Here is a 227281-nt window from a genome sequence, read left to right on the forward strand (position 1 = left end):
CGAAGACCTGTCGGCCTACCCGGCGATCGTCTACTCGCGCAACGGACGTGCCCAGAGCTGGCTGTTCCCGACGGAGCAGGCCGCCCCGCTGGAGCACGTACCCAGGTCACGGTTGAAGTTCGACGACCTGGAGGCGATGGCCGACGCGGCGGCGGCCGGTCATGGACTCGCGTGGCTGCCGCTCTGGCTGGTCCGCGACCGGATCCGCGCCGGCGGACTGGTGCGCCTGCTCGACGCGCAGCCGACCCTGGGTTTCGACATCCACGTGCTGTGGCCGCAACTGCCGTACACGCCTGCGCGCGTGCGCGCGGCGCTCGATGCCTTGATCGCCGAGGTGCCGGTCTTCGTGTCGGAGTGAGGGACGCCGCATCGCCTCATTGCCGCATCGCCGTATCGCCGTATCGCCGCGGCAGCATGACGATGGTCGATGACGGCGCTCGACCTGATCGTAGACATCGCGGCGTCAATGATCGGAAGAACATTCGCCACCGACGCGCCGGGCCGCTCCCTACGATGAACCCGACATCATTTTCAAAGGGTCCATCGAATGAATGCCTATCGTCTTGTGGCTGGAGCCGGCATTGAAGGCCTGCGCCAGGTCGAGGTTGCGCAACGCGCGCTCGATGCGCTGGAAGTCCGCGTCGCGTTGAGCGCCGCGGCGCTGAACTTCCGCGACCTCGCCATCGCGCGCGGTCATTACGGCGGCATGGGCGATCAGCCCGTCGTGCCTTTGTCGGACGGCGTGGGCCGGGTCGTCGAAGTGGGCGACGCGGTGACGCGCTTCGCCGTGGGCGATCGCGTGATCGCGAGCTTCTGGCCTGCGTGGATCGACGGCGAGAGCTCGCCCGCCAAGACCAGCGCGTCCTTCGGCGCCCAGCTCGACGGCACGCTGGCCCGATCGATGGTGGCCGCGGAAAGCGCCCTGGTGCGGGCACCCGACGGGCTGGCCGATGCCGCCGCGGCGGCCGTCGCCTGCGCCGGCGTGACCGCCTGGAACGCGCTCTTCGTCCAGGGCCGGCTCCAGCCGGGGGCGTCCGTCCTGATCCTGGGGACCGGCAGCGTGGCGCTCTGGGCCTTGCAGATCGGCGAGGCCGCCGGCTTGCGCGCGATCATCACCTCGTCCAGCAACGACAAGCTGGCGCGCGCGGAGCGGCTCGGCGCGCAGGGCCTCGTCAACTACCGCGAGACGCCGGAGTGGCAGGACGAGGTCCTGCGCCTGACCGGCGGCGAGGGCGTCGACCTCGTGCTCGAGGTCGGCGGGCAGGACACGTTGACGCGCTCGCTGGCGGCGGTGCGCTTCGGCGGACGCGTGGTGACGATAGGCGGCCTCAGCGGCTGGGGCGAGGCCAGGCTGCTGCCGGGCGCGCTGGTCGGCGGCAACAAGACCCTGGCCGGCATCATGGTCGGCAGCAGGCGCATGACCGAGGACCTGGTCCGCTTCATCGACACGACCGGACTCGTGCCCGAGGTCGACGGCGAGTTCCCGTTCGACGAGGCGCCGCGCGCCTACGAGCGCCTGGCCTCCGGCGACGCCTTCGGCAAAGTCGTGGTGGCCCTCCGATGAGCCGCGTCGTGACCTCCGCGAGGACGATGGGCGGAGCCGCGCTGCTCTGGCTGGCGGCGGGCGCATCGGCCTTCGCCGCGAACGGCGACGGGGACGTGTCGCGGGAGAAGACCATCTCGCTCGCCAACCTGGTCGAGGTGAGCCCCGGCGTGCACGTGATCGAGGACCGGCAGCAGGTGCTGCTCGTCCCCAACATCACGATCATCACGGGCCGCGACGCGGTCCTGGTGGTGGACACGGGGCTCGGCGTGCGGAGCGCGGCGCTGGTGCTCCAGGCGGCGAAGCGCCTGGCGGGCCGGCGCAGGCTCTACCTGACCGTCACGCACTTCCATCCCGAACACGGCTTCGGGGCGCAGGTCTTCAAGGGGCAGGCCACCATCGTCTACAACCGCGCGCAGCGGGATGAACTCCTGAAGAAGGGCGAGCCCTATCGCGCGTTGTTCGCGGAAAAACTGGGCGTGGCGGCGGCGATGCGCGACGTGAGCTTGACGATGCCGGATGTCGTGTACGAGAACGAGGCCTCGATCGATCTCGGCGGGCGCATCGTCAGGCTCCGCCACGATCGCGCGGCGCACACCCTGGGGGACCAGGTGATCTCCATCCCCACGCAGGGCGTCGTCATCCTGGGCGACCTGCTCGAGACCCGGTCGTTCCCGATCATGCCGTGGTTCCCCGCGCTGGACGACACGGACGTGGATCCGCTGGGGTGGCGCGAGGTGCTGCGATCGGTGAGCCAGGACCACCCGACCGTCGTGATCCCGGGCCACGGCCGCGTGGGGACGGGCCGGGATGTCGAGGCGCTGGCGGCGCACATGGACGTCGTCCGGCGGGAGGTCACGCGACGATGCGAGGCGGGCGCGGACCTCGCCACGATCCAGCGGGAACTGACGCCGGTACTGGTGGCGCAGCATCCCGACTGGGATCTGAAGGAGTGGATCGCGATGGAACTCCAGGTCTACCACGCGCGCCTTTGCGCGGACCGGCCCGCCGCCCCGTAGCGGACTACAGCTCGGAGCGCAGGCTCTCGAACGACTCCCGCAGCAGCCTGGACATCGGCTTGCGCGGACTGGGCAGCTCGTTCCACGTCTGCGTCGTCACCCGCATCGCGCCCATCGCCACCATCGCGACCATGCGCAGCGCCGGCCGGCGTTCCGGCTGGCGCCAGACCTCGCACAGCTGGCTGAAGAGCACCAGCTCCTGCTCCGCATAGAAGGCCTGCTTGCGCGAATACAGCGTCGGGCTGGAGCGCATCAGCGTGTCGATGGCTTGCATTTCCTCGGAGGTGTAGCGCGCCATGTGCTTCACCATGATGTCGCGCACGGCGTCCAGCGGCGGCACGTCGGGAGAGGTCTTGAGCAGGTCGTCGTAGATGGCTCGCCAATGCACGTCCTGCCAGAACAGCAGGATGTCGTCCTTGGACTTGAAATAGGAGAAGAAGGTCCGACGCGAGATCTCCGATTCGGCGGCGATCACGTCCAGCGTCGTGCCCTCGAAACCGTGGGCGAGAAAGAGTCGCAACGCCGTCTCGGCGATGCGGTGGCGCGTCTCGCGACGCTTGCGCTCGCGCGCGCCTTCAGTGGCGTCGTCATCGGTGAGGGGCGGCGGAGGGGGCAACGGTGGCGGCATGCGGGCGCTCTTGTGTTCGTACACCGGGTGCGTTATAAATTGCACTCGGTGCATTAATTTGTGCATCCAGTTTACTGCAGGCAAGGAACCATGGCGCCCTGGACAGCATTCGACATCCCCTCACAGAAAGGCCGCACGGCGGTCGTCACGGGCACCGGCGGCCTGGGCCTGCACGATGCGCTGGAGCTGGCCCGCGCCGGCGCCCAGGTGATCGTCGCCGGACGCAACCCACGCAAGGGCGGCGCGACCGTCGACCGGATCCGCGCCAGCGTGGCGCGGGCCGACGTCCGCTTCGAGCTGCTGGACCTGGCCAGCCTCACCAGCATCGAGGACTTCGCGGCCAGACTGGGTCGCTCGTCGGACAGCCTGGACCTGCTCATCAACAACGCGGCCGTCATGACGCCGCCTCGGCGACAGGTGACGAGCGACGGCTTCGAACTGCAGTTCGGGACCAACCACCTCGGCCATTTCGCGCTCACCCTTCGCCTGCTGCCCTTGCTGCGCCGGGGACGGTCGCCCCGCGTCGTCAGCGTGTCTAGCGTCGCGGCGCGCTCCGGTGCGCTGGACTTCGACGATCTGCAATCCGAGCGGCGCTACAAGCCGATGGCGGCCTATGGCCAGTCCAAGCTGGCCTGCCTGATGTTCGCCTTCGAGCTGCAGCGTCGCAGCGACGTCGGGGGATGGGGCGTCCAGAGCGTCGCCGCGCACCCGGGCATCGCGCGCACCGATCTGCTGCCCAACGGCGCCGGTCCGTCGAGTCCCGAGGCGATGATCCGGCGCTTCCTCTGGTTCCTCTTCCAACCGGCCGCGCAAGGTGCGTTGCCGACGCTGTTCGCGGCCACGGCGCCGCAGGCCGAGGGCGGTCAGTACTACGGACCGGACCGGCTCGGCGAGACGCGCGGACACCCCGCCCTGGCCCGCGTTCCGACGCAGGCCCTGGACCGGACGGATGCGACGCGCCTGTGGGTCGACTCGGCCCGCCTCACCGGGGTCAGCGTTTGAGCGCCGATGTCCGCGAGCCGGCGAGCGGTCGTCGCCGGCAGTTGAACGCCTTGTTGCTGGCCTCCGCGCTGCCGATGCCGGCGCTGCTGCGGGCGGAAGACGCCGGCCCCGAAGGCCCGGTCGGCCCGGTTGGCCCGCCGTTCCGCGTGATCGATATCGACTGGTTCGACGCCGCGCGGTCGCGCGCCGTGCCCGCCCGGCTGTACTGGCCCGCGCAGACGTCGTCGGCGGAGGGCGTGCCGCTGGTGGTGTTCTCGCACGGCATCGGCGGTTCGCGGCAGGGCTACAGCTACCTCGGCCGGCACTGGTCGTCGAGGGGCGTCGCCAGCCTGCATGTGCAGCATGCGGGGAGCGACGCGGCCGTCTGGCGCGGCAATCCGTTCGGCATCGTGGGCCGGCTGCGCGCGGCCGCCCAGGAGAGCGAGGCGATCGCCCGCGCCGCCGACGTGCGCTTCGCGCTGGACCGGATGCTCTCCGACGAGACCGGTCCGCTGGGGCGTGCCATCGATCGACGTCGCGTGGTGGCCGCAGGCCACTCGTACGGCGCGAACACCACGCTGCTCTCGATCGGCGCGCAGGTGGTGCGGGAGGGCCGGGTGGTCACCTGCCAGGACGAGCGCTTCTCCGCGGGCATCGTGATCTCCGCGCCGCCGTTCTATGGCGAGCGCGATCTGGCGGCGGTGCTGGGACACGTGTCGGTGCCGACCGTCCACATCACCGCCACCGAGGACGTGATCGAGATCCCCGGCTATCGCTCGGGCGCGGCGGATCGGCTCCAGGTCTTCGATGCGATCGGAGATCCGCGCAAGCTGCTCGCGGTGTTCCAGGCGGGGTCCCACAGCATCTTCACCGACCGCTCGCTCACGGGCGGCGCGGCGCTGAATCCGAAAGTGAAGCTCGCGACCGCGGAGCTCGGACTGGCGTTCCTGGACCTCACGTTCAAGGACGACGGTGCCGCGCTCGCGCAATGGCGCACCACGTGGCAGCCCCTGCTGGCACGGGCGCCCGAGGCGGGCTTCCCACCGCGACATGCCGCGATGCAGACGGCGACACACACGGCGATGAACACGGCGATGAACACGGCGGCGCACACGGCGCTCGACGCCGCATGACGATGAGCAAGTACCTGGTCTACACCACCTACGGCTGGCTCGCCTTGAGCGGCACCTTGCACTTCCTCATCGACGTCGTGTCGCACGTCCTCCGGGGCAAGCACCCGCCCGGCCCGGAGACGACGCTCTACTACGGCTTGAACACGGCGTTCGCGCTGGGGCAGGTGGCGCTCGGGCTCCTCGGACTGTTCCTCGCCTGGCGTGCCATGGACGTCGTCACCGCACTGCCGGTGCAAGTCCTGACCCTCGCGGCCGGACTGGGATGGCTGGCCATCACCTTCCTGTTCATGGGCTACTGGGAACCCAAGGTCAACGTGGGGATCTTCTGCGCGCTGGCGTTGGCCGCGCTGCTGCTGCGCTGAACCCGGAGCGCCTGGGAACCGGACGCGGCGCCTGAGGCGCCGCGTCGTCCCGGTCAGAGCGACTGCAGGAAGGCCAGCAGCGCCTGGCGATCCGCGGTCGACAGGGCCGAGAAGCGCTGACGCGATTTCTCCGCCTCGCCGCCGTGCCACATCACCGCTTCCGTCAAGGTGCGCGCGCGCCCGTCGTGCAGGTAGCCGACCGCGCCGTCGTCGCCCATGACGCGCGCGGTGTAGCCGATCCCCCAGAGCGGCGACGTGCGCCACATCCGGCCGTTGGCCCGACCTTCGGCGAAGCCGTCCGCGAGCTCAGGGCCCATGTCATGCAGCAGCAGGTCGGTGTAGGGCCGGATGGTCTGGTTGCGCAACTCCTGGAAGAGGTGGCTGGAACCGGTCTTCAGCTCGACGGTGTGGCAGGCTGCGCAACGCAGGTTGCGGAAGACGTTGGCGCCGAGTGCGACCTTGGCGGGATCCACGTCCAGATACGACATCGGCGACACGCCCTTCGGGAATCCGCTCTTCAGGCTGCGCTGTGCCGGCACGGCGACGAGGGACAGGTATTGCGAGACCAGCAGCAGGTCCTTGTCGGTCAGGCCCTTCTCCGTCTTCGACCTGCAGTTGGCCGGCCCGGCCAGGCACTCCCGGCTGGGATAGACGGAGCTCGTCACCGACATGTCTTCCAGCAGCGCCGACGCCGCCTGGTGGCGCAGGCTGAACTTGCCCGCCTTCCAGCCGAATCGTCCCAGCCGCACGGTGCCCGTGTCCGGGTCGAAGACGAAGTTGGGGAGACCCTTGACGCCGTCCTCGTCCGGCGTCGCGCGGGCGAGCGCCAGGATGTCGGCTTCCGGGACGGCTTCGAGCAGTCCGAGGCCGATGAGCGGCTGCGCCGCGCGCAGCGAGGCGATCTGCGGCGCCGGGCCCTCGAAGGCCAGCCTGGCGCTGCGCAGTTCCACCGGCGTGCCGTCGGCCAGGGTCACGGTGCGGGTGTCGAAGCTCGCGACCTTGACGCTGCGGCCCAGGTTCACCACGCCGCCGCCGGATGCGTTGCCGTTCATCTGCACGGTCACGCCATAACGCGGGTCGGGCAGTTGCTGGCCCTTGCCGTCGAGCACCGCGGCGTGGACGGCCATCTTGTCCAGGCGCTGGGACAGCGCCGACGGCGCCGGGCTGCGGCCGTTGTTGACGTGGCAGGCGAAGCACGAGGACTGGTTGAAGCTGGGGCCCTGCAGCCCGACGACGGCCTTGTTGACGTCGTTGCCCTTCTCGCTGTGCTCGCCGGTGGTCATGTTGCTGTGCAACAGCCGGCGGCCTTCGACGAAGCGCTGCATGTTCTGCATGCCGATGTGGTTCATCTGCTGCTGGAAGATGAAGCTGCTGCCGTCGCTGTAGTCGTAGGAGACCGAGCCGATGCCGCCCTGCAGGGTGGCGTCCGGCAGCGGGGCGTTGTTGAGCCGGGGCTCCACGCCATACCAGGGTCGCACGCCGACGCCGACCACGTAGGTCAGTTCGGACGTGTAGTAGTGGTGCGCCCCGTTGTCGCCGACGGCGCGCATCGCTTCCGGCGTGGAGAAGAAGGCCTGCGTGAACTCCATCGCGTCGCCGATCCTCAGCGCGCGCTTGGGGATCTTCGGACCGGACACCGGCGTGCCCGTGACGCCGTTGTTCACCGCGTAGTCGTAGAACTTCGTGGCGCCGGGGACGTCCTTGCTCGGCACCAGCACGCCGTTGGCATTGAGGCTCAGCGCGTCGTGGCTGGGGTAGACGTCGATGGTGGCGCTGCAGCCGTCGTTCAGCACCTTGCCGGGATTGAGCAGCTTGCCGTTGGGCGGGCGCGGGACGACCGGGCAGTTGGCCGAGTCCACGCCGTACAGGTCGCGATCGACCAGCTTGCCGGGCGTCATCCAGCCGAAGCCCGTGACCTTGGGTTCGTCGAAGCGATGGAAGAACGCGCGTCCGCCGGCACGTTGCGCCTCGAGGAAGTAGTTGTTGATCTTCAGGACGGGATTGGTGACCCCGGCCACGCGGCTGTTGTCGATGATCTCGACGCCCCAGGTGCGGTTCTGGAAGTAGTTCTTGACGAAGTCCAGGCTGTGGCCTTCGCCCTTGTCCGCCGGGTTGCCCTTGCTGTCCACCGTCTCGTTCTTGCCGAAGCCGACCTCGTTCCAGGTCTCGCCGCGCTCGCGCGCGTGGCGATGGCGGCCAGTCATGCCGAAGCGCGTCACCAGCGTGCCGTCGGGCAGTGTGAACTGCGTGGATTCGATCGGCTCCTGGGACGCGGGCAGCAGCGGCACCAGGCCGGTCCCGTCGATCGGGAAGGGGATCGGCGACGTCGCCAGCACGGGCAGCGGCGCGGGCGTCACGACGGGCGGTTCCTTGCGCGCTTCAGCGGTGGCGCGCGGCTCGGGCAGATCGGGGGCGGATTCGAGCGACAGCGCCGCGCCGCTTTCGGGCGAGTCCGCGTCGTTGAAGGCCACCGCGGAGGCCGGGCCACCATCGCTGGTGGCGGGCTTGGCGTCGTTGCCGCCGGTGCCGCCGCCGCAGGCCGCGAGCACTGCGGCCGACACGAGGCTGATCGAGAGGACGACCGACCGGTCCCATCTCGTCGGACGGTCATTCAGAGTGAAAGTCAAAACACAAACTCCTGGCTGTGGGCTTGGGAAAGCGCTTGCAATTCGCAAGACAGGGATGTACTCGACGGGCCAGGAAGCGTTGGAAAGATTGTGTAAGGAATTCGAGAAGCTTTCGCGTGACCGGCCCTGGGCTTCGTGTGGGCCACGTAACTGTCCCGGTCGATCGCTCGGGAACTGGCCCGGTGGCTCCTCTCGTTCCTGTCGTTCAGGAGGGACGGCGCTCGATCAGCGGGATCCTCGCATCGGCAACGGCCCGAACGCACCGACCGGTCGCACCGCCGCGGCGAGACGGGCGACGTACTCGTGCGCGGCGTCCGGCGACCCGATGTTGGTGAAGCTCGCGAGCAGTCCCGTGAGCCCGGTCCGGCCTCGGCACCAGGAGGACAGCGCGAGCACGGCCAGGCCCGCCTCGCGCGCCCGCGACGCGCAGTCGCGATCGTCCGCGCCGTCGGGCAGCCCGATCGTGAGGTGCAGGCCGCCCCGTTGAGGCTGATGTCGCAAGCCGAATGCCGCATAGGGCGCCAACGCGGCTTCCAGCCACGATCGCCTGACGCCGTAGAGCGTCCGCATGCGCTTGATGTGCCGGGCGAAATGCCCCCGCTCCATGAAGTCGGCCGCCACCTCCTGCAGCAGCGAGGGGCATCCCGCCGACGGCCACGGCTGGAGCACCTGCTCGAAGCGGTCCACCAGCGACGCGGGCACGACGAGGTAGGCCAGACGAAGGCCCGGGTAGAGCACCTTGCTGAGGGTGCCCGCGTAGAGGACCCGGTCGTCGCGGTCCAGGCTCTTCAGCGCCGGCAGGGGCGGTCCGGCATAGCGGTACTCGCCGTCGTAGTCGTCCTCGACGATCCACGCCTGCCGCTCGTTCGCCCATTGCAGCAGCGCCAGTCGCCGCTCCAGCGAGAGCGACATGCACAGGGGGCTGTGATGCGACGGCGTCACCACCGCCAGCCGCGCGTTGTCCGGTGCCTCCTTCAAGTGATCGGTGACCAGGCCGTCCGCGTCGACGCGCACCGGACAGTCGGTCATGCCCCAGCGGGCGAGCACCATGGCCACCGGTGGGTATCCGGGATCCTCGATGACCGCGGCGTCACCGCCCAGCCCGAGCGCCTGGATCGTCAGGCTCAGACCGGCCTCGTAACCGGCGACGACGAAGACCTGCCGGGCCGTGGCTTCGACGCCGCGTGACCGGTGCAGGTAGGCGACCAGCGCCTCCCGCAGCCGCGGAAGACCGGCCGGATCGGGCTTCATGAGGCTGATGCTGTGACGGGCGTGATGTGCGCTCAGGCGTGCCCAGACCTTGCGGGGAAAGGCGTCCAGCGCCGGCAGTCCGAGTTGCAGGGGCAGGGCACCTGACGCGTGGCCTCCCGCCGGTGACGTCCGCAGGCGATGCGAGACCGCAGCGTGTTCAGCCGGGACGCGTGGCCGATCGAGCGGCGGCAGCGTTGCGATCCTCGGCCTCCTGGTGGGCGAGCCCGCCGCCCCTGTCGCACCCGTTGCACCCGTTGCACCAGGCTCGGCCACGAAGGTCCCCGCCGTGCCCCGCGCCGCCAGATAACCCTCGCCGATCAATCGATCGTAGGCCGCCACCACCGTGCCGCGCGAGACCCCCAGCTCGGTCGCCAGTGCGCGCAGCGAGGGCGCTCGCGACCCGGCCGGCATCCTGCCGTCACGGATCAGGCGTCGCAGTCGATCGCAGATCTGTTCCTGAAGCGGCGTCGTCCTTCGCCGGGGAGATGCGGATTGCTCTTCAGTCATCAGTGTCAGGTCAGATCGCCACGGGGTGTCCGCCGGCATTCTGAACCCCGCAGGCCTGAGACTGTCACAGTCGCGGATTCGAAAACTGGCCCTGTCGCTGGTTGCGCGGGTCCCGCTGCTCCGCTCATCTCGCCGGTCTCGCCGGTCTTGACCGTCTTGCCCGTCTCGCCCGTCCGGCAGACTCGCATCTCCGGACGACGCGATCAGCGCTTCGCCTTCGCCTCCAGCACGAAGTAGGCGACGGCCGCGATCGACAGCGGCGCGAGGTAGTAGAGCGCGCGATAGGCGATCAGCGCCGCGAGGACCTTCGCAGGTCCCAGCGTCGGGCCGAGGAAGGCCACGAACACGCCCTCCAGCACGCCGAGTCCCGCAGGCACATGCGTGATCACGCCGGCCACCGCGGCCACCAGCAGCACCGCCAGGATGTGCCCGTAGTCGGTGCCCTGCTGCAGCAGCACCCACAGCACCGCGCCCATCGTCAGCCAGTTGGCCGACGAGATGAGCAGCTGCATCACGGCGATGCGCAGATCCGGGACGAAGAAGTCGTGGCCGCGCAGCGAGAGCTCGCGTCGCGTGGAGAACGCGCACAGCGCCAGGTAGCCGGCGATCACGAGCCACATCAGCGCGCCCAGCCCGCGCAGCGCCGCGGCGCCGATCTTCCAGTCCGACGGCGGCGCCAGCCAGCCGAAGAGGAAGAGCCCACCCGCGAGAAGCCCGTAGCCGAGCCAGTTCGAGGCCATGCTCAGCGCCAGGATCTGCGCCGGCACCGGGTGCTTGAGGCCCTCGCGCGCGTAGAGCCGCAGCCGCATCGCGATGCCGCCCACCAGCGCGCCGAGGTTGAGGTTGAACGCGTAGCTGACGAAAGTGATCAGCATCACCCGCCGCGCCGGCACCGTGTGATGCGTCCAGCGCTTGCCGATCAGGTCGTAGCCGCTGTAGATCAGGTGGCTGAGCGCGCACAACGCGGCGCCCGCGACCAGTACGCCCAGGGGCAGCTGCCGCAGTCCGTCGCCGACCTCGCTCCAGTCGATCTGGCGCGCCGCCCACGCGAGCAGGGCCACGACAGCGACCGCGAACACGCCGCTCAGCCAACGCCCCCAGTGCCAGCGCGCCGGACGAGGGTCCGAGGTCTGCGGCGAGGGCGTCGGCGTCGCACTCACTCGGCGGTCTCCTTGTGCGGGCATTCAGCGCACGGCGCGTCAGGCGTGCCATGCGCGCCTGCCGGGCCCGGCACGCGGGGTGTGTCTTGTTCGGCTTTTTCGGACTCTTCGGCTTGTCCGGCTGGTGCGTCCTGCCATTGCCAGGCTTGCGCGGCCGGTGTCTGGGAAGCGCTCACGAGGACCGGCGTCTGCGCCACCGGCATCAGCGGCTGCGTCTGCCGCGGCAGGCGCGCCAGCCAGCGCGGGAAGTGCCGCATCACGTGGAAGACCAGCGCGCCCATGCCCAGGCGCCACCACCAGCGATGCGCATTGGTGTTCTCGAGCTTCAGCAGCTTGCATTGGCTCTTCATCAGCGGCAGGAGCTTGTCGCGCAACGCGCGGTTGAAGGCGCGGTCCTCGACGATCAGGTTGGCCTCGAGGTTCAGCGACAGGCTCAGCGGGTCGAGGTTGCTCGAGCCCACCGTCGCCCAGTGGTCGTCGACCAGCGCGACCTTCGCGTGGATCGGTCGTTCGCAGTATTCGTGGATGTGGACGCCGGCCCGCATCAGCTGGTCGTACACGAGTTGCGCCGCCCAGCGCGCCCAGGCGATGTCGGGCTGGCCCTGCAGGATCAGGTGGACGTCCACGCCGCGCCGCGCCGCGCGCTGCATGCTCCGCAGCAGCAGGAAGCCGGGGAAGAAGTAGGCGTTGGCGATGATCACCTCGCGCTGTGAGGCGTGCAGCGCGAGGCGGTACATGCGCTCGATGTCGTCGCGGTGGCGGTGGTTGTCGCGCGTGACGACGACCGCCTTCGCCCGGCCCGCCGCGGAGGCGCCCGCGCCGCCGGTGGTGGGGTCGCTCCTGCGCGGCTCCTTCGCGCGGCTCAACCACCAGCGACGCTGTCCCGCCGCGCCGGCGGAGGGCGTCTGCGGGGTCGCGGTGGCGAGGATCTCCCCCGTCACGCGCCGCAGCTGCGCAACGACTGGCCCCTTCACGCGCACCGCGTAGTCCTGCTTGGCCTCGGGGCCGAAGTCGAGCAGGTGATCCGCCGAATAGTTGATGCCGCCGATGAACCCCGTCCCGCCGTCGACGACGACGATCTTGCGATGCAGGCGCCGGAAGGGCTTCAGGCGCCGCGACAGCTTGGGCGGCGGATCGAAGACGTGCAGCCGCACGCCCGCGTCGGTGAGCCCGTTGACGAAGTCCACCGACAGCTCCGGCGAGCCGAAGCCGTCCACCGTCATGTCCACGCGCACGCCGCGCTTCGCGGCGGCGATGAGCACTTCGCGCAGGGCCAGTCCGACCTTGTCCTCGAAAAGGATGAAGGTCTCGATGAGGACCTCATCCTTCGCCCCCTCGATCGCGGCGAAGACGGCGGGGAAGAACTCCTCGCCGTTCTCGAGCAGCTCGAGGTCGTTGCCGGCACTCCAGTCGGGGCGTTTCACAGGCTGATCTCCGCGGCCAGGGGCGCATGGTCGGACAGGTGCGACCACGGCTTGCGCGGCAGCACGATGGGGTGCTGCACCGCCGCGCCGCGCACGTAGATGCGGTCCAGCGCCAGCAAGGGGAAACGCGACGGGAAGGTCCGCGCCGCGGAGCCGTACGACTTGACGAAGACCTCGGCGAGACCGGCGCAGCCGCTCAGCATCTTGTGCGCCCGCTGGCGCCAGTCGTTGAAGTCGCCGGCGACGATCACCGGGTCGCCCGGCGGCAGGCTGTCGATCACATGGCACAGGCGCTCGACCTGGCGTTGGCGGTGCGACTCGCGCAAGCCCAGGTGCACGCAGATCGCGTGCAGCTCGCGGCCGTCGGCGAGCTTCAGCACGCTGTGCAGCAGGCCGCGTCGCTCGGGGCCCTCGATGGACACGTCGTGGTTGGTGTGCCGCGTGATCGCGAACTTGGAGAGCAGCGCGTTGCCGTGGTGACCCTGCGGATAGACCGCGTTGCGGCCGTACGCGAAGTCGCTCCACAGGCTGTCCGCGAGGAACTCGTAGTGCGGGCCCCGGGGCCAGTCGGCGATCCGGGCGGCGTGCAGTTCATGCTCGCCGAGGACTTCCTGCAGGAAGACGACATCGGCGGAGACGGCTCTCACCGCCTCCCGCAGCTCGTGCAGGATGAAGCGGCGGTTGAAGAAGCCGAAACCCTTGTGGAGATTGACGGTGAGGACGGTGAATTTCATGACTTGCCTGAACGGCAAGCCCTGTGCCCGTCATGGCATCACAGGTCGTCGGACTTCAGCATCATGGGGCCGACGCACAGGACCCCGAAGGTGAGCGCGAACGCGCCCACGAGAATCGCGCCTATCAGTTCAAGCATGGGGTGCTCCTGGTGGCGGTGCCGGTTTGGCAGTGCCGCATGGCGGCGGGTTCCCGGCCCCTGGGGCGCATGGCCCCGGACGCCGGGTGGGAGCGATCAATACTAGACCTGTCGGACGCCACGCCGCAATCGCGTCGGACGGAGTCCCACCGCTCGTTCGGGGGATTCAGCCCCCCGGTTGCGCAATCTTTCCGGGCGTGCTCGGAACGGGCCCGATGCGGCGTGGCGTGCCGTACGCGTCCGGCAGGCGGGGAAGGGGCGCCAAAGGGTCGCCAAGGGGGTCGCAATCGGGTTGCTAGCCGGTGGCAAGCCGGTTGCAAGCCGGTTGCAAAGGGGGCTCGACCTGACCCCCTCTTGCGCCAACGTAACGTCGGTGCAATGAAGTCCTGCAAAGCGCAACGCCGCGCTCCGGGCGAGGGCATCGCCACTAGATTGCGGGCACTCGTTGCCCAGGAGCATCTACGTGGCCAAGCCTCTCCCCAAGCTTCTTTCCCAGGCTCAATGCAAGCCTCAATCCAAACAGGCGCCCAAGCCGCTCCTGTTGCCCCGGCTCATCGGGCTGGCGCTGGGCGCGGCGGCGTTCGCGTCCGCCCATGCGCAGGAGGCGAACCAGCAGCTCGACACCGTCGAGGTCCGCGGCGTGCGGGCGACGCTGAAGAAGAACCTGGCCGAGAAGCGCGAGTCGCAGAACATCGTCGACAGCATCAGCGCCGAGGACGTGGGGAAGTTCCCCGACAAGAACGTGGCCGACTCGCTGCAGCGGGTGCCCGGCATCTCGGTGGACCGGATCTGGGGCGAGGGCAAGGCCATCTTCGTGCGCGGCACCGACAAGAACCTCAACATGACGCAGCTCAACGGCCAGGCCGTGGCCTCGTCCGAGTGGTGGCTGAACGAGCCGCAGACGCGCAGCTTCAACTACGACGTGCTGCCCTCCGAGATCGTCGGCAGCCTGGATGTCTTCAAGAGCCCGTCGGCCGATCTGGATGAAGGCTCCATCGGCGGCCTCGTCATCGTCAAGACGCGCCGGCCGCTGGCCTTCAAGGACCCGCTGACGGTGCAGGTCGCCGCCGAGGCCATGTACAGCAAGCTGCCCGGCAAGACCGACCCGCAGCTCTCGGGCCTGCTGAACTGGAAGAACGACGACAAGACCTTCGGCGTGCTGCTGGCCATCAGCAGCCAGAAGCGCCACATGCGCCGCGACGGCCTGGAGCAGTTCTCCGATGGCAAGTACGACGTGAGGGACCAGAACGGCGTCGTCACCAACGCCTATGCGTCCTGGGGCGGCGGCTCCGCCATCTTCCGCCAGGAGCGCGAGCGCACGACGACCAACCTCGCGCTGCAGTTCCAGCCCAATCCGGCCACCGATCTCGTGCTGAACCTGATGGATTCGGACATGAAGATGAACAACAACAACCAGAACTACCTCTGGCAGGCCGGCGGCCTGGCGGTGGGCGGCGTCATCAGCGCCGTCGACCCGAAGTTCATCACCGTGGCCGACGGCAGCAAGGCGCTGGTCGGCGGCACCTTCGGGCCCAAGACCGGCGTGTCCTTCGAGCCCATCTATCGCGAGAGCTACATCAAGTCGCGCGTGGCGGACCTCGACGGCACCTATCAAGGCGGCAACTGGCAGCTGCACGGCCAGGCCGGCACCACCAACAGCTCGGGCGGCAGCAAGCATGACCGCCATTTCTGGATGGAAGGCGACACGCGCACGACGATCTCGCTGGGGCCGGATCACTACGGCGTGAAGTACCTCGACATCAACCCGCTGGATCCGAAGGCGCTGACGCTCAAGTCCGGCGACGACCGCATCCGCCGCATGGACGCCAAGGAGAACTACGCGCAGGGCGACGTCACCTTCGACCTCGACGGCAGCCTCATCAAGGCGGTGAAGGTGGGCGTCAAGCTGCGCGACAACACGCTGAAGAACACCCGCATCCAGGGCACGGCGGGGCCGGGCTCGCCGGGCTGGCAGTCGTTCTCGCTGGCCGACCTGTCCACCGGTCCTTCGCCGTCGCTGAGCCAGGCCGCGGGCACGTCCGACGCGCTGCGGCAGTACGCCTGGTTCGACGACGGGCTCGTCGCGAGCAAGGGCATCCCGATGTTCGACCAGGCGATGGTCTACAAGGACGTGCTCAACGAGAACTACAAGATCCACGAGCGCATCAGCGCCGTGTATGCCAAGGCCGATTTCTCGGTGGCGAAGTTCCGCGGCGACTTCGGCCTGCGCGTCGTGCGCACGCAGCAGACCTCGGACGGGTATCTGGGCAATGCCAGCGGCGGTTTCTCGCCCACCAGCGTCGACCACAACTACACCGACGCGCTGCCCAGCCTGAACGTCGTCTACGACCTGAGCAAGCAGGTCGTGCTGCGCGGCGCGGTCTCGCGGGCCATGGCCCGCCAGACCTTCGACCTGCTCAGCCCCGGCCTGCGCCGCGACGGCACCGTGCTGTCCAAGGGCTATGCCGGCAACCCGCTGCTCAAGCCGGTGCACGCCAACCAGGCCGAGATCGGCGCCGAGTGGTACTACGCCGATGCCGCGCTGCTCTCGGGCACCTTCTTCATCAAGAAGCTGGACACCTTCACCTACAAGGCGTCCAAGTCCGAGCAGGTGGGCAGCGAGACGCTGACGGTGGAACGCCCCTACAACGCCGACAACGGCGCCGACATCAAGGGCTTCGAGCTGCAGTGGCAGCAGCCCTTCGGCAACACCGGCTTCGGCACCGTCGTGAACTACACCTTCACCGACGCCAAGGCCGGCGCCGTGTCGGGCCAGCCGCGCCTGAAGGTGCTGGGCAACTCGCGCGACCAGTTCAACTTCAGCGGCTACTACGAGCAGGGGCCCGTCTCGCTGCGCATCTCCTACAACTACCGCTCCAAGAGCTACGGCAACGTGGAGATGGGCGGCCAGGTCGTCAACGCCGCCTACGGCCAGTGGGACGCGTCGGCCAGCTGGGACGTGACGCGCAACATCGCGCTCTACGCCAGCGCGGTGAACATCAACAACGAGGTCATCAAGTCCAACACCGTCGACGGCATCCCCGTCGGCGTGTACGAGAACGGCGCGCGCTACAGCGTCGGCGTCCGGGCCAAGTTCTAAGGATCGCGTCCTCCATGCACACCACCACTCTCCCTTCCCCGGCACGCCAGGGCGTGCTGCTGCCCATGCTCTTCATCGGGCTGATGTTCTTCATCCTCGGCTTCGTCACCTGGCTGAACGGCTCGCTGATCCCCTTCCTGAAGATCGTCTGCGAGCTCAACAACTTCCAGGCCTTGTGGGTGGCCTTCGCCTTCTACATCGCGTACACGGTGATGGCGCTGCCGTCGGCGGCCCTGCTGGCGCGCATCGGCTACAAGAAGGGCATGACGGCCGCGCTGGGCGTCATGGCCGTCGGCGCGCTGGTCTTCATCCCGGCGGCGCGCTCGGGGCAGTACGCGATCTTCCTCGTCGCGCTGTTCACGCTGGCCAGCGGCATGACGCTGATGCAGACGGCCATCAACCCCTACATCGTCTGCATCGGCGCGCGCGAGAGCGCGGCCATGCGCATCTCGATCATGGGCCTGTTCAACAAGGGCGCCGGCATCGTCGTGCCGCTGGTGTTCTCGGCGCTGATCCTGTCGGGCATGGAGCGCTTCTCCGAGCCGGCCCTCGCGGCGCTGGACGCCGCCGGCCGCGAGGCGCTGCGCAACGAGCTGTCGCAACGTCTGGTCCTGCCCTACACGGTGATGGCCGCGGGCCTGCTGGTCTTCATGGCGCTGATCCACTTCTCGTCGCTGCGCGAGCCCGATCTGGACGAGGACGATGCGCCGTCGGATGCGTCGTCAACCGGAGTGAAGCCCTGGGGCGTCTTCCAGCATCCGCAGGTCGTGCTCGGCGCCATCGCGCTGTTCGGCTATGTCGGCGTCGAGGTGATCGCGGGCGACACCATCGGCCTCTACGGTCGTGAACTCGGCGTGGCGCACTACGGCGTGCTGACCTCCTACACCATGGGCTTCATGGTGCTGGGTTACCTGCTGGGCGTGGCACTGATCCCGAAGTGGATGTCGCAGCGCACCGCGCTCATCCTGTCGGGAGCGGGCGGCATCGCCTTCGTGCTCGGGGTCGCGCTGTCGTCGCCGACGGCGTCCGGCGTCTCGCAGGTGCTGCTGGGCTGGGCGGGCGTGCCCGCCGTACCCGACACGGTGTTCTTCCTCGCGCTGCTGGGCCTGTCCAACGCGCTGGTGTGGCCGGCCATCTGGCCGCTGGCGCTGGAGGGCCTGGGCAAGTACACGGCGGCCGGCTCGGCCCTGCTCATCATGGGCATCGCCGGCGGTGCGCTGATCCCCATGCTCTACGGCCATCTGGCCGACGTGACCAGTCCCCAGCTCGGCTACTGGGTCATGCTGCCCTGGTACGGACTCATCCTGCTCTACGCCCTGTTCGGCAGCCGTCTCAGGAAGTGGTGACGGCGGTGCCCTTCTTGCTCCCTCTCCCGCTTGCGGGAGAGGGCAGGGGTGAGGGCCAGCGGCGGTGGCAGTAACGCAGTGAGGGCGGTGGTGAGGGCTCAGCCCGCAGGTAGGGCGACACGGACTTCAAATCCGCCCGCCGGGTGATTGCGGAAGCGCACCGTGCCGCCGTGGTCGGCCACGATCTCGCGCACGATGGACAAGCCCAGTCCCAGGCCTTCCTTGCGAAGGCTGGCGCCGTGCTCCAGCCGCGTGTACGGCTGGCCCAGCCGGGCGAGGGCGCTTTCGGGGACGCCGGGCCCGCGGTCGCGCACGGTGACGAGCACGAGGCCCGCCTCGTCGCTGCCCACGCTGACCTCCACCGCCTGTCCGGCGTCGCCGTAGAACATCGCGTTGTCCAGCAGGTTGCCGAGAGCGCGCTTGAGCGCCAGCGGCTTGCCGAACACGGTCAGCGGCTCGTTCTGCAGCTCGATCGTGTGCCCGCCCATGCGTGCGTCCCGCACCATCTTCTGCAGCACCAGGTCGATGCGCAGCGGCGCGCGGTTCTCGTGGATGTCGGTGTCCTTCACAATCTGCAGGGCGGTCTTCACCATCATGTCCAGCTCGTCGAGGTCCTCGTGGAACTCGTCCTGCACGGCGGTGTCGTCCAGCAGCTCGCTGCGCAGCCTCAAGCGCGTGATCGGCGTGCGCAGGTCATGCGAGATGGAAGCGAACAGCCGCTCGCGATCGCCGATGTAGCGGCGGATGCGCTCCTGCATGTCGTTGAAGGCCTCGATGGCCTGGCGCACTTCCTGCGTGCCGCTGACGCGCAGCGGCTTGGGCGCCACGCGCCGGCCCACGAGCGCGGCGGCCTGGCTCAACCCCGCGAGCGGCCGCGTGATCGCGCGCACGGCGATCAGCGTCAGCAGCACGGCCAGGCCCAGCGCGAGCAGCTGCGGGGTCAGGCGTTGCCAGGTGAAGAACTCCAGCTGCTCCAGGTAATACGGGTCGGGCAGGGTGGTGCTGAGGTAGAGCCACACGCCGGGTTCGGTCTCGGCCTGGATGACGAGGAAGGGCGCCGGACGCTCGGCGGCGATCAGCGACGGTTCCACCCAGCTCTCCGGCAGATCGCTGAGCAGCGCGCCGCTGGGCGCCACCGCCAGACCGATGGGCGAGGCCAGCACGACGCGCACCGGCGTGCCCGGAGGGAGCTGGGCCGTCAGCTCCTGCGTGACCCGCTGCTCCAGCATGCGCGCCATCGGCTGTCCGGGCAGCGGCGCGACCGTCACCGCGGCGTTGTTGAAGAAGACCTGGAAGCGCGTGCCGCCCATGGTGCGCAGTTGCTCGATGAGCAGCGGCCGGTAGGCGGCGGGCAGTTCGCGCAGGGCCCGCACCGCGCCCATGGCGCCGCTGGTCACGTGATGGGCGGCCAGCTCGGTCTGGCGCCGCACGCGCTGCTCGATCTGGCTGTACCAGACGAGGTTGACCGTCAGTTGGACCAGCGCCAGGCCGCCCAGCATGGCCAGGACGAAGCGGCCCTGCAGGCTGTCGAACAGGAAGCTGCGGGCGCGCTGCCAGGAGGGCTCACGGCGCATGCCGCGGCGTCACGGTCGTCGAGAACACATAGCCCGAGCCGCGCACGGTCTTGATCAGCGCGGGCTGCTTGCCGTCGTCCTGCAGGCGTTGGCGCAGCCGGCTGACCTGCACGTCCAGCGAGCGGTCCAGCGGCCCCAGGTCGCGTCCGCGCGTGACCTCGGCCAGGCGGCTGCGATCCAGCACCTCGCCGGGGTGTTCGACGAGCAGCTTGAGCAGCTGGAAGTCCATGCCCGACAGCGCCGTGGCCGTGCCGTCGGGGTCGACGAGGCTGCGCTCCAGCAGGTCCAGCGTGAAGCCGTTGAAGGCGTAGTAGCGCGGCTCCCGGGTCTTCTCCTGGCCGGTGCGGCGCGTGATGGCCTTGATGCGGGCCAGCAGCTCGCGCGGGTTGAAGGGCTTGCCGAGGTAGTCGTCGGCGCCCAGTTCCAGGCCGACGATGCGGTCGGTCTCGTCCGCGCTCGCGGTCAGCATGATGACCGCCACCTCGGAGCGGCGGCGCACCGACTGGCACAGCGTGAAGCCTTCGGTGTCGGGCAGCATCACGTCGAGGATGCACAGGCTGATCTCGTCGCGGTGGCGCTCGAACTCGGCCATGAAACTGGCGCCGTCGTGGGCCAGCAGCACCTCGTACTGGTTCTTCTCGAGATAGGTCTTGAGCAGGCTGCGGATCTTCTGGTCGTCGTCGACGATCAGGATTTTTCTCGGGCTCATGGGGCGGCTTTCCTTGGGCTCAGCGCGCGCAGCAGGCCCTGCAGCTTGCGCTGGGCGGCGGCGGGGGTCTGGCTGGGGTCCAGCGCGAAGCGGTGGACGGTTTCGATGATGGCGTTCTTGCCGATCTCGCCGAAGGCCATGCGGTGCACGAGGCTGGGCACGCGCGGCGTGGCGGGGTTGGCGAAGAGATGGAAGGAGGCTTGCGCGCAGGGATCCAGCTCGTCCACCGGCACGTCGCGGCGCACGGGGATGGAGCCCTTGATGCGGTTGTAGCCCAGCTGCAGCGTGGCGCTGCCGAGCAGTTCGGCCATCTTCTCCTGGTCGGCCTGGCTGCTGCCGTTGCCGGCCAGCATGGCCAGCGTGTCGATGCTGTAGAGGTGGGCCTGGGCGGTGCCCGGCACGGCCTTGCAGGTGAAGTCGCGCTCGCCTTCCAGGCCCATGGTGCCCAGTTCGCCGCGGGCCCAGTCGCCCATGATCATCATGGCGCTGCGCTCGTTGGCGAAGTCGGCGACGACCTCGGTCCAGGGCCGCTCGCCGGGCGCCGCGCCGCTGGCGGGCAGCGCGAGGTTGCGCCAGTTGCGCAGGCGCTTGAGCGCGCGCTCCAGGGCCGGATCCTCGAAGGCGCTGAGATCGCGCTGCTCCAGCATGCGGCGGTACAGGGCCGGGCCGGCTTCGCTGAGCAGCATGGCTTCGAAGACGGTGGCCACCTGCCAGGGCTCGTCGCTGAAGGCCACCGGCGTGACGCCGGCCGCGCGCAGCTTGATGGCGGCGCGCTCCAGGCCGTCCCAGTCGGTGGGCGGTTCGATGCCATGGCGCTTGAGCAGCGCCTTGTTCAGGTAGAGGTTGTTGATGCGCTGGATGCCCAGCGGCGCCGCGACGATGTGGCCGCGCACGGTGACCTGGGCCATGACCTGCGGGAACATGACCGAGGCCCAATTGCGCCGGGCCGCCACGCCGTCGAGTTCCAGCAGCAGGCCCATGTCGGCCCACTCGTTCATGGACGCGCCGTTGAGCTGGGCCACCTTGGGCGCCATGCGGCGCAGGATGCGTTCGTTCAGCACCTTGATGGCGGGGCCGCCGCCGCCGCCGGCGACCGCGCCGTCGACCCATTTCAGGCCGTTCTCGGCCATGCGCGCGGCGACGTGATTGGCCGCGGCGCGCTCGCTGGCGGAGGTCCACCAGTGCAGGACGTTCAGCTCACCCGCGCCCTCCACGGGAGGAGCGGCCACGGTCGGCCCGGCCGCCGTGACCGCGCAACTGCAGGGCAAGACCGCCAACGCCACCATGCGCCGCATCTTGCGGGTTGCCAGCGCGGGCCAACCTTGCGTTTTGTACGAGCGCTGTAATGTTGTGTGACTCAAGGACGCCGCCAGCTGCAGAGAGGCGTGGATTGTCTTGAGCGGGGCAACGGATGGCGATTGGGGCTTTACCGCGACTTGTCAGCGTCGGACGCGCGAAAGGAAGTTCGGCTGTCCGGCCCATCGCGCACCGGTGGCTCTCTAGGAACTGGTGGAACCTGAAGCTGCCGCGCCAAAGAGAAAGGGGTCGCGCCTTTCGGTGCGACCCCTTCCGGATCTGTTGGTGGAGAGGAGGAGGATCGAACTCCCGACCTTCGCATTGCGAACGCGACGCTCTCCCAGCTGAGCTACCCCCCCAACGAAGACATTGACTATAGCAGAGATTTCACGGTGGCCGCCTTGACGGCGGGTGCTGGAACGGAGTTCGCACAAAGCGGGGCGAGTGCGGCGAGGCTCCAGGAACTCACCAGCGGCAGCCCTTGTCCCGCGCCGCATCGCGCACCAGCGGCACCACCGCCAGCAGGCCCTTGTCCGCATAGGCCTTGCGGCACTCCTGCTGGCCGGCCTCGCGCATCTTCTCGGCCAGCGCGTCCTTGTCTTCAGGCGGCTTCGGCACGGCGGAGATCACGCCCGAGGGCGTCCCGCGCGGGCGCATCGGACCACGCGCGGCGTTCAGGTCGAGGTTCAGCTTGGGTGCGTTCGGTGGCGTGGAGGCGGGGGTCGCCACGTCGTGGCCGGTACGCGCGCCCGCATCGGGCGCGCCGACGCTGGGTTGTGTCGTGGTCGGGGTCGTCGAGCCGTCGAGCGATGTGCGGTTCGCCGGAGTCGGCGTCGGGGACGGTGTGGTCGACACGCGCGGTTGTTGCGTCGGAGCGGGGGTGGGCGCGGGTGAGGCTGTCGCAGGCGGCGTCGGTGCAGCGGTAGGCGCAGGCGTTGGCGCGGGTGGCGCGATCTGCGGCGCAGGGGTCGGTGGCGTCGGCGTTGGCGTTGGCGTCGGTGCAGGTTGAGGCGCGGCTGCAGGCGCCGGAGTCAGCGGCGGCAGTTCGGCCGGCGCCTTCAGCTCCGACGGCACGGGCGGTGTCGGCGTCCGCTCGATCGGCGTGCGGTCGATCCGTCGAACGGTCGTCGGCGTCTCGCTGAGGATAGGCGCGGGGCGCTCCGGCAGTTGCAGCGTCGGCGAAGGCGCCTGCAGTGCATCGGTCGGCGCGGTGGCGCGTGCGGCGGGCGTCGTCTCGCGCGCGGGAGCGATGCGCGTGGGCGCCGTCACCGTGGCTTCGCCAGGCGTCGTCAGTGTGGTGATCGCAGGAGCCGGTGCGGGCTCGACGGCGGGCGTGGGCGAGGGCGCCGGAAGAGGCGTCGGCGTGGGCGGAGCCGGCGTTGGCGCAGGCGCAGGCGTTGGCGCGGGGGCTGGTGTCGGCGCTGGGGGAGCGGGCGTCGGTGTGGGCACAGGCGTGGGTGCCGTCGCCGCAGGCGGTGCGCTGCGATCCGCAGGAGCATCGCCCGTCAGCTCGTCACCGGGCTGCTGTTTCCATTGCCCTTGGCGCGCGGCGCCGGGCGTCTTCTGTTCTTCCGGTGTCGGGGGGCGTTCCCGTACCGCGCCGCCGGAGCGCGGCTGTTTCGCGTCGCCGACCGGTCCGCGCTCGGGCAGCACGACGGCGGGTTCGCCCGAGCCGGGTTCGTAGCGATCGCCCTGCAGTCTCACGTTCAGCGGACCCCACAGGCCTTCACCGGGTTTCGCCGCTCCCCCGGGCGCGTTGCCGATGGCCACGAGCAGCAGCACATGCAGCAGGACGGCCAGCAGCAGGGCCTGCCCCATCTGGTCGGGGGCTCGGTGCAGCGGGGTCAGGGCGGGATCGAGGACGGCGGACAAGGTGGATCGCGGAGGATCGCGGCGGACGGCGCTGGGGCGCAGCATAGCCGGGATCCACGGGCTGCCGTGTCAGGACTTGTCTTGAAGGAGGCCGCATCGGCGCGGCGGGTGCGGACCCCGTTGCGGGTGCCGCTGGCGGGCTCGGAGCCCGCTCAGGTGCCGGGATTTGCCTGGTTCAGATCGGCGCGACGCGCGCCGGTGAAACGCTTGGCCCAATACGCTTCGCGCATGTCTTCCACGCGCACCGCGCCGCCGACGCGCGGCGAGTGGATGAACTTGCCTTCGCCGACGTAGATGCCGACGTGCGAGAAGGTCGCGCGCATCGTGTTGAAGAAGACCAGGTCGCCCGGCTTGAGGTCTTCCTTCTTGATCGGCACCAGGCTGGAGAGCTTGGCCTGCTCGTCGGCGCGGCGCGGCAGGACCAGGCCCACGCTCATCTCGAAGATGTGGCGCGTGAAGCCGCTGCAGTCGAAGCCGTTGCTGACCGAGTTGCCGCCGCGCTTGTACGGCACGCCCAGGAAATTCATCGCCGACAGCACGAGGTCGGAGGCGTTGTCGCGCACCCGGTTCAGCAGGCCAGGCGCGGGGGCGTCGGCGCCCGGCGAGGCGGGCGTCGACTGCGCCTGCGCGACGATGCCGCGCTGCTGCAGGAAGCGGGCGACGGACTCGCTGGCGTTCGCGTTGCCGGCCGCGGCGCCCATCAGGGCGGTCGGCGGCAACGCGGTGTTCGTGACCGTGGCGGGCGAGGCCGGCCCGATCAGCGCGGCGGCGGTGCCCGCGGCGGCGACAGTCGTCGCGACCGCCGCGGCGCCGGCGGGCGAGCGCATCAGGCTCTGTCCGTAGGCGCCCATCATCGTGCCGGCGGGCGGCGCGGACTCGGTCTTGGCTTCCGCGACCTTCGCGTCGGCCTTCGCCGGGGTGGGCTTGTCCGCGGCCTTCGTCTCCGGCTTGGCCGAAGCGACCTTGTCGGATGCTGCCTTGTCGGCAGAAGACTTGTCGGAGACGGTCTTGTCCGCGGTGGATTTGTCCGAGGCGACCTCGGTCGCCGGGGACTTGTCCTCGTCGCCCTTGGCCTTCTTGTCCTTGCCGGCGTCCTTGGCCGTGGCCTGCTTCGAGGATTTGCCGTCCTTAGAGGTCTTGGCGGCCAGCTTCGCTTCGGCGGTCTTTTTCGCTGCCGGCTTGGCGGCGGCCTTAGCCGGCGCTGCCTTGGCCTGCGCCTTGGGCTTGTCGTGCGACTCGTTGGTGGACGAGGTCGACTGTTGCGCCCAGCAACTACCGCTGGCGACGACGCAGATCAGCCCCAGTGCGGCCATGGCGCGCTGGAGCTTCAGGTGTCGGGGAGCGGAGCGGGAAGGACGAACAGTACTCATCGGTGTTGGGCGCGGAGACTAGGCACCATCTCCGTACCGGTCAAGCGCGAATGCCCGCAGGTGCGCGCCTGGCTAGGGAAAGTCCGGGCGTGGCCACGAGACCGTTCCCAGGAAAAACCGGATTGGACCACAGGGCCCCTGCGCAAGACTGTGAACGAAAGTTTCAGAAAAGCTCCCGATGCGAGGATCCGTGCGGAATTCGCGCATTCAATACCAACATCCAAGGAGACCCTGATGACCGACACCTACGCGGCGATGTACCGGCGTTCGATCGACGATCCGGATGGCTTCTGGAGCGAACAGGCGGCGCTGATCGACTGGGAGCGCCCGTTCGATCAGGTCTGCGACACGAGCCGGCCGCCGTTCGCGCGGTGGTTCGTCGGCGGGCGGACGAACCTGTGCCACAACGCGGTCGATCGGCATGCCGCCGCGCGGCCGGACGAAGCGGCGTTGATCTGGGTGTCGAGCGAGGTCGGCCAGGAGCGCGTGTTCAGCTTCGCCGCGTTGAAGGACGAGGTCGAGGCCATGGCCGCGATGCTGCGCGAGCAGGGCGTGGGCGTCGGCGATCGCGTGCTGATCTACCTGCCGATGATTCCCGAGGCGACCTTCGCGATGCTGGCCTGCGCGCGGATAGGCGCCATCCACTCGGTGGTGTTCGGCGGCTTCGCGAGCCACGCGCTGGCCAACCGCATCGACGATGCCGAACCCGTGCTGATCGTCAGCGCGGATGCGGGCAGCCGCAGCGGCAGGATCGTGCCTTACAAGCCCCTGCTCGACGAGGCGATCCGCCTGTCCGCGCACCAGCCGGCGAAGGTGCTGATGGTCGATCGCGGGCTCAGCGCGTTCGAGCGCGTCGAGGGTCGCGACCTCGATTACGCGGCGCAGCGCGCGCGGCTGCTCGGCACCCGCGTGCCCTGCGAGTGGCTGCCGTCCGACGCCGTCAGCTACACGCTCTACACCAGCGGCACGACCGGCCGGCCCAAGGGCGTGCAGCGCGACGTCGGCGGCTACGCCGTCGCGCTGGCCGCGAGCATGAAGCACATCTACGACGGGCATCCCGGCGAGACCTTCTTCTCCACCAGCGACATCGGCTGGGTCGTCGGCCACAGCTACATCGTCTACGGCCCGCTGATCGCGGGCATGGCCACGCTGATGTACGAAGGCACACCGGTGAGTCCCGATGCGGCGATCTGGTGGCAACTGGTCGAACGTCACCGGGTGACGCTGATGTTCAGCGCGCCGACCGCCGTGCGGGTGTTGAAGAAGCAGGACCCCGCCTGCCTGATGCGGCACAACCTGTCGTCGCTGCGCACGCTGTTCCTCGCGGGCGAACCGCTCGACGAGCCGACGGCGCGCTGGATCGCCGACGCCATCGGCAAGCCGATCGTCGACAACTACTGGCAGACCGAGACCGGCTGGCCGATCCTGACGCTGGCGCGCGGTGTCGAGCCCGCGGAGCCGAAGTTCGGCTCTCCCGGCGTGGCGATGTTCGGCTATCGCGTCCAACTGCTGGACGAGCGGACCGGCGATGTCCTTGATGCGCCGAACCAGAAGGGGCTGCTCACGATCGCCTATCCGCTGCCGCCGGGCTGCATGCAGACCGTCTGGCGCGATGACGAGCGTTTCGTCCGCACCTACTGGGAGAGCGTGCCGGGCCGGCAGGCGTACTCGACCTTCGACTGGGCCTTGCGCGACGAGGACGGCTACTACTTCATCCTCGGCCGCAGCGACGACGTCATCAACGTCGCCGGTCACCGCCTCGGCACGCGCGAGATCGAGGAGTGCATCGCCGGTCATCCGGCGGTGGCGGAGGTCGCCGTGGTCGGCGTCGCCGATCAGCTCAAGGGTCAGGTCGCGATGGCCTTCGCGGTGCTGAAGGATCCGGCGGGCGCCGCGACGCCGCAGGAGGCGCTGGCACTCGAGGGTGAAATCCTCCAGCGCGTCGATCAGCGCCTCGGCGCGGTGGCGCGGCCCTCGCGGGTGCGCTTCGTCGCGCTGCTGCCGAAGACGCGCTCGGGCAAGCTGCTGCGGCGCGCGATCCAGGCCGTCTGCGAGCATCGCGACCCGGGCGACCTGATCACCCTCGACGACCCGGCCGCGCTGCAGCAGATCCGGGACCTGATGAGCTCATGAGCCGGACGGGGGCGGGTTTTCTCTGCCCCGGGATGCGGGCACGACTTTCGGGATGGGTGAGGGCGAGGACGAGAATCCCGCCATTCCAATTTCTGGAGACCTTTCGATGGCCTCGACGCATGCGTTGATCCTGGCGGCCTGCGCGGTCCTGTCCGCGCCGGCGCTCGCCCAGTCCGGGACGCGGGCGCCCGCGCTGCCCACGCCGGCGTTCCCCAGCTTCACCGACGGCAAGGCCGTCGACCAGGCGTGTGATGCCGGCCTGAAGGCCTTGAACCGCGAGGTCGCCCAGTTGGCCAGGCGCAAGGTCGACAAGGGCTGGCTCGCCGCCTACGACCTGGTCATCGCCCATCACGAGGACGCGCGATTCCCGATCGAGTTCGTCCAGAACGTGCATGCCGACAAGTCGGTGCGCGATGCCGCCCAGGACTGCGCGCTGCGCTGGACCGACTTCCAGAACGCGCTGACGCAGAACGAGAAGATCTATCGCGGCCTGAAGACCGCGCCCGCCGCGGACGCGATCGACCGCGAGCTCAAGCGCAATGCGCTGGGGATGTTCGAGGACAGCGGCGTCGGTCTGTCGAAGGACAGGCGTGCGCGCGCCAAGCAGATCCTGGACCGGCTCTCCGCGCTCGACCAGCAGTTCTCGAAGGCGATCCGCGACGCCAACATCCGCGTCGCGTTCACCGACGAGGAACTGCGCGGCGTGCCCGACGGCGTCTGGAAGGACAAGCCGCGCGACGACCAGGGGCGCCGTCTGCTCGGCGTCGACAACCCGACCTACACCGCGCTGATGCAGACCGCCGAGAGCGGCGCCGCGCGCGAACGCATCTGGCGCGCCAAGACCAACGAAGGCGGCGAGGGCAACCTCCGGCTGCTCACCGAGATCATCACGCTGCGCAAGGAATACGCCGGCCTGTTCGGCTACGACAACTACGTCGACTTCAACCTGCGCCGCCAGATGGCCAAGGACGCGGCGACGGCGGCGCGTTTCCTCGGCGAGGTCAAGGGCACCGTCCAGCAGGGCGAACGCACGGATCTGGAAGAGCTCCGCCGCGCGAAGGCGGCGCACCTGGGGACCGCGGTCGAGGCCACCACCGTGACGCAATGGGACGGCGTCTACTACGCGGAGCGCATCCGCAAGCAGCGCTTCACCGTCGACCAGGAAGCCTTCCGGCCGTACTTCCCGCCGGCGGAAAGCCTCGCCTTCACGCTGCGCGTCGTCGACCGGCTGCTCGGCGTGACGCACACGCCGGTGACGCTGCCCGGCCTCTGGCACCCCGACGTGAAGGCCTACGTGGTCAGCGACACGGCCACGGGCAAGGCGCTCGGTACGCTCTATGTCGATCCCTTCCCGCGCGACGGCAAGTACAACCACGCGGCGGTCTGGCCGCTGCGCTCCAGCAGCACGCGTCTGGGCCGCCATCCCGCCGCCGCGCTGGTCGTGAACCTCGATCGCGGCGGACTGTCGCTCGACGAGCTGGAGACACTGCTGCACGAACTCGGTCACGCGGTGCACAACAACCTTTCCAACACGCGCGACGTGTCGCTGGGGCAGTGGGCGGTGATGCACGACTTCGTCGAGGCGCCGTCGCAGATGCTCGAGGACTGGGTCTACGACCCGAAGGTGCTCAAGCTGATGGCCGAGGTCTGCCCGTCCTGCAAGCCGGTGCCGGACGAGCTCGTCGGCAAGGCCCGCGAGGCGCGCGACTTCGCCAAGGGCACGAAGTTCGGCCGCCAGCACCTGTATGCGAGTTATGACCTCGCGCTGCACGGCGCGGCGATCCAGGACCCGCTGGCGCTGTGGGCGAAGATGGAAGGCGACACGCCGCTGGGCCATGTGGCGGGCACGATGTTCCCGTCGCGCTTCGCGCACATCGCGGGCAGCTACGGCGCTGGCTACTACGGCTACCTGTGGAGCCTGGTCGTCGCGATGGACCTGCGCACGCCGTTCGCGGCCGACAAGCTCGACGCCGCCGTCGGCCGCCGTTATCGCGACGCGGTGCTGTCGCGCGGCGCTGAGAAGCCGGCGCCGGCGCTGGTGCGAGATTTCCTCGGTCGCGACTCCGACGCCAACGCGTTCTACGACGACTTGCGCAAGTAGCTCGCCCGCCAGTCGTCGCGGATGAACTGCACCACGGCGTCCTCATGGTGGAAGCCGATGATGCGGTGCGCGGCCTGCTTCACGTCGTCGCTGGCGTTGGCCATCGCGATGGCGTGATGCGCGGACTTCAGCATCGTCAGGTCGTTGACCTGATCGCCGAAGACGACGAGCTCGCGCTCATGCAACGCGTAGCGCTGCGCGAGCGTGGCGATCGCCTGGTCCTTGCTCGCGCGGCGGTCGTGCACGTTGAGCCAGGGCCAGCCCGGCATGTAGAGGTCCTCGGCCAGATGCGTGGTGACGAGGTCGCCGCAGGTGGCGAGGATCTCCGCCTGGAGCGCCTCCAGCGGCTCCGCGCGTCCGACCACCAGCAGCGTGACCAGCGGATCGTCCAGCTGGTCCTGCAGGCGATCGACCTGGCGCAGCCGCGGATCCGCGTTGCGCTGGCGTTCGGTGACGAAGCGCTGCTGTCCTTCGTTCTGCACTTCCTGCCAGAAGAGCTGGTCGCCCTTGGCGCCGTGCGTCGCGATGAAGGGCATCAGCCCGTGCCGCCGCACCAGCGCGAAGATCGCCTGGCCGAGCGCCGGGTCCATCGCGTTGACGAGCTCGTGGCGGCCGGTGCGCAGGTCGCTGATGTAGGCGCCGTTGGACGACACCACCGGCAATGAGATGGGCAGCCCTTCGAGGATGCGCGCGATGGACACCACGTGCCGCGCGCTGGCGACGGTGAAGGCCAGGCCTTCGGCCAGCAGTTCGGTGAGGCCGGCGCGCGTGGCGTCGGAGAGCCGGGCCTGCGGATCGAGCAGGGTGCCGTCGAGATCGGAGACGTAGAAGCGCATGGGTCCTGGGCAGCGAGGTCCGGGGCGCGTGCGCGCGCCGCGACAGGCGCACATCCTACGCCGCCGGCGTCCGATACTTGCCGGATGCCGCCCATGCCTTCCTCCTCGACGACGCCGCTCGACGTGCTCGGCCGCCCGGTCCTCGACGACGCCACGCGCCGCTGGCTGCCCTGGGTCGTCGCGCTGGCGTTCTTCATGCAGACGCTGGACACGACCATCCTCAACACCGCGCTGCCGGGCATGGCGCGCGACCTCGGCGAAGACCCGCTGCGGATGCAGTCCGCCGTCGTCGCCTACCTGCTGACGGTGGCCTTGCTGATCCCCGCGTCGGGCTGGCTGGCGGACCGCTTCGGGACCCGGACCGTCTTCCTGTGGGCGATCGGGTTGTTCAGCCTGGGCTCGCTGGCCTGCGCGGTCTCGCCCAGCCTGCACGTGCTGGTGGCGTCGCGGGTCGTCCAGGGCGTCGGCGGCGCGCTGCTGGTACCGGTCGGGCGGCTGGTCGTGCTGCGCGCCTTCCCGAAGGCCGAGTTCCTCGCGGTGATGACCTTCATCAGCCTGCCCGGTCTGGTCGGGCCCTTGCTCGGACCGACGCTGGGCGGCGTGCTGGTGGAGTTCGTCAGCTGGCACTGGATCTTCCTGATCAACCTGCCGGTCGGCCTGGCCGGGGCCTTCGCCTGCCGGCGCTTCATGCCGGAGATCAAGGGCCCCATCGGCAAGCGCTTCGACTGGGGCGGCTACGGGCTGTTCAGCGTCGGGCTGATGCTGATGTCGCTGGCGCTGCAGGGCTTCGGCGAGCACATGGTCAGCGTCGCCGTCTGCTTTGTGATGCTCGTCGGCGGCGTGGCCTGCATGATGGCCTACTGGCTGCATGCGACGCGCACGGACGAGCCGCTGTTCACGCCCGCGCTCTTCGCCGTGCCGACCTTCCGCATCGGGCTGCTGGGCAACGTCTTCGCGCGGCTGGGCAGCGGTGCGACGCCGTTCCTGACGCCGCTCTTCCTGCAGGTGGGGCTGGGTTTCTCGCCGAGCGAGGCCGGCCTGTCCATGATCCCGTCGGTGCTGGGCGCGATGTTCACCAAGACGCTGGCGATCCGCCTGATCAAGCGCGCCGGCTACCGCCGCGTGCTCATCGTCAACACGCTGCTGCTGGGCGTGCTGATCGCGAGCTTCGCGCTGATCCCGCGCGGCGTCGGACACGTCTGGCTGGCGATCCACCTCGGCCTGTTCGGCATGGTCAACAGCATGCAGTTCACCGCGATGAACACGCTGACGCTGGGCGACCTCGACGAACGCACCGCGAGTCCCGGCAACAGCCTGCTGGCCGTGGTGATGCAGCTGTCGATGAGCCTGGGCGTGGCGACCTCCAGCGCCTTCCTGCTGCTGTTCTCGCACGGCCTGCCGCGCACCGAGGGCGCCGCGATCGTGCCGGCCTTCCACGGCACGTATCTGGCGCTGGGCGCCATGGCCGCGCTGGCGGCGTTCATCTTCTACCAGCTGCGCCGCGACGAGGGCGCGGCCGAGGAATCCGTGCAGTCGAAGCTGACGCCCGAAGAGTAGGGCGCGTGCATCCGCAAGCGGGATCGGAGCGGGAATGAAAAAGCCACCCCGAGAGGTGGCTTTTCGAAGCTGGCGAGGGCCGCGAGGCCCGTCCGCTCAGAGCACTTCGGAGGCGAAGTCCGCGAGCCGCGAGCGCTCGCCGCGCGCCAGCGTGACGTGTCCGCTGTGGGCCCAGCCCTTGAACTTGTCGACCGCGAAGGTCAGGCCGGAGCTGCCCTCGGTCAGGTAGGGCGTGTCGATCTGCGCCAGGTTGCCCAGGCAGACGATCTTCGTGCCCGGACCCGCGCGCGTGATCAGCGTCTTCATCTGCTTGGGGGTCAGGTTTTGCGCCTCGTCGATGATCACGTACTTGTTCAGGAAGGTGCGTCCGCGCATGAAGTTCAAGCTCTTGATCTTGATCTTGCTGCGCACCAGGTCGTTGGTGGCCGCGCGGCCCCATTCCCCGGCGCCGCTCTCGCCGCGTCCCAGCACTTCCAGGTTGTCGTCGAGCGCGCCCATCCACGGGCCCATCTTTTCCTCTTCCGTGCCGGGCAGGAAGCCGATGTCCTCACCCACCGGGACCGTCACGCGGGTCACGATGATCTCGGTGTAGCGGCGCTCGTCGAGCACCTGCGACAGGCCCGCGGCCAGCGTCATCAGCGTCTTGCCGGTGCCGGCCGAGCCGGTCAGGGTGACGAAGTCGCAGTCCGGATCCATCAGCAGGTTGAGCGCGAAGTTCTGTTCGCGGTTGCGCGCGGTGACGCCCCAGACCGAGTGCTTCTGATGGCCGAAGTCCTTCAGCGTGCGCAGCACGGCGGTCTTGCCGGTGATCTCCTGCACCTTGGCGTAGAGCGGCGCGGCGCCCGGCGCTTCCAGATAGATGAGCTGGTTCACCAGCAGCGTCGGCACCAGCGGGCCGCTGATCCGGTAGAACGTGGTGCCGCCCTGCTGCCAGCTCTCCATCGTCTTGCCGTGGCGCTCCCAGAAGTCCGCCGGCAGCGCCTGCACGCCGGTATACAGCAGGTCGGAGTCTTCCAGCGTCTTGTCGTTGCGGTAGTCCTCCGCCGGCAGGCCCAGCGCGCGGGCCTTGATGCGCATGTTGATGTCCTTGGACACCAGCACCACCTCGCGGCCGGGCTGCTGCTGCTTCAGCGCCTGGACGACGCCCAGGATCTGGTTGTCGGCCTTGCCCTGCGGCAGGCCCTGAGGCAGCGGGGTCTCGAACAGCGTCGTCTGGAAGAACAGCTTGCCGCCGGCCTCGCGGTGACCGGTCTGGTCCAGCGGCAGGCCCTTGGCCATCTCCTCGATGGTGCTCGACTTGAGGCTGATCGCCAGCGCGTCCAGGTCGCGGCTGACCTGGCGCACGTTGCGGGCGACCTCGGTCATGCCCTTCTTGTGGCCGTCCAGCTCCTCGAGCGTGATCATCGGCAGGTAGATGTCGTGCTCCTCGAAGCGGAACAGCGACATCGGGTCATGCATCAGCACGTTGGTGTCGAGCACGAACAGCTTGGGATCGCCCACCGGCTTGCGCGCCTTGGCGCGGGTCGGGGCGGTCTTCTTCGCGGGCGTCTTGTCCGGGGCGGGGGACACCAGCGCCAGCGACGGCGAATTGCCGCCGCGGGCTTCCACCGGCGGCTCCGTGCGCGCGCGGGCGTTGGCCGCCGGCGGCAACGCGGACGCTGCGACGGGAAGGCTGGCCTCGGGCTCGTTCCTGCTGGCGGTCCGGTTCGCGGCGGTCGGAGCGACGGTCCGGGTGGCAAGGGGGGCGGACGCTCTGGCCTCGTTCTGCGGGAGGCGTTTGCTCGGCGACAGATCGGTCGCGAAGGCGTCGGAATCTAGGCGGCTGGCGCGCTTGGTCGGAGGCTTGGGCAGTGGCATGTGCGGGGGTGACGGGCTTGCGTGATGAGCCTGGGGCTATGCGGACCAGGGGTCATGCCCCGGGCCTGACGGGCGCTGGCGATGCCGGAGGTATCGGCGGCATCGGTGGCCTCGAACTCGCATGCGGACCCCAGAAGGCAAAAAGCCGCACCGGGGCCGGTGCGGCTCGTCTTCGGGAATTCATTCGCTGCGATCAGGCACAGGGGCATGCGACTGATTATGCACAACTCCCGGCCTCCGCCCGTGACGGACGGAAGAAGTTCAGGAACAGGTCAGGCCGCTTCCTTCTTGAGGGCCTTGACGGCCTTCAGGACTTCCTCGACGTGGCCGGCGACCTTCAGGCCGCGCCACTCTTCGCGCAGGATGCCCTGGGCGTCGATCAGGAAGGTCGAGCGCTCGATGCCCTTGACCTTCTTGCCGTACATGATCTTGTTCTTCACCACGCCGAACATGTGGCAGAGTTTCTCTTCCGTGTCGGCGATCAGTTCGAAGGGCAGTTCCAGGTTCTGCTTGAACTTGTCGTGCGAGGCCATGTTGTCGCGGGATACTCCCAGCACGACGGCACCGGCCTTGACGAATTCCTTGTGGTGGTCACGGAACTGCATCGCTTCGGTCGTGCAGCCCGGGGTGTTGTCCTTCGGGTAGAAGTACAGCACCACGACCCGTCCCAGGAATTCCTTGGGAGTGAACTTCACGCCTCCCGTGGCAAGAGCTTCAATGTCCGGGAGGGGTTTGTTGAGCGCTGGCGTCATGTGGCGTTCTTCAGAGAGATGTGCCCGGGTGGGCATAGCCATCGATTATACGTTGAATGGGTCGTTGCCCGCCCCCTCTGACATGGACGAGTCACCAGCCTCCCAGGGTGAGGGAGGAAAGCCGAAGCGGCGGCCGGGTTCGCGAGCGCCTGAAGGCGGGCCTTGCTGACTCGATCAGGTCGGTGTCAGGCCTCGATCAGCAGGGCGGCCAGCACCGCGCGACCTTCGCTGGCCAGCACGTTGTAGGTGCGGCAGGCGGCGCCGATGTCCATCGTTTCCATGCCGATGCGGGCCTGGATCAGCGCGCGGTGCAGCGCGGGTTTCGCGAACCGGAGTTTCGGGCCGCTGCCGAAGATCACGAGTTCCGGCTTGAGTTTCAGGATGCGTTCGAAGTGCGCCTCGGTGAGGTCCTCGAAGCGGCTGACGTCCCAGTTCTCCGGCTGGCCCTGCCACGGTACCAGCACGCTGTGGGCCTGCTCGACGCCATTGACCCAGACGTGGTTCAGGTCGTGGGCCGAAATCATGTTGCCGCCTAGCGGCTGGTCGGGTTGAAATTTCATTGAGGGTGATTCTGGCAGCGACGGAGGGTGGGTCCCCGCGGGCGTGGGATTACCCGCGATAACCCTGTGTTTAAATCGATGGCCCGATTTTCCCCTGTGTGTTCCCCCGGTGGAACCATGAAACCTCGCCCGGAGCCATCTTGAGAACCGTCGCCAAGTCCAGCAAGCTTTCCAGTGTCAGTTACGACATCCGCGGGCCCGTGCTGGACAAGGCGCGGCAGATGGAGGAAGAGGGCCAGAAGATCATCAAGCTCAACATCGGCAACACGGCGGTGTTCGGGCTGACGCCGCCGGACGAGATCGTCCAGGACATGATCCGCAACCTGGCCGACGCCGGCGGCTACACCGACAGCAAGGGCCTGTTCGCGCCGCGCAAGGCGGTGGTGCACTACACGCAGGAGAAGGGCGTGCGCGGCGTGACGGTGGACGACGTCTACCTCGGCAACGGCGCGTCCGAGCTGATCCAGATGGCGATCAACGCGCTGGTCAACGACGGCGACGAGATCCTGATCCCGTCGCCCGACTTCCCGCTGTACACGGCGGTCGTCGGCCTGTCGGGCGGCCGCCCGGTGCACTACCTGTGCGACGAAGGCACCGGCTGGCTGCCGGACCTGCAGGACATCGAAGCCAAGATCACGCCGCGCACCCGCGGCATCATGGTCTGCAACCCCAACAACCCGACCGGCGCGCTGTACCCGGACGACGTGCTGCTGGGCATCATCGAGATCGCGCGGCGCCACGAGCTGATCGTCTTCGCCGACGAGATCTACGACAAGACGCTCTACGACGGCAACACCCACACCAGCATGGCCAGCCTGGCCGACGACGTGCTGTTCGTGACCTTCAACGGCCTGTCGAAGAACTACCGCAGCTGCGGCTACCGCGCCGGCTGGATGGTGGTGTCGGGCGAGAAGCGCCATGCCCGCGACTACATCGAGGGCCTGAACATGCTGGCCTCGCTGCGCCTGTGCGCCAACACGCCGGGCCAGCTCGCGATCCAGACGGCGCTGGGCGGCTACCAGAGCATCAAGGACCTGGTCGCGCCGACCGGCCGCCTGTGCCACCAGCGCGACCTCGCGTACGAGCTGCTGACGCAGATCCCCGGCGTGAGCGTCGTGAAGCCGAAGGCCGCGCTGTACATGTTCCCCCGCCTCGACCCCAAGATCTACCCGATCGAGGACGACCAGCAGTTCGCCTACGAACTGCTGGCCGAAGAGAAGGTGCTGATCGTCCAGGGGACGGGCTTCAACTGGCAGGCCCCCGATCATTTCCGGCTCGTGTTCCTGCCCAACACGGACGATCTCCGTGAAGCCATCGGCCGCATCGAGCGATTCCTGGCGCAATACCGCAAACGCCACGGACGCTGACCTCCCGACCTTCTGAAAGACAAGACGATGAACCCGATCAAAGTTGGCCTGCTGGGCATTGGCACCGTGGGCAGCGGCACGTTCCAGGTGTTGCGCCGCAACCAGGCGGAGATCCGCGGCCGCGCGGGCCGCGGCATCGAGATCGCGATGGTGGCCGACCTGGACGTGGAGCGCGCCCGCAGCATCGTGGGCGACGCCTGCACGGTGGTGTCCGACGCGCGCGAGGTGATCGCCAATCCGGAGATCGACATCGTCGTCGAGCTGATCGGCGGCTACGGCATCGCGCGCACGCTGGTGCTGGACGCGATCAAGGCCGGCAAGCACGTGGTGACGGCCAACAAGGCGCTGCTGGCGGTGCATGGCAGCGAGATCTTCGCCGCGGCGCGCGAGCAGGGCGTGATGGTCGCCTTCGAGGCGGCGGTGGCCGGCGGCATCCCCATCATCAAGGCGCTGCGCGAAGGCCTGACGGCCAACCGCATCGAGTGGATCGCCGGGATCATCAACGGCACGACCAACTTCATCCTGTCGGAGATGCGCTCCAAGGGACTGGACTTCGCGACGGTGCTGAAGGAGGCGCAACGGCTGGGCTATGCCGAGGCCGATCCGACCTTCGACATCGAAGGCGTGGACGCCGCGCACAAGGCGACGATCATGGGCGCGATCGCGTTCGGGATCCCGGTGCAGTTCGAGCAGGCGCACGTCGAGGGCATCACGGCGCTGCAGGCGACCGACATCAAGTACGCGGAGCAACTGGGCTACCGCATCAAGCTGCTGGGCATCGCGCGCAGAAGAGACAACGGGATCGAGCTGCGCGTGCATCCGACGCTGATCCCGGCGGGCCGGTTGATCGCGAACGTCGAAGGCGCGATGAACGCGGTGCTGGTGCAGGCCGACGCGGTCGGCACGACGCTGTACTACGGCAAGGGCGCGGGCGCGGAGCCGACGGCCTCGGCGGTGATCGCCGACTTGGTCGACATCACGCGCCTGGCGACGGCCGATCCGGACCACCGCGTGCCGCACCTGGCCTTCCAGCCGGACGCGATGAACGACACGCCGATCCTGCCGATGGCGCAGGTGCAGACGGCGTTCTACCTGCGCCTGCGGGTGGCGGACCAGGCGGGCGTGCTGTCGAGCATCACGACCATCCTGGCCGAGCATGAAATCAGTATCGATGCCGTGCTGCAGCGCGAGTCGGCGGAAGGCGAAAGCCAGACCGACCTGATCATCCTGACGCACGACACGCAGGAAGGCCGCATGAGCGAGGCGCTGGCGAAGATGCAGGCGCTGACGACGGTGCTGGCGCCTATCGTGAAGCTGCGCAAGGAAGAGCTGGCGTGAAATACCTCAGCACCCGCGGCGACAAGACCGAGCGCCACTTCTGCGACATCCTGCTGGAGGGCCTGGCGCCCGATGGCGGGCTGTACCTGCCGGTCTCGTACCCGCAGATCGATACGGCCACGCTGGCGCGTTGGCGCGGCCTCTCGTACGCCGACCTGGCGTTCGAGATCCTGTCGCTCTACATCGACGACATCCCCGCCGCGGACCTGAAGGCGATCGCGCACCGGACCTACACCGAGGCCGTCTTCGGCACGCCGCAGATCACGCCGCTGAAGCCGCTGGAGCCAGGTCTTGCGCTGGTGGCCCTGTCCAACGGTCCGACGCTGGCGTTCAAGGACATGGCAATGCAGCTGCTCGGCCAGCTGTTCGAGTACGAACTGCAGCGCCGCGGCGAGACGCTGAACATCCTGGGCGCGACCTCCGGCGACACCGGCAGCGCCGCCGAGTACGCCATGCGCGGCAAGGCCGGCATCCAGGTCTTCATGCTGAGCCCGCACGGCCGCATGAGCCCGTTCCAGCAGGCGCAGATGTTCAGCCTGCAGGACCCCAACATTCACAACATCGCCGTGCAGGGCGTGTTCGACGACTGCCAGGACATCGTCAAGGCGGTGTCCAACGACCTCGAGTTCAAGCGCGGCCACCGCATCGGCACCGTCAACTCGATCAACTGGGCGCGGCTGCTGGCGCAGGTCGTCTACTACTTCGCCGCCTACTTCCAGGCGACGAAGACGGACGGCGAGCGCGTGAGCTTCACCGTGCCGTCGGGCAACTTCGGCAACGTGTGCGCGGGCCATGTGGCGCGCCGGATGGGCCTGCCCATCGAGCGTCTGGTCGTGGCGACCAACGAGAACGACGTGCTCGACGAGTTCTTCCGCACCGGCGTCTATCGCCCGCGCGGCGCGGAGCACACGCTGGAGACCTCCAGCCCGTCGATGGACATTTCCAAGGCCAGCAACTTCGAGCGCTTCGTGTTCGACCTGCTGGACCGCGACGGCGACCGCGTGAAGCGGCTGTTCGGCGAGGAGCTGGCCTTGAAGGGCTTCTTCGAGATCACCGCAGAGGAGCGCGCGCGCATCGGCGAGCGCTACGGCTTCGTGTCGGGCCGCAGCACGCATGAAGACCGCGTGGCGACGATCCGCCTGTGCCATCAGCAGTACGGCGTCGTCATCGACACGCACACGGCGGATGGCCTGAAGGTCGCGCTCGCCAAGCGCGAGCCGGGCGTGCCCATGCTGGTGCTGGAAACGGCGCTGCCAGCCAAGTTCGCCGTCACCATCGAGGAAGCGCTGGGCATCGTGCCGCCGCGCCCGGCCGCGCTGGCGGATCTCGAATCGCGTCCGAAACGCGTCAGCGTGATGCCGGTCTCGGTGGAACAGGTCAAGCAGTTCATCGTCGACCATGTCTGACGCGACGAACGCCCCGGGGACTTCGGCGGCCGGTGGTGCTGCAGGCGCCGGTGGCGCCGCTGTGCGCGCGCCGATGATGCCGATGGAGGAGGCGCTGGAGCGCCTGCTCTCGCAGGTCACCTCGCTGGGGCGGACCGAGTCCGTGACGACGCCGCTGGCGCGTGGCCGAGTGCTGGCGCAAGACCTGGTGTCGCCGCTGGACGTGCCGCCGTACGACAACAGCGCGATGGACGGCTACGCGATGCGCGCGGCCGACGTCGCGGCGCTGGGCGGAGAAGGCGCGGTGCTGCCGGTGTCGCAGCGCGTGGCGGCGGGCTCCGTGCCTCAGCCGCTGCAGCCCGGCACGGCGGCGCGGATCTTCACCGGCGCGACGGTGCCCGAAGGCGCCGACTCGGTGTTGATGCAGGAGCAATGCGAGGCGATCGCCGATGCGGCGGACTCAACCGGCGCGACGCGCAGCTTGGGTCAGGTGCGCATCCATGGACCGTTGACGGTGGGCCTGCACATCCGCCGTCGTGGCGAGGATCTGCGCGTCGGCCAACCGGTGCTGAGCGCCGGCATGCGCCTGAACGCGGCCTCGCTGGGCCTGGCCGCGACGGCCGGCGCGGCGGCGCTGACGGTGGCGGCACGGCCGCGCGTCGCGCTGTTCTCGACCGGCGACGAGCTGGTGCTGCCGGGCCAGCCGCTGGGCCCCGGCCAGATCTACAACTCCAATCGCACGACGCTGCACGCGCTGCTGCTGGCGATGGGCTGCGAGGTGCGCGATCTGGGCATCGTGCCCGACTCGCTCGAAGCGACCCGCGCGGCACTGCGCGAGGCGTCCAAGGACGCGGATCTGATCCTCAGCTCGGGCGGCGTGTCCGTCGGCGAGGAAGACCACCTGAAGCCCGCGCTCGAACACGAAGGCCGCCTGGACCTGTGGCAGATCGCGATCAAGCCGGGCAAGCCGCTGGCGTTCGGCGAGGTGACCAGCACCGGCGGGCGCACCTGGTTCATCGGGCTGCCGGGCAATCCGGTGTCGAGCTTCGTGACCTTCCTGCTGTTCGTCCGCCCCGTGCTGCTGCGGATGCAGGGTGCGACGCAGCTGACGCCGCGCGCCTTGCCGCTGCCGGCCGAGTTCACCTGGACGAAGGCCGACAAGCGCCGCGAGTTCCTGCGCGCGAAGCTGAGCGATGCGGGCGGGCTGCAGCTGTTCGGCAACCAGAGTTCGGGCGTGATGAGTTCGGCGGCCTGGGCCGACGGCCTGATCGACCTGCCGCCGGGCGCGACGGTGGCGCCGGGTCAGGTCTTGCGCTTCATCCCGTTCAACGAGCTGTTCTGACGAGTCGACCCGAGATGACCATCACCGTGCGCTACTTCGCCTCGCTGCGCGAGGCCCTGGGGACCGACGAGCGTTTCCCGCACCAGGCCGGCGCGACGCTGGGGACCATCCGCGATGCGCTGATCGCCAGCGACGCGGCGCACGCGGAGGCGCTGGCGCGCGGCCGCGCGATCCGTTGCGCGCTGAACCAGCAGATCCTGCCCGAGGACACGCCCGTCGAGGACGGCGCGGAAGTCGCGTTCTTCCCGCCGGTCACGGGCGGTTGACTCCGGGGTCCTTCCTCACTCCTTGAAATAGACCATCTGGTGCGTGCTGGCCAGCATGTGGCCGTCGTCGCTCCAGACTTCGGCGGTCTGGTCGAAGTAGCCGTTGCGGAAGTTGAGCGCCCTGGCCATCGCGAGCACGTGGCGGTCGCCCTGCTGCGCGAGCATGACCGAGTCCGCATGGAAGTAGGTCGTCAGCGTGACGGTGCCGATCGCGCCGGGCTTGCGGCGGCGGACGAAGATGCGCGGGAAGAAGCTGTCGCAGATCGCGGCCAGGGACGGGAAGTCCATCGGTCGCGCGGGCTCGTCGCGGACCCAGTAGCGGCTGATCGAATGCGCTTGCTCCTGGCCGTCGAACGGCCCCGGACCGAAGCCGGGCAGGAAGCGCATGTCGTAGCGCGAGACCCAGGCGGGCAGGAAGCCGACCTTCGGCAGCGGCTGGAGTTCCGACGCGGGCGGGATGTCCGCCGGCAGCTCGGCCTCCTTCGCGGACCAGGTCTCGCGACGCTGCGCGAAGACGGCGCTGCCGGTGGCGGCGACCTCGCCGTTCTGCGTGAGCTCAAGCACCCAATGCTGCGTCGACCGGTTCGTGCGGGCGGGGCGGGCTTCGACCTCGAAAGCCCCGTCGGCGAGCGGGCTGCAGAAGTTGATCGTCAGCGCGATCGGCTCGCCGATGCGCTCGGAATGCAGCAACGCCGCATTGAGCATCGCCGCCCCGGTCGTGCCGCCGAACGGTCCGACCATGTTGGCGTAGGCCGGATTCGTCGCGCCGGCGAAGCGGTGGCCGCCGGCGGGGGCGAGGAGGATGGCCTGGTCGAGGTCGTGCGGCATCGGAGCGTTCCTGGGACTGCGGAGATGGACGGCATTCTGTCCAAAGAATGCTCCCACGGCTGTCACCTCAACGACCGAAAGATGGGGGGCTTGTCCGTCGCTCGCTTCCCCAACGGTTGGCCTCCTTCAGGACGAGACTTCATCGGGCAAGACTTGGCACTGACTTGCATCGCAGCTTCGCGGGAGGTCGACGTGATGGGGCCGGTGTACGTGACGGAGAACTTTCGCCGATGGATGAGCAAGCAGGTCTTGGACGAGCGCGACCTGTGCCGCGCTGTGGCTGAAATGGCACGGGGACTGATCAGACGCAGATTTGGGTAGTGGACTGGTGAAGAAGCGGATCGCACGATCTGGGGCTGATAAGCGGGGCGGGTACCGGACGCTCGTCGCAAACCGACCTGGCGGCCCCTGGTTCTTCATCACTGGATTTGCGAAAAGCGAAATGGGGAACATCGACCCAGTGACGTGGAAGATGTGCCGCGTGGCCGCCCGGGAATTGCTTGCCATGTCAGGGGATGCCTTGGCCGACGCGGCCCGCGAGCGAAAATTGAAAGAGGTGATTTGTGATTCGGAAACGCAAGAACGAGACGATCAAGCAGCTCCTGCACATGAGTCGTGAACTCCACGCCTGCGGGGCCTTCGATGACGATGCGATCCGGCGCATTGAACATGCCGGAATGATGCCGCCCGAACCGCTCACCCCCGATGAGATTCGGGCCATCCGGGAGCAGTCGAGCTGCTGTGTCTACACGCTGGCGGGCATGCTCAACACGAGCGCCAAGCGCTTGCGTCGGTGGGAGCAAGGACTGGGCAAGCCTCAGGGCGCGGAACTCAGGCTGCTTCGCATGATGCGGGATCGGGGTGTCGACGCGGTGTTCCCTTGAATGCAGGCGGTCGCGCGATCTGTTGCGCTCATGCGCTCCCGGCGCCCTTGCGCCTGAGACGCGCCGCGACTACTTCCCCCTGCGTGAACGCCTCCTCGAACACCGAGTACCCCGCCAGGTCCGCATGCGCGAAGTGGAGCCGGCCTTGTGCGCGCTCGCGCAGCGCGGCCAGCGCCTGCGACCCGCGCAGTCCCGGATGCGGGATGCTCATCGCATGCCCGTATCGCATCAGCTCGATGCGCTGCAGCCGCTCCGGCAGATCCGGATGCAGGGGCGCCATGTCCGCGAGCACGCGCGCCGCCCAGGCGCGCCAGTCGTCCTGCAGCAGGTCCTTGCGTTGCGACTCGTGCAGCGAGCGGTAAGCCGTCAGCACCATCGGACCGCGGCTCGGGTCGAGGTCCTGATGGTTTGCGTTCACGTAACCCAGCGCTTCGCCGCCGTACGCAACGTTGTCCCAGGACATCGGCGCGCCCAGCCGCTCCAGCGGCGGTGCGTCGAGCAGCAGGTTCGCCACCAGCCACGGCGCATAACGCATGCCGCTCGCGGCTTGCGTGAGCGCCGAGGGCGGTTGTTCTGGCAGCCGCGCCGCGATGAACAGCGGCATCGCCATCACGACCTGATCGGCTTCCCAACGCTCCGCCAGCTGGTCCTTGTCGTTCCAGACCAGCACCTGCACGCCATGGCGTTCCTCGCGCACGCGCAGCGCCGTGCGGCCGCCGTGGAAGGCCTCCGCCAGCGGCGCGGCCAGACGCTCCGACAACCAGCCGTTGCCTTGCGGCCAGGTCAGCACGGCCTCGCGTTCCTCGCCGCTCATGAAGCCGTGTCGGCTGCCGAAGTAGTGCAGTCCCGCCCAGGCGGACACCTGCGTCGCATCGGCGCCGTAGTCGTCGCGGCAGCAGTAGTCGAGGTACCAGCGCAGCGGCGCGGCGGTCAGCTCGTGTTCGTCGAGCCACGCGGCGAAGGTTTTCGCGTCCAGCGCCTGATGCGCCGGCGTCCATGCGTGGCGCGTGCTCGGCATCGCGAAGCCGACCTCATGCCGCGCCCGGTCGACCAGTTCGCCGAAGCGGCGGTACTGCGTCTGCACTTCGGGGGATTCGGCCGGCGGGAGCAGTCCGTCGACCCATTGGTCCTTCCACCACAGCCGCTCCTGCGGGCTGTGGCAGAGCCAGCGTTCTTCGTAGACGGTCTTGCCGTGCTCCTGGCGCGCGAGGCCGAGATCCTCCAGCACGGCGTGCACTTCGACGGCCTCCGGTCCCGGCGTGGGCAGGTAGTGCGCGCCTAGCGGGCAGCGCAGGCCTTCGCCGAGCGCCGGCCCCGCGCCGATGCGATGTCCGCGGCTGTTGCCGCCGGGGCGGTCCTCCAGGTCCAGCAGTGCGACGTCCACGCCTTGCAGACGCAGCCGGCGCGCACAGGCGAGTCCCGCGATGCCCGCGCCGAGCACCAGCACCTGCGCGCGTCGGGGCGCGCCGGTGGCCGCCGACCAGACGGGCAGGGCACCGCGCAGACGATGGCCGCGCTCCCAGTTCGCGCCGGTCCAGCCGCCGGGGAGTTCCGCGATGCGTTCCGCCAGTCGATCGGCGAGCGGCCGCGCCTCGCGCCCGCAGGCCGAGAGCATCGGCAGGAGAGAGGCCGCCAGCGTGCGCGTCAGCAGGTCGCGGCGCTTCAATGCAGCTTGCCCCATTCGCGCTCGAACTCGTGCACCAGCACCTGGTTGGACAGCCGGTTCACCTCGAGGTGCTCCGGCCGCGCCATGTCCGGCGGGAAACTCATCAACGCCGGAATGCCGTCTATGCTCAGGAAGCGCAGACCGTCCGGCAGCTTTCGCGGCATGGCCCACGGCCGCCGGCTCGCCAGCACGAAGCCCCATTCGCCGAAGCTCGGCACGTGCGCGTGGTACGGGGTCGCGGTGAGGCCGACCGATTCCACCGTGTTCACGACGGTCCAGAACGCGCGCGGCGCCACCAGCGGCGAGGTCGACTGGATCACCGCGTATCCGGATGCGCTCAGGTGCTGGTCGACCATCTTGTAGAGGCTGGCCGTGTACAGCTTGCCGAGCGCGAAATTGCTCGGATCGGGGAAGTCGATGACGATGACGTCGAAGATCTCGTCGGTCGTTTCCAGCCAGCTGAAGGCGTCCGCGTTGACGATGTGCAGCTTGGGGCTCAGCAGCGCGTCCTTGTTCAGCCCCTTGAGCAGCGGCATCGTCGAGAACAGCGTCGTCATGTGCGGGTCCAGCTCGACCAGCGTGATGTGCTCGACGGACGGATAGCGCAGGATCTCGCGCACGGCCATGCCGTCGCCGCCGCCCAGCACCAGCACCTTGCGCGGCGCGCCCTGCGCGGCCATCGCGGGATGCACGAGGGCCTCGTGATAACGGTACTCGTCGCGCGAGTGGAACTGCAGGTTGCCGTTGAGGAACAGCCGCGTGCCCGCCGCGCCCTGCGTGACGACGATGCGCTGGTAGCTGCTGCTTTCCTTGAAGACGATCTGCTCGCCGTAGAAGCGGTCCTCGGCCCAGGTGCTGAGCCGGTCGGCGCCGGCCATCGCCGCGGCGAGCAGGCCGATGGACACCACGCAGGTCAGCGCGTGCGACCGCCAGCTGCGCAGCTCCGCGCGGAACAGCCACAGCGCCCACACGGCGACGGCCACGTTCAGCAATCCGAAGAACAGCCCCGTGCGCACCAGCCCGAGGTTGGGCACCAGCAGCAGCGGGAAGGCGACGGCGACCAGCAGCGCCCCGAGGTAGTCGAAGGTCAGCACCTGCGACACCAGTTCCTTGAGCGCATACCGCTGGCGGAAGTGGCGCTTGAGGATGCGCATCACCAGCGGGATCTCCAGGCCCACCAGCGTGCCGACGAGCAGCACCAGCCCGTACAGCAGCACCCGGAAGCCGGCGACCTGCGACGGCAGCAGCAGGCTGTGCGCGGTGAAGAGCGCCGCGGGCATCAGGCCGCCGATGACGCCGACCAGCAGCTCCAGCCGCAGGAAGTGCGCGACCAGTTGCCGGTCGATGTAGCGCGAGAGCCAGGAGCCCACGCCCATCGCGAACAGGTAGGCGCCGATGATGGTCGAGAACTGCAGGACGGAATCGCCGAGCAGGTAGCTCGCGAGCGCGCCCGCGGCCAGCTCGTAGACCAGCCCGCAGGCGGCGATGACGAAGACGCTGGCGAGCAGCAGCACCTCGGGCAGCGAGGCGCGCGCGGGGGCGTCGTCGACGGTGGGCTCTTGAGACATGGGGCGCGAGGCTATCACGGGGAAACCCGGTCCGATCCCGATACCGATCAGCAACAAACGGCCCCTACAGTTCGGAACCCATGCCAGAGAACAAGCCGCCTTTCCCTTCCGTCCTCCAGGCCGGCCTGCTCCTGCTGGCCACGCTGGTGCTGCAGCAGCTCGTCGGCGCGGCGCTGTACGACTTCCGCGAGACCCTGGGCCTGAGCTTCGAGCAGATGACCGTGCTCATCACGGTGCTGGCGGACGGCCTCGTCATTGCCGTGGCGCTGCACCTGCAGGGCGCCGGCTACCGGGACGTCCTCCATCCCGACCGCTCGTCGCTGCTGCCGACGCTGGTGCTGGTCGTGCCAGCGGTGCTGCTGCTGACGCCGTTGCTCCTGCTGCTGAACTCGGTGCTCTTCACCGGCCTGCAGGCGGTGCTGCCGCTCTCGGACTACGAGGCGCGGGCGTTCACGGAACTCCATGAGCCCACCCTGGCGATGGCCCTCATGGTCTGCGTGGTGGCGCCGGTCGTGGAGGAGCTGCTCTTCCGCGGCGTGCTGCTGCGCGGGTTCCTGAAGCGGTATCCGCGGGGGCTGGCGATCGGCTATTCCGCGCTGTACTTCGGCGTCGCGCATCTGAACATCTACCAGTTCTGCCTGGCGTTCCTGCTCGGGCTGCTGCTCGGCCTGCTGTACGAGCGCGGCCGCTCGCTGATGCCCTGCATCGCCCTGCATGCGGCCTTCAACACCATCGGTTTCCTGTTGGGGAATTCCGGCGAAGCGGCCTCGGACGCGGCGGGTTCGGCCGCCGGGGGGGCCGCCGTGGCACCGGGCGCCACCTTGCTGTGGCTGACGGCCTTGATCGCCGCCGCGATCGGTGCACTGGCGCTGCAGAAGCTGCTCGGGCTGTGGCGTCGGTGAGCGGATCAGGATCTGGCGGACGGCGCTGACCCCCGACCCATCGGGTCGAATGGCGTTGCTTCCCGTCGCAGCGTGCGGGCCGTTCAGCCCCACAGCGCCGGCTTGTTCACCATCAGGTAGAAGACGACGAGCACCGCGATGAAGGCCGGGTAGCCCAGGCCCTCCCACCAGCGGGCGTAGCGCCAGTAGAGGGCCGGCAGCGGCTGGCCGCTGGCGAGCGCCGCGTCGGCCATCTGCGACAGCCGGATCTGCAACCACACCACCGGCAGCCAGCAGGCGCCGGCGATCACGTACAGAGCGATCGACAGCGCGAGCCACGGCGTGTCCAGCGCCCAGCCGGCCGTCATCGCCAGCCACACGCCGGTGAGCGGCTGCACGATCACCGCCGGCGTCGTGAACCAGAGGTCCGCGCGCTTGACGAGGCGCGCCACCACGGCCTGCGCCGCCAGCGAACCGCTCCGGTTCGCGAAGAACAGGTAGAAGGCCGAGCCGAAGCCGGTGCCCGCCAGCAGCACGCTCGACACGATGTGCAGCCACTTGATCACGAGGTAGGTGTTCATGTTTTTCTCCTCACGCCGGCGCGTCCTCGTCGAGGATCAGCAGCAGGATCGCTACCGGCAGGTTCTTGGTCAGGCAGCCCAGCGGGTCCAGCCACAGCGAGGGCAGGATGATCGTCGCCACCGCCGTCATCAGCAGCATCATCCCGCCCGCGAGGCGGTACACCCAGCGGCGATGCCAGCGCCACATGGCCGCGCCGATCAGCAGATCGACGAGCGCGCCCGCCACGATGACCGGCGCGATCCAGGCCTCGGGCGTCTGTGCGGCGACCATGAGGTCGCGGCTGCGGCCGTCGAGCTCGATCAGGCTGGCCGCGCCGGTGGCCAGCCACAGCGCGATCAATCCGGCCCGCGCGACGACGCGCGTGCGGCGGTGCCGGAAGTTCACAAGTCCGATGCCCATGCGGCCTCCACGAATTGTTCGACGGGCACCGCGGGTCGTCCGAGCACGTGCGCGAACGCGGCGGCGTCGCCGATGTTGTCCTGCTCCAGCAGGGCCAGGCTTTCGCTGCTCCACGGCTGGCTGCTGACGTAGTCCCCCAGGCGGGCGCTCCAGCGGCTGGGCGCGTCGGGCAAGGGGATCACGCGGGCAGTTGTCTGTCCGCGCTGGCGCCGGAGTTCGCCGATGAAGGCCGACAGGCTCAGCGCCCGCGGGCCGACGGCCGTCACGAGTTCCGGTCCGCCGTCCTGCAGCAGCCGGAGCACCGCCTGCGCGACATCGGGCACGGCGACGGGCTGGACCTGGGCGTGGACGGCCGCGCGCGGCAGCACCAGCACCGGCAGCCGGGCAAGGTTCATGAACAGCGCCGCGCTCGCACCGCCACGGCCGAAGACGATGCTCGGGCGCAGCACGATGCCGTCGACGCGGCCTTCGGCGCGCAGCCGCAGCAGGACCTCATCCGCGGCGCGCTTCGTTGTCGCATATCGCGTCGGGCTTTGCGTCACGCCGTTCGCCGAGATCTGGATCACCCGCGCCACGCCGGCGCGGGCGCAGGCCTCGAACAGCGCGGCGGGCGCCCGGTGGTGGATGGGCTCGAGCTGGCGGCGCGGCGTGTCGCGCAGCAGCCCGACCGCGTTGACGACGGCATCGAAGCCGGTGACGCGCGGCACCCAGACCTCGGGGGACAGGTCTTGCTGGAAGTCCTGCGTGCGGGAGTCGCCTGCCGTCACCGCCAGGCCGGCCTCGCGCAGCGAGCGCACGATGCGCCGCCCGACGAAACCGCTGGCGCCGCAGACCAGCACCGATCGGATGGACGTCGTGCTCATGACGCGTCTCCGTTGCCGTCGCGCCGCACATGATGCGGATGTTCGTGGGGCTGAGCGTGGACGTGAAATTCGCAGGCGTCGTCACGGCACGCGGAGCGGCCGGCGCGACGTTCCGCCGCGCGACGCAGGCCGGTCTCGAAGACCAGCCGCACGACGGGCCGCGGAATCCGGTAGCGGTTGCGGGCGACGACCGGATAAGCGCGGTCGCACAGGGTCCGCAGCAGGGGCAGATCCATGATCCGCGCGATCCAGCCGAGTTGTGCGCCCCGGTAGGCGAGCCGGATCGCCTCCGCGCCGATCGCGAGCCGGCCGTCGGCGCGCTGCCCGTGCATCAGGTCCATCAGCGCCGGCATGTCCGTGCCCGGCGGGAACGCGGCGAAGCCCGGCTCGGAAATGTCCACGAAGCGCAGCAGGCCGGCGGTGTTGCGCAGCATCAGGTTGTGCATCTCGCCGCTGCAGATCGGGCAGGCGCCGTCGAAGTAGAGCGTCAGCGGATAGACCGACGGGTCGGGACTGGGCACGGTTCGCATGGCTTCCTCCGGGGTGTGGTGTGTCTGGTATTTCAGTAGAGACAGAAATTCGTGGTCAAAAAAAGGGACCGGATCAGGTCCCGTCCCCGCGCACGAAGCGCTGGACGCTCGCGCCGAGCTTGAGCACCTTTTCCAGCGTCGAGGGCGAGAGCCGCATCATTTCCTCGGACCAGGCGCCCAGCGTCTGCATCAGGCGCAGGCATTCGCGCACGCGGTCCTGGGCATCGGGGGATTCGTTCTGGAATCCCTCGTCCGCGACGAGTTCGGCCAGCATGCGCACGGTCGGGTCGAACTCGCGGTGCTTGCGCTCGCGGACGATGGTGCGGAGCAGCTCCCAGACGTCCGCGGTCGTCTCGAAGTAGTCGCGCCGGTCCCCGAGCACGTGGGTCACGCGGATCAGGTTCCAGCTCTGCAGTTCCTTGAGGCTGGTGCTGACGTTGGAGCGGGCGACAGAGAGCGTCTCGGCCAGCTCTTCCGCGTTGAGCGGCCGGCCATGGAAGTAGAGCAGGGCATGGATCTGCGCCACGGTGCGGTTCACGCCCCAGGCGCTGCCCATCTCGCCCCAGTGCAGGACGAAGCGGCGGGCGGTATCGGTGAGTTCCATGCGCTGGACTTTAGCTTGACAGAAATTTCTGTCAATACAGAAATTCATCGTTGGAGAACAGCCTTGACAGGGAGCGGGTACCGACCCCCACAGAGGAGTCGATGCGCCGCTGTCGACGGCAATCGTCAGCGAGTGCCAACGCGCCGACCCGTTTCGATACTGCCCGGTTTGATGCATGGAGAGTCGGCAGGATGACGGCAACGGCAATGAAACAGCGGCGCAGGCATCGCGGGCGAGCGCAGGAGCGGGAACACGAGCCGGCGAACGAGCAGGCGCTGGAGCAAGCGCAGGCACAGGAGCCCGAGCAGGAGGCGCCGCCACAGGATCAGGCGGGGGATGAGGACAGGCAGGGCGAGCCGGTCGCTCTCGATGAGGGGGCACAGGACTCAGCCCTCGTGGCGGCGGCAGGCGCGGTGACGGCCCTCGCTGCGCTGGGCGCGATGGCGGGGACAGGTGGCACGAGGACGGCCATGTCCCAGTCGTTGCCGTTGCGAGCGCCAATGACCCTGGCCACTCCGAAACCGAAGGTCGCGGATGAATCGACGCCGTCGAGCGCCCGGCTTGTGCCCGTTCACGAGCGGGCGTCCGACGCCGACCCCGGGTCCGTTCGCAAGCCCGAGCAGGCTCACCTGCCCTTACCAGTGGCCGAGCACGAGGACCCGACCGGGCACGGGATCGAGACGACCCTGCCGGTCGTCGAGACCGAGGCGCCGGACCCGTGGTGGCCTGAGTCCGAGCAGGTCGATATGGATGAGGCGGACAGTGACGACGGGGACGAGCGCCACGGCAGCGACGAATTCGATGAGCGCGATGAGCGCGATGACCGCGATGAGCGCCTGCTACCGACCGGGGGCGCGGACCTTCTCCGACTGAGCCTGAAGAACGACACGGGCCGGACCGAGGCGCAGAAGAACGATCTCGTCACGCGGGATGCCACCGTGCTGATCGAGGGCATGGATCAGTTCCGCGGGCCGGTCGAGTTCAGGATCGATGCCGGACCATGGACGCCTCTCGTGGAGGGGGAGGTCATCAGCGACGCACACTTCCCGGAGGAGGGCGCGCATCACGTCGAGGTGCGATCGGGGGATCAGGGCAATCATCCGCTGCCGGCGGTGAGCTTGAAGTTCGAGGTGGACCGAAGCCCGCCAGGGCCCCGGGTGCCAGTCGTCGTGCGCGAGCTGGCAACGGTGAACGAGTCGGGTGCACCGGATCGGCTCGGAGGTTATCTGCTGACGGACCGTCCGCTGGTGAAGGTGCTCGGGATTGAAGCGGGGGATCGATGGACCGCCGCGGAGTACGACCCGACCACCTCGACCTTGATCGGCAAGGGGTTCGAAGGCGACGGCGACCAGCTTCCGGCGGCACTTTTCAAGGAAGGGCCTCAGATCGTCGGGGTGACGGGCTGGGACAGGGCCGGGAACGGCAACGGAACCGTCCTGCAACAGGAGGTCTGGCTGGACATGACGCCGCCACCGGCGCCGCGGTGGTCGTCGGTCGGCGAGATCCAGGGCGTCGAACAGTTCAGGCTCGACAATCTCGAGCGGCATGCGCATCTGGAGCATCGTCCGGACGAGCAATCGGGCTGGCAGCGGGTGCAGGGGCACATGCTGGCAGGACCTCAGGAAATCCGGCAAGTCGATCTGGCGGGGAACGTCAGCCTGGACTCCACCCGGTTGATGGACGGCCAGGTCCTGAAGCTCGGCGCTGCGGAGCCCGGCCACACCGGCGGCCTCCGACTGAATCTGAAGAATGACACCGGCAGGACCGATGAGCAGCGAAGCGATCTCATCACCCGCGATGCCACCGTGCAGATCGAAGGCATCGCTCCGCAGCACGGCACGATGCATTTCAGGATCAACGGCGGCCGCTGGCAGCCTCTCGGGGACGGGCGCGTCATCGACGACGCGCAATTCCAGGGCGATGGCAGCAAGCGCGTCGACGTGCAGGCCGTGGATCGGGACGGCATTCCCTTGTCGTCGGGGAGCCTGACGTTCGAGGTGGACAGGACGCCTGTCACGCTGTCGCTGAAGGTCGGGAACGTGGTGTCCACAGTGAACGAGGCGGGTGCTCCGGACAGGAATGGAAAGTACGCGTTGACCCGCCAGGCGCAGGTGACCTTGCTCGGGCTGGAGGAAGGGGCCGGCTGGATCGCGCATCAATATGACGATGCCAGGAAATCCTTGCCGGGCAGGGAATTCCAAGGCGTCACCGACCGGCTTCCCGATGCGCTCTTCAAGCAAGGGGCCCAGATCGTCGGGGTGTCGTCCTGGGATCGGGCCGGCAATGCCGAACACGTCATCCGACTCGCCGAAATCTGGTTGGACGCGACGCCGCCACCCGCCCCCGAGTTGTCCGCCGTGGGCGAGGCCCTGGGCATCGAGCAGTTCCAGCTCAGGAAGGCCGAGCCGCATGCGCACTTCAATTTTCGCCCCGGCAAAGACTCGGACTGGAAGCGTCTGGAGCTTGGGATGCCCCTGGCAGGACCTCAGGAAATCCAGCAGGTCGATCTGGCGGGCAATGCCAGCCTGCAGAGCGTGTGGTTGACCGCCAACCAGGTGCTAGTCCCGACGCCCGTCCTTTGAGGAGGCGAGGACGCCCACGCCTCGCATCCACGAGTCGGCGGGCGTCCCCAGCCATCCACGCGCCGTGTCGGAGCGCTTCAGCTGCCAGTCCAGGAAGGCCACGCTGACCTGCTGCGCGGCCGTCATGCCGAGCTGCTGCTCGTGCAACTGGCGGTAGTCGGGCACGGCCGGGACCGGCGCCATGCGCGTCGGGCCTTCCTGGCCGCGCCCGCCGCGGCCGCCGCCACCGCGGCGGCCCTGGGGCTGCGACTGCTCCTGTTCCTCGGCGGCGCGGATGCGCTTCTGCTCGCGCTCGGCGTCCTCCGGTCGCGGTTCGTTGCCGCCTAGCGCGGCGTGGCGCACCTCGTTCACGCTCAGCAGCCAGCCCCGGCCCGCCGGCATCGCGGCGAACGGCGCCTGGCGCCATTGCACGTCCCGCACCAGCCCGAGCACGTCGCTGTCGTCCGGCCCGGTCAAGCCGAGCACGGGGACGGCGAGTTCGCGATACCGCGCCGCGTCCGGTTGCGCGAACACCTGCGGGCTGATCACGATCGCGGCCACCGGCTGCACGGACTTCAGCGCCAGCACCGAACCGTCGGGCTGGCGCTCGCCCGCGACCGCCATCGCGGTCTGCGCGCCGAGTTCATAGCCCGCAACCACCGTCTTCGACCAGTCCAGCGAGCGCCACGGTGCGTCGCCCTGGCCCGGGAGCTGGTTTTGGCCTTGACCCGGGCCCTGGCGCCCCAATCGTTGCGCCTCGGCGAGCAGTTCATCGAGCCGCGTCAACCGCTTGCGCATCTGCGCGTCGGCGTAATGGCGCCGGCCCAGTTCGGTGAACTCCGCCGAACGCGCCAGCTCCGACGACCAGGCGTTCGCATCGTCGTCCAGCGGCTGCAGCGACAGCACCGCATAACCCGCCGCCGCCCAGGCGCGGCGCCAGCGGATGCCCGCGGTGTCGGACTCGCCCAGACCCGGCAGGTAGACCACGACCGGGCGCGGCGTCGTGCCCGCCGTCGTCCCGGCATTGGTCGGCATCGTCAGGGTCAGTCGCACATCGTCGCCGCGCATGCGCCACAGGATCGGCTGCGTCGTGACCGGCTCGCCCTGCGGCGCATAGCCGCGGGAGGCGAACTCGCGCAGCTGCTGCTGTTCCTCGACGCGCGCCTTCGGCGGTCCGCCGCCGCAGCCGGCGAGCAGCACCGCCGCGCCAAGCACGGCGGCACATCCGAAGGCCAGGGAGCGAGCGCGGGAGTGCGGGCGAGGACGGGTCGATTCGATCATGGGCGGCGACGCTAAGCGGACGATGTAAAGCGGCGATTGCTGGGTGCCCGGCAAACCGACGGGCCAGCAGCTCGGGCAGGGCGGAGGCGAAAGAAGGACGGGCAAGAAAAAGGCGACCCCGCAGGGTCGCCCATCATCGCCGCGCCGGAGCCGGTCGCGGCGGCTTCGTCCTCGCGCTCAATGCGCCGGTGCCGCCACCGGCGACAAGCCCTCCGGGATATCCGCGTTGAAGCGCTGCAGCACGTGGCGGCTCATGCCCTTGGCGAGTTCCTCCTCGCCGTAGAACACGGTGCCGAGCTGCTCCCGACGCAGCAGTTCGGATTCCTCCTCGCCGTGGGTGCGCAGCACGATCTCGATGCCCGGGTTCAGCTGACGCGCCGTGTCGGCCATCTGCCGCGCCTTCATCGAGTCGGGCACCGCCACCACCAGCATCGCCGCGTTGGCGATGTGGGCCTGGATCAGCACCATGGGCTCGCTCGCGTCGCCGCTGACCGCCGCGAGGCCGCGCTTGCGCAGCGCCTCCACGGTCTCGCGGCCCTCGTCCGCGACGACGAAGGGGATGCCGCGCTCGGTCAGCGCGTCGGCGATGCGCCGCCCCACGCGGCCGTAGCCGACCAGCACGACCTGACCCTCCAGGAACTGGCGGTCGGTGGATTGCGGCAGTTCGGCGTAGGGATCGTCCCGCTCTTCGAGCTTGCGCGCGAAGGCCGAGCGCGCCAGCACCCAGCGCTGCAGCGGCGCGATCATCGCGAACATCACCGGGTTCAGCGCGATCGAGATCAGCGCCGCCGCCAGCACCAGGTTCATCCCGGCCTTGGGCAGCAAGCCCAGTTGAACGCCCAGCCCCGCGAGGATGAAGCTGAACTCCCCGATCTGCGCCAGGCTGGCCGACACCGTCATCGCCGTGTTCAGCGGATAGCGGAACACGATGACCAGCGCCGCCGCCGCGACCGCCTTGCCCAGCATCACGATCGCGACCACGCCCAGCAGGTGCAGCGGCTGGTCGATCAGCGTCATCGGGTCGAACAGCATGCCCACCGACACGAAGAACAGCACCGAGAACGAGTCCCGCAGCGGCAGCGATTCCTGCGCGGCGCGGTGGCTGTACTCGGATTCGCGCATCACCGTGCCGGCGAAGAACGCGCCCAGCGCGAAGGAGACGTGGAACAGCTCCGACGCGCCGTAGGCGATGCCGATCGCCACGGCGATGACCATCAGCGTGAACAGCTCGCGCGAGCCCGTCCGCGCCACCTGCCACAGCATCCACGGCAGCACGCGCCGGCCCACGACCAGCATCAGCACGACGAAGGCGGCCATCTGGGCCAGCGTCTCGGCGATGGTGCGCCACAGCGGCGCGTCGGCGTCCGCGCCCGGTGCGGCGTTGCCGCCCAGCACCGTCGCCAGCGGCGGCAGCAGCACCAGGATCAGCACCGTCGCCAGGTCCTCGACCACCAGCCAGCCGACCGCAATGCGGCCGTTCATCGACTCCAGCGAACCGCGCGATTCGAGCGCCTTCAGCAGCACCACGGTGCTGGCGCAGGACAGCGTCAGTCCGAAGACCAGCGCCTGGCCCGCCGGCCAGCCCCACCACATCGCCAGGCCCATGCCCAGCGCCGTGGCGGCCGCCATCTGCACGACCGCGCCGGGCAGCGCGATGCGCTTGACCGCCATCAGGTCCTTCAGCGAGAAGTGCAGCCCGACGCCGAACATCAGCAGCATCACGCCGATTTCCGACAGCTGCGCGGCGATGCCGACGTCGGCGACGAAGCCCGGCGTGGCCGGGCCGATCGCGATGCCCGCGAGCAGGTAACCCACCAGCGCGGGCAGCTTCAGCCGCTCGGCGATGAAACCCAGGATCAGCGCCAGGCCGAAGCCCGCCGCCAGGGTGGAGATCAGGGAGACGTTGTGTTCCATCAGTGCACCGCTCCCGGACCGGCGACGGCGGCGAAGGCCTCGCGGTGGCGGGGGCCCTGCGCGAACGCGCCCAGGGCGGCGGCGATCCGGCGCTCCGCATCCGCCGCGTCGGGCAGCTCGGGGCCGTAGATCTCCATCCAGGTCTGGAAGACCGGATCGTTGTCATGGCGCTGGAGCAGCCGCACCGGCTGCGCCTGGCGCGCTTGTTCGAAGGCGGCCAGCGCGGCCGTCAGCTGGTCCGCGTGCACGCGGTAGTAGACGTAGAGCTCGACCGGTGCGGTCGAGCGGTCGACGGGACGGATGGGAGGCGGCGCGGCGGCGCGCGTCGGCGGCGATGCATTCATTCAGGTTCTCCGATGACGTAAGGCAGGGGACGGGGGGTGAGGACGGCGCCGGTCGCGCTGCCCAGGTGCAGGGTGCCGGACTCGAGCGCGGCCAGCTTCACCTCGGCCAGCAGCAGCGGGCGGCCTTCCTGGCGACCGAAGCCGGCGACCATGCCCGCGGGCTGCTCCGGATCGGCGCTGTGGAAGATTTCCTGGCCGGGCGTGGCGTCGGCATCGCTGCCGTCCAGCGCGAACAGGTGGGTGCGGCGCTTGATCGTGCCGCGATACTGGCTGCGCGCGACGATCTCCTGGCCCGGATAGCAGCCCTTCTGGAAGTTCACGCCGCCCAGCAGCTCCAGGTTGAGCATCTGCGGCACGAACTGCTCGACCGTGCCCTGACGGATCCAGGCCAGGCCGGCGGTCACGTCCAGGCCCTGCCATTCCTCGGGATCGATCACGGGCAGCGCCGGCGCCGGCGCGTCGGCGGGCTGCAGCAGCAGGAAGCGGGGCGTGAGGCCGTCGTCGGGCAGGCGGGTGGCCAGCGCTTCGCGCCCGTCGGGCAGCGCGAGGCGACCGACCGACCACACGTCGCCCGGAACCGCACCGGCGCCGACGTCGGCCAGCCAGTCGCGCGCCTGCGCACCGGACAGGCCCCAGACCGCCCAGGCCGCGCTGTCGTCGCTCAGCTTGCATTTGGCGCGCAGCACGAACATCGACAGCCGCTTGACCGTCGCCGGCAGCACTTCGGCGGGCAGGGCCAGCAGCACGGACTGGTCGTCCGGCTTGACCGCCAGCATCGTCGCGAGCAGGCGGCCCTTGGCCGAGCAGAAGCCCGCCAGCCGGGCCTGCGCGCCGGTCTGCAGGGCCAGGTCTTGCGTCAGCTGGGTGTGCAGGAACTTGGCGGCTTCCTCGCCCTGGGCGCGGATCACGCCCCAGTCGGCAAGGCGGACGGCACCCAGCGCCGAGGACGGCACGGGCGGCGGAGCATGGTGGAGGTCGTCGATCATGGTCCGATTATCATCAGCCCCCGCATTTCACGAAGGACATCGGGTCTTGTCACGCGCGAAAAACAGATCTCGCGGCACCGCGAGAAAAACGAAGAAGCAGTCGGGCCGGATCGGGCGCTGGCTGCTGTCCGCGCTGGTGGCGGCGGTGGTGCTGGTCGGCGGGGGCGCGGGTGCGCTCTGGTGGTGGCTGCAGGCGCCGCTGGTGCTGGACAAGCCGGGCATCGAACTGTCGATCGAACCGGGCACGCCGCCCCAGCAGGTCGCCCAGGCCTGGGTGGCCGCCGGCGTGCAAACGGATCCACGATTCCTGTACGCCTGGTTCCGGTATTCGGGGCAGGCGAGGAAGATCCGCGCCGGCAGCTATGAGATCCATGCCGGCGTCACGCCACGCGAACTGCTCGACAAGATGGTGCGCGGCGACCAGGTGCTGGAGCAGCTGAGGTTGATCGAGGGCTGGAACTTCCGCCAGTTGCGCGCGGCGATCGCCGCCGCGCCGGCGCTGAAGAAGACCACCGCGGCCATGACCGACGAGCAGATCATGGCGGCGCTCGGCGCGCCCGGGCAGGCGCCCGAGGGGCGTTTCTTCCCCGACACCTACGCCTACAGCCTGGGCGTCAGCGACCTGACGGTGCTCAAGCGCGCCCATGTGCTGATGCAGAAGCGGCTGGAGAGCGCCTGGGCGGGTCGCGGCGACGGCCTGCCGCTCAAGAGCGCGGACGAGGCGCTGACCCTGGCCTCCATCGTCGAGAAGGAAACCGGCGCCGCGGCGGACCGCGGCCTGGTCGCGGCGGTGTTCGTCAACCGGCTCAAGGCCGGCATGCCGCTGCAGACCGATCCGACGGTGATCTACGGACTGGGCACCGATTTCGACGGCAACCTGCGCAAGATCCACCTGCAGACCGACACGCCGTTCAACACCTACACCCGCGGCGGTCTGCCGCCGACGCCCATCGCGATGCCCGGCCTGGCGGCGCTTCAGGCGACGCTGCATCCGACGCCCTCCAAGGCGCTGTACTTCGTGTCGCGCGGGGACGGCACCAGCCAGTTCAGCGAGGATCTGGCCGCGCATAATCGGGCGGTCAACAAGTACCAGCGCGGCCGCTGAAGCGCCCGCGCTTTGCTTTTTCCGCAGTTCCTTCGCTGTTTTCCATCCGGGTTCCCAGAGAGCCGAGAGAGCACCACGCGTGAGCGGTCGATTCATCACCTTCGAAGGCATCGACGGGGCGGGCAAGTCCACCCACATCGAGTCCGTCGCCCAACACCTGCGCCAGCGCGGCGCCGAACTGGTCCAGACCCGCGAGCCCGGCGGCACGCCGCTGGCCGAGTCGCTGCGCGGTCTGTTCCTGCATCAGGACATGGACGGGCTGACCGAGGCGCTGCTGGTTTTCGCCGCGCGCCGCGATCATGTGCAGCGCGTCATCGCCCCGTCGCTGGCGCTGGGCCAGACGGTGCTGTGCGACCGCTTCACCGACGCGAGTTTCGCCTACCAGGGCGGCGGGCGCGGCATGGACGTGCAGGTGCTGGCCACGCTGGAGCAGTGGGTGCAGCAGGGCCGTCAGCCGGACCTGACCTTCTGGTTCGACGTGGACCCCGCCGTGGCCGCGCAGCGCCGGGCGCAGGCCCGCGACGCGGATCGGCTGGAGCAGCTCGACCTCGATTTCTTCGCCCGCGTGCGGGCCGGGTATCAGCGCCGGGCCGAGGCGTCCCGGGGCCGCATCGTCCGCATCGATGCTGGCGACACGATTGAAGGCGTCGCTCGACAGATCCGCGCCGAACTGGAGCGTCGCGGATGGTGACCGATTCGTCCTTGAGCGCCCAGGGGGCCGACGGCGCCGCCGCGCTGGCCGAAGGCGGCCGGTTGCCGCTGCCCTGGCTGGCGGAGCCGCTGCATCAGGCGCTCACGCAAGGCCGCAGCCATGCGCTGCTGCTGCAGGGGCCGGCGGGTGTCGGCCAGTTCGATCTGGCGCTGCTGCTGGCGCAGGCCTGGCTCTGCGAGGCGCGCACGGCCACCGACCAGCCCGGCTGCGGCCGCTGCGCGAGCTGCCACCTGCTGCGCTCGCGCTCGCATCCGGACTTCCAGGTGCTGCTGCCCGAAGCGCTGCGCGAGCCGCTGGGTTTCGGCGCGATGGACGCGGACGGGGAGGGGACCTCCACGGCCAAGGCCAGCAAGACCAAGCCCAGCCGCGAGATCAAGATCGAATCGGTCCGCCAGATGCTGTCCTTCGCGCAGATCAGCGCGGCCCGCGGCAAGGCCAAGGTGGTGGTGGTGTATCCCGCCGAGGCGCTGAACACCATCGCCGCCAATGCGCTGCTGAAGACGCTGGAGGAACCGGCCGGGCTGCTGCGTTTCGTCCTGGCGAGCGCCGCGCCGCAGCAGCTGCTGCCGACGATCCGCAGCCGCTGCCAGCCGCTGCAGATGGCGTTGCCCGGGCGCGAGGCCGCGCTGGCCTGGCTGACCGGGCAGGGCGTGGACCAGCCCGGCGTGCTGCTGGACGCCACCGGCGGCCGGCCGCAGGAGGCGCTGCAGTGGAGCGAGGAGGGCATCGCCGCCCGGACCTGGCTGGAACTGCCGCGCCGCATCGCCAAGGGCGAAGCCGTGGCGCTGACCGACTGGCCGGTGCCGCGCGCGATCGCCGCGATGCAGCGCCTGGTGCACGACCTGATGCGCATCGCCCACGGCGCCGGGCCGGCCTACTTCCCGCGCGACGCGCTGCCCAAGCTGCCGGCGGTGCGCGCCGCGCTGGACCAGTGGGCCAGGACGCTGCAGCAGGCGGCGCGGCACGCGGACCACCCGCTCAACGCCGGGCTGCTGATGGAGTCGCTGGTGGCCCAGGGGCAACAGGCGATGCGTCCGGCGCGCTGATCGACGCGGTAACCAAGTCTGACGCCGCGGCGCCGCGAGTAGACTTGGTCCCATGAGCGAACTCAGCCTGAAACCCATGAGCACCACGCCGCCCGCGTCCGCCCCCGTCCCGGCTCCCGCCGGCGGTGCCCGACCCAGCGTGATCCAGCTGGTGTTCAAGGAGAAGGGCGCGCTCTATGCGGCCTACATCCCGATCTTCTCGGAAGGCGGCGTCTTCGTGCCGACCACGCGCGACTACAAGCTGGGCGAGGACATCTACCTGCTGATGACGCTGCCCGAGGATCCCAACCGCTATCCGGTCGCCGGCAAGGTCGCCTGGCTGACGCCGGCCAACGCGTCGGGCGGTCGCACCCAGGGCGTCGGCGTGCGTTTCCCAGGCGACGAGAAGACCCGGGTGATCCGCGCCAAGATCGAGGAACTGCTGGGGACGGCGATCTCCTCGGCCAAGCCCACGCAGACGATCTAGACGGTGTACATCGATTCCCACTGCCATCTGAGCTTTCCCGAGCTCAAGTCCCAGCTTCCGGACCTGCTCGCCGCGATGGACGCGGCCCTGGTGACGCAGGCCGTCTGCATCTGCACGACGATGGAAGAGTTCCCCGAGGTCCGCGCCATCGCCGACGCGCATCGGCAGCTGTTCGCGACCGTCGGCGTCCATCCGGACAGCGACGAGGTGCATGAACCCAGCGTCGACGAACTGGTCGAGGGCGCCGCGCATCCGAAGGTCGTCGCCATCGGCGAGACGGGGCTGGACTACTACCGCCTCAACGGCCGGACCATCGAGGAGATGGAATGGCAGCGCGAGCGCTTCCGCAACCACATCCGGGCCGCGAAGCGGACGGCCAAGCCGCTGGTGATCCACACCCGCTCGGCGGCCGAGGACACGCTGCGGCTGATGCGCGAAGAGGACGCGGGCCAGCCCGGCGGCGTCGTGCACTGCTTCACCGAGACCATGGAGGTCGCGAAGGCCTCGCTGGACCTGGGCTTCCACATCTCGTTCTCCGGGATCGTGACCTTCAAGAACGCGGCGGACCTGCGGGAGGTCGCGAAGATGGTGCCCGCCGACCGTATCCTGATCGAGACCGACAGCCCCTATCTGGCGCCCGTCCCGTACCGCGGCAAGATGAACCAGCCGGCCTACGTGCCGCATGTGGCCAAGCTGATCGCCGAGGTCCGCGGCGTGCCCGTGGAAACGCTGGCGGCGCAGTGCACGCAGAACACGCGACGCCTGTTCCAACTGCCGGAGGCTGCCTGATGGTGACCCGACTGCGGGGGAAGGCGCGGAGCGCCCGGATGGCCTTCGCCGCGGGCACTGCGCTCATCGGCCTGATGCTGGTGGCGACGGCCGGGGCGCCGGTCCTGGCGCAAGGGCGTTCCGGATCGCCGGGGCCGACGGCGCCGACAGCGCCGACCCCGTCCTCGGACACCTCGGCGCCGCCTGAGTTGCACGTCGCCGCGCGCAACGACCACGCCGCCACGGTGATGAAGCTGCTGCTGGAGGGCGTCGATCCCAACGTCCGCGACAAGCAGGGCAACACCGCGCTGCACGTGGCGATCCGCGAGGAGTCCGGCAAGGCCTTCGAGACCCTGCTGAAGAGCCCCGGCACCGACGTCAGCGCGATCAACCAGGCCGGCGAGACGCCGCTGATGCTGGCGGCGCTCAAGGGCCAGCTGGACTGGGCCAGGGAACTGGTGAAGCGCGGTGCGCTGGTGAACGAGCCGGGCTGGTCGGCGCTGCATTACGCGGCCGCCGGACCGAACGAGCACCTGGTGCGCTGGCTGGTGGAGCAGGGCGCCGAGATCGACGCCCGCTCCGACAACGGGACGACCCCGCTGATGATGGCGGCCGGCTACGGCGGCCTCAGCGGCGCCGAGGTGCTGATCGCCGCCGGCGCGGACGCCGCGCTGCGCAACGACCATCAGATGACGGCGGCCGACTTCGCCCGCCGCGCCGGCCAGGACGAGATGGCCGAGAAGCTCGACAAGCTGGCCAAGTCGAGGCCTTTGTCACGCCCGCGTACGTCGCCGTGAGGTCGTCGTGAGGCGCCTGCTGGCAACCCCCTAGGAATCCGTCTGACAAGCGGTTTGGTCCGCCGCCCACTGTCGGCGGACCGGGTCGGTCCCTACAGTTCATTCCATGCCGACACGGTGTCGGTCCCGCCCTCAGGCCCTCGCCGACGGGCTACGGAATCGACTGAATCCCCCTGGAGACCGCCATGCAGACCACGACCCAAGAGTTCTTCGCCGCCAACCCGTTCGCGATGCTGCTGGACCCCGAGCGTGTCGTCCACGAAGTGGCCACCTCCGAGCGCCTGGCCCGCCTGCGCAGCCGCATCTACCGCCCGCTCGACAAGCCGCTGATCGCGCACGTCGGCGCCGCCGACCAGGCCGCCTTCGATGACGAAGTCGATGCCACCGAACTGACCGAAGCCGACCTGCTGCCGCTGGACGACGAGCCGTCCGACGGCATCCCGCTGAGCGCCTGATCCCTGCCGGGGCAAGGGTTCCGCTGTCCCGCGCAAGGCCGATCCGGGTTGGCCCACGGTTTGTCAGTCCAGTCTGACTTCCGCTTCCGACAGCCGACTACACCTGCCGCCCCGCAATCTCCCTAGCATGACGCTCAGCAAGGTCGTTTTATCGTGTGACCAAGCCCCACAGCCGTCCTGGAGACTGTCATGCGCCGCCCCCGAGTCCTCACCGTTCACGCCGCCGACGCCTCGCGTTTCTTGAGCGTCTCCAGCGTCTCCGTCGGGAGCCGCTCGCGGCTGATGATCGCCGTCAGCCTGCCGATCCTGGCGATCGGCGTCCTGCTGACGCTGGGCGGCTGCGCGTCGATGGACGGCCAATCGGGCACTTCGGCGCCCGGCACCACGACCGGCGCCGCGCCGGGTACGGCGCCTTCCGTCCTCGGCGGCAATCTCTGGTCGCCCCGCATGGAGGAGCGCCGCCAGGCCCTGACCCAGACGGGGGCCGGTGCAGGCATCAGTGTTGCCCGCACACCGGACAACCAGCTCAAGCTGAGCGTTCCCGCCGATGCGTCCTTCGACATCGGCCGTTCCGAACTCAAGCCGGCGATGCGCCCGGTGCTCGATGAGGTCAGCCGCAACCTGGACGACGCCGTCCGCGTGACCATCGTCGGCCATACGGACAGTTCCGCGGGCGATGCGGTCAACGGCCCGTTGTCGCTGGATCGCGCCGAGGCGGTGCGTGAATACCTGGTCCATCACGGCGTCCGGCGGGGCCGGCTTCTGGTGGAGGGCCGAGGCGGTCGACAGCCCGTGGCCAGCAATGCCACTGAGGCCGGGCGGGCCGCCAATCGTCGGATCGAGATTTTCCTGTCGCAACCCGCGTCCTAAGTCGTATCCAAGCACGGGAGTTGAGTCATGAACGCCTTCTGCCCCCGCAACCTCCTCCGCGCCGCGCTGATGCCGGCGACGCTGTCCCTGGCCTCGTTCGTCCAGGCGGCGCCTGCCGTCGACGCGACGCCGAGTTCGCTCGATGATCGCGTCGAGCTCTCCGGCCACAACCTGTCCGAACGGGCGCGTCAGCAGCCCTTGCGCGAAGGCGCGTCCGGCTCCCGCTACACGGTGACGCAGAGCGCCGCCGAACCTCTGGCCACCGCCAACCAGTCCGCGGGCGCCGCCGGCTGGTACGGGCGGGCACCGCAGGCCACGCAGACGATGCTGTGGGCCAGGCCGGCGTCCGGCAGCGGGCTACGGGTGGGGGTGGGCGTCGAGCAGCGGGGCGCTGCGTTCGGTGGCGGGCTGTACGCGACGCCTTACCAGAACCTTCGCCCCGGCGCGGCCGGCGATGCTGGTGTCCTGGTGGGGCTGGCGGTGCCGACCGGACCGCGATCCCATGCCTTCGTCCAGACGCCGCTGCTCGACGCCCAGCGCGCGCAGATCGATGACCTCAACGTCCCGGGCCTCAACAACCGCGAGCGCCAGGTGCGCGTCGGTCTGGCCTTCAACAGCCGCAAGGCCTACGCGGACCTGCGCAAGGGGTTCAAGATGGAACTCAGCGGGCAGTCCTCGCTGACCTTCCGCCCGCGGGGCGGGCGCGTCGGTGTGACCTTCCAGAAGATCTGGTGAGACGACGGCTTGACGGCCTTCGAGCGCCTTCTCCATCCTTCCTCCACCCCTCCACGAAAGCCGGCGTCAGCCGGCTTTTCCGTTGGTGACTCACCGCTGTTTCGTCGAGGGCCCGTGTCGGTGCCAGTCCTTGATATCCCGCTGGCCAGTGGCCTTCCCGACCGGTGCGCGTGGCGTCGAGCGCCGGCAGGTCCCTGGTAGGTCCTCTCCTACAGCGCATCGGTTGCGGCTCCGACGCGCGCTCGCGGTGCGGGACTGCCCCTGGCGGACGGTCCAGTCCCTAAAGTTCACTTCATCGCGGCACGGTGCCGCGCAGGAGAACCGAGATGCTGCACTACGCCGTCGTCTTTTTCGTCATTGCCTTGATCGCCGCGCTGTTCGGCTTCGGCGGTATCGCCGCCGGCGCCGCGAGCATCGCGAAGATCCTTTTCTTCGTCTTCGTGATCATGGCCGTCGTCACCTTCGTGATGAGCCTGCTGCGAAAGTGACGTCGCCGGACCTGTCCGTCGGCCGAGTCACTGCCTCCCCCTACAAGAACCAAAGGATGACCATGAACAAGCACGCCACCACCGCCCTGATCGCCGCTGCCCTGAGCCTGTGCGCCGGCATGGCGAACGCCGCCAACTTCTCGAAGTCGGTCTACGACGGCGCGAAGGACGACATCAAGAAGACCTACAAGGTCGACAAGGATGCCTGCGACCAGCTGTCCGGCAACGCCAAGGACATCTGCGTCAAGGAAGCCAAGGGCCGCGAGGACGTGGCGATGGCGCAGCTGGAATACAACTACAGCGGCAACGCCAAGGACGAGGCCAAGCTGATCGAGACCCGCTATGAAGCGCGCTACGACGTGGCCAAGGAACGCTGCGACGACCGCTCGGGTGAAGCGAAGGACGTGTGCCAGCGCGAGGCCAAGACGTCCTACGAGAAGGCCAAGGCTGAACTGAAGATGAACAAGAAGGTGGCCGCCGCCGTCGATGACGCGGAGGAAACCCGCGTGAAGGCCGACTACAAGCTGGCCGCCGAGAAGTGCAACACGCTGTCCGGCGATGCCAAGGACGTGTGCGTGAACTCGGCCAAGGCGCGCTACGCCCAACGCTGATCGAACGGAAACGGTTCAACCCCGGCGGGGGGCGCTGTCGACCCAGGTCGTCAGCGTCTGACGTTGCACCGGCGGATCCAGGCCAACAACTCGAACAATGCCTGGATCCCCCTGTCGACACCCACAACAAACGGCGCCCCGCGGGGCGCCGTTCCATGCTCAGCCCGGAATGGCGCGGGCGACTTGCCGCCTACTGTCGTCTGGCCGTCGACGACGGCGCGGTAGCAGACGTACTGGTGGACGACGGAGTGGATGTCACGTCGCTCCACGCCGCCGCATCCTCCGATGAGTGGTGTGTGGCGGAGAAGACGGGCGCCCCCAGGATCAGCGCGCCGGTGAGCGCGGCGACGATCACACCCAGCGCGAGACTCGCGTAATGACCGATGCCGCGCCTGTACGTCGGGATTTCATTGGCCATGGAGCGCCTCGCCGATGTGGTGGTAGTTCTGGACGGCTCGCGCGTAGGACGCTTCGCCGCTGCCACCGCAGCCGGTGAGTACCAGGGCACCGAACAGCACCGGCGCCGCGGTCAGGGACAGGGTCGGACGGGTCGGCCATCGAAACAGGAATCGGGACCAGACGAACAGCGATTTCACGAGAGGAACTCCGGGTTGGGGCTTCGATCGAAGCGAAGCGCTCATGGTCGGAATTCGAGACTCGATCGCCTATGGCTCGTGTTTGTCAGGCGAGGGGCGTGAGTCGCAAATCGAGGTGGGGTGACCCACCTCGATGCAAGGTCAGGCGAGTCCCGCCTTGTCCAATCCGAAGGCCTTGTCCTGCGAGCCCGGGATGCTCTGGAACGCCACATTGAGGCGGTTCCAGGCGTTGATCGAAGAGACCAGCCAGGTGAGGTCGGACAAGGCCTTGTCGTCGAACTGCTCGCGGACCTGCGCATAGACCGCGTCGGAGACGCCGGCTTCGGGGATTCGCGTGAGCGTCTCGGTCCAGAGCAGCGCAGCGCGTTCGCGGGCGGAGAACAGTGGCGACTCGCGCCAGATCGAGACGTGGTGCAGACGCAGCGGGCGCTCGCCGCCGATGACGGCCTGCTTGATGTGCATGTCCAGGCAGAAGGCGCAGCCGTTGAGCTGCGAGGCGCGGATCTCGACCAGGAACTGCAGGCCGTGGTCGAGGCCGCTCTCCTTCAGGGTCATGGACAGGTCCACCAGCTTCTTGAAGGCGGCGGGCGATTGCTGCATGTAGTTCAGGCGTTGGCTCATGGAAGGCTCCTTGATGAGGGGAAAGCAAGTGACGGGTTGGTATCCATAAGACGGGACAGCGCCCGCACTTGTGACATCGCCCAGCGCCCAAGCGTTCGGGCGGCCTCGCTAAACTGGTCGGCGCCCGCCCAAGAAGGCCTTGAACACTTCCCGCCGTGACCGCTCCTGCCACTCCGTCTTCTCCCTCCTCCGGCGCCGCGCCGGCCCCCAGGACCAGCGTCTTCCGCCATCCCGGCTTCACGGCATTCCTGATCTGCCGCCTGGCGGCGGTGTTCGCCGGGCAGATCCAGGCGGTCGTCGTCGCCTGGCAGGTCTACGACCTGACCCGGGAGCCCTTGGCCCTGGCTTACGTCGGTCTGGCGCAATTCATCCCGATGCTGCTGCTCCTGCTGCCGGCCGGCGACCTGATCGACCGTTTCAGCCGCAAGCCGATCCTGGCCACCAGCTGGGCCGTGAGCGCGCTCTGCAGCCTGGGGCTGTGGTGGCTGTCCGGCCACGGCCATGCCGGCGTGACCGGCATCTACGCCGTGCTGGTGCTGTTCGGCTGTGCGCGGGCCTTCTCCGGTCCGGCCTTGCAGAGCCTGTTGCCGCAGATCGTGCCGCGCGAGCAGCTGGCGCAGGCGATCGCCGCCAACAGCATGCTGATGCGCGTGGCCAGCATCGGTGGCCCCTTCCTCGGCGGGATCCTGTACGCCTTCGGGGGAGCGAGCCTGACCTATCTGGTCTGCCTGGTCTGCTTCGCGCTGGGCACTGCGTTGCTGGTCGGTGCCGTGCCGGTGCGCTTCGCCGCGCCGCCGTCGCCCGCCGGGGGAAACATCTGGCAGCGTTTCGGCGCCGGCATCCATTTCATCCGCTCGCGGCCCATCATCCTCGGCACCATCTCGCTGGACCTGTTCGCGGTGCTGCTGGGCGGCGTGGTCGCGCTGTTGCCGATCTATGCCCATGAGGTCCTGCATGCGGGTCCGGAAGGACTGGGGGCGCTGCGCAGCGCGATGGCGGTGGGGGAAGTCACCGCCGGCTTCTATCTCAGCCTGCGGCCCTTCAACCGCCACGTCGGGAAGACGATGTTCGCGGCCGTGGCCGTGTTCGGCCTGGCCAACCTGGTGTTCTCGTTGTCGACCACCTTCTGGTTGTCGTTCGGGGCGTTGGCGATCGCCGGCGCGGCGGACATGGTCAGCGTCTACATCCGCGGCGCGCTGGTGCAGTTCTCCACCCCTGACGAGATGCGGGGCCGCGTCAACGCGGTGAACATGCTCTTCATCGGCTCGTCCAACGAGCTCGGCGAATTCCGTGCCGGCAGCGCCGCAGCCGCGCTGGGTGCGGTGCCCGCGGCGGTCACGGGCGCGGTCTGCACGCTCGGCGTCGTCGCGGCCTGGGCGGCGCTGTTCAAGCCCTTGCGCGCGGTCGACCGCTTCGAGGAAGCCAGCCCCGCCGTCACGCGCTGACCCGGGTCACCTCCGCAACGCATCTCCCCAAAGAAAAGCCGCGCCGACCCGGAGGGTGCGACGCGGCAACAGGGAGGATGCAGGGAAGAGCGTGGCAAGCGGTGAACCTGCCGGTTCACCCGCCTCGGCGACGGGGGAGACCGGGTGTCGTCAGCGGCAGTCGTCAGCGGCAGTCGTCAGTGGCTGTTGCGTCCGCGGACCGCCGGCGGCAGGTAATCCTTGCCGACCATGGCGCGGGCGAACAGGTAGTTGTTCCGGGCGCGGGCGGGCAGGCTGTCCAGGTCGACGTGGCCTTGAGGGTCGCAAGGGAAGGACATCCCGCGGCCTGCGTCGAAGATGGATTCGAACCGGATCTCGAACTGTGACGCAGCGGCGTCGGCGGCGATCTGGAGGCTCATTTGGGTTCTCCTGGTGAGTTCCTTTGCTTTCACTATCGGCGCTGGGACTCTCGCTTCCCATCAGCGCAGCGCGGTGCGCACTGTCGGCGCGGGGAGGTGGGTCTTGTCCGACGTCGTCCTACAGCTTGTGGGCACAACGGAAGTGCGCCGGGCGACGTTGACGATGCGATCAAGGATCGCCCCGTACTTCACACAGTTTTGCAGCGGCGGTGGGGGGCAGGCGACGGCTGTGGGACAGCACCTACAGCGCGTCGCGGTGGCCGCCGCTTCGCCGGCGACTCGACGACGGCGACGATGCCTTCATCGCAACCTGATCCCGCTGCGGTTCGAGGTCACCATGGACGACAACATGCTCATGCTGATGACGTTGGCCACCTGCACGGCGACCGCCTTGGCGGTGCGCATGTGGCAGTGGCTCGATGAACTGCCGCGGGACGCTTCCCAGGAGGACCTTCCATGAGCGCCCGACCCCCATTGCCGCCCGAGCATCCCGCCGACGCTTCCACGGTCGATCCTTCCGTCGAACGCCACGCTGATGAGGATCAGCCCTTGAGCCAGTCCGCCTTCGTGTGCGGAGAGGTGACCTACCGGACCGGTGACGGGCCGATGATGGTCATCCGTCCCGGCGCGGTGCAGGTCGAGATCAACGAGCACGACGTGACGTTGGGTTGGGAGGAGGGCGACTCCCGCCTGAGTGCCCTGATGCCCCGCAGCGAGTACGCCCGCTTCATCGGCACCGGCGCGCTCAAGCCTGTGGTGACGCACCGTCCCGATGATGTGGCTGCTGCCGGCGGCGCGAGCGAAGCATCGGGCTCGCAGCCGGAACTTGACAAGGCGCAAGGCAAGTCTGGGCACTGAGCCGTTCGAGCGGCACGCGCCGCACAATGAAAAACGCCTCGGAGATCCGAGGCGTTCCTGTTTGTGCAGTGCAGGTGGGATCAGTCGCGGTCGCCGCCGAAGATGCCCAGCAGTTGCAGCAGCGCGGTGAACACGTTGTACAGGTCCAGGTAGATGTTGAGCGTCGCGCTGATGTAGTTGGTCTCGCCGCCATCGATGACGCGCTTGACGTCGACCAGCATGAAGGCCGAGAAGATGCCCAGCACGGCGACCAGCAGCGCCAGGTGCACGCCGGTGGACTGCAGGAAGACGTTGGCGATGCCGGCGATCATCGCGATCACCGCGCCGACGAACAGGAACTTCTGCAGGCCGGAGAGGTCGCGCTTGATCACGGTCGCCAGCGAGGCCATCGCGAAGAAGATGCCGGCGGTGCCGCCGAAGGCAGTCATGATCAGGGTGCCGCCGTTCTTGAAGCCGAGCATCGCCGCCAGCAGGCGCGACAGCATCAGGCCCATGAAGAACGTGAAGGCCAGCAGCGAGGCGACGCCGGCGGCGGAGTTCTTGGTCTTCTCGACCAGGAACATCAGGCCGAACGCGCCGACGAAGAACAGGATCATGCTCGCGCCTGTGCCCATGGCGGCGAGGAATCCGGTGCTCACGCCGATCCAGGCGCCGAGCACGGTGGGGATCAGCGAGAGTGCCAGCAGCGCGTAGGTGTTGCGCAGGACGCGCTGGCGGTCGGCGGACAGCGACGAGCCGTAGCTGCCGGTGTTGAGGTCGATGATGCGGTCGTTCATGTGCGTGCGCCCCATGAAGTGAGAGTTGCTGTCGATTGTAGGCACGGGTCTTAAGGCTTCGTTAAAGTGATCGTCTTTCCTTCAATGATCCCGACGAGGTCGCAGATGAAACAGAAGCCCTTCCTGACCCTGGACGACGTCAAGCGAATCGCTGCCGCCGCGGAAGCTGAAGCCCTCAAGAACAACTGGGCGGTGACCGTCGCCATCGTCGATGACGGCGGCCATCTGCTGTGGCTGCAACGCCTGGACAACGCCGCAGCCACGTCGGCCGTGATCGCGCCGGCGAAGGCCAAGACCGCGGCGCTCGGACGCCGCGAATCCAAGGTCTACGAGGACATCGTCAACAACGGCCGCAACGCGTTCCTCAGCGTGCCGCTGGAAGGGATGCTCGAAGGCGGCGTGCCGGTGATCGTCGACGGCTTCTGCGTCGGCGCGGTTGGCGTCAGCGGCGTGAAGTCGAATGAGGATGCGCAGGTCGCCAAGGCCGGCATTGCCGCTCTGGGTTAAACAACGGAAGTCCTCGGTGCCAGACCGTGGAAGTCTGCGGTCGATCGGGGACGGCAAGGCGCGAGGTTTCGGCCCTTGCGGCCGGGGCCTTGCGCCTTGGCGGCAAGCGCGCTAGAGGTGGCAGTGAAGGCCCTACCGTCCGTGTCCCCCTGATGACCCGTTTGCGCAAATCTTCTCCGTGAATACCCCGACGGGTTATACTCGTCAGGTTTACCCGCAACCTACCGCGTCCCGCACACTTCACCCCCGATCGCATCGGATCCCACTCGGATCGACTCCCTCACAGGAGACCCGGTCGCACCCGCGCGCCAGCCGTCCATGGCGCGTGCCGGCGGCGATTCCAGGGCCCTGAAGCAGAGCCGGGCGCGCGCACAACAACGGAGTTTCCCGTGCTGCCCGATCTGCTTTCCGCTCCCCCCGCGATTCTTGCCCTGGCAGACGGCACGGTCTTCAAGGGTTCCGCGCTCGGCGCTGCCGGCCGGACCGTTGGTGAGGTGGTGTTCAACACCGCGCTCACCGGCTACCAAGAAATCCTCACCGACCCCAGCTACTGCCGCCAGATCGTCACGTTGACGTATCCGCACATCGGCAACTATGGCGTCAATGACGAGGACGTCGAGGCGTCGAAGATCTTTGCCGCTGGCCTGATCATCAAGGAGGCGCCGGTCCTCGACTCGAACTTCCGCAAGGGCCGCACGCTGCGCCAGTACCTGAAGGACGAGGGTACCGTCGCCATCGCCGACCTGGACACGCGCCGCCTGACGCGCGTGCTGCGCGAGAAGGGCGCCCAGAACGGTTGCATCCTGGCGCTGAACGCCGGCGAGCAGATCACGCAGGCACACATCGACGAAGCCGTCGCGCTGGCCAAGGGGGCGCCCAGCATGGCGGGCCTGGACCTGGCGAAGGTCGTGAGCCGCACCGAGCGCGAGGTCTGGACCGAGACAGAGTGGACGCTCGGCACGGGCTACGGTCAGCAGACCGCGCCGAAATTCCACGTCGTCGCGTACGACTTCGGCGTCAAGAGCAACATCCTGCGCATGCTGGCTTCTCGCGGCTGCCGCATCACCGTCGTGCCGGCGCAGACGCCGGCCTCGGAGGTCTTCGACCTGGAGCCGGACGGCGTCTTCCTGTCCAACGGCCCCGGCGATCCGGAGCCTTGCGACTACGCGATCAAGGCCACCGCGCAGCTGATCGAGGCCGGCATCCCGACCTTCGGCATCTGCCTGGGCCACCAGATCATGGCGCTGGCCTCCGGCGCGAAGACCTTCAAGATGAAGTTCGGCCATCACGGCGCGAACCACCCGGTGAAGGACCTCGACAACGGCCGCGTCAGCATCACCAGCCAGAACCACGGTTTCGCGGTCGATCCCGACACGCTGCCGTCCAACCTGCGCGCGACGCACGTCAGCCTGTTCGACGGCACGCTGCAGGGCCTGGCCCGCACCGACAAGCCCGCGTTCTGCTTCCAGGGTCACCCGGAAGCGAGCCCCGGCCCGCACGACATCTCGTATCTGTTCGACCGCTTCATCGGTCTCATGTCCAAGGCCTGATGAAGAGGGAGACGACTCATGCCCAAGCGTTCTGACATCAAAAGCATCCTCATCATCGGCGCCGGTCCGATCATCATCGGCCAGGCCTGCGAGTTCGACTACTCGGGCGCCCAGGCCTGCAAGGCGTTGCGCGAGGAGGGCTACAAGGTCATCCTGGTGAACAGCAACCCGGCGACGATCATGACGGACCCCGACACCGCGGACGTCACCTACATCGAGCCGATCACCTGGCAGGTGGTCGAGAAGATCATCGCCAAGGAACGTCCCGACGCGATCCTGCCGACGATGGGCGGCCAGACCGCGCTGAACTGCGCGCTGGACCTGCACAAGCACGGCGTGCTGGACAAGTACCAGGTCGAGATGATCGGTGCCAACGAGCACGCGATCGAGAAGGCCGAGGACCGTCTGAAGTTCAAGGACGCGATGACCAAGATCGGGCTGGGTTCGGCCCGCTCGGGCATCGCGCATTCGCTGGAGGAGGCGTGGGCTGTGCAGAAGCGCATCCACGCCGAGATCGGCGGCGCCGGCTTCCCGATGGTGATCCGTCCCAGCTTCACGCTGGGCGGCACCGGCGGCGGCATCGCCTACAACCCGGAAGAGTTCGAGGAGATCTGCAAGCGCGGTCTCGACCTCTCGCCGACCAATGAGCTGCTCATCGAAGAGTCGCTGATCGGCTGGAAGGAATACGAGATGGAAGTGGTCCGCGACAAGGCGGACAACTGCATCATCGTGTGCTCGATCGAGAACCTGGACCCGATGGGCATCCACACCGGTGACTCGATCACGGTGGCGCCCGCGCAGACGCTGACCGACAAGGAATACCAGCTGCTGCGCAACGCCTCGATCGCGATCCTGCGCGAGATCGGCGTCGACACCGGCGGCTCCAACGTGCAGTTCTCGATCAACCCCGATGACGGCCGCATGGTCGTCATCGAGATGAACCCGCGCGTGTCGCGTTCCTCGGCGCTGGCGTCGAAGGCCACCGGTTTCCCGATCGCCAAGATCGCCGCGAAGCTGGCCGTCGGCTACACGCTCGACGAGCTGAAGAACGACATCACCGGCGGCATCACGCCGGCTTCGTTCGAGCCCAGCATCGATTACGTCGTCACCAAGATCCCGCGCTTCGCGTTCGAGAAGTTCCCGATGGCCGACTCGCGTCTGACGACGCAGATGAAGTCGGTCGGTGAAGTGATGGCCATGGGCCGCAACTTCCAGGAATCGTTCCAGAAGGCGCTGCGCGGCCTGGAGACCGGCATCGACGGCCTGTCCGAGATCAGCACCGACCGCGAGGAGATCGTGCAGGAGATCGGTGAACCCGGTCCGTCGCGCATCCTCTTCCTGGGTGACGCCTTCCGCATCGGCATGACGCTGGACGAGGTCTTCGAGGAAACGAAGATCGATCCGTGGTTCCTCGCCCAGATCGAGCAGTTGATCAAGATCGAGCTGTCGCTGGGCGGTCGCACGCTGGCCTCGCTGAGCGTCGACGAACTGCGCCTGCTGAAGAAGAAGGGCTTCTCGGACAAGCGTCTGGCCAAGCTGCTGGGCACCAACCAGCACGAGGTGCGCAAGACCCGTCACGCGCTGAACGTGCGCCCGGTCTACAAGCGTGTCGACACCTGCGCCGCCGAATTCGCGACGCAGACGGCCTACATGTATTCCACGTACGACGAGGAGTGCGAGGCCAACCCGACCGACAAGAAGAAGATCATGGTGCTGGGCGGCGGTCCGAACCGCATCGGCCAGGGCATCGAGTTCGACTACTGCTGCGTCCATGCGGCCCTCGCGATGCGCGAGGACGGCTACGAGACCATCATGGTCAACTGCAATCCCGAGACGGTCTCGACCGACTACGACACCTCGGACCGCCTGTACTTCGAGCCGGTGACGCTCGAAGACGTGCTGGAGATCGTGGCCAAGGAAAAGCCGGTCGGCGTGATCGTGCAGTACGGCGGCCAGACGCCGCTGAAGCTGGCGCTGGACCTCGAGGCCAACGGCGTGCCGATCATCGGCACCTCGCCGGACTCCATCGACATGGCCGAGGACCGCGAGCGCTTCCAGAAGCTGCTGCATGAGCTGGGTCTGAAGCAGCCGCCCAACCGGACGGCTCGCAATGAAGACCAGGCCGTCGCGCTGGCCAACGAGATCGGTTATCCGCTGGTCGTGCGCCCGAGTTACGTGCTCGGTGGCCGCGCCATGGAGATCGTCCACGGCGACAAGGACCTGGAGCGCTACATGCGCGAGGCCGTGCGCGTCAGCGAGAAGTCGCCGGTGCTGCTGGACCGCTTCCTCGAGGACGCGGTCGAGGTCGACGTCGACTGCATCTGCGACGGCGAAGACACGATGATGGGCGGCATCATGGAGCACATCGAGGCCGCCGGCATCCACTCCGGCGACTCGGCCTGCTCGCTGCCGCCGTACACGCTGTCCAAGGAGCTGCAGGACGAGCTGCGCCGCCAGACGGCGGAGATGGCCAAGGCGCTGAAGGTCGTCGGCCTGATGAACGTGCAGTTCGCGATCCAGGGCGACGTCACCAAGGGCTTGTCCGAGAACACGGTCTACGTGCTCGAAGTGAACCCGCGTGCCTCCCGCACGGTGCCGTTCGTGTCCAAGGCGACCAGCCAGCCGCTGGCCAAGATCGCGGCGCGCTGCATGGCCGGCGTCAAGCTCAAGGACCAGAAGGCCGCCGGCGGCAAGCCGCCGGTGGAGATCCAGCCGCCGTATTTCAGCGTCAAGGAAGCCGTCTTCCCGTTCAACAAATTCCCTGGCGTGGACCCGATCCTCAGCCCGGAAATGCGGTCGACCGGCGAAGTCATGGGTGCAGGCCGGACCTTCGGCGAAGCGATGCTGAAGAGCCAGCTGGGCGCGGGTTCGCGTCTGCCGCGCCAAGGCAACGTCCTGATCACGGTCAAGAACAACGACAAGGATCGGGCCGTCGCGCTGGCACGTGATCTGGCGGCGCTGGGCTTCGGCGTCGTTGCCACCAAGGGCACGGCCGCCGCGATCGAGGCGGCGGGCGTTCCGGTGCGCGTCGTCAACAAGGTCAAGGACGGCCGCCCGCATATCGTCGACATGATCAAGGGCGGGGACATCCAGCTGGTGTTCACGACCGTCGACGAAACGCGCACGGCGATCGCCGACAGCCGCCACATCCGTCAGACGGCGCTGGCCAACCGGGTGACCTACTACACGACGATGGCCGGCTGCGAAGCCGCGGTCGAAGGCATGAAGCACAAGGACGGCCTGCTGGTGCAATCGCTGCAGGAACTGCACGCCGAACTGCATTAAACTGCCCTCATCCCATTCCGCCGCCGCTGCTCAGCGATCCTGAGCGGCAGCGGCGGTTTGTTTTGTTACTCAAGGTTCTAGAGACATGGCCACGACGATCCCACTGACCAAGCGCGGCGCTGAGAAGCTCAAGGAAGAACTGCATCGGCTGAAGACGGTCGAGCGGCATGCCGTGATCAACGCCATCTCGGAAGCCCGCGCGCAGGGCGACCTGTCGGAGAACGCCGAGTACGAGGCGGCCAAGGACAAGCAGGGCTTCATCGAAGGCCGCATCATCGAGATCGAGGGCAAGCTGTCGTCGGCGCAGGTGATCGACCCGTCGTCGGTGAATGCCGGCGGCCGGGTGGTGTTCGGCACCACGGTCGACCTGGAGGAGGAAGAGTCCGGCAATGAGGTCACCTACCAGATCGTCGGCGACGACGAGGCCGATCTGAAGCAGGGCCTGATCTCGATCAGCTCCCCGATCGCCCGCGCGCTGATCGGCAAGGAAGCCGGGGATGTCGCCGAAGTCGTGGCGCCCGGCGGCATCAAGCGCTACGAGATCGTCGACGTCCGCTATATCTGAGGCGTCGCGCGATGCTGCTGCGGATCCGCGCGCTGCTGGCTTCGCTGTGGGCCGGCGAACTGCTGGCGGTCGCTTTGCTGGCAGCGCCGAATGCGTTCGCGACCCTTGAGCGGGCTGCGGCCGGCAAGTACGTGGCGCGACTGTTCGAGATGGATGCCCGCTTCGCGCTGGCGGCCGGCGTTCTGCTGATCCTGATGGAGCGCCGCCTGCACCGCGACGGCGTGACGCGCGGCTCGGCGATGAGCGCGGACTTCTGGCTGCCGCTGGTGGCCATCGGATGCACCGCCGCCGGTTTCTACGCGCTGCAGCCGTTGATGGAAGCCGCGCGGCAAGGGCAGGGGAGCTGGACTTTCCTGCAACTGCACGCGGTGTCGCTGGCGCTCTTCGGCGTGAGAACCATCGCCGTACTGGTCCTGGCCTGGCGGGTGAACGGCGCGGCGTTCCGCTGACCGAGGGCTCCCGTACGTCGGGGGCATCGACGAGGGCAAAAAAAAGAAAGACGGCCCGTGGGCCGTCTTGTCGTTGGTGCTGGAGCGGCGGTGTCGCCGTCTCCATGGTCGGGGGGTTCAGCCTTGGCTGGACTTCTTCACGCTGGTCTGGCGCGGCTTCTTGGCGCGCTTGACCTCACCGCCGTAGGTGACGCGCTGATTGCCCAGCACGGTGACTTTCTTGATCTGCGGACGGTTGTTGCCGCTCTTCGAGAACTTCACGATCTTGACGATCTTGGGCGCCGAGCGGGCGTCGTCCTTGGGGGCGGCCTTTTCCTTCTCCGGCATCGGGCGCCACAGGACGAGGAGCTTGCCGATGTGCTGGATGGGCGCGGCGTCGAGCTCCTCAGCCAAGGTGGCGAGAATGGCTTCGCGGCCATCGCGGTCGTCGGACATGACGCGCACCTTGATCAGTCCGTGGGACTTCAGTGCGAGGTCGACCTCCTTGGTGACGGCGGCCGTCAGGCCATCGCCGCCTATCATCACCACAGGATCCAGGTGATGAGCGTCGGCGCGTTTTTCCTTGCGCTGGGCAGGGGTCAATTGAATAGCAGGCATCTGCTTATTATCAGTGCAATGAAAGTCGATACCAAAAGCAAGAAGCTGAACAAGGCGTGGTTGAACAACCACGTCAACGACACCTACGTCAAATTGGCCCAGAAAGAGGGCTATCGCTCCCGCGCGGCCTACAAGCTCAAGGAGATCGACGAGGAATTCCAGTTGATCCGACCGGGGCAGTGGGTCGTCGACCTCGGCGCGTGCCCCGGGGCGTGGAGCCAGTACCTGCGCCGGCGTTTCGCGCCCAAGGAGGCGGGTGCGGGGGGCGCTGCGGTCGGCGAGCTGAACGGACGCATCATTGCGCTGGACCTGCTGGATTTCGAGCCGATCGAGGGCGTCGAGTTCGTGCAGGGCGATTTCCGCGAGGACGACGTGCTGGCCCGGCTCGAATCGATGCTCGACGGCCGCAAGGTGGACGTTGTCGTTTCGGACATGGCCCCCAATCTGTCGGGCATCGAAAGCACCGATGCGGCCCGCATGGAGCATCTCATCGAGCTGGCGCTGGAGTTCTCCCAACAACACCTGAAACCGGAAGGCGCGCTGGTTGCCAAGGTGTTCCACGGCAGCGGGTATGACCAGCTGGTGCACGCCTTCCGCGCCAAGTTCAGGCGGGTGAAAACGGCCAAGCCGAAGGCGTCCCGGGAGAGATCGTCGGAGAACTTCCTCGTCGGCATCGGGTTGAAAACGCGATGAAGGTCTGATGAGGCGTCAAAGTCCGTGGCGCTTCGGCCGGTCGGCCGGCGTGGCCCGTGGCAATATCTATCGTGCTGTATGGGAATGCCAATCAGGTCTGGGGACTTGACTGGCCTAGAATCCGCCCCATATGCCGTGAAAGTCCGCTGCCCGAGGCTGTATTCATGGGCGTGCGGTGATGGAATGACAAAGGAGTCGCGGTGAACAATCAGTGGTTCTCGAAAGTAGCTGTTTGGATGGTGATCGCCCTGGTGCTGTTCACTGTCTTCAAGCAGTTCGATCGCAGCGCAACCCAGGGGACCCAGACGGGCTATTCGGAGTTCCTCGAAGAGGTCCGTGCCAAACGCGTCAAGCAGGTCATCCTGCAGGAGTTCCCCGGCGGCAGTACCGAGATCCAGGCGACGACCAGCGACGGCAGCAAGCTGCGCACGAGCGCCCCGTACCTGGATCGCGGCCTGATCGGCGACCTGATCAACAACGGCGTCAAGTTCGACGTCAAGCCCCGTGAAGAACCCTCGGTGCTGATGAACATCCTGCTCAGCTGGGGCCCGATGCTCCTGCTGATCGCCGTGTGGGTGTACTTCATGCGCCAGATGCAGGGCGGCGGCAAGGGCGGTGCGTTCAGCTTCGGCAAGTCGAAGGCGCGCATGCTCGACGAGGCCAACAACACCACGACCTTCGCCGACGTCGCCGGATGCGACGAAGCCAAGGAAGAGGTCAAGGAGCTCGTCGACTTCCTGAAGGACCCGCAGAAGTTCCAGAAGCTCGGCGGCCGGATCCCGCGCGGCGTGCTGCTGGTCGGTCCTCCGGGGACCGGCAAGACGCTGCTGGCCAAGGCCATCGCCGGTGAGGCGAAGGTCCCGTTCTTCACGATCTCCGGCTCCGACTTCGTCGAGATGTTCGTCGGCGTCGGCGCGGCCCGTGTGCGCGACATGTTCGAGCAGGCCAAGAAGAGCGCCCCCTGCATCATCTTCGTCGACGAAATCGACGCGGTCGGCCGCCATCGTGGCGCCGGTCTGGGTGGCGGCAATGACGAGCGCGAGCAGACCCTCAACCAGATGCTGGTCGAGATGGACGGCTTCGACACCAACCTCGGCGTCATCGTGATGGCCGCGACCAACCGTCCTGACATCCTGGATCCGGCACTGCTGCGTCCGGGGCGTTTCGACCGTCAGGTCTATGTGACGCTGCCCGATGTGCGCGGCCGCGAACAGATCCTGAACGTGCACATGCGCAAGGTCCCCGTCGGTCAGGACGTGCGCGCCGACATCCTGGCGCGCGGCACCCCGGGCTTCTCGGGTGCCGACCTGGCCAACCTGGTCAACGAAGCCGCGCTGTTCGCTGCCCGTCGCAATGGCCGGGTGGTCGACATGCAGGACTTCGAGAAGGCCAAGGACAAGATCATGATGGGCCCCGAGCGGAAGTCCATGGTCATGCCCGAGGAAGAGCGCAAGAACACCGCCTATCACGAGGCCGGTCACGCGCTGGTGGCACGCCTGCTGCCGAAGACGGATCCGGTGCACAAGGTGACGGTGATCCCGCGCGGTCGCGCGCTGGGCGTGACGATGCAGCTGCCAGAAGGCGACCGCTACAGCATGGACAAAGACCGCATGCTGTCCACGATCTCCGTGCTGTTCGGTGGTCGGATCGCTGAAGAAGTCTTCATGAACCAGATGACGACCGGCGCCAGCAACGACTTTGAACGCGCCACGGCCATCGCCCGCGACATGGTCACCCGCTACGGCATGACCGATGAGCTGGGCCCCATGGTCTACGCCGACAACGAGGGGGAAGTCTTCCTGGGCCGTTCGGTCACGAAGACGACCAACATGTCGGAAGAGACCATGCGAAAGGTCGATCAGGAGATCCGCCGGATCATCGACGAGCAGTACACGACGGCCCGTGACCTGATCGAAGGCAACAAGGACAAGATGCACGCGATGGCGACGGCGCTGCTCGAATGGGAGACCATCGACGCCGACCAGATCAACGACATCATGGAAGGCCGTCCGCCGCGTCCGCCGAAGGACTGGACACCGCCGGCCAACAAGCCGGACAGCGGTGGCACCCCGGCGGTCACCACCGGCAGCGCCCCCGCAGCCGCCTGATCGACAGAGGCATCGGATGACCCGCCAGGGCGTCTGAATCCTCATGGCATCCCGAAGGGCCGGTCTTGCGACCGGCCCTTCTGTTTTTGCGATCTACCCCGACCGGAATTGCAGGCTCTTCCGGGCTTGCGTCATACTTGTCGTTTGGCGAGGCAGTCCTCTGGTGCAGAGCGCGCGGCCGCGCTGTCGACACTCAGCCGTCCATGACTTCTCCCTCGATCTGGCAGACCACGCGCTTCGACCTCGATCTGGCCGAGCGGCCGTTGGTGATGGGCATCGTCAACGTGACGCCCGACTCCTTCTCCGACGGCGGCCAACATGCCGACGCGCTGAGCGCGATCAACTTCTGTGAGAGATTGCTTGGCGAGGGTGTCGACATCCTCGATCTCGGCGGTGAATCGACGCGACCGGGCGCCCCTCGGCTCGATGCCGATGAAGAGTGGAAGCGACTGGAGCCCGTGCTGCGGGCTGCGCTGAACTTTGGCGTTCCCGTGTCGGTCGATACCTGCAAGACCGAGGTGATGCGCCGTGCGCTGGATCTGGGCGTCGACATCATCAACGATGTGCAGGCGCTGCGCGATGAAGGCGCCGACAGGCTGCTGGCCGAGCATGGCAGCGCTGGCATCTGCCTGATGCACATGCGCGGTCAGCCCGCAGGCATGCAACAGCTGGCCGACTACGACGACGTCGTCGTCGAGGTCGCCGACTTCCTGCGTGAGCGGATGCGACATCTGATCGACATCGGTGTGGTGGCTGAACGGATCACGCTGGATCCGGGCTACGGTTTCGCCAAGACCGTCGAACAGAACCTGACGCTGCAACGGCGCCAGCGCGAATTGCTCGCGCTGGGACGGCCGTTGCTGATCGGCTGGTCGCGCAAGTCGACGCTCGGGGCTGTGACCGGCAAGGCGGTCGATGAGCGCATGCCGGCCAGCGTCGGTGCGGCACTGGCGTCGGTGGCGCTGGGCGCCCGCGTGGTGCGCGTGCACGACGTCGGTGCGACCGTGGACGCGCTCAAGGTCTGGTCGGCTTTCGGCGCACCCCAGGGCTGACACGCCTCGGGCCGATCGTGGCCGCCAAGCGAGTCAACGTCCCCCCGATCGGGCGCCCCATGGCGGGCGAGGAGCGACCACCTCGGCATCGGCGACAATCCGCGGATTCAAGATCCAGAAGTCGCAGGAGATCGCCTCAATGAGCCGGAAGTATTTCGGAACCGACGGTATTCGCGGAACCGTGGGCCGCACCCCCATCACCCCAGACTTCATGTTGAGGCTGGGCCATGCGGTGGGCCGCGTGCTCAAGCGCAGCTATGCCAAACCCAGCGTGCTGATCGGCAAGGACACCCGCATCTCGGGCTACATGCTCGAGTCCGCGCTGGAAGCCGGCTTCGCGTCCGCCGGGGTCAACGTGCTGCTGACCGGCCCGCTGCCGACCCCCGGCGTGGCCTACCTCACCCGGGCGCTGCGCCAGCACCTGGGGGTGGTGATCTCGGCCTCGCACAACCCGTTCGCGGACAACGGCATCAAGTTCTTCTCGTCCAAGGGCGAGAAGCTGCCCGACGCCTGGGAGCTGGACGTCGAGGCCGTGCTGGACGAGCCGCCGGTCTGGGTGGATTCCGCCAGCCTGGGTCGCGCCCGTCGCCTGGACGACGCGCAGGGACGCTACATCGAGTTCTGCAAGGCCAGCTTCAGCAGCGACCTCAGCCTGCGCGGCATGAAGCTCGTGATCGACGCGGCGAACGGCGCGGCCTACCAGGTGGCGCCGTCGGTGTTCCATGAGCTGGGCGCCGAGATCATCACGATCGGCAACAAGCCCGATGGCTACAACATCAACGACAAGGTCGGCGCCACGGCGCCCCAGGCGCTGGTCGCCGCCGTCAAGGAGCACCAGGCCGATTACGGCATCGCGCTCGACGGCGACGCCGACCGCCTGCAGATGGTCGACGGCGATGGCCGGCTCTACAACGGCGACGAACTGCTCTACGTGATGGTCGCGGACCGGCTGGCGCGCGGCGAGCGCGTTCCGGGTGCCGTCGGTACGCTGATGACGAACATGGCGGTCGAACTGGCGCTGCGCCAGCGGGACGTCGAATTCGTCCGCGCGAAGGTCGGCGACCGCTACGTGCTCGAGGAACTGGCCGCCCGCGGCTGGCAACTCGGCGGCGAGGGCTCCGGTCACCTGCTGTCGCTGGATCGTCACACGACGGGCGACGGCATCGTCAGCAGCTTGCTGGTGCTGGAGGCGGTCTGCCGCAGCGGCCGTCGACTGGCGGACCTGCTGGACGGCGTCACGCTGTTCCCGCAGACGCTGATCAACGTCCGTTTGCAGGCGGACCATCTGGACTGGAAGAGCAATCCTGCGCTGGCCCGCGTCGAAGCCGAGGTCATGGCCGAACTGGGCGACCGGGGGCGGGTCCTGATCCGCAAGTCGGGCACCGAACCGCTGCTGCGGGTCATGGTCGAGGCGAGCGATGCCGACCTGGCGCAGCGCTGCGCCGAACGCTTGGCGGACGCCATCCGCGGCGGCTGACCGGTTTCCAGTTCCCCGGAAAAAGAAGGGCCGCCGGCGCGGGAGCGTCGGCGGCCCAATTTGCATTGGTCGGGTCGCGTCGGGCGCGACTCTTCGGGAGCTGGACGGGAGGATCCGTTCGCCTCATCACCTCCGCCTCGGCGGTGTCATGGGGTCGAAAGGGTTTTCCCGCACATCCTCAAGGCTAGAGATCGAAGATGACAACGGGGTGAATCGAATATGACAATGGTTCATCGATGCCCTCCGACGCCCCGTTTCTCCTCTGGGCGCTAGACGTAACGACATTTTTCCGGTTCCTGGGTTGCGTCATGGATGTGTCACATTGAGGTCATAGCATCCGCTCCGTTCGCCAACCAACCCAAGCGATAGGACTGAATGATCATGAATCAACTGCGTGCTGGCCTGCTGTTCGCCGCGTGCGCCGCGATGTTCTCCGCGGCCCATGCTCAAGAGGTGACCGGTGCGGGTGCTTCGTTCCCGGCTCCCGTGTACGCCAAGTGGGCCGACGCCTACAACAAGTCCACCGGTGTCCGCATCAACTATCAATCGGTCGGTTCCGGCGCCGGCATCAAGCAGATCCAGGCCAAGACCGTCGACTTCGGCGCGTCCGACGCCCCCCTGAAGGACGACCAGCTGGCCAAGGACGGCCTGGTCCAGTTCCCGACGGTGATCGGCGGCGTCGTGCCGGTGATCAACGTCAAGGGCATCAACCCGGGCCAGCTGAAGCTGGACGGCAAGGTCCTGGGCGACATCTACCTGGGCAAGGTCACGAAGTGGAATGACCCCGCCATCGCCGCCCTGAACTCGGGCGTCGCGCTGCCGGACGCCGCCATCGCCGTGGTCCGCCGCGCCGACGGTTCGGGCACCAGCTTCCTGTTCACGAACTACCTGTCCAAGGTCAACACCGAATGGAAGGACAAGGTCGGTGAAGGCACGGCCGTGAACTGGCCGACGGGCGCCGGCGGCAAGGGCAACGAAGGCGTCTCCGCCTTCGTGACGCGTCTGCCGAACTCGATCGGCTACGTCGAATACGCCTACGCCAAGCAGAACAAGATGACCTACGTGCTGCTGAAGAACGCCAGCGGCGCCTTCGTCAGCCCGAGCGACGACGCCTTCAAGGCCGCCGCCGCCGGTGCCAAGTGGGAACAGTCGTTCTACCAGGTGCTGACCGAGCAGGCCGGCAAGGACAGCTGGCCCATCACCGGCGCCACCTTCATCCTGATGCACGCCGCCCAGGACAAGCCGGCCCAGGCCGCCGCGTCGCTGAAGTTCTTCGACTGGGCCTACACCCAGGGCGACAAGATCGCCGACGAGCTGGACTATGTCCCGCTGCCGGCCGCCGTGAAGGAACTGGTCCGCAAGCAGTGGGCCGGTCAGGTGAAGGACACCGCGGGCAAGGCGGTCAGCTTCAAGTGATCGTCGTCTGACGGATCAGCCCGGTGCTCCTCTCGCAGGTCACCGGGCTTTCGTTCAAGACGGAATGAGGCGCGCGGGTGTGAGGCGCCAGAAGAAGATCTCGACAGAGACGTCGTGACGGACGCGTCGGACCGGCCGGAGGAGGCGGGCGGCGCGCCAGAGATTCCAAACATTTCAGCGGAGGCCCCGTGGCCGCAATACTTCCAGCCAATTCCCTCGATCGAGGCCAGGAGCGCGCGAAGCCGGACGGCCGTCCGCCGCAGCGCCGCCGCGTCGCGCCCTGGGCCGACACGGTGTTCTCGCTGCTGACGCACGCCGCGGCCTGGGTCACGCTGGCGCTGCTGGTCGGCATCATCGGCTCGCTGCTGGTGGGCGCCGCGCCCGCGATCAAGCAGTTCGGCCTGGGCTTCCTCGTGTCGACGGACTGGGATCCGGTGCAGGAGAAGTTCGGCGGACTCGTGATGATCTACGGCACGCTGATGACCTCGTTCATCGCGCTGCTGATCGCCGTGCCGGTGAGCTTCGGCATCGCGCTGTTCCTGACGGAACTGGCCCCGGGCTGGCTGCGCCGCCCGCTGGGCATCGCGATCGAGCTGCTGGCCGCCGTGCCGTCCATCGTCTACGGCATGTGGGGCCTGTTCGTGTTCGGCCCGCTGCTGGCGACCTACGTGCAGACGCCGCTGCAGAACCTGCTCGGCGGCGTGCCGGTCCTGGGCGGCCTGGTCTCCGGCCCGCCGGTGGGTCTGGGCATCCTGTCGGCCGGCATCATCCTGGCCATCATGATCATCCCGTTCATCGCCTCGGTGATGCGTGACGTCTTCGAGGTCACGCCCGCGATGCTCAAGGAGTCCGCCTACGGCCTGGGCTCGACCACCTGGGAGGTGGTCTGGAAGGTCGTGCTCCCGTACACCAAGACCGGTGTCATCGGCGGCATCATGCTGGGCCTGGGGCGCGCGCTGGGCGAGACCATGGCGGTGACCTTCGTGATCGGCAACATGAACCAGCTGAGCTCGCTGTCGCTGTTCGAGGCCGCCAACACCATCACCTCGGTGCTGGCCAACGAGTTCGGCGAATCCGGTCCCGGCAGCCTGCATCAGGCCTCGCTGCTGTACCTGGCCCTGGTCCTGTTCTTCATCACCTTCGTGGTGCTGGCGTTCTCCAAGGTCCTGCTCAACAAGCTCAAGAAGAACGAAGGAACCCGCACATGAGCGCCACCACCGCCGACCGCATGGCGATGTACCACAAGCGGCGCCGGATCAACATCATCGCGCTGTCGCTGTCGCTCGCGGCGATGTCGATGGGCCTGATCTGGCTGATCTGGATCCTGTTCGAAACCATCACGCAGGGGATAGGCGGCCTGAACTGGGCCACCTTCACCCAGATGACGCCGCCGCCCAACACCGACGACGGCGGTCTGGCCAACGCGATCTTCGGTTCCGCGCTGATGGTGGCCCTGGCCACCCTCGTGGGCACGCCCATCGGGGTGCTGGCGGGGGTCTACCTGGCCGAGTACGGCCAGAAGACCTGGCTGGGCAACAGCGTCCGCTTCATCAACGACATCCTGCTGTCGGCCCCGTCGATCGTGATCGGCCTGTTCGTGTACAGCCTGATCGTGCTGCGCTTCAAGGGCTTCTCCGGCTGGGCCGGCGTGATGGCGCTGGCGCTGATCGTGATCCCGGTGGTGATCCGCACGACGGAGAACATGCTGAACCTGGTGCCCGGCGCGCTGCGCGAGGCTGCCTACGCGCTCGGCACGCCGAAGTGGAAGGTCATCATGACCGTGACGCTGAAGGCCGCCCGCGCCGGTGTCCTGACCGGCGTGCTGCTGGCCCTGGCCCGCGTCTCCGGCGAGACCGCGCCGCTGCTGCTGACCGCCTTCAACAACCGCTTCTGGTCGACCAACCTGTCCGGTCCGATGGCCAACCTGCCGAAGGTGATCTTCGACTTCGCCATGAGCCCGTACCAGAACTGGCAGAAGCTCGCTTGGGCGGCGGTGTTCATCATCACGATCGGCGTGCTGCTCCTGAACATCCTCGCGCGCTTCGCCTTCAAGCAGAAGCATTGAGCCGAACCCCGGTCCACGAATCCAACGAATCGAGAAACAACATGGACGTCAAAGTCGACATGCCGGTGACCGAGAAGGCGAAGCTCTCGGTGAAGAACCTGAACTTCTACTACGGCAGTTTCCACGCGCTGAAGAACATCAACCTGGACATCCCCGAGAACAAGGTGACCGCGTTCATCGGTCCGTCGGGTTGCGGCAAGTCCACGCTGCTGCGCACGCTGAACCGCATGTTCCAGCTCTATCCGGAGCAGCGCGCCGAAGGCCAGATCCTGCTGGACGGCGAGGACATCCTCACCAGCAAGGAAGACGTCTCGCTGATCCGCGCCAAGGTCGGCATGGTGTTCCAGAAGCCGACGCCGTTCCCGATGTCGATCTACGACAACATCGCCTTCGGCGTGCGCCTGTTCGAGACGCTGTCGCGCGTCGAGATGGACGAGCGCGTCGAATGGGCGCTGAAGAAGGCCGCGCTGTGGAACGAGGTCAAGGACAAGCTGAACCAGAGCGGTTCGGGCCTGTCGGGCGGCCAGCAGCAGCGCCTGTGCATCGCGCGCGGCATCGCCATCAAGCCGGAAGTCCTGCTGCTGGACGAACCTTGCTCGGCGCTGGACCCGATCTCGACCGGCAAGATCGAAGAGCTCATCCACGAGCTCAAGCACGACTACACGGTCGCGATCGTGACCCACAACATGCAGCAGGCCGCGCGCTGCTCGGACTACACGGCCTACATGTACCTGGGCGACCTGATCGAATTCGGACCGACCGCGGAGCTCTTCATGAAGCCCAAGCGCAAGGACACCGAGGACTACATCACCGGACGCTTCGGCTGATCAACAGGGAGCACACACCATGACCGACAAGCATCTCTCTACCCAATTCGACGCCGAGCTGAGCGGCATCTCCACGCGCGTCCTCGAGATGGGCGGCCTGGTGGAGTCGCAGGTGGCGCAGGCCGTCGAGGCGCTGGGCAGCTTCAGCGGCGACATCGCCAGCCACGTGCTCAAGCAGGAAGAGATCGTCAACACGATGGAGATCGAGATCGATCGCGACCTGTCGACGATCATCGCCCGCCGCCAGCCGACCGCGCGCGACCTGCGCCTGCTGATCGCCGTGTCCAAGACGATCGCCAACCTCGAGCGCGTCGGCGACGAAGCCGCCCGCATCGCCCGCACCGTGCAGCGCCTGATCAACACCGGCGTGTCGAGCCGGCTGCGCCTGCCGATGTCGGACCTGTCGTACGAAGCCGAGCTGGCCACGGCGCAGCTGCGCAAGGCGCTGGACGCGTTCGCGCGCCTGGACGTGGACCGCGCGCTGGAAGTGCTGAAGGCCGACGACCAGATCGACAAGGAGTTCGACGGCCTGATGCGCAAGCTCATCACCTACATGATGGAAGACCCGCGCACCATTTCGTCGTCGATCGATCTCGTGTTCGTCGCCAAGGCGATCGAGCGCGTCGGCGACCATGCCAAGAACCTGGCCGAAGTCATCATCTACGTGGTCAAGGGCACCGACGTCCGCCACAACTCGCCGGACGCCGTCGAGAACATGGTGCGCTGAGCACCGACTAGCGATCCACCCGTCCGGCCCGCCCGCCACGGGCGTCCCGGCGGGACCCAATAAGAGGAGTTACCCCGCATGAGTCGCATCCTGGTCGTCGAGGACGAATCCGCCATCGCCGAGCTGATCTCCATCAACCTGCGCCACGCCGGTTACGAGGTCACGCTGGCCGGCAATGCCGAGCAGGCGCAGCTGGAAGTGGACCGCGTGCTGCCCGATCTGGTCGTGCTCGACTGGATGTTGCCGGGCCAGACCGGCCTGGCGCTGGCGCGCCAGTGGCGCGGTGCCACCCGCACCCGCGAACTGCCCATCATTCTGCTGACGGCGCGCGCGGAAGAGGTCGACAAGGTGTCCGGGCTGGACGCCGGCGCGGACGACTACCTGACCAAGCCGTTCTCGACGAACGAGTTGCTGGCGCGCATCCGCGCAGTGCTGCGCCGCAAGGCGCCCGAGGCGCTGGACACGGCGGTCGAAGTCGGCGGTCTGGTGCTGGATCCCGGCACGCGCCGCGTCAGCCGCGAGGGCGTCGAGGTGAAGCTCGGCCCGACCGAGTTCCGCCTGCTGCACTTCTTCATGACGCATCCGGAGCGCGTGCACAGCCGCTCGCAGCTGCTGGACCGCGTCTGGGGCGACCACGTGTTCATCGAGGAACGCACCGTCGACGTCCACGTCAAGCGCCTGCGCGAGGCGCTCGAGAAGGTCAGTTGCGCGCGCATGATCGAAACCGTTCGTGGCGCCGGCTACCGGCTGACCCAGCAGAGCAGCAGCGCCCTGTCGGCCTGAGGACGCGTCCATGGCATGGATGTTGTCTCGCGTCCTGATGCTGGTGCTGGGCACCGGCGTCGCGGGCGGCTTGGGGTACTGGCTGGGCGAGTGGACGGGGATGCCGCATCTGGCCGCTGCGCTGGCCGCAGCGACAGCCGTCATCCTGATGGCGGTCTGGGACGCGGCCCGGGCGCACCGGCTCGTGCACTGGCTGCGCGGCGACCAGAACGACGACGCACCGCGCGTCGGCGGCCTGTGGGGCGAGATGGCCTACCGCGTCGAGCGCGGCCTGCGCGACCGCGAGCGCCGTTATGAGCGCGAACGGCAGCAGCTCGAGCAGTTCCTGCTCGCGATCGAAGCCTCGCCCAATGGCGTGATCCTGCTCGACGGCCAGGACCATATCCAATGGTGCAACGTGGTGGCCGGCGATCATTTCTCGCTGGACCCGCAACGCGACAAGCTGCAGCGCATCACCAACCTGGTCCGTTATCCGGCCTTCGTCTCCTATCTGCAGAACGGCAACTTCCAGCAGCCGCTGACGCTGACCAACACCCGCGCGAAGTCGACGCTGCAGGTGCTGGTGCGCGATTACGGCGTCGGCGGGGAGTCGCGCAAGCTGGTGCTGTCGCTGGACGTCACTGACCGCGAGCGCAACGAGGCGATGCGGCGCGATTTCGTCGCCAACGTCTCGCACGAGATCCGCACGCCGCTGACGGTGCTGGCAGGCTTCATCGAGACGATGGCCAGCCTGCAGTTGACGGAGGCCGAGCGCAAGCGGGTGCTGCATCTGATGCAGCAGCAGACGACACGCATGCAGACGCTGGTCGGCGACCTGCTGACGCTGGCGCAGCTCGAAGGCAGTCCGCGGCCGGGCGCGGATCACTGGATCTCGCTGGACCCGCTGTTGCAACGCATCGGCGCGGACGCACAGGCGTTGTCGAACGGGCGGCACGAACTCGTCTGCGAACGTCACACCGGCGTCGAGCTCGCGGGCGTCGAGACGGAGATCCTCAGCTCGATCGCCAACCTGGTGAGCAATGCGGTCCGCTACACCCCCGAGGGCGGTCGCATCGAACTGCACTGGCGCTGGCTGCCGGACAACGGTGGCGAGATCTCGGTGATCGACAACGGGCCAGGCATCGCGCGCGAGCACCTGCCTCGACTCACCGAACGCTTCTATCGCGTCGACGGCAGCCGCTCGCGCGACACCGGCGGCACAGGCCTGGGGCTGTCGATCGTCAAACACGTCGTCCAGCGTCATGGCGGTGAGCTGCGCATCGAGAGCGAGCCCGGGAAAGGCTCCAAGTTCAGACTGCTTTTCCCCGCGGCGCGTGTGCGACTGGTCGATGCGTCGGCCATGGGCGATGAAGCGGCACCGGCTGCGCTGGCAGGTGGCGACGATCTTTGAAGGCGCTTTGAGCGCTTGAGAAAGAATGGCTCCGTTCGCGGAGCCTTTCTGCTTTCGGGGGATCGGCGCGCTTGGCCGAGGGTGCATGGGGCCGCAGGCGTCAAGCGCCTGAACCCCAAGCACCCCCGTCCCTGAACCACCCAGGACTGCCACGGTCTGGGACCGAGGACTGAATCGGTTCGGAATCGGTTCGGAATCGGTTCCGAATCGGCTGTAGATCGGGGACGGCGGTGGGTCGCGTTCAGCGATCCTTCTGCATGACCAGGTAGGTGCCGAAACGGTCCGTCGGGCGGCGGACCACGCCGAGCACGCGCCAGCCGCTCGGGGGCATCGGCGTGTTCTCGGCCTGCACCGTGATCGCGATCGAGCAGCCTGTGCGATCAAGACCTTGTGTCGCGTCGACCTTCCAGTGGCCCTGGAACTCCAAGGCCGCCAAGGCATGGGTCGGCACGTTGGGGGCGGCGATGCACTCGACGTCCGCCGGCACATGCGCAGCGATGCGCTCGATCAGCGGCTTGTTGCTGCGCGCGTAGTTCAGGGTGTGCAGTCCCAGCGTCATCGCGAGCAGCCAAGCCAACGCCACGCCGCCGGCCGGCAGGGCCAGGCTCTTCCAGAGGGCGTGGCGATGGCGCGCGGTGCGCCAGCGCACCAGCCACAGCCAGGCCAGCGTGCCCAGCACGGCCGCCACGAAGGTCAGCAGGCTGAACTCCGGCTCGTAGCCCTGCGCGAGCTTGCGGACGTTGGCCAGCAGCTTCGCCGGCCAGCCGATCTGCAGCGCCATGTAGTAGAGCCACAGGAAGATGGCGCCGACGGTGAAGAAGAAGACCGAGAACCAGTCGAGGAGGGCGCTCGCGCTGCGCTGGAAGGTCGGCAGCGCGAAGCTGGCCAGCACCGCCAGCGGCGGCAGCGCGAGCAGCATGGCGCGGTCGTCGGCCCCCATCAGCAGGCTGGTGAGCAGGGGCACGAGCGAGGCCAGCAACGGGACCGACAGGTGGCGCCGCATGAGGTGCGAGCGCCAGCGCCACAGCGACCAGGCGGCCAGCGGCCACGCCGGCCAGCAGAACCAGCCCAGCAGGCGCAACCAGTCCAGGACGCTGCGTTCGCTGGCCTTCACGCGCCAGGCCCAGCCGTGCATCGGCCAGGCGACCAGCGCGGCGAGCACCATCGCGGCGAGGATCCAGGGCAGGAACTTGCGGGCGTCCTCGTAGGTGGAGCGGAAGCAGAGCCACAAGGCGCCGACGGCCAGCGCCAGCGCGACGGCGGGGGCGCCGCTGGTGGCAAGCACCGGCAGCGCCACCAGCATCGCCGTGCGGGCCTTCCCGGCACGGAAGGGCAGCGCCGCGAGGCTGTACACGAACAGCGTGATGCCGAGCAGCTGGAGGATCTCCGGCGTGATCTCGTGGCCCAGGCGCAGCAGGCCCAGGCTGGCGATCAGCGCCAGCAGGCAGCCGTCGGCCATGGCGCGGGCGTAGTCGACCGCATGGGCCTCGCCGCCGAAGGCGAAGGCCACCGGCTGTGCGGCCTCGGTGCGCGCCAGGTGCAGGCAGCTGTACCAGGCCAGCGCCAGCACGGCCGCGAGCATCAGGCCGAACGGGATCCGAGCCGCGACGGCGGGATCGAGGAAGGGGAGCAACTTGACGCCGAGCGCGCCCACCCAGTACGGCAGCAGTCCGCCGTCCGCGGGCAGGCCGGCGATGGCGGGCTGCAGCCACGGCGCGTGACCCTGCGCGATGCTGGCGATGAAGCCGAAGGCGGTGAGGTCGGCATTGCGCCAGGGATCGCGGCCGAACAGGCCGGGCAGCACGTAGGCGGCGCACAGCAGCAGCAGGGCCCAGCGCGGGATCGGGTGCGTGCTGCGCTCGGCCACGACGGCCGGGGTGGGCAGATTCATGCGCGTCTGTCTCGTTGTCGTTGTGGATGCCGGTGCGCATCATGCCGCAGCTTCACCGGCCTCAGAACGAGTCTCCTGACAGCGTCCGGTAAAGGCGGGCGAAGCCTTGTCCGTCGACCCGATCCGGCCTTGCGGACCGACCATGAAAAAAGGCAGCCGGAGTGGCTGCCTTCTTGCGGTGACCGGATCAGATCCGGTCGGGGCGGGCTGCTCAGGCCTTGGCGCCAGGGCGCAGGTTCGCAAACTTGTTGCGGAACTTCTCGACACGGCCGCCCAGGCTGTCGATGCTCTTTTGCGTGCCCGTGTAGAACGGGTGGGATTCGCTGGAGGTTTCCAGCTTGACCAGCGGCAGTTCGCGGCCGTCTTCCAGCTTGATCGATTCCTTCGTCTGCACCGTCGAGCGGATCACGAACTGGGAACCATTGGACTGGTCAACGAAGACCACGTCGCGATAGTTGGGGTGAATGCCTTCTTTGGCCATTTGAAAATCCTCGCTGCGGTGCCGCCAGCCACACTGCCCCTTGCAGCGCACTTGTCGACAGCGGAAAAACGCGGAGTATAGCGGAAATGAGAGAAGCCGCCCAGGGGCGGCTTCCGTGAAGTCCAGAGAGGGGGCCGGGATCAGCCGCCGCGTCTCATCATGTCGAAGAAATCGTGGTTGTTCTTCGAGGACTTCATCTTGTCGAGGATGAACTCCATCGCCTCGATCTCGTCCATCGGATAGAGCAGCTTGCGCAGGATCCAGGCCTTCTGGAGGATCTCCGGCTTGAGCAGCAGTTCCTCGCGGCGGGTGCCCGACTTGTTCAGCAGGATCGACGGGTAGACCCGCTTCTCGGCCATGCGACGGTCCAGATGGATTTCGCAGTTGCCGGTGCCCTTGAACTCTTCGTAGATCACCTCGTCCATCTTGGACCCGGTGTCCACCAGCGCGGTGCCGATGATGGTCAGCGAGCCGCCTTCCTCGATGTTGCGCGCGGCGCCGAAGAAGCGCTTGGGGCGCTGCAGGGCGTTCGCGTCCACACCGCCGGTCAGCACCTTGCCGGAGCTGGGCAGCACGTTGTTGTAGGCGCGGGCCAGGCGGGTGATCGAGTCCAGCAGAATGATCACGTCCTTGCGCAGTTCCACCAGACGCTTGGCGCGCTCGATGACCATTTCCGCGACCTGCACGTGGCGCGCGGCCGGTTCGTCGAAGGTGGAGCTGATGACCTCGCCGCGCACGGTGCGCTGCATCTCGGTCACTTCCTCGGGGCGTTCGTCCACCAGCAGCACCATCAGGTGGGCGTCGGGATAGTTGGCCGCGATCGAGTGCGCCAGATGCTGCATCATCATCGTCTTGCCCGACTTGGGCGGGGCGACGAGCAATGCGCGCTGGCCTTTGCCCAGGGGGGCGATCAGGTCGATGATCCGGCTGGTGATGTTGTCGTCGCCGCGGATGTCGCGTTCAAGCTTGAACTGCTCTTTCGGGAAGAGCGGCGTCAAGTTCTCGAACATGATCTTGTGCTTGGACTCCTCCGGCGTCAGGCCGTTGACGCGGTCCACCTTGACCAGCGCGAAGTAGCGCTCGCCGTCCTTGGGCACGCGCACTTCGCCTTCGACCATGTCGCCGGTGTGCAGGTTGAAGCGTCGGATCTGGCTCGGGGACAGGTAGATGTCGTCCGTCGAGGCCATGTAGCTGGCCTCGGGCGAGCGCAGGAAGCCGAAGCCGTCTGGAAGTACTTCCAGCACGCCGTCGCCGAACACCTGCTCGCCGGCCTTGGCGCGCTTTTTCATGATCGCGAACATCAGCTCCTGCTTGCGCAGACGGGCGACGTTGTCGATCTCCAGCTCTTCGCCCATCTGGATCAGGGCGGAGACGTGAAGCGCCTTCAGTTCAGAAAGATGCATGGGGGGTTTGACCCGGTCTGTCGTCCAGAGCCTGCCAAGGCCAGAGACACAAACAACGGCGAGCCCAAGGGACGCGCATCCGCGTTGCGGCGGACTTGAGGAAAGCGTGGAGACTTGGGCGCCGAGTCCACGCGCTCACCCGGAAGGTCGACGGCGTCCGGGGACGCCGTTTTGCCCGGGAGGGCGTGGTGGCAAGTTGTTCGCCGGAGCCGCTTGGGCCCCGACGAATGGAATCATTATAGGTTGGCGTCGAGGAAGGACGTCAACTGGGCCTTGGACAACGCGCCGACCTTGGTCGCGGCGAGCTGGCCGTCCTTGAACAGCATCAGCGTCGGGATGCCGCGGATGCCGAACTTGGCAGGCACTTCGCGGTTGTCGTCGACGTTCAGCTTGGCGATCTGCAGGCGGTCGCCGTAGTCCTTGGCGACCTCGTCCAGGATGGGGGCGATCATCTTGCAGGGGCCGCACCATTCGGCCCAGTAATCGACCAGCACGGGCTTGTCGGACTGGATGACGTCGCTGTCGAACGAGGCGTCGGAGATGTGTTTGATCTGTTCGCTGCTCATGGAGATGGTCCTTGCGTGATGTCCCTGCCGGGCGGATGCCTCGGTCGGGGCGGCCGGCCGGGCGACAATGCGTCGCCCCGAGGGCCCAGGGCTTGCAGGGTGAGACGATTCTCACACAAGCCCGGAAACCTCGGCCCGAGTAGGCGCTCCCTCGACATGACGGTGCGCAGGGCGCATCTCAAGGGGCAGGAGGCCTGGATTTCGCTATCGTGGCGATGCATTCGCTCTTCGGAGTGAATGCCGGGGGCCGCCACTGCTCGCAATGGCCCCGCCGCCGCCACGTTCCACCACCGTCACCGCCAGCATCACCGCCTTGTCGACCACGCCGCCGCCCTCGATGACGTCTCCGCCGCTGGGCGACCTGCCGCTGTCGCCGGTCGACTTTCCGTTGCAGCCGGCCCACACCAGCGCCGCCATCTGGGATGGCGTCGCGCGTCGGGCGTCCGATTGGCTGGAGGCTCACGGGCTGTCCGCCCGCGACGCGGTGCTGCTGCTGCCCTTCGCGCAGCATCTGAAGCCGGCCCGCGTGGCCTGGATGAAGCTGTCCCGCTGGCAGCCGCGCATCGAGACGACCCGGAGCCTGGCCTCGGCGCTCGGCCCGAGTCCGCTGCCCCACGCCCAGCAGATCACCGAGGACGCCGCCATCGATGCCCTGGCGGCTCGCACGCTGCTCAGCGGCCAGACCTGGGCCGAAGCCCTGCGCAAGGAAGATCCGCGCGCCTATGACGCGGCGGTGCAGCGCCTCGTCGAAGCCGCGCATGCGCTGGCCCGCGCCGCCGCGCTGCGTGATCCGGCGCTGCGAAGCGGGTTCTGGGAGCAGGGCCGCCAAGGGCTGGCGCAGCAGAGCGGCGTTGGACACCTGGAGCGTGCGCTGCTGGCAGTCGCGCTCGAATGGGCCGCGGCCGATCCGCGTGCGCCGGCGACTGATGCGCTCTTCGCGCTCCGCCCCAGCGCGTGGCTGCATCTGCAATGCGGGGGGCCGGATCCGCTTGCCGAGGCGCTGCTCGCGAGCGCGGACGCCGCCGGCATTCCCTGCCTGCGACTGAACGCCGATCTGCCGCTGGACGCCGCCTTCGACGGCGGCGCACCGGTCGGACGCATCGAACAGGCCGTGTGCGATGACTTCGAGGATCTGGCGCAATGCAGCGCCGCGTCCGTGCTCGATCACCTGCAGGCCGGTCGCGCGCCGGTCGCGTTGATCGCACAGGACCGGGTGCTGCTGCGCCGCGTGCGCGCGCTGCTGGAGCGCCAGGGCCTGGGCATCCAGGACGAGACGGGCTGGACCCTCGCGACGACCGCGCCGGCTGCGCAGCTGATGGCCATGCTGCGCGCCGCGCGCCGCGAGGCGACGGTCGACGACTGGCTGGCCTGGTTGAAGACACCGCTGGCCGCGTCGCTGCGGGAGAAGGGCGGCAGTGCCTCGTTGAGCGCACTGGAAGCGCACTGCCGCCGACGCGGCTGGTCCGTGCCGCAGGCGGTGCGCGCCGATCGTCTGCCCCAGGGCAGCGAGCGGCTCTGGGAGGCTGCGCGCGAGGCCCTGGTGCCGCTGCAGCTGCGCGGCGCGCAGCCGCTCGAAACGTGGATCGCCGCGCTGGGGCAGACGCTCCAGCAGCTGGGCGCCGACGAGCAGCTCAAGCGTCAGCCCGCCGGTGGCCCGCAAGTGCTGGAGGCCCTGTGGCTGAGCAAGACGCCGTGGCCGGGCTCCGGCCACGAAGCGGTCCTGCGAGGCGCGCAACTGGGCGCCTCCGAATTCGTCGACTGGGTGTCGCAGACGCTGGAGGCCGGCGAATACAAGCCGCCGCTCGAAGGCGGCCTGCAGATCATGATCACGCCGCTGGCGCGGACGATGCTGCGTCCGTTCGGCGCGATCGTGCTGCCGGGCGCGGACGCCGCGACGCTGGGGCCGGTCCCGCCGGGGCCGGTGCTGATCGGCGATACGTTCGCGCGCGAGATCGGCCTGCCGACCGTCGAAGGCAAGCGCCAGGCGCTGGCCTGGCAGTTCGCGCAGCTGCTGCGCGCGCCGGCGGTGACGCTGCTGCGTCGCGGGCATCTGGGCAGCGAGCCGCTGGCAGCGAGTCCGTTGGTGGATCGGCTCGATCTCGCGCTGCAGGCGGCGGGCCACGTGCTGCCGCATTGGCACGATCCGCGCATCGAGGCGAGCGTGCCTGCGGCGCATGTCGACCGTGCCGCCGCGCAGGCGCAAGGCCGCTTGCCGTCGACGTTGAGCGCCAGCGCGGTGGAGTCGCTGCGCCAGTGTCCGTACCAGTTCTTCGCCCGCGTGCTGCTGGGCCTGCGCGAAGCCGGCGAGCTCGATGTCCAGGCCGACAAGCGCGACTACGGTACGTGGCTGCATGCGGTGCTGCACCAGTTCCACACCGAACGCGTGGACGGCCGCGATCCGCAGCTCGACGACGAAGGCCGTCTGCAGCGGGCCGCACAGGACCAGATGCGCGAGCTCGGGCTGGCGCCGGCGGAGTTCCTGCCGTATTCGGCGAGCTTCGCGCGCTTCGTGCCGGCCTATCTCGGATGGCTCTCTGAGCGCGAAGCCGACGGCCAGCGCTTTGAGCGCGGCGAGGTCGACCGCCGCGTGCGCCCCTGGGCGGAGATCGAGCCCGCGCTGTCGGAGCTCGCGCTGCTCGGCCGCATCGACCGGATCGACGACGCGCCCCATGGGCAACTGCTCATCGACTACAAGACCGGCAGCCTCAAGGGCCTGAAGGACAAGGTCGCGAATCCGCTCGAAGACACACAGCTCGCCGTCTACGCCGTGCTCATGGACGCGGCGGATTCCGACGCTCCCGCGGCGCTCCACGCGCAATACCTGGCCCTCGACGACTCGAAAGGCATCGCCGAGATCGAGCATGAACACGTGAAAGAGACCGCGGCTGTGATGCTGGACGGCCTGCGCCAGGACCTGATGGCGATCCACGGCGGTGAGGCCTTGCCCGCGCTGGGCGAAGGCGTCGCCTGCGCCTACTGCGAGATGCGCGGCCTGTGCCGCCGCGACGATTGGGATGGAGCCGCGCCGTGACCGCGCCGACGAACGACACTCCGGCGAACGCCGCCGCCTACACGCTCGACGGCGCGCCGGTCGCGCGCGAGCGCTTCTACGAGCTCGCCTGCGATCCGGCGCGCAGTGTCGTCGTCGAGGCCTGCGCCGGCGCGGGCAAGACCTGGATGCTGGTCTCGCGCATCCTGCGCGCGCTGCTGGACGGGGCACGACCGCAGGACATCGTCGCGATCACCTTCACCCGCAAGGCCGCCGGCGAGATGCGCGCGCGCCTGAACGAATGGCTGCACGAATTCGCCCACTGCGACGACGCGGGTCGCGTGCTCGCCCTGCGCCAGCGCGGTCTGCCGCAGGCGCAGGCCGTCGAGCTCGCGCCGCGCCTGGCCACGCTGCAGCAGCGGCTGCTGCAGGACGCGCGTCCGGTGGAGATCCGCACCTTCCACGCCTGGTTCTCGCAGCTGCTGCGCGCCGCGCCGCTGGAGCTGCTGCGCGCGCAGGGCCTGTCGCCGGAGCTCCAGCTGCTCGAGGATGAAAGCGACCTGATGCCCGAGCTCTGGCAGCGATTCCACGCCGCCGTGCTCGAGGACGAAACGCTGCTGGCGATCTACCGCGACCTGAGCCTGATCCACGGCCGCAACAAGCTGCTGGACTGGCTGACCTCGGCCTTCGACAAGCGCGTGGAGCTGCGCCTCGCCCACCAGCACGGCCGGCTGATGGACAGCATGCCCACGGCGGCCGAGGTCGTGCCCGAGCTCGCCGCATTCGCCGATCCGATCGAGGCCTTCGCGCTGATGCGCGGCGAGCTGCAGGCGCTCGCGATCGAGTTCGGCCAGTCGACCAAGGTCACGCCGAAGAAATGCGCTACCGCGATCGAACAGGCGCTGCAGCGGGGCGACGCCGACGCGCTCGCCGGCGTGCGCCAGGCGCTGTTCACGGCGGAAGGATCGCTGCGCAAGAACCTGGGCGAATCGCCTGCGCTGTCCGCGGCGTCGGACCGGCTGCAGCGGCTGTTGCTCGCCATCGACCAGGACCGCGCCCGGCTGTGGCACCAGCAGATGTGCGCGCTGGCGCTGACGCTGCTGGACGCGTTCGACCGGCTCAAGCGCGAGCGCGGCATCGTCGACATGAACGACCTGGAACGCGGCGCGCTGGCCCTGCTCGGCGACGTGGACCTGTCGGGCTGGGTGCAGGAGCGGCTCGACAGCCAGGTCCGGCACCTGCTGATCGACGAGTTCCAGGACACCAGCCCGCTGCAGTGGCACGCGCTGCACGCGTGGCTGTCGGGCTACGTCGGCGCGGGCGGCGGCGCCAGCGGACAGCGGCCGCCGTCGGTGTTCATCGTCGGCGACCCGAAGCAGAGCATCTACCGTTTCCGCCGGGCCGAGCCGCGCGTCTTCGCCGCGGCGCGAGATTTCGTGCGCGAAGGGCTGGACGGCGTTCTGCTCGCGTGCGACCACACGCGGCGCAACTCGGTGCCTGTGCTGGCGGCGGTGAACGCCGTCTTCGAATCGGCGAGCCTGGCGCAGCAGTACAGCGGCTTCCGCCCGCACACGACGGAGTCCGGCGGCGGTGATCCGCTCGACGGTGTCTTCTTCATCGACGGCGACCAGGCCTCCGATGACGACGCCTCCGGGACGGATCGGGAAGAAGGCGTCTGGCGTCCGAGCCTGACCGAGCCGCGACGCGAGCCCGAGCTGCACCGCCGCGAGGCCGAGGCCGAGCGGATCGCCGCGTGCATCGGTGATCTGCTCGCGAAGGGCGAGGCGCAGCCCGGCGAGATCTTCGTGCTGGCGCGCAAGCGCGAGGGGCTGCGCGTGCTGGCGCAGATCCTCAAGGGGAAGGGCATCGCGCATGCGGCGCCCGAGGACATGGCGCTGCTCGATGCGCCCGATGTGCGGGATCTGCTGGCGCTGCTCGACGCCTTGGCGTCGAGCGGGCATCAGCTGTCGCTGGCGCATGCCTTGCGCAGTCCGCTGTTCGGTGCGAGCGAGGCCGACCTGCTGTGGCTGGCCGCCGAATCGCGCTCGGTGAAATGGCTCGGTCAGGAGCAGCCTCCCGCAGTCAAAGAACCAACGCAGTCAGCGAGTGCTGCAGGACCGGAATGGGGCTTGGGGGTCCAGGAGGGATCCCCCATGCCCCGTGCAGGGCCCGCTGAGCCGGGACAGGTGGGCGACCTCCCGCCGGCCGACCCACCTGCGGACCCGCCGCAGCCTGAAGCGCCGACGACCCGCTCCTGGTGGGAGGTCTTGCTCCAGGCCGACCAGGAGGCCTTGAGCGAGCCGCTGCGCCGCGCGCAGGGCCTGCTGTCGCGCTGGGCGTCGACGGCCGTGCTGCGCAGCCCGCACGACCTGCTCGACGCGATCGTGCACGAGGGCGACCTGATGGTGCGCCTGGCCGCCGCGGTGCCGGCCAGCGAGCGGCGCGCGCGCCTGCATGCGGTGGAGGCGCTGCTCGCGCTGGCGCTGGAGCTGGACGGAGGGCGTTATGCGGGCCTCTACGGATTCGTCCGCGCATTGAAGAGCCGCGCGCTGAAGCTGGCGGCGCCAGCCGAGCCTGATGCCGTGCAACTGCTGACGGTGCACGGCGCGAAGGGATTGGAGGCGAAGGTCGTGATCCTGATGGACGCGGAGGCCGGCCCGGCGCGCTCGGAGAGCATGGCGCTGGCGATCTCCTGGCCCGTGCAGGAGGCCGTGCCGCGGACGGTGGCCTTCCTCGTGTCGGAGGCCAAGCCGCCGCCGTCGCTGCAGGCCCTGCTCGACGACGAGAAGGACCAGCGCCAGCGCGAGGAGCTCAACGCGCTGTACGTCGCGATGACGCGTGCGCGGCACCGGCTGCTGCTGAGCCGCACCCCCGCGAAACGCCAGAGTTCATCGGGCACCTGGTGGACGCGCGTGCAGCCGCACGCCGACGCGATGGCGGTGCCCGAGCTTCTCGATGACGCCTGTGCGCCGGACGAGGACGTCGCGCGGCTCAAGCTGCTGCCGCGCGTCGAGCCGATCCCGGCGGAGGTGGCGGACGCCAGCGCCGATGTCGGCCAGAGCCCCGACGAGGTCGACGACAGCGCCGCGCTCGGCGAGGCGCTGCACCGCGTGCTCGAATGGCACAGCGGGCCGCAGGGCGGCGCGCATGCGCTGGAGCGGCTGATGGCGGCCGCGGCGCAGATGTACGGTCTCGACGCGCGCCGCACCGAGCGCCTGGAGCGCAGCGTGCGCGCGATCCTCGGCAGCGGGGACTGCGGGCCGTTCTTCGACGCCGCCGCGCTCGACTGGCACGGCAACGAGGTGCCGCTCAGCTGGAACGGCCACGACATGCGGCTGGACCGGCTGGTCAGCCGCCGCGACGGCGCGGGCGTGCGCACGTGGTGGGTGCTCGACTACAAGCTGCACCCGGCGCCGCAGCGCAATCCCGAGTACATCCAGCAGCTGTGGCGCTACCGCGAGGCCGTGATGGCGCTGCAGCCCGGCGAGCCGGTGCGCTGCGCCTTCATCACCGGGCAGGGCCGGCTGATCGATTGCACGGAAGCGGTGGCCGGCTCGGCCGATCTCTTCGCCTAGTGCTCTCCCTCTCCCGCTTGCGGGAGAGGGCAGGGGTGAGGGCCAGCGGCGGTGGCAGTGCGCCAGCTCAGGCTGGCGAGCCGTAATCCCCTTCGGACGGCCGGCTGTGCCAGGCCACCGACGTGGTTGTCGGCCATGGCCCCCCATCGCCCAGCCGCTGGTGCACCGCCTGCGCGCTGGCCGCCGCGGCTTCCAGCACGCGTGCCAGCGCCTGGAACTCCGGCAGCGACGGCTCCGGCATCGAGGTGCGCAGGTACACGTTGCCCCGCAGGCTCAGCAGCACGAAGGGTCTGCCTTCCACCAGCACGTCCTGCGTCGCCTGGCCCAGCCGCTCGGACAGGTCCTTGTCCAGCCAGGCCATCACCAGCTCCCGGTTGATGCCCACCGCGCCGAAGCGCTGCCGCACGAGCTTGGACTCCATCTGCGAGTGCTTGGGGAACATCACCAGCCAGCGCATCTCCTCGGGCGTGTCCGTGTCCACGCGCGTGCGCAGCGTGTCGGTGTAGGCCTCGAAGACGCTGCTCTCCAGACGCTCCATCAGCTTGCGCTCGATGAGCATCATCTGCATGTCGGGGTTGATCTTGAGCTCGCAGCGCATGCGCAGCTCGTAGCCGTCGATGTAGCTGCGCTGCGAAGGCCCCCACTCGATGCGGGTGAGGCCGGGCAGCGTGCGGGGCAGGTCGATGACGAAGCCGCGGCCGTCGCGGGCCTGGCGCAGCTGGCCGCCGCGTTCCGAGGCCCATTCGCTCAAGGGACGCCACCGGGCCGCATTGGCACGGGCGGCGAACCACTGTTTGATTTGTTTGATTACCATGAGGCGGGACGATGCGCGCAGGGCCCGAGGTCCGTGCAATGAGGTGTCGACCGGAGTGTCGACTGGAGTGTCGACGAACAGGGCCTCGCGCCCGAACGGAGAACGCTTGATGATCGAAGTGTATTCATGGCCCACGCCCAATGGCCACAAGGTGCACATCATGCTGGAAGAGTGCCGCCTGCCTTACCGGGTGATTCCCGTGGACATCGGCGCCGGCGACCAGTTCGATGCGAAATTCCTGGCCATCAGTCCCAACAACAAGATCCCCGCGATCGTCGATCCCGACGGGCCGGACGGGCAGCCGATCTCGCTGTTCGAGTCCGGCGCGATCCTGCTCTACCTGGCCGGCAAGACCGGGCAGTTCCTGCCGCCGGACACGCGCGGGCGCTACGAGGCGCTGGAGTGGCTGATGTTCCAGATGGGCGGCGTCGGGCCCATGCTGGGCCAGACGCATCACTTCCGGATGTACGCCCCCGAGAAGATCGAGTACGCCATCGACCGCTACACCAACGAGGCCAAGCGCCTCTACGGCGTGATCGACCGCCGGCTGGCGCATGCCAAGTACATCGCGGGGTCCGCGTACGGCATCGCCGACATGGCGATCTTCCCGTGGCTGCGCGGGGCCAAGAACCAGGGCGTGGAGATGTCGGACCACCCGCACCTGAAGGGCTGGTTCGACGAGATCGCCAAGCGGCCCGCGGTGCTCCGCGCCGTCGAGGTGCTGGCCGAGAAGCGACGCCCGCTGGTCGACGACAAGGCGCGCGAAGTGCTGTTCGGAAAAACGCAGTACGAGCGGCGCTGACGTCCCCCGCGACGGGGTCAGATCTTGCCCAGCCGCGCGCGGTCGCCCAGCTCGGTGAGCCAGCGGCGGCCGTCCTCGCGGATGGCCGTCGCCAGGCCCTTGTCCTGCAGGCGCTGCTGCATCTCCTCGCTGACCGGCATGCCGCCGGGCGATTGCGGAAGGAAGTAGAGCGCGGCGCGCTCGTCCTCGGTGATCACCAGATCGGCGGGTGGGACGGGGAAGCTGAAGGTCGGCGGCGTGGACATGCGACGCAGTATCCCTCAGGGGCCGCGTCCGTCCGGCGTCGGCGCCCTGAAGTCGGTGCCCTGACCTCGGCGCTCAGGCCGCGGCCTGGACCGCGCGCGTGCGACGGCGGCCCGCCACGCCTGCCGCCAGTGCGGCGATGCCCAGCAGCGCCAGCGATCCCGGCTCCGGCAGCTCGCCCGCGGCGAAGGCCAGGGAATTGGCCATCAGCAGCGCGCCGTCGCTGGCCGGATTCCAGCCGCCGGGCGACGCGTCGCTGGACGTGGGGAAGATGTTCAGCCCGACGACCACGCCGTTGTGGTCCATGCGGTAACCCGCCAGCGCCTGCCCGTTGCTCCACTGGGCGACGACCTCGGCGCCGGCCTTGGCCGTGAGGCGGTAGCACAGCGCGGACATGCCGCCGTTGAAGCTGGCGATGTCGTGCATCAGCGGGCTGTCCGAGCGGATCACCTGGCCCAGGCCGCCGCAGGAGTTCTGGTTGTTGCTGGTGTTGAAGACGTCGTAGTTGCCCGTGATGAAGCGGCCCTGCATGCCCTTGAAGGCGGCGGTCGCGTGCGACAGGCCGGCTTCGACGACGCCGCCGCCCTGGTCCACGTAGTCCGCCAGCACGTTGCCCAACTGCAGGGCGCTGGCGAAGGGCACGGTGGCGCTTTCGTTGTAGACCAGCACGGCGTCGTAGGCCGTCAGCATCGCCAGCGTGGGCGTGCCGGTGGCCACGTTGAAGACGTCGACCACGCCGCTGACCACGCCGGTGGCCGCGATCTTCGACTGCACGTCGGCCAGGCCGCCGGCCTGCGCGGGCGCGCCGAGGATCAGCACCGAAGCCTGGGCGGCGAAGGCGGTCGCGCAGAGCGCGGTCGCGGCCAGGGCAGAACGGAAAACGGGAAGGAGGGCGGGAAGGAGGGTCGAGCGCTTCATCGGGGGTTCTCTCTCTCTGACTGTCGTTCTTGTGTTCGTCGGCGGGAGGCCGGGAAACGGCAGGGGGAAGCAACATCCAAGCCACGGGCCGCCAATCCCCGGTGCCTCAAGGACTTGCGCGGGTTGTCCCTGGAGAATGGGTCAGCGGATGTAATGAAATCCGACACTGCCGGCGTGGAAGTTGCTTCGCGGATCGCCCACGCGGGCGGGCGGCGGGCTCCCTTGTAATGCGGGGGTAAAACACCGTCGGCGCGCGTGGCGTCCGGCGACGGTTGGAGGGAAACTTGCCCAGGCGTGAAGGTGAGGCCTGCTTGTCAGCGGGCCGCAACTCTGCTTTACAACGCAAAAGGAGTCCGCATGTCAGCCAAGCCAGACCACACCGACGCCGTCGGGGGCGTCGAGAGTCACAACGGACGCTGGTTCGTCCGCGAAGTCGTCGGCGAGGCGCCGCCGTTCCGGGCCCGCTACCTGGTGATCGCCGCGCATCCCGCGCCCGGCGGCAAGCCGGAGCTGAACGGCTACTGGCACGACCTGGAACGCAGCTTCGACACCTGGAGCTATGCGGCCGATGCGGCGCTGGAAGCGGCGCAGCGGACGATCGATTTCAGGCCCTGAGGATTCCCTGAGGAATCACATCCCCGCGGTGATCTTCTTCTGCAGCGCCTTGTACTGGTCCACGCGGGGACCGCCGAGCGCCACCGCGCGCTCGATCGCGAGCGAGGCCTTGTAGCGCTGGCCCTGCTCCAGCAGCACCTGCGCCAGGTTGTTCCAGCCTTCGGGCAGATCGGGACGGACGTCCGTGAGCCGCGCGTAGTGCTGGGCCGCGGCGCGGCGATCCTTCGCGGCGTAGGCGGTGTTGCCGGCACCGAGCAGCAGCACGGCCTCGCCGGGCCAGCGCGTCAGCGCGGCCGTGTAGCCCTTGCGCGCCGCGGGGGCGTCGAGGCGCTCGAGCGCCGCCAGCGCGGCGCCGGTCCGCGCGCCGTCCAGCGAAGCCGGCAGCAGATCGGGCGGCAGCGTCGTCATCGCCCAGTAGTCGCCGCGCGCCCAGGTGCGCTCGAAGACGGGCAGCTCGACTTCCTGCCGCGCGGTCTTGCCGCTGTGCAGCAGGATCGTCCGGCGTTGCTTGTCGTAGCCGACGGCGAGCGCGTAGTGCCACACCGGCGCGATATCCAGCGACAGGTTCTGGAACACGATCACCGGATGCCCGGCGGCGACCTCGGCCAGCAACGCGTCCAGCCGCGGCGGCAGCACGTAGGCCGGCAGCCCCTGGCGGCGCGTCGCGACCAGCATCTCCGTCTGCAGCGAGCCCTTGCGGCCCGGCAGGAAGACCTGCGGCTTCAACTGCTCGATCGTCGCGGACTTGCCCGCCGTGCGCAGCAGCATCGCGAGCGCGGCCGGACCGCACTCGTAGTCGTCCTGCGCGATGAAGGGCGTCTTCGCGGACAGGTCCACGCGCGCCGGCAGGTCGGCGGGCCATTGACGTTCCAGCGCCTGCAACTGCGGCGGCGTGCTCGCGCAGCCGCCGAGCAGCAGCGCGAGCGCCAGCGCCGGTGCGGCGAGTGGGCTCAGCCTCGGCATCGGGACCTCAGCGGATCGATCGCGTGAACGGGAAGACCTTGGTGAAGCCCAGGATGTCGGTGATCAGCAGGATCACGAACACGGTGAAGATGATGCCCAGCACGTCGCCACCGGCGGGCGCTTCGGCGATGCGGCCGTCGAGCGCGCGGATCTCGTCGTCGGACATCGCGTCCACGCGCGACTGCGCGGCGGCGGCGTCGACGCCTTCCTTGACCATCGCCCGACGCACGTCCTCGCGGGCGAAGAAGGCGTTGACGCGCACGCGGCTGTCGGCGGCCGTCCCGACGGTCGCCGCCGGCTGCACCAGCGCCTCGGTCGGCACGACCTGAGCGCTCGCGTGCATCGGCAGCGCCATCAGCGTGCAGGAGGCGATCAGCGTGGACGCGATCGCGCGCTTGGCCAGCGAGGGGCGCGTCGCGTGGACGGCAGCCGTGACGCCAGCGCGGGTGTCGATGGCAACGGCTTGGAAAGCTTGTTCTTGTCGGTTCATGGTCGGACCTGGAGGGGAAGGTGCCGAAATCCTAGGTCCGCCTGCGAAGCTGTTACAAGTTCGATTACCGAGCGTCACATCGGATGCACATCCGGGCTGATGCGATACCCGGTTGCGTCGGAAGAACGTGTTAGGAAAGGCCCGCGCGACGGGGGGTTCAACCTGGTAGCGCATCTGCTTTGGGAGCAGAGGGTCGCGAGTCAGCGCTGCAATGCGCCTCAGCGATCGCAGTGCTGGCCGCTGGCGCTGCGCAGGATCCAGCGCTCGGCCTTGCGCGACAGCAGCGCGGTGGAACTCAGCGTGCCCAGATCGCAGGTGGTCGCGTCGACCTCGGCGAACTGCGCGAGCTCGACGGTGTCCGCATCGCGCCAGCGCATGAAGCGGAAGCTGATCGCCGTCTGATCAGTGGTGGGCTGGAAGCGGTAGCGCTCGACCAGGCGACCGTCCTCGAGGCTCCACAGGACGACGCCGTTGAACTCGACGCCTGGCGACGCGTGCGTCACGACGAGGTAGCGGCCGTCCGGCGACGGGTTGACGTTGCCGTGCATCTCGTAGCGGGTGCCGTCGGCGCGGGAGATCCACAGCAGCTCGCTGCCGGCGGTCAGCGTCGCGCGCACGACGTAGAACTGGCCATCGGGCGACAGGCCGTCGAGGCGGAAGTCGATGGAGGACGCCGCAGGATCGGCAGGGTCGGATCGCTGGCTGTCGAGGACCACCGGGCGGCCCTTGGCGACGGGCAGCCACAGGCGCAGATCGTCGCGGCGAGCCGCCACGCCGAGCCGGCGCAGCACCTCGGCTTCGGCCTGGGCGCGGAACTGCTCGTCGGAGTCTTCTTCCACGACGGGGTTGCCCGCGGTCGCGGACGAGGGCGCGAACAGCATGCCGCGCGGCGCGAGTCCGACCGAAGCGACAGGGCGGGGCGGCGCGGGCCAGGCGTTGGAAGAGGCCTCGGCGGCGAGTGCCGACAGCACCAGCGCAGCCGTGATGGCGACGCGCAATGCAAGGCCGAAGCGGAGGGAAGGATTGGCTGCCTGAACGGCGGGCGAGGCGGACAACATCGGACGGAACGGCGGGCGCGCGTGGAACGGAGGGCTAGGCGCCGCAGTCTAAAAGCGCTCCGTTCGCTGTCCCACACAACTTACGCCTGGTGACAAGGCCTGCCCCCGGCGGGGTCAGGCCTTGAGTGTGAGGGCGTGGATGTCGTCGCGTCGCGTGGCGACGTGTCGGGTCGCGTCGCCCTGGCGCGTCAGCGCTTGCAGCGCGGCGTCGTGACGTCCTTGAGCGTCCAGTTGTCGCCCTCGCGCGTGAGCACGACCAGCGCCTCCTCCATCGCATCGCGGCAGGTCAGGGGATCGCCCAGCGTGGTGCGCTCGAGTTCGATGGTCCGGTTGTCCTTCCAGCGCATGAAGCGGTAGAGCGCGAAGCGATCGCCGGGCTCATGCCGGAACTTCTCGACCAGCCGGCTCGACGCGCGCTCCCAGATCAGGATGCCGTTGAAGTCCGCCGCCTCGGAGGCGCTGACGACCGCGAGCAGGCTGCCGTCCGGCGAGGCCTTGGGCGTGGCGCGCAGCCGGTAGCGCTCGCCGTCCTGGCGCGAGACCCAGATGACGTCGCTGCTCTCGTAGTAGGTCGCGCGGACGATGAAGAACTCGCGGTCCGGCGACAGGCCGTCGAAGCGGTAGTCCTCGTAGGCGGCTTCGCTGTGGCCGCTGGCGTTGGGCCAGACGCTGTCGAAGATCTCCGGCCGGCCGGACACCGTCGGCAGCACCAGCCGCGAGCCGGTGCGCTTGATCAGGTCGTGCCGGCCCGCCGTGTTGGCCTTGCGGATGGCGTCCGCCTCGGCCTTGGCACGGAAGGCTTCGTCGGAGGCTTCATTGCCGGCTGCCTGGCCCGGGTCCGCTTCCGGTCGCGCGCGCTGCAGGTCCTTCGTGAAGTCGCCCTTGGGCGCGATGCCGGAGGGCTTGGGCAGCGGCGGCGGCTTGTAGGGCTGCTGCTGCGCGGACGCGGAACCGGCCGCCGTCAGGACGGCCAGCACGGCCAGCCCGAGAGGGGCAACGGAACGGGCGACAGAGCGGGCGACCGAGCGAGCAGCAGAGCGGGCAGCAGAAGGGGCAAGGCGGCGCATGAAGGTCTGTTCAGTTCAACCGTGGATCGCCGCGGCGACGATCTGGCCGATGGAGATGCACATCGCCGCGACCACGACGGCCAGGGCCATGTTCTTGTGCTCGACGATCTCTTCCCACAGCTTGTACGGGGTCAGCTTGTCGATGACGATGAAGCTGATCCAGAACACCAGCACGCCGATGAGGGCGTACAGGATGGAGCCCAGCACGATCGCGGGCTTGAGCCATTCGAAACCTTCCATGTCGTTCTCCTGACGGGTCGTGTTGTCTGAATCGAGGGGTCCGACGCGTGTCGGACGGGGGACAGAACGGGATGTCGGTGGGGAACGGCGGGCGGAGATCCGAGCTGCCGGAGTGTCTCCGCGAAAACCGTCCTCGTCGGGTGCCTGTGCGTGACTCCGGGTGAGACTGGTGACTACTTGTGGCCGCCGCCACCGCTGCTGTAACCGCCGTAGGAGCCGCCGCTGGATCCCACGTAGCCCACGCCGGAGCCGCGGCTGCTGCGCTTGCACTGCTGGTACTCGGCGCTGCTCTCGCCGTAGGTGTCCTTGTAGCGGTCGCAGTCGTCCTTGCTGCAGGCACGCAGCAACGCGAACAGCACCGCGATCACGAAGATCCCGATGATGATGTTGCGCAGCAGTTTGCCCTGGTCCATGCCCGAGCTCACGTCGCGGCGCAGCGCCGGCATCCTGTCCTCGGGCAGCGCGGAGAAGCGGCGCACCTCGGCGGCGTCGACGGCTCTGCCGTGGCTCCAGGTCACCTCGTTGCCGGCCTGCTCGCTGCTGAGCAGTTCCAGGCGGGTGCCGTTGCGCCATTCGTAGTCGCGGACGAGCGCGCGTTCCTCGCGCTTGACGCGCCAGTAGAACTCGCCGAGCACGTAGGTGACCTTCGCGGTGTAGGTCCACTTGTGCTTGAAGTCCTTGTCCTTGTAGCGGACCGACTTGGCCCCGGCGTTCGACGGCGCGCCGGTGATCGGGCGCACCACGCTCCAGCCGTCCTCGGTGTCGACGAGGAAGGCGAACCCTTCCATGCGGCTGAACAGCAGGTACTCGCGCCAGAAGGTCTGTTCGTCCTCGCTGGACTCGGGGATGTCGCAGCGCTCCAGATAACCGACGACCTGCCAGGGCTTGGGCGTGCCGCCCTCGATCGCGAGCATGCCCGTCGTGCCGAGCGGGATCTGCGGCTCGCCGCCGGTGTTCTGACGGTAGGCGGCCAGTCCGGCCGCGAGGTCGGCGCCGGCGCCTTTCGAGACGTCGACGACGGACTTGCACTGGCCGCAGACGATGGACAGCGTCGTGCCGAGCTTGGGTTCCAGCGCCGCGCCGCAGTTGGGGCAGGGCAGCGCCTTGGATTGCAGCGTGGCGCCGCTGGCTTCGCGCAGGCCGGTCAGCGCCAGGTCGGCGAGCTGGACCGCGCGGCCGATCGACCAGGTGGGTTGCGCCGGATCGCTGTATTCGAGCGTCGCGACCTCGTCGGCGGTGTTGCGCAGGTCGACGACGGGGTAGCTCTTCGCCAGCTCGGGCGGATGCGGCAGCTCGCCTTCGGCGGCGGCCAGCGTCGCGTCGGCGATGGACGCGACCTGCCACGCGGAGCCGGCCAGCATCTGCAGCTCGCCGGGACGCAGCGTCGCGGGATCGGGCGCGCGCTCCTGGAGCGGCGCCTCGAAGCTGATGACGAAGCTGCCGTTGTCCTCGGCCAGCCAGCCGCTGCGGGGCGGCTGATCGGCGCTGGCGTCGAAGAGGAGGTGCCACTCGTTCCAGCTGCCGTCGGCATAGGCCATCTGCAGCCGGCCGGCGACGACGAAGCCCGCGCCCGCGTAGCGCCCGGCGGCGCCGAGCTGCAGCGGCGAGTAGTCCTCGAACAGTTCCGCGCTGGTGCCGATCTTGCGCAGCGCGTCGCCCTCACGCAGCAGCGTGGAGCGGCAATAGCTGCAGACGGCGCTGGCGGACGCGGCCGAGGCGAACTCGACCGGCGCCCCGCAATTGGGGCAGTGCGCCTGCCAGCGGCGCTGGGGGGAAGCGGTGGCCAATCAGGACCCGGAGCGAGACATGCCGTGCGGTGCCTGACGGCCTCAGCTGAGCTTCTTCAGCAGCTCGGCCTTCTTGGCCGCGAACTCCTCGTCGGTGAGGATGCCCTTGGCCTTCAGGTCGCCGAGCTTTTCCAGCAGCAGCAGGACCTCGTCGGCGCTGGCGCTGACGGGTTGCGGCTGCACCGGCGCGGTGGCCTGTGCGGCACCCGCGGCACCTGCGGCGGCTTGCGCGGCGGCCTGGTTGGCGCCGGACAGGCCCTGCTGCAGCTGCTGCGCCATGGTCTGGCCGAGTGCGAGTCCCGCGCCCAGGCCCATCGCGTCGCCCGCGATGCCACCGCCGCCGCCCGCGCCGACCCCTTCGGCGAGCTTGGGGATGGCCTGCGCGGTCTGGTACTGCAGGAACTGACCCATGTTCTGGCCGATCATGCCCATGCCGATCTTCTGGTCGAGGATCTTCTGCAGTTCCTCGGGCAGGGAGACGTTCTGCAGCGTGACCCCTTCGAGCTTGAGGCCGAGCGCCTCGAAGGACGGCGAGGTGGCCTCCTGCAGCGCCTTGGCGAACTCGACCTGGTTGGCGGCGAGGTCCAGGAAGGGGATGCCGGACTGGGCGACCGCATCCGAGATGTGCTGCAGCATCAGGCCGCGGAGCTGGCCGTCGAGCTCGGTGACGGTGTAGCGCTCGCGGGTGCCGGAGATCTCGGTGTGGAACTTCTTCGGATCGACGACGCGGTACGAGTAGTTGCCGAACGCGCGCAGGCGCACGGCGCCGAAGTCCTTGTCGCGGATCGTGACGGGCTGGGTGGTGCCCCAGCGCTGGTCGATCTGCTGGCGGGTGGAGAAGAAGTAGACGTCGCTCTTGAACGGGGACTCGAAGAGCTTGTCCCAGTTCTTGAGGTAGGTGAGGACCGGCAGCGTCTGCGTGGTCAGCTTGTACATGCCGGGGCCGAACACGTCGGCGACCTTGCCTTCGTTGACGAAGACAGCCATCTGCGATTCGCGGACGGTGAGGGAGCCGCCGTACTGGATTTCAAAGTCCTGCATCGGATAGCGGAACGCGAGGACGCCGTTGTCGTCCTCCGTCCACTGGATGATGTCTATGAACTGTTTCTTGATGAAGTCCATCAGGCCCATGGCGCTGCTCCACGAAAGGCACGATCCAAACCGACCGTCGCGGAGGAGTATCCCTCAGCGCCAGGGCGACCTTGGTCACCCTGAGGGGGGAGGCTGTCCGCAAGGAAACGACGCGGCGCGACGGCCGGCGACTGGCATGATGAAGGACGGCGAGCCCTCACCGGCCCTCCCGCTGCGTCCGCCGGGCGTCGGCAACCGCAGGGCCGAGGTGACGCATGAAGATGATCCGGATCGGGGTGGCGGTGCTGGTCGCGTCGTCGGCCGGCTCCGCGCACGCGTTGTGTGCGCTGCTGTGCACCTGCACGGTCGCGACCACGTCGCTGCAGTTCGGGGTCTACAACCCGCTGACCTACGGCGACGTGAGCAGCACGGCGAAGGTGCAGGTGAAGTGCGGGGGCGTCCTCGGGCTGCTGATCCCGCTGACCGTCTACCTGGGGGCGGGCAACGGCACGGTATCGAACAGGCGCTTGTCGTCCGGCACCGCGAGCCTCAGCTACGGGCTGTATGCCGATCCGAACTTCACGGTGCCGCTGGGCGACGGGACCGGCGGCACGGTCGTCATCAGCGGGTCGGTGGACATCGATCTGCTCGGGCTCTCGCCCGGGCTGGAGTACACGATGTTCGGCCGCATTCCCGCGCGACAGGTCACCACGCCGCCCGGCGTCTATGTGGACGTCGTCCCGGTGGTCCTCGAGTTCTTCTGAGGCGGCACCGCGCGGCGCGGTCTCATGTCGACGCGCCGCAACCGGCCGAGGTCGGCGTCCACAAGGTCGGGGTCGACGCCGGGTTCCAGCCGGCGCCGGCCCACGCGGTGTGCGTGACCAGGGCCTTGTAGGTCTTGCCCTGGTAGCTGACGACCGTGCCGATGTTGAAGGTCTTGCCTTCGCTCCATGCCGCGCAATTCGGCGCGGGCGCGGGCGCGGGCGCTGGCGAGGGCGACGGTGCCGGGGCGGGTGAGGGCGCTGGAGATGGTGTCGGAGCAGGCGAAGGCGAAGGCGCGGGCGGTGGCGGTGGCGGTGTTGCGCCGCTCGTGTCGGTGCCGTGGGTGGCGGTGGTCCAGCCGAGGAACTCATAGCCGCCCTGGTCCGGTCCGTGCGAGCGCACATACGACTGGAAGTTGGGGATGGCGACGCCGCGGCTGACGTAGCCGTTGAGCGCCAGCTCGGTATAGCCGGATTCGGTGTGATAGCTGCGGCAGTCGCGCACGCCCGAGCCGTTGTTCAGCGACTTGGCCATGTACTCCAGGCCCATGGCCAGACGCGGCAGCGCGTCCTTGGCGTTGGGCTTGTGCATCCAGACCGAGTTGTCGCCCTGGATCGAGGCCATCTCGGCCGCCTGTGCGATGCCGATCAGGTTGTACTGCGGGTGCCAGCAGTCGCGGGCCTTCAGCTCGTTGATCTCGCCGTTGCCGTAGATCGACACGGGGATCATCTCGATGAGCCGCGTCAGCCCCGCGGCGTAGCGCGTCGGGTTGTCCTGGAAGACGCCGGTGGCCATCATGCCGAGCGCGGCCGACACGGCCCAGTTGTTGACGCGCGATTGCGCCTTGGCGGTCTCGGTGTAGAGGCGGTCGACGAAGCCGTTGAAGCGCGCGACCTCGGCGGCCGGCCAGTTGCCCAGGCCACCGCCGTGGTGGCGCAGGATCTCGGCGGCGCTGATCCAGACGGGCAGCATCCACGCCGCTTCGAGCTGGACCTGCGCGGCGTTCGTGCCGGAGGCGACGGTGAAGCCGCGGAACTGGACGGCCCAGTCGTTGAGGATGGCGACGGCCTTGTCGCGATGGCGCACGTCGTTGGTCTTCACCCAGCGCAGGGTGTTGAGGTAGGCGGCCATCGCATCGTTCTTGAAGCGCGACTCCTGCGGACCGCGGGCGCTGCCGACGACCTCCACGGTGGTCAGCGCCTGATGCGCATACGTGTAGTTGCTGCGCGAATCGGCGAGGACGACGGCGTAGCCGGTCTTGATGCCGCTGTTGGACGGGGAGTTGGCCGAGGCCTTGAACGTGTCGAGCCGCGTCTGGCTCATGAAGATGCCGGGATGGCTGAACTTCGCGGGCGCCTTGGCCTGGGCGCTGGCGTCGCGCGGACCGGCGTCGCCTTCCTCCTCGACCTGCGCCGAGCCTTGCCCGGTCGCCTTGCTGTCGACGACCTCACCGCCGCCGCAGGCCGACAACGCGGCCAGCACGACCGGCGTGAGTGCCCATCGGAAACGGCGGCCGAAGCTCGCTTGTGGTGAGCGTGCGTGGCGCGTGGAGGTGTCCAGTCCGATCATGTTCGTGAGCTCCGCTGATGAGTGCGGGGCGACTTTACGAACGTGAAAAGAAGAGGGATGTGACTGTGGGTAATGAGTTGCGAGCAGGGAAACGACTGCGCGTCGGAGCTACCCAGAATGGGGTAGATGACGAGGGTCTTCCATGAGGGGCTGAGGCGGGTGCGGCAGAGGTGCTGGACTCGGCCCGACGGCGAGCTCGATCAGGATGCCCGACTCTGAGCCGCTTCCACCCGCGCGAGTACCGCGGCCACCTCGAAGAACACTAGCCGCCGGCGCGTCTCGATGCGTGTGAACTCTTCGGCCGACGGTACGAGTTCCAGATCGCCGAAGTGAGCGTGGCGCAGCCATCCGCTCAGGCAGGCCTGCGCGATGAGCAGCGAGCGGTCCGTCGACATGCCGTCGTCGCTTCCGCCCGCGATGCCGAAGATCGCGCGCAGCGGGATACCGGCAGCGTCCGCGTCGAAGAACTCCCGAGGGACGAGAGCAGGCGCTCGTCGTGACGGGTCGCCGAGGTGGCGGTCGTTGGCTGGCACTGGCGGCGCTCGGTGGGACGGGATCGCCAGTCTGTCGGTCCGCGTCAGGTATTGCGTCCGTGGAAACCCGCCGCAAGCGTTTGGCTTTGAGCGATGCCCGCACGGAAGTAGATCGGAGCGCGCTTGAAGCGGTTTACTGCCGAGTTCGCTGGCCCTCACCCCCACCCTCTCCCGCAAGCGGGAGAGGGAGCAAGAGGAGCAGGCGCTGCGAGGAGACCCGATCGGACTCCCTCTCCCGCTTGCGGGAGAGGGCGGGGGTGAGGGCCAGCGGCCGCCGCAGTGCTCGCTGCGTCTAGTACCCGCGCGTCTCCTCGGGCCTCAGTCCCTGGCGCACCTGCTCCTGCGCGCGCGCCTCTTCCTTCATGAGCCTGCCGTTGGCCACATGACGCACGATCCACGGCAGCGTGCGCAGCTTCGCGCCGCCGGCCGTCGCCGGCACCCAGGCCTTCGCGCATTTCTCGAAGAGCTCCGCGTTGAGCGCGAGACGCGACGGCGTCATCCCGAGCACGAGAAGCTGTCCTGCATGCAGCGCGACGTTGCCGCCGTCGGCCAGCGCGTCGGGCAGACGCGCCAGGTCGTTGGTCGGGTGGGCCATGTGACCCAGCTGCCGGATCTGTTCGTCGAAGACCGCCGGCATCCATCCGCCGAAGGCCGCCATCTGGCGGCAGAACGGGCCTCCACCGACGAGCACTGCGCACACATCGATGCGAGCCGAATAGACCGTCCGGTGGAGCGCCACCGCGCCCGTGCCGCATCCCTCGGCAGGCGCAAGCGGCAGCGACCGCATTGATGCGTCCGTGGCCGTTCCCCACGCCATCTGCCCGCTCGCGGGATCGCGCAGCGAGAGGCTGTCCGAGTCGCCCGGCATGAGCCCGCGCGCCAGCAGCCGCTGCCGGAGGCTGAGCCACGTGTCGCGGAGCGTGTCGTCGCTCATGCCAACGCCATCACATCGTCGAAGCGGTTGAGCGCATCGTCGATGACGTCATCCGTATCGGCCAGGCTCGTGTAGAGCCGGCTGCCCGCGACCGAGATCAACCCGTGCGCGGTGAACGCAGCTCCCATCTCCTCCATCATGTGCTTGCGCCGCTTGGCCTCGTCCTTGACCTTGATGAGCTTCCACAGGCTGCTGGTGTCGAGCAGCAGCACGCCCGAGGTCTGCAGATGCACGATGGAGCCGAGGTTGTAGGCCACGTAAGGCAGTCCGCGTCGTCGGATGATTTCCTCCAGGCCGATGCGCAGGCGCTCGCCGGCCCGGCCTGCCACCGCCGGCGCGTTGGTGCGTTCCACCTCGAGCAGCGAGTGGTACCCCGCCACGCAACTGAGCGGATTCGCCGACAAGGTCCCGCCCACGAAGGCGCGCCGCGAGGTCGTCCCGATGCCGCCGACGAGCGACATCATGATCTCGCGCCTGCCCCCGATCGCGCCTGCCATCGGGTATCCGCCGGTCAGGCACTTGCCCAGCACCGTGAGGTCGGGCGTCACGCCGAAGTAGGCCTGCGCGCCGCCCATGCCGGCGCGGAAGCCGGTCACCACCTCGTCGAAGATCAGCAGCGCGCCGAACTCGTCGCAGAGCGCGCGGACCTGCGCGTTGAACTCGCGGTGCACCGGCCGCGTGCCGCTCTCCGGGCCGAAGGGCTCCAGCAGCACCGCCGCCGTGCCGCCGCGCAGGCGGTTCCAGCGCAGCAGCCGGCGCAGCGCTTCCGGGTCGTTGGGCAGGCACTCCTGCGTGTGCGCCGTCGCGCCGCGCGGAATGCCGATCGCTTCCATGCGGCCCGTCTTCGGCAGCCGCATGCCGTAGACGAGCTGGTCGCTCCAGCCGTGATACGCGCCGCCGATCTTGATGACGCGCTGGCGCCGGGTGAAGGTGCGGGCCAGGCGCACGGCGCCCATCACCGCCTCGGTGCCGGAGCCCAGCATGCGCAGCATCTCCACGCCGGGCATGTGGCGGCAGACGAGCTCGGCGAGCTTGACCTCGTACTCGTGCAGCAGGCCGGTGACCGGGCCGCAGTCGTCGAGCAGCGCGTGCACAGCCGCGCGCACGGCCGGCGGGTTGCTGCCCAGCAGCGTGGGACCGCCGGCCTGCAGGAAGTCGATGTAGCGGTTGCCGTCGATGTCGGTGAGGTGCGCGCCGTCGGCGCGCGTGATCGCCAGCGGGAACGGGTGGTTGAACGCGAGGTTGTGCTGCACGCCGCCGGGAATCACGGTGGCGGCCTGCTCCGCGAGCCGCTTCGAGCCGGCGCAGTGGTCGTCGAACCAGCGCAGCACCTTGGGCATCGCGTCCGGACGGATCGGCCGCATCGGCTGGTTCACGAGCGCGGCGAAGCGCTCGTAGAGCGCGTGCGTGTCGGGCCAGGAGGGCAGGGCGGTGGGAATCGTCGACATCACGGTCTCTTGAGATGAAGCAGCAGATCGCGCACGGGGGTGAGCACGGCCCGCAGACCGGGCTCACGACGGGTGCGTTCGTCGATGCGCGCCGCGAGCAGGTCGCGGGCGAGGGTCTCGAGGCGCTCGACGGCTTCGAGCGCGGTGGCGCTGTCCGCGGCGCAGCACAGGATGCCATGGTTGCGCAGCAGGTAGGCCTGGCGGTCCGGACGGACGGCCTTGGCGAGCTTGCCTGCGAGCCACGCGGTCCCCGACGGCGCATACCCGACGACCGGCACTTCGGCGCCCAGCCAGCGCTGCATCGCCTCGGGCACCGTCAGCGCCTGACCGATCAGCGCGCAGGCGCTCGCCAGCGGCTGGTGCGTGTGGATGCTGCAGCCGACGTCGGGCCGCGCGCGCAGCACGCGGGCGTGCAGGCCGGTCTCGACGGAGGGATGGCGCTCACCGCCGCTCGCGTCGTCGACCACCGCCAGATCGGACAGCCGCAGCACGCAGACATCCTCCGGCCGCATGACGAGGTAGTCCGTGGCCGAGGGCGTGACGGCCACCAGGTCGTCGGCGATGCGCAGCATCAGGTTGCCGCCCGTGCCGGCGAAGTAGCCGCGCTCGGACAGACGCAGGCAGAGCTGCACCACGTGACGGCGCTCGATCTCGTGCTTCATGTCGCGGCTCCTGCCGCCGTGCCGGTGGCAACACCTGGCACCGCCGCGGTCGCCGGAGCGCGGTTGATGCGCTGGTACAGCGGCGCCAGACGCTGCTGGACCTCCTTGAACGCCTCGAACCTGTCGCTGTAGAGACGGCTCAGATCGGCCGCCGGCTCGTAGATGCGGCGCGTGCGGCGCAGCGCCGCGAGATCGCCGAAGCGCAGCGCGCCGGTGCCGATGCCGGCGAGGAAGGTCGCGCCGATCGCGTTGGCCTGGATGGGGTGATCGAGCTGCCGGATCGGCTGGCCGGTGACGTCCGCGAAGATCTGGCACCAGACGTCGCTCTGCGCGCCGCCGCCGACCGCCGCGATCGTGCCGGGCGAGCGCCCCAGCAGCCGCGCGAAGGGCTCCATCATCCAGCGCGTGTTCAGCGCGACGCCCTCCAGGAAGGCGCGGAAGATGTCCTCCCGCGAATGCTCCAGCGAGAGATTGATCAGTCCCGCCCGCAGCAGCGGATCGTCGACGGGCGTGCGCTCGCCGAAGAGCCACGGCGTGTAGATCAGCCCGCGCGAACCCGGCGGCACGCGCGCGGCGATCTTGTCGAGCAGCTCGTAGACGGCGGGGTGTTCCTCGTCGGACGCCAGTTCGTCGGGGTGGTACAGGATGCGGTCGCGAAGGAAGGACAGGTTGGCCCCCGCCGTCGATTGCAGCGCGAGCGCGAGATAGCGCCCATCGACCGCGCAAGGCACCGCCGCGATCTTGTGGCGGACGTCGGTCCGCATGTCCGGCACGTGCGCGCCCAGCCAGGAGGAGGTGCCCAGGTACAGGTGCGTCTCGAAGTCCGGCACGGCGGCGCCGACCGCGACGGCGGAAGTGTCGACGGCCCCGGCGACGACGGGCGTGGACGCGGGCAGTCCCAGCGCGGCGGCGACGTCGGGCAGCAGCGGCCCCAGCACGTCGGTGGAACGCACGATGGGCGGCAGCTTGTCGGCGTCCAGCCCCAGCGAGCGGATCAGCCGCGCGTCGTAGCGGATGCGCGAGGGGTCGCGGTTGTCGGTGACCCAGCTGGTGAGGATGGAATCCTGCGTCGCGCACATGTGTCCGCAGAGGCGGTAGTTCAGGTAGTCGAGCGCGTTGAGGAAGCAGCGCGTCGCGTCGTACACGGCGGGCATCTCATCGCGGATGTAGGCCATGTGGCCGGCCGCGTCGCGCCCGCTGAGCGACGGCGCGCCGCCGGTCAGCCGCAGCCAGCGCCAGAGCTTGAGCGGCGCGTAGCCCTCGATGTTGAGCCAGCGCCCGCGCAGGCGGCGCCTGATCGCGGCGGCGCCGCGCGCGTCCAGCCAGCTGAAGGCGGGACCGATCGCGCGTCCGTCGCGGCCAAGGCAGACGGTGACCTCGGTCTGCGTGGAGCAGCACACCGCCGACACGCGCCGACGCCGCGCCGCATCCGGCGCGAGCACCTCGCCTGCGGCATCGAGCAAGGCCTGCCACCAGGCCTGCGGGTCCTGCTCCGCCCGCGCGCCTTCGACGAACAGCGGCACGGGGCGGAAGGCCCAGGCCAGCACCTCGCCGTCCAGGCTCACCAGCGCGCACTTGCAGCCGCTGGTGCCGAGATCGACCGCCAGCACCAGCGGCGAGCTTGATGCGGCCGCGGAGGTCGACGACGTCGGCGAGGACGCTCGGGGCGGAGGAACCGGAGACGTCATCAGAACTTGCGCGACACGGACACGACCACCGTGTTGTTGTCCTGGCGCTTCCAGCCGTCGCCGTCGGGGATCATGAAGAGTTCGGGTCGATGGGTGCTGGTGGCGACCCATTCGGCGGTGAAGTTGAGGCCCCAGCGCACGTGGGTGACGCCGATCGAGTAGTCGCTGAAGTCCGCTTCCTTGAAGTGGCGGATCTTCTGCGTGCCCGCGTGCAGGTTGAGCGTCGTGGTGGGCGTGAGCGGATGGCGGTAGGTGAGGTCGTAGAGCAGGCTGCCGCGCGAGTTCTGGTCGCCGCGCGCGTAGCACTCCAGCGCCGGCGTGGGATCGACGCCGGCGACGAGGATCTGGCCGCAGACGCCGCCGGTGTCCGCGCCGCGATAGGTGCGCGAGAGCACGTTGAGGATGCGCCCTTCGAGCTTGCCCCAGCCGATCTCGATCACGGCGTACGCGGTGTCGTAGCGGGTGCGGCGGAAGTCCACCGGCACGCCGGCTTCCATGTCGATGCCGTGCGGCGCATCGAACTTCGCGCCCGGGAAGAACTCCTTGGCCAGGCCCACGCCGAAGTGCCAGCCGTCGGGATCGCCGAAGCGGTAGCCGGTGCCCAGCAGCAGGTTGACGCCGTCGCCGTCGGTGAAGGCCTTCTTGCTGACGGTGGACAGCTGCGCGAGGCCGATGATCCCGGACTCGTGCGCGAGCTGCACGCCCAGCTGCAGCGACGGCTTGCGGCCGGAGTCCGACACGCCGCGGTTGCGCAGGTCGGAGAGCAGTTTCACTTCGGTCTCGACGCCCATCGTGGCGGTGCCGGTCTCGTCGGCGCGGGCGGCGAGGGGGAAGAGGGCGATGAGCGTCGTCACGGTGGCCAGCGCGGCCAGGGTGGACAGGGCCAATGGCGCGGCGGTCTTGCGGTTCATCTCGTGTCTCCTCGTTCTGGTGTTCAGGGCTGGCCGGTGCTCACGATTTGCAGACCGGGGTGGCGGGCAGCTCCGCCACGCGCTTCATCTGCTCGGTCTGGCCGAGGATCTCGGTCCCGATGTAGGCGCGGATGTAGAGGTCGCCGCTCTTCACGCGCAGGGCGCCCTTGTATTTCTTCTTGTCGCGCGGGTCGTAGACCCAGCCGTCGCGCCAGGCCTCGTTCTCGTAGCGGTCCAACTGCGCGATCTGGATGCCGCAGGTGTCGTTGGCCTTGCCGGCATCCTTGTCCCAGACGATGCGGCCGCACAGCGCGGTGGGCTTGTCGTCGCAGGGCTTGAACTCGATGACGGCGCCGCCGTCGGCGCTCAGCCAACGGCCCTTGGCGTCATCCGGGCCGACGGCCAGTGCCATGCACGGGAACAGCGCGGTGCAGAGTGCCGCGACCGCGGTTCGTCGAGAAAGGGCTTGTCGAGCGGCCATCGCGTCCTCTCCGGAGGGACTTGCCCTCGCGTCAATTGGATAGTGATGGCTATGGTATAGCGATGACTATCTAATTTGATTTGCGGAGAAACCCTGGCGGACCGCGCTCGCCGGACTTAGGTCGCCGTCAAAGTACTGAAGCCTTCTTGCTCCCTCTCCCGCTTGCGGGAGAGGGCAGGGGTGAGGGCCAGCGGCGGTGGCAGCGCTCAGTCCGCTGCGGGCCGCGCGGGCGCGCGCGTCAGGGGTAACGCGAGGCTCGCGAGCACGGCGAAGCCGGCAGCCACGAACGGCACGGGCGCGACCTCGTCGCCGGTGACGACCAGCGAGGCCATCAGCGGTCCGAACGCGCTGCCGAACAGCTGGGCGGCGGGCACCAGCGACGCCACGCGTCCGCTGCCGTCGACGCGGAAGGCGAGCGCCATCTGGAAGGGCAGCATGAACAACCAGGTGAAGGTGAACAGCCCGCAGAGCGCGGCGAAGGCGCTGGTGTCACCGGGCCCGGTCCGCGCGATGCCGAGGGCGCTGAGCCCGAGCACGACAGCGCATCCCACCAGCGTGGGCCGCACCGGCAGACGCCGCACGAGCCAGGTGCCGACGCTGCCGCCGACGACCTGCATGCCGAGTCCCGCGGCGATGAGGGTCTGGACGGCGAGCATGGAGAAGCCGCTGCGGGTGCCGAGCGGCTCCGCATAGGCCCACAGCGCGCCAAGCGTGGCGAGCTGGAGGAAGACGACCAGCAGCGTGCCGATGCGCGGACGGGTCCAGGTCATGCCGATGCCGACCTGGCTCACGGTGGGCGTGAGCGGCCCGAGCGGCCGCGCGAAGAGGAGGGCGAGCAGGGCGGCCAGACCGCAGAGTCCGGCCAGCACGGCGAAGCCGCCGGGCCATCCGGACACGGGAATGACGAGGTGCGCCAGCGCGAGGCCGAGCACGGACTGCGCCAGCGTCTGCACGACGAAGAAGAGTCCGGCCAGGCGCTCGGGCACGGCGGCCCGGACGATGACGGCGGTGGTGCTCCAGACCATCAGGCCTTCGGCGACGCCGGCGCCCGCGCGGACGAGGCCCACCGCCAGATCGCCGGTGACCCGCATGGTCACGAGGTTCAACGCCGCCGCGCCCAGCGCCGCGAGGACGGTGATGGATCGCAGCGACCGCACCGGCAGCGCGAGATCGCCGATCAGCACGCCCAGGCCCAGGGCCACGATCTCGCCCATGGCCACGAGGCCGACGCCTTCCAAGGTCACATGACCGGCTTCGAGCAGCGCGCCCAGCAGCAGCGGCTGCAGGCCGAGCATCAACAGGGCCACCGAGCCCACGGCGATCGCCAGGCGCTGCGCGCCGCGGGTGCTGATCGAGGACGAAGCCGTGGCGGGATCCGCGAAGGGAAGTGTGCTCATCTCGGCGCAAACCATGCGTTGGAAGATGAGCGGAGATCTTATAGTCATGGCTATCTTTCCGGGGTGCTCGCCAACCCTGGAAGAATCCCGTAGCGCTCACGCCCGCCCACGCCTATGACCATGCCGCGCCGCAAGACATCCGAACCTGCTCCGGCCTCCGCGCTGGAAGCCGTGTCATCGGTCCGAGCCGGACGCGGTGCCGGGGTTGATCCCGCTCTCGCACCGGACGTCGCGCCGGATGCCACACCGGATTCCGTGACGGACGCGGTGACCGCGCCAGCGCTCGCCGGCAAGAAGCTGCCCGCACAGCAGCGCGCCACCGAGACCTACGAGCGCATCCTCGAAGCGGCGGCGCAGACCTTGATCGAGGTCGGCGTGGAGCGCCTCTCCACCAACCTGGTCTGCATGCGTGCGGGGCTGTCGCCGCCGGCGCTGTACCGCTACTTCCCGAACAAGTACGCGCTGCTCTTCGAGCTCGGGCAGCGCCTGATGCAGCGCCAGAACGAATGCGTGGCGAAGTGGATGTCGGTGGACGTGGTGCGGGCCGGCGTGCCGGCGCTGGAGGAGGCGCTGGCGGGGCTGCTGCTGGACACCTATGCGGCGACGCGCGACACGCCCGCGGGCGTGTGGATCATGCGGGCGATGCGGGCCGTGCCCGCGCTGCAGGAGGTGCGGCTGACCTCGCACGCGGCGGTGACCCAGGCGCAGACGCGGCTGCTCGTGAAGGCCTTGCCGGGGGCCAGGCGCGCGGAGCTCAAGCTCGCGAGCCGGATCGTCGTGGAGCTGATCTACGCGACGGTGGAGATGCTCTTCGACGAGAGCCTCAAGCCCAAGGAGGTCGCGCGCATCACGGCCGGGATGATGGCGAGCCACCTGGCGAAGGTGATGCGCTGAGGCGCCGGTCAGTACCCGTGGATCAGCTTGTAGGCCAGCTCGGGATCGAAGGTCCCCGCCTTCGCCGCGCTGGAGCCACACTGGCCGTCCGATAGCCCGGGGTTCTTGAGCCACAGGCGCATCTCGGGAGACTCCCCGGCGGCCGAGACCGAGGGCGAAACGCCGATCTTGCGCGCCGACGGATTGCACCAGTTGCCTTCGTAGACAGGCGGCGGACCATTCCCGTTCCGGCTGGTGTCGACGACGAAGGTCTTCGTCCCGAATCCGTCTTTCGCGAGCTCGGCCACGATGGCCTTGCCATAGGTGGTCTCGGTCAGGGTTGTCTTGAAGTTGGAAACGTTCAGCGAGAAGCCGCGAGCGTCCTTGACACCGGCCTGGCCGAGGAGATCCGCGGCCTGCGTCGCCGACAGCCAGCTGCTGTGGCCGATGTCGAGATAGACCTTGCTGAGCGGCGCCTTCTTCTTGAACTGTCCGGTGGCATAGGCGAGCAGCGACAGCCGCGTGGTCCGGAGGCTGTCGCACTTCGCGCTGCCCAGGTCCGCGAGCGCGTCGGGCTCGAGCACGATGATCGCGACGCGTGTCGCGCCCACGGCGGACGCGAAGGTCGAGATCCAGTCGCGATAGGCCGCGGCCGACGCCGCGCCGCCGCTGCTCTCTTCCCCACCGCAATCTCGCTGGGGAATGTTGTAGGCCACGAGGACGGGCGTGCGTCCCGCGGCGGCCGCCTTGCCGACGTAGCTCGCGACGTCCGCGCCGATGTCCGCGGTCCAGTCGCCGAACCAGCGCGCGGCTGGTTGACTGGCGATGCGGTCGCGGATGTCGTTCACGCGTCCGTCGGACGGATGGGCCTTCACCCACTTCTGGGCTTCGGAGTTCGGGTCGCCGTAGAAGTCGGCGGCGTGGGTGATGCCGGCGTGGCTGCCGGCGATGGCGAACAGCAGGGCAGGGAGGAGTCGCGCGACGCGTCCCCCGATCATCGGCAGACCTCTTCGATCCACTCGCGGGAACCGGGCTTCAGCGGGACCAGCCGTTGACCTTGCGCGCCGTCGGCGGCCAGGCAGAACTTGGCGCCGTAGCCATGCGTCGGATCGGACGGATCCGAAGGGCGGCCGTTCAGATAGACCAGATAGACGCGGTCGGGCTGCAACGGGGCCGGCGGCGTGCTGGTCTCCGCGCCGGGCGGCATCTGGCCATAGGCGATGCAGCTGGCGTTCGACATCGGTGCGCCCTGCGCGGGATCCACGCTCATGGACCACACCTTGGTCACCGGCTTGGACGACGCATCGGAGACGATCACCGCCTGCAGCCTCACGCCGGGATCGCGCTTCGCTTCCTTGGCCGTGAGCGTGAAGCAGGGCTTGGCGCCTTCCATCCGGACCTCGGCCTCGCCGCGGCGGGAGGTGGCGCAGGCGGAGCAGATCCAGGCGGACAGCGCGAGCAGCAGCAGCGGCTGCATCGGCCTGAACGGTTTCATCGGCTTGAGCGGTGTCATCGACTTCATGGACGTCATGGGCTCAGGGCAGGTTGGCCTTGTCGGCGGGATTGGCGATGAAGGCTTTGAGCACCTCTTCGAAAAGGGGCAGGTTCTTCGCGTATTGCCGCTGGCTCATGGCGTCGGGCGAATTCAGGTGCTTGAGCGCGAAGTAGTCGGCGAGCAGGTCGCCCTGGGCTTCCATGTTGTAGTCGCCCAGGGTCTGGCCGGACTTCAACTCGTACTGGTAGGACAGGCCGATGCGGATCGCGCCGCGCAGGCGCACCCAGTAGCCGAGCTGGTGTTGCCACACATGGACCATCTCGTGCATGAACCAGTGCTTGTCGCCGTCGTCGCCCTGGGAGAAGTCTTCCTTGAAGTAGCTCTTGTTGAAGTACATCTCGCCGTTGGGCGTCATGGCGGTGTTGTCGGGCTGCAGTCCGAAGGGCAGGTACTCGTCCTTGTGGACCTTGATGGCCGTGTAGTCGAGCGAGTCCTTGAACACGAGCCGCGCCATCGCGATCTCGCCGGTCGTGAGCCCGCGGGCTTCGCCGTCGGGCGTGGCGATGGGCTTCTGAGGCGCGGGCACGTAGGGGGCGCTCGCCGGCGGCGTGAAGTCGGCGGCCACGAGCAGCCAGTTGTCGCCGGCGGACGCGTCCAGGCCGACAGGCCCCGGGCGGGGCGAGTCGCCAATCCACTTCGTGCCCGGATCGGACATCAACCGGGCGACGTCCAACCCGAGAGGACCAGGAACGACGGCACGTGCCATGTGAAGCTCCCTGCAAGGCGCCGCGGGACAGTCCGGCGGCCAACGGCCCATGTTGCCCGGTCGGCGGAGTGGGTGCAAATGACTCTTGGCTAGTGACGGTAGCGGCCAGCTCGTCGGGCGTGTGAGCTGTGGGAGGGAACCCGGCCATGAGCCAGAATGTCCGAGAGAGCGGATGCGTCAGACGCGTCCAGGTGTTGTTGAACCACTGGAGTCGCCATGGCGTGGGACGTGTCACTGTTCAAGTTCAGTCAGAGGTACCGAACGTTAGAGGAGATCCCGCATGACGAGCGGCTATCCGACTTGGGGTCGCTGAAAGAAGTTCAAGGCGCCGTCACCGCGGTCTTCCCTGAAACCGATTGGACCGATCCGCACTGGGGCATTTTTGACAGTGTGTTGGGCTCGATCGAGTTCAACGTGGGCACGGACGATCCAGTTCAAAGCCTCGGCCTGCATGTACGTGCGGGCGACGCCGTCGTGGATGGCATTCTGCTGCTCTGTGAGCAGATGGACTGCCAAGCCATTGATGTGGGCGACGGAAGCTTCCTGGAACAGTCCGATGACCCCGCACGCGGCCTGCAGAAGTGGCGCGCGTACAGGGACCAGATCCTCACGCAAGGGAAGACGTCGTAGATCTCGGTGACGGTGAACCTGACGTCGAGCGACGTTGGGCTCAAGAACGCACGAACAAGCCCTGACCCTCAAGGGTGGGGGCATATCCCCCGCAGGCCCTGCAAGGGCTGAACCGCCAGAGGCTTTGATACAGATCGGAGGCCGGCAACGGCGGGTTTTGCCGACCTCTTGAGACGGGGAGCGGAGGGGATACTCCCCGCCGTGGCCGCGTTGCGGCGCTCGTCAGGGTGGGGTGCCATGAGTAGCCAAGTCGAGGCGGCCGGCGAGATGCTGGTGGGAGCCGCCGTTGCTCAGGAGATCGCCGGAGGCAGCGGCGCCGAGGCCGATGCCTCCAGGCCTGTGCACGGGTCCTGCGCCAACTGCGCCGCGCCGCTGCAAGGCGCGTTCTGCCACCGCTGCGGCCAGGCCGGCCACGTCCACCGCTCGCTGGCGCATCTGGCGGAGGAGCTGCTGCACGGCCTGCTGCATTTCGAGACCAAGGCCTGGCGCACCTTGCCGATGCTGCTTCTGAAGCCGGGCAAGCTGACGCGGGAGTACATCGACGGCCGACGCGTCCGTTACGTCTCGCCGCTGGCGCTGCTGCTGTTCCTGCTCTTCCTGATGTTCCTCGTGTTCTCGCTGACCAGCCCGACCGTGACGGTCGGCGGGGACCTGAATCAGGCTCAGCTCGCCAAGCTGAATCAGACGCTGGAGGCCAGCCGCGCCAAGCTGGGCGCGCTGGAGGCGCAACTGGCCGCAATGCCTGCAGGGGATGCGTCGCGTCGCCGCGTCGAGTCGGCCATTGCCGAGCAACGTGCGGAGGTGGTCGGGATCGAGCAGGCGCAGCTGTTCCTGGACCCCCAGCAAGCCGCGAAGGACCCCGAGGCCGCGCGTGCCGCCGCGCAGCAGGTCCGTGCTTCGCTGACGCGTTATCTGCCTTGGCTGGCCGCGCCCGGTGTCGACGGCAGGATCGACCGCGCGCTGAGCGAGGCGCAAGGGCCGATGCTGCAGATCGAAGGGACGTCCGGAATACCGGCCTTCGATCGCAAGATGAAGCATGCGCTGGAGAACAAGGAACTCGCGCTCTACAAGATCAAGGGCGCGGCGGCCAAGTTCGCGTTCCTGCTGATGCCGATCTCGCTGCCGTTCCTGTGGTTGCTGATGCTGTCCCGGCGCCGCTTCGGCATGTTCGACCATGCCGTGTTCTCGCTCTATTCGTTGTCGGCGATGGCGCTGCTGATGAGCGCTGTAGCGATCTGCGGGTATTTCGGCTTCGTCGGCGTGGCGGTCCTGCTCGCGACGGTGGTGCCACCGCTGCACATGTTCGCGCAGCTGCGCGGCACTTATGCGCTCGGCGTCGGCGCCGCGGCGTGGCGCACGGTGGCCTTGCTCTTCATCGCCGGGGGCGCGATCGTCCTCTACAGCTTGATGATCGTGCTGGCGAGCATGTGAGCTGATCACCTCGCGCTGATCAGCCGTCTCTCAGAGGCGAGAGCGTCGACTCGCCCACCTGTATCCAACGATGCCGCCCGTGATCATGCAGACCAACATGAAGGCGAGCGCGCCCATGAACGCGTCCCCGATGTCGGAGTCGGACCTGATGTAGCGCGGCCCGTACCAGAGCGCGAAGAGCTCCACGAGCCCGTAGGACAGGAGGGCAAACAGGACCGCGCCGAGAACGGCGAACAGTGCGCGCTTCATGTCATCTGCCAGAACCAGATGGCCTTGGCCTTTCTGTAGTCCGCTTGAAGGAAAGGTTAGGCGCCGGATGCGGCTCGGCAGGCTTACCGTTTGTGTTCATTGACGGAGTAAGCCCTCCAGTTTGGCGCCATGTTCCCGAAGGAAGCCATTACAGATGTCAATCTGCCGGGGCATGAACGCTTCCTCTCGCATCCTCTTGCCTGATTCCTCAGATAGCGCAGTGGCGCTTTTGAACTCGCCATCAAACTCTTGGAGCCAGCCCTCCATTGATGTATGTGTTCCGCCAAGCTTTGCGGCGACGCGCATAAGGGAACGCTGAAGATTTTCAAGATCGGCCTTTGCGTCCGCGCTCCGCTCGGCTGCGGCTCCCATGCCAAACACGACTGAACATCGGGTTGCCTGCTTAGCAAGTGAGATCGAAGAGGCAGGTGTGTGTGTCTGAGCCAGTGCGAGCGGATGGGCAAGGAAAACGCACGCGACCGCTACGATGGATCGGATGGACATCGAAGGTTTCATATTGGTGCCAAGTGGTGGCATGTTGCGCCTAACGTGTTGTAGGGCGACAGTCCTGCGCCCCAACATTGCCGCCCTCCGCATAACACGGCTAGGCCGGCTCGTCGGAAGCCGTTAAAGATTCACAGCATTTTCTTTTCGCTAACCGGACCATGGCACCAAAAATCCGGCAGAAGCGGCACGGGTTCCATCTGGTACGGCGCTCATGCGCTCAAACGAGGATAAGCCATTGGGGACCGGTGGGCCGATCCCAAGCGGTCGCACGCGGGCTTCAATCCCGGGATGACGCGGTCCGGGAGGGTCGCTGGCGTGGTCCGCTTCTGCTGCAAAACGGTCAAACGGCGCCGATCACTCGGCAGGCCTATCAACCTCGGACTCGTTGAGAACCTCAACGCCAGACGAACGAATTCGGCCCCGATGAGCCCGACCGTGCGCGCAGCACCCTCTCGCGAGTTGCGATCAGTAGAGTCGAGCCCTAGCCTCAGTGATCAGGCTCTGCAACGGCATCTCTGCCGCGCACCGCCTGAAACAGCGCATCCATCGCCTGCAAAGGTCCGGTGCCGGTCTCCGGCACCGGCTGAATCTTTGACCCCAAGAGCATCACCTGCGGCGGACGACCGGGCGCGCTGGGGTCGTAGCGCGGCCAACGTGGCAGACCTGCCCCATTGGGATTCCCGGTCTTGGCGAAGTTGGTCCAGTAGTCAGCCATCGCAGTGGCGAGGCGCTGGTCGGCGCGATGCGACGCCCAGCCCTGGACGGTGAGGGCATCGAACACGTAAGGCAGTTCGGCGCCGTGCGTTGCGCCAAGGCCGAACCACGGCGAGCCCGGGCGCGCGGGCGGCTGCTGATTGAAGCGGTACGCAAAGACGCTGCCCTGGCCCGTGCGCGCCTGCAAGCGCATCCATGTCCAGGTGTCATAGCCCATGCGCAGGTCGCCTTCGAACGCAGCCCGCGCGGCGCGAGCCTCGACGTCGGTCCTGGCGTGGTACCAGGGGCGCAGCGACGCAGGAAACTCACCGATCATTTCGGCGATTCCTTTCTCCAGCGTCGCTGCCGTCACCTGCTTGTCGGCGATGAACAGCTGGCCCTCGTCGGCATTCCAGCCGATCAACATGTCGGCTGGCGCCTGCCGGCCTGCGGCATACACGGCCCACGGCTCCTGCGGCAGCATCTCGTTGTCGAGGATGAAGTGGAAGGAAAAGCCCCGCTGTGCCTGGACGATGGCAGCGGCGGGCACCTTGCGAAGCGCCTCGAGGGTGGATGCGCCCAGCGCCTGCGCGAAGCGCGCCCCTTCGGCCTGAGCGCCTTTGAGACGGAACGCGTCGCCGCCCGCCATCGCGGGCGGAATGAAGACCGCGCCACTCTGGCCGATCACACGTCGGAACAGCCCACGCGCCGGTGGCGATACGGTCAGGAGATTGACCGACATCGCGCCCGCGGACTGGCCGAACAGGGTGACGTTCGCCGCGTCGCCGCCGAACGCGCCGATGTTGTCGCGCACCCAGCGGAGCGCCGCCACCTGATCGCGCAGACCGAAGTTGCCCGAGCTCGCCTGGGCGTTCTCCTGCGACAGCGCTTCGTGGGCGAGGAAGCCGAACGCGCCGAGGCGGTAGTTGAGCGTCACGACGATGACGCCGCGCTTTGCCAGTCGGCTTCCGTCGTACAAGGGCGCCGAGCCGGAACCGTCCGTCCAGCCGCCGCCGGGGATCCAGACCATCACGGGCAGGCGGGCGTTGGCCGCGACGCCCGACGGCCGCCACACGTTGAGATAGAGGCAGTCCTCGCTCTGTGGCTCCACGGGCGTCCCGATCGGCCACGGTTGACCGCCCTGCATGCAGGCTGGCCCGAACCGAGTCGCATCCCGCACGCCGTCCCAAGCGAGCGCCGGTTGCGGTGCGCGCCAGCGCAGGTCGCCGATCGGTGGCGCCGCGAAAGGTACGCCCTTGAACGAGTCGACGTTGCCGGCTGTCGCGCCGCCGAGTTCGCCTTCGGCAACTTGGACGTTCGCAGCCATGACCAGCGAACTGAGGGTCAGGGCGGCGAGGCCCAAACAGGTGCGCAGAGCCATGCGTGCTTTCGTGGTGAAAGTGTCGACTCTCTTCCGCCCATTCCATGGCGGCAACGGTCGAGCGACGAAGCGTAAGAAGCGTCGGACGATCTGCAAGCGTGGATCACCCCAGAGCTGGTCTATCGGCGAAGACAGCAAGCCCTGACCCTCAAAGGTGGGAGTCCATCCCCCGCATTCCCACCAAGGAACGAATCGCCCGAAGTCTTTGATATAGATCAGAGATCGAAGTCCCGATCGGACGGAGCATGGACTCCGGTGCTTCAACCCACCACAACGAAGCTGGCGCCGGTTCTGAGACTGACGTCGGGCCTTTGATCATTCGGTCATGGGCGAGATGGGCCTATCCGTGAGGATGGCCGCACGTCCCTTCGTCGTGAGTTGAACATCTCGCCCACCTCTCTGGTCGATCCGTTGGCATGTCGCCTTCGACGCTGGAGCCGGTGGACTCCAACCTTGATCGAGGTAGTACGACATGGCAAGTTTCCAACAAGCACGCATCGACGAGTCCGACAAGCCGTTGCGCTCGCGCCATCCGCTCGCGGGCTGCGATCAGCAGACGCTGATCCACCTGCAGCACGGCTGGGGCATGACGGAGCCGCAGATCTTCGGGCCGCGCATCGGCTCCGATGCGATCTGCCTGCGCGCGGATCTGACGACGGGCTCGGCGCTCGCGAACCTGCGCGCACTGCTGGTGAGCGGCGCATCGATGCTGGCCATGCTCGCCGACAACAGCGCGGAGGGCGATCCGGCCAAGCATGTGGCGAATGCAGTGAAGGAGTCGCTGCGCGAAGGGCTCGGCATGCTGGGCGTCGTGGAGCGCGCGGTGGATGACGATCGGAGGAAGGTCACGTCTTGAGAGCGGGCGTCGGAGGTCGCGAGGTAAGGGCAGTTGCCGATCACCTCGCGGCGGTCAAAGCTCAGCCTCGCGAATCCGGAACGAAAAGCCCCGATGCCTCATCACGCTTGAACGCCGAACCTGCTGGCTCGTCCAGAAGGTGAAGGACCGAATCGTCCCTCGACAGCACGGCACCCAGGGACACGTAGGCGAGGTTGTCCGTGTCCTCCATGTACTCGTCCGTCTCGTCGCCGGCCGTGAACCGCCAGCCGCTGTCCTGGTCTTCGTCCGGTGCCTCTCGATAGAGGAAGCAGATCGCCTGGCCGTCATGAAGGATCCGGTTCGTCACGAAGGCGCGCTTGATGAACCGGGCGGTGAAGTCGTGGGGATCGTGGTGCTCGGTACTGATGATGTGCCGCGCCTCGAAGCTCACCGGCTCGCCAGCCTGGAGGCCCCGGATGTGCCGCGGGTCGTTGTCCAACCGGCCCTCGAAACGCGCGTCGGGGTGGACAGCGTCCACGAGCACCCACATCCGCTCGACGTGGACGTCGTCAGCCTCGTCGCCATGACCTCGGAAGATCAGCTTCACGACCTCGCCGACCGCGACCTTGGCGAGGACTTCCGGCGACGGCTTGTAGAAGGTGTATGGGTTCGCCGCCGCGGTCTCGGTGGGATCGTCGAGCTGCCAGTTGAGCATGGGGAGAGATCGGTAGAGCGGACAACGCAGCCATTGTGATCGCGCCGGAACCTTCGAGCGGACTCAGAACTTGAAGGCGCCGTCAGACCGCGCCTGGGAGCCGCTCGCGCAGCTCGTGAACTCGCGGTTGCCGCTGCTGGTGGCCTGGTTGCTTTCCCAGACCGCCGACGAGCCGTTCCACTTCACGTACTTGTATTGGATGGCGGTGCCGGCGGGCAGGGTGACGGTCCCTGTCCACGGCACATTGGCGCCCGAACCCTGGATGGTCAGTGCGAAGCCGGAGCCCGGCGCCCAGGCGCCCAATCCGGCCACGCTGCCCACGACGCGCAGGTTCTGGCCGACCACCGTGTTGGCGTTGGCGATCGTGAACGTCACGGCGCAGCTGGCGGTGGCGCCGCCGCTGACCTTCTGACCCGTGTAGATCGCCACCGCAGGCGTGCTGCCGCTGGTGTTGGCGGGCACCGTGAAGCTGGCGTTGCCGCCGGCGTCCACGGTCACGGTGTCGGCCGTACAGCCGGTGCCGGCGGCATTCTTCGTGCCGTTGATGACGTTGCAGTACGTGCCGGCAGCCAGTCCGGTGGCGAAGCTGCGGGTCCAGGCGCTGCCGCTGTTGTTCAGCGCGACGAAGCCGACGTTGCCGCGGCTGAAGGCGACCTGGTTGGCGTTGTCGCCGACGATCCAGTTCTGCTGCGCCTGCCCGATGCTGGCGTTGCGGAAGGCCACCATGTTGGCCAGCGGCGTCCAGCGGTGGGCGAAGTCCCAGGTCACGTTGATCTGCGGCACCCCGCCGCTGTAGGGGCTGGTGGTGGGGCGGTCGGCGTCGGTGTTGCTGAACTTGAAGCCGGAGTACAGCTGCGCCTCGGCATAGCCCTGGGCCAACATGAAGACGTTGGCCAGCGTGTAGCGCTGGTTGGCGGCGTCGTTGCCGGCCGCGTTGTTGATGTTGAGCGAGCTCCCGTTGCGCTCGGTGTCCCAGTTGGTGACGAAGACCGTGGCGTTCTGCGGCTGGAGGAAGCCCCAGCTGCCGCCCCAGTTGCCCCACGTGCCCATGATGCCGGGCAGGCTGGACAGGGTGTTGCCGTTGTAGCCCCGGAACACGTCGCGCATCGCGTACGGGAACTGGAACTCGTTGATCGTGCCGACGGGAAGGTAGCTCGGCCGGTCCACCTCGCCGTCGTTGATGATCTCCTGCGTGACCCAGATGTCCTCGCCCTGCAGCGTCTTGGGATAGGTCGCCTTCACGGCGCCCATGATGGCGGTCCACGCGCCGGCCGGCATGTGTTTGGCCGCGTCGATGCGGAAGCCGTCGATGCCCAGCGCCAGCAGGGCCTTCAGGTAGTTGGCGATCTGGCCCTGCACGTAGCTGCTCTCGGTCGCCAGGTCGGGCAGGCCGCCGAGGCGGCAGTTCTGGACATTGCCGCGGCCCGCCGGCGAGTTGTAGTCGGCGTCGTTGATGTTGCAGTTGGCGTGGAAGTCGCTGGCGCTGAAGAAGGGGTAGCTCAGCGTCGCGGCGTTCCAGGTCGAGCCGTCGGTGGCCGTGCCGCTGCCGTCCGCCATCTGGTTGACGACGATGTCGGCATAGACGCGCACGCCCGCCGCGTGGCAGGCGTTGACCATGTTCTGCAGCTGCGCGGGCGTGCCCATGCGGCTGGTCAGGTTGGTGTAGTTGACGGGCTGGTACACGCCCCACCAGCCATTGGCGTTCTTGGACGCGCCGGGCGGCGAGATCTGCACGCCGCCGAACCCTTTGGGTCCCAGCCATTGCGTGCATTCGGTGGCGATGTCGGGCCAGGCCCACTCGAACATCTGCACCGACGTGCTGTTCGGATTGAGGGCCTGCGCGGGACTGCCGATGGCGGCTAGGGCGAGGCCGGCGGCGGCCGTCAGGGCGTGGGCGAGCCGGCGGCTCGAGAAGGGCAGCTGGGGCATGTTGTCTCCGGTGTTGATCGACCGCCGCCCTCGTCGCGGGGCGGCTGGTGTCGGCCAATCGACTGCATGCCATGGCCGCTTCTCCTCATCGGAGAAGTGCCACAACTCTAGACTTGCACGCGCCGGAGGTGCGTAGGAAAACTACCAAGTCACGCCGTTTGCCTATAGATATTGATCGGCTGATTTGTTTTTGATTGTAGTTTCGCTACTGAAGTGCCTTGAGCGTCAATGGGCCGCACCGGTACGCGAGGCCGCCAGCCACGGCTCCAGCACCTGGTGGCGTGCCAGGCGTTGAGTGGTGGCGGTGGCGGGGCCTCGATCAGCTGAGCGAGAGGGTCAGCGGTCGCCCAAGATGCAGGTGCCGCTCATCTCGCCGCCGAGCGGGTTGTTCATGCGGTTGTGCCGGATCACATAGGGCAGGATCTGGCACTCCACGAGTGCCGCAGCGGTTCGCCCGCGCACGTCGTTGAGGGTGAACTGGATGTTCTGCGCATAGAAGCCCTGGAGCCGGACCGCCGAACCCTGATCGGCCCTGTTGCCTTCGAAGACGTTGCCGATGACGTAGGCGCGATCCATCGGGTCGATGACGTCCGCATTGATGCCGCCCCCGCCGATTCCGGGCTCGGTCAGCGAATTCATGGCGATGACGTTTCTTGAGATGTCGACAATGCCGCGAGAGACATTGATGGCACCGCCGGAGTACCCGGCCTGGTTGTTGCGGATCACGTTTCCTGTGATCCGGACCTTGGAGCCGTGGATCTCGATGCCCCCGCCGTTGGCGGCCACCCGATGCCCCGTGATGAGGTTGTCCGAGATCACCGACCAGCGCGGTCGTCCTTCGAGGCCGCTGTTCAGGAAGATGCCTCCGCCGTCGCCCGCGCCGCGGCATTCGGCCGGCTGGGGGTTGCCCTCGATCCGGTTGTGATGGATGAACGACAAGGAGTTGCTGGCGAGCCCGGCCCCATAGCAGGCGGCGTTGCCGGTGATGATGTTGTGGCTCACCGTCACGACTGCGGCGTCCAGCACCAGTCCCCCACCGAAGCCGCAGCGCAGCCCGTCGCCCTCAAATGGGCCCCATGCATTCGTGATCTTGAATCCGGTGATCGTGACTTGCTCGGTGCCCGTGCCGTTCACCCAGATGACATTGCAGGCCCGGGCGCCGTCCAGCGTCGTCTTCTCGGCGCCTTGGAGGGACCGGAGCGTCAGGGACTTCTCGATCCTCAGGGGGCCGCGATACACCCCGGGAGACACCAGCACGGTATCGCCCGGTTGCGCGGCGTCGATCGCGGCCTGCACGGTGGCGTGCTGCTCCGGTACCTGCAAGGTCGCTGCGTGGGTTGCGGCCGCGGTGACGGCGAAGGCGATGCCGACCAAAGATCTGATCACAAAAACGTTCATTGAATTCCCGTTCGAGACACGTTGAAGGGTGCCCCTGACTGCGAGGCGAGCGCAGTCTATTGACGGGGAAACGGCGCGGATATCACCCTGAAGGGCGGGGGACGCTGTGTCATTGCGGATGGTTCAAGGTCTGCTCCGTGGCGTGGAGGATCGCCTCAAGCGCTATCGCACGAGCACCTTCGCAATCTGCCCCAAGGTCCTCAGCGCGCCCTCGACCTGCGCGTTGTCGGGATGTCCGAAATTGAGCCTCAGGTGGTGCGTGAAGCGAGGCTCGGCCGAGAACAGATGCCCCGGCGCGATGCTGATGTCATGGGACAGGGCGACGCGGTGCAACTCCAGCGCATCGATCTGGGAAGGCAGCTCGACCCAGACGCAATAGCCGCCCTCCGGTTGGGTGACGCGGGTGCCTTCAGGGAAGCATTTGGCGATGATCCTCAGCACGGCTTGGCGATTCGTGACGAGCGCCTGCCGGAGCTGCCGCAGGTGCCGGTCGTAGCCGCCCCGCCGGAGGTACTCGCTCAAGCCCTCCTGCATCGGCACCGGGGTGGCCAGTGAACTCATGAGCTTGCGACGACTGACGTCCCGCGCGAACCGGCCCGCGGCCGCCCAGCCGACGCGGAACCCGGGCGCCAGCGACTTCGAGAACGAACTGCAGTGCAGCACCAGGCCGGCCTTGTCCCAGCCCTTGGCGGGCCGTGGGCGCGAACCGAAATACAGCTCGCCGTAGACGTCGTCCTCGATGAGCGGGATCTCGCGCTCGGCGAGCAGCGCCACCAGCGCCGCCTTGGCGGCATCGGGCATCAGGCTGCCCAAGGGGTTCTGGAAGTTCGGCATCAGCCAGCACGCCTTGACCGGATGACGGTCGAGGACGGCCGCCAGCGCCGCCACGTCGACGCCGGTGCGCGCATGGGTCGCCACCTCGACCGCCTTGAGTCCGCGGCGCTCCAGCGCCTGCAAGGCGCCATAGAAGGTCGGCGACTCGATGGCGACGAGGTCGCCCGGCTTCGTGACCGCCTCCAGGCATAGGTTCAGGGCCTCCATCGCGCCGTTGGTCACGACGATCTCGTCCGCGTCCACCTTGCACCCGGCGCCCAGGTAGCGCAGGCCGATCTGGCGGCGCAGTTCGGCACTGCCCGGCGACAGGTCCTCGACCGTGCGCCAAGGGTCCAGCCCGCGCGCGGCCTTGCCCAGCGCCAGGGCCAGCTTGTCCAGCGGGAACAGGGTCGGGCTCGGAAACGCCGAGCCCAGCGGCACGACCGCCCGGTTGCGCGACAGCCCGAGCACCTGGAACACCAGCTCCGACACCTCGACGCTGCGCTCTTCGGCGAGCGGGTCCGACGCGTGGGGCTCAGGATGCTGCGGGATCGCCGCCTGGCTGACGAAGTAGCCGGACCGGGGCCGCGCCTCGATCAGGCCGCGGGCCTCCAGCAGGTAGTAGGCCTCGAAGACCGTGGAGGGGCTGACGCCGCGGTCCTTGCTCGCTTCGCGGACCGAGGGCAGGCGGTCGCCGGGGCGCAACTGCCCCGCGGCGATGGACGCCGCCAGGTCATCGGCAAGGACTTCGTAGCGCTTCATGAGGGGATGCTGATATGGCCCGTTGCGTGGAGCGATGGCACTGTATCGGCTACCTTCCGTTCACTGGGAATTCCCTCTCAATCGCCCATCTGATCCGGTGTTTTTACAGAAATCTGAATCTGTATTTTTCAGACCGGCAGGAGCACAGTCTCACCATCATGGAATGGGTCCCCACACTCTTCATCGTCTTCAAGGCCACCGTGCTGTGCATCGGCATGTTCTACGCCGTCAAGTGGCACTACGACCAGGGCAGGAAGAACGGCGCGGAGAAGCAGCGCGCGGTGCTCCTCGCGTGCGCCAAGCTGGTCGGTGTCTTCGTGGTGCTGGCGGTGGTCCTGTTGTTCCTGACCTTTGTCGTCGGCAAGTGGCTCGGGCTGGACTTGAACTTCTGACGGGAAGCCGGCGCAAGGCCTGGCCCCAGCAGAGGTTCCTCAGCGCTTCGCCGGCAGTTGGATGGCGTGCCGCGTGACGCCGCTGATCTCGACGTCGAGATCCACTGCGTGCGCCAGCGACGCTCCCAGCAGGAAGGCCGCGCCGATGAGCGCGACAGCAGGAGAGAAGCGGGCAGGGCGGATCGGCATCGGAGACTCCAGAAGGCGACCCGGGGACCAGGTCGATGCTGCGCACTCTAGGAAGTCGTCCGGGGTCAGGCCTTGCGCTTCAGATGAAGCGGCAGGCATTGGCGCGAATCGACGGGGGAAGGGCGCGAGTGGGAGGGGGCTATCCGCCCGCGCGACCGAACTTCACGATCCCGCTCCGTCCCGGAATCTCGGCGTAGCGGCGCACCCCTTCCGGGTGCCAGCTTTCCTTGATGCGTGCGCCCTGGTCCTCATAGAACTGCCGCAGTTGATCGACGTTGTCGATGATGGACCACGTGCCTCGATTGCAGGCCGCCAGGGGGAAATCGCCCGGCCGGGCCACTGCGGAGAGGAAGCCTCCGTCGGTGTGGACCTTCGCCTTTTCCCGCGACAGCATGTGGCTGCGGAAGTTGACCTGAGGACCATGCTGCACGACCCGGTGTTCGCGGTCGCCGACGGGCCGGTTCGGGTCGATGCGGGCCACCGCCGCATTGAGCCGGCCGATCGCCCGCTTCTCTTCATGCGATCCGGCGAGCGCCGTGCGAGGCCGGCCTGCGCCCTGGAACACGATCAGGTCGTGCATGTCGTAGTCGCCGCTCAGCAAGGACCGTTGCCAGTCCGGGGACTGCTTGAGCCGACGCAACGAACCCTCGAGGTCCTCCATGTCGATCGGCAGGATCACCCGCTGTCCCTGCGGCGATTTCTGCGTCGTGTAGAGGCCGGCGAGTGCCCCGGTCTCCGGATGCCAATGACCGACGAATCCCTCGATGCCGGCGGACCGGACCCGATCGAGCATCTCCGGACCGGCGTCGAGATAGGCCTTCAGGACGGAGCCGGGCTTGATGGTCTTCTCTAGCACGTCGTGACCCTTGGCACCCGCGCCCAGCGACAAGGCGTGCAGGGTGGGCGCGCCGGCCGCCCGGAAGGTCACCGTGAAGTTGCCCTCCCGCGTCGCGGCCTCGATGGCGTCGATGTGGTGATTCAGGATGAATTCGCGCGCGACCCGATGGCGGATGCGGTCCTGCGCGCTGTCGCGGCGAGACGCCACGCGGGCGTCAATGGCAACGCCGGAGAAGTCGGGAGAGCCCGCTGACGATCGAGTGACTTTCATGGCGCCGGAGCGTAAATGCCATGGTCATGCAACGAACATTGCAGATCGCTGTCAGAGCGCGCCGGTCCGACAGTCAGATCTTGCAGTTCTCTGGTGAGACTTGTCAGGTCGGATCAAGAACCATCCTGTCGATGGTTGTCGATCCGCCATCGCGTACACCCGCGCGGAAGCCGGCGGCAGGTGCCAGAGAAGGTGATACCGACCGTCAGCGCCGGACCTTCCCGTCCTCCGTGAGGATGGTCATGTCCACATACCGCGACCCGGCGTGCTTCTGTCCCGAGAAGCTGAGGAAGAAGCCGCCCAGGTCGAGCTGGCTCTGCGCCTCCAGGCCGCTGATGATGTTGGACGGCGACGGGTCGTTGCCCGCGCGGCGCAGGCCTTCCACCAGCGTCTTGGCGGCGATGAAGCCTTCCATCCCCGTGTAGCTCGGGTCCGACTTCGCGGCCTTCACGCGTTGCAGGTATTCGCCCGCGATCGGCGTCAGGCCCGAGAACGGGAAGGGCACGACCTGCGACACCACCACGCCGCGCGCGTCCTTGCCCAGCTCCGAGGCCAGCGCCTGCGCGCCGACGAACGAGAAGTTGTAGAAGTTCCCCAGGAAGCCGACCTTGCGCGCGCCCCGGATGAAGGCCGCGCAGGACTTGTACGCCGCCACCTGCACGATGCACTCGGGCTTGCCCGCCATCACCGCGTTCAGCGACGTGGCCACGTCGACGGAGTTGCGCTCCACCGTGCCTTGCGACACCGGGGCCAGGTTGTGCTGCTTGAGCGCCGCGGTCACCGCCGCCAGGCCGGCCTGGCCGTAGGCGTCGTTCTGGAAGAACACCGCCACGCGCGTGATGCCCACCGAGGTGATCTGCTTGACGATCTCCGCCGCCTCGTCGTTGTAGGACGCGCGGACATGGAACAGGAAGCGGTTGAACGGCGTGCGCAGCGCTTCCGCGCCGGTGAAGGGCGCCACCAGCGGGATCTTGGCCGCCGTCAGCAGCGGCAGCGCCGCCAGCGTCGTGGGCGTGCCCACGTAGCCGAACAGCGCGTTGACGCCGTCCTCGATCAGGCGCCGCGTGTTGGCCGCGCAGCGCTCCGGCTCGTAGCCGTCGTCCATGCTGCGCAGCTCGATGCGCTTGCCGTTCACGCCGCCGCGCTGGTTGACCTGGTCGAAGACCAGCATCGCGCCTTCCTTGAACTGCTCTCCCAGTTCCTTCGCCGGGCCGCTGAAGGGCGCGGACTGGCCCAGCAGGATGCGCGAGTTGTCGGCGAAGGCAGGCAGGCTGCCGGCGCCCGCGAGGGCAGCGAAGTTCTGGAGCAGGTGGCGGCGGTTCATGGAGCTGACTTCCTGGCGCTTTTGGAAAGGCGAGGATCTTCGGCGACGACGTTGACGGAAACGCTATGCAATAACCGCAAGACCGGATTTTCCCCAGGCCGTGTGGACTATGTCACAGCCGCTTCATCTTGAAACATCTCCCCCCTGCAAGGGTGTTGACGCGTCGACGGCCGCCGGAAGGCCGTCGGCGAGCCATCTTTATGGAATCTTGATACCGCCGGCGCCAGCTTCTACAGCCCCTTGAGGCCCCCGTTCCTAGAGTCCATCCATCCCATCCCGCCCTCAATCGAGAGGGCATGGGACCGCAAAAAAATGGATGCACTCTTTCTCGGATTGAGCGTCGTGCTGTTCCTCGTGGCGGTGGGCCTGGCCGTGGCCAGCCATCGTCTGGAGGCCAAGCAATGACCGCGCTCTACTGGTTGACCGGAACGATCTCCGCCGGTCTGTTCGTCTATCTCCTGGTCGCCTTGTGGCGGGCGGAGGAGTTCTGACATGACGAACCTCGCCTGGGCCAACCTGGCCCTCTACCTCGTCGTCACGCTGCTGCTCGCGTGGCCGCTCGCCCGCTGGATCACCGCCCTCGCCAAGGGGCAGATGCCCGGCTGGATCGCGGCCGTCGAGCGTCCGATCTTCCGACTCGCCGGCATCAAGCCCGATGAAGGCATGGGCTGGAAGCAGTACGCGATCGCGCTGCTGATCTTCAACTTCATCGGCGTCATCGCCGTCTACGCGCTGCAGCGCCTGCAGGGCGTGCTGCCGCTCAACCCGCAGGGGATGGGCGCGATCAGCCCGGACTCGTCGTTCAACACGGCCATCAGCTTCGTCGCCAACACCAACTGGCAGGGCTACGGCGGCGAGTCGACGATGAGCTACCTCACGCAGATGCTCGCGCTGACGGTGCAGAACTTCCTGTCCGCCGCCACCGGCATCGCGGTCGTATTCGCGTTGATCCGCGGTTTCGCCTCGCGCCTGTCGGGCCACGTCGGCAACTTCTGGGCCGACATGACGCGTTGCACGCTGTGGCTGCTGCTCCCGTTGTCCCTCGTGTTCGCGGTCGTCTTCGTCCAGCAGGGCGTGATCCAGAACTTCGACGGCTACCGCACCGTGCAGACCGTCGAGGCGCAGGACTACCAGACGCCCAAGCTCGGCGCCGACGGCCAGCCGTTGAAGGACGCGAAGGGCGAGCCCGTGATGGAGCAGCAGCACACGCAGGAGCAGTCGCTCGCGATGGGCCCGGTCGCGTCGCAGGAAGCCATCAAGATGCTGGGCACCAACGGCGGCGGCTTCTTCAACGCCAACTCCGCGCATCCGTACGAGAACCCGACCCCGTTCACCAACCTGCTGCAGATCGTCGCGATCTTCGTGATCCCGGCCGCGCTGTGCCTGAGCTTCGGGCAACTGGTCGGCGACCGTCGGCAGGGCGCCGCGATCCTGGCCGCGATGAGCGCGCTGTTCATCGTCGGCGTGCTGGTCGCCACGCCCGCCGAGCAGGCCGGCAATCCGCTGGTGGCCGCGCAGGGCGTCGACATCCAGGCCAACGAGCTCCAGGCCGGCGGCAACATGGAAGGCAAGGAGACGCGCTTCGGTATCAGCGCCAGCTCGCTGTTCGCCGTCGTGACCACCGCCGCCTCCTGCGGCGCGGTCAACGCGATGCACGACAGCTTCACCCCCGTCGGCGGCGCCGTGCCGCTGGTGATGATGCAGCTCGGCGAGGTCGTCTTCGGCGGCGTCGGCACCGGCCTGTACGGCATGCTGGTCTTCGCCATCCTGGCCGTCTTCATCGCCGGCCTGATGATCGGCCGCACGCCCGAGTACCTGGGCAAGAAGATCGAGCCCTTCGAGATGAAGATGAGCGCCGTCGCCATCCTCGTCACGCCCATCGTCGTGCTCGCGGGCACCGCCATCGCGGTCCTCTCCGGCGACGGCAAGGCGGGCATCGCCAACCCCGGCGTGCACGGCTTCAGCGAGATCCTCTACGCCTTCACCTCGGCGGCCAACAACAACGGCAGCGCCTTCGCCGGGCTGTCCGCCAACACGCCGTTCTACAACACGCTGCTCGGCATCGCGATGTGGCTCGGCCGCTTCCTGGTCATCGTCCCCGTGCTGGCCATCGCCGGCAGCCTGGCCGCCAAGAAGCGCATCCCCGTCGGCGAGGGCACGCTGCCTACCCACGGCCCGCTGTTCGTCGTCCTGCTCATCGGCACCGTCCTCCTGGTCGGCCTGCTGAACTACGTGCCCGCGCTCGCGCTGGGTCCCGTCGTCGAGCACCTGATGCTCTGGAAGTGACCCTTCGGAGCCCATCATGACCAATCAACTCAAGACCCTCCATACGTCGGTGCCGGCCGATTCCAAGGCCAACGCCAAGGCGAATGCCCGCGCCGAGGTCCTAGTCGGCGCCAAGGTTTCCGGATCCGGCTCGCAAGGTCCGCAAGGTTCTCAAGGTCCGTCCGGTCCATCCGGTCCGCAGGGACAGGACCCGCAGCCCCCGCGCGTCAACGCCAAGACCGGCCTGTGGGACCCCGCGCTGGTGAAGCCGGCGATCCGCGACTCGTTCATCAAGCTCGCGCCGGCGACACAGCTGCGCAACCCGGTGATGTTCGTCGTCTACGCGGGCAGCATCCTCACCACCGGCCTGTGGCTGGCGAGCTTCGCCAAGCCCGAGCTGGCCGGCGCCGAAGGCCCCGGCTTCATGCTCGCCATCGCGCTGTGGCTGTGGTTCACCGTGCTGTTCGCCAACTTCGCCGAGGCGCTGGCCGAAGGCCGCTCCAAGGCGCAGGCCGCGTCGCTGCGCGGCCTCAAGGCCAAGACCTGGGCGAAGAAGCTCGAGACGCCGCGCCATGGTTCGTCCTGGCACCCGGTGCCGTCCGAGGAACTGCGCAAGGGTCACGTCGTGCTCGTCGAAGCCGGCGACCTGGTGCCGCTGGACGGCGAGGTGATCGAAGGCGTCGCCTCGGTCGACGAGAGCGCCATCACCGGCGAATCCGCGCCGGTGATCCGCGAGTCCGGCGGCGACTTCTCGGCCGTCACCGGCGGCACGCGCGTGCTGTCGGACTGGGTGGTCGTGCGAATCGCCGTCAACCCGGGCGAGGCTTTCCTCGACCGCATGATCGCGATGGTCGAGAGCGCCAAGCGTCAGAAGACGCCCAACGAGATCGCGCTGACCATCCTGCTGGTCGCGCTGACGCTGGTGTTCCTGGTCGTCACCGTGACGCTGCTGCCGTACTCGCTGTTCGCGGTCGAGGCGGCCGGCGCCGGCACTGTCGTGTCGATCACCGCGCTGGTGTCGCTGCTCGTGTGCCTGATCCCGACGACCATCGGCGGGCTGCTGTCCGCGATCGGCGTCGCCGGCATGAGCCGGCTGATGCAGGCCAACGTGATCGCCACCTCCGGCCGCGCGGTCGAGGCCGCCGGCGACGTCGACGTGCTGATGCTCGACAAGACCGGCACCATCACGCTGGGCAACCGCCAGGCCAGCGCCTTCCTGCCGGCACCGACGCTGCAGGAGCAGCTGCTGGCCGATGCGGCGCAGCTCGCCTCGCTGGCGGACGAGACGCCGGAAGGCCGCTCCATCGTCGTGCTGGCCAAGCAGCGCTTCAACCTGCGCGAGCGCGAGCTGGCGACGCTGCAGGCGCACTTCGTCCCGTTCACCGCGCAGACCCGCATGAGTGGCGTCGACTTCGGGGATGCCGACCATCCCAGGCGCCAGCTGCGCAAGGGCGCGGTGGAGGCGATCCGCCGCTTCGTCGAGCAGCACGGCGGGCAGATGCCGGCGCAGGTCACCGCGGTGGCCGAGGAAGTCGCGCGCCGCGGCAGCACGCCGCTGGTCGTGGCCGACTTGAACGACGGCCAGGCCCGCGTGCTGGGCGTCGTCGAGCTCAAGGACATCGTCAAGGGCGGCATCAAGGAGCGCTTCGCGCAGCTGCGCAGGATGGGCATCCGCACGGTGATGATCACCGGCGACAACCGCCTCACCGCCGCGGCGATCGCGGCCGAGGCGGGCGTCGACGACTTCCTCGCCGAGGCGACGCCCGAGGCCAAGCTCAAGCTGATCCGCGACTACCAGGCCGAAGGCCGGCTGGTCGCGATGACCGGCGACGGCACCAACGACGCCCCCGCGCTGGCGCAGGCCGACGTGGCGGTGGCGATGGCCAGCGGCACGCAGGCCGCGAAGGAGGCCGGCAACATGGTCGACCTCGATTCGAACCCGACCAAGCTGCTGGAGATCGTCGAGACCGGCAAGCAGCTGCTGATGACGCGCGGCTCGCTGACGACCTTCTCCATCGCCAACGACGTCGCCAAGTACTTCGCCATCATCCCGGCGATGTTCCTGGGCGTGTACCCGCAGCTGGCCGCGCTCAACGTGATGGGCCTGCACAGTCCGTCGTCCGCGATCCTGTCGGCCGTCATCTTCAACGCGCTGATCATCGTCGCGCTCATCCCGCTGGCGCTCAAGGGCGTCGCTTACCGGCCCATCGGCGCGGCCGCGCTGCTGCGCCGCAACCTGTGGATCTACGGCCTCGGCGGCCTGATCGTGCCCTTCGTCGGCATCAAGGCGATCGACCTGCTGCTGGTCGCGCTCCACCTCGTGTGACGCGGAGACATCTCTCATGACAACCAAGCCATCCACTTCACCGTCGACCTCGGCGGTGGCTTCGCCGTCGACCTCCCCGTCGACCTCATCGTCCACGTCCCATTCGCCGCTGCGCATGCTGCGCCCGGCGCTCGTCGGCTTCGTGCTGCTGAGCGCCGTCACCGGGCTGCTGTATCCGGCGCTGGTGACCGGCGTCGCCAAGACCATGTTCCCGTTCCAGGCCGAGGGCAGCCTCATCCTGCACGACGGCAAGGTCGTCGGCTCCGAACTGATCGGCCAGAGCTTCTCGTCGCCGCGCTACTTCTGGGGCCGGCCGTCGGCCACCGGTCCGATGGCCAACAACGCCACCGGGTCCAGCGGCTCCAACCAGGGCCCGACCAACCCCGCGCTGGTCGACGCCGTGAAGGGCCGCCTCGACGCGCTCAAGGCGGCCGATCCGGGCAACACCGCGCCGGTGCCGGTCGACCTGGTCAGCGCCTCGGCCAGCGGGCTCGACCCGCACATCAGCATGGCCGCGGCGCGCTACCAGGCCGCCCGCGTGGCCCGCGAACGCGGCCTGCCGGCCGAGGCCGTCCAGCGCCTGATCCAGGCCAACACCGAGGCCCGCGATCTCGCCGTGCTCGGCGAACCCCGCGTCAACGTGCTCAAGCTCAACCTCGCGCTCGACAAGGCGACCGACAACTCAAAATCTGCCCATTGAACTTCATGAAAACCCGTCTTCTCTCGCTCCTCCTGATCTCCTCCTGCTTCCTGCACGCCGCCGCGCGTGCCGAGGGCGAAGCCGCCGCTGCCGCACCGGCGCCGACGCCCGAGCACACCTTCACCGGCAACGTGGCCTTCGTCAGCGACTACCGTTTCCGCGGCATCAGCCAGACCTGGAAGCGCCCGGCCGTGCAGGCCGGCTTCGACTACAGCCACAGCAGCGGCCTGTACCTGGGCACCTGGGCGTCCAACGTCTCGGGCAACAGCTACAACAACGGCGCCGGCATGGAATGGGACCTGTACGGCGGCTACAAGCTGCCGGTGACCGACGCCGTCACCCTGGACGTCGGCGCGCTGGCCTACGTCTATCCCGGCGCGCGCCTGAACGCGGCGCCGGGCCAGCCGACCTCCGACAAGTACGACAACGTCGACCTCTACGCCGCCGTCACGGCGGGCGCGTTCTCGGCCAAGCTGTCGGTCGCCGCGACCGACTACTTCGGCCTGGACAGCCAGACCGCCGGCTACGCCTACTTCAACGCGCTGCCGGCCAAGGGCTCGTCCAAGGGCACGTCCTACCTGGACCTGAACTACGGCTTCGAGCTGGGGCAGGGCTTCAACGCCGGCGTGCACCTGGGCCACCTGTGGGTGCGCAAGTACGGCGACCTGTCCTACACCGACTGGAAGCTGTCCGTGACCCGGGAGATGAAGCAGCTCGGCGGCCTGACGCTGGGCCTGGCCGTTGTCGGCACGGATGCGGACAAGGCGCTGTACCAGGCCGGCGATTCGGCCGCGCGGCGCGCGAAGCGGCTCGGCGACACGGGGGTCGTGCTGAGCGTCTCCAGGACGTTCTGAAGCGGCCGCCGACCGCGTACGGATGCTGCGGCCCGATCACTGATGCGGCTTCGATCGCCTTGATCGCCCAGCAAGAGATTCCGCATGCATCCGACTCCGAACCGCTCCTCGTCGCCCTGGTGTGTCGACCCCGGCGCGCTGATCCCTTCGACGTCTTCGGGCCCGACGCCCGCGAAAGTGGCCCGGCTCGACCCGCGAGCGCCCCGGCAGTTGACGCTCGAACTGGAGCGGCCCGCGCTCATCCGGCCTGCCGGTCCGACCGCGGGCAGGGCGCCGAACATGGCGCCGAACATGCCGCAGAACATGGCGCAGGAAATGGCGCAGGAGATGGCGGACGACACCGAGGTCGCATGGCCGCTGTTCGTGGACCGTCGCGACCCCCTTGGCCCGGAGCACGAGGGGGTCTCCCAGGCCGCACGGGCCTGGCAGCTGGGCCACCGCGGACACGACGCACTGGCAGGACGTCTGCCCTCGGCCACGGCGACCTGGATACGGCGTCTGGAGTTCGCCGAGTTCCCGGACGCCGGGGACTGGCGTTGGCTGCCGGCCTATCGGCAGCGGTGCCCGAACCTGATGGAGATCGTGCTGCCCAGAAACAGCGACGTCCTGGTGCCGGCGTTGAAGGCGCATGCCCGCCGTGAACCGGATCGGCGGTGGGTGCTGGACATCGCCGGTCGCGAGGACGGCGTCGGTGCGTTCCAGCGTCTCTGCGACGCCCTGGGCCGCCCCCTTCACGAGGTCGTGCAACGGCCGGACGTGCTGGGAGCGCATGGGCGTCCGCGGGTGTTCGCGCAACTGACCCGGGATCTCGCCCCGCTCCGTCGGGATGCATGGATCGGGTCGGCGCTCGCCGCCCGCGTGCAGCGGCTGCTGATCGATATCGTCGACGACGATCAGATCGCCGTGCGCTGCGCGCTCGCCATCAACACCCCGAGGATGGCCACGGATCGCTTCAAGGCCCTGGAGGCGATCGCCGCCGAACTGCGACGGGCCCCCTTCCATTTCCCGCGAAGCATGCGGTCCTTGTCCGCGCGGGATGAAGCCGCCCGGATGATGGACAGCCTGCCCCGATGCCGGGACGCGTCGACACGGAGCATGTACGCCGCCGAGACGCTCTACCTCCCGGATCGATCCCGCTGGCTGGACCGCGCCGAGGCCGACGCGATGTCGCAATGCGTGGACGCCTTGCCGGACGCCACGCTGACCCCGGCGCTTCGCGCCGTCCGCGATGCCGCCCTGCAGGTGTTGAGGCCGGCCCCCGCGTTCGGGGACATGGCGTTCCTGTCCCGCGAGGAGGAGGACCGGGTCATGGACGCGCTCCATCTGGCCCGTGTCTTCCGCGTGAGCGTGTCGTGGTCCCCGGCGGCGGGCGAGACCGTGCAGGCGATGCCGGACAGTGCGAAACACGCGCTGGCGAGCCTGCGGCAATGGGTGGGCGAGGCGTCGCCACGGGACGCCCTGCGCCGAGAACGCTGGTACGTCCATCTGGCGGAGCAGGCGCATCGCGGCCCCTCTCAGCAACCCCCGACCGCGGGCCTGCTGCGCGGCGATGCGTGGGTCACCGATCTCGATGCACCGCCTGCGGCCTTGATCGCGGCGATCGCCCGTTCGCGCGGCGAGGCTCTGGGACTGGAACTGGACTATCGGGGCGAGGCCGTGTTCGATCCTGAAGAGGTCAATCGCGTCCTGGCGGAACGTTTTGCCTTCGGCCTGCGCCTGCGCAGCACGCGCCTGGAAGGCGAGCGACTCCCCGCGGCGCTTCGATGGCCGGACGCCGAATGGCTGGACATCGACCTGAAGGACGAGGACCGGTCCGGGGATCCCGCCTGGGTGCGGCGCGTGGGCACCGGGTTGATCCATGACTGGCGCAACCTGACACGGCTGTCCTGCAGCTATGGCGACTCCGGCGGCGGCACCGGGCCGTTCATGACCGGCCCCTTGGCGGATACGCTGGCGGAGCATCACCGGGCGCTGGAGGACGTGTTCGGACTGCTGCGGGGCCTGGTCTGGAACGGCCGGCAGCGCAACCAGTTGAAGGCGCTCCCGGATGTCATGTCCTGGCTCCGGAAATTCATCAGGCTCTACCAGGAAGCGACACAAGGCCAGGCCGCGGGCGCGCTGCCGCCGCTGCTGGGGCCGGTGCTCCGGCAGATGTTGGGCGACCGGTCCTTCGCGGCGCGGTGCGAGGCGCTCATCCGCGCGCAGGACGGCGAATGCGCGGACGCGTATCTGCGGGTCCTGCACCAGATGGCCCTGCTCAAGGACATCGGCGAGGACAGTGACGCCGCCACGGCGGTCAGGGTCGCGCTGCAGTTCGCCTGCGAGTTGCGCGCGGACCAGTGGGTGACCGAGATGCACGCCGGCTTCGACGAGAACCTCGAGGAGGCGATGCTGCTGCGGCAGGCGGTGCGGACCCGTTTGGTCGAGCGTTTGGGCGAGCGGCTGGGCGAGCGGCTGGGCCATGCGCCGGCCGAGGCGTTCGAGACCCCCGCGTTCGACACCCCGGTCTACGCCGCGTTCGGCATCGCCGGAGACCGGTGGCGTGACGTCGAGGTGACACGACGACGCGAGCGGCGGGCCGATGCCCTGATCGCCGCGGAACTCGAAAGCGGCTGCGACACGTCGCACCAATGCCTGATGCCGACCGGGCTGGTGGGCGACTTTCTGTCCAAGGTGCTGGACCGCGAGGCGGGACTGGACGGACTGGCGGAGCGCCTGGTGTCGGACACCCAGGCCCGATGGAGCGCCGCCGTCGATGCGGCCGGCGACGACGCCCAGGCCGTCCAGGCCGCCAACGACACCGCATCGCAGGCGCTGGCCGGCGTGACCGCCACCGTGGCGGCGCGTCGGCGGGAACAGGTCCTCCCGCATCTGGCGACGCTCGTCGCGCGCCTGTCGGATCACCGCACCGATGAGGCGCCGTCCGCGGCGCCCTGACACGACAATCCCCTCCCATGCGCAGCCCCACCGACGACCGACCTGACCCCGACGCGCTGCTGGCCCACCTCCAGCGGCAGGAACGATCCGAGGGGCGCGGCCGGCTGCGCATCTACTTCGGCGCGTCGGCGGGCGTGGGCAAGACCTTCGCGATGCTGCAGGCCGCGCGGCACCTGGCGGACCAGGGTCGCGCACCGCTGATCGGCGTCGTCGAGACGCATGGACGCGCCGACACCGCCGCGCTGCTCGACGGCGTGCCGCCGCTGCCTCGTCTGCCGATGCGTCAGGTCGACCACCGCGGCCGCGCGCTGCCGGAGTTCGACCTCGACGGTGCGCTGGCGCGTCTGAAGGACCAGCCGGACGCGCTGATCCTGGTCGACGAGCTGGCGCATTCCAACGTCGCCGGATCGCGGCACCCGAAACGCTGGCAGGACGTCGAGGAGCTGCTCGCCAACGGCATCAGCGTCTACACGACGGTCAACGTCCAGCACCTGGAGAGCCTGAACGACGTCGTCGGCGGCATCACCGGCGTGCGGGTGCAGGAGACGCTGCCCGACACCTTCTTCGACCGCGCGGACGAGGTCGTGCTGGTGGACACGCCGGCCGACGAACTGCTCGCGCGCCTGAAGGCCGGCAAGGTCTACCAGGGCGCCCAGGCCGAGCGCGCCGGCCAGCACTTCTTCCGCAAGGGCAACCTGATGGCGCTGCGCGAGCTCGCGCTGCGCCGCACGGCCGACCGGGTCGAGGACGACGTGCAGGCCTGGCGCAGCAACGAACGCATCGCGCCGGTGTGGAAGACCGAGGCCGCCATCCTCTGCGCGATCGGCCCCGGCGACGAGGCCGAATCGATCGTGCGCAGCGCCGCGCAGCTGGCGCAGCAGCTGGCGGTGAGCTGGCACGCGGTCTACGTCGAGACGCCGGCCTTGCACCGCCTGCCCGACGCGCGCCGCGAGCGCAGCCTGCGCGTGGTGCGGCTGGCGCAGGACCTCGGCGCGACCACGGCGGTGCTGTCCGCGCAAGACCCGGCACAGGCGCTGGCCGACTACGCGCGCGAGCACAACCTGTCCAAGCTGCTGATGGGGCGCGGCGCGCGGCCGGCGTCCTCGTCGTTGCGCCGCTGGGGCAGCCGCGACCTGGCGGCGCACCTGGGACGCGCGGCGCCGGAACTGGACCTGATCCAGGTCGGCGCCTCGGCGACGCAGCGCAGCAACGAGGACGACGCCGGTCCCACCTTCGGCGCCGCGCCGCGGCGCTACCTGTGGGCGACGCTGGCCTGCGTCGGCGTGGCCGTGGTCTGCTGGCCGCTGTCGCACCGCATCGCCAACGACAACATCGTCATGCTGTTCCTGCTCGGCGTGGTGGGCGTCGCCATGCGCTGGGGTCGCGGACCGGCCGTGCTGGCGAGTTTCCTCAGCGTCGCGCTGTTCGACTTCCTCTTCGTCGCGCCGAGGCTGAGCCTGGCGGTCAGCGACGTGCAATACGTGATCACCTTCGTCGTGATGCTGGCCGTCGGCCTGATCACCGGGCAGTTGACGGCGGGCCTGCGCTACGAGGCGCGTGTCTCGTCGGAGCGGGAGGCGAGGGCGCGCGGCCTGTTCGAGCTGACCCGCGAACTGGCCGGCGCGCTGCAGACCGAGCAGGTCATCGCGACGGCGGAGCAGCAGCTCGCGCTGCAGTTCGGCGGACGGGCGCTGCTGCATGTGCTCGACGACGACGACCGCCTGCAGCCGTCGCCGACGGAGGAGACCCTGGCCGTCGGGGACCGCTCCGATGCCGGCACCGCGCGCTGGGCCCTGGATCACGAGCAGGCGGCGGGTCTGGGCACCGACACGCTGCCGGGCAGTCAATGGTTCTACCTGCCGCTGCGCGCGCCGATGCGCACGCGCGGCGTGCTCGCGCTGCGGCCCGGCGACGCGCAGACGCTGATGCTGCCGGAGCGCCGCGCGCAGCTGGAGACGGCCGCGCGCATCGCGGGCCAGGCCTTGGAGCGCGTGCATTACGTCGAGGTCGCGCAGCAGGCGCTGCTGCAGATCGAGTCGGAGCGGCTGCGCAACTCGCTGCTGTCGGCGCTGTCGCACGACCTGCGCACGCCGCTGGCCGCGCTGCAGGGACTGGCCGAGACGCTGGCCCGGCGCGAGCTGGACCCCGGCGCCGCCGAGACCGCGCGGGCGATCGAGCAGCAGTCGCTGCGCATCAACGCGATGGTGCACAACCTGCTGGACATGGCGCGGCTGCAGAGCGGCGCGCTCAAGCTCAACCGCCAGTGGCAGCCGGTGGACGAGGTCATCGGCAGCAGCCTGCAGCTGATGGGCCCGGCGCTGACGCGGCACCGCCTGGTGCTGGACGTACCGGCGACGCTGCCGCTGGTGGAGCTGGATGCGGTGCTCATCGAGCGCGTGCTGGCCAACCTGCTGGAGAACGCCGCGAAGTACACGCCGCCGGGCAGCGAGATCCGCGTGATCGCCCGGACGCATGGCGCGGGCGGCGCGGGTGCCATGGCCGGACTGGGCGGCTTGGGAAGCGCGGATGACGACTTCGTCGGCCCCGGCGAGATGCGCCTGTCCGTCGAGGACAACGGCCTCGGCCTGCCGCCGGGTCGCGAGGAGGCGCTGTTCGAGAAATTCACCCGCGGCCACAGCGAGTCGCACCTGCCCGGCGTGGGCCTGGGTCTGGCGATCTGCCGTGCCATCATGCAGGCCCACGGTGGCCGCATCTGGGCCGAGCGCGCGACGCCGCAGGGTGGGGCGCGCTTCAGCCTGGCGCTGCCGCTGGGCGAGCCGCCGGCCATGCCGGCCTTCGATGAAGACAGGGAACTTCAACCGTGAGCCAAGGGTGAGCCTACCGTGAGTGAACCGCAGACTGGCGCCGTCCCCGTGGCGCTGATCGTCGAGGACGAACCCAACATCCGCCGCTTCGTGCGCCTGGCCCTGGAGGGCGAGGGCTGGACCGTGCATGAGACCGGCACGCTGCGCCAGGGCCTGATCGACGCGGGGACGCGGCGCCCCGACCTGATCGTCCTCGACCTGGGCTTGCCTGATGGCGACGGGCAGGACTTCCTGCGCGACCTGCGCGCGTGGTCGGCGGTGCCGGTGATCGTGCTGTCGGCGCGCGGCGCCGAAGACGACAAGATCGCGGCCCTGGACCACGGCGCCGACGACTACCTGAGCAAGCCCTTCGGCGTCGGCGAGCTCATGGCGCGCGTGCGCGTCGCGCTGCGGCGCAGCCAGTCCAGGTCCAGCGGGCAGCAGGACCCGGCCTTCCGCTTCGGCGACGTCGAGATCGACCTGGCCGCGCGGCGCGTGCGCCGCGGCGACGAGGACGTGCACCTCACGCCGATCGAGTACCGCCTGCTCAGCCACCTGATCGGCAACGCCGGCAAGGTGCTGACGCACCGCCAGCTGCTGAAGGCGGTGTGGGGGCCCTCGCACGTGGAGCAGAACCACTACCTGCGCGTCTACATGGGCAACCTGCGCCAGAAGCTCGAGGCGGAGCCGGCCAGTCCCAGGCACCTGCTGACGGAGACGGGGGTGGGGTATCGGCTGATGCCCTGAGCGGGGTCGCCGCTTGCCTGCGTACGAGTCCCAGCACGATGGGCGCGTCGCCTGTAGCATTGGCCGCACGCCCGCATCGGGGCGCTGGCCCGACCCTTCCGGTAGCGGCCGCTCAACAAGGAGACGACTCATGATCCAGCAGGCCCAGGTTGAACTCGCCAAGACCTTCTTCGAGCAGTCGAAGAAGGCGTTCGAACAGAACTACGCCGCGTGGAGCACGGTGCTCTCATCGCAGAAGGCGATCCTGGAATCGATGCGCGCCGGCGGCGCCCCCTTCGACGTCGCCGCCGACCAGTTCCAGAAGCTGATCGATTTCCACGAGCAGCAGTTCCGCGTCACCACCGATTTCATGACCAAGCTGCAGGCGGACTACGTCAAGGTGGTGCAGCAGAAGACCAAGTGATCCAGGTCTTCCAGCCCGGCCGGCTCACGGTCGGGTTGATGACGCCCGTCGACGTCAGCCCCGACCGGATGGCCGATGTCGGCGAGGCGCTCGAACTGGCCGCGCTCGCGGACCGGCTCGGCTTCGCGGCGCTGTGGACGCGCGACGTCCCGCTGATGGTGCCGCAGGGCAGCGACAACGCGGCGAGCGCGCTCGACGATCCTTTCCTGTGGCTGGCCGCGCTGGCCGGCGCGACGCGCGACATCGCCGTCGGCACCGCCGCCGTCGTGCTGCCGCTGCGGCATCCGCTGCACGTGGCGAAGGCCGCGCTGTCGCTGGACCGCATCAGTCACGGGCGTTTCATCCTCGGCATGGGGTCCGGCGACCGGCCCGCGGAGTTCGCCGCGTTCGGCGAGGACCTGGAGCAACGCGCGGAGACCTTCCGCAGCCGCTGGGCCATCGTGCGCGCGGCGCTGTCGCCCGATGCCGACGACCGCGCCGCGGTGGTCGCGGCGACCGGCGGATTCCCGGTGCTGCCCGCCCCGAAGCGACGCATCCCGATGATCGTCGTGGGCTCCGCGCGGCAGTCGCTGCAATGGACCGCGACGCATGCGGACGCGTGGGCGACCTACCACCGCGAGGAAGCGCGGCAGGAAGGGCGCATCGAGCTGTGGCAGCGCGCGCTCGAACAGAAGGGCGTGGGTGCGAAGCCCTTCGTTCAATCGGTGCAGCTGGAGTTGCTCGCCGATCCGGACGCGGCCTCGGAGCCGCTCGAACTCGGCTTGCGGACGGGGCGCAACGCGCTCATCGCCTATCTGCGCCGCCTGCAGGCGATGGGCGTGGCCCATGTGCTGTTCAACCTCGGACGCGGACGGCCGGCGCGCGAGGTCATCGAGGAACTGGGCAACGAGGTGCTGCCCCGGTGTCGGATCGATGCATCAACGCAAGTCGGCGCGGGTTGACGCGAGCAGGCTCGCGTTGAAGAATCGCGCCCACGCCGGACGGCTCCGTCCGCGTGCGTTCAACCTCTTCTCTATCGGGAGGTGCCCCATGAAGATCCGTACGTCCATCCACTGCTGATTGCCGACGACTGCTTCCCTGCAGCATCGTGTCGGCGCCGTCTGCGCCCGCGAAGGCTGCGGCACCGGTTCCTGACGCCCCCGAGTCCTGCCATGAGGCCGGCGGCGCGCGATCCCTCCCGCGACTTCCCCCAGCGACTCTGCCTGGTCCATCGGACCGGCAGCGACACGACCGCGCCCGCGACACGTCCGTCGGTTCCCTGACTCCACCAGGACCCGCCCGCGCCAACAACGCGGCGGGTGACGGACCCCATGTATTTGCAATCCCTGCCGCTGCTGCGCTATCCGCGCACGGCGCACCTCGCGGGCAGCCGCCTGCAGGAGGGCGACTCCGCCCATGACCAGATGCCGCTCGCGGCACTCGCCGGCTGCCACGTCGTCATCGAGGAGAAGATCGACGGCGCCAATGCCGGACTCTCGTTCAGCGACGGCGGCGACCTGCTGCTGCAGTCGCGCGGCCACTACCTGATCGGCGGATTCGGCGAACGCCAGTTCAACCCGATGAAGATCTGGGCGCTCGCGCATGAGCACCGGCTGATCGACCGTCTCGAGGACCGCTACGTGCTGTACGGCGAGTGGGCCTATGCCAAGCACAGCATCTGGTACGACCGGCTGCCGCATTACTTCAACGAGTTCGACGTCTACGACCGCGCCACCTCGCGCTTCCTGTCGACGCCGCGTCGGCAGGCGCTGCTTGAGGGCGCGCCGGTGCTGTCGGTGCCCGTGCTGTATGCGGGCACGATGCCGACCGATCCGAAGCTGCTGTGGACGCTGGTGGTGCGCTCGCTGGCGAAGTCGCCCGACTGGCGCGATGCCTTCGAGACCGCGACGCGGCGCGAGTCGCTGCCGCTCGAGCTGTGCTGGAAGCAGACCGACAAGTCCGACCGGTCCGAAGGCCTCTACCTGAAGGTGGAGGACGACGAGCAGGTGCTGGGCCGGTTCAAGCTGGTGAGGCCGTCTTTCACGCAGACGATCCTCGACAGCGAGACCCACCACGCCCGGCGGCCGATCCTGCCGAACGCGCTGGCGCCGGGGGCGGATCTCTTCGCCGAGCAGCTCACGGTGACGTGGCGCGATCTCGGGCTGGAGACGATCAACTCGCTGTCGGCGCTGAAGGCGATGGCCGCTGCATCGCGCGATGCATCGCGCGACGGACACGGAGACCGATGTCCCTGAACGGGACGGAGGGGAGAACCATGAACATGCAATGGAAAGACATCCAGGCCCTGGTGCCTGAAGCGGGCCGCTCGCCGGACTTCGCGGCCTGCCTGGCCGCGTTCCCGGTGCTGGAACTCGCGAAGACCACGCCGCAGGATCCGCGCTATCACGCCGAGGGCGACGTGTGGACGCACACGAGGATGGTGATCGAGGAACTGCTCGCCTTGCCCGACTATCAGGCCGCGAGCCGCGTCGACCAGGAGGTGCTGTTCCTGGCCGCGCTGCTGCACGACGTGTCCAAGCACGCGACGACCGTGATCGATCCGGTGACGGGCGCCATCGGTCAGCCGGGCCATTCGCGCATGGGCGCGATCGACGCGCGTGTGCTGCTGTGGGATGCGGGCATGCCGTTCGAGCAGCGCGAGGCGGTCTGCCGCCTGATCGCGGTGCACCAGGTGCCGTTCTTCGCGCTGGCCGATTCCAGGCGCGGCCTGTCGCCCGAGTTCATCGTGCGCGAGTTGTCGTGCCGGCTCAGTCTGCCGCTGCTGTCGGCGCTGGCCGAGGCCGACATGCGCGGGCGGATCTGCGAGGACCGCGATCGGGTGCTCGACCACATCGAGCTGTTCCGCGAGCTGGCGCGGGAGGAGGGCTGCTACGGCCAGCCGCGCGCGTTCGCGGACGCGCACACGCGGGTCAGCTACTTCCGCGGTGCGGACGTTCATCCCGACTACGCGCTGTTCCAGGAGCCCGGCGCCCGCGTGACGGTGATGTGTGGCCTGCCCGCATCGGGCAAGGACACCTGGGTGGCGGCGCACCGGCGCGGCCTGCCGGTGGTGTCCTTCGACGACGCCCGCTCGGAACTCGGTCTGCGGCACGGGCAGAACGAAGGCAAGGTCGCGCACGCGGCCGTGGACAAGGCGAAGTCGCTGCTGCGCGCGCGGACGCCGTTCGTGTGGAACGCGACCCACCTGAGCCAGCAGATGCGCGACAAGACGCTGGATCTGCTCTTCGCGTATGGGGCGGAGGTGGAGATCGTCTACCTCGAGCGCCCGCGCGCGGAGCTGCTGCGGCGCAATGATCGGCGGGACACGTCGCTCTCCAACAGCGCGCTGCAAGGCATGCTGCGGAAGTGGGAGCTGCCGGTGCCGACGGAGGCGCACGCGGTGCGTTACTGCCCGGCGGATTGAGGCCAGCCCGCCATCCAGCGATCGACCACCTCGCCGAGCGCCGTCCGCAATCCCTCGCCGTGAGTGGCTGCATCGCGCCGCAACTCATCGAGCGGTACGCGGGCCTGCGCGAGCTCGCCCGCGTGCCCGATCAGCCATTGCTCCAGACGTGCAGGATCGCTTTCCAGATGGAACTGCAGCGCCAGCGCGAAGCCCTCGATCGCGAAGGCCTGGTTCGGGCACAGCGGCGTCGTTGCGAGGCTCGTCGCGCCATCGGGGATCTCGAACTGGTCGCCATGCCAATGCAGCACGGGCTGTCCGCTCGCGAGCGGCGCGAGCGCGGAGCCACGGCCGATGCCGGTGAGCGTCAGCGGCGCGAAGCCGATCTCCTTGCGGCCGTGCGCCATCGGGCGCACCTCGGCGCCCAGCGCCCGCGCCATCAATTGCGCGCCGAGGCAGATGCCGAGCAGCGGACGCCGTGACGCGATGCGGCGGCGGATGAGCGCGATCTCGTCGTTCAGGTACGGATAGAGCGCATCGTCGTACGCGCCGATCGGGCCGCCGAGCACGACCAGCAGATCGACCGCATCGAGGTCCACTTCGCGCAGGTCGTCGACGCCGGCGTCCAGCGTGAGGAAACGCTCGAAGCTGCGCTCCGCGAGCACCGGCCGCAGCAGGCCGAGGTCTTCGAAGGCCAGGTGGCGGACGGCGAGGACGGTCTTGGGTGAGGGCATCGACAGGGCGCGCGACACGCGCGGGCGAGTGGGGGACGCGTCCAGTATCCGTCCCCGCAACCCCTGTCACCGTTCAGGACGCGCCAGATCGTCCAGCCGACGCATCCATTCGTCCAGGGGAATCGACGGTCCGCGCCGACGTCGAGTCACGACCTGACCCCGGCCGGGTCAGGCGTCGGTCACGCCGGATGCGGCTGCCGTCCTGCCGCCGGTCCCTTGCGGATACGCCAGGCCTGCACCCCCATCAGGATCACGAAGAGCAGGAGTACGACGCCGATCGCCTTCTGCAGCGCCGGGTCGTCGGGTCCGGTGAACAGCGGGGCGCCGACCGGCACGCGGGTGAAGGTCTCGTTGAGGCCGGGGATCATGTGGCAGAACAGCGTGAAGCTGTAGCCCAGCGTGGTCGCATACGGCGACAGGCCGCCGAGGAAACGCGTGCGATGCGCGGCGACGGCGATGGCCAGCGTGACGAGCGTGACGATCGCCAGCACGTGCGCGATGTTGAAGCCGCCGTGGCGGAAGATGCCGAACGCCGTCAGGCAGGTGATCCCGGTGCACCAGACGTAGGTGCGGCCGAGGGTGGACTGGCCGTCGATGCGGCCGTTGCGCAAGAGCAAGGCGTAGCCGGCGACGAGGGCCACCAGCGCGAACGCCGTGTGCACGGCGCCTAGGAGGGTGAGACCGAACATGAATGCTCCCTGCTGAGCCGCGTCCCCGCGGCGGGCCGGAACGCGGCGCGCTCCTGCGGACACCTTAGGGGGTGGGGTCGGGCGCGCGCATCGGTCGGATGGGGGAGGAATCGGGGTGGGATTTCCCGGATCCCTCGATGGCGGCCCGGAGCAGGCTCGTCAGGATCTCCTGCGACCGCCGCTGGCCGTAGCCGCGGCCGTAAGCCTGGGAGGTGATGGCCACCACCATCCGCAGGTGCGGGACGACGTAGATCTTGTTGCCGCCGTTGCCCGACGCGAACCAGACGGGCACGCGGCTGTCGCCGACGGGCAGCGCCTTGAAATACCAGAACCGGCCGTACTGGTCGGCGTAGGGATCCTTGTCCCCGATGGCGACGCGCGGGCGCAGCATGGCCTCGATGCCGCCGGCGCTGACGAGGCGGCGGCCACGGTACTCGCCGCCGCAGCGGACCAGCTCGCCGATCGCGGCCAGCGATCGCGTGCTGAGCCAGAGGTTGCCCTGGCCCTTCGTGTGGCCGGCCACGTCCTTGTCCCAACGCCAGGCGGTGATGCCCAGCGGTTCGAACAAGGCCGGACCGGCGAAGGCGCCGAGGTCCGCGCCGGCCGCCCGGCCGACGACGATCCCGGCGGCATAGGCCGTCAGCGAGTTGTAGCGGTAGGTCGTGCCCGGCGCCTCCTGGCGCGGCGTCGAGAGCGCGAAGGCCACCGGGTCGGACGACTCGTCCATGTGGTCCTCGATGCCGGGCGAGGTGGGGTCCTCGTCGTCCGCCGCGAGGCCGGAGCGCATGGTCAGCAGGTCGTCGACCGTCGCGTCGCCGAGCGCGGAGCCGGCGGCCTCGGGCCAGTACCTGCGCACCGGATCCGACGCGCTGGCGATCGCGCCGCGATCCAGGGCGATCGTCGCGAGCAGCCCGGTGACGCTCTTGCCGGCGGAGCGGATGTCGTTGAGCGAGGCCGCCGTCGCGCCGTTGTAGTAGCGCTCGGCGACGACGCGCCCGTCGCGCAGCACGACGACGCCTTGCAGTGTCTTGTCCTGGTCCTTGCCCGCGTCCGGCTCCCAGGCCGCCAGCGGTGAAGCGAAGTCGGCGCCGCCTCGTGCCGTCGGCGCAGGCGCCTGGCAGGCGGTGATCGCGCTGAGGAGCACAGCGGCCGGCAGCATGCGGGCGAGGCGGGTCAGAACCATGAGGGACAACTCCGGGTGGCGGCGACTGCTCAGCGTCGCATGCTCCCCGCTGCGGCGCGGAAAGTCACGCTGCCCGCGCGCGGCCGAAGACCGGCGGCCGGTCCAGTTGTCCGATCCAGTGTCGATACACGCTCGTCGCCGCACCGCGCAGGCGCGCCAGACGCTCGGGCAGGGCGGCCAGGATCTCGGTCTCGCTCTGCACCGTCACGCCGCGTCCGCGGTCCAGTTCGTCGCGTCCCTGCGCGCACCAGTCGCGCAGGCTCTGCTCGGTCACCTCCAGGTGGCTCTGGAGCCCGATGTGCGGACCCAGCGAGAACCCCTTGTTCAGGCAGTTCGAGCCGAACAGCGTCCGTGTCGCGCCGGCCGGGATCTGGAAGCTGTCGTAGTGCCAGTTGAAGCTCAGCAGCCGGTCTTCGCCACCGAACAGTCCTCGCGCCGCCGGCGTGATCCACAGCTCGCGCCAGCCGATGTCGGGCCGCGGGTTGCGGGCCACGCCCGCGCCCATCGCGCGCGCCAGCTGCTGCGCGCCGAAGCAGTGGCCGAGGATAGGCCGGCTGTGTCGCAGCGCGTCGATCAGCAGGGCCTGCTCCGCGCGGATCCAGGGTCTGCCGTCATTGACGCTGTGGTCGCTGCCCAGCAGCACCAGGCCGCTGAACGCGCCGGCCGTGCGCGGCAGCGTGTCGCCCAGGTCGGGCCGCAGCAGATGCACCGGGACGTCGTGCGCGCGCAGGCACTGGAGCAGGTAACCCGGACCTTGCGCGGGTTCGTGCTGGAGGATCAACACCGGTCTCATTCGAAGGGGCGCGGATCGCGCGCCGTTGTTTCGGTGGGATCAGCGTAGGGCGCGCCACATCAAGGTGAAGGCAAGACCCGGCCCTCGCGTCTCAAGAAGACATCAAGGACCTCGGCCAGCATCATTTCTCGGCCCAGACCGACATGAGTTCCTCGAACTCTCGGGCCAGTCGGTTGTTCTCGGCGACCAGGGCCTCGTTCTCACCTTTCAGGCGGAGCAACTGCTCGTGCGAGCCTGCTTTGATCTGCATCACATCGCGGGGGCCGCGAATCCGTTGGCTGCCCGGGTAAAGGTTGTGCGCCGGATCGAACCAGACCAGGTTGAATGCCGTGTTCCATAGGAACCCGTGCAGCCGCCCCTGGTTTTTCCCCATGCTGACTTCGAAGGCCTGTTGAACGACGTGCAGCGCCTCCTGCTCAGGGTCTGGGGAGGCCCGGTTCCCGCTCAGCATCGTGGCGACGCGGGAAACGATGCGTCGTGGAAATGTGTCGCGACTGCCAGTGTCCGTCTTGAAGATCGCTTTGCACGCAAGGCCGGGAATATGCCGCTTCGACATTTGCTCGACGGTGCACGTCTGGATGGTCTGAAGACACGAGAACAGGCGGACATAGAACTCGGCGTCGAATCCATGCAGGAAGAACAGATCGGTCTCCCAATCGATGAACTCGAATGACACGCGCAGGAGCTGCGGGTTCTGGTTCTGCTTGTAGGCGGCGGTTTGATCGAATCGATGGAAGCTAGCGTTCATCTTCGGGTAGCTGCGTGAGGAAATACTTCCGCATGGCTCCCTTGCTGATGAGCTCGCGGCAGCCCATGTTTTCAGGCAGACCTTTGCGCGCATCAAGCCAGGGAGCCTCGTTGTGGGTCATGTTCGACAGGGCTGCCCCGTCGAACCGGCCAAAGGCGGCAATGACTTCTCTCACGGTCTGATATTCCGGAATCTCTTCCAGCGACCCGTCCCACTGCGTGTCGATGGCGTGCCATTGAAGGCTTCCGTACTTTGCATGCAGCTCCGGAATGGTGGGACCGTTCTGTCGCGCCTCGAAGTCCTCCGGAAAGAGTTCGTGGCCTTCTGCCAGGCAATACCCCTGGGCGTAATAGCAGAGCTTCTGCAGCTTGTTGGGGGAGGGGCTCTCGTCGAAGTACTTGCGATGGCACTCGATGATGAGGCGATGGACAGCGTCGAGTTGCGGCGAGATCGGCATGGGGTGCTTCAACGAGTTGGAGATGCCAATCTTGCGAGTTGTCGCATCGATTCGAAATGGCACGTGCAAGTGCAATTCAATCGTCCACCCACTGAAGTCCGTGGTGACGCCCACCTGAATCGGTGGGGCGGCGGGTGTGCGGACAGTGGCGCGCCGAAGGCGAGGAGTCACGGGTCGCCGATGCCACAATCGTGCGATGAATTCTCCCGCCTCGCGCTCGCCGCGCGTCTCCGTCCAGACCGATGACTTCGACCTCAGCGCCGAGACCTTGTCGCTGCGCGCCGAAGACGGCGGCGTCGGCGCGGTGGTGAGCTTCGTGGGCACGGTGCGCGACGGCGCGGACGGCACCCCCGTGTCGCTGATGGAGCTCGAGCACTACCCCGGCATGACCGAGGCCGCCATCGAGGCCATGGTCGACGAGGCGTTCCAGCGCTTCGATATCCGCGGCGTGCGGGTCATCCATCGCGTCGGCGCGCTGCGGCCGCGCGATCAGATCGTGCTGGTGCTCGTGAGCTCGCGCCATCGCGGCCAGGCCTTCCAGGCCTGCGAGTTCCTGATGGACTACTTGAAGACGCAGGCGCCGTTCTGGAAGAAGGAACACGGGCCGGACGGCGCCCGCTGGGTGGACGCGCGGGTCGCCGACGACGAGGCGCTCGCGCGATGGGGGATCAACGTGGAGGGGAATGGTCGATGAGCTGGATGCAGGTGGCGGCGGTGTCCGTCGGAGCTTCAGGGGGCGCACTCGCGCGCTGGGGCGCGGGGCTGATGTTGAACGCGAAGTGGCAGGGTTTCCCGCTCGGCACGCTGGCCGTCAACATCGTCGGCGGCTTCCTGATCGGCATGGCGCTGGAATGGTTCGGGCGCTATCCCAACGACATGCTCAAGCTGCTGCTGGTCACCGGTTTCCTCGGCGGCCTCACGACCTTCTCGTCCTTCTCCGGCGAATCGCTGTCGCTGCTGCAGCGCGGCGAATTCCTGATGGCGCTGTCGCACTCGGCCGCGCACGTGGTCGGCTCGCTGGCCGCCGCCGCGGCCGGGCTCAAGGTCATGCAGATGCTGACCTCGGCCTGAGAGATGCTGATGTCGGCCTGAAACTCCCCCGGCCTGGGCACAGCCGTTGCCGCTCCAGTGATGGAAAGGGAGTGTTGGCGCCTCTTGAAAATTGGGGTCACATTCCCACTTGGGGTCGCAACGGAGGTTTTTACCCATGCGAGTCGACAAGCTGACTACCCGGTTCCAAGAAGCGCTGGCCGAGGCCCAAAGCCTGGCCGTGACGCGCGACAACCCCTACATCGAACCCGTCCACGTGCTGGCCGCGATGCTGGCGCAGGACGACGGCCCCAAGGCGCTGCTGGAGCGCGCCGGCGTCAAGGTCCCCGCGCTCAAGAGCGCGCTGGACGGCATCCTCACCGGCCTGCCGCAGGTGCAGGGCGAGGGCCAGCAGGTCCAGCCCGGCCGTGACCTGATCGGGCTGCTCCAGAACGCGGAGAAGGAAGCCTCCAAGCGCGGCGACCACTTCATCGCCAGCGAGATGTTCCTGCTGTCGCTGGCGGACGCCAAGAGCGATCTGGCCGGCGTGGTGCGCGGCCACGGCCTGACCCGCAAGGCGCTGGAGACGGCGGTCGAAGCCGTGCGCGGCGGCCAGAAGGTCGACAGCCAGGAATCCGAAGGCCAGCGCGAGGCGCTGAAGAAGTACACCCTGGACCTGACCGAGCGCGCCCGCGCCGGCAAGCTCGATCCGGTCATCGGCCGCGACGACGAGATCCGACGCGCCATCCAGGTGCTGCAGCGCCGCACGAAGAACAACCCCGTGCTCATCGGCGAACCCGGCGTCGGCAAGACCGCCATCGTCGAAGGCCTGGCGCAGCGCATCGTCAACGAGGAAGTGCCCGAGAGCCTCAAGGGCAAGCGCGTCCTGTCGCTGGACATGGCCGGCCTGCTCGCGGGCGCCAAGTTCCGCGGGGAGTTCGAGGAACGCCTGAAGTCCGTGCTCAAGGAAGTCGCCGCCGACGAAGGCCGCATCATCCTGTTCATCGACGAGATCCACACCATGGTCGGCGCCGGCAAGGCCGAAGGCGCCATCGACGCCGGCAACATGCTCAAGCCCGCGCTCGCGCGCGGCGAGCTGCACTGCATCGGCGCGACCACGCTGGACGAGTACCGCAAGTACGTCGAGAAGGACGCCGCGCTGGAGCGCCGCTTCCAGAAGGTGCTCGTCGACGAACCGACCGTCGAAGCGACCATCGCCATCCTGCGCGGCCTGCAGGAGAAGTACGAGGTCCACCACGGCGTGGAGATCACCGACCCGGCCATCGTCGCCGCGGCCGAGCTCTCGCACCGCTACATCACCGACCGCTTCCTGCCCGACAAGGCCATCGACCTGATCGACGAGGCCGCGGCCAAGATCAAGATCGAGATCGACTCCAAGCCCGAGGCGATGGACCGGCTCGACCGCCGCGTGATCCAGCTCAAGATCGAGCGCGAGGCCGTGCGCAAGGAGACCGACGAGGGCTCGCAGCGCCGCTTCGCCCTGATCGAGGAGGAGCTGCTGAAGCTCCAGCGCGAGTACGACGACCTGGAGGAGATCTGGACCGCCGAGAAGGCGCAGGCCCAGGGCTCCGCGCACGTCAAGGAAGAGATCGACCGCATCAAGTTCCAGATCGAGGAACTCAAGCGCAAGGGCGATTTCAACAAGGTCGCCGAGCTGCAGTACGGCAAGCTGCCCGACCTGGAGAAGCGCCTGAACGAGGCGCAGGCCAAGGAGATGGGCAAGGCGAAGGACAAGACCCAGCCGCAACTGCTGCGCACCATGGTCGGCGCGGAAGAGATCGCCGAGGTGGTCGCCCGCGCGACCGGCATCCCCGTGGCCAAGCTGATGCAGGGCGAGCGCGACAAGCTGCTGCAGATGGAAGGCAAGCTGCATGAGCGGGTCGTCGGCCAGGACGAGGCCATCGTCGCGGTCGCGGATGCGATCCGGCGCTCGCGCGCCGGGCTGTCCGATCCGGACAAGCCGCTGGGCAGCTTCCTGTTCCTGGGCCCCACCGGCGTCGGCAAGACCGAGCTGTGCAAGGCGCTGGCGGGCTTCCTGTTCGACAGCGAGGACCACATGATCCGCATCGACATGAGCGAGTTCATGGAGAAGCACTCGGTCAGCCGCCTGATCGGCGCGCCTCCCGGCTACGTTGGCTACGACGAGGGCGGCTACCTGACCGAGGCCGTGCGGCGCAAGCCCTACAGCGTGCTGCTGCTCGACGAGGTCGAGAAGGCGCACCCGGACGTGTTCAACGTGCTGCTGCAGGTGCTGGACGACGGTCGCCTGACCGACGGCCAGGGCCGCACGGTCGACTTCAAGAACTGCGTGATCGTGATGACGTCCAACCTGGGCTCGCAGCACATCATGGCCTTGCAGGGCGAGCCCGACGAAGTCATCCGCGACGCAGTGTGGGGCGAGGTCAAGGCGCACTTCCGGCCGGAGTTCCTCAACCGCATCGACGAGACGGTGATCTTCCATGCGCTGGGCGCGGACCACATCAAGTCGATCGCGAGGATCCAGCTGCGCCAGCTCGAACAGCGGCTCGACAAGCTGGAGATGAAGCTCGACGTGAGCGAGGAGGCCCTGGCCGAACTGGCCAAGGTCGGTTTCGATCCGGTCTTCGGGGCGCGGCCGCTCAAGCGCGCGATCCAGCAGCGCATCGAGAACCCGCTGTCCAAGCTGATCCTGCAGGGCCGCTTCGGTCCGAAGGACGTGATCCCGGTGAGCGTCGAAAGCTCAGCCGGCGGTGAGCCGGGCGAGTTCTCGTTTGGCCGGGTCGTGCATTGACGTGACCTGAGGTCACGTGACGGGGCGCCGGTGCCAGGTCTTGCCTGGCGCGGCGCCTCCATCGCCTCAAATCGCCTTAACGCAATTTCTCGAGCACTTCGGATCTGAACTCGCGCTGATACAGCACGTAGAGCACGCCGGCCGTGGACAGTGCGAGGGCCCAGGGCGAGAAGAACCAGGCCACGACGGGGAAGGCGAGGTAGTAGCCGCGCAAGCCGTCGTTGAAGGCCTCGGCCGCCATGCCGACGACGGCACCGGCGCGGTCGGCGAATTCCCGGCGCGCCTCGTCCGCGCCGGCCCCGAGTTGCGCGAACTGGCCCGCCTCCGGCGCGGAGGCCACCAGCAGCGCGCCGAAGGTGTACTGCCGCATGCTCCAGGTGAAGCGGAAGAAGGCGTACACGAAGATGCCGGTCAGCAGCGCGAGCTTGATGTCGAACACCAGCGTGCTCGTCTTCACCGCGAACGGCAGTCCCAGCACCAGCGCGCTGGTCTGCTCGCTCGCGCCCAGCGCCGCCAGCAGGCCGCCGATGATCAGGATGGTCGTGGACGCGAAGAAGGACGGGCTCGACAGCAGCGCCTGGCTCACCGCGCCGTCCAGCACCCGCATCTCGCGGTAGGTCAGCTGCAGCATCCACTGGCGCCGCACGCGGTTGGTGATGGCCAGCAGCGAACCTTGTCCGTCCGCGTGACGCTTGGAGAATTGGGCGTAGCCGATCCAGGCCAGGAAGAACAGGCCCAGCGAGGCCCAATCGAGCAGCGGCAGCGCGGCCAGCAGTTGTCGAAGCGATTGCATCGCACGAGTGTAGGCGGGCGTCAGGCGCGCCCCGTGGCTCAGGCGTGGCGAGGACGCCGCAGGCGCGCGCCCGTCGGACGCGATCCGCTGGGATCCGCAGGGATCCGCTGCGATCGGGCGCCCTCAGACGGCGGGCTTGCGGTGCACGGCGCCGGACGTGACCGCGGATCCCTCGTCGTCGAGCGCCGTGCCGCCCGCGTCGATCGCCGCCAGAGTCGGCCAGGACTGCAGCAGGACGGTGGCGCCCTGCAGCAGCGCCGTCGCCGCCGCGGCGGTCAGCCCGCGCATCACCGCGGTGATGAAGCCGCTCCGCGGGTCGTCCGGTATCGATGGGGGCAGGTCGAAGCCGGTCGCCTGGCAGTTGGTGCACTCGAAGCGACCGGTGGCGGGATCGAACAGGATCTCGACCACGTGCCGGGACAGGGCGACCCGGGCGTACACCAGCGGTGCGCGTTGCCCGCGGCCCCGGACACGGATCCCGTGGTCCTCGGGCCACTCGGTCAGACCCATCAACAGGCGGATCAGCGACGGCAGGGCGGTCGGCAAGGCCGGGCCGCCGGCATCGGCGGCGTTCGGTGGGATCTGGAAGGTCAACGTGCCGGGTTTCATCCGCAGTCTCCGTCCGGCGGCGGCCCGTCGCGGCATGCGACGGGTCCGTCCCGGAGTGAACCGCGAAGTGCCGGGCCTGGCCGGGCGGGTTCATGCCCGCCCGGGTCGGTCAGGTCGTCAGACCGGCAACCAGACCGGCCATCAGACCGGCAGATCGAACACCAGCACCTCGGCGTCCTGGCCGGCCTCGACCGTCACGCCCGCTTCCCTGGCGAGCTGGAGCGCGTCGCCTGCGCCCAGCGCTTCGCCGTTCACGGTCGCCTGGCCGCGCACGACGTGCACGTAGGCGATGCGGTCCGCGGCCAGCGGCAGCTCGGCGCGTTCATCGCCGTTGAACAGTCCGGCGTACAGCCGCGCATCCTGGTGGATGGAGACCGAGTCCTGCGCGCCGTCCGGCGAGGCCACCAGGCGAAGCTTGCCGCGCTTGTCGGCGTCGGCGAAATGCTTCTGCTCGTAGCCCGGTTCCACGCCCTGGCGGTCCGGCATGATCCAGATCTGCAGGAAGTGGGTCTGGCCGTCCTTCGAGTGGTTGAACTCGCTGTGACGCACCCCCGTGCCGGCGCTCATGCGCTGCACGTCGCCCGGGCGGATCACGCCCGCGTTGGCGCCGCCCGGCGTGCCGTTGCCCATGCTGTCCTGGTGCGCCAGCTCGCCGCTCAGGACGTAGCTGATGATCTCCATGTCGCGGTGGCCGTGCGTGCCGAAGCCGGTGCCGCCGGCGATGCGGTCCTCGTTGATCACGCGCAGCGGGCCGAAGCCCATCCGGCGCGGGTTGTGATAGTCCGCGAACGAGAAGCTGTGGAAGCTCTTCAGCCAGCCGTGGTCGGCGTAGCCGCGATCCGAGGACTTGATGACTTCACGCATGTTGATGCTCCTTCTGTGGCGGGCCCCCGATGTGGTGGAGAGGGCCTGCTGGTTGGCGATGGACTCACTGTAGGGACGCGGGCCTCTCCCGAGGGGGAGGGGGCTTGAAGCCAGCGTTCAAATAAGATGAAGGGATGGCTCAACAAGACAAACGACGGGTGCTGACGCCGGAAGCGCTGGCGATGATGGACAGCATCGCGCGCAGCGGCAGCTTCGCCGCGGCGGCCCGGGAGATGGGGAAGGTGCCGTCGGCGCTGACCTACTCGGTGCGTCAGCTCGAGGACGCGCTGGACGTGCTGCTGTTCGACCGCAGTTCGCGTCAGGCGGTGCTGACGGCGGCGGGGCACGAGTTGCTCACCGAAGGGCGTCGGCTGCTGCAGGAAATGGATGCGGTCGCCAACCGCGTCAAGCGCGTCGCGACGGGATGGGAGAGCGAACTCACCATCGCGTTCGACGACGCCATCGCACGGCGGGCGATCTTCGATCTGATGGAGGCCTTCTACCTGCAGGCCGAGGACGGCAAGCCGCCGCCGACGCGTCTGAAGCTGCGCACCGAGGTGCTCGCCGGCACCTGGGAGGCGCTGATCTCGGGCCAGGCGGACCTGGCGATCGGCACCAGCGCGCAACCGCCCGGGAGTTCGGTCGTCTGCGAGGTGCTGGGGCCCATGGAGATGGTGTTCTGCGTCGCGCCGCATCACCCGCTGGCGGGATTCGAGGGGGTGTTGACCTCGGCCGACATCGCCCGGCACCGCATCGTCGCGGTGGCGGACACGGCGCGCAGCCTTGCGCCGATGACGGTCGGCGTGGTGCCGGGGCAGGAGGTGCTGACGGTGCCGTCCATGGCCATCAAGCTCGAGGCGATGCTGCGCGGCCTCGGCGTGGGCTCGCTACCGACACCCATGGTGCGGCGGCATGTGGACGCGGGGCGGCTCGTCCTGAAGGAGACCTTCCAGGGCAAGCGGATCGCGCCGATGCACTACGCGTGGCGCAACACCGGACATCGACCGGCCAAGGCGCTGGCGTGGTGGCTGGACCGGCTCAAGAGCGAGACCACGCGGCGCTCGTTGATCGAGCAGCATGAGGGCCTGCTGCTGTGACCCTGTCGGCGCGCGCTTATGTGGGTCGGTTCGCGCCATCGCCGACGGGGCCGCTGCATGAGGGGTCGCTGGTCGCGGCGCTGGCGAGCTGGCTCGATGCCCGGGCGCATGGCGGGCGCTGGTTGATCCGCATCGAGGACGTTGATCGCCCGCGCTGCCCGGCCGGCGCCGACGCCGTGGTGCTGTCGCAGCTCGCCCAGGTGCGGCTGCTGCCGGACGAGCCGCCGGTCTGGCAATCGAAGCGCGATGCGGCCTATCAGACCGCGCTGGATGGCTTGAAGGCATCGGGGTGGGCCTATCCCTGCGGATGCTCGCGCAAGGACATCGCGGAGGCGATCGCGGCCCAGGGCGGCCAACGCGAGCGGCATGGGGAACTCGTCTATCCGGGCACCTGCCGGCATGGGCTGCACGGCAAGCCGGCGCGGGCGTGGCGGCTCAGGAGCACGTCTACCGTCGAGGGCGAAGCATCCCTGCGCATCGACTGGCGGGATCGTCGGCTCGGCAGGCAGTCCCAGGACCTGACGGAAGAGGTCGGCGACTTCGTCCTCCTGCGCGCGGACGGGCTGTGGGCGTACCAGCTCGCCGTCGTCGTCGATGACGGCTGGCAGGGCATCACCGACGTGGTCCGCGGCGAGGACCTCGCCGACAACACGCCCCGGCAGATCCGGCTGCAGGAATTGCTCGGCCTGCCTGTTCCGCGTTATCTGCACACGCCGCTGGTGCTCGGCGAGAACGGCGAAAAGCTCTCCAAGCAGAACGGCGCCCAGGCCCTGGACCTGGGCAACCCGCTTGCCGCATTGCAGCGCGCCGGCACCCGGCTCGGACTGCCAGCGCTGGAGGCGCCGACGATGTCCGAGTGGCTCGCCAGCGCCGTGGCAGCGTGGGATGTACGGCAGCGCGGGGCGTAAGGACCTTCAGCCGCTGGCATGATCACGCTTTCGCTTTTGCTTTTCGGGACGCGGACCGGCGTCCCCCTTTCAAGGAAAACTCGATGAAGACGACCGACAGCGGCCTGCAATACGACGACACCACCACCGGCACCGGCGCGACCGCGCGCGCCGGCCAGGACGTGCAGGTGCATTACACCGGCTGGCTGTTCAAGGATGGCGAGAAGGGCACGAAGTTCGACTCCAGCAAGGACCGCGGCGACCCGTTCGAGTTCGAACTCGACGGCGGCATGGTCATCAAGGGCTGGGATGAAGGCGTCCAGGGCATGCAGGTCGGCGGCACGCGCGTGCTCGTCATCCCGCCGCAGCTCGGCTACGGCGCACGCGGCGCGGGCGGCGTCATTCCGCCCAATGCGACGCTCCTCTTCGAAGTGGAACTGCTGGGCGTGTCCGGCGGCGCCGAAGCCATCGAACTGAACAAGCTGGCGACCACCGCCAGCGGCCTCCAGTTCGAGGACGTCAAGGAAGGCGAAGGCGCCGTCGCCGAAGCCGGCAAGCGCGTCACCGTCCACTACACCGGCTGGCTCTACAAGGACGGCCAGCGCGGCCGCAAGTTCGACTCGTCCAAGGATCGCCGCGATCCGTTCCGCTTCCACCTCGGCGCCGGCGAAGTCATCAAGGGATGGGATGAAGGCGTCCAAGGGATGAAGGTCGGCGGCACCCGCTTCCTCGTCATCCCGTCGGAACTGGGCTACGGCGCCTACGGCGCCGGCGGCGTCATTCCGCCGCATGCGACGCTGCTGTTCGAAGTGGAACTGCTGGCCGTCTGACCGCCCTTCTTGCTCCCTCTCCCGCTTGCTGTATGGACCGAGGACATGGGTGACAGGTGTGCCAGGACATGGGTAACAGGTCAGGTCCAGGTTAGTCAGCCTGGCACAGGTCAATCATGCGTACTTTTTGATGGCAGAAGAAGACATCGAAGCTGCCATCAAGATCCAGGTGAGGTCGTAGGGCTACAGGCTGGCCGATGAGGCCTCTGCCGACGCGGTAGGTGTTGCCTTTGAAGGCGATCCGTCCACCGTATCCGACCCGGCGCACGATGGCGCCATCGCCATATTCGACGGGCCGCAAAGAGCTTGGCATCGAGCGCGGGCTGGCCGCGTAGCGGCTGGCTGGCGTGTCCATGCCCAGCGCTTGATGCGGGCGCTTGGCGTTGTACAGATGCCGCCACTGGATGAAGTGGTGCTGGGCATCGTCCAGGTCCTTGAAGTGCCGACTGGCCAGCAACTCGGCTTTCAGGGTGCGATGGAATCGCTCGTCCTTGCCGTTGGTCTGAGGATGCATCGGTCGGCTGTGGCTCAACCGCACTCCCAAGCGAATCAGCCAGACGCCCAGCTCGGTGAGTGCTCCGCGCGTCGGCGAGCCCCAGGGCGGACCGTTGTCGGCGTTGATGCGCTCAGGCAGCCCATAGCGCTCAAAGGCGCGCTGCAGCACCGGCTGCACGGACTCTAGCCGCTCGTTACTCAGCGCTTGCAGCACGATGTTGAAGCGCGAGTGATCGTCCAGCACGGTCAGCGGATGGCAGCGCTCAGTGTCGGTGGCGAAGTGGCCCTTGAAGTCCATCTGCCACAGTGCATTGGGCGTCTCGTGCTCGAAGCGCTGCCATGCCGTCGCGGCCTGGCTTGCTGCCGGGTCGATCAGGCCGTTTCGGCGCAGCACCCAGTTGGCTGTGCTGGCTGCTACGTGCACACCATGATCGCGCGCCAGCACCTTCGCGATCTTGCGACCGCCCCAAGCAGAACATTCGGCCCGCACTGCAAGCACCTGCGCCTGCAGCTGTTCGGGCGTACGAGTCGGCGAGGTGTGTGGTCGCCGAGATCGATCCTCGAGATCGTCTCGGCTGAGCCACTTGTAGCCTGTCTTGCGGCTGATCCCGCTGCGTCGACATAGCTCGCTGATATTGGCGCCAGGCTGTCGGGCCAGTCGAACAAATTCCTCTCGTTGATCCTTCACGGTGTCTTGGCTCCAGGGCAACTTCGTCCTCCCGCTGACTAGGCGGGAAAAGTGTCACCCATGTCCTGGCACGCCTGTTACCTATGTCCTCGGTCCATACAGCTTGCGGGAGAGGGCAGGGGTGAGGGCCAGCGGCAGTGGCAGTGCTGAAGCCCGGCGTGTTCCGCTTCAGCGCTTCACCGCCGGATCAACGCGAGGATCTCCTCCGCCGCGCGGCGGGTCTCCTCGGCGCCGCCATCGATCAGGCTGATGCGCGACGCGTTGACCAACCCTGGGAAGTGGTTGGTCAGCGAGCGTTCATACCCCGGGTCGTAGTGATCCCGCATGAGTTCCCCGAAGACTTCGGCCCACTGCCCGTCCAGGGCCAGGGCTTGCCAGCGCCCCACGCGCTCGCGTCCCCGCAGCGCGACCAATCCGCCGATGAGTGAATTGAACGTCTGGGGATGGTCCTTGAAGTGGGCGTAGTCCTCGAGCAGGAGCTGGACGCGTCCGGCCTCGGCCATGTCGATCCAGACGCATCGCCCGTGCTGCCTCAATCGCAGATGAAGGGCTTCGGGCAACTGCACGCCGCCGATCTTGCGGCTCTCGCTTTCGACGAACACGGGCCTGGACGGATCGAGCTTGACGAGGGCCTGCCACAACGCCGTATCGAAGGCTTTCTGGCTGGGCTGCGGCTGATCGGGCAGGGCGCCGAGCACGGAGCCCCGGTGACGCGCGAGTGCCTCCAGGTCCAGGACCTGCGCGCCCGCGGCGGCGAGCGCCTGCAGCAGCCGCGTCTTGCCCGAGCCCGTGCGCCCGCACAGCACGACAAAATTGAAGCGCGCCGGCTGCTCCGCCAAGGTCTTGATCACCTCGCCGCGAAAGGCCTTGTAGCCGCCCACCAGCTGCAGCGACTTGAACCCGATCTGGTTGAGGAACCAGTTCATCGCCCCGGACCGCTGGCCTCCGCGCCAGCAGTAGACGAGGGGCCGCCAATGCTTCTGCATCAACGGCCGGTTGGCATCGAGGTGGTTGGCGATGTTGCGCGCCACGATCGCCGCGCCGAGCTTGCGCGCCTCCAGCGGATCCTGCCGGTAGAGCGTGCCGACGATGCGCCGCTCGTCGTTGTCGAGCACGGGCCAGTTCAGCGCGCCCGGCAGGTGGTCCTCCTCGAACTCCCCGGGCGAACGCACGTCGATCACGGTGCTGAACCCGTCGAGTCGGGCGAAGGCCTCGGCCGACGGGATCACGTGGTATTGGCTCATCGCCTCACTGCACCGCGAGCGCGTCCAGCAATTCGGTTTCGATCTGGAGCTGCATGCGGCTCTGCTGCAGCGCTGCGCCGTCGAGGAGGAACGTGTCTTCGACGCGTTCGCCGAGGGTCGAGACCTTCGCGAGCTGGAGGTTGATGCCATGCCGCGCCAGCACGCGCGCGATGGCGTACAGCAGGCCCGCGCGGTCGGTGGCGCTGACGGACAGCAGCCAGCGTTGCGCGCGTTCATCGGGCCTGAGCGCGATGCGCGGGGTGAAGGGGAAGCTCTTCACGCGCCGCGAGAGCCGGCCTTTGCGGGGCTCGGGCAGCGGCCCCTGGGCCACGAGCGCCTGGCCGAGCTTGGATTCGACCAGCGCCGTCAGATCGCGGTGGTGCAGGTCGAGTTCCGGCGCGATGACCTGGAAGGTATCCAGCGCATAGCCGGTGCGCGTCGTGTGCACCTTGGCGTCCAGGATGTTGAAGCCCGCGCCGTCGAAGTAGCCGCAGATCCGTGCGAACAGGTCCTGCAGGTCCTTCGCGTACACCAGCACCTGCAGGCCTTCGCCGACCGGCGACGGCCGCGCGTGCACCACGGGCACGGTGCTGTCGACGTGCCGCCACAGCGCCCGCGCATGCCAGGCCAGGTCGGGCGCGTCATGGCGCGCGAAGTAGCTCAGGTCCAGCGTCTTCCACAGCGCGTCCTCGGTGCCGGGCAACTGCGCCTTCAGCGCGAGTTCCTGCCGAGCTTCCTGCTTGCGCGTCTCGATCTCCGCGGCCATGTTCAGCTTCGCGCCGCCCAGCGCGCGCAGCGTCAGCCGGTAGAGGTCCTCGAGCAGCTTGCCCTTCCAGGCGTTCCAGACCTTGGGCCCGGTCCCGCGGATGTCGGCCACCGTCAGCAGGTAGAGCGCCGTCAGCGTGCGCTCGTCCTTGACGAGTCGCGCGAAGTGCTGGATGACCTCCGGATCCGACAGGTCCTCCTTCTGCGCGACGCGCGACATCGTCAGGTGATGCTCGACGAGGAACACGACCAGCGCCGCGTCCGCCTTCGGCAGCCCGTGTGCGCGGCAGAAGCGCCTGGCCTCCGCCGCGCCGAGGTCGGAGTGATCCCCGCCGCGTCCCTTGGCGATGTCGTGGAACAGCGCCGCGACGTACAGCGCCGACGGCCGGTCGAACTGCGCCGCCAGCTGCGAGCAGAACGGGTACTCGTGCGTGTGCTCGGGGATGAAGAAGCGCCGGATGTTGCGCAGCACCATCAGGATGTGCTGGTCCACCGTGTAGACGTGGAACAGGTCGTGCTGCATCTGCCCGACGATGCGCCGGAACACCCACAGGTAGCGCCCCAGCACCGAGGTCTGGTTCATCAACCGGAACGCGTGCGTCTGGCCCTGCGGCTCTTCCAGGATGCGCATGAACATCGCGCGGTTGGCCGGATCGCGCCGGAAGGCGCTGTTCATCAGCCCGCGCGCGTTGTAGAGCGCGCGCAGTGTCTTCGCCGACAGCCCCTTGATGCCGGGCGTCTGCTGGTAGATCAGGAAGGTCTCGAGGATCGCGTGCGGCTCGCGTTCGTAGAGATCGTCGGTCGCGATCTCCAGCATGCCGCTGCGCTCCAGGAAGCGCTCGTCCACCGGTCGCAGCTCGTTGCCGAGGGTGCCGTTGATCTGTTCTTCCAGGTTCAGCAGCGTGATCTGGTTGAGCTGGGTGACCGCCTTGGCCGCCCAGTAGTAGCGGCGCATCAGCTTCTCGGACGCCCGCAGCGAGCGCGTCGACTCGTAGCCGAAACGTTCCGCCACCGAGGTCTGCAGGTCGAAGACCAGCCGGTCTTCGCGCCGCCTCGCCGCCAGGTGCAGCTGGCAGCGGATGCTCTTGAGGACGCCTTCGTTGCGCTGGAGCTGGCGCGCCTCGAAGGGCGTGATCAATCCTTTCGCGGCCAGCTGGGGCCAGGTCTTGCCCAGGCCCGCGCCACGCGCGATCCAGATCAGCACCTGAAGGTCGCGCAGGCCGCCGGGGCTTTCCTTGATGTTGGGTTCGAGCGCGTAGGGCGTCTCTTCGTACTTCGTGTGGCGCTGGCGCATCTCCAGCGTCTTGGCGCGCATGAACGCGCGCGCATCGACGGCCGCGCAGAAGGCCTGGTCGAAGCGCTTCACCAGCGGCTTGGCGCCCGCCAGCCAGCGCGACTCCAGGAGCGCGGTCTGGATGGTGACGTCGCCCGCGGCCTCGTCCAGGCATTCCTTGACCGAGCGCACCGAGGATCCGATCTCCAGCCCGATGTCCCAGCAGGCGGTGATGAAGGCCTCGATCGCGTGCTTGAGCGGGCCGGGCTGATCGGGCGTGACGCCGTCCGGCAAGGCGTCGGGCAGCAGCAGCAGGACGTCGACGTCCGAATGCGGGAACAGCTCGCCGCGTCCGTAGCCGCCGACCGCGACCAGGGCGGCTTCGGGCGCCGCCGCGGCGATGCCCGATTGCGTCCACAGGGCCTGCAGCGTGCCGTCGACGTGCCTGGCCAGCTTCCGCATCAGGCGCGCCGCCGCGGACACGCTGGCCTTGGCGGACGCGAAGTCGTCCAGCAGCGCCTGCTTGCCGGCCTTGAAGTGCTGGCGCAGCTCGGCGACCGTGGGGATCGGGGGCAGTGTGTCCGGCGAGCCTTCCGACGGCCCGCCGACCTCGCCGGGCGTCCTGGCGTTCATGGGCGGCCCGCGCGGATCAGGCCGGGACGGCCTGGGGCAGCACGAAGGCCGGCGGCGGCGGCGTGCCGGCCGACTGCGTCAGGATCTCGTAGCCGGTGTCGGTGACCAGGATGGTGTGTTCCCACTGCGCCGACAGCGAGCGGTCCTTGGTCACGATGGTCCAGCCGTCGCTCATTTCCTTGATCTCGCGGCGGCCGGCGTTGATCATCGGCTCGATCGTGAAGATCATGCCCGGCACCAGTTCCTCCAGTGTGCCCGGGCGGCCGTAATGGACCACCTGCGGCGCCTCGTGGAAGACCTGTCCGATGCCGTGGCCGCAGTACTCGCGCACGACGCTGAAGCCCTCGTTCTCGGCGAAGGTCTGGATGGCATGGCCGACGTCGCCCAGGCGCGCGCCCGGCTTGACCTTCTGGATGCCCTTCCACATCGCCTCGTACGTGAAGGCGCACAGCCGCTTGGCCGCGATCGAGCCCTCGCCGACGACGAACATCCGGCTCGTGTCCCCGTGCCAGCCATCCTTGATGACGGTGACGTCGATGTTCACGATGTCGCCGTTCTTCAGCGGCCGGTCGTTGGGGATGCCGTGGCAGACCTGGTGGTTGATCGATGTGCAGATCGACTTGGGGTAGGGCGTGTAGCCCGGCGGCTGGTAGTTCAGCGGGGCGGGGATGCCCTGCTGGACGTTCACGATGTAGTCGTGGGCCAGCTTGTCGAGGTGCTCGGTCGTGACGCCCGGCTTGACGTGCGGGGTCAGCATGTCCAGCACCTCGGACGCCAGGCGGCCGGCGATGCGCATGGCGTCGATGTCGGCGCCGGTCTTGATCGTGATGGTCATATGCACCGCATTTTAGGCGCTTGGCCATCCCCGCGCAGGGGGATGCGTTCCCCCTCCCGAGGGAACGCTTCGGATGGCCCCCAGAGGGAGGTCAGTCCGCCCAGACGATGACGCCCGTGTAGGCGGTGATCAGCACCACGATGCCGAAGGCGATGCGGTACCAGGCGAAGGGCACGAAGCTGTGGCTGGCGATGTACTTCAGCAGCCAGCGCACGCAGATCCAGGCGCTGACGAAGGAGAAGAACAGCCCCACCGCGAACAGCGGGATGTCGCCCGTCGACAGCACCGAGCGCTCCTTGTACAGGCTGTACAGGCCGGCGCCGATCAGCGTCGGGATCGCCAGGAAGAAGCTGAAATCGGTGGCCGCCTTGCGCGACAGGCCCAGCAGCATGCCGCCGATGATCGTCGCACCGGAGCGGCTGGTGCCCGGCACCATCGCCAGGCACTGCACGAAGCCGACCTTCAGCGCGTCCATGGGCGACATCTGGTCGACGTCCTGGATGCGCACCGCGGTCTGCTGGCGGCGTTCCGCCCACAGGATGATGAAGCCGCCGATGATGAAGGTGCTCGCCACCACGACGGGGGTGAACAGGTGTTCCTTGATCACCTTGCCGAACAGCAGGCCCAGGATGACCGCCGGCAGGAAACCGATCGCCACGTTCAGCACGAAGCGCCGGGCGCGCACGTCGCTGCCCAGGCCGGCCGCCGTCTCGCGCAGGCGCTGCCAGTACACGATGATCACCGCCAGGATCGCCCCGGTCTGGATCGCGATGTCGAACACCTTGCCCCGGGCGTCCTCGAAGCCGCCGAGCAGCGCGCCCGTCAGGATCAGGTGGCCGGTCGACGAGATCGGCAGGAATTCGGTCAGGCCTTCGACGATCCCCATGATCGCGGCCTTGATCAGCAGCACAGTGTCCAAAACTACCACTCCAGAATGCCGCCTCGCTCGGGGTGGAGGCGGATCGGCGGGGATCATAGCCGCGGGCCGGACCCCGTTTGCGGCGGTGCAGCACCCGGATGGGCGGGGTCGGCGTGAGGGGGGCGTGAAGCCCGTAAGTCCCTCTTAAAGGGCGCCGTGCCAGAGGCGCTGCGAGGGTGGGGCGCTTGACCGGCTCGAAAGGCCGCCGCTACATTACTGACCGGTTAGTCAGTTATTGACTGCCGCGACCCCACGACCCCCGCGCGCTGGGCGCGCCCCTCACCCCCACCCTCTCCCGCAAGCGGGAGAGGGAGCACGCAGTTCCGTTCGCTCACCATGCCTCGCGCTTCCGCCAAGACCGTTGCTCCGGCGCCGTCGTCCCCTCGACAGCGGCGGAAAGAGGCGCGGCCGCAGGAACTGCTCGAGGCCGCGCTGGCGCTGTTCGTCGAGAAGGGCTTCGCCGCCACCCGTTCGGAGGAGGTCGCCGTCAAGGCGGGGGTGTCCAAGGGGACGCTCTACCTGTACTACCCCTCGAAGGAGGAGCTCTTCAAGGCGGTGGTGCGCGAGTCCATCGGCACCAAGATCGCCGAAGGCGTCTCGGAGCTGGGCAAGCACCAGGGGTCGATGGCGGAGCTGCTGACCTGGATGCTGTGGAGCTGGTGGGAGCGCATGGGACTGACCCCCGCCGGCGGCATCCACAAGATCATGATGAGCGAGGCCGGCAACTTCCCGCAGCTGGCCGCGTTCTACAACGACGAGGTCATCGAGCCCAGCTGCGCGCTGCTGGCCGAGGTCGTGCGCCGGGGCATCGCCTCGGGCGAGTTCCGCGACGTGGATCCCGATGCCTGCGTGATGGTGCTGATCGGGCCGGTGCTGCATCTGGTGCTGCATCAGCACTCCATCGGCAAGGCGGGTGCGGTGCATGACCACAAGCCCGAACCCGAGGTGGTGCTGAAGCTGCAGCTCGAACTGATGTTCGAGGGACTTCTCAACCGCCCGCGTCCCCCATCCGATCCGGCCACGCCCCGGCCGGCCGCCTAGAATACCGCCCGCATTGACGACCGAATTCCCGATCGCATTCACGACCGCATTCCCGACCGCCGTGGCGCGCCGTGCGGCGCCAGAGGACAGAACATGAATTTCGAACAAGCCCGCTTCAACATGATCGAACAGCAGATCCGCCCCTGGGATGTGCTGGACACCTCGGTGCTGGCCCTGCTGGCGGTGGTCAAGCGCGAGGACTTCGTGCCGGCCGCCTACCGCAACGTGGCCTTCACCGACGTCGAGCTGCCGCTGGCCCACGGCCGCAAGATGCTGCCGCCGCGGGTTGAGGCCCGCTGGATGCAGGAGCTGCAGATCGAGCGCCACGAGAAGGTGCTGGAGATCGGCACCGGCGCGGGCTATATGGCCGCGCTGCTGGGCCACAAGGCGCAGCAGGTCTTCAGCGTCGAGCAGGATGCGGAGCTGGTGACCGCCGCCCGCGACGCGCTGCGCCGCAGCGGCGTGCTGAACGTGACCGTGGTCCAGGGCGACGGCGCCAAGGGCCTGCCCGCGGAAGCGCCGTTCGACGTGATCCTGTTGTCGGGCTCGGTGGCGCAGGTGCCGCAGGCGCTGCTGGACCAGCTCAAGGTCGGCGGCCGCATGGGCGTGATCGTGGGCGAGGAGCCCGCGATGGTCGCGCGCATCATCACCCGCACCGGCGAGCGCGAGTTCGCCACGAAAAACCTGTTCGAGACCGTCGTGCAACGCCTGGACGGTTTCGACGCCGGCTCGCACTTCACGTTCTGAAGACGCTGCCGGCGGGCGTTGCAGCCCGTCGCGCGTATTTGCCATCAAGGGGTGCGAAGACTGCAGGTCGTCGCATTTCTTTCGAGGGAAGTGGGGGAGGTGATCTATAACCTCGCCCGCGGCACCGGGGTCGGATCGGAGGCGATCGATCCGGCGGTGCCGAGGTACTGAATGCCGGTCGCGGACTGCCCGCGGCCGGTCCGCAGTTGGATCGATCCGAAGAACATCACATCGACACGAGGATGCCTCATGGCCGCTGAACGCCGTCCGTCACCGATCTCCCGCCTGCCGCGGGTCACGCTCCTTGCCGCTGCGCTTGCGCTGGTGGCCGGCGCGGCCCAGGCGCAGAGCCTGCAAGAGTTGTACGACGCGGCGCGTGCCTACGACGCGACCTTCCTGGCCGCGCGCGCGGTGGCGGATTCGGCGCAGTACCGTTACGGCCAGGCGCAGGCGCTGGCGCGTCCCAGCGTAGGCCTGGGCGTCGGCGCGACGCGCAACGAGGTCGATCTGCCGGCGATCCCCACCGCCCAGGGCGGCTCGGTCAATACCGGCTGGCAGGGCAACACGGTCGCCACCGCCGGGCTGAACGCGAAGTACGCGATCTTCAACCGCCCGAACGCCGGCAGCATCGAACAGGCCCGCCTGGGTGTCGACGTCGCCCAGTCCGATCTGCAATCGGCGGAGCAGGACCTGATCGTCCGCGTGGCGCAGGCCTACTTCGACGTGCTGGCCGCCAAGGACACGCTGTCGACCTCCAGCGCCAACAAGGCCGCGATCTCGGAGCAGCTGGCCTCGGCCAAGCGCAACTTCGAGGTCGGCACCGCCACCATCACCGACACCCGCGAAGCCCAGGCCCGTTATGACCTGGCGACCGCGCAGGAACTGGCCGCCGACAACGACCTGCGGGTCAAGCGCGTGACGCTGGACCAGCTGGTCGGCCGCGTCGGCGTCGAGCCGCGTCCGCTGGCCGTGCCAGTGGCGTTGCCGCCGGTGGCGCCCTCGACGGTGGAACCCTGGGTCACCCAGGCCGAGGACGGCCATCCCGCCATCCGCAAGGCCCAGCTGGGCCTGGACATCGCCAAGATCGAGATCGAGCGCGCCCAGGGCGCCCGCTATCCGACCGTCGACCTGAACGCCTCGCTGGGCGTGCAGCGTCAGACCGGTGAAGGCGTCAGCTACACCGGCAACACCAAGCAGGGCTCGCTGGGCGTGTCGGTGAACCTGCCCGTGTACACCGGCGGTCAGATCACCAACCGCATCAAGGAAACGATGTCGCTGGAGGAGAAGTCCCGCAACGACCTCAACTTCGCCCGTCGCAGCGTCGAGGAGGGCACCAAGCGCGCCTTCTTCGGCGTGCAGTCGCTGCAGGCGCAGGTGAAGGCGTACGAGGCGGCCGAGTCCTCCACCAAGCTGGCGCTGGAAGCGACGCAGCTGGGCTACAAGGTCGGCGTGCGCGTCAACCTGGACGTGCTCAACGCGCAGACGCAGCTCTACACGACGCAGCGCGACCTGGCCAAGGCGCGCTACGACGTGCTGGTGAACAGCCTCAAGCTGCGCCAGGCCTCCGGGCAACTGCGCCCCGAGGACATCTCGGCGATCAACACGCTGCTCGCGCAGTAAACACAGACCGAGCAGCGGCAGCGAATCACCCGGGGCCGGCGGAGCGGCCTCGTGGGGCGCCAACTCGCTCCGCTCACCTGCGGTTCGCTTTGCTCGAACAGACGGCGCCCCAGTCAGTCTGGAACTCGGCCGCTCCGCCGGCCCCGGGTGATCCGCCGCCCACGGGCGGCTTTCGTCCATCTGGCGGGCTGGTGACAGGTCTTGCGCGTCGGACGCGCGACAATCCGTCCATGCTTTTCGTGATCTCCCCCGCGAAGTCCCTGGACTACGACACCCCGACCCCGGACGCCGTCGCCGCGCTGGCGAGCCGTCCCCAGTTCGTGCCGCAGTCGGCCGAACTGATCGAGATCCTCAAGACCCGGTCCCCGTCGGACATCGGCGGCCTGATGGACATCTCCGAGGCGCTGGCCACCTTGAACGTCGCCCGCTATCACGCGTGGTCCACGCGATTCACCGACAGGAACAGCAAGCCCGCCGTGCTCGCCTTCAACGGCGACGTGTACGACGGCCTGCAGGCCTCGACGCTGTCGATGGACGACCTGCAGTGGGCGCAGCGCCATCTGGCGATCCTGTCCGGCTTGTACGGCGTGCTGCGTCCGCTGGACCGGCTCCAGCCCTACCGGCTGGAGATGGGCACGGCGCTGAAGAACGACCGCGGCGGCAACCTGTACGCGTACTGGGGCGACACCATCGCCGAACACCTGAACGCGCAGAGCGCGCAGCTCCAGTCGCCGGTGATCGTGAACCTGGCGTCGCAGGAGTACTTCAAGGCGGCCGCGCGCAAGGTGCTGAAGCCGCGGGTCCTCGAGTGCCAGTTCGAGGACTGGAAGAATGGCCGCTACAAGATCATCAGCTTCTTCGCGAAGCGCGCGCGCGGCCTGATGGCGCGGTACGCGATCCAGCATCGCATCGGCACGCCGGCGGGCTTGCAGGACTTCGCCGTCGACGGCTACGCCTACGCGCCGGAGGCGAGCGAGTCGGACCGGCTAGTGTTCCGTCGCCGCATCGCCGAATGAATGCTTATTGAGCGCCCGATGAGTGCTCATCGAGCGCTCGATGAACGCTCAATGAGCGCCCAAGCGTAAGCAGGCCCCGCTTTCGGGCACACCGGGATACAGGCAGAAACCGATCAGTTTGATACCGTCGCGACTATGAGCAACTCGCAATACCTCACGCCGGAGCTGCGCGAATGGGTGGCCACGCAACTGCGCAATGGCATCACGCGCGAAGCGCTGTACCAGGCCATGCTGACCAGCGGCTGGCAGCCCGACATGGCGCAGCAGGCGCTGGCGGAGCACCGCCCCTTCGAGGCCCCCTTGACCTTGCCCCAGGTCCCCGAGCCCGCGGTCGAGCCCGGTTCCCTGCCGGAGCCCGACCTCGGCGAGCAGCGCAGCGTGCTGCTGCCCGACGGCCACCGGGTCGAGATCCTGATGGCGCTGCAGCGTCCGCGGGTGATCGTCTTCGGCAACCTGCTGTCCGAGCAGGAGTGCGACGCCATCGTCACGAACGCCGGGCAGCGCCTGGCGAGATCGGAGACCGTGGCGGCGCAACGCGAGGGCAGCGAGGTCAACTCCGCCCGCACCAGCGAAGGCATGTTCTTCGAACGGGGCGAGAACGAGGTCGTCGCCCGCATCGAGCGCCGCATCGCGACGCTGTTGAACTGGCCGATGCGCAACGGCGAGGGGCTGCAGGTGCTGCGCTACCGCGCCGGCGCCGAGTACCAGCCGCACTACGACTACTTCGACCCGCGCCACGCCAGCAGCAAGGCGATCCTGGAACGCGGCGGCCAGCGGGTCGCGACGATCGTGATGTACCTGAACACGCCGCCGCGCGGCGGCGCGACGGTGTTCCCGGACATCAAGCTCGACGTGATGGCGCAGAAGGGCAACGCGGTCTTCTTCAGCTACGACCGGCCCGATCCCGCGACGCTGACGCTGCATGGCGGCGCGCCGGTGGTCGAAGGCGAGAAGTGGGTCGCCACAAAATGGTTACGTCAGGGCGAGTTCGTTTGATGCGGTTTGACGCGGCCTTCACCAGCCGCCCGCTAGACTCGTCCCCATCGCCACGAGCGTCGGCCCCGGCCGGCGCGTCCCGAAGAAGAAGGAAATCCACATGAAGTCGTTGATCGCCGCCCTGGGTACCGTGCTGCTGACCACGCTCGCGCAGGCGCAGGTCCAGCCGCAGGCACAACCGGCCCCTCCCGCCACGGCGCCTATCGCCGCCGCGCATGCCGACATGGCCGCACCGGCATCGCCGGCTGCCAAGCCGGCCAATGCAGGCAAGGCCGCCGGCAAGCACAAGGCAGCCGGCAAGACCGCCAAGCAGGGCGGCAAGCACGCCGCGGCCAAGAAGTCCGGCGCGAAGAAGAAGCCCGCGCAGCACGCGTCGTCAGGCAAGTCGGGCTCGAAGAAGGTCGCCAACGCCAAGCCGAAGAAGAGCAAGCAGCGTCAAGCGGCCGCCTGATTCCAGCCGTGGATCCGGCCTCCTAGCGAGGCGGATCCAGGAAAGCAAAAAAGCAGCCCTCGGGCTGCTTTTTCGTTGGGGTGATCGGGCGACCGAGCCGCCGGGGCTCGGGGCACCCTCACGGCGTCTCAGACGCGCTTGCGGTACTCGTGCGTACGCGTGTCGATTTCGATGTTGTCGCCTTGCGCCACGAAGATGGGCACGGGGATCTCGAAACCGGTGGCGATCTTGGCGGGCTTCAGGACCTTGCCCGAGGTGTCGCCCTTGACGGCCGGCTCGGTCCAGGTCACTTCACGCACGACGCTGGTCGGCAGTTCCACGGAGATGGCCTTGCCGTCGTAAAACACCACTTCAACGCCCATGCTGTCCTGCAGGTAGTTGATGGCGTCGCCCATGTTCTCGGCTTCCACCTCGAACTGGTTGTACTCGGTGTCCATGAACACATACATCGGATCGGCGAAGTACGTGTAGGTGCACTCCTTCTTCTCCAGGATGATCTGGTCCATCTTGTCGTCGGCCTTGAAGACGACTTCGGTGCCCGAGTTGTTCAGCAGGCTCTTCAGCTTCATGCGCACGGTGGCGGCATTGCGGCCACCGCGGCTGTACTCGGTCTTCAGCACGACCATGGGGTCCTTGCCGTGCATGATCACGTTGCCGGCGCGAATTTCTTGAGCGATCTTCATGATGATTCCGGGAGATTGGGTCCGGGCACAGTCATCTGGATGCTTGGAGATCCGAACTGTTCCGGCGGTGTGAGGCGTTCCGTCTCGGCATCCCGCAGCCCGGTGCCGAGGCCGGGGGCCGTGGCTTGGAACTGCTGGAGCGCCGCGCAATGAGAACGCGGAAAAGCCGCGCATTCTAGCTCGAAAGGCCCCTCACGCGCCACTCGACAGCCCGGTGAAGGCCTGGAGGCGGGTGGTGAGATCCGGCGGCGCGGCCAGTTCCGCACGCCACGCGCGGGCGTGCGCCGAGGCGCCGTCCCAGTCGCGCAGCGCCTGCGCGGCCTCCGGCGTCCACGGCGCCAGACCGTTCCAGGCGCGCGACACGGCGAGCCAGCGCGCCTGCAGCGACGCCGGCGCACCGGCCATCGACCGGCCGAGGAAGGCCTCCAGTTTCGGCCCGTGGGCGCCGTCGTCCTGGAAGTAGATCTGCCAGAGCATCGGCCGGCCGGCCCATTGCGCGCGGACGAAGGAGTCCTCTCCCCGCACGAGGTTGAGATCGCACGACCAGAGCAGGCGGTCGTAGTCGGCCTGGCTCAAGGCGGGCAGGGCGATCGCGCGCTGGCCGGGCCTCAGCAGCGGAGGAAGTTCCGCCTGCGGCGCGCCGGGGCACAGCAGCAGCAGCCATCCCGGGCCGAGCGCCTCGAGGAAGGCCGCCAACGGCGCGTGCGGGTAGGCGAACAGGCTGAGCACGCGCTCGCCGGGCGCTGGCGCCCAGCCGCGTCCGTCCAGCCATGCGGTGCCATCGTGTGCGTCGACGGCCTCGATCAGGCCGGGCTCGCGCAGCAGTCCGCCGGTGCGCCCGCTGAATCCGGGATAGAAGAAGCGCTTCTCCAGACCCGCGCCGGGACCGGAGAACTGCGGCGATCGCAGGCCGTGGCTGCGCTCGACGTAGCTTTCCGCGCTGAGGTATTCGAGGTTGATCCATGCCGGCTTCACCGGCCGTGCGGCCATCGCCGCGATGAAGTCCTGCGGCAGTTCGCAGCCGAAGGTCTCGATGACGACGTCGCCCGGATCCACCCCCACGCTGTCGTCCCAGGGGCGGCAGGCGAGGCCCTCGACCGGCTCCGGCTGCATCCACGCCAGCGGCGACAGATCGTCGCTCCACAAGCGCGCCTGCGCGCCCCGCTGCGCGAGGTCGCGGGCCAGTCGCAGGCACACGCCGAGGTCCCCGTAGTTGTCGATGACGCGGCAGAAGATGTCCCACGTCCGCCTGTCAGGAGTCTGCACGTCGGACGAGGATTCGGCGGGGGTGTCGGGCATGGCCGGATTATCCGGCGGCACAATCGCGCCCCATGAGCACGACCCCCGCCGGCGCCAGCGAAGTGCCGGACCCGATTCCCGATCCGTCCACCCCTGCGGCTGCCGTCCCCGCTGCTGCACCCGCTGCTGCACCTGCTGCTGCACCTGCCGCCGCCCCCGCGGCCTCCCACGCCGACGAGTGGAACGCCCAGTCCGCGGCCATCGAGGCCGCCGAGTCGCGTCGCGTCGCCGACATGGAACGCGCCGCGCGCGAGGGCCGGGACCGCCTGCTGGCCGAAGTGCTGGCGCTGCCGGCGCTGCCGGGCGTCTACCGCTACTTCGACGCGCAGGACCACGTCCTCTATGTCGGCAAGGCGAAGAACCTCAAGCGCCGCGTCTCGAGCTATTTCCAGAAGGACCACGGCGGCACGCGCATCGGCATGATGATCGCGCGCATCGCGCGGCTGGAGACCACGGTGGTGCGCACCGAGGCCGAGGCGCTGCTGCTCGAGAACAACCTGATCAAGGCGCTCAACCCGCGGTTCAACATCCTGTTCCGCGACGACAAGAGCTACCCCTACATGCGCCTGTCCGGCCACGCGTGGCCGCGCATCAGCTACTACCGCGGCGCGGTGGACCGGCGCCACCGCTACTTCGGTCCGTTCCCGAGCGCCTGGGCGGTGAAGGAATCGATCCAGCTGATCCAGAAGGTCTTCCAGCTGCGGACCTGCGAGGACACCGTCTTCAACAACCGCAGCCGGCCCTGCCTGCTGCACCAGATCCATCGCTGCACCGCGCCCTGCGTGCCCGAGGGGCAGAACGACGACTACCGCCGCAACGTCAGCAACGCGGAGCGTTTCCTGCTCGGCGAGACGCAGGAGGTGATGGACGCGCTGCAGGCGCAGATGATGACGCACGCCGAACGCTTCGAGTACGAGCAGGCCGCGGGCATCCGCAACCAGATCACCGCGCTGTCCAAGGTGCTGCAGCAGCAGGCCGTGGACGAGAACAGCGCGACCGGCCGCGACCGCGACGTCGACATCCTCGCGGTGAAGCTGCAGGGCGGGCGCGCCTGCGTGAACCTGGCGATGGTGCGCGGCGGGCGGCACCTGGGCGACCGCGCGTATTTCCCCAAGCACGTCGACGACGCGACCGCCGTCCAGCTGCTGGACGACGAGGACCTGACCCCGGTGGAAGGCGAGGACGGCGCCGTCCGCGTCGAGCCGCCCAGCCCCGAGCGCCTGGTGCTGGAAGCCTTCATCGCGCAGCACTACCTGGAGATGGCCGTGCCCTCGCTGCTGGTGCTGTCGGAAGCGGTCGACCCCGCGCTGGCGGAGGCCCTGAGCGTGCAGGCCGGGTACCGCGTCACGACGCAGGCCCAGCCCCGCGGCCAGCGCCGCATCTGGCAGGAGATGTGCGTCAAGGGCGCGGAGATCGCGCTGGCGAGACTGCTGTCGGAGGAGGGCTCCCAGCAGGCGCGCACGCGGGCGCTGATCGACGCGCTGGACCTCAGCGTCACCGATCTCGACAAGTTCCGCATCGAGTGTTTCGACATCAGCCACACGGCCGGCGAAGCGACGCAGGCCTCCTGCGTCGTCTTCGAAGGCCACCAGATGCAGAGCGCCCAGTACCGGCGCTTCAACATCGACGGCATCACCGGCGGCGACGACTACGCGGCGATGCGCCAGGTCCTGACACGCCGTTACAGCAAGATGGCCGAGGCCGCCCAGAATGGCACCGGCCGCATGCCGGACCTGGTGCTGGTGGACGGCGGCAAGGGTCAGGTCTCGATGGCGCGCGGCGTGTTCGAGGAACTCGGTGTCGACCTGGGCCTGATCGTCGGCGTTGAAAAGGGCGAAGGGCGCAAGGTCGGGCTCGAGGAACTGGTCTTCGCCGACGGGCGCGAGAAGGTCTACCTCGGACGCGATTCGGCGGCGCTGATGCTGGTGGCCCAGATCCGCGACGAGGCCCACCGCTTCGCCATCACCGGCATGCGGGCCAAGCGCGCGTCGATCCGCACGGGCGGCTCGCGGCTGGAGGACGTGCCCGGCGTCGGGCCGAAGAAGCGCGCGCAACTGCTGCAGCGCTTCGGCGGCGTGCGCGGCGTGTCCGGCGCGAGCGTCGAGGAGCTCTGCACCGTCAAGGGCATCTCGCGCGAGCTCGCCGAAGAAATCTATCGCGCGCTGCATTGAACGGCGCGCGGCTTGTTGGGAACAGACATGACAACGATCGATCGAACGACCCGGGTGGGCCTGCTGCCGCGCCTGGTGCCCATGGCGCGCTGGAGCGGCAAGCTGGCGCTCGCGCTGTCGCTGGCGGCCTGCGGCTCGCCGACGCAGCGGCAGCCGGAACGTCCTCCCGTGCAGGAAGCGCCGCGCGCGCCCGTCGCCACGCCGGTCGCGCCGGGCGGCCCGGTGCCGACCTCGCCGGCGGTGCGCCGCGGCCTGCCGCTGCCCGCGCCGCACGCGGTCGGCACGCATGAGGACCTGCGCCGCCAGGCGGCGCAACGCATGGTCGCCGCCAATCCGGACGGCACCTACATGGGCGAGGTGCCGCCGGAGCTGCTGGCGATCCCGGTGCTGGAGATCGAACTCAACCAGGACGGTTCCATCAAGCACATCCGCGTGCTGCGCAAGCCGACCCAGGCCGAGGACACCATCGAGGTCGCCATCGCGGCCGTGCGCCGCGCCGCGCCGTTCGGCGACGTGAGTCGGCTGCCCAAGCCCTGGAAGTTCGTCGAGGTCTTCCTGTTCGACGACGACCGGCGCTTCAAGCCGCGGACGCTGGACGATTGAGGCTCGACGATTAAGAGAAGACCGACGGTTCCGCGCCGTGAAACGTGGGCACAATGCCGCCCATGTTCTGGACGCTGCCAACCCTGCTGACCTGGGCCCGCATCGTGGCCATCCCGCTGATCGTCGGGGTGTTCCACCTGCAGATGTCGCCCGCCCATCAAAACCTGCTGGCCACCGTCCTCTTCATCACGGTGGCGCTGACCGACTGGGCGGACGGCTACCTGGCGCGCAAGCTCAACCAGACCTCGTCCTTCGGTGCGTTCCTAGACCCGGTGGCCGACAAGTTCCTGGTCTGCGCGGCGCTGCTGGTGCTGCTGGAGCAGCAGCGCGTGGACGCGCTCGTTGCGCTGGTCATCGTCGGGCGGGAGATCGCCATCTCCGCGCTGCGCGAGTGGATGGCGCAGATCGGCGCCTCGCGCTCGGTGGCGGTGCACGTCCTGGGCAAGCTCAAGACGACGGTGCAGATGGTGGCCATCCCCTTCCTGCTGTTCGACGGCAGGCTGTTCGAGGTCATCAACACGCGGATCTGGGGCACCTGGCTGATCTACCTGGCCGCGGTGCTGACCATCTGGTCGATGGTCTATTACCTGCAGAAGGCACTGCCCGAGATCCGGGCCAAGGCGCGCTGATTCCGCCGGCGAAATCCCCCGTTCGCGGGAAACGATGAAACAGCGTGTGAAGAGTGCGTTCGAATGCGGGATTCAAGCGGGACGCTGTCCCCTGGGTGACCGTCGCGCGACCCCCTTGTATCGGGACTTCCCCCTTGTCTGGACCGCAGGGCAATGCGTCTAGAATCCGCTTCCCGCGCCGTTCGGGCGGCCTGGCAAACCAATGAGGGGGTACCTTCGTGAACAAGTCCGAATTGATCGAGCACATCGCCAAGCAGGCGGACATTTCCAAGGCGGCCGCGGGGCGCGCACTGGAAGCCGTGATCGGTGGTGTGAAGACCACGCTCAAGAAGAACGGGACCGTGTCGCTGGTAGGCTTCGGCACCTTCAGCGTCACGAAGAGAGCGGCGCGCACCGGCCGCAACCCGCGCACGAACGAGGCGATCAAGATCAAGTCGGCGAAGGTGCCGAAGTTCCGTCCGGGCAAGGCCCTGAAGGACGCGGTGAACTGAAGGCCGTGAACTGAAAGATTCCGGGCGCTTAGCTCAGTTGGTAGAGCACCTCCCTTACACGGAGATTGTCGGCGGTTCGAGCCCGTCAGCGCCCACCAGAAAACCGAGGCAGGTCCACGTCGTCCGTGGACTAGAATGCCGCGGCCCAAAGGCGAACCCCGGTTCGCCTTTGTCGTATCTGACGGGCCATTGAAACCTGTCTTAAAACGTGTCTTAAAAAAGACCTGAGGTTGTTGATGTTCGATTTCGTACGCAAGCACACGCGGCTGTTCCAGTTCCTGCTGCTGATCCTGATCGTGCCGTCGTTCGTGCTGGTCGGCGTGGAGGGCTACAGCCGCTTCATGGAAGGCGGCAACACGGCGGTCGCGGCCGTCGACGGCCACAAGATCACGCAGGCCGAATGGGACGACGCGCAGAAGAAGCAGGTCGAGCGCATGCGCATGGAAGCGCCGACGATGGACCCCAAGGTCTTCGACTCGCCGGAAGTGCGCAAGGACGTGCTGGAGAACCTGATGCGCGAGCGCGTGCTCGCCGCCGTGGTGGCCGATGAACATCGCACCATCAGCAACGACCAGTTGCTGGAGCTGATCAAGACGGATCCGCAACTCGCGCCGCTGCGCGACGTGGAAACCGCCAAGCGCATCGCCGCGCAGCAGGGCCTGACGGTCGACGGCCTGCTGCAGAGCGTGCGCCAGAGCCTGCAGGTCAACGGCGTGCTGGGCCCGATCGCGCAGAGCGCGCTGCCCACGCAGGCCAGCGCCAACCTGGCCTTCGACGCGCTGCTGCAGCAGCGCGAGCTGCAGTTTCAGGCCTTCGCCGCGAAGGACTTCGCCGCCTCGCTGACGCCGAAGGATGCGGACCTCGAGGCCTACTACAAGGACCCGAAGGTGTCTGCGAAGTTCCAGCTGCCGGAAAGCGCGGACATCGAGTACGTCGTGCTGGATGTCGGCTCGCTGCAAGCCGGCGTGACCGTCAATCCGGACGACGTGCAGAAGTTCTACGAATCGAACAAGCCGCGCTTCACGGCCGATGAGGAGCGTCGCGCGAGCCACATCCTGATCAAGGCCAGCGCCGACATGCCCGCGGCCGACAAGGCCAAGGCGAAGGCCAAGGCCGACGAACTGCTGGCCGAGGCGCGCAAGAACCCGGCCGGCTTCGCCGAGCTGGCCAAGAAGAATTCCGAAGACCCGGGTTCGGGCCCCAACGGCGGCGACCTGGACTTCTTCGGCAAGGGCGCGATGGTCAAGCCCTTCGAGGACGCGGTCTACGCGCTGAAGAAGGGCGAGATCAGCAACGTGGTCCAGTCCGACTTCGGTTATCACATCATCATGCTGACGGACGTGCGCGGCGGCCAGCTGCGCCCGTTCGAGACGGTCAAGGCCGGCATCGAAGCCGACCTGCGCCGTGAACTGGCGCAGAAGCGCTTCACCGAGCAGGCGGACGCCTTCACCGACGCGGTGTACAGCGACGCGGACTCGCTGAAGCCGGCGGCCGACAAGTTCAAGCTGACGATCCAGAAGGCGAACGTGCAACGCAAGGCCGCGCCGGACGCGACCGGCGTGCTGGCGTCGCCCAAGCTGCTGGAAGCGGTGTTCGCGGCGGACTCGCTGAAGGACAAGCACAACACGGCCGCGGTCGAAGCCGGTGGCAACCAGCTGGTGTCGGCGCGCGTCGTCGCCTACAAGCCGGCGCGCGTGCCGCCGCTGGCTGAGGTCAAGCCGCTGCTGACGATGGCCTGGGTGCAGGACAACGCCGCGCAGGCCGCCAGGAAGGCCGGCGAGGCCCGCCTGGCCGAGCTGAAGAAGGGTGGCGATGCCAAGGGTCTGGGCGACGCGCTGACCGTGTCTCGCGCCAAGCCGGGCGTGCTGCCGCAGAAGGCGCTGGACCAGGTCCTGCGCGCGGATGCGGGCAAGCTGCCGGCGTACGTCGGCGTGGACGCGGGCAACGGCGACTACCTCGTGGTGAAGATCGACAAGATCCTGCCGCGCGACCCGGCGCTGATCGATGCCAAGCGTGCGGCGGAGCAGTACGCGCGCGCCTGGAGCGCGGTCGAGATGGCCAGCTACTACAACGTGCTCAAGGCCGAGTACAAGGCGGCGATCAAGCCGGCGGTGCTGAAGGCGACGGCTGCTTCGGCGCCGGCGAACTGAGCGCGGTTCGACGAAGGAGAAAGGGCGGCACTCGCGCGATTCGAGCTATTTGAAAAAGAATCGCAGAAAGTGCTTCCCACAGAGGAGAAAAGTGGCCATAATCTAAGGCTTCTCCAGTGGTGGCTATAGCTCAGTTGGTAGAGTCCCAGATTGTGATTCTGGTTGTCGTGGGTTCGAGTCCCATTAGCCACCCCACCGAACAAGAAACGCCCGCAAGACGCAAGTCCTGCGGGCGTTTTGCTTTGGGTCGTCCATGATCTACTTCGGACTGTGGCAAGACGCCGTCCCTCTGAGGAAGATCCGCATGCGATTTCGCCGACACGCAGTTGGGATGGGTCTTCTGATCGGACTGGTCGGATTGGCGGCAGGGCTGCTGCTCGACTTCAAGAGCGCTGATTGGGCGGCTTGGGTCCAGGCTGTCGGGTCCATCGCGGCGATCCTGGTGGCGATCGAGGTGACGTCCCTTCAGCACGAGAAGGCCTTGCAGGCGAAACGCGATGATGAAGCCACGGGCATCGAATCTCGATCCCAGTTGTTGTTCAGCATCGCTGCGGAGGCGACCTCGGCGGTCGGCCAGCAACAGGTCGATGGCATCACGACGCAAGACTGGCTGGAAAGTGATGCAGAGCGCAGCGACCGCATCTCCGTGAGCGATCGTCGCGTGAAGGCTCTTCGTGCCGCGGTTCACGAGCTCCAACTCGGCCAGTTGAGGGCCAAAGAGATTGTTGTGCTCATCGAGGCGCGCGACATCATCGATCGCATTGCCGAGCACATCTTGAGTCTTCAGGGGCCGAACCCATTCACGAGACCTCTGCTGGTTCGGCGTGCGGAGGAACTCCACGGACTCGCATTGCGGCTTCAGGTGCTCGCCTCGTGTGTTCGAGACGGGCTGGCCTGAGGACGCGAACCTTCAAGGTCGCGTGCAACAGAGGGAGATGGTCATGGCTCGAATCGTCCTTGCCCATGGAATCCTGGGCTTCGGCTCCGTAGTTCCTGATCAACCGCTGCACTACTTCAACGGCATCAAGGCCATGTACGAAGAGGCAGGGCACGACGTGGCATGCCCCACGGTCAAGACACTGGGATCGCTCGACGCGAGATCGAACAGCCTTGCCAGACAGGTGCAGTAGTTATGGCCCGACGATGGAGAACCTATCCACATCATTGCGCACAGCATGGGCGGTCTGGATTGCCGACGCATGCTCGCGCGCGACAAAGACATCGCCAGACGGGTGAAATGCCTCATCACGGTCGCGACGCCGCACTTCGGTAGTCCCGTGGCAAACGCAGTCTTGAAACGTGGTCCGCTTGGGCTGCCCAATCCGACCCGCCTGTTGACCCATTACTTTGCAGAGGACCTCGGTGCGCTCAAGGATCTGCGAGTGCGTAAGGACGACTACCCGCAAGATGAGAACGTCGACGGGGTGAAGTACTTTTGCGTGGGATGCGACGGCGGACCCATACATCGCTCCCCAGTCTTTGCGCTCACTGCCAGCATCGGAGGTTTCGGGGACGTGCGGAACGATGGTGTCGTGAGCCTGGAGTCGGCCAGTCTTACCAACCATCGCGAAGGGCTTCGCACGACATGGCCCGTTGACCACGGTGGGGCGATCGGCTGGCCGTCAGGAGTCGGTGAGACGACGAGCGCGGCTCAACACCCACCGCCGGACCATCAGCAGCGCTACGAGGAGCTGCTCGGCTGGCTGTTGGAACCCTGATTTACGCGTCTTCTCACGGTCTCCCTGTCGCTCAAACCAACGCGATCGGCGTCGACTTGAGCAATTGCTTGTATTCGTTCTTGACCACCTCCCCGCACAGACCTTTGCTTGGCGACCTCATGGGCCGCCAGGCTCGTCAGCGGACATAGATGGGCACCACGATCGTGGTCGTGCAGGACAACTTCGCAGGCATCAGGTCATACGCGGCCGGCACCGGTGCCGAAGGCAGGTTGGGGTAGTTCTTGGCCAGATACGCCGTCGCCGCCTCGAGGTTGTCGGTATAGCGGATGGCCAGCCCACGCCCGTTCTGGGCGGTCATATAGCTCACATCCCCCAGATAGACCACGGGCTGATCCGGTACTGTGAAGACCATGGTCTTGTAGCCGGCGCAGGGCACGAAGTCCTGGCCCAGGACATCCGCGGTGTCCTTGAGGCGCCGGACCATCGTGATGGCTAGCACGTCGCCCTTGTGGGCCTTGCCCACCACATACCCGTCGTCAGGGCCGCTGTAGACCGCAGCCAGACCGAGCGTGTCCTCGCGGAAAGCGCCGTCCTTCACGATGCCCGGGAAGACCTTGACCCGGAAGTTGTCCGGCGACACGCCCAGCACAAAGAGCGTCTCCCCTGGGTCCACGGTCGTGCTCTTCTCTTCTTGGCACGGGCAGGGCAGCGATTCTGACAGCACCAGGAGGCCGCCGCAGTGGCCGGGAGACCACGAACCTTCCCGTTCAGCGAGGAGGGGATTGAGGGGGGAGATAGACCGGGCGCCCGATGCCACGGATGTCAGCCCACGAGGGCATCAGCTCGGGGCAGAGGCCTTCCAGAGGGGCAGCCTGAGGCAGAACTCGCTCCCCTGACCCCAGCCCTCGCTGTGCGCCGTAATCGAGCCGTCATGCAGCTCGGCGATCGCCCTGGCCAGCGCGAGTCCCAACCCGAGGCCGTGGTAATCCGTGTCGAGCGGACGGTGCCCCTGGACATACGGTTCGAAGATGCGCCCCATCTGTTCGACGCTGATCCCCTGGCCGTTGTCCTTCACGTGCACCGCGCAATGCCCGGCGGAGGTCACCGTCCACAGTTCAATGCATCCCTCCGCCGGCGTGTACCGGGCGGCGTTCGCGAGCAGATTGCCGACGACCTGCACCAGCCTCGTGCCATCCCCGCGCACCTGGAGCTGCGCGTCCGGAAGGAGCGTCATCAGCCGGTGCCGCTTCAATTCGCGTCCTGGCCTCGTGGCCTCCAGGGCATTCGACAAGAACTCGCGCAAGGGAACCGGCACCCGTTGGACCGTCAAGGCATGGCGCGAGACCAGCGCATGATCCAGCAGGTCCTCCACCAGGCGCTGGCAGGTGCCCAACTGACGTTCGATGACGGCCCGTTCCGCCGTGTCGTTCGGACTAGCCCTCACGTTGAGGACCCGCAGCGCGGCGCCGATCGCCGCCAGCGGATCGCGCAGCTCGTGCGCGACGAGGGCCAGGATGTCGCTGCGCCGCTGCTCGGACACCTGCAGCGCCGCGGCGCCGAATCTCAGGCCCGGATCGACTGGGGCGCCGGGCGCTAGCCCGTCGCCCGTGCCACGCATGGCAGGCATCGTGTTTTCCTGGGACAGCAACATCGCGGATCCTGAAGGCGAGGAGGGACTTCACGCTGATCCTCCTGTGCCGGACCCGTCTGTGCGGCGACGAACCCACCGCCGCCGTGGTTCAGGTTCAAGGGACAAGGGGCGTCGTCAGCAGCCGGGTGTACTCGTTCTTGACGACCGCGTAGCACTCGCAGGTGCGCAGTTCCAGTCCCGGCCTGTCCAGCACCGTGATGTGCCCGCGTCGATAGCGGATGAGACCGGCGTCCTGCAGATTGCCCGCCGCCTCGGTGACGCCTTCGCGGCGCACGCCCAGCATGTTGGCGATCAGCTCCTGGGTCATGACGAGGTCGTCGCCATGCAGCCGGTCCAGGCTCAGCAGCAGCCAGCGGCAGAGCTGCTGATCCAGCGAATGATGGCGGTTGCAGACCGCCGTCTGCGACATCTGCGTCAGCAGCGCCTGCGTGTAGCGCAGCAGCAGCTGCATCACCTTGCCGGCGCGGTTGAACTCCGTGAGCATCAGGTCCGATCGCAGCCGCAGCAGCTGGCCGGCGCTCTGCACGACGCCGCGGCTCGGCGTGGTCTGGCCGCCCATGAACAGCGATACGCCCAGCACGCCCTCGTAGCCGACGACGGAGATCTCGGCGGAACCGCCGTCCTCCAGCACGTAGAGCAGGGACACGATGCAGGTCGTGGGGAAGTAGACGTGGGACAACTGCCCCCCGGATTCGTAGAGCACCTGCCCGAGCGGCGCATCGACCACTTCCAGGTCGGGCAACCACCGGGACAGTTCCTCGTCCGACAACGCGGCGAGGAGCCGGTTCTCGCGCGCCAACGCCATGCTCACCATCCGCGCTCCTTGCGGCGTTGAACCGCCAATCGAGTATAGGTCGGGGGTCGGACCGACCGCCGGGGAGGGCGCTCCCCGCCCTGTCGGCTGAGTGCGGTGGCGCACCGACCCGGCGGGCGGATGGGCGCAGCCTCCAGGCTCAATCCCTCATCAGTCCTGGAGTACGCATGTCCAAACGTCAACACGGCAACAAGGAAGCGAAGAAACCCAAGCAGGCGAAGCCGCCCATGCCGTCGCCAGAGATGCCCGGTCCCGTGATTCCCCCGGTGGCGCCGTCGCGCGTCGGCCGGCGATAGATGACCGGCTCCGGCCATGGCCGGCTGAACAGCCTGAGCCTGCTGCACCGCTGCAAGGTCACCGGCAACGACGGCGACATCGGACAGGTGCGCCTCGCGCTGTTCGACACGGCGGACTGGCGCATCCGGTTCCTGGTGCTGGAGTCCAGCCCCTGGCTGTTCGGTCGCTGGGTGCTGATCCCGCCGTCCCTGCTGCTGCAGCCCATCGAGCGCGGCAGCATGCACATGGATGTCTGCCGACGGATGGTCCGGACCAGCCCGACGCTGCACCCCTTGCAGGGCATCTCGGCCGAGCAGGCACGGTCTGCGCTGCTGCACTACGGGCAAGCGGCGCCAGCCGCCGCGATCCCGCTGCTGACCGAAGCCTCCCTGCTGGCCTGCGATCTGTCGTCGGACGGCGTCGACATCGGCCGGGTGGTCGATCTGGTCTATGACGATGCGGATTGGATGCTCCGTTATCTGCTGGTCGACACCGCCCGCTGGTGGCAGGGCGGGCATCGCGTGCTAATCAGTGTCTGCTGGGTCGACGCGATCAACGCGATCGACGTCGAGGCGAGGCAACTCCGGGTGTCCGTCGATCGCGCGTCGGTGCGCAACAGTCCGCCCTTCCAGGACATCGCCTCGATCGATCGCGACTATGAGTCCGAGTTGCATCGCAGTCATGGCCGGGATCGCTACTGGATCGAACCGCCGGTCGCCGCATGAACGCTCGCGGACCGGCAGGCCCGATCACTCCTCGGCGGCCTCGCGATTGACGGCCGCTTCGGCGAGTTCGGACATCAGTTCATCCGCGTCGTACAGGTCGTCGACGGCGTCCTTGAGTTGCCGTCCGTCGTCCTCCATCTGGAGTGCGTTCGCGAATGCGGCCACCGTGCCGAATCCCGTGATGCCGTAATGCGTCATGCGCTGGTACTGCGCAATGATGAGCGCGTCCAGCACGGGACCATTCTGCGGCGGCTGTTCGAGCACATGCTTGAGGGCTTCGCTGACCAGTCCCTCCATGCCCTTGCAGTGTTCCTTGGACACTTCCTCGCCCTGATTGGCGATCAGCGCCTTCAGCAGCTGGGTGTGGTCCGCGATGCCGGTCTGCGCTTCCTCGAGCAGCTGCGACAGCTTCGCGTTGGTCGCCTGCGGCGTGATCTTCTTGAGCGCGCGCGCCATCTGGTCGTTGGCGGACCAGAGGTCCTTCAGTTCGCTGATGTAGAGGTCGGAGAGAGTGGAAATGGTGGCCATGGTGGCGCTCCAGGAAAGTGGGTGAAGAGGGGCGCTTATGCGTCGCCCGCGCGCGGATGCGCGGAGAAGAAACAGATCATCTGGCCGGCCGCGTCCGGCCCTTGCCAGTCGGCATGGGAGCCGCGCCGGTCGCCGCCGGACCAGGCGTGGCCCGCGCCGTCGATGAGCCAGAGCTCGGCGAGCGTGCGGCCGTCCGTGGCCACGCAGGTCTTGCGGGTGTAGGCCCGTCCGCCTTCGCGGCCGTGCTCGACGCGTTCGGTGCCCTCGAGGCCCGTGATCGCATCGGCGAAGACATGCTCGCCATTGAGCGGATGCACGGTCATGTCACGCGTGCCATGGAAGACGATCGTCGGAATCGCCACCGGCGGCGAGGTGGTCATGCGCGAGACGCTGCGCGTGTCCTGCCCGGTCCGCATCATCGCGAGGGCTTCAGGCGCACTGGCGACCGCGCCGCTGGGAAGTCCGGAATGCACCCCGACGGAAGCGAAGATCTCGGGATAGGTCTGCCCCAGCACCGCCGCCATCGCGCCACCGGCGGACAGACCCGCCACGTGCACGCGCCGCGCGTCGACACGGTGGGTGGCCATGACGTGATGTGTCAGCGCCGCGAGCAGTGCCGGCTCGCCGCGACCGCGCGCCTGGTGGCTGGTCTTGAACCAGTTCCAGCAGCCTTGCGGGTTGAACTTCGTGGATTGCTCCGGATAGAGCACCAGCCAGCCGTTGCGCTTGGCGACCTCGTTCATGCGGGTCCCGACGGCGAAGTCGTCCGGGTCCTGCGTGCAGCCATGCAGCATCAACAGCAAGGGGCGAGGCGTCGACGGGTCGCCGGGCGGCACGTAGAGCTTGTAGTCGATGGACACGTGGCCCCGCGCGTAGGTGGCGGCAAGGAAGCGCTCCTCGTCCATGACCGGCTCGCGGACTTCGCGCGGCGGCTCGCGATGTCCACGGGCCTCGGGATGGGACCGGAGTTCCTCCGCGAAGCCGATGCCCGCGTGGCGATCTTCGATCACGCGCGCTTCGACATCGATGACATCCCCGTCCTGCGTGTCGACGCCGGCCGTGTCAGCATCGGCGTCGAACGGGGTCGCTCCGGCCAGCGCGTCCTGGATGGAACGCGTGGCGCCCATCAGGTCACCGCCGCGCGTCTGCAGGGCAGCGCGCGACATCATTCGTTGGAAGTCGGGATTCATCAGGGTTCTTTCTTGACGCAGGGACGGCGGGCGAACCCGGCGAGGGCCGCGGAGGTCGCCGAGGCGGCGGAGACGTCTGCGACGGCGAGGCGGGCGCGGCGCATCACCGGGCCACGTTCTGGCCGTTGGCGGCCGTCCAGCTGCGCTCGAAGTGCGCCGCGTCCTCGTCGTTCTTGGCGCGCAGGCCCATCAGGATGCCGCCGTTGCGCACACCTTCCTCGTATTGCTTGACGCGCTCCTCCGGCATGCTCCAGCCGATCAGCGCGCCGATCAGGCCGCCTCCGGCCGCGCCCGCGCCCGCACCCGCGGCAGCCGCCGCGAGCGGGCCCGCGATCACGAGGCCCAGACCCGGCAACACCAGACTGGTCCCGACGGCGGCGACCGCCGCGGCGATCGCGCCCACGGTGCCGCCGATGGCTCCGCCGATGCCTGCGCCCTCAGCGGCCTTGGTGCCGAGTTCAGTCTCCACGGCCTTGTCGCTGAAGTGGCGTTGCCGGGTGTCGTCGGACATGACCAGGTCGATGTCCTTCGGGTCGTAGCCGCGCTCGCTGACCGAGCCGTAGGCGGACTCGGCGCTGGCGCGATCGGGGAAGAGGCCGGTGACCAGACGTTCCTGGGTGGTGGTGTTGGTGGTGGTGTTCATCGTGAGTCCTGGAGGTTGAGAGAGCCGGATGCGGCCCGCGTGCCCGGTCAAGGCATGCGGGAGCCCCGCTCGTTCCCGGCGGTGTTCCCGCGTCGTCTCCCTATGGGCGCCTCACGATCGGCCCTCACACGACCCGGGATGTTCTCTCTACGGTTCCTCGGTATCGGTGTGGATTACCGATTGACCGCAGCTCACGCGGAGTCGATGCACAGGCAAGGCGGCGCGATGCGACGCCGACGCCAAGCGCGGCCGTCTTTACACGATGGCCACTGGGAACGGCCTCGATCTTGCGTACCGGAGACCACCGGACTTCCCGGACGCATCGAGGCGCACGTCTCATCGCCTTCCCCTCCCATCCACTCACGCCAGGCAAGCCCGCAGGGGTTTCCCAGCCAAGGACTTTCCATGCCCGCCATCACCAAGACTTCCGCCAGGACGGCTCAGACAGACAGCTCGCACAAGAGCTTGGACCAGAGCTCGGACAAGACTCCGGAAAAGAGTTCGGGCAAGGCCAAGCCCAAGACTGCCGACAAGTCCAAGGCCGCGTCCCGCGCCTCCGACGGCGCGGTCGATGCGATCAAGCTGCTGACCGATGACCACAAGGAAGTGCAGGCGCTGTTCAAGGCCTACCAGAAGCTGGTCGACGACGAGGGCGAGGACGATCTTCGCGAACAGCTCGCCCAGGACATCTGCGCCAAGCTCACCGTCCACGCGACCATCGAGGAAGAGATCTTCTACCCCGCCGCGCGCGGTGCGATGGAGGACGAGGACGGCGACGACCTGCTCGACGAGGCCGAGGTCGAACATGCCGGCGCCAAGGACCTGATCGCGCAGATCGCCGAGGGCGCCCCCTCCGACGCGCTCTACGACGCCAAGGTCAAGGTGCTGGGCGAATACATCGCCCACCACGTCAAGGAGGAGGAGCAGGCGCTGTTCCCCAAGGTCCGCAAGTCCGGTGTGGATCTCGACGCGCTCGGCGACGAACTGAGCGCCCGCAAGGCCGAACTCCTCGTCGAACTCGAGGAAGAAGCCGCGTCGTGAGGCTGTCGCCCGCAGGCATGACAACGACCGGCGCTGCCGGTCTCGACGCTGGCGGCAGGAACGGTTTCTGCCGCATGCCGTCGAGCTTTCCGCAGAACCACGAGGACGACCATGCCTAAATCACCCACTCCGCCCGCTTCCCCCTCCCGCAAGGGACCGGCCGCCAGCAATGCCCAGGGCGATGCCGGCCCCAAGGCCGCCGCCCGCAACACCGACAGCGCGTCCAGCCGGGCGCCGTCCGCCGATGCCGGCGATCTCGCGCTGAAGCAGGCCGCCGAAACGAACGCGATGGCCACGGCCATGCCGTTCAACGCCAACAAGCCCGCGGAGCACGGCTTCGAGGAAGGCATCCATCCGCAACCGGGCGTCACGGTCGATGCACCGTCGCGTCTGCCGTCGGCCAGTACGCTGTCCGAAGCCCAGACCAATGCCAAGGTGGGCACGCAGGCGCCCGAAGGCCGCAACGCCACGATCGCGCCGCTGGACCGCGTGCGTGTCGATTCGTCGGGCCAGGCGCTCACGACCAACCAGGGCGTGCGCATCGCCGACAACCAGAACTCGCTGAAGGCCGGGCCGCGCGGCCCGGTGCTGCTCGAGGACTTCATCCTCCGCGAGAAGATCACCCACTTCGATCACGAGCGCATCCCCGAGCGCATCGTGCATGCGCGCGGTTCCGCCGCCCACGGCTTCTTCGAAAGCTACGACGCGCTGACCGACCTCACCAAGGCCGCGCCGTTCAAGGCGGCGGGCAAGCAGACGCCGGTGTTCGTCCGCTTCTCCACGGTGCAGGGCGGCGGTGGCAGCAAGGACACGGCGCGCGACGTGCGCGGCTTTGCCGTCAAGTTCTACACCGACGAAGGCAACTGGGACCTGGTGGGCAACAACATCCCCGTGTTCTTCATCCAGGACGCGATGAAGTTCCCGGACCTGGTCCATGCGGTGAAGCCCGAGCCGCATCACCACATGCCCGAGGCCGCCAGCGCGCACGACACCTTCTGGGACTTCGTCTCGCTGATGCCCGAGTCCACGCACATGCTGATGTGGGTGATGAGCGACCGCGGGATCCCGCGCTCCTACGCGACGATGCAAGGCTTCGGCGTCCACACCTACCGCTTCGTCAACGAGGCGGACGAGAGCGTCTTCGTGAAGTTCCACTGGACCCCGAAAGCGGGCACGCATTCGCTCGTATGGGACGAAGCGGTGAAGATCTCCGGCGCCGATCCGGACTACCACCGCCGAGACCTCTGGGAGCGCATCGAATCGGGCGCCTTCCCGGAGTACGAGCTCGGCGTGCAGGTCTTCACCGAGGAGCAGGCGGACCAGTTCAGCTTCGACATCCTCGACGCGACCAAGCTCATTCCCGAGGAACTGGTGCCGGTGCGCCCGATCGGTCGCATGGTGCTGAATCGCAACCCGGACAACTTCTTCGCCGAGACGGAGCAGGTCGCCTTCTGCACGGCCCACGTCGTGCCGGGCATCGACTTCAGCAACGACCCGCTGCTGGCGGGGCGCATCCACTCCTACGTGGACACGCAGATCACGCGGCTGGGCGGACCCAACTTCCACGAGATCCCGATCAACGCGCCGATCGCGCCGGTCCACAACAACCAGCGCGACGGGGCGCACCGCCAGGCGATCCCGCGCGGGCGCGTGTCCTACGAGCCCAACTCGCTGGGCGGCGGCTGTCCGTTCCAGGCGGGCGCGGCGCAAGGCTTCACGTCCGTTGCCGCGCGTCAACGCGGATCGGACGAGCAGGCCAAGGTGCGCGCCAAGCCCGAGCTCTTCGCGGAGCACTACAACCAGGCACGCCTGTTCTTCGAGAGCCAGTCGCCCGCGGAGCAGGCCCACATCGCCGCGGCTTTCCGTTTCGAGCTCAGCAAGGTGACGGTGCCCGCGATCCGCGAGCGCATGCTGTCCTCGCTGCGGAACGCGTCGGAAGCGTTGGCGGCAAAGGTCGCCGACGGGCTGAACATGCCTCTGCCGCCTCCGATGCCCCTCGCCATCGAGAACGCGCCGGAACCCGAGGTGCGCAAGTCGCCGTCGCTGTCGCTGCTGGCGCGCCCGGGCGACGGCTCGATCACCGGCCGCAAGGTGGTGATCCTGGTGGCCGACGGCGTCGTCGGGCAGGGGGCGAAGGACGTCCACGCCGCCTTGCTCGCGAAGGGCGCCGTGCCGCGCTTCGCGGCGCCGCGCATCGGACCGGTGAAGGCAGCCGACGGCGTGCCGATCGAGGCGGACGTGTCGCTGGAGAACGAGCCCGGCTTCCTGTTCGACGCGCTCGTCGTGCCGGACGGCGAGGAAGCGATCCGCGCGCTCGGGCGCGATGCTCACGTCTACGAGTTCATCCGCGACCAGTTCCGGCACTGCAAGCCCATCCTCGCGCTCGGAGCCGGCGTCTCGCTGCTGCGCGCGGCGGGACTGGGACCCGCACTGGAGCCCGATGTGATGACGCCGGGGCTCTTCACCGGCGACTCGGCGGACAAGGGCGTCCGCGCGCTGATCGAAGGGCTGGCGGCCCACCGCCACTTCGAGCGCGAAACCGATCCGCCGAGAGTCTGAACCCGCTTCGACGCATCACCGACGGCCGGCGCATCACGCCGGCCGTTGGCGCTTGGCGGTCACGTCGTCGATTGTCAGCAGGATGAGGGTGCGATGCGGCCAGGCGACGCAGGCCGCGTTGAGCTTGACCGTGCGCGCGCCGATGCGGGGGAACACCGCGCTGACTTCGTAGTCGCGCACCCGCGTGTGCCGCGGGACAAGGGTCTCCAGCAGCTCGCGCAGCGCGGGGATATTCCATTGGCCGTTGCCCAGCGCGTAGAGCCGTTGCTGGAGGGTGTCTCGCGGGGTGGTCTCGTAGACGCTGTAGAACGCCTGGTTGGCGCGCGTGACACGCCAGTCGGGCGTCAGCACCAGCAGCGGCAGGGACATCGTCTCGATGATCGCGTCGGCGAAGTCGCGTCCCTGCGTGACCTCGTCATGCAGGGCCTTGAGTTCGCGATTGCGCACGCGCAGTTCGTCGTTGGTCGTGGACAGCGCCTCGTTGAGGGACCTGAGGTGCTCCATCGCGGTCTCGAGTTCCTCGTCGCTGCCCTGGAGCGCTTCGTTGCTCGATTGCCTCTCTTCTTCCGACGCCTTGAGCGAGGCCATCGCGCGTGCGTGTTCCGCGCGCATCACGCGCGTCTGCGCGTGGTTGTGCTCGCGGGCCACGAGCAGCTCATCGGTCAGGCGTCGGATCTCCAGGCGCTCCGCGACGCCGCCGGACCAGCGCGCCCGCACGGACGCCCTGGCGGCACGCAGCCGACCGGACACGCGGTCGATGAAGACCTCCACAGGGTGGGGCACGGCGCGGACTCCCGCGGGCAGATCGATCCAGATCAATGGCAACCGCAGCTTGACGTGTCGACGCGGCGGGGTCTGTGGGCTGGCGCACGCAGCCTGCCACCGGATCGTCCCCGAGAAGAAATACGCGGGCCGCGCGGACATCCGTGCTGGAATCAGCGCCACTGACCGCACGCGCACCTGGGCCTCCCAGACCTCGCGTCAGCCAGGCGCTGCGAAGGAACGGACCATGAGCACGTCACTGATCGTCGACTTCAGGCACACGTTCCTGGGCACCGGGCGGTCCGTCAAGGTCTGCGCGGACGTGGTCACGCGAGGCAGCTTCCTGACATGGATCGCCACCTTCCACATGGCCCCCAAGGTCTTCGAGATGACGGGCTGCGTGTGCAAGGCCGACGACGAGAGCGAACGCAACGCCGTGATCTGGTCGATCGGCCAGGCGCTGGACGTCCGACGCTTCGATTGAGTCAGGGCCTTCCCGCCGTCGTCCTGCCCGGCTGCGCCGGCCCGGTGCCGACCACGGAGCGGTTGAGCGCGCGCACCACGTACTCCATGAACGCCGGCGTGAAGATCGTCCCGTGGTCTGGAAGGATGCGGGCGTCCACCTCGACCACCCGGGATGCGCCGTCGGGGCAGGCCTCGGGCGGCGGGCCGACGCGGGTCAGCGCCATGCGGTACCACACGTCACCCCGCGCGGGGCGACCGCTCTCCGGCTGGCGGAAGACGGTGACCGGATTGTCCGAATACAGCTCGTCGGCATCGCCCTCGGGCACGCGCGGGAATCCGCGCAACACCGTCTGCTCGCCGAGCGGGCTGGGCGGCGGGTCGCGCAGCACCTCCATGCGCAGCCGGTGCGTCACGAACTCCCCGAAGTTGGCGGCGGTGTACACGTGCTCGGGGAAGGACGCGTGGCGCGCCGCCGTGCTGTCGAAGGTGACGGCCTGCCCGGCGGGATAGACCTGACGCGTCACGCCGTCCGCTTCGGAGGAGAAGGACAGCAAGGGCACGCCGATCGGATGGCACTGGCGCTCCTGATCGTGGATGGCGCGGTAGAGCTCGGCGGAGAACGCCGGGTTGACGAGGAGGATCAGGTCGGGCTTGGGCGCCATCACCTTCGGGCTCAATCCGTCGCGCACGGCGTTGAACACGGCGCGTCCGCCCATGCTGTGACCGGTGACGACGAACACGCTGCGCCGGTCGGCGCGCGGGTCGCTGGTCCGCGCGGCGACGCGTTGCGAGAGTCCGCTCATCACCTCGCGCAGCAGTGCGCCGTCGGCGCCCAGCCGGTCCGCCGCCTGCAGCCGGTTCCAGAAGGTGGTGACGTTGGCGATCTCTCCGGGGTACATCCGGCCGGGCCAGCCGACGTACGCGCCGATCACTTGGCGCGCAGGTCGTCCGGACGCGCGCGCCGCCTGCTGCTCCATCGTGTCGACGGCGCTCATCAGCTTGGCGTAGTCGCAGGCGTAGCTGTCCCCGCTCGCCGCAGAGTGCTGCCACCCGTGCACGAAGACGGAGACGATCGCGCCCGAGGCGGCGTTCGCGGCCTCGACGGCGCTGAACAGGGCGCGCGTCTGTTCCGGCTTTGCGGCCTCGCCGCGATCGCCGGCTTCGACGAAGTACAGCGGCGGTGCCGTGGCAGGCAAGCCCTGGCACTCGGCGGCCGCCAGCGGGGTCGGACCGGCGGGGCGCGCCTGGGCGGGCAGTCGCTCGACGACCTGGTCGTTGACCAGCACGCGGCCGTTGTCGTGATCGAGCTGCCAGCGGATCCGCAGGGGCTGGGTCGGCGTGATGGTGCTCTTCAAGGGCTCAGGCAGCAGGGCGAGCACGCTGCCCTCGGCGCCGAGCGCGAGCGTGAGTTCGGGCGATCCCTTCGCCGGCGCTTGCGCGGGCGAGGTCGAGAACCGCACCGAGAGCTTCCCGCCGGACAGGCCGATCCGCAGATCAAGCAGCGTGTCCATCGAGGACAGGGCGCGTCGCAGCCAGCCGCCGGTCGAGGCGTCGCCCGCCTCGGCGGGCTTGAACAGACGATCGCGCTGGGCGTACGGGATGCCGAAGCGGACGTCGAGATCCATGGTCTGCGCGACCAGCTGCTGCGCGGCGGCCGGGTCCGGCGACTGCGGCAGCAGCGCGGAGCAGGCGGCGACGGTCTCCGGCGCGACTCGCGCGGACAGCTTCGCGACGAAGGCGTCGTCCCAGTCCACGGCGGTCGGTTCGAGGCGGACCACGCACTGGGCCGGACCGAGACCGTGGCGCAGACGGAGGCTCGCGAGGCTGACGCGGGCGCTGGACCGGAACACGTCGATGCAGGCGCCGTCGCTGTCGCCGCGATCCCCGAAGGAGAGGGGATCGACACGGATGCGGGCTCCAAGTGCGACGGTCCACTGGCCATCGCAACGCTGGCGGATCAGGGCGGTGCTGGTCTCCAGGCGCAGCGGGTTCGCGAGGAGTGACGGCGGCACGCCGGCCGGCATGCCGCGTGAGTCGATGGCAACGGGCATCGCCGAGCTTGTGCACGTCATCCCGTCCACCGCGCAGAGGGCGTTGCGCACCTCGCGATGGTTGAGGACCTGCAGCGCCGCGAGGGCGAGCAGGACGACCGCCAGCCCCACCGCGGCCTTCCAGGCCAGGCTTCTTCGACTCCCCATCGCGCGTCCTCCCGCCCGTCGGCCATTCGACTGCGGGCGACTATGCCGACGCCGCGGCGCGAGGGGCATCCCCAGTGTGAAGGAGGGCGGCGGGAGCGCGCTATGCCCGAAGCGTCCTCAGAGAATTCGGGTGGGACTGACGGGCGGCGGTTGTCGATCGCCGTTGCCGACGCGTGAAGATCCCGACAACGCCCAGGCCCAGCACGACCAGCGCCGCGCTCGCCGGCTCCGGCACCGCGGCGGCCGTCACATCGAACGTCAGATTCCCCCGCAGCCATTCGCCTTCAGCGACGCCGGGCGCGAAGTCCTTGTACGCCTCGCTGAACTCCAGCCGCAGCAGACCATCCGCGCCGACGCTCAGCCCGAACGGACTCAGATCGAGCGAGCCGCTGTAGCTGCCGACCCCGCTGGCGAAGTCCGCGCCGCCCGGTGCGAACGTGACGAGATCCGACCCGCTCGATCCACCGAAGCTGACCTGCATCTCCGACAGCACGCTGGGCGCGAAGGCATTCAGATCGAGCGACCACGACAGCGAGTTCAGCACCGCGTTCGCGCCGACATCGATGAACCAGACCATGTTGCCGGCTTCGCCCTGCAGGTTGATGCTCTGCGCGCCGCCGACGTCGATGGCGACGGGTGTCGCCTGCGCGGGGGCGCTCGCGAGGCTCAACAGCGCGGAGGCGGCCATGACGGACGCGGCGAGGAGGTGATGGACTCTTTTCATGACGTCGGCTTTCAACGGGAGGCGGAAGCAGAGGAGGGGACCACGAACACGACCGCCGTGCGCGCCGGCACGTTGAAGCGGCCCGTGGTCCGATCGAAGGTGGCTTGTCGGGCGCGCGCGTCGGCGGCGGTCGGCGCCGTGTGCACCGGATGCAGCGCCAGCGCATGTCCCGCCAGCGTCGGCAGCGTCAGTTCCCTGGCGGTCTTGTCGACGTTGATCAGGTAGACCAGCTCGTTGAAGTTGGCGCCGGGATAGCCCACGCCATCGAGCTTCCCGACCAGTACCGTCGCCTCCTGCGCCGAGCCCGTGTTGAGGAAGCTCAACCGCGACTTGATGTCCTCCGCCGTGCGCAGCCGCAGCAGCGTCGAGCTCTTGCGGATGCGCAGCAGATCGCGGAAGGCATCGCGCGTCCACGCGATGTCCGCCGCGGCCGGCTTGATCAGCGCGTTCGCCAGCAGCGGCTTCGCAGACGGCCAGTTGTCCGCGTTGTCGCGCGACGGCGGCAGGCCGACGCCGAAGTTGTTGTCCGCGTAGGTCCAGTCCAGCCGGTTGAACCAGTCCCCGCTGTCGTAGCTGTTCCGGTCCAGCGACTTGCTGCGCAGCGTGTCCGTGCCCGCATGGAAGTAGGCCACCCCCTGGCTGAACGCATTGATCGCGCTCGCCAGGATCTGCACGCGCGCGCGGTCCTCGCGGCTCGTGCCCACGGGCAGCCGGAACGCGTTGTTGTCGAACAGGGTCACGTTGTCGTGGTTCTCCACGTAGTTGACGACCTCGCCCGGCTCCAGCACCCAGCCCGCCGGGATGCCGCCGACGTCGATCTGCTCCAGCCGCAGCGTGGCATCCCAGCTCGTCTGCATCTGGAAGCTCCGGATCGATCCCGCCAGCGCCGCGCGGATACGGTCGGCCTGCCACATCAGCTCGCCGCGCGTCTGGCCGGCGTTGTGGCCGTTGCTGTCGTAGAAGAAGCCGTTCACGTAGCCTTGGCTGGCGAGCAGCGCCTCGCCGGAATCGCAGCAGCCGCCGCCGCGCACCGCGTCGCGGATCAGCGGATTGAAGCTGCCGATGCCCGAGCCGTTCAGCGACAGCATCTCCGCCTGCACGAAGCGCGCGCCGTTGGCGACCTCGCCGAAGTTCCAGCCCTCGCCGACGATCTGCACCTCGCGGCCGGCGGCCTGCTGGACGCGGGCCTTCAGCGCCTCGATGACCGCGCGCGGGTGGTGACCCATGATGTCGAAACGCAGCGAGCTGATGCGGTAGTCCCGCGTCCACGTGACCGCCGAATCGATCATCAGCTTGGCCATCATGAGGTTCTCGGAGGCCGTGTTCTCGCAGCAGGTCGAGCGCTCGATGCCGCCGGCGGCGTTGTAGCGGAAGTAGTAGTTGGGCACGACCTTGTCGAGCACCGAGGTGGCGTTCTGCCCCGACGAGGTGGTGTGGTTGAAAACCAGGTCCATGCCCACGCGCAGGCCGGCGGCGTTGAGCGCCTGCACCATGCGGCGGAACTCGACGACGCGCGCGACCGGATCGTTCGCGTTGCTCGAGTAGCTGCCCTCCGGCGTCGAGAAGTGCTGCGGGTCGTAGCCCCAGTTGAAGCAGTCGGTGCCGGCCGTGGCGGCCACGGCGGCCTGCTGCGTCTCGCCGTCCGGCGCGCCGGCGGGCGAGGGCGTGACGCAGCCCTTCTCGTTGACGGTGGCGAAGTCGAACACCGGCAGCAGGTGCACGTCCGTCAGACCCGCGGCCGCGAGCGCGCTCAGATGGCGCATGCCGTTGGAGCCGGACTCGGCGAAGGCGAGGTACTTGCCGCGACGCGCGGCGGGCACGGTCGCGTCGTTGATCGAGAAGTCGCGGACGTGCAGCTCGTAGATGCTCAGGTCCGACGGCGCGGCCACCGTGGCAGGTGGCGCGCCGCCATCCCAGCCCGCGGGCTTGGTCGCGGCGGACTGCAGATCCATCACCACGCTCTGCTGCCCGCCGAGCGTCACGCCCAGCGAGTACGGATCGGCCACGAGGTTCTTCACCAGCCCTACGCCCTTCACGAAGACCTGGACCTGGTAGCGGTAGGTCGAGCCCTGCAGGCTGCCGGCCTTGGTGAGGCGCCAGATGCCGGTCGCGGCGTCGCGCGTCATCGGCTCGGTGGTGGTGCGGGTCAGCGTCGAGCCGGCGATCGGCGTGGTCAGCACGAGGGCCACGTCTTGCGCGGTCGGCGCCCACAGCCTGAAGCTGGTCGAGCCGTTGGCGACGACGGCGCCAAGGTCCGGCACGTCCTTGGCTGCGGCGTAGAGATCGTCGATCGCACCGGCGATCTGCGCGGTCGTCGCGTTCTGGACGCGGCCCTGCGCGTCCTCCTGCACGAGCACGAGTTGCCGCTGATGCAGCGACGGCAGGCGCGCGACATCGGCCGCGCGCACGGTGAAGACCGCGCCGCTGGCCACGTACTTGAAGCGCAGCGCATCGGCCGGCGGCACGGTGCCGGTGAACGCGTCCAGCGTGATGAAGCCGTCGGCGCCGCCCACCGGCGCGTTGGCCGCGACGGTGATCTGTCCCGTCGCCGAGTGATACAGCCGCACGGTGCCGGTACCCGGGGCGGAGGCGCTGATGCGCGGCCACTTCACGAGCGTCTTGTTGAGCCACACGGCGCGCGCGTCGGTGCTGGACACCTGGCGCAGGTCCGGCGTCGCGGTGTAGACCGTCGCGTCGCGTTCCACCAGCCACACGTGCCCGACCTGGTTCTGGATCGTCAGCGCGGAGAACTCGACACGGATGTTGTTGTCGCGGCCGTCCTTGTCGTTCTCGTTGGGCGGCATGCCGTGGACGATGAACTCCAGGCCCTTGCGGCTCGCGTCGCCCAGCGGGTTGAGCACGGGGATGTCGAAGACAACCTCGTCCGCACCCGCGGCGTAGCCCGGCATCGCGCTGAAGGCGACGGGCTGGTTCCATTGGTCGATCGTGACGCCGCCGGGCAGCGCCGCGGCGTTCAGGCCGCTGCCGTTCCACAGGTGCAGGCCCCAGGCGCTGTAGGCGCCGTCGAAGCGCTTGTAGTGCACCCGCACCGTCGTGATGTCGGGCGTGGCCAGCAGCAGCGGATTGCCCGGGTAGTTGGTGCCGTCGCCCTGCAGGCGCCAGATCTCGTTGGCGCCGGCTTGAAGCGCCAGGCTCTGGTCCGCGCCGCCGTTGTCCTTGTTGTCGCCGTTGTGGAAGAGGAAGCCCACGGTGCCGCTCGTCGCGGCCAGCGGCACGTCGTAGTAGACGCCGAAGGCGTCGCTGCCCGCGGCGTTCCAGCCCTCGTTCCAGTTGGGGCCCTGTGCGGCGCCCCAGGTGTGGATCTGCCAGCCGGCGTGGTTGCCGTCGGCGCGTCGGTAGTGGACGCGCAGCGAGGTCGCCGGGGTGTCATGTGTTGCCACCGCGGCGGCCTTCGCGCGGGTCGACGGCGGTGTCGAACTCGTCGGCACCTCGGCGATCAGCGCGACGCCGTTCTCATCGATGGCCGCCGCGTTGGCACCGGCCTTCTGGGCGAGGCTCGCCTCACCACCGCCGCACGCGGCGAGCAGCCCGCACAGGCTGAGCGCCAAGGCGCCCGCCACCCGCCGCGCCGCGCGCAACCCACCGTCAGCCCATGCCTGCATGTCCGAGCCCTCCTCAAAAGGTGGCCGGATGCTAAAGAAGTAAAACTACATCGTGAGACCGTGAAATCCCGGAGTCGGATTACATGTCGACGGTTCCAGGGACAGAAAACGAGCGACAAGGCGCGCCAAAACCTCCGAGGCCAGCTTCGACGGCGCCTTGGTCTGTAGTTTTGCTTCATGAATTCGACGACAAGCACGGCGGACCGATCGGCCCATCGTTTTCCCTAGCCGCGTGAATCGGCGAAAAAGATCGATGGACTGGCGAAAAAGCGGCGCGGACCCCAGAACTATTCTTTTCCCCATCGCGTCACCCCCGAGACGCGTTGAACGAATGGAGCCAGGCAATGCGGTCTCGACCCAGCAACCCTCTTCACCCGATGGCACTCGCCATCCTTGCCTTGGGCGTGGGAGGTGCCGGTGGCGAGGCGCTCGCGCAGACACAGGCCGGCAACGCCGACCGCGCCGACAGCGCCAGCAACGCAGACAAGACCGAGAAGTCCGAGAAGGCCGAGAAGGCCGAGAAGGCCGTGGCGCTCGACACCGTGGTCGTCACCGCCAGCAAGCGCAAGCAGACGCAGCGCGAGGTCGCGGGCACCGTGTCCGTCGTCGACGGCATGGCGCTGGAGAACCGCGGCGCGAAGGACCAGGAAGACCTGTTCAAGCTGACCCCCGGCGTGCAGGTCAACAAGGGCGATCCCAACCAGGCGGTGCCGACCATCCGCGGCATCGGCACCGCGAGCAGCGGCACCTTGCTCGGCATCCAGCAGGCGACGACGGGCTTCTACATCGAGGAAGTGCCGTTCACCGATCCCTTCGGCTTCGTCAGCGGCGCGGACCTCGCGCCCTTCGACCTGAAGCAGGTCGAGGTGCTGCGCGGTCCGCAGGGCGCAATGTTCGGGTCCGCGTCGCTGGGCGGCGCGGTGAGCTATTCGGTGAACAAGCCCGACCTGAAGCACTTCGAGGCCGCAGGACTCGTCGCCGGCGAGACCGTGAAGAACGGCGGCTGGGGCCACACCGTGCGCGCCATGCTGAACGCGCCGCTGCAGACGGATGTCGCCGGCCTGCGCATCGTCGCCTTCGACCGGCGCGATCCGGGCTACATCACCAACCTCGGCACCGGCCGGACGGAAGCCAACGAGCTGCACCAGACCGGCGGCCGCCTCATCGGCAGCTTGCGGCCGACGAAGGACGCGCTGGTCACGGCCATGGTGCTGACGCAGCGCACGAGCAACGACGACACCTTCGCCGTGTCGCCGGATCCGGAGCGCCTGAGCATCGATACCCACGTGGCGTCACCGCGCAGCAGCCGGTTCACCCTGGGGAACCTGCGCGCGGAATGGACGCTGCCCAGCGGCCTGGAGCTGACGTCGAACACCGGCTTCCTGGACAAGCAGGGCCAGGGCGTCGCGGATGGCACACGGGCCTTCGGCAAGGTCGGTTCGTTCGTCGGGCCGTCGCTCCATGTCGGGGCGCTGCCGGACCTGCCCCTGGTGACCTCGCTGCGGCCGGAGACGCGTCGCAGCCTCGCGGCATCGCAGGAACTGCGCATCGGCACGACCGGCAGTACCGGCTTCCAGTGGCTGGCCGGCGTCTTCTACCAGCACACGCGCTTCGACGCGCATGCCGTCAACGTCGCGCCGGGCGGCGCGGCGCTGTGGGGACCGTTCGGCGCGCTGCTGCCCGAGGACGTGTTCGCCACCGTCTACGCCGATGCCAGGACGACGGAACGCGCGGTGTTCGCCGATACCGAGATCCCGCTCGGCACGGCGTGGAGCCTGTCTCTGGGAGGGCGCTACTACGACGCGTCGTTGGCCTTCGACGCCGGCACGACCTTCCTCAGCGCGCCCACCCGGACCATCGCGAGCCTGTCGGAGAGCGGTTTCACGCCCAAGGCCGCGTTGAAGTACCGCTTCGGCGAGAACCTCGCCTACGTGCTGGCCTCCAAGGGATACCGCTTCGGCGGCATCAACGCCAATACGGCGCTCTCTCCCTACAAGTCCGATTCGCTCTGGAACTACGAGGCCGGCGTGCGGCTGCTGCCGGTGAAGGGCGTACGCCTGGACCTGTCGGCCTTCCTGCTGGACTGGAAGGACGCGCAGGTGTCCGCGGTGCTGCCGGGCACGACCCCGATCACCGGCGTGGCCAACGTCGGCCAGGCGCGCAGCACCGGGTTGGAAGCCAGCCTGCAATGGCAGGCCACGCGCGACCTGGACCTGAGCGCGACGCTGGCCCGCACGAACGCCCGGACCACCGCGCCGTTCGTGAGCAGCGCCACCGAGACGACCATCCCGTCCGGCACGCGCCTGCCCGGCACCGCGAAGTTCCAGTCGACGGTGCAGGCCGGCTACGCCTTCGCCGGCCCGGCCGACACCGCCGGCCGTGCCAGCGTCGCGCAGAGCTACACCGGCGCGCGCGTGTTCGACCTCGACGGCGCGGCGCGCGCGCCGGGCTTCTCGCAGACCGACCTGCGCCTGTCGCTGGCCTGGGGCGCGTGGGAAGCGGCGCTGTCGGTCGACAACGTCTTCGACAAGCGCGGCATCAACGGCGCCGCGACCACGACGCTGCCGCACGTGAGTTCGTTCACCGACTACTACCTCATCCGCCCGCGCACCGTGGGACTGTCCCTGCGCTACGACCTGTGAGCCCCGCATGACCGATGACTCCTTGCCTATCGACACGAGCAACACCAGCGACACGAGCGACCTGAACGATCCCGGCGATCCGGGCGATCCCGGCGATCCTCAACGGCGCTATCAGGCGCTCGAGAAAGACACCCCCGAGGTCCTGCAGTGGCAGACCGATCAGGACCGGGTCGCGCGCGATGCGTTGCACGGGAGCCCGTGCTTCGAGTCCTTCGAGGCCTTGCTGCGTCCCGCGTTCGCCGATGTGCTGAGCTTCCACGCGCCGCGCAAGGTGCAGGGGACGTGGTTCGCGCGCGTGGTGCCGCCGGGGGCGACGCAGCCGGTGGTCACCGTGGCGGAGGCCGCGGCCGACGGTGCGGTGGGGGAGGCGCGCGTGATCTTCGACCTCGCGTCGCTGGGCCAGCCCGACGCTCTCTTGCAGGACCTGCAGCCGTCGCCCGACGGCAAGCGGGTGCTGCTGATCATCGGGTCCGGTGACGGCTCGATGCGGACCACGGTGCGCATCATCGACGCCCAGAAGGAGCCGACCGCGGCGTGTCGCGACTTCACCGTCATCGGGCCCGTCAGCATGCCGGTGTGGAAGCCCGACGGCAGCGGTTTCCTGTACACGGGCCTGCCGCTGGGCGTCGATCCGGCGAGCCTGCCTCCGGCCCCCGGCCTGCGGATCTTCGAGCAGTTGCTGGACGACGCGCTCACGCGCACCGTGCTGCCGCTGCACCACGATCATCCGGTCGTCGCCGCACGCGTCTCGACGGATGGCCGCTACGCATTCCTCAATGAAGGGCAGGGCGCCGTCCACCCGGCCTATCTTCGGCGCCTGGAGGTATCGCGCGCGCCGACCGATGTCGACGGGCCGAGCCAATGGGTCCGGTCGGGGGCGTGGGGCGACGCGCAGGGATGGGTGCCTTTCCTCGACGAGAGCCACGGCCGCGTGAAGGGCACCATCGTCGGCGACGCGTTCATCGCCGTGACGAACGACGGCGCGCCGCGCGGCCGGCTGGTCAGCATTCCGCTGGCGAGTGCGCGCGATCACGCCACATGGCGCGAGCTGCTGCCGGAAGGCGAGGCGGTCCTCGTGAGCGTGACGCCCGCCGGCGGCAGGCTGGTGCTCGGGGAAAGCTTCGAAGGCCGCGCACGGCTGCGCGTGCTGTCGATGGAAGGCCGCGTCGAAGGCATCGTGCCGATCGATCCGGACGGCGCGGTCGGCAAGTTCGCGTTCGGCTTCGTCACCGGACTGATCGACGACCTCGTCTGGGCAGGTGGCGACGACCTCTCGTTCGTCTATTCGTCGCTCACGCAGCCGCCGGTGGCCTATCGCTACGACGTCGTCGCGGAACGGCTCGATGCCTTCCAGCCGGCCTCCGCGCGCCTCGACGGCCTTACGCTGACGGCAGCGCGGACGCCGGGCCTGCCGGCCGTGGCCTTGCTCGCGGGACCGTCCTCCGATTCAAGCGCTCCTGCCGTGACGTACCGTGTGATGAGCGGCGACGACGGCACCGATCCCCGGCCCACGATCGTGACCGGCTACGGCGGCTTCAACGTGCACTGGCTGCCGTGCTGGTCCAACCTCGCCGCGGCCTGGGTGAAGGCCGGCGGACGCTGGGTCCACGCGCACCTGCGCGGCGGCGGCGAGTTCGGCGACGACTTCTGGCAGGACGGCCGCATGGCGAGGAAGAGCCATGGCTTCGAGGATCTCTTCGCGGTGATCGACGATCTGACGCGTCGCGGGCTCTGCACCGCGGAGCAGCTCGGCGTGTTCGGCGCGTCCAACGGCGCGCTGCTGGTCGGAGCGGCGATCGCGTTCCGGCCGGCGTCGATCGCGGCCGGCGTGGCGCAGGTGCCCATCGTGGACGTCCTGGGCTGCGCGCGGGATCCGGGGACATTGACCATCGTCCGGTCCGAGTTCGGCGATCCCCTCGCCGAGGAGGACGCGTTGTGGATGCGCGCGTGGTCGCCGTTCCATCACCTGCCGACGGGTCAGCGCCTGCCGGCGCTGCTGGCGGACGCCGGGCTGCAGGACACGACCTGTCCCCCGTGGCATGCGCGCAAGCTCGTCGCCGCCGTGCGTGCGAAGGGCGCCGAAGGCAGCGGCCCGGTGCTCCTGCGCGTGCGGGAAGGCGTGGCCCACAACGTCACGAACGCCGCGCTGGCGATCGAGCGCGATGCGGAGACCTTGAGCTTCTTCGCGCGGCAGCTTGGGCTGGCCCCATGAGCGTCAGCGCGTCGATGCCCGTCGCCGTGGACCGCTCGGGACCGGCCCGCGCCGGCGCTGCAGCCTGGCTCGCGCTTGCCGTGCTGGTGCTGGCCACCATCGTCGGCGCCGTCGACCGTCAACTGCTGGTGCTGATGGCCGAACCGCTGAAGCACAGCCTGCATCTGAGCGACACGCAGCTGGGGCTGCTGCAAGGCGCCGGCGTCACGCTGTTCGCCGGCCTCGCGGCGTTTCCGATCGGCTGGCCGGCGGACCGCCATGACCGGCGCCTGGTGCTCGGCGGGTGCGTGCTCGTGTGGTCGGCGTCGACGGCGGCCTGCGGGCTGTCGCAGTCCTTCGGGCATCTGCTGCTGGCCGCCTCCGGCCTGGGCCTGGGCGAGGCGGGCCTGATCCCCATCGTCTACAGCCTGATCCCCGATCTCTTCCCGCGCGAGAAACGCGCGACGGCCAATGCCGTCTATGCCCTGGCCGCCGTGTTCGGCGCGGGCATCGGCATCTGGTCGAGCGCGGCCCTGCTCGCCTGGGCCGATGGCTTCGTCGCCACCGCGACGGGGAGCCTGGGACGGCTGGAGGGATGGCGGGTCGCGTTCCTCGTCGCCGCGGCGCTCGGCCCCCTGATCGCGCTGGCCATCGGCCTGCTGCGGCTGCGGCGCGCGGCGCCCGAGGGAACGGACGTCGAAGGCCCGTCATCGACGCTGCTGCCGTACCTGCGCCGCCATGCCGCGTCGCTGACGGGCATCTTCGGGGCGATGGGCCTGTGCACGCTGGGCATGACCGCCATCGCGACCTGGCTGCCGGTCATCGCCGTGCGCCACCTGGGCGCCTCGGTGCCGGACTCGGGCAAGGCCATCGGCCTGGCCTTCGCCGCGGGCACGCTCGCCGGCGGCGCGATCGGGGCGGCGCAGGCGCGACTGCAGCGCCGCTTCGGTCCGGTCGTGCTGGTGCGCCTGATGTGGGGATGCATCGGCGTGGCCGGTCTCGTCGCCGTGGCCATGCCGGTCATGCACGACCTGTCCGGACTCGCCGGCCTGTTCGCGATGCAGGTCATGGCCACCTTCGTCGGCTCCGTCGTGTACGCCTCGCTGATCCAGCTCATCACGCCCGCGGCCATCCGCTCGCGCGTGCTCGCGCTCAACGCCACGGTCGTCGCCTTGCTGTCCGCGGCGAGTCCGATCGCGGTCGGGCTGCTTTCCGATCACCTCCAGGGATCCGAGCGCCCGCTGCTGCTGGCCGTGACAGTCGTGACCGTGACCGCGATGGTCCTGGGCGCCGCGCTGCTGTGGCGCTTCGAATCCTCCGTGCTGCGCAGCGCGCATGAAGTCAACGCCTGACCCCTCGCCATTCCGACCATGTCTCCTGTCCCGATGAAGTCCTCCGATCCCGTCGCCCAGCGGCTCGCCGCCGTGCTGGCCGACTGGAACCGCAGCGACGCGCCCGGCCTGCTGGTCAGCGTCGTCCACCATGGCGCGCCGCTGCTGCGCACCGGCGTGGGTCTGGCCTCGCTGGAATCGATGCAGGCCAACCATCCCGGCACGCGCATGCGCATCGGCTCGACCACCAAGCACTTCACCAGTGCGCTGGCCCTGCTGATGGCGCGCGAGGGCCTGCTGCAGCTCGACGATCCGATCGGCCGCTGGCTGCCGGAGCTGCCCGCCGACCAAGGGCGCCGCACCTTGCGCCAGCTGATGAGCCACACCGGCGGCATGCGCGATGCGCTGGACCTGTCGCTGATCTCGAACGGCGGGACCGCCATGCCGGCGGAGGGTTCGCTCGACTACCAGTGCCGGCAGCGCGAGTCCAACTTCGAGCCGGGCGCGCGCTTCTCGTACAACAACGGCGGATACCGCCTGCTGTCGATCGCGATCGAGCGCATCCTCGGTCGGCCGTTCGGACAGGCGCTGCGCGACTGGGTGCTGGGGCCACTCGGCCTGCACGACACCGAGCTGTGGGAGTCCGACCTCCAGCTGCGGCGCGGCGTCGCGCAGGCACATGTGCGGCGTCCCGACGGCCGCTTCGACCGCGGCGTCTTCCCCGCGACGATGCTGGGCGAGGGCGGCCTGATCTCCACGCTGGACGACATGCAGCGCTGGCTGTCCCACCTGCTCAAGCCGACGCTGTGGTACGCCGGACTCACGGCGGCGCTGACCGCGCCGACCCGCCTGAACAACGGATTCATCACGCCGTACGGCCTGGGGCTGATCGACGAGACCTGGCGCGGACTGCGCGTGGTCCACCACGCGGGCGGCGTCGTCGGCGGCAGCGCGCAGATGATCGCGGTGCCGACGCGCGGACTGCAGGTCGTCGTGATGAGCAACCGCAGCGACGTCGCCGCGCCGGAGGTGGCGTTCCGCCTGATCGAGGCGGCGCTGGGCGACACCTTGGCGCCTGCCGCCGCAACCGTGTCCGTCACCGGCCGCGAGGCGATGCTCGGGCACTTCCATGACCCGGTGAGCGGCCAGGCGGTGGAACTGGCCAGGCATGACGGCCAGATGATCGTGAAGCTGAACGGATCGCCGCTGCCGCTGGTGCACGGCGCAGGCGGCGACCTCGTCGTGGAGCCGCTGAGCCTGGTCGGCCTGAGCCTGGCGCCGGGCGGCATCGACGCCGACGGACGGTTGACGGACCTCGCGCTGCGGGAGCAGGGCCGGTCGCACGACTGCGTGCGCGTCGACCCGGCCGCGCTGGATCGCGAGCGGCTGCTGGCGAGCTTCGCGGGCCGCTGGCACAGCGACGAACTGGGCGCGGACATCGTCATCGGCGCCGCGCCGCAGGACGATCCGGCGCAGGCCTTCGCCCACATGGGGTTGCGAGGGGTGTACGGCCGTGCGCGTTTCCGTCTGCTGCCGCTGGTCGACGACACGGCGATCGTGCAGAACATCGATGGCGACGCGCCCTTGCACGGCGTGCTGCGGCGCAGGGGACGCGAGCTGTTCCTGACGACGATGCGGACCCGGCATCTCCGGCTGATCGCCGCGCCCCGCGGCGCATCCTCCGACACGTCGATGGAGTCCCGCGTCGACGCGCCTTCCGACGCGCCTTCCGACGCCCGGACGGATGCCCGGACGGATGCCGGCGCATGAACATCCTCGTCGCCGGCTTCCAGCACGAGACCAATACCTTCGCGACCAGCCCGGCGACGTATGAGCGCTTCCTGCTCGGGGAAGACTTCCCGGCCCTGCGTCGTGGCCGCGAGGTGCTGGATCTGGTCGGTGTGAACCTGCCGATCAGCGGTTTCATCGAGTGTGTGCGCGAACGCGGCCACTCGGTCAAGCCGGTGATCTGGGCCGGCGCGGGCGCCTCGGCGCACGTCACCACCGAGGCCTTCGAGCGCATCGCGGGCGAGATCGTCGACGCGGCGCGTGCGGGCGACGTCGACGCCGTCTACCTGGACCTGCACGGCGCGATGGTGACGCAGGACCTCGACGACGGCGAGGGCGAGCTGCTGGCGCGTCTGCGCGAGGTGGTCGGCCCGAGGATGATGATCGTCGCGTCGCTCGATTCCCACGCGAACGTCACCGATCGCATGCGGCGGCTCGCCGACGGGCTGGTGGCGTATCGCACCTATCCGCATGTCGACATGGCGGAGACCGGGCGGCGTGCCGCGGAACTCTTGATCGCGCTGTCGGCCGCCGGCGCGCCGCCGTTCCGGAGCGCGCGTCGCGTGCCTTTCCTGATTCCCGTCAACGGCATGTCGACGCTGCTGGAGCCGGCCCGCTCGACCTACGCGCTGCTGCGCGGGGAGGAGGGCGGCGACGTCCTGTCGCTGTCCTTCGCGCCGGGGTTCCCGGCGGCCGATTTCCCGGAGTGCGGCCCGGTGGTCTGGGGCTGCGGCTGGGACAAACGCGCCGTCGAGCAGGCCGTGCAACGCGTGTTCGACCATGTCTGCGCGGTGGAGGCCCGATGGCGCGTGGACTTCGAGACTCCGGACGCCGCCGTCCGGCGCGCGATCCGCGTGAGCGGATCCGCGGCCGGGCCGGTCCTCCTGGCCGACACGCAGGACAACCCAAGCGCCGGCGGGACGGCGTCCACGACCGGGCTCCTGAGATCGCTGCTGAAAGCCGGCGCCCGGGACGCGGCCATCGGATTGATCTGTGACCCCGATGCCGCCGCGGCGGCGCATGGGGCCGGCGTTGGCCGGCAGGTCACGCTCGACCTCGGCGGGTGTCCGCAGGCGGGATATGCGCCGCTGCGGGCGACCTACCGGGTGGAGCAGCTGTCGGACGGTCGCTGCGTGCTCGGCGGTCCGATGATGACGGGCAAGCCGGTCGACCTGGGGCCGATGGCCCGGCTGAGCCTCGAGGGTGTCGAGATCGCGGTCAGCTCGGTCAAGGCGCAACTGCTCGACCGGAACATGCTGCGCGTCGTGGGCATCGACCCGGAGCGAAAGAAGATCCTGGTGCTCAAGAGCTCGGTCCACTTCCGCGCGGACTTCGCCGGCATCGCGCAGGAGATCATCGTGGTGCGCGCGCCGGGGCCGTTCGTGGCCGATCCGTCGCAGCTGCCGTGGCGCCGGCTTGCGCCCGGCATGCGGACGGGGCCGTGCGGTCCGGTCTTCGATGGCCCCTGAATTCAGTACTGCCACCGCCGCTGGCCCTCACCCCCACCCTCTCCCGCAAGCGGGAGAGGGAGTCCGACCGGCTCTACTCGCAGCGCTGGCTCCTCTTTCTCCCTCTCCCGCTTGCGGGAGAGGGCAGGGGTGAGGGCCAGCGGACGTAGCAGTCAACGACCGTCATGCCGGCGAAGTTCAGCAGGATGACAATCGCTTCCATGCGATCTCTTTCCCCTCTGGCGCCGCCCGCCGCGCGCGATGTCTGGCCCACGGGCTCGACCCGGGTCTCGGCGTTGTGGACCGAGATCGTGGACCTGCCGCGCCACATCGGCGCCGGCGTCGTCGAGCGTCTGACGCACGGCGTCTACCGCTCCAACGCCGTCGTGCTCGGCGGCAGCGGCACGCAGATCTCGCTGTTCCTCTCCGACGTGCTGCGCGTGCAGCTCAGCAACTGGACGCTGCCGTCGCACACGCGGCTCCATTTCCTCGTCGACCGGCCGTTGCTGGTCCTGCGCGCCTCGCTCTCCAGCGACACGACCTACGCCGTGCCCGGCCTGCCCCCCATGCTCTTCAACCGGCCCGAGATCGTGCTCACGCATGTGCCGGTCGGTGCGCAGCTCATCATGGACACGGCGGCGGACCGCCGCTTCCACGGCGTGGTCGCCTTCATCGAGGCGACCGCCTTCCTGCCGACCTTCGGACTGTCGCTGGACGCGATCCCGCCGGCGCTGCGCGAGGCGCTGCAGGGCAGCAGCACGGCGGGGCGGCTCGTCACGCTGCCGCTGGACGCCCGGCTGGCGCAGCTCGTTGCGCTGATGACCGATCCCCCGCGTTCGCCGGAAGTGCTGCCGCTCTTCGTGCGGGGCAAGCTCCATGAACTGGTCGCGCTCACGCTCGACGCGGCCTGGCGCAACGCGCAGTTCGCGGGGCCGGCCGCGGTGCGCCAGCGCGACGTCTACCTGGCCCACGCGGCGCGCGATGCGCTGGACAAGGACTTCGTGAACCCGCCGCGCATCCCGGACCTGGCCGAGGCCCTGGGCACCAACCAGAGCCGCCTCGCCGCCGTGTTCCGCGAGGCCTTCCGCACGACGATGCAGGACTACTGGGTGTCGCGCCGCATCGTCGAGGCGCAACGCCTGCTGCTCATCGGCCACCTCAGCATCGGCCAGGTAGCGGAGCAGGTGGGTTACGCCCACCAGAGCAGTTTCACGACCGCGTTCCGCGCCTCGACAGGGATGTCGCCGCGGGAGTACCAGCAGCATCGCGCAGCGCTGGACCTGTCGTTGGGGTCAGGTCTGGTCTGAGACCGACGTCGGCGTCCGAATCCGGATTGGCCCCAGCGTCCAGGACGGTGTCGGACGACCGCCGTCGCGCGCTCGTCCGGAGTGCTCGCGGTGAGCACCCGAACTCCCGCCGGAACGCCCGGTTGAAGTTCGACAGATCGGCCCAGCCGCTGTCGTAGGCCACGTCGGTCACCGGGCGGCGGGTGTCGCGCAGCAGGTGCAGCGCGTGCATCAGGCGCTGACGGAGGAGGTACTGGTGCGGCGTCACGCCGATGGCCTGACGGAACACGCGCAGCAGATGGAAGGAACTCAGCCCCGCGGTCTGCGCGACCTCGTCCAGCGTGAGCGCCTCGGCGCTGCGCGTCTCGATGCAGAACGCCGCGGCCCGGGCGCGTTCGTCCTGACGAGGCAGCGGCTCGGGCGCTTCGCCATCGCCGAGCGCGCGGCGCACCAGGGCCACGATGGCCAGCGTCGCTTCCTCGAGGGCGAAACCTTCTTCGCCGCCGTCGTCCAACCCGCGGAAGAGACAGGCCACGCGCGGCAGCGGCGGCAGGCAGGCATGCGTGAAGCGCTCGGAGGCCTTGCCCGCGCCCGTCTGGCGGGCCGCGCCGAGGGCCGACAGCGTCCCGTCCAGCATCGATGCCGACATCGACAACACCGTGCAGTCGTCGCCCGCGCCGTCGCTGTCCTCGTGCGAGCACGCATAGCCGTCGCCGGCATTGCCCAGCATCAGCCAGCCGGGACCGAGTTCGGCCGCGCCGGTGCGCGTCCGGTAGGTGAAGCGGCCGCGATCGACCAGCGTGATCGAGAACTGCTGGTGCTCCTCGTCGACCGCACGCTCGCCGCGGGCGGCCCGGCACTGGCAGTGCATCAGCCGCAGGCCGGTGCCCGACTGCAGCGGGCGATAACGGCGGTCGGCAGCGACAGCGTCGACAAAGGAAGGGCGGGGCATTGGCATGCGTGGAATGCTAAGGAGAACCCGCTCCAAAGCCTGTCAGCAGCCATCGCAGTTTTTGCCAAGTTTTCCAGGGCGGCCATCCCTAGGCTTGCCGGCATGAAACACCTCATCACCCGCGCCATCGCCGCGCTCAGCAGCGCGATGTGCTTCGCCGTCGCGCCGTCCCGGGCTGCCGATCACCTCGACACGCCCACCGTCATCGCCGACCCCGCCGCCGACATCGGCGACCTCTTCGCCTGGACCTCCGCCGACGGGAAGCGTCTGAACCTCGTCATGGACATCGTCGGCAAGCGCTTCTCCGACCAGGTGCAGTACGTCTTCCACGTGGACAGCGGTCAGCGCTTCGGCGCCACGACCGTCGGCACGCGGCTGCTCTGCCAGTTCGACGCCACGGGCATCGTCCATTGCTGGGCCGGGCGGGAGGACAGCGTGCAGGGCGACGCCGGGGCGACGCTCGGCCTGAACAGCCGGAGCGGTCGCCTGCGCGTGTTCGCCGGTCAGCGCGACGATCCCTACTTCAACAACGTGCGAGGCACCCGCGCCGCGCTCAACGCGGCGGCGGACGCGGTCCGTTCGGATCATGCGCCGGCCGACCCCGGCGGCTTCCGCCGCTTCGACGAGCAGACGCTCCAGCGCATCCGCACGCTGTGGGGCCAGACCGAAGGCGGCCCCGCGCGCAACTTCCTCGCGGGCTGGACGACGTCGGCGCTGGTCGTGTCGGTGGATCTCGGCCTCGTGAACGCCGGTGGGCCGATGCTGGCGGTCTGGGGACGCACGGAACGCCGGCAGTCGGGATCGGACAACGGACCGCCACCGCCCGGCGCGCCCATCGATCGCATGGGCCGCGCGCTGACCGGCAACGCGCTGCTGGCCACGATCGGCACGGACGAGGCGGCGAACGCGTTGAAGGAGGCCTACAACCACGCCGGCCCCGCCGCCTGGCAGGACTTCGCCGGCGAGATCGGCCGCAACCTGGCGCTGTACGACGGCTTCGACGGCGTGGCCGGCAACCAGTGGCTGGCGGATGCGCAGGAGCCGTCGCCCGCGCGCTACCGGCGGCTTGCCGAACTGCTGGCCGATGACCGCCTCTGGGTGGACAGCCGGCAGACGCGCTGCGAGGTCTACCTGGCCGTCGAACGCCGCGCCGCCGGCGCCACGCTGGCGCCCGACTGCGGCGGGCGCACGCCGCTGGTCAACGTCAACGCGGTGTTCCGCTCGCTGCTGATCCGCGGCACGCCGGACCTGGCCGACGATGGCGTCACGCACGACGACCGCACCCATTCCACCGTCGACTTCCCGTTCCTCGCCGCGTCGGCGATGCCATCGACGACCACGGCACCCACGGCACCCACGGCACCCACGACACCGACGGCACCCACGACACCGACGGCGGCCACGACGCGCAGCGACATCGCGGTGGCCAACCTCGATCACCTGATCCGCCAGCACGGCACCGATCCGGCGGGATGGGAGTTCTCGCTGATGCGTCTGCAGTTCCTGGCCGACTACCGTGTGCTCGACCGCGCGGGCGAGGTCGCGGCGAGCCCAAAGGGCGACGTGATCCGCGATGCGGCCCGCCAGGCAATCCGCGACGGGACCGTCGGTCTGCAACGGGCGCGTGCGCTCGTGACCCTGCATCGATTCCAGGAAGCGGAGCGTGCTCTCGATGCCGTCGGCGCGACGCCGCTTCAGCGCGCGCCCTTGCTGGTCGCTACGGGCCGTGCGGGCCAGGTCTTGCCCGCGCTGAAGGACGAGGCCGAACGCCGGCCGGACTTCGCGAATCTCAGCGCCCTGGCCCGCGCTGAGGCCGCCGTCGGTTGCCTCGAAGACGCCGACCGCCACTACGCCCAGGCGCTGACGACGCTGGACACGACGTGGCCGTTCCCCGCCGCGGCCATCGCCTTTGCGCGAGGTCTGATGTGGGCGGAGCAGGGCGGCGACGCGGCGCGCGGCGCAGCCTTCTACGAGGAGGCGCTGCGCCTGCTGCCCGACTACGCGGCGGCCGGCATCCACCTTGCCGAGCTGGAGATCGCCCGGGGTGACGAGGCCTCGGCGCAGGCGCGGCTGACGCGTGTCGCCCGGAATACGGACGAGCCCGAGGCCCTCGCGCTGCTCGGCGAGCTGCACCTCCGCGAGGGCAGGACCTCGCTCGGCCGCGAGGAGATCGCCCGCGCGAAGCGTCGCTACGAGGCGCTGCTGTCCCGGCATCCGCAGGCGTTCGCCGATCACGCCGCCGAGTTCTACCTCGGTGCCGGCCGCGACCCCCGGCGTGCGTGGACCTGGGCCCGGCTCAACCTGGGCGAGCGGCCGACGCGGCGTGCCCATGCGCTCGCGATCCGGGCGGCCGAGGCGCTCGGCCTGACGCGGGAGGCTGCGGCGCTGCGCGACCGGATGGGCGCACGCCACGCATTGCGGGGGGCCTGAGCGCCGACGGCGGCGGACCCGGCTGCGATACTCCCGCCGTCCCCTTCGCTCCGGAAGGGCCCAGCTCCATCGCCCGCCATGACCGACGACCTGCGCCAGCCTTCCGATCTCCCCGCCGCGGCGGCGACCTCCGAGGGCCTCTCGGAAGCGTCAGCCCAGCGCCAGTCCAACGACCTCGCCCAGTTCCAGACGCTCTTCGAGCGCATGGACGAGGGCTACTGCGTCATCGAGTTCATCGACGGCCCGCACGGCCCGCTGAGCGACTACGTGCACGTGCTCGCCAACCCGGCGTACTACGCCAACGCCGGCATCGCCGACGTCGTCGGGCAGAAGGTGCGGGAGATGGTGCCGGCCGAAGCCGATGCCTGGGTCGAGACCTACCGCAAGGTCCTGCTCACGGGGATCCCGGTGCGCTTCGAGCGCGAGCTCGAACGGACCGGGCGCTACCTGGAGCTTTCCGCCTTCCGCATCGATCCGGTCGAGCGCCGCCAGGTGGCCGTGCTGTTCCAGGACGTGACGCGGCGCCATCGCGCCGACCAGGAACTGCGCGAGCTCAACGAGACGCTGGAACGCCGCGTGCAGGAGGAGGTCGAGCAGCGCCTGCGCACCGAGGAGGCGCTGCGCCAGTCCCAGAAGATGGAAGCCGTGGGTCAGTTGACCGGCGGCATCGCGCACGACTTCAACAACATGCTGGCCGTCGTGGTCAGCTCACTCGACCTGCTGGCGCGCAAGTTCCTGAAGGACGACCCGCAGGCCATGCGCTACGTCGACGCGGCGCGCAACGGCACGCAGCGCGCGGCGCAGCTGACGCAACGGCTGCTCGCGTTCTCGCGCCAGCAGCCGCTGCGGCCCGAGGCGCTCAACGCCAACCGGCTGGTGGCCGGCATGTCCGACCTGCTGCGCCATTCGATCGGCGGCGCCATCTCGCTGGAGGCGGTGCAGGCCGGCGGCCTGTGGCGCACGCATGCCGACCCGAACCAGCTGGAGAGCGCGATCCTCAACCTCGCCGTCAACGCGCGCGACGCGATGCCCGACGGCGGGCGCCTGACCATCGAGACCGCGAACGCCCACCTCGACGAGCGCTACGTCGCCGAGCAGGTCGGCGTGCTGCCCGGCCAGTACGTGATGGTCGCGGTGACCGACACCGGCAGCGGCATGACGCCGGACGTGCTGGCGCGGGCCTTCGATCCCTTCTTCACGACGAAGGAAGTGGGCCGCGGCACGGGCCTCGGCCTCAGCCAGGTCTACGGCTTCGTCAAGCAGTCCGGCGGCCACGTGAAGATCTACTCCGAGCCCGGTCAGGGCACGACGGTGAAGATCTATCTGCCGCGCCTGCTCAACGATCAGGAAGAGGAGATCGAGTCGCAGCGCGTGCCGCTGGTGTCCGCGTCGCAGGGCCAGGAGACGGTGCTGGTGGTCGAGGACGAACCCGCCGTGCGCGCGTCCTCCGTCGACGCGTTGACGGAGCTGGGCTACCGCGTGCTCGAGGCCGACGGCGGCGAGGCGGGCTTGAAGCTGTTGGACTCGCACCCCGAGATCGCGCTCGTCTTTGCCGACGTCGTGATGCCGGGCATGAACGGGCGCAAGCTCGCCGACGAGGCGCGCCGGCGCCGGCCCGGACTGAAGGTGCTGTTCACGACCGGCTACTCGCGCAACGCGGTCGTGCACAACGGCGTGCTCGATCCCGGCGTGGACCTGCTCGGCAAGCCGTTCACGCTGGACGAGCTGGCCGCGGCGGTCCGCGCGGTGCTGGACCGCGCGGATTGACGCTCAGAACCGGTAGGTCGCGTTGACCGACACCGCGCGCGGGGCGCCCCAGGAGTAGGTCGAGTAGTAGCTGAAGATCGTGTAGTACTTCTTGTCGAAGAGGTTGGTCACGTTGACCGACGCCGACAGGTTCTTGTTGAACTCGTAGCTCGCCATCGCGTCGAAGATCCAGTAGCCATCGACGGTGTGCTTCACCATGCCGCCGCCGGGCGTGCTGATGTCGCCCCAGGTCTTGTCCTGCCAGCGCGCGCCGCCGCCCACGCGCAGGCCGTTCAGAGCGCCGCCCAGCGCGCCGTCGAGCTTGTGCGTGGTGTACAGGCTGAACTGGTTGGCCGGCGTGAGCGTCGTGACGCGCTCGCCCTGCTGCTTGGACACGCTGTGCGTGTAGCCCGCCTGCAGCTGCCAACTCGGCGTGATCTGGCCGGAGATCTCGAACTCCACGCCCTTGGTCTTGATGCCGTCGGCCGCGCGATAGGCAACGCCGCCGGTGGGCGTCTTGCCGCCGGTCTCGATCGCGAAGTTGTCCTGCTGCAGCTGGAAGTAGGCCGCCGACGCGTTCAGGCGGCCGTTCAGCCACGACGCCTTCGCGCCCGCTTCGTAGTTCTTGCCGCGCAGCGGATCCAGCGTGCGGCCCGCCTCGTCCTGGGAGGACTGCGGCGAGAAGATGTCGGTGTAGCTCGCGTAGAGCGCGTACTCGCGGGTCAGGTCCCAGACCGCGCCGACATAGGGGATGAACACGCCGGACTCGTCCAGCCCCTGCGCCTTGTTGCGGTAGGCGGACCAGCGGCCGCCGGTGATCAGCTTCAGGTCGGCGGGCAGGTTCCAGCGCGCGGCGGCGTAGAGGCCGCGCTCGCGCGTCGTCTCGTCGTTGGTGAAGTCGGGCGTGCCGTGCCACACGGGCTCGGGCACCTGGCCGTTCCACTGGTAGTAGTTGGGCACGTTCACGTCGTAGCCGTCGGCGAGGTAGTAGCCGTCGTTCTTCCACTGCCGGCGGGCCAGGCTGCCGCCCACCACCAGTTCGTGCTTGCGGCCGGCCAGCGTGAAGGGGCCGGTGGCGTAGACGTCGGCGGCGTCGCTGGTCGTCTTGCCGATGTACTGGCCGATCCACATCGACACGCCGGCGCCGGTCGCCGGGTCGGGGAAGCCCGAGGCGCCCGCGCCGAGGTTGGCGTCGTAGCCGTTGATCTGGTGATTCAGCTGCAGCTTGGCGACCCAGCCGCTGTCGAAGTTGTGCTCCAGCGTCGCGAAGCCGGTGCGGGTGTACTGCTCCCAGCGGCTCCAGGTCGCGCCGTTGTTGAAGGAGCGCGGCCGGTCGTTGAACTCGCCCAGCGAATTCAGCAGCGGGATGCCGCCCCAGCTCGAGCCCTTGGGCTTGCTGTCCAGGTAGTCGAAGCCGACGGTGAGCAGCGTGTCGGGGGTCAGGTCGGCCTCGACGATGCCGTAGAGCACGGTGGTCTTGCGCTCGTAGTGGTCGACCTGCGACTGGCGGTCGGTGTAGGCGGCGACGCCGCGTGCACGGAGGCTGCCGCTCTCGTTGAGCGCGCCGCCGACGTCGACCTCGCTGCGCCAGGTGCCCCAGCTGCCGATGCCGGCCGAGGCGTGGCCGCGGAACTCGCGCGTGGGCTTCTTGCGGATCAGGTTGATCGTGGCGCCGGGCGAGCCGCTGCCGGTGAGCAGGCCGGTCGCGCCCTTGAGCACTTCCACGCGGTCGTAGATCGAGGTGTCGCTGAGCGTGTTGCCCGCGGAGTAGGACGAGTCCCGCGTCATCGGCACGCCGTCGTACTGGAAGTTCTGGACCGCGAAGCCGCGCGAGTAGTACTCGGTGCGCTCGCTGTCGTAGGTGACGATGCTGATGCCCGGGGTCTGGGCCATCACGTCGTCGATGGAGGTGAGGTTGAAGTCGTCCATCTTCTGGCGCGTGATCACGCTGATGGACTGCGGCGTCTCCTTGGGCGAAAGCACCAGGCGCGTCGCCGTGGCGATGGTGCCGGAGGCGTAGGAGCCGGACTTCTCGGTGATCTCGCCGAGGCGGTTGGCGTTGACGGTGACCGCGGGCAGCGCGACGTCGGCCGCGGTGGCCGAAGCCGCCGATGCTGCGGGCGCAGCGGGTGCGGCAGCCGCGGGCTTGGCCGGCGCTTCCTGCGCCAGGACGGGCGTGGAGATCAGCAGACCGGCGCCGGACAGGGCGACGACGAGCGAGGGAAACGCAGGGCGGGGCAAGCCGCGCGAGGACCGGAGCGAAGTGGACATGGCAGGGCGTCTCCTGCCGTGGCCCTCAACGAAGGGGCATCACGTCGGCCTGTGCCGCGGAGATCGGGGGTGGGAGTGGGACATGGTCGAGCGGACCGCGAGTTGTTGATAATAATTCTCAATTGAGAAGTTTCTCATTTGAGTTGATCGCGTATTCGCACGACGCGATGTCCAGTCGCACGGATGCGACGGTGGACGACCTCGGTCGGACTCCCTCTCCCGCAACGCGGGAGAGGGTGGGGGTGAGGGCCAGCGGCCGTGGAAGTCAGGCCAGTGCCGAATACCCCGAAACGAAGCGATGCGGCGTGCCATCGGCGTCGTAGGTCGACCGCTCGATGCGGCCGATGTCCGCGCCGTAGACGTGGATGCTGATGGAGACCTGACCCTCGACCGCGTTGTGGACGCGATGGATGTCCCCGAGCCGCGGCGAGACCGCCTCGACCTGACCCGGTGACAGGCGCACCGGCGGACCCTCCGGCACCAGCTCATGCGGCCCGGTGAAGCGGTACCCCTGCGAGACCTCCGCGCCGCGCAGCATGCCGATCAGCCCCCAGACGGTGTGGTCGTGGATGGGCGTGGCCTGACCCGGTCCCCAGACGAAGGACACGATGGAGAAGCGTCCCTGCGGGTCCACATGCAGCGGGTACTGCCGATAGCGATCGGCGCCCGGCCGCGCATGGCTCGACGGCAGCCAGTCGTCGTGCGCGACGAGCTCGGCGAGCAGCGGGCGCAGCGTCGTCAACAGCTCGGACTCGCGCAGGCCTTTGCCGATCAATGCCTCGACGGCGGCGATGAACCGTTGCAAGGGCTCCGGTGGCACGGGCTGGCGAAGGGCGCTCATGCGTCGCAGTGTGGGCGCCGTCGTGGCCGCCGTGAATCCTGCAATCCGAGCATGGAAAGTCGGATTCGTTCTTTGCCGCGGACGGCGCGGATCTCTACGTTCCGTTCCTGTCAGACCAACGCAGAGGCCACCGGCATGAGCATCCAATTCATCGGCATGATCCAGTCGCAGAAGACGTCCGAAATCCACCCGGCCAGCGGCCCGGTGGTGGATCCGGATTACGTGACCGCCTTCGCCCAGGCGCACGAGGCGGCGGGCTTCGACCGCATCCTCGTGCCGCACCATTCGACGGGACCCAGCGCGCAGCTGACGATCGCCCACGCGGCGGCGCACACCTCGCGCATCGGTTTCCTGCTGGCGCACCGGCCCGGCTTCATCGCGCCGACGCTGGCCGCGCGCGAGCTCGCGACGCTCGACCAGTTCACCGGCGGCCGGCTGGCGGTGCATGTGATCTCCGGCGGCTCGGACGCCGAGCAGCGCCGCGATGGCGACTACCTCGACCACGACCAGCGCTACGAGCGGACCGACGAATACGTCGGTCTGCTGCGACAGCTCTGGACCAGCGATCAGCCCTTCGATCACGAAGGCACGCACTACCGCTTCGACGGCGGCTTCAGCGAGGTCAAGCCGCGCCAGCAGCCGCACCTCCCAGTGTTCTTCGGCGGCGCGTCCGACGCGGCGCTGCCGGTGGCCGGCAAGCATGCGGATGTCTATGCGCTCTGGGGCGAATCGCTGGAACAGACCGCCGACCTGACGCGGCGCGTGCGCGCGGAGGCGGCGCGCCATGGGCGGAGCATCGGGTTCTCTGTGTCCTTCCGGCCGATCCTGGCGGATACCGAGGAGGCCGCCTGGGCCCGCGCAGAGCGCATCCTCGAGGACACACGCCGCCTGCGCGTCGCCGCCGGCTACAGCCGCGGCGGACCGCAGCAGAGCGAGGGGGCGCGGCGCCTGCTCGCCGCGGCGGAGAAGGGCAGCCGCGTCGACAAGCGCCTGTGGACCGAGATCGCGCGCGAGACCGGCGCGCGGCACAACAGCACCGCGCTGGTCGGCACGCCGGAGCAGGTGGCCGAGGCGCTGCTCGACTACTACGACCTGGGCGTCACGACCTTCCTGATCCGCGGCTTCGATCCGCTGGAGGACGCGATCGACTACGGCCGCGAGTTGATCCCGCGCACACGGGCGCTCGTCGAGCAGCGCCTCGCGCAGCGCCGGGCGGCTTGATCCCGGTTCGCATTTCCTTCTCCGCTTCGAGGACTGCATGAGTTCCCATTCCAACGACTTCTCGCGCCGCCGGGCGCTCACCGGCGGAGCCGCACTCGCGGCATTGGCTGCCATTCCCTACGTGCGCTCCGTGCGCGCACAGGGCCGCATCGTGGTGAAGGCCGGCGACCAGAAGGGCAATCTGCGCGCGTTGCTCGAGGCGGCGGATGAACTCCGCCAGCTGCCCTACGAGATCCAGTGGAGCGAGTTCCCCGCCGCCGCGCCGCTGGCCGAGGCGCTCAACGCGGAGGCCGTGGACTTCGGCCCGATCGGCGACGCGCCGCTGCTCTTCGCGATCGCCGCGGGCACGCGCATCAAGG

At 68.7% G+C, this 227281-nt stretch carries 204 protein-coding genes, 3 tRNA genes and 2 pseudogenes (2 of these 209 running past the window's edge); 110 read left to right on the forward strand and 99 right to left on the reverse strand.

Annotated features, from left to right (window positions below):
• The 3 genes from ABE85_RS03990 to ABE85_RS04000 all read left to right on the forward strand — a co-directional run.
• Positions 1-358 carry the 3' portion of a LysR family transcriptional regulator gene (locus tag ABE85_RS03990; RefSeq protein WP_067270203.1) on the forward strand. The gene continues 545 nt to the left of window position 1, outside the view, so the window shows 358 of its 903 coding nt (coding positions 546-903); the start codon falls outside the window, past its left edge; it ends in the stop codon at positions 356-358.
• Positions 359-547: 189 nt separating this feature from the next.
• Positions 548-1564, forward strand: a complete 1017-nt coding sequence (locus ABE85_RS03995) for an NAD(P)-dependent alcohol dehydrogenase (protein ID WP_067270205.1) — start codon at positions 548-550, stop codon at positions 1562-1564.
• Entirely contained in the window at positions 1561-2562 is a 1002-nt protein-coding gene (locus ABE85_RS04000) for an MBL fold metallo-hydrolase (RefSeq protein ID WP_082938304.1), read from the forward strand. The genes ABE85_RS03995 and ABE85_RS04000 overlap by 4 nt, the downstream gene beginning before the upstream one ends.
• A gap of 4 nt (positions 2563-2566) precedes the next feature.
• Here the strand turns inward: ABE85_RS04000 and ABE85_RS04005 are convergent, their stop codons facing one another.
• A complete protein-coding gene (locus ABE85_RS04005; protein ID WP_067270207.1) occupies positions 2567-3190 on the reverse strand; it encodes a TetR/AcrR family transcriptional regulator in 624 nt (207 codons plus the stop codon).
• A gap of 90 nt (positions 3191-3280) precedes the next feature.
• Here ABE85_RS04005 and ABE85_RS04010 point away from each other — a divergent pair, with 90 nt between their 5' ends.
• The 3 genes from ABE85_RS04010 to ABE85_RS04020 are packed head-to-tail and all read left to right on the forward strand — an operon-like array spanning position 3281 to position 5666.
• Positions 3281-4192 carry an SDR family oxidoreductase gene (locus ABE85_RS04010; RefSeq protein ID WP_067270209.1) on the forward strand — a complete coding sequence of 304 codons (912 nt, stop codon included), beginning with the start codon at positions 3281-3283 and terminating at the stop codon, positions 4190-4192.
• Positions 4189-5304, forward strand: coding sequence for an acetylhydrolase (locus ABE85_RS04015; protein WP_067270211.1), 1116 nt, complete (start codon positions 4189-4191; stop codon positions 5302-5304). Before ABE85_RS04010 ends, ABE85_RS04015 begins: the two co-directional genes overlap by 4 nt.
• Positions 5301-5666 (forward strand): hypothetical protein, encoded by a 366-nt coding sequence (locus tag ABE85_RS04020; protein WP_197507195.1) that lies wholly within the window; start codon positions 5301-5303, stop codon positions 5664-5666. Before ABE85_RS04015 ends, ABE85_RS04020 begins: the two co-directional genes overlap by 4 nt.
• Before the next feature lie 53 nt (positions 5667-5719).
• Here ABE85_RS04020 and ABE85_RS04025 read toward each other — a convergent pair whose 3' ends face one another.
• From ABE85_RS04025 to ABE85_RS04045, 6 genes and pseudogenes are all read right to left on the reverse strand, one after another.
• On the reverse strand, positions 5720-8227 hold the full coding sequence (locus ABE85_RS04025; protein ID WP_231993224.1) for a di-heme oxidoredictase family protein: 2508 nt from the start codon (positions 8225-8227) through the stop codon (positions 5720-5722).
• A 291-nt stretch (positions 8228-8518) separates the two neighbouring features.
• A complete protein-coding gene (locus tag ABE85_RS04030) occupies positions 8519-9544 on the reverse strand; it encodes a PLP-dependent aminotransferase family protein (protein WP_231993349.1) in 1026 nt (341 codons plus the stop codon).
• Between the two features lie 282 nt (positions 9545-9826).
• Positions 9827-10090, reverse strand: a pseudogene (locus ABE85_RS28630) (GntR family transcriptional regulator); the annotation flags it as partial.
• Positions 10091-10254: 164 nt separating this feature from the next.
• A complete protein-coding gene (locus ABE85_RS04035) occupies positions 10255-11211 on the reverse strand; it encodes a lysylphosphatidylglycerol synthase domain-containing protein (protein WP_231993225.1) in 957 nt (318 codons plus the stop codon).
• Positions 11208-12635, reverse strand: coding sequence for a cardiolipin synthase ClsB (clsB, locus tag ABE85_RS04040; protein ID WP_067270220.1), 1428 nt, complete (start codon positions 12633-12635; stop codon positions 11208-11210). The genes ABE85_RS04035 and clsB overlap by 4 nt, the downstream gene beginning before the upstream one ends.
• Positions 12632-13369, reverse strand: coding sequence for an endonuclease/exonuclease/phosphatase family protein (locus tag ABE85_RS04045; protein WP_067270223.1), 738 nt, complete (start codon positions 13367-13369; stop codon positions 12632-12634). Before ABE85_RS04045 ends, clsB begins: the two co-directional genes overlap by 4 nt.
• A gap of 600 nt (positions 13370-13969) precedes the next feature.
• Here ABE85_RS04045 and ABE85_RS04050 point away from each other — a divergent pair.
• Both ABE85_RS04050 and ABE85_RS04055 read left to right on the forward strand, forming a co-directional pair.
• A complete protein-coding gene (locus ABE85_RS04050; protein ID WP_231993226.1) occupies positions 13970-16606 on the forward strand; it encodes a TonB-dependent receptor in 2637 nt (878 codons plus the stop codon).
• A 14-nt stretch (positions 16607-16620) separates the two neighbouring features.
• A complete protein-coding gene (locus ABE85_RS04055) occupies positions 16621-17952 on the forward strand; it encodes a sugar MFS transporter (RefSeq protein WP_067270227.1) in 1332 nt (443 codons plus the stop codon).
• Positions 17953-18050: 98 nt separating this feature from the next.
• Here the strand turns inward: ABE85_RS04055 and ABE85_RS04060 are convergent, their stop codons facing one another.
• The 6 genes from ABE85_RS04060 to ABE85_RS28700 form a co-directional block, all read right to left on the reverse strand.
• Positions 18051-19526, reverse strand: a complete 1476-nt coding sequence (locus ABE85_RS04060) for an ATP-binding protein (RefSeq protein WP_067270229.1) — start codon at positions 19524-19526, stop codon at positions 18051-18053.
• Positions 19516-20235, reverse strand: coding sequence for a response regulator (locus ABE85_RS04065; protein ID WP_067270231.1), 720 nt, complete (start codon positions 20233-20235; stop codon positions 19516-19518). The genes ABE85_RS04060 and ABE85_RS04065 overlap by 11 nt, the downstream gene beginning before the upstream one ends.
• The gene (locus tag ABE85_RS04070; protein ID WP_067281809.1) at positions 20232-21464 is read right to left on the reverse strand and encodes an ABC transporter substrate-binding protein; all 1233 of its coding nucleotides are present in this window, start codon (positions 21462-21464) and stop codon (positions 20232-20234) included. Before ABE85_RS04070 ends, ABE85_RS04065 begins: the two co-directional genes overlap by 4 nt.
• 350 nt (positions 21465-21814) lie before the next feature.
• Positions 21815-21890 (reverse strand) — tRNA-Ala (locus tag ABE85_RS04075).
• A gap of 106 nt (positions 21891-21996) precedes the next feature.
• Positions 21997-23448, reverse strand: coding sequence for a hypothetical protein (locus ABE85_RS27875; protein WP_067270233.1), 1452 nt, complete (start codon positions 23446-23448; stop codon positions 21997-21999).
• Positions 23449-23555: 107 nt separating this feature from the next.
• A complete protein-coding gene (locus ABE85_RS28700) occupies positions 23556-24716 on the reverse strand; it encodes an NlpC/P60 family protein (protein ID WP_310732599.1) in 1161 nt (386 codons plus the stop codon).
• Between the two features lie 291 nt (positions 24717-25007).
• Between ABE85_RS28700 and ABE85_RS04090 the strand changes: the two genes are divergently transcribed.
• Entirely contained in the window at positions 25008-26906 is a 1899-nt protein-coding gene (locus tag ABE85_RS04090; RefSeq protein ID WP_067270235.1) for a propionate--CoA ligase, read from the forward strand.
• Positions 26907-27012: 106 nt separating this feature from the next.
• A complete protein-coding gene (locus ABE85_RS04095) occupies positions 27013-29007 on the forward strand; it encodes a M3 family metallopeptidase (RefSeq protein ID WP_067270236.1) in 1995 nt (664 codons plus the stop codon).
• On the opposite strand, the gene ABE85_RS04100 is transcribed toward ABE85_RS04095, so the two are convergent.
• Positions 28986-29843, reverse strand: coding sequence for an HAD family hydrolase (locus tag ABE85_RS04100; RefSeq protein WP_067270237.1), 858 nt, complete (start codon positions 29841-29843; stop codon positions 28986-28988). The genes ABE85_RS04095 and ABE85_RS04100 overlap by 22 nt on opposite strands.
• 93 nt (positions 29844-29936) lie before the next feature.
• Between ABE85_RS04100 and mdtD the strand changes: the two genes are divergently transcribed.
• Positions 29937-31400, forward strand: coding sequence for a multidrug transporter subunit MdtD (gene mdtD, locus ABE85_RS04105; protein WP_067281816.1), 1464 nt, complete (start codon positions 29937-29939; stop codon positions 31398-31400).
• Positions 31401-31496: 96 nt separating this feature from the next.
• On the opposite strand, the gene ABE85_RS04110 is transcribed toward mdtD, so the two are convergent.
• From ABE85_RS04110 to ABE85_RS04120, 3 genes are all read right to left on the reverse strand, one after another.
• Positions 31497-33257, reverse strand: coding sequence for a PhoH family protein (locus ABE85_RS04110; RefSeq protein ID WP_067270238.1), 1761 nt, complete (start codon positions 33255-33257; stop codon positions 31497-31499).
• Positions 33258-33529: 272 nt separating this feature from the next.
• Entirely contained in the window at positions 33530-34009 is a 480-nt protein-coding gene (locus tag ABE85_RS04115; RefSeq protein WP_067270239.1) for a peroxiredoxin, read from the reverse strand.
• Between the two features lie 185 nt (positions 34010-34194).
• Positions 34195-34569, reverse strand: coding sequence for an Mth938-like domain-containing protein (locus ABE85_RS04120; RefSeq protein ID WP_067270240.1), 375 nt, complete (start codon positions 34567-34569; stop codon positions 34195-34197).
• Positions 34570-34709: 140 nt separating this feature from the next.
• Between ABE85_RS04120 and ABE85_RS04125 the strand changes: the two genes are divergently transcribed.
• From ABE85_RS04125 to ABE85_RS04145, 5 genes are all read left to right on the forward strand, one after another.
• Positions 34710-35936: a pyridoxal phosphate-dependent aminotransferase gene (locus ABE85_RS04125; protein WP_067270241.1), complete on the forward strand. Its 1227-nt coding sequence runs from the start codon at positions 34710-34712 to the stop codon at positions 35934-35936.
• 27 nt (positions 35937-35963) lie between these two features.
• Complete coding sequence (locus ABE85_RS04130; protein ID WP_067270242.1) at positions 35964-37274, forward strand: homoserine dehydrogenase; 1311 nt, start codon at positions 35964-35966, stop codon at positions 37272-37274.
• A complete protein-coding gene (gene thrC, locus ABE85_RS04135; protein ID WP_067270244.1) occupies positions 37271-38680 on the forward strand; it encodes a threonine synthase in 1410 nt (469 codons plus the stop codon). The genes ABE85_RS04130 and thrC overlap by 4 nt, the downstream gene beginning before the upstream one ends.
• A gap of 73 nt (positions 38681-38753) precedes the next feature.
• The gene (glp, locus tag ABE85_RS04140) at positions 38754-40001 is read left to right on the forward strand and encodes a gephyrin-like molybdotransferase Glp (RefSeq protein WP_197507337.1); all 1248 of its coding nucleotides are present in this window, start codon (positions 38754-38756) and stop codon (positions 39999-40001) included.
• A 14-nt stretch (positions 40002-40015) separates the two neighbouring features.
• Complete coding sequence (locus ABE85_RS04145; protein ID WP_067270247.1) at positions 40016-40267, forward strand: MoaD/ThiS family protein; 252 nt, start codon at positions 40016-40018, stop codon at positions 40265-40267.
• 15 nt (positions 40268-40282) lie between these two features.
• Here ABE85_RS04145 and ABE85_RS04150 read toward each other — a convergent pair whose 3' ends face one another.
• The gene (locus ABE85_RS04150; RefSeq protein WP_067270248.1) at positions 40283-41095 is read right to left on the reverse strand and encodes an acyl-CoA thioesterase II; all 813 of its coding nucleotides are present in this window, start codon (positions 41093-41095) and stop codon (positions 40283-40285) included.
• Positions 41096-41408: 313 nt separating this feature from the next.
• On the opposite strand from ABE85_RS04150, the gene ABE85_RS28845 reads away from it, so the two are divergent.
• Together ABE85_RS28845 and ABE85_RS04160 are read left to right on the forward strand one after the other, a co-directional pair.
• Positions 41409-41714, forward strand: a complete 306-nt coding sequence (locus ABE85_RS28845) for a type II toxin-antitoxin system RelE/ParE family toxin (RefSeq protein WP_409072573.1) — start codon at positions 41409-41411, stop codon at positions 41712-41714.
• Entirely contained in the window at positions 41659-41979 is a 321-nt protein-coding gene (locus tag ABE85_RS04160; RefSeq protein ID WP_197507412.1) for a DNA-binding transcriptional regulator, read from the forward strand. The genes ABE85_RS28845 and ABE85_RS04160 overlap by 56 nt, the downstream gene beginning before the upstream one ends.
• 28 nt (positions 41980-42007) lie before the next feature.
• Here the strand turns inward: ABE85_RS04160 and ABE85_RS04165 are convergent, their stop codons facing one another.
• Together ABE85_RS04165 and ABE85_RS04170 are read right to left on the reverse strand one after the other, a co-directional pair.
• Positions 42008-43660 carry an FAD-dependent oxidoreductase gene (locus tag ABE85_RS04165; protein WP_157521912.1) on the reverse strand — a complete coding sequence of 551 codons (1653 nt, stop codon included), beginning with the start codon at positions 43658-43660 and terminating at the stop codon, positions 42008-42010.
• Complete coding sequence (locus ABE85_RS04170; RefSeq protein ID WP_067270253.1) at positions 43642-45213, reverse strand: polyamine aminopropyltransferase; 1572 nt, start codon at positions 45211-45213, stop codon at positions 43642-43644. The genes ABE85_RS04165 and ABE85_RS04170 overlap by 19 nt, the downstream gene beginning before the upstream one ends.
• A gap of 80 nt (positions 45214-45293) precedes the next feature.
• Here ABE85_RS04170 and ABE85_RS04175 point away from each other — a divergent pair, with 80 nt between their 5' ends.
• A complete protein-coding gene (locus ABE85_RS04175) occupies positions 45294-46115 on the forward strand; it encodes a CPBP family intramembrane glutamic endopeptidase (RefSeq protein ID WP_067270255.1) in 822 nt (273 codons plus the stop codon).
• An 83-nt stretch (positions 46116-46198) separates the two neighbouring features.
• On the opposite strand, the gene ABE85_RS04180 is transcribed toward ABE85_RS04175, so the two are convergent.
• From ABE85_RS04180 to ABE85_RS04200, 5 genes are all read right to left on the reverse strand, one after another.
• Entirely contained in the window at positions 46199-46675 is a 477-nt protein-coding gene (locus ABE85_RS04180; RefSeq protein WP_067270257.1) for a DUF2269 domain-containing protein, read from the reverse strand.
• 10 nt (positions 46676-46685) lie between these two features.
• Complete coding sequence (locus ABE85_RS04185; protein WP_067270258.1) at positions 46686-47075, reverse strand: DoxX-like family protein; 390 nt, start codon at positions 47073-47075, stop codon at positions 46686-46688.
• A complete protein-coding gene (locus ABE85_RS04190) occupies positions 47057-47938 on the reverse strand; it encodes an NAD-dependent epimerase/dehydratase family protein (protein ID WP_067270260.1) in 882 nt (293 codons plus the stop codon). Before ABE85_RS04190 ends, ABE85_RS04185 begins: the two co-directional genes overlap by 19 nt.
• The gene (locus tag ABE85_RS04195; protein ID WP_067270262.1) at positions 47935-48468 is read right to left on the reverse strand and encodes a thiol-disulfide oxidoreductase DCC family protein; all 534 of its coding nucleotides are present in this window, start codon (positions 48466-48468) and stop codon (positions 47935-47937) included. Before ABE85_RS04195 ends, ABE85_RS04190 begins: the two co-directional genes overlap by 4 nt.
• Before the next feature lie 73 nt (positions 48469-48541).
• Positions 48542-49072 carry a GbsR/MarR family transcriptional regulator gene (locus ABE85_RS04200; protein ID WP_067270264.1) on the reverse strand — a complete coding sequence of 177 codons (531 nt, stop codon included), beginning with the start codon at positions 49070-49072 and terminating at the stop codon, positions 48542-48544.
• A gap of 191 nt (positions 49073-49263) precedes the next feature.
• On the opposite strand from ABE85_RS04200, the gene ABE85_RS04205 reads away from it, so the two are divergent.
• On the forward strand, positions 49264-51654 hold the full coding sequence (locus tag ABE85_RS04205; RefSeq protein ID WP_157521914.1) for a hypothetical protein: 2391 nt from the start codon (positions 49264-49266) through the stop codon (positions 51652-51654).
• On the opposite strand, the gene ABE85_RS04210 is transcribed toward ABE85_RS04205, so the two are convergent.
• The 4 genes from ABE85_RS04210 to ABE85_RS04225 all read right to left on the reverse strand — a co-directional run bounded on the left by ABE85_RS04210 (position 51631) and on the right by ABE85_RS04225 (position 56158).
• Positions 51631-52848 (reverse strand): alpha/beta hydrolase, encoded by a 1218-nt coding sequence (locus ABE85_RS04210; RefSeq protein WP_067270267.1) that lies wholly within the window; start codon positions 52846-52848, stop codon positions 51631-51633. The genes ABE85_RS04205 and ABE85_RS04210 overlap by 24 nt on opposite strands.
• Before the next feature lie 243 nt (positions 52849-53091).
• Positions 53092-54828, reverse strand: coding sequence for a YbaL family putative K(+) efflux transporter (gene ybaL, locus ABE85_RS04215; RefSeq protein WP_067270269.1), 1737 nt, complete (start codon positions 54826-54828; stop codon positions 53092-53094).
• Complete coding sequence (locus ABE85_RS04220) at positions 54828-55172, reverse strand: DUF4936 family protein (protein ID WP_067270271.1); 345 nt, start codon at positions 55170-55172, stop codon at positions 54828-54830. Before ABE85_RS04220 ends, ybaL begins: the two co-directional genes overlap by 1 nt.
• Positions 55169-56158 carry a folate-binding protein YgfZ gene (locus ABE85_RS04225; RefSeq protein ID WP_082938309.1) on the reverse strand — a complete coding sequence of 330 codons (990 nt, stop codon included), beginning with the start codon at positions 56156-56158 and terminating at the stop codon, positions 55169-55171. Before ABE85_RS04225 ends, ABE85_RS04220 begins: the two co-directional genes overlap by 4 nt.
• Before the next feature lie 109 nt (positions 56159-56267).
• Here ABE85_RS04225 and mltG point away from each other — a divergent pair, with 109 nt between their 5' ends.
• The 11 genes from mltG (at position 56268) to ABE85_RS04280 (ending at position 64211) form a co-directional block, all read left to right on the forward strand.
• Positions 56268-57263 carry an endolytic transglycosylase MltG gene (gene mltG, locus ABE85_RS04230; protein WP_067281825.1) on the forward strand — a complete coding sequence of 332 codons (996 nt, stop codon included), beginning with the start codon at positions 56268-56270 and terminating at the stop codon, positions 57261-57263.
• A 79-nt stretch (positions 57264-57342) separates the two neighbouring features.
• Positions 57343-57954 (forward strand): dTMP kinase, encoded by a 612-nt coding sequence (gene tmk, locus ABE85_RS04235; protein WP_067270273.1) that lies wholly within the window; start codon positions 57343-57345, stop codon positions 57952-57954.
• Complete coding sequence (gene holB / locus ABE85_RS04240; protein ID WP_082938311.1) at positions 57948-59021, forward strand: DNA polymerase III subunit delta'; 1074 nt, start codon at positions 57948-57950, stop codon at positions 59019-59021. Before tmk ends, holB begins: the two co-directional genes overlap by 7 nt.
• A 76-nt stretch (positions 59022-59097) precedes the next feature.
• On the forward strand, positions 59098-59487 hold the full coding sequence (locus tag ABE85_RS04245; protein WP_067281832.1) for a PilZ domain-containing protein: 390 nt from the start codon (positions 59098-59100) through the stop codon (positions 59485-59487).
• Between the two features lie 3 nt (positions 59488-59490).
• Positions 59491-60276, forward strand: a complete 786-nt coding sequence (locus ABE85_RS04250; RefSeq protein ID WP_067270274.1) for a TatD family hydrolase — start codon at positions 59491-59493, stop codon at positions 60274-60276.
• Positions 60277-60314: 38 nt separating this feature from the next.
• Positions 60315-61052 (forward strand): ankyrin repeat domain-containing protein, encoded by a 738-nt coding sequence (locus ABE85_RS04255; RefSeq protein WP_067270276.1) that lies wholly within the window; start codon positions 60315-60317, stop codon positions 61050-61052.
• Between the two features lie 185 nt (positions 61053-61237).
• Positions 61238-61507 carry a hypothetical protein gene (locus ABE85_RS04260; protein ID WP_067270278.1) on the forward strand — a complete coding sequence of 90 codons (270 nt, stop codon included), beginning with the start codon at positions 61238-61240 and terminating at the stop codon, positions 61505-61507.
• Positions 61508-61789: 282 nt separating this feature from the next.
• A complete protein-coding gene (locus ABE85_RS04265) occupies positions 61790-62377 on the forward strand; it encodes an OmpA family protein (RefSeq protein ID WP_067281835.1) in 588 nt (195 codons plus the stop codon).
• A 27-nt stretch (positions 62378-62404) separates the two neighbouring features.
• Entirely contained in the window at positions 62405-63112 is a 708-nt protein-coding gene (locus tag ABE85_RS04270; RefSeq protein ID WP_067270280.1) for a hypothetical protein, read from the forward strand.
• A gap of 326 nt (positions 63113-63438) precedes the next feature.
• Positions 63439-63600, forward strand: a complete 162-nt coding sequence (locus ABE85_RS04275; RefSeq protein WP_067270282.1) for a DUF1328 domain-containing protein — start codon at positions 63439-63441, stop codon at positions 63598-63600.
• Positions 63601-63662: 62 nt separating this feature from the next.
• Positions 63663-64211 (forward strand): hypothetical protein, encoded by a 549-nt coding sequence (locus ABE85_RS04280; protein ID WP_067281839.1) that lies wholly within the window; start codon positions 63663-63665, stop codon positions 64209-64211.
• A 407-nt stretch (positions 64212-64618) separates the two neighbouring features.
• Here ABE85_RS04280 and ABE85_RS04290 read toward each other — a convergent pair whose 3' ends face one another.
• Together ABE85_RS04290 and ABE85_RS04295 are read right to left on the reverse strand one after the other, a co-directional pair.
• Positions 64619-64807, reverse strand: a complete 189-nt coding sequence (locus ABE85_RS04290) for a hypothetical protein (protein WP_067270288.1) — start codon at positions 64805-64807, stop codon at positions 64619-64621.
• 141 nt (positions 64808-64948) lie between these two features.
• Complete coding sequence (locus ABE85_RS04295; protein WP_067270290.1) at positions 64949-65428, reverse strand: carboxymuconolactone decarboxylase family protein; 480 nt, start codon at positions 65426-65428, stop codon at positions 64949-64951.
• A gap of 155 nt (positions 65429-65583) precedes the next feature.
• Here ABE85_RS04295 and ABE85_RS04300 point away from each other — a divergent pair, with 155 nt between their 5' ends.
• Positions 65584-66873 carry an MFS transporter gene (locus tag ABE85_RS04300; RefSeq protein ID WP_067270293.1) on the forward strand — a complete coding sequence of 430 codons (1290 nt, stop codon included), beginning with the start codon at positions 65584-65586 and terminating at the stop codon, positions 66871-66873.
• A gap of 176 nt (positions 66874-67049) precedes the next feature.
• On the opposite strand, the gene ABE85_RS04305 is transcribed toward ABE85_RS04300, so the two are convergent.
• Positions 67050-67271, reverse strand: coding sequence for a hypothetical protein (locus ABE85_RS04305; protein WP_067270296.1), 222 nt, complete (start codon positions 67269-67271; stop codon positions 67050-67052).
• Between the two features lie 337 nt (positions 67272-67608).
• On the opposite strand from ABE85_RS04305, the gene ABE85_RS28635 reads away from it, so the two are divergent.
• Both ABE85_RS28635 and ABE85_RS04315 read left to right on the forward strand, forming a co-directional pair.
• Complete coding sequence (locus tag ABE85_RS28635; protein WP_255362642.1) at positions 67609-67731, forward strand: hypothetical protein; 123 nt, start codon at positions 67609-67611, stop codon at positions 67729-67731.
• Positions 67728-68129 carry a hypothetical protein gene (locus ABE85_RS04315; RefSeq protein ID WP_157521916.1) on the forward strand — a complete coding sequence of 134 codons (402 nt, stop codon included), beginning with the start codon at positions 67728-67730 and terminating at the stop codon, positions 68127-68129. The genes ABE85_RS28635 and ABE85_RS04315 overlap by 4 nt, the downstream gene beginning before the upstream one ends.
• An 80-nt stretch (positions 68130-68209) precedes the next feature.
• Here the strand turns inward: ABE85_RS04315 and ABE85_RS04320 are convergent, their stop codons facing one another.
• On the reverse strand, positions 68210-68905 hold the full coding sequence (locus ABE85_RS04320) for a Bax inhibitor-1/YccA family protein (protein ID WP_067281842.1): 696 nt from the start codon (positions 68903-68905) through the stop codon (positions 68210-68212).
• 105 nt (positions 68906-69010) lie between these two features.
• Here ABE85_RS04320 and ABE85_RS04325 point away from each other — a divergent pair, with 105 nt between their 5' ends.
• The 5 genes from ABE85_RS04325 to ABE85_RS04345 all read left to right on the forward strand — a co-directional run bounded on the left by ABE85_RS04325 (position 69011) and on the right by ABE85_RS04345 (position 75261).
• Entirely contained in the window at positions 69011-69412 is a 402-nt protein-coding gene (locus ABE85_RS04325) for a heme-binding protein (protein WP_067270303.1), read from the forward strand.
• 389 nt (positions 69413-69801) lie between these two features.
• Complete coding sequence (carA, locus tag ABE85_RS04330; protein ID WP_067270306.1) at positions 69802-70962, forward strand: glutamine-hydrolyzing carbamoyl-phosphate synthase small subunit; 1161 nt, start codon at positions 69802-69804, stop codon at positions 70960-70962.
• Positions 70963-70980: 18 nt separating this feature from the next.
• Positions 70981-74247 carry a carbamoyl-phosphate synthase large subunit gene (carB, locus tag ABE85_RS04335; protein WP_067270309.1) on the forward strand — a complete coding sequence of 1089 codons (3267 nt, stop codon included), beginning with the start codon at positions 70981-70983 and terminating at the stop codon, positions 74245-74247.
• A gap of 85 nt (positions 74248-74332) precedes the next feature.
• Complete coding sequence (greA, locus tag ABE85_RS04340; protein WP_067270312.1) at positions 74333-74812, forward strand: transcription elongation factor GreA; 480 nt, start codon at positions 74333-74335, stop codon at positions 74810-74812.
• A gap of 11 nt (positions 74813-74823) precedes the next feature.
• Positions 74824-75261 (forward strand): DUF4149 domain-containing protein, encoded by a 438-nt coding sequence (locus ABE85_RS04345; protein WP_067270314.1) that lies wholly within the window; start codon positions 74824-74826, stop codon positions 75259-75261.
• A gap of 117 nt (positions 75262-75378) precedes the next feature.
• Here the strand turns inward: ABE85_RS04345 and ABE85_RS04350 are convergent, their stop codons facing one another.
• Positions 75379-75858 (reverse strand): YhbY family RNA-binding protein, encoded by a 480-nt coding sequence (locus tag ABE85_RS04350; RefSeq protein ID WP_067270317.1) that lies wholly within the window; start codon positions 75856-75858, stop codon positions 75379-75381.
• Positions 75859-75876: 18 nt separating this feature from the next.
• On the opposite strand from ABE85_RS04350, the gene ABE85_RS04355 reads away from it, so the two are divergent.
• The 11 genes from ABE85_RS04355 to phoR all read left to right on the forward strand — a co-directional run bounded on the left by ABE85_RS04355 (position 75877) and on the right by phoR (position 88396).
• A complete protein-coding gene (locus tag ABE85_RS04355; protein WP_067270319.1) occupies positions 75877-76551 on the forward strand; it encodes an RlmE family RNA methyltransferase in 675 nt (224 codons plus the stop codon).
• 200 nt (positions 76552-76751) lie between these two features.
• On the forward strand, positions 76752-78659 hold the full coding sequence (gene ftsH / locus ABE85_RS04360) for an ATP-dependent zinc metalloprotease FtsH (protein WP_067270322.1): 1908 nt from the start codon (positions 76752-76754) through the stop codon (positions 78657-78659).
• Positions 78660-78862: 203 nt separating this feature from the next.
• Entirely contained in the window at positions 78863-79711 is an 849-nt protein-coding gene (gene folP, locus ABE85_RS04365; RefSeq protein ID WP_067270325.1) for a dihydropteroate synthase, read from the forward strand.
• Positions 79712-79850: 139 nt separating this feature from the next.
• A complete protein-coding gene (gene glmM, locus ABE85_RS04370) occupies positions 79851-81188 on the forward strand; it encodes a phosphoglucosamine mutase (RefSeq protein WP_067270327.1) in 1338 nt (445 codons plus the stop codon).
• Positions 81189-81569: 381 nt separating this feature from the next.
• Positions 81570-82604 (forward strand): phosphate ABC transporter substrate-binding protein PstS, encoded by a 1035-nt coding sequence (gene pstS, locus ABE85_RS04375; RefSeq protein ID WP_157521918.1) that lies wholly within the window; start codon positions 81570-81572, stop codon positions 82602-82604.
• A 188-nt stretch (positions 82605-82792) separates the two neighbouring features.
• Positions 82793-83812: a phosphate ABC transporter permease subunit PstC gene (gene pstC / locus ABE85_RS04380; RefSeq protein ID WP_067270334.1), complete on the forward strand. Its 1020-nt coding sequence runs from the start codon at positions 82793-82795 to the stop codon at positions 83810-83812.
• Positions 83809-84669: a phosphate ABC transporter permease PstA gene (gene pstA, locus ABE85_RS04385; protein WP_067270337.1), complete on the forward strand. Its 861-nt coding sequence runs from the start codon at positions 83809-83811 to the stop codon at positions 84667-84669. The genes pstC and pstA overlap by 4 nt, the downstream gene beginning before the upstream one ends.
• A gap of 41 nt (positions 84670-84710) precedes the next feature.
• Positions 84711-85496 (forward strand): phosphate ABC transporter ATP-binding protein PstB, encoded by a 786-nt coding sequence (pstB, locus tag ABE85_RS04390; RefSeq protein WP_067270340.1) that lies wholly within the window; start codon positions 84711-84713, stop codon positions 85494-85496.
• Positions 85497-85515: 19 nt separating this feature from the next.
• Positions 85516-86223, forward strand: coding sequence for a phosphate signaling complex protein PhoU (phoU, locus tag ABE85_RS04395; RefSeq protein WP_067270342.1), 708 nt, complete (start codon positions 85516-85518; stop codon positions 86221-86223).
• A gap of 78 nt (positions 86224-86301) precedes the next feature.
• Positions 86302-87006: a phosphate regulon transcriptional regulator PhoB gene (gene phoB / locus ABE85_RS04400; protein ID WP_067270346.1), complete on the forward strand. Its 705-nt coding sequence runs from the start codon at positions 86302-86304 to the stop codon at positions 87004-87006.
• Between the two features lie 10 nt (positions 87007-87016).
• On the forward strand, positions 87017-88396 hold the full coding sequence (gene phoR / locus ABE85_RS04405) for a phosphate regulon sensor histidine kinase PhoR (protein WP_067270348.1): 1380 nt from the start codon (positions 87017-87019) through the stop codon (positions 88394-88396).
• Between the two features lie 241 nt (positions 88397-88637).
• On the opposite strand, the gene ABE85_RS04410 is transcribed toward phoR, so the two are convergent.
• The 4 genes from ABE85_RS04410 to trxA all read right to left on the reverse strand — a co-directional run bounded on the left by ABE85_RS04410 (position 88638) and on the right by trxA (position 92737).
• Positions 88638-90287 carry a hypothetical protein gene (locus ABE85_RS04410; RefSeq protein ID WP_067270351.1) on the reverse strand — a complete coding sequence of 550 codons (1650 nt, stop codon included), beginning with the start codon at positions 90285-90287 and terminating at the stop codon, positions 88638-88640.
• 211 nt (positions 90288-90498) lie between these two features.
• Positions 90499-90768 carry a type B 50S ribosomal protein L31 gene (locus tag ABE85_RS04415; protein WP_067270354.1) on the reverse strand — a complete coding sequence of 90 codons (270 nt, stop codon included), beginning with the start codon at positions 90766-90768 and terminating at the stop codon, positions 90499-90501.
• Positions 90769-90908: 140 nt separating this feature from the next.
• The gene (rho, locus tag ABE85_RS04420) at positions 90909-92171 is read right to left on the reverse strand and encodes a transcription termination factor Rho (protein WP_067270357.1); all 1263 of its coding nucleotides are present in this window, start codon (positions 92169-92171) and stop codon (positions 90909-90911) included.
• Between the two features lie 236 nt (positions 92172-92407).
• Positions 92408-92737: a thioredoxin TrxA gene (trxA, locus tag ABE85_RS04425; RefSeq protein WP_067270361.1), complete on the reverse strand. Its 330-nt coding sequence runs from the start codon at positions 92735-92737 to the stop codon at positions 92408-92410.
• Positions 92738-92999: 262 nt separating this feature from the next.
• Between trxA and ABE85_RS04430 the strand changes: the two genes are divergently transcribed.
• Entirely contained in the window at positions 93000-95768 is a 2769-nt protein-coding gene (locus tag ABE85_RS04430; protein ID WP_067270364.1) for a PD-(D/E)XK nuclease family protein, read from the forward strand.
• Positions 95765-99301, forward strand: coding sequence for an exodeoxyribonuclease V subunit beta (locus ABE85_RS04435; protein ID WP_067270368.1), 3537 nt, complete (start codon positions 95765-95767; stop codon positions 99299-99301). The genes ABE85_RS04430 and ABE85_RS04435 overlap by 4 nt, the downstream gene beginning before the upstream one ends.
• Positions 99302-99368: 67 nt before the next feature.
• Here the strand turns inward: ABE85_RS04435 and ABE85_RS04440 are convergent, their stop codons facing one another.
• Positions 99369-100052: a hypothetical protein gene (locus ABE85_RS04440; protein WP_067270371.1), complete on the reverse strand. Its 684-nt coding sequence runs from the start codon at positions 100050-100052 to the stop codon at positions 99369-99371.
• A gap of 172 nt (positions 100053-100224) precedes the next feature.
• Between ABE85_RS04440 and ABE85_RS04445 the strand changes: the two genes are divergently transcribed.
• Positions 100225-100917: a glutathione binding-like protein gene (locus ABE85_RS04445; protein ID WP_067270374.1), complete on the forward strand. Its 693-nt coding sequence runs from the start codon at positions 100225-100227 to the stop codon at positions 100915-100917.
• Between the two features lie 17 nt (positions 100918-100934).
• On the opposite strand, the gene ABE85_RS04450 is transcribed toward ABE85_RS04445, so the two are convergent.
• Entirely contained in the window at positions 100935-101162 is a 228-nt protein-coding gene (locus ABE85_RS04450) for a hypothetical protein (RefSeq protein ID WP_067270377.1), read from the reverse strand.
• A 73-nt stretch (positions 101163-101235) separates the two neighbouring features.
• The gene (locus tag ABE85_RS04455) at positions 101236-102078 is read right to left on the reverse strand and encodes a PEP-CTERM sorting domain-containing protein (RefSeq protein WP_067270380.1); all 843 of its coding nucleotides are present in this window, start codon (positions 102076-102078) and stop codon (positions 101236-101238) included.
• 357 nt (positions 102079-102435) lie between these two features.
• Between ABE85_RS04455 and ABE85_RS04460 the strand changes: the two genes are divergently transcribed.
• Complete coding sequence (locus tag ABE85_RS04460; RefSeq protein WP_067270383.1) at positions 102436-102693, forward strand: hypothetical protein; 258 nt, start codon at positions 102436-102438, stop codon at positions 102691-102693.
• Between the two features lie 15 nt (positions 102694-102708).
• Here the strand turns inward: ABE85_RS04460 and ABE85_RS04465 are convergent, their stop codons facing one another.
• The 7 genes from ABE85_RS04465 to ABE85_RS04495 all read right to left on the reverse strand — a co-directional run bounded on the left by ABE85_RS04465 (position 102709) and on the right by ABE85_RS04495 (position 109429).
• Positions 102709-103656, reverse strand: a complete 948-nt coding sequence (locus ABE85_RS04465; RefSeq protein ID WP_067270387.1) for a PA2778 family cysteine peptidase — start codon at positions 103654-103656, stop codon at positions 102709-102711.
• A gap of 7 nt (positions 103657-103663) precedes the next feature.
• Entirely contained in the window at positions 103664-104146 is a 483-nt protein-coding gene (locus ABE85_RS04470; RefSeq protein WP_157521920.1) for a PA2779 family protein, read from the reverse strand.
• A gap of 218 nt (positions 104147-104364) precedes the next feature.
• Positions 104365-105204 carry a hypothetical protein gene (locus ABE85_RS04475; protein ID WP_157521922.1) on the reverse strand — a complete coding sequence of 280 codons (840 nt, stop codon included), beginning with the start codon at positions 105202-105204 and terminating at the stop codon, positions 104365-104367.
• A gap of 188 nt (positions 105205-105392) precedes the next feature.
• Positions 105393-106181 carry a hypothetical protein gene (locus ABE85_RS04480; RefSeq protein WP_067270393.1) on the reverse strand — a complete coding sequence of 263 codons (789 nt, stop codon included), beginning with the start codon at positions 106179-106181 and terminating at the stop codon, positions 105393-105395.
• 105 nt (positions 106182-106286) lie between these two features.
• Entirely contained in the window at positions 106287-106511 is a 225-nt protein-coding gene (locus tag ABE85_RS04485) for a DUF350 domain-containing protein (RefSeq protein ID WP_067270396.1), read from the reverse strand.
• Between the two features lie 173 nt (positions 106512-106684).
• Positions 106685-108298: a DUF4178 domain-containing protein gene (locus ABE85_RS04490; RefSeq protein ID WP_067270402.1), complete on the reverse strand. Its 1614-nt coding sequence runs from the start codon at positions 108296-108298 to the stop codon at positions 106685-106687.
• Between the two features lie 42 nt (positions 108299-108340).
• Positions 108341-109429, reverse strand: a complete 1089-nt coding sequence (locus ABE85_RS04495) for an SPFH domain-containing protein (RefSeq protein WP_067270406.1) — start codon at positions 109427-109429, stop codon at positions 108341-108343.
• Positions 109430-109644: 215 nt separating this feature from the next.
• Here ABE85_RS04495 and ABE85_RS04500 point away from each other — a divergent pair, with 215 nt between their 5' ends.
• A complete protein-coding gene (locus ABE85_RS04500; RefSeq protein ID WP_067270410.1) occupies positions 109645-110133 on the forward strand; it encodes a spore coat protein U domain-containing protein in 489 nt (162 codons plus the stop codon).
• 22 nt (positions 110134-110155) lie between these two features.
• Here ABE85_RS04500 and ABE85_RS04505 read toward each other — a convergent pair whose 3' ends face one another.
• The 9 genes from ABE85_RS04505 to ABE85_RS04545 form a co-directional block, all read right to left on the reverse strand.
• Entirely contained in the window at positions 110156-111700 is a 1545-nt protein-coding gene (locus ABE85_RS04505; protein WP_067270413.1) for a carbohydrate-binding protein, read from the reverse strand.
• Positions 111701-111900: 200 nt separating this feature from the next.
• Positions 111901-112233: a hypothetical protein gene (locus ABE85_RS04510; RefSeq protein ID WP_067270416.1), complete on the reverse strand. Its 333-nt coding sequence runs from the start codon at positions 112231-112233 to the stop codon at positions 111901-111903.
• A gap of 292 nt (positions 112234-112525) precedes the next feature.
• Positions 112526-113167 carry a hypothetical protein gene (locus ABE85_RS04515; RefSeq protein WP_067270419.1) on the reverse strand — a complete coding sequence of 214 codons (642 nt, stop codon included), beginning with the start codon at positions 113165-113167 and terminating at the stop codon, positions 112526-112528.
• Positions 113164-114615 carry an aspartate aminotransferase family protein gene (locus ABE85_RS04520; protein ID WP_067270422.1) on the reverse strand — a complete coding sequence of 484 codons (1452 nt, stop codon included), beginning with the start codon at positions 114613-114615 and terminating at the stop codon, positions 113164-113166. The genes ABE85_RS04515 and ABE85_RS04520 overlap by 4 nt, the downstream gene beginning before the upstream one ends.
• Entirely contained in the window at positions 114615-115277 is a 663-nt protein-coding gene (locus ABE85_RS04525) for a class II aldolase/adducin family protein (RefSeq protein WP_067270425.1), read from the reverse strand. The genes ABE85_RS04520 and ABE85_RS04525 overlap by 1 nt, the downstream gene beginning before the upstream one ends.
• Positions 115274-116965, reverse strand: coding sequence for an FGGY-family carbohydrate kinase (locus ABE85_RS04530; RefSeq protein ID WP_082938315.1), 1692 nt, complete (start codon positions 116963-116965; stop codon positions 115274-115276). The genes ABE85_RS04525 and ABE85_RS04530 overlap by 4 nt, the downstream gene beginning before the upstream one ends.
• Entirely contained in the window at positions 116965-117876 is a 912-nt protein-coding gene (locus ABE85_RS04535; protein WP_082938316.1) for a TorF family putative porin, read from the reverse strand. The genes ABE85_RS04530 and ABE85_RS04535 overlap by 1 nt, the downstream gene beginning before the upstream one ends.
• Before the next feature lie 40 nt (positions 117877-117916).
• Complete coding sequence (locus tag ABE85_RS04540; protein ID WP_067270428.1) at positions 117917-118357, reverse strand: DUF2147 domain-containing protein; 441 nt, start codon at positions 118355-118357, stop codon at positions 117917-117919.
• A 206-nt stretch (positions 118358-118563) separates the two neighbouring features.
• Positions 118564-119754: an MFS transporter gene (locus ABE85_RS04545; protein ID WP_157521924.1), complete on the reverse strand. Its 1191-nt coding sequence runs from the start codon at positions 119752-119754 to the stop codon at positions 118564-118566.
• 255 nt (positions 119755-120009) lie between these two features.
• Here ABE85_RS04545 and ABE85_RS04550 point away from each other — a divergent pair, with 255 nt between their 5' ends.
• Positions 120010-120648 (forward strand): TetR/AcrR family transcriptional regulator, encoded by a 639-nt coding sequence (locus ABE85_RS04550; RefSeq protein WP_067281859.1) that lies wholly within the window; start codon positions 120010-120012, stop codon positions 120646-120648.
• An 8-nt stretch (positions 120649-120656) separates the two neighbouring features.
• Here the strand turns inward: ABE85_RS04550 and ABE85_RS04555 are convergent, their stop codons facing one another.
• From ABE85_RS04555 to ABE85_RS04565, 3 genes are read right to left on the reverse strand one after another with little or no spacing between them, the layout of a single operon-like run.
• Complete coding sequence (locus tag ABE85_RS04555) at positions 120657-121625, reverse strand: glycoside hydrolase family 6 protein (protein ID WP_067270431.1); 969 nt, start codon at positions 121623-121625, stop codon at positions 120657-120659.
• Positions 121622-122158, reverse strand: a complete 537-nt coding sequence (locus ABE85_RS04560; RefSeq protein ID WP_067270434.1) for a hypothetical protein — start codon at positions 122156-122158, stop codon at positions 121622-121624. Before ABE85_RS04560 ends, ABE85_RS04555 begins: the two co-directional genes overlap by 4 nt.
• A gap of 4 nt (positions 122159-122162) precedes the next feature.
• Positions 122163-122888 carry a hypothetical protein gene (locus tag ABE85_RS04565; protein ID WP_231993228.1) on the reverse strand — a complete coding sequence of 242 codons (726 nt, stop codon included), beginning with the start codon at positions 122886-122888 and terminating at the stop codon, positions 122163-122165.
• Between the two features lie 216 nt (positions 122889-123104).
• Here ABE85_RS04565 and ABE85_RS04570 point away from each other — a divergent pair, with 216 nt between their 5' ends.
• Both ABE85_RS04570 and ABE85_RS04575 read left to right on the forward strand, forming a co-directional pair.
• Positions 123105-123518: a hypothetical protein gene (locus ABE85_RS04570; RefSeq protein WP_067270437.1), complete on the forward strand. Its 414-nt coding sequence runs from the start codon at positions 123105-123107 to the stop codon at positions 123516-123518.
• Between the two features lie 237 nt (positions 123519-123755).
• A complete protein-coding gene (locus ABE85_RS04575; RefSeq protein WP_082938317.1) occupies positions 123756-124949 on the forward strand; it encodes a DUF3667 domain-containing protein in 1194 nt (397 codons plus the stop codon).
• A gap of 30 nt (positions 124950-124979) precedes the next feature.
• Here ABE85_RS04575 and ABE85_RS04580 read toward each other — a convergent pair whose 3' ends face one another.
• The 3 genes from ABE85_RS04580 to ABE85_RS04585 form a co-directional block, all read right to left on the reverse strand.
• Complete coding sequence (locus ABE85_RS04580) at positions 124980-125198, reverse strand: hypothetical protein (protein WP_067270442.1); 219 nt, start codon at positions 125196-125198, stop codon at positions 124980-124982.
• A 96-nt stretch (positions 125199-125294) separates the two neighbouring features.
• Positions 125295-125702 carry a hypothetical protein gene (locus tag ABE85_RS27350; protein WP_157521926.1) on the reverse strand — a complete coding sequence of 136 codons (408 nt, stop codon included), beginning with the start codon at positions 125700-125702 and terminating at the stop codon, positions 125295-125297.
• Between the two features lie 490 nt (positions 125703-126192).
• The gene (locus ABE85_RS04585) at positions 126193-127779 is read right to left on the reverse strand and encodes a carboxylesterase/lipase family protein (protein WP_082938318.1); all 1587 of its coding nucleotides are present in this window, start codon (positions 127777-127779) and stop codon (positions 126193-126195) included.
• A gap of 472 nt (positions 127780-128251) precedes the next feature.
• Here ABE85_RS04585 and ABE85_RS04590 point away from each other — a divergent pair, with 472 nt between their 5' ends.
• Positions 128252-128635: a hypothetical protein gene (locus ABE85_RS04590; RefSeq protein WP_067270445.1), complete on the forward strand. Its 384-nt coding sequence runs from the start codon at positions 128252-128254 to the stop codon at positions 128633-128635.
• Between the two features lie 61 nt (positions 128636-128696).
• Here the strand turns inward: ABE85_RS04590 and ABE85_RS04595 are convergent, their stop codons facing one another.
• The 4 genes from ABE85_RS04595 to ABE85_RS04610 form a co-directional block, all read right to left on the reverse strand.
• Complete coding sequence (locus ABE85_RS04595; protein ID WP_067270449.1) at positions 128697-129311, reverse strand: DUF2185 domain-containing protein; 615 nt, start codon at positions 129309-129311, stop codon at positions 128697-128699.
• A gap of 63 nt (positions 129312-129374) precedes the next feature.
• Positions 129375-131240, reverse strand: a complete 1866-nt coding sequence (locus tag ABE85_RS04600; RefSeq protein WP_067270452.1) for a carbohydrate-binding module family 20 domain-containing protein — start codon at positions 131238-131240, stop codon at positions 129375-129377.
• 336 nt (positions 131241-131576) lie between these two features.
• Complete coding sequence (locus ABE85_RS04605; protein WP_157521928.1) at positions 131577-132638, reverse strand: nitrous oxide reductase family maturation protein NosD; 1062 nt, start codon at positions 132636-132638, stop codon at positions 131577-131579.
• Positions 132639-132800: 162 nt separating this feature from the next.
• Positions 132801-134213: a PLP-dependent aminotransferase family protein gene (locus ABE85_RS04610; RefSeq protein WP_067270460.1), complete on the reverse strand. Its 1413-nt coding sequence runs from the start codon at positions 134211-134213 to the stop codon at positions 132801-132803.
• 158 nt (positions 134214-134371) lie between these two features.
• Between ABE85_RS04610 and ABE85_RS04615 the strand changes: the two genes are divergently transcribed.
• Positions 134372-134605, forward strand: a complete 234-nt coding sequence (locus ABE85_RS04615) for a hypothetical protein (protein ID WP_067270463.1) — start codon at positions 134372-134374, stop codon at positions 134603-134605.
• Between the two features lie 39 nt (positions 134606-134644).
• On the opposite strand, the gene ABE85_RS27355 is transcribed toward ABE85_RS04615, so the two are convergent.
• The 3 genes from ABE85_RS27355 to ABE85_RS04625 all read right to left on the reverse strand — a co-directional run bounded on the left by ABE85_RS27355 (position 134645) and on the right by ABE85_RS04625 (position 137226).
• Positions 134645-134794, reverse strand: coding sequence for a hypothetical protein (locus ABE85_RS27355; protein WP_157521930.1), 150 nt, complete (start codon positions 134792-134794; stop codon positions 134645-134647).
• A 139-nt stretch (positions 134795-134933) separates the two neighbouring features.
• A complete protein-coding gene (locus ABE85_RS04620) occupies positions 134934-135902 on the reverse strand; it encodes a hypothetical protein (protein WP_157521932.1) in 969 nt (322 codons plus the stop codon).
• Positions 135903-136107: 205 nt separating this feature from the next.
• Entirely contained in the window at positions 136108-137226 is a 1119-nt protein-coding gene (locus ABE85_RS04625) for an ABC transporter substrate-binding protein (protein WP_067270466.1), read from the reverse strand.
• A 401-nt stretch (positions 137227-137627) separates the two neighbouring features.
• Here ABE85_RS04625 and kdpF point away from each other — a divergent pair, with 401 nt between their 5' ends.
• The 12 genes from kdpF to ABE85_RS04685 all read left to right on the forward strand — a co-directional run bounded on the left by kdpF (position 137628) and on the right by ABE85_RS04685 (position 153665).
• Positions 137628-137717, forward strand: a complete 90-nt coding sequence (gene kdpF, locus ABE85_RS04630) for a K(+)-transporting ATPase subunit F (protein WP_067270469.1) — start codon at positions 137628-137630, stop codon at positions 137715-137717.
• Position 137718: 1 nt separating this feature from the next.
• On the forward strand, positions 137719-139512 hold the full coding sequence (kdpA, locus tag ABE85_RS04635) for a potassium-transporting ATPase subunit KdpA (RefSeq protein ID WP_067270472.1): 1794 nt from the start codon (positions 137719-137721) through the stop codon (positions 139510-139512).
• 16 nt (positions 139513-139528) lie between these two features.
• The gene (gene kdpB / locus ABE85_RS04640) at positions 139529-141817 is read left to right on the forward strand and encodes a potassium-transporting ATPase subunit KdpB (protein WP_231993229.1); all 2289 of its coding nucleotides are present in this window, start codon (positions 139529-139531) and stop codon (positions 141815-141817) included.
• Positions 141818-141932: 115 nt separating this feature from the next.
• Positions 141933-142517: a potassium-transporting ATPase subunit KdpC gene (gene kdpC, locus ABE85_RS04645; RefSeq protein WP_067270476.1), complete on the forward strand. Its 585-nt coding sequence runs from the start codon at positions 141933-141935 to the stop codon at positions 142515-142517.
• 5 nt (positions 142518-142522) lie between these two features.
• Complete coding sequence (locus ABE85_RS04650) at positions 142523-143371, forward strand: TorF family putative porin (protein ID WP_067281878.1); 849 nt, start codon at positions 142523-142525, stop codon at positions 143369-143371.
• A gap of 84 nt (positions 143372-143455) precedes the next feature.
• Positions 143456-146308: a hypothetical protein gene (locus ABE85_RS04655; protein ID WP_157521934.1), complete on the forward strand. Its 2853-nt coding sequence runs from the start codon at positions 143456-143458 to the stop codon at positions 146306-146308.
• 17 nt (positions 146309-146325) lie between these two features.
• Positions 146326-149133 carry a DUF4118 domain-containing protein gene (locus ABE85_RS04660; protein WP_067270482.1) on the forward strand — a complete coding sequence of 936 codons (2808 nt, stop codon included), beginning with the start codon at positions 146326-146328 and terminating at the stop codon, positions 149131-149133.
• Between the two features lie 18 nt (positions 149134-149151).
• A complete protein-coding gene (gene kdpE / locus ABE85_RS04665) occupies positions 149152-149859 on the forward strand; it encodes a two-component system response regulator KdpE (protein ID WP_067270485.1) in 708 nt (235 codons plus the stop codon).
• A gap of 130 nt (positions 149860-149989) precedes the next feature.
• Positions 149990-150262: a hypothetical protein gene (locus ABE85_RS04670; protein ID WP_067270489.1), complete on the forward strand. Its 273-nt coding sequence runs from the start codon at positions 149990-149992 to the stop codon at positions 150260-150262.
• On the forward strand, positions 150259-151203 hold the full coding sequence (locus tag ABE85_RS04675) for a TIGR03571 family LLM class oxidoreductase (RefSeq protein ID WP_067270493.1): 945 nt from the start codon (positions 150259-150261) through the stop codon (positions 151201-151203). Before ABE85_RS04670 ends, ABE85_RS04675 begins: the two co-directional genes overlap by 4 nt.
• Before the next feature lie 369 nt (positions 151204-151572).
• On the forward strand, positions 151573-152496 hold the full coding sequence (locus ABE85_RS04680) for an RNA ligase family protein (protein WP_067270496.1): 924 nt from the start codon (positions 151573-151575) through the stop codon (positions 152494-152496).
• 26 nt (positions 152497-152522) lie between these two features.
• The gene (locus tag ABE85_RS04685; RefSeq protein WP_067281881.1) at positions 152523-153665 is read left to right on the forward strand and encodes an AAA family ATPase; all 1143 of its coding nucleotides are present in this window, start codon (positions 152523-152525) and stop codon (positions 153663-153665) included.
• Here the strand turns inward: ABE85_RS04685 and ABE85_RS04690 are convergent.
• The 6 genes from ABE85_RS04690 to ABE85_RS04715 form a co-directional block, all read right to left on the reverse strand.
• Positions 153647-154378, reverse strand: a complete 732-nt coding sequence (locus ABE85_RS04690) for a glutamine amidotransferase (protein WP_067281884.1) — start codon at positions 154376-154378, stop codon at positions 153647-153649. The two genes, ABE85_RS04685 and ABE85_RS04690, sit on opposite strands and share 19 nt — an antisense overlap.
• Before the next feature lie 179 nt (positions 154379-154557).
• On the reverse strand, positions 154558-155067 hold the full coding sequence (locus ABE85_RS04695) for a hypothetical protein (protein WP_067270497.1): 510 nt from the start codon (positions 155065-155067) through the stop codon (positions 154558-154560).
• A 64-nt stretch (positions 155068-155131) separates the two neighbouring features.
• On the reverse strand, positions 155132-156250 hold the full coding sequence (locus tag ABE85_RS04700; RefSeq protein ID WP_067270499.1) for a serine hydrolase: 1119 nt from the start codon (positions 156248-156250) through the stop codon (positions 155132-155134).
• 64 nt (positions 156251-156314) lie between these two features.
• Positions 156315-157034 carry a type 1 glutamine amidotransferase gene (locus ABE85_RS04705; RefSeq protein ID WP_409072574.1) on the reverse strand — a complete coding sequence of 240 codons (720 nt, stop codon included), beginning with the start codon at positions 157032-157034 and terminating at the stop codon, positions 156315-156317.
• 130 nt (positions 157035-157164) lie between these two features.
• Positions 157165-157791: a hypothetical protein gene (locus tag ABE85_RS04710; protein ID WP_067270504.1), complete on the reverse strand. Its 627-nt coding sequence runs from the start codon at positions 157789-157791 to the stop codon at positions 157165-157167.
• The gene (locus ABE85_RS04715; protein ID WP_082938322.1) at positions 157781-158248 is read right to left on the reverse strand and encodes a Panacea domain-containing protein; all 468 of its coding nucleotides are present in this window, start codon (positions 158246-158248) and stop codon (positions 157781-157783) included. Before ABE85_RS04715 ends, ABE85_RS04710 begins: the two co-directional genes overlap by 11 nt.
• Positions 158249-158444: 196 nt before the next feature.
• On the opposite strand from ABE85_RS04715, the gene ABE85_RS04720 reads away from it, so the two are divergent.
• The 3 genes from ABE85_RS04720 to clpB all read left to right on the forward strand — a co-directional run bounded on the left by ABE85_RS04720 (position 158445) and on the right by clpB (position 162068).
• The gene (locus ABE85_RS04720) at positions 158445-158942 is read left to right on the forward strand and encodes a molybdenum cofactor biosynthesis protein MoaE (RefSeq protein ID WP_067270506.1); all 498 of its coding nucleotides are present in this window, start codon (positions 158445-158447) and stop codon (positions 158940-158942) included.
• Positions 158939-159319 carry a fluoride efflux transporter CrcB gene (gene crcB / locus ABE85_RS04725; RefSeq protein ID WP_067270509.1) on the forward strand — a complete coding sequence of 127 codons (381 nt, stop codon included), beginning with the start codon at positions 158939-158941 and terminating at the stop codon, positions 159317-159319. Before ABE85_RS04720 ends, crcB begins: the two co-directional genes overlap by 4 nt.
• A 136-nt stretch (positions 159320-159455) precedes the next feature.
• Positions 159456-162068, forward strand: a complete 2613-nt coding sequence (gene clpB, locus ABE85_RS04730; protein ID WP_067270511.1) for an ATP-dependent chaperone ClpB — start codon at positions 159456-159458, stop codon at positions 162066-162068.
• 76 nt (positions 162069-162144) lie between these two features.
• Here the strand turns inward: clpB and ABE85_RS04735 are convergent, their stop codons facing one another.
• The 3 genes from ABE85_RS04735 to ABE85_RS04745 form a co-directional block, all read right to left on the reverse strand.
• Positions 162145-162861, reverse strand: coding sequence for a DUF599 domain-containing protein (locus ABE85_RS04735; protein ID WP_067270513.1), 717 nt, complete (start codon positions 162859-162861; stop codon positions 162145-162147).
• 123 nt (positions 162862-162984) lie between these two features.
• Positions 162985-163470 carry a hypothetical protein gene (locus ABE85_RS04740; RefSeq protein WP_067270517.1) on the reverse strand — a complete coding sequence of 162 codons (486 nt, stop codon included), beginning with the start codon at positions 163468-163470 and terminating at the stop codon, positions 162985-162987.
• A gap of 141 nt (positions 163471-163611) precedes the next feature.
• Complete coding sequence (locus tag ABE85_RS04745) at positions 163612-164334, reverse strand: pirin family protein (RefSeq protein ID WP_067270521.1); 723 nt, start codon at positions 164332-164334, stop codon at positions 163612-163614.
• Between the two features lie 134 nt (positions 164335-164468).
• Here ABE85_RS04745 and ABE85_RS04750 point away from each other — a divergent pair, with 134 nt between their 5' ends.
• The 4 genes and pseudogenes from ABE85_RS04750 (at position 164469) to ABE85_RS28250 (ending at position 167148) form a co-directional block, all read left to right on the forward strand.
• A complete protein-coding gene (locus tag ABE85_RS04750) occupies positions 164469-165431 on the forward strand; it encodes a LysR family transcriptional regulator (RefSeq protein ID WP_067270523.1) in 963 nt (320 codons plus the stop codon).
• Positions 165432-165451: 20 nt separating this feature from the next.
• The gene (gene gluQRS / locus ABE85_RS04755; protein ID WP_231993230.1) at positions 165452-166339 is read left to right on the forward strand and encodes a tRNA glutamyl-Q(34) synthetase GluQRS; all 888 of its coding nucleotides are present in this window, start codon (positions 165452-165454) and stop codon (positions 166337-166339) included.
• A gap of 83 nt (positions 166340-166422) precedes the next feature.
• Positions 166423-166767 (forward strand): annotated as a pseudogene (locus ABE85_RS28245) (FKBP-type peptidyl-prolyl cis-trans isomerase); the annotation flags it as partial.
• Positions 166768-166800: 33 nt separating this feature from the next.
• Positions 166801-167148, forward strand: a complete 348-nt coding sequence (locus ABE85_RS28250) for an FKBP-type peptidyl-prolyl cis-trans isomerase (protein WP_231993353.1) — start codon at positions 166801-166803, stop codon at positions 167146-167148.
• Between the two features lie 91 nt (positions 167149-167239).
• On the opposite strand, the gene ABE85_RS04765 is transcribed toward ABE85_RS28250, so the two are convergent.
• The 5 genes from ABE85_RS04765 to ABE85_RS04785 all read right to left on the reverse strand — a co-directional run bounded on the left by ABE85_RS04765 (position 167240) and on the right by ABE85_RS04785 (position 174000).
• Positions 167240-168352 (reverse strand): IS481 family transposase, encoded by a 1113-nt coding sequence (locus ABE85_RS04765; protein WP_067270535.1) that lies wholly within the window; start codon positions 168350-168352, stop codon positions 167240-167242.
• A gap of 155 nt (positions 168353-168507) precedes the next feature.
• Entirely contained in the window at positions 168508-169575 is a 1068-nt protein-coding gene (mnmH, locus tag ABE85_RS04770; protein ID WP_067270538.1) for a tRNA 2-selenouridine(34) synthase MnmH, read from the reverse strand.
• Positions 169576-169579: 4 nt separating this feature from the next.
• A complete protein-coding gene (locus tag ABE85_RS04775) occupies positions 169580-172246 on the reverse strand; it encodes a [protein-PII] uridylyltransferase (protein ID WP_082938323.1) in 2667 nt (888 codons plus the stop codon).
• A 16-nt stretch (positions 172247-172262) separates the two neighbouring features.
• Positions 172263-173081, reverse strand: coding sequence for a type I methionyl aminopeptidase (gene map / locus ABE85_RS04780; protein ID WP_067270542.1), 819 nt, complete (start codon positions 173079-173081; stop codon positions 172263-172265).
• Between the two features lie 91 nt (positions 173082-173172).
• Entirely contained in the window at positions 173173-174000 is an 828-nt protein-coding gene (locus ABE85_RS04785) for an undecaprenyl-diphosphate phosphatase (protein WP_067270546.1), read from the reverse strand.
• A gap of 336 nt (positions 174001-174336) precedes the next feature.
• Between ABE85_RS04785 and ABE85_RS04790 the strand changes: the two genes are divergently transcribed.
• The 6 genes from ABE85_RS04790 to ABE85_RS04815 all read left to right on the forward strand — a co-directional run bounded on the left by ABE85_RS04790 (position 174337) and on the right by ABE85_RS04815 (position 179871).
• Positions 174337-175041, forward strand: coding sequence for a TetR/AcrR family transcriptional regulator (locus ABE85_RS04790; RefSeq protein WP_067270550.1), 705 nt, complete (start codon positions 174337-174339; stop codon positions 175039-175041).
• A 93-nt stretch (positions 175042-175134) separates the two neighbouring features.
• Positions 175135-175788: a protein-L-isoaspartate O-methyltransferase gene (locus ABE85_RS04795; protein ID WP_067270553.1), complete on the forward strand. Its 654-nt coding sequence runs from the start codon at positions 175135-175137 to the stop codon at positions 175786-175788.
• A 249-nt stretch (positions 175789-176037) separates the two neighbouring features.
• On the forward strand, positions 176038-177408 hold the full coding sequence (locus tag ABE85_RS04800; RefSeq protein WP_067270557.1) for a TolC family outer membrane protein: 1371 nt from the start codon (positions 176038-176040) through the stop codon (positions 177406-177408).
• 230 nt (positions 177409-177638) lie between these two features.
• Positions 177639-178424 (forward strand): peroxide stress protein YaaA, encoded by a 786-nt coding sequence (gene yaaA, locus ABE85_RS04805; RefSeq protein WP_067270561.1) that lies wholly within the window; start codon positions 177639-177641, stop codon positions 178422-178424.
• Between the two features lie 135 nt (positions 178425-178559).
• Positions 178560-179420 (forward strand): 2OG-Fe(II) oxygenase, encoded by an 861-nt coding sequence (locus ABE85_RS04810; RefSeq protein WP_067270564.1) that lies wholly within the window; start codon positions 178560-178562, stop codon positions 179418-179420.
• A 100-nt stretch (positions 179421-179520) separates the two neighbouring features.
• Positions 179521-179871, forward strand: coding sequence for a hypothetical protein (locus ABE85_RS04815; protein ID WP_067270568.1), 351 nt, complete (start codon positions 179521-179523; stop codon positions 179869-179871).
• Positions 179872-179999: 128 nt separating this feature from the next.
• Here ABE85_RS04815 and efp read toward each other — a convergent pair whose 3' ends face one another.
• On the reverse strand, positions 180000-180554 hold the full coding sequence (gene efp / locus ABE85_RS04820) for an elongation factor P (protein ID WP_067270572.1): 555 nt from the start codon (positions 180552-180554) through the stop codon (positions 180000-180002).
• Positions 180555-180746: 192 nt separating this feature from the next.
• Positions 180747-181853 carry an elongation factor P maturation arginine rhamnosyltransferase EarP gene (earP, locus tag ABE85_RS04825; protein WP_067270575.1) on the reverse strand — a complete coding sequence of 369 codons (1107 nt, stop codon included), beginning with the start codon at positions 181851-181853 and terminating at the stop codon, positions 180747-180749.
• Between the two features lie 233 nt (positions 181854-182086).
• Here earP and uvrC point away from each other — a divergent pair, with 233 nt between their 5' ends.
• From uvrC to ABE85_RS04875, 10 genes are all read left to right on the forward strand, one after another.
• Complete coding sequence (gene uvrC / locus ABE85_RS04830) at positions 182087-184024, forward strand: excinuclease ABC subunit UvrC (protein ID WP_067270579.1); 1938 nt, start codon at positions 182087-182089, stop codon at positions 184022-184024.
• A 27-nt stretch (positions 184025-184051) separates the two neighbouring features.
• Complete coding sequence (locus ABE85_RS04835; RefSeq protein ID WP_231993231.1) at positions 184052-184627, forward strand: hypothetical protein; 576 nt, start codon at positions 184052-184054, stop codon at positions 184625-184627.
• A gap of 62 nt (positions 184628-184689) precedes the next feature.
• Entirely contained in the window at positions 184690-185256 is a 567-nt protein-coding gene (pgsA, locus tag ABE85_RS04840) for a CDP-diacylglycerol--glycerol-3-phosphate 3-phosphatidyltransferase (protein WP_067281897.1), read from the forward strand.
• Between the two features lie 218 nt (positions 185257-185474).
• Positions 185475-185747, forward strand: a complete 273-nt coding sequence (locus ABE85_RS04845) for an HU family DNA-binding protein (protein WP_067270581.1) — start codon at positions 185475-185477, stop codon at positions 185745-185747.
• A 22-nt stretch (positions 185748-185769) separates the two neighbouring features.
• Positions 185770-185845: transfer RNA gene (locus ABE85_RS04850), tRNA-Val, on the forward strand.
• Between the two features lie 138 nt (positions 185846-185983).
• The gene (locus tag ABE85_RS04855; protein WP_067270584.1) at positions 185984-187897 is read left to right on the forward strand and encodes a peptidylprolyl isomerase; all 1914 of its coding nucleotides are present in this window, start codon (positions 185984-185986) and stop codon (positions 187895-187897) included.
• A 119-nt stretch (positions 187898-188016) separates the two neighbouring features.
• Positions 188017-188092, forward strand: a tRNA-His gene (locus ABE85_RS04860).
• A gap of 136 nt (positions 188093-188228) precedes the next feature.
• Positions 188229-188795, forward strand: coding sequence for a hypothetical protein (locus tag ABE85_RS04865; RefSeq protein WP_067270587.1), 567 nt, complete (start codon positions 188229-188231; stop codon positions 188793-188795).
• Positions 188796-188838: 43 nt separating this feature from the next.
• Positions 188839-189027, forward strand: a complete 189-nt coding sequence (locus ABE85_RS04870; RefSeq protein WP_157521940.1) for a hypothetical protein — start codon at positions 188839-188841, stop codon at positions 189025-189027.
• A 24-nt stretch (positions 189028-189051) separates the two neighbouring features.
• Entirely contained in the window at positions 189052-189615 is a 564-nt protein-coding gene (locus tag ABE85_RS04875) for a triacylglycerol lipase (protein WP_255362658.1), read from the forward strand.
• Positions 189616-189751: 136 nt separating this feature from the next.
• Here the strand turns inward: ABE85_RS04875 and ABE85_RS04880 are convergent, their stop codons facing one another.
• The 3 genes from ABE85_RS04880 to ABE85_RS04890 all read right to left on the reverse strand — a co-directional run bounded on the left by ABE85_RS04880 (position 189752) and on the right by ABE85_RS04890 (position 192041).
• Positions 189752-190249: a hypothetical protein gene (locus ABE85_RS04880; protein ID WP_157521942.1), complete on the reverse strand. Its 498-nt coding sequence runs from the start codon at positions 190247-190249 to the stop codon at positions 189752-189754.
• Positions 190250-190414: 165 nt separating this feature from the next.
• Complete coding sequence (locus ABE85_RS04885; protein ID WP_197507199.1) at positions 190415-191203, reverse strand: sensor histidine kinase KdpD; 789 nt, start codon at positions 191201-191203, stop codon at positions 190415-190417.
• A gap of 118 nt (positions 191204-191321) precedes the next feature.
• Positions 191322-192041: a Crp/Fnr family transcriptional regulator gene (locus ABE85_RS04890; RefSeq protein ID WP_067270605.1), complete on the reverse strand. Its 720-nt coding sequence runs from the start codon at positions 192039-192041 to the stop codon at positions 191322-191324.
• A gap of 167 nt (positions 192042-192208) precedes the next feature.
• Between ABE85_RS04890 and ABE85_RS28640 the strand changes: the two genes are divergently transcribed.
• Together ABE85_RS28640 and ABE85_RS04895 are read left to right on the forward strand one after the other, a co-directional pair.
• A complete protein-coding gene (locus ABE85_RS28640; protein WP_255362643.1) occupies positions 192209-192337 on the forward strand; it encodes a hypothetical protein in 129 nt (42 codons plus the stop codon).
• Entirely contained in the window at positions 192338-193042 is a 705-nt protein-coding gene (locus ABE85_RS04895) for a PRC-barrel domain-containing protein (RefSeq protein ID WP_067270608.1), read from the forward strand.
• 24 nt (positions 193043-193066) lie between these two features.
• On the opposite strand, the gene ABE85_RS04900 is transcribed toward ABE85_RS04895, so the two are convergent.
• The 3 genes from ABE85_RS04900 to ABE85_RS04910 form a co-directional block, all read right to left on the reverse strand.
• Positions 193067-193570, reverse strand: a complete 504-nt coding sequence (locus ABE85_RS04900) for a ferritin-like domain-containing protein (RefSeq protein WP_067270611.1) — start codon at positions 193568-193570, stop codon at positions 193067-193069.
• 35 nt (positions 193571-193605) lie between these two features.
• Positions 193606-194760 (reverse strand): PHB depolymerase family esterase, encoded by a 1155-nt coding sequence (locus tag ABE85_RS04905; RefSeq protein WP_067270614.1) that lies wholly within the window; start codon positions 194758-194760, stop codon positions 193606-193608.
• 103 nt (positions 194761-194863) lie between these two features.
• Complete coding sequence (locus ABE85_RS04910; protein ID WP_067270617.1) at positions 194864-195403, reverse strand: hypothetical protein; 540 nt, start codon at positions 195401-195403, stop codon at positions 194864-194866.
• Positions 195404-195808: 405 nt separating this feature from the next.
• On the opposite strand from ABE85_RS04910, the gene ABE85_RS04915 reads away from it, so the two are divergent.
• Positions 195809-196444: a hemerythrin domain-containing protein gene (locus ABE85_RS04915; protein ID WP_082938326.1), complete on the forward strand. Its 636-nt coding sequence runs from the start codon at positions 195809-195811 to the stop codon at positions 196442-196444.
• 111 nt (positions 196445-196555) lie between these two features.
• Positions 196556-199003 carry a catalase gene (locus ABE85_RS04920; protein WP_067270621.1) on the forward strand — a complete coding sequence of 816 codons (2448 nt, stop codon included), beginning with the start codon at positions 196556-196558 and terminating at the stop codon, positions 199001-199003.
• A gap of 33 nt (positions 199004-199036) precedes the next feature.
• Here ABE85_RS04920 and ABE85_RS04925 read toward each other — a convergent pair whose 3' ends face one another.
• On the reverse strand, positions 199037-199786 hold the full coding sequence (locus tag ABE85_RS04925) for a hypothetical protein (RefSeq protein ID WP_157521944.1): 750 nt from the start codon (positions 199784-199786) through the stop codon (positions 199037-199039).
• 226 nt (positions 199787-200012) lie between these two features.
• Between ABE85_RS04925 and ABE85_RS04930 the strand changes: the two genes are divergently transcribed.
• Positions 200013-200249, forward strand: a complete 237-nt coding sequence (locus tag ABE85_RS04930) for a hypothetical protein (RefSeq protein ID WP_067270627.1) — start codon at positions 200013-200015, stop codon at positions 200247-200249.
• Between the two features lies 1 nt (position 200250).
• Here ABE85_RS04930 and ABE85_RS04935 read toward each other — a convergent pair whose 3' ends face one another.
• The 3 genes from ABE85_RS04935 to ABE85_RS04945 all read right to left on the reverse strand — a co-directional run bounded on the left by ABE85_RS04935 (position 200251) and on the right by ABE85_RS04945 (position 206775).
• Positions 200251-202428, reverse strand: coding sequence for a hypothetical protein (locus tag ABE85_RS04935; RefSeq protein ID WP_157521946.1), 2178 nt, complete (start codon positions 202426-202428; stop codon positions 200251-200253).
• Positions 202429-202528: 100 nt separating this feature from the next.
• Positions 202529-203152: a PEP-CTERM sorting domain-containing protein gene (locus ABE85_RS04940; RefSeq protein ID WP_082938327.1), complete on the reverse strand. Its 624-nt coding sequence runs from the start codon at positions 203150-203152 to the stop codon at positions 202529-202531.
• A gap of 11 nt (positions 203153-203163) precedes the next feature.
• On the reverse strand, positions 203164-206775 hold the full coding sequence (locus tag ABE85_RS04945; RefSeq protein ID WP_082938328.1) for an alpha-1,6-glucosidase domain-containing protein: 3612 nt from the start codon (positions 206773-206775) through the stop codon (positions 203164-203166).
• 377 nt (positions 206776-207152) lie between these two features.
• On the opposite strand from ABE85_RS04945, the gene ABE85_RS04950 reads away from it, so the two are divergent.
• The 6 genes from ABE85_RS04950 (at position 207153) to ABE85_RS04975 (ending at position 217482) form a co-directional block, all read left to right on the forward strand.
• On the forward strand, positions 207153-209417 hold the full coding sequence (locus ABE85_RS04950; RefSeq protein ID WP_067270640.1) for a TonB-dependent receptor: 2265 nt from the start codon (positions 207153-207155) through the stop codon (positions 209415-209417).
• Between the two features lie 7 nt (positions 209418-209424).
• Positions 209425-211629, forward strand: coding sequence for a prolyl oligopeptidase family serine peptidase (locus ABE85_RS04955; protein ID WP_067270643.1), 2205 nt, complete (start codon positions 209425-209427; stop codon positions 211627-211629).
• Positions 211626-212960 carry an MFS transporter gene (locus tag ABE85_RS04960; RefSeq protein ID WP_067270647.1) on the forward strand — a complete coding sequence of 445 codons (1335 nt, stop codon included), beginning with the start codon at positions 211626-211628 and terminating at the stop codon, positions 212958-212960. Before ABE85_RS04955 ends, ABE85_RS04960 begins: the two co-directional genes overlap by 4 nt.
• Positions 212961-212978: 18 nt before the next feature.
• On the forward strand, positions 212979-214709 hold the full coding sequence (locus ABE85_RS04965) for a serine hydrolase (protein WP_082938330.1): 1731 nt from the start codon (positions 212979-212981) through the stop codon (positions 214707-214709).
• Complete coding sequence (locus ABE85_RS04970; RefSeq protein WP_067270654.1) at positions 214706-216196, forward strand: M81 family metallopeptidase; 1491 nt, start codon at positions 214706-214708, stop codon at positions 216194-216196. Before ABE85_RS04965 ends, ABE85_RS04970 begins: the two co-directional genes overlap by 4 nt.
• A gap of 200 nt (positions 216197-216396) precedes the next feature.
• Positions 216397-217482 carry an AraC family transcriptional regulator gene (locus ABE85_RS04975; RefSeq protein WP_197507200.1) on the forward strand — a complete coding sequence of 362 codons (1086 nt, stop codon included), beginning with the start codon at positions 216397-216399 and terminating at the stop codon, positions 217480-217482.
• Here ABE85_RS04975 and ABE85_RS04980 read toward each other — a convergent pair.
• Positions 217385-218419 (reverse strand): AraC family transcriptional regulator, encoded by a 1035-nt coding sequence (locus ABE85_RS04980; protein WP_082938332.1) that lies wholly within the window; start codon positions 218417-218419, stop codon positions 217385-217387. The genes ABE85_RS04975 and ABE85_RS04980 overlap by 98 nt on opposite strands.
• 96 nt (positions 218420-218515) lie before the next feature.
• Here ABE85_RS04980 and ABE85_RS04985 point away from each other — a divergent pair, with 96 nt between their 5' ends.
• Positions 218516-220843, forward strand: coding sequence for a tetratricopeptide repeat protein (locus tag ABE85_RS04985; RefSeq protein ID WP_067270662.1), 2328 nt, complete (start codon positions 218516-218518; stop codon positions 220841-220843).
• A 78-nt stretch (positions 220844-220921) separates the two neighbouring features.
• A complete protein-coding gene (locus tag ABE85_RS04990) occupies positions 220922-222610 on the forward strand; it encodes an ATP-binding protein (protein WP_082938333.1) in 1689 nt (562 codons plus the stop codon).
• A gap of 3 nt (positions 222611-222613) precedes the next feature.
• Here the strand turns inward: ABE85_RS04990 and ABE85_RS04995 are convergent, their stop codons facing one another.
• Together ABE85_RS04995 and ABE85_RS05000 are read right to left on the reverse strand one after the other, a co-directional pair.
• Positions 222614-224860, reverse strand: a complete 2247-nt coding sequence (locus ABE85_RS04995; protein ID WP_067270665.1) for a TonB-dependent siderophore receptor — start codon at positions 224858-224860, stop codon at positions 222614-222616.
• 265 nt (positions 224861-225125) lie between these two features.
• A complete protein-coding gene (locus ABE85_RS05000) occupies positions 225126-225701 on the reverse strand; it encodes a cysteine dioxygenase (protein WP_067270669.1) in 576 nt (191 codons plus the stop codon).
• Between the two features lie 135 nt (positions 225702-225836).
• On the opposite strand from ABE85_RS05000, the gene ABE85_RS05005 reads away from it, so the two are divergent.
• Together ABE85_RS05005 and ABE85_RS05010 are read left to right on the forward strand one after the other, a co-directional pair.
• Positions 225837-226922, forward strand: coding sequence for an LLM class flavin-dependent oxidoreductase (locus ABE85_RS05005; protein WP_067270673.1), 1086 nt, complete (start codon positions 225837-225839; stop codon positions 226920-226922).
• A gap of 37 nt (positions 226923-226959) precedes the next feature.
• On the forward strand, positions 226960-227281 hold the start of the coding sequence (locus ABE85_RS05010; protein WP_067270676.1) for an ABC transporter substrate-binding protein. Its footprint extends 635 nt past the window's final position; only the first 322 of its 957 coding nucleotides appear in the window; it begins with the start codon at positions 226960-226962; the stop codon falls past the right edge of the window.

Source organism: Mitsuaria sp. 7, from assembly GCF_001653795.1.
GTDB lineage: Bacteria > Pseudomonadota > Gammaproteobacteria > Burkholderiales > Burkholderiaceae_C > Roseateles.

Coding starts and splice junctions, on each gene's coding strand:
- ABE85_RS04315 (WP_157521916.1), top strand. CDS start 67,728: ATGAGCGCCCGACCCCCATTGCCGCCCGAGCATCCCGCCGACGCTTCC.
- ABE85_RS04690 (WP_067281884.1), bottom strand. CDS start 154,378: ATGCCCTCACCCAAGACCGTCCTCGCCGTCCGCCACCTGGCCTTCGAA.
- ABE85_RS04245 (WP_067281832.1), top strand. CDS start 59,098: ATGAGCACCACGCCGCCCGCGTCCGCCCCCGTCCCGGCTCCCGCCGGC.
- ABE85_RS04410 (WP_067270351.1), bottom strand. CDS start 90,287: ATGAATCTGCCCACCCCGGCCGTCGTGGCCGAGCGCAGCACGCACCCG.
- ABE85_RS04325 (WP_067270303.1), top strand. CDS start 69,011: ATGAAACAGAAGCCCTTCCTGACCCTGGACGACGTCAAGCGAATCGCT.
- ABE85_RS04000 (WP_082938304.1), top strand. CDS start 1,561: ATGAGCCGCGTCGTGACCTCCGCGAGGACGATGGGCGGAGCCGCGCTG.
- ABE85_RS04205 (WP_157521914.1), top strand. CDS start 49,264: ATGACGGCAACGGCAATGAAACAGCGGCGCAGGCATCGCGGGCGAGCG.
- ABE85_RS04505 (WP_067270413.1), bottom strand. CDS start 111,700: ATGATCGGACTGGACACCTCCACGCGCCACGCACGCTCACCACAAGCG.
- ABE85_RS04170 (WP_067270253.1), bottom strand. CDS start 45,213: ATGTCTCAAGAGCCCACCGTCGACGACGCCCCCGCGCGCGCCTCGCTG.
- yaaA (WP_067270561.1), top strand. CDS start 177,639: ATGCTTTTCGTGATCTCCCCCGCGAAGTCCCTGGACTACGACACCCCG.
- ABE85_RS04600 (WP_067270452.1), bottom strand. CDS start 131,240: ATGCCCCAGCTGCCCTTCTCGAGCCGCCGGCTCGCCCACGCCCTGACG.
- ABE85_RS04320 (WP_067281842.1), bottom strand. CDS start 68,905: ATGAACGACCGCATCATCGACCTCAACACCGGCAGCTACGGCTCGTCG.
- ABE85_RS04010 (WP_067270209.1), top strand. CDS start 3,281: ATGGCGCCCTGGACAGCATTCGACATCCCCTCACAGAAAGGCCGCACG.
- ABE85_RS04575 (WP_082938317.1), top strand. CDS start 123,756: ATGAGTAGCCAAGTCGAGGCGGCCGGCGAGATGCTGGTGGGAGCCGCC.
- ABE85_RS04430 (WP_067270364.1), top strand. CDS start 93,000: ATGGCCCCGCCGCCGCCACGTTCCACCACCGTCACCGCCAGCATCACC.
- ABE85_RS04870 (WP_157521940.1), top strand. CDS start 188,839: ATGGCTCGAATCGTCCTTGCCCATGGAATCCTGGGCTTCGGCTCCGTA.
- ABE85_RS04305 (WP_067270296.1), bottom strand. CDS start 67,271: ATGAGCCTCCAGATCGCCGCCGACGCCGCTGCGTCACAGTTCGAGATC.
- ABE85_RS04540 (WP_067270428.1), bottom strand. CDS start 118,357: ATGGCCGCTCGACAAGCCCTTTCTCGACGAACCGCGGTCGCGGCACTC.
- ABE85_RS04530 (WP_082938315.1), bottom strand. CDS start 116,965: ATGACGTCTCCGGTTCCTCCGCCCCGAGCGTCCTCGCCGACGTCGTCG.
- ABE85_RS04815 (WP_067270568.1), top strand. CDS start 179,521: ATGAAGTCGTTGATCGCCGCCCTGGGTACCGTGCTGCTGACCACGCTC.
- ABE85_RS04855 (WP_067270584.1), top strand. CDS start 185,984: ATGTTCGATTTCGTACGCAAGCACACGCGGCTGTTCCAGTTCCTGCTG.
- ABE85_RS04620 (WP_157521932.1), bottom strand. CDS start 135,902: ATGAAAGTCACTCGATCGTCAGCGGGCTCTCCCGACTTCTCCGGCGTT.
- ABE85_RS04445 (WP_067270374.1), top strand. CDS start 100,225: ATGATCGAAGTGTATTCATGGCCCACGCCCAATGGCCACAAGGTGCAC.
- ABE85_RS04775 (WP_082938323.1), bottom strand. CDS start 172,246: ATGAACGCCAGGACGCCCGGCGAGGTCGGCGGGCCGTCGGAAGGCTCG.
- ABE85_RS04355 (WP_067270319.1), top strand. CDS start 75,877: ATGAAAGTCGATACCAAAAGCAAGAAGCTGAACAAGGCGTGGTTGAAC.
- pgsA (WP_067281897.1), top strand. CDS start 184,690: ATGTTCTGGACGCTGCCAACCCTGCTGACCTGGGCCCGCATCGTGGCC.
- ABE85_RS04280 (WP_067281839.1), top strand. CDS start 63,663: ATGAACAAGCACGCCACCACCGCCCTGATCGCCGCTGCCCTGAGCCTG.
- ABE85_RS04920 (WP_067270621.1), top strand. CDS start 196,556: ATGCCTAAATCACCCACTCCGCCCGCTTCCCCCTCCCGCAAGGGACCG.
- folP (WP_067270325.1), top strand. CDS start 78,863: ATGACTTCTCCCTCGATCTGGCAGACCACGCGCTTCGACCTCGATCTG.
- ABE85_RS04795 (WP_067270553.1), top strand. CDS start 175,135: ATGAATTTCGAACAAGCCCGCTTCAACATGATCGAACAGCAGATCCGC.
- ABE85_RS05000 (WP_067270669.1), bottom strand. CDS start 225,701: ATGAGCGCCCTTCGCCAGCCCGTGCCACCGGAGCCCTTGCAACGGTTC.
- ABE85_RS04800 (WP_067270557.1), top strand. CDS start 176,038: ATGGCCGCTGAACGCCGTCCGTCACCGATCTCCCGCCTGCCGCGGGTC.
- ABE85_RS04625 (WP_067270466.1), bottom strand. CDS start 137,226: ATGAACCGCCGCCACCTGCTCCAGAACTTCGCTGCCCTCGCGGGCGCC.
- kdpA (WP_067270472.1), top strand. CDS start 137,719: ATGACGAACCTCGCCTGGGCCAACCTGGCCCTCTACCTCGTCGTCACG.
- ABE85_RS04265 (WP_067281835.1), top strand. CDS start 61,790: ATGATCGCCGTCAGCCTGCCGATCCTGGCGATCGGCGTCCTGCTGACG.
- ABE85_RS04475 (WP_157521922.1), bottom strand. CDS start 105,204: ATGTTGTCCGCCTCGCCCGCCGTTCAGGCAGCCAATCCTTCCCTCCGC.
- ABE85_RS04580 (WP_067270442.1), bottom strand. CDS start 125,198: ATGAAGCGCGCACTGTTCGCCGTTCTCGGCGCGGTCCTGTTTGCCCTC.
- ABE85_RS04175 (WP_067270255.1), top strand. CDS start 45,294: ATGCCAGAGAACAAGCCGCCTTTCCCTTCCGTCCTCCAGGCCGGCCTG.
- ABE85_RS04955 (WP_067270643.1), top strand. CDS start 209,425: ATGACCGATGACTCCTTGCCTATCGACACGAGCAACACCAGCGACACG.
- ABE85_RS04200 (WP_067270264.1), bottom strand. CDS start 49,072: ATGGAACTCACCGATACCGCCCGCCGCTTCGTCCTGCACTGGGGCGAG.
- ABE85_RS28640 (WP_255362643.1), top strand. CDS start 192,209: ATGTCCAAACGTCAACACGGCAACAAGGAAGCGAAGAAACCCAAGCAG.
- ABE85_RS04655 (WP_157521934.1), top strand. CDS start 143,456: ATGCATCCGACTCCGAACCGCTCCTCGTCGCCCTGGTGTGTCGACCCC.
- ABE85_RS04535 (WP_082938316.1), bottom strand. CDS start 117,876: ATGAACCGCAAGACCGCCGCGCCATTGGCCCTGTCCACCCTGGCCGCG.
- ABE85_RS04260 (WP_067270278.1), top strand. CDS start 61,238: ATGCAGACCACGACCCAAGAGTTCTTCGCCGCCAACCCGTTCGCGATG.
- ABE85_RS04545 (WP_157521924.1), bottom strand. CDS start 119,754: ATGAGCACACTTCCCTTCGCGGATCCCGCCACGGCTTCGTCCTCGATC.
- ABE85_RS04345 (WP_067270314.1), top strand. CDS start 74,824: ATGCTGCTGCGGATCCGCGCGCTGCTGGCTTCGCTGTGGGCCGGCGAA.
- ABE85_RS04020 (WP_197507195.1), top strand. CDS start 5,301: ATGACGATGAGCAAGTACCTGGTCTACACCACCTACGGCTGGCTCGCC.
- ABE85_RS04180 (WP_067270257.1), bottom strand. CDS start 46,675: ATGAACACCTACCTCGTGATCAAGTGGCTGCACATCGTGTCGAGCGTG.
- efp (WP_067270572.1), bottom strand. CDS start 180,554: ATGAAGATCGCTCAAGAAATTCGCGCCGGCAACGTGATCATGCACGGC.
- ABE85_RS05005 (WP_067270673.1), top strand. CDS start 225,837: ATGAGCATCCAATTCATCGGCATGATCCAGTCGCAGAAGACGTCCGAA.
- ABE85_RS27355 (WP_157521930.1), bottom strand. CDS start 134,794: ATGCCGATCCGCCCTGCCCGCTTCTCTCCTGCTGTCGCGCTCATCGGC.
- ABE85_RS04685 (WP_067281881.1), top strand. CDS start 152,523: ATGCAATGGAAAGACATCCAGGCCCTGGTGCCTGAAGCGGGCCGCTCG.
- ABE85_RS04350 (WP_067270317.1), bottom strand. CDS start 75,858: ATGCCTGCTATTCAATTGACCCCTGCCCAGCGCAAGGAAAAACGCGCC.
- ABE85_RS28635 (WP_255362642.1), top strand. CDS start 67,609: ATGGACGACAACATGCTCATGCTGATGACGTTGGCCACCTGCACGGCG.
- ABE85_RS04570 (WP_067270437.1), top strand. CDS start 123,105: ATGGCGTGGGACGTGTCACTGTTCAAGTTCAGTCAGAGGTACCGAACG.
- ABE85_RS04120 (WP_067270240.1), bottom strand. CDS start 34,569: ATGAAATTTCAACCCGACCAGCCGCTAGGCGGCAACATGATTTCGGCC.
- ABE85_RS04460 (WP_067270383.1), top strand. CDS start 102,436: ATGTCAGCCAAGCCAGACCACACCGACGCCGTCGGGGGCGTCGAGAGT.
- ABE85_RS03995 (WP_067270205.1), top strand. CDS start 548: ATGAATGCCTATCGTCTTGTGGCTGGAGCCGGCATTGAAGGCCTGCGC.
- ABE85_RS04835 (WP_231993231.1), top strand. CDS start 184,052: ATGACAACGATCGATCGAACGACCCGGGTGGGCCTGCTGCCGCGCCTG.
- kdpC (WP_067270476.1), top strand. CDS start 141,933: ATGCTGCGCCCGGCGCTCGTCGGCTTCGTGCTGCTGAGCGCCGTCACC.
- ABE85_RS04885 (WP_197507199.1), bottom strand. CDS start 191,203: ATGCCTGCCATGCGTGGCACGGGCGACGGGCTAGCGCCCGGCGCCCCA.
- ABE85_RS04030 (WP_231993349.1), bottom strand. CDS start 9,544: ATGAAGCCCGATCCGGCCGGTCTTCCGCGGCTGCGGGAGGCGCTGGTC.
- ABE85_RS04565 (WP_231993228.1), bottom strand. CDS start 122,888: ATGGCACGTGCCGTCGTTCCTGGTCCTCTCGGGTTGGACGTCGCCCGG.
- ABE85_RS04090 (WP_067270235.1), top strand. CDS start 25,008: ATGACCGACACCTACGCGGCGATGTACCGGCGTTCGATCGACGATCCG.
- ABE85_RS04610 (WP_067270460.1), bottom strand. CDS start 134,213: ATGAAGCGCTACGAAGTCCTTGCCGATGACCTGGCGGCGTCCATCGCC.
- ABE85_RS04465 (WP_067270387.1), bottom strand. CDS start 103,656: ATGCCGAGGCTGAGCCCACTCGCCGCACCGGCGCTGGCGCTCGCGCTG.
- ABE85_RS04145 (WP_067270247.1), top strand. CDS start 40,016: ATGACCATCACCGTGCGCTACTTCGCCTCGCTGCGCGAGGCCCTGGGG.
- ABE85_RS04695 (WP_067270497.1), bottom strand. CDS start 155,067: ATGTTCGGTCTCACCCTCCTAGGCGCCGTGCACACGGCGTTCGCGCTG.
- ABE85_RS04865 (WP_067270587.1), top strand. CDS start 188,229: ATGGGTCTTCTGATCGGACTGGTCGGATTGGCGGCAGGGCTGCTGCTC.
- pstS (WP_157521918.1), top strand. CDS start 81,570: ATGAATCAACTGCGTGCTGGCCTGCTGTTCGCCGCGTGCGCCGCGATG.
- ABE85_RS04590 (WP_067270445.1), top strand. CDS start 128,252: ATGGCAAGTTTCCAACAAGCACGCATCGACGAGTCCGACAAGCCGTTG.
- ABE85_RS04555 (WP_067270431.1), bottom strand. CDS start 121,625: ATGATCGGGGGACGCGTCGCGCGACTCCTCCCTGCCCTGCTGTTCGCC.
- ABE85_RS04295 (WP_067270290.1), bottom strand. CDS start 65,428: ATGAGCCAACGCCTGAACTACATGCAGCAATCGCCCGCCGCCTTCAAG.
- mdtD (WP_067281816.1), top strand. CDS start 29,937: ATGCCTTCCTCCTCGACGACGCCGCTCGACGTGCTCGGCCGCCCGGTC.
- clpB (WP_067270511.1), top strand. CDS start 159,456: ATGCGAGTCGACAAGCTGACTACCCGGTTCCAAGAAGCGCTGGCCGAG.
- ABE85_RS04165 (WP_157521912.1), bottom strand. CDS start 43,660: ATGGGGCAAGCTGCATTGAAGCGCCGCGACCTGCTGACGCGCACGCTG.
- glp (WP_197507337.1), top strand. CDS start 38,754: ATGATGCCGATGGAGGAGGCGCTGGAGCGCCTGCTCTCGCAGGTCACC.
- ABE85_RS04980 (WP_082938332.1), bottom strand. CDS start 218,419: ATGCCAATGCCCCGCCCTTCCTTTGTCGACGCTGTCGCTGCCGACCGC.
- pstA (WP_067270337.1), top strand. CDS start 83,809: ATGAGCGCCACCACCGCCGACCGCATGGCGATGTACCACAAGCGGCGC.
- ABE85_RS04275 (WP_067270282.1), top strand. CDS start 63,439: ATGCTGCACTACGCCGTCGTCTTTTTCGTCATTGCCTTGATCGCCGCG.
- ABE85_RS04900 (WP_067270611.1), bottom strand. CDS start 193,570: ATGGCCACCATTTCCACTCTCTCCGACCTCTACATCAGCGAACTGAAG.
- ABE85_RS27875 (WP_067270233.1), bottom strand. CDS start 23,448: ATGCTGCGCCCCAGCGCCGTCCGCCGCGATCCTCCGCGATCCACCTTG.
- ABE85_RS04960 (WP_067270647.1), top strand. CDS start 211,626: ATGAGCGTCAGCGCGTCGATGCCCGTCGCCGTGGACCGCTCGGGACCG.
- ABE85_RS04450 (WP_067270377.1), bottom strand. CDS start 101,162: ATGTCCACGCCGCCGACCTTCAGCTTCCCCGTCCCACCCGCCGATCTG.
- ABE85_RS04680 (WP_067270496.1), top strand. CDS start 151,573: ATGTATTTGCAATCCCTGCCGCTGCTGCGCTATCCGCGCACGGCGCAC.
- ABE85_RS04810 (WP_067270564.1), top strand. CDS start 178,560: ATGAGCAACTCGCAATACCTCACGCCGGAGCTGCGCGAATGGGTGGCC.
- uvrC (WP_067270579.1), top strand. CDS start 182,087: ATGGAACGCGCCGCGCGCGAGGGCCGGGACCGCCTGCTGGCCGAAGTG.
- ABE85_RS04720 (WP_067270506.1), top strand. CDS start 158,445: ATGAATTCTCCCGCCTCGCGCTCGCCGCGCGTCTCCGTCCAGACCGAT.
- ABE85_RS04270 (WP_067270280.1), top strand. CDS start 62,405: ATGAACGCCTTCTGCCCCCGCAACCTCCTCCGCGCCGCGCTGATGCCG.
- ABE85_RS04115 (WP_067270239.1), bottom strand. CDS start 34,009: ATGACGCCAGCGCTCAACAAACCCCTCCCGGACATTGAAGCTCTTGCC.
- ABE85_RS04710 (WP_067270504.1), bottom strand. CDS start 157,791: ATGAACGCTAGCTTCCATCGATTCGATCAAACCGCCGCCTACAAGCAG.
- ABE85_RS04560 (WP_067270434.1), bottom strand. CDS start 122,158: ATGACGTCCATGAAGTCGATGACACCGCTCAAGCCGATGAAACCGTTC.
- ABE85_RS04935 (WP_157521946.1), bottom strand. CDS start 202,428: ATGGGGAGTCGAAGAAGCCTGGCCTGGAAGGCCGCGGTGGGGCTGGCG.
- ABE85_RS04520 (WP_067270422.1), bottom strand. CDS start 114,615: ATGTCGACGATTCCCACCGCCCTGCCCTCCTGGCCCGACACGCACGCG.
- ABE85_RS04995 (WP_067270665.1), bottom strand. CDS start 224,860: ATGTCCACTTCGCTCCGGTCCTCGCGCGGCTTGCCCCGCCCTGCGTTT.
- ABE85_RS04065 (WP_067270231.1), bottom strand. CDS start 20,235: ATGAGCCCGAGAAAAATCCTGATCGTCGACGACGACCAGAAGATCCGC.
- ABE85_RS04615 (WP_067270463.1), top strand. CDS start 134,372: ATGGAATGGGTCCCCACACTCTTCATCGTCTTCAAGGCCACCGTGCTG.
- ABE85_RS04965 (WP_082938330.1), top strand. CDS start 212,979: ATGTCTCCTGTCCCGATGAAGTCCTCCGATCCCGTCGCCCAGCGGCTC.
- ABE85_RS28700 (WP_310732599.1), bottom strand. CDS start 24,716: ATGGCCGCACTGGGGCTGATCTGCGTCGTCGCCAGCGGTAGTTGCTGG.
- ABE85_RS04745 (WP_067270521.1), bottom strand. CDS start 164,334: ATGCGTGAAGTCATCAAGTCCTCGGATCGCGGCTACGCCGACCACGGC.
- ABE85_RS04500 (WP_067270410.1), top strand. CDS start 109,645: ATGAAGATGATCCGGATCGGGGTGGCGGTGCTGGTCGCGTCGTCGGCC.
- ABE85_RS04045 (WP_067270223.1), bottom strand. CDS start 13,369: ATGAAATTCACCGTCCTCACCGTCAATCTCCACAAGGGTTTCGGCTTC.
- carB (WP_067270309.1), top strand. CDS start 70,981: ATGCCCAAGCGTTCTGACATCAAAAGCATCCTCATCATCGGCGCCGGT.
- ABE85_RS04185 (WP_067270258.1), bottom strand. CDS start 47,075: ATGGGCATCGGACTTGTGAACTTCCGGCACCGCCGCACGCGCGTCGTC.
- ABE85_RS04740 (WP_067270517.1), bottom strand. CDS start 163,470: ATGAAACCCGGCACGTTGACCTTCCAGATCCCACCGAACGCCGCCGAT.
- ABE85_RS04470 (WP_157521920.1), bottom strand. CDS start 104,146: ATGAACCGACAAGAACAAGCTTTCCAAGCCGTTGCCATCGACACCCGC.
- ABE85_RS04005 (WP_067270207.1), bottom strand. CDS start 3,190: ATGCCGCCACCGTTGCCCCCTCCGCCGCCCCTCACCGATGACGACGCC.
- ABE85_RS04055 (WP_067270227.1), top strand. CDS start 16,621: ATGCACACCACCACTCTCCCTTCCCCGGCACGCCAGGGCGTGCTGCTG.
- ABE85_RS04515 (WP_067270419.1), bottom strand. CDS start 113,167: ATGAGCGACGACACGCTCCGCGACACGTGGCTCAGCCTCCGGCAGCGG.
- ABE85_RS04905 (WP_067270614.1), bottom strand. CDS start 194,760: ATGAATCCCGACTTCCAACGAATGATGTCGCGCGCTGCCCTGCAGACG.
- ABE85_RS04225 (WP_082938309.1), bottom strand. CDS start 56,158: ATGATCGACGACCTCCACCATGCTCCGCCGCCCGTGCCGTCCTCGGCG.
- kdpF (WP_067270469.1), top strand. CDS start 137,628: ATGACCGCGCTCTACTGGTTGACCGGAACGATCTCCGCCGGTCTGTTC.
- ABE85_RS04595 (WP_067270449.1), bottom strand. CDS start 129,311: ATGCTCAACTGGCAGCTCGACGATCCCACCGAGACCGCGGCGGCGAAC.
- ABE85_RS04915 (WP_082938326.1), top strand. CDS start 195,809: ATGCCCGCCATCACCAAGACTTCCGCCAGGACGGCTCAGACAGACAGC.
- map (WP_067270542.1), bottom strand. CDS start 173,081: ATGACCATCACGATCAAGACCGGCGCCGACATCGACGCCATGCGCATC.
- rho (WP_067270357.1), bottom strand. CDS start 92,171: ATGCATCTTTCTGAACTGAAGGCGCTTCACGTCTCCGCCCTGATCCAG.
- ABE85_RS04970 (WP_067270654.1), top strand. CDS start 214,706: ATGAACATCCTCGTCGCCGGCTTCCAGCACGAGACCAATACCTTCGCG.
- ABE85_RS04990 (WP_082938333.1), top strand. CDS start 220,922: ATGACCGACGACCTGCGCCAGCCTTCCGATCTCCCCGCCGCGGCGGCG.
- ABE85_RS04130 (WP_067270242.1), top strand. CDS start 35,964: ATGAACCCGATCAAAGTTGGCCTGCTGGGCATTGGCACCGTGGGCAGC.
- ABE85_RS04150 (WP_067270248.1), bottom strand. CDS start 41,095: ATGCCGCACGACCTCGACCAGGCCATCCTCCTCGCCCCCGCCGGCGGC.
- pstB (WP_067270340.1), top strand. CDS start 84,711: ATGGACGTCAAAGTCGACATGCCGGTGACCGAGAAGGCGAAGCTCTCG.
- ABE85_RS04670 (WP_067270489.1), top strand. CDS start 149,990: ATGATCCAGCAGGCCCAGGTTGAACTCGCCAAGACCTTCTTCGAGCAG.
- ABE85_RS04895 (WP_067270608.1), top strand. CDS start 192,338: ATGACCGGCTCCGGCCATGGCCGGCTGAACAGCCTGAGCCTGCTGCAC.
- ABE85_RS04950 (WP_067270640.1), top strand. CDS start 207,153: ATGGCACTCGCCATCCTTGCCTTGGGCGTGGGAGGTGCCGGTGGCGAG.
- ABE85_RS04110 (WP_067270238.1), bottom strand. CDS start 33,257: ATGCCACTGCCCAAGCCTCCGACCAAGCGCGCCAGCCGCCTAGATTCC.
- ABE85_RS04495 (WP_067270406.1), bottom strand. CDS start 109,429: ATGGGCCTGATGGACTTCATCAAGAAACAGTTCATAGACATCATCCAG.
- ABE85_RS04940 (WP_082938327.1), bottom strand. CDS start 203,152: ATGAAAAGAGTCCATCACCTCCTCGCCGCGTCCGTCATGGCCGCCTCC.
- ybaL (WP_067270269.1), bottom strand. CDS start 54,828: ATGGAACACAACGTCTCCCTGATCTCCACCCTGGCGGCGGGCTTCGGC.
- ABE85_RS04790 (WP_067270550.1), top strand. CDS start 174,337: ATGCCTCGCGCTTCCGCCAAGACCGTTGCTCCGGCGCCGTCGTCCCCT.
- ABE85_RS04060 (WP_067270229.1), bottom strand. CDS start 19,526: ATGCGCCGTGAGCCCTCCTGGCAGCGCGCCCGCAGCTTCCTGTTCGAC.
- ABE85_RS04650 (WP_067281878.1), top strand. CDS start 142,523: ATGAAAACCCGTCTTCTCTCGCTCCTCCTGATCTCCTCCTGCTTCCTG.
- crcB (WP_067270509.1), top strand. CDS start 158,939: ATGAGCTGGATGCAGGTGGCGGCGGTGTCCGTCGGAGCTTCAGGGGGC.
- phoR (WP_067270348.1), top strand. CDS start 87,017: ATGGCATGGATGTTGTCTCGCGTCCTGATGCTGGTGCTGGGCACCGGC.
- ABE85_RS04750 (WP_067270523.1), top strand. CDS start 164,469: ATGGCTCAACAAGACAAACGACGGGTGCTGACGCCGGAAGCGCTGGCG.
- ABE85_RS04190 (WP_067270260.1), bottom strand. CDS start 47,938: ATGAGCACGACGTCCATCCGATCGGTGCTGGTCTGCGGCGCCAGCGGT.
- ABE85_RS04945 (WP_082938328.1), bottom strand. CDS start 206,775: ATGCAGGCATGGGCTGACGGTGGGTTGCGCGCGGCGCGGCGGGTGGCG.
- earP (WP_067270575.1), bottom strand. CDS start 181,853: ATGCCCGACACCCCCGCCGAATCCTCGTCCGACGTGCAGACTCCTGAC.
- kdpB (WP_231993229.1), top strand. CDS start 139,529: ATGACCAATCAACTCAAGACCCTCCATACGTCGGTGCCGGCCGATTCC.
- ABE85_RS04910 (WP_067270617.1), bottom strand. CDS start 195,403: ATGAACACCACCACCAACACCACCACCCAGGAACGTCTGGTCACCGGC.
- ABE85_RS04485 (WP_067270396.1), bottom strand. CDS start 106,511: ATGGAAGGTTTCGAATGGCTCAAGCCCGCGATCGTGCTGGGCTCCATC.
- trxA (WP_067270361.1), bottom strand. CDS start 92,737: ATGAGCAGCGAACAGATCAAACACATCTCCGACGCCTCGTTCGACAGC.
- ABE85_RS04715 (WP_082938322.1), bottom strand. CDS start 158,248: ATGCCGATCTCGCCGCAACTCGACGCTGTCCATCGCCTCATCATCGAG.
- ABE85_RS04700 (WP_067270499.1), bottom strand. CDS start 156,250: ATGGTTCTGACCCGCCTCGCCCGCATGCTGCCGGCCGCTGTGCTCCTC.
- phoB (WP_067270346.1), top strand. CDS start 86,302: ATGAGTCGCATCCTGGTCGTCGAGGACGAATCCGCCATCGCCGAGCTG.
- ABE85_RS04585 (WP_082938318.1), bottom strand. CDS start 127,779: ATGGCTCTGCGCACCTGTTTGGGCCTCGCCGCCCTGACCCTCAGTTCG.
- ABE85_RS04415 (WP_067270354.1), bottom strand. CDS start 90,768: ATGGCCAAAGAAGGCATTCACCCCAACTATCGCGACGTGGTCTTCGTT.
- mnmH (WP_067270538.1), bottom strand. CDS start 169,575: ATGAGCCAATACCACGTGATCCCGTCGGCCGAGGCCTTCGCCCGACTC.
- ABE85_RS04220 (WP_067270271.1), bottom strand. CDS start 55,172: ATGAATGCATCGCCGCCGACGCGCGCCGCCGCGCCGCCTCCCATCCGT.
- ABE85_RS04455 (WP_067270380.1), bottom strand. CDS start 102,078: ATGAAGCGCTCGACCCTCCTTCCCGCCCTCCTTCCCGTTTTCCGTTCT.
- glmM (WP_067270327.1), top strand. CDS start 79,851: ATGAGCCGGAAGTATTTCGGAACCGACGGTATTCGCGGAACCGTGGGC.
- ABE85_RS04660 (WP_067270482.1), top strand. CDS start 146,326: ATGCGCAGCCCCACCGACGACCGACCTGACCCCGACGCGCTGCTGGCC.
- greA (WP_067270312.1), top strand. CDS start 74,333: ATGGCCACGACGATCCCACTGACCAAGCGCGGCGCTGAGAAGCTCAAG.
- ABE85_RS04930 (WP_067270627.1), top strand. CDS start 200,013: ATGAGCACGTCACTGATCGTCGACTTCAGGCACACGTTCCTGGGCACC.
- holB (WP_082938311.1), top strand. CDS start 57,948: ATGGTGACCGATTCGTCCTTGAGCGCCCAGGGGGCCGACGGCGCCGCC.
- ABE85_RS04890 (WP_067270605.1), bottom strand. CDS start 192,041: ATGGTGAGCATGGCGTTGGCGCGCGAGAACCGGCTCCTCGCCGCGTTG.
- ABE85_RS04975 (WP_197507200.1), top strand. CDS start 216,397: ATGCGATCTCTTTCCCCTCTGGCGCCGCCCGCCGCGCGCGATGTCTGG.
- ABE85_RS04605 (WP_157521928.1), bottom strand. CDS start 132,638: ATGAACGTTTTTGTGATCAGATCTTTGGTCGGCATCGCCTTCGCCGTC.
- phoU (WP_067270342.1), top strand. CDS start 85,516: ATGACCGACAAGCATCTCTCTACCCAATTCGACGCCGAGCTGAGCGGC.
- ABE85_RS04255 (WP_067270276.1), top strand. CDS start 60,315: ATGGCCTTCGCCGCGGGCACTGCGCTCATCGGCCTGATGCTGGTGGCG.
- ABE85_RS27350 (WP_157521926.1), bottom strand. CDS start 125,702: ATGTCCATCCGATCCATCGTAGCGGTCGCGTGCGTTTTCCTTGCCCAT.
- ABE85_RS04735 (WP_067270513.1), bottom strand. CDS start 162,861: ATGCAATCGCTTCGACAACTGCTGGCCGCGCTGCCGCTGCTCGATTGG.
- ABE85_RS04100 (WP_067270237.1), bottom strand. CDS start 29,843: ATGCGCTTCTACGTCTCCGATCTCGACGGCACCCTGCTCGATCCGCAG.
- ABE85_RS04985 (WP_067270662.1), top strand. CDS start 218,516: ATGAAACACCTCATCACCCGCGCCATCGCCGCGCTCAGCAGCGCGATG.
- ABE85_RS04095 (WP_067270236.1), top strand. CDS start 27,013: ATGGCCTCGACGCATGCGTTGATCCTGGCGGCCTGCGCGGTCCTGTCC.
- ABE85_RS04525 (WP_067270425.1), bottom strand. CDS start 115,277: ATGAAGCACGAGATCGAGCGCCGTCACGTGGTGCAGCTCTGCCTGCGT.
- ABE85_RS04195 (WP_067270262.1), bottom strand. CDS start 48,468: ATGCGAACCGTGCCCAGTCCCGACCCGTCGGTCTATCCGCTGACGCTC.